This window comes from Synechococcus sp. CC9311, from assembly GCF_000014585.1.
GTDB lineage: Bacteria > Cyanobacteriota > Cyanobacteriia > PCC-6307 > Cyanobiaceae > Synechococcus_C.
The window spans coordinates 2,355,900-2,580,983 of record NC_008319.1 but is presented as its reverse complement, the minus strand read 5'-3'; the positions used below and the strand labels follow the sequence as shown (position 1 = coordinate 2,580,983).

General features: G+C 53.4%; 220 protein-coding genes, 1 tRNA gene and 1 pseudogene (2 of these 222 running past the window's edge). 92 read left to right on the top strand and 130 right to left on the bottom strand.

Features of this window, described 5'->3' with window-relative positions:
• Positions 1 to 677: the 5' portion of an acyltransferase family protein gene (locus SYNC_RS13380; protein ID WP_148201927.1), read on the bottom strand. The gene continues 1,381 nt to the left of window position 1, outside the view; 677 of the gene's 2,058 nt are visible here — the first part of the coding sequence; the start codon lies at positions 675 to 677; the stop codon falls past the left edge of the window.
• A gap of 205 nt (positions 678 to 882) precedes the next feature.
• On the opposite strand from SYNC_RS13380, the gene SYNC_RS15210 reads away from it, so the two are divergent.
• Positions 883 to 1,020, top strand: a complete 138-nt coding sequence (locus tag SYNC_RS15210; protein WP_083756082.1) for a DUF1651 domain-containing protein — start codon at positions 883 to 885, stop codon at positions 1,018 to 1,020.
• Between the two features lie 404 nt (positions 1,021 to 1,424).
• Here SYNC_RS15210 and pstS read toward each other — a convergent pair whose 3' ends face one another.
• The 3 genes from pstS to psbQ form a co-directional block, all read right to left on the bottom strand.
• Positions 1,425 to 2,429, bottom strand: coding sequence for a phosphate ABC transporter substrate-binding protein PstS (gene pstS / locus SYNC_RS13375; RefSeq protein WP_041427160.1), 1,005 nt, complete (start codon positions 2,427 to 2,429; stop codon positions 1,425 to 1,427).
• An 81-nt stretch (positions 2,430 to 2,510) separates the two neighbouring features.
• A complete protein-coding gene (locus tag SYNC_RS13370) occupies positions 2,511 to 3,617 on the bottom strand; it encodes an FAD-binding oxidoreductase (RefSeq protein WP_011620806.1) in 1,107 nt (368 codons plus the stop codon).
• Positions 3,618 to 3,631: 14 nt separating this feature from the next.
• A complete protein-coding gene (gene psbQ / locus SYNC_RS13365) occupies positions 3,632 to 4,090 on the bottom strand; it encodes a photosystem II protein PsbQ (RefSeq protein WP_011620805.1) in 459 nt (152 codons plus the stop codon).
• A gap of 100 nt (positions 4,091 to 4,190) precedes the next feature.
• Between psbQ and purU the strand changes: the two genes are divergently transcribed.
• Together purU and SYNC_RS13355 are read left to right on the top strand one after the other, a co-directional pair.
• Positions 4,191 to 5,045, top strand: coding sequence for a formyltetrahydrofolate deformylase (gene purU / locus SYNC_RS13360; RefSeq protein WP_011620804.1), 855 nt, complete (start codon positions 4,191 to 4,193; stop codon positions 5,043 to 5,045).
• Between the two features lie 10 nt (positions 5,046 to 5,055).
• Positions 5,056 to 6,360 (top strand): O-antigen ligase, encoded by a 1,305-nt coding sequence (locus tag SYNC_RS13355; protein WP_011620803.1) that lies wholly within the window; start codon positions 5,056 to 5,058, stop codon positions 6,358 to 6,360.
• Here SYNC_RS13355 and SYNC_RS13350 read toward each other — a convergent pair.
• The 5 genes from SYNC_RS13350 to acnB form a co-directional block, all read right to left on the bottom strand.
• Positions 6,308 to 7,900 carry a radical SAM protein gene (locus SYNC_RS13350; RefSeq protein ID WP_011620802.1) on the bottom strand — a complete coding sequence of 531 codons (1,593 nt, stop codon included), beginning with the start codon at positions 7,898 to 7,900 and terminating at the stop codon, positions 6,308 to 6,310. The genes SYNC_RS13355 and SYNC_RS13350 overlap by 53 nt on opposite strands.
• Before the next feature lie 109 nt (positions 7,901 to 8,009).
• A complete protein-coding gene (locus SYNC_RS13615; protein WP_011620801.1) occupies positions 8,010 to 13,124 on the bottom strand; it encodes a Calx-beta domain-containing protein in 5,115 nt (1,704 codons plus the stop codon).
• Between the two features lie 162 nt (positions 13,125 to 13,286).
• Entirely contained in the window at positions 13,287 to 13,832 is a 546-nt protein-coding gene (locus SYNC_RS14480; protein ID WP_148201926.1) for a hypothetical protein, read from the bottom strand.
• Positions 13,833 to 14,114: 282 nt separating this feature from the next.
• Positions 14,115 to 15,521 (bottom strand): ClC family H(+)/Cl(-) exchange transporter, encoded by a 1,407-nt coding sequence (locus SYNC_RS13340; protein ID WP_011620798.1) that lies wholly within the window; start codon positions 15,519 to 15,521, stop codon positions 14,115 to 14,117.
• Between the two features lie 19 nt (positions 15,522 to 15,540).
• Entirely contained in the window at positions 15,541 to 18,123 is a 2,583-nt protein-coding gene (gene acnB / locus SYNC_RS13335) for a bifunctional aconitate hydratase 2/2-methylisocitrate dehydratase (protein ID WP_011620797.1), read from the bottom strand.
• A gap of 114 nt (positions 18,124 to 18,237) precedes the next feature.
• On the opposite strand from acnB, the gene SYNC_RS13330 reads away from it, so the two are divergent.
• Complete coding sequence (locus tag SYNC_RS13330; protein ID WP_011620796.1) at positions 18,238 to 19,296, top strand: 3-deoxy-7-phosphoheptulonate synthase; 1,059 nt, start codon at positions 18,238 to 18,240, stop codon at positions 19,294 to 19,296.
• A 21-nt stretch (positions 19,297 to 19,317) separates the two neighbouring features.
• Here SYNC_RS13330 and SYNC_RS13325 read toward each other — a convergent pair whose 3' ends face one another.
• The 5 genes from SYNC_RS13325 to SYNC_RS13305 form a co-directional block, all read right to left on the bottom strand.
• Positions 19,318 to 19,932 carry a diacylglycerol/polyprenol kinase family protein gene (locus tag SYNC_RS13325; protein ID WP_049750372.1) on the bottom strand — a complete coding sequence of 205 codons (615 nt, stop codon included), beginning with the start codon at positions 19,930 to 19,932 and terminating at the stop codon, positions 19,318 to 19,320.
• 43 nt (positions 19,933 to 19,975) lie between these two features.
• The gene (locus SYNC_RS13320) at positions 19,976 to 20,998 is read right to left on the bottom strand and encodes an RpoD/SigA family RNA polymerase sigma factor (protein WP_011620794.1); all 1,023 of its coding nucleotides are present in this window, start codon (positions 20,996 to 20,998) and stop codon (positions 19,976 to 19,978) included.
• Between the two features lie 171 nt (positions 20,999 to 21,169).
• Positions 21,170 to 23,299: a polyphosphate kinase 1 gene (ppk1, locus tag SYNC_RS13315; RefSeq protein WP_041427157.1), complete on the bottom strand. Its 2,130-nt coding sequence runs from the start codon at positions 23,297 to 23,299 to the stop codon at positions 21,170 to 21,172.
• Positions 23,300 to 23,362: 63 nt separating this feature from the next.
• Positions 23,363 to 24,586: a tetracycline resistance MFS efflux pump gene (locus SYNC_RS13310; protein ID WP_011620792.1), complete on the bottom strand. Its 1,224-nt coding sequence runs from the start codon at positions 24,584 to 24,586 to the stop codon at positions 23,363 to 23,365.
• 19 nt (positions 24,587 to 24,605) lie between these two features.
• Positions 24,606 to 25,679, bottom strand: coding sequence for an anthranilate phosphoribosyltransferase family protein (locus tag SYNC_RS13305; protein ID WP_011620791.1), 1,074 nt, complete (start codon positions 25,677 to 25,679; stop codon positions 24,606 to 24,608).
• A 541-nt stretch (positions 25,680 to 26,220) separates the two neighbouring features.
• On the opposite strand from SYNC_RS13305, the gene cynS reads away from it, so the two are divergent.
• Entirely contained in the window at positions 26,221 to 26,673 is a 453-nt protein-coding gene (gene cynS / locus SYNC_RS13295) for a cyanase (RefSeq protein ID WP_011620788.1), read from the top strand.
• Positions 26,674 to 26,721: 48 nt separating this feature from the next.
• Here cynS and SYNC_RS13290 read toward each other — a convergent pair whose 3' ends face one another.
• The 4 genes from SYNC_RS13290 to SYNC_RS13980 all read right to left on the bottom strand — a co-directional run bounded on the left by SYNC_RS13290 (position 26,722) and on the right by SYNC_RS13980 (position 30,524).
• Positions 26,722 to 27,438 (bottom strand): phage capsid protein, encoded by a 717-nt coding sequence (locus SYNC_RS13290; RefSeq protein ID WP_011620787.1) that lies wholly within the window; start codon positions 27,436 to 27,438, stop codon positions 26,722 to 26,724.
• 11 nt (positions 27,439 to 27,449) lie between these two features.
• Positions 27,450 to 28,337: a formate/nitrite transporter family protein gene (locus SYNC_RS13285; RefSeq protein ID WP_011620786.1), complete on the bottom strand. Its 888-nt coding sequence runs from the start codon at positions 28,335 to 28,337 to the stop codon at positions 27,450 to 27,452.
• Positions 28,338 to 28,617: 280 nt separating this feature from the next.
• The gene (locus SYNC_RS13280; protein WP_041426810.1) at positions 28,618 to 30,159 is read right to left on the bottom strand and encodes a ferredoxin--nitrite reductase; all 1,542 of its coding nucleotides are present in this window, start codon (positions 30,157 to 30,159) and stop codon (positions 28,618 to 28,620) included.
• Between the two features lie 221 nt (positions 30,160 to 30,380).
• On the bottom strand, positions 30,381 to 30,524 hold the full coding sequence (locus tag SYNC_RS13980) for a hypothetical protein (RefSeq protein ID WP_237699235.1): 144 nt from the start codon (positions 30,522 to 30,524) through the stop codon (positions 30,381 to 30,383).
• Positions 30,525 to 30,566: 42 nt separating this feature from the next.
• Between SYNC_RS13980 and SYNC_RS13275 the strand changes: the two genes are divergently transcribed.
• Positions 30,567 to 31,253: a DNA mismatch repair protein MutS gene (locus SYNC_RS13275; RefSeq protein ID WP_011620784.1), complete on the top strand. Its 687-nt coding sequence runs from the start codon at positions 30,567 to 30,569 to the stop codon at positions 31,251 to 31,253.
• 11 nt (positions 31,254 to 31,264) lie between these two features.
• Entirely contained in the window at positions 31,265 to 32,038 is a 774-nt protein-coding gene (cobA, locus tag SYNC_RS13270; RefSeq protein WP_011620783.1) for a uroporphyrinogen-III C-methyltransferase, read from the top strand.
• A gap of 65 nt (positions 32,039 to 32,103) precedes the next feature.
• On the opposite strand, the gene moaB is transcribed toward cobA, so the two are convergent.
• Positions 32,104 to 32,634, bottom strand: coding sequence for a molybdenum cofactor biosynthesis protein B (gene moaB, locus SYNC_RS13265; protein ID WP_041426808.1), 531 nt, complete (start codon positions 32,632 to 32,634; stop codon positions 32,104 to 32,106).
• Between the two features lie 59 nt (positions 32,635 to 32,693).
• Here moaB and SYNC_RS13260 point away from each other — a divergent pair, with 59 nt between their 5' ends.
• The gene (locus SYNC_RS13260) at positions 32,694 to 32,948 is read left to right on the top strand and encodes a MoaD/ThiS family protein (protein ID WP_041427155.1); all 255 of its coding nucleotides are present in this window, start codon (positions 32,694 to 32,696) and stop codon (positions 32,946 to 32,948) included.
• Positions 32,911 to 33,390: a molybdenum cofactor biosynthesis protein MoaE gene (locus SYNC_RS13255; RefSeq protein WP_193328834.1), complete on the top strand. Its 480-nt coding sequence runs from the start codon at positions 32,911 to 32,913 to the stop codon at positions 33,388 to 33,390. The genes SYNC_RS13260 and SYNC_RS13255 overlap by 38 nt, the downstream gene beginning before the upstream one ends.
• Before the next feature lie 8 nt (positions 33,391 to 33,398).
• Here SYNC_RS13255 and SYNC_RS13250 read toward each other — a convergent pair whose 3' ends face one another.
• The 4 genes from SYNC_RS13250 to SYNC_RS14880 are packed head-to-tail and all read right to left on the bottom strand — an operon-like array spanning position 33,399 to position 35,642.
• Positions 33,399 to 34,658 (bottom strand): molybdopterin molybdotransferase MoeA, encoded by a 1,260-nt coding sequence (locus SYNC_RS13250; protein ID WP_011620779.1) that lies wholly within the window; start codon positions 34,656 to 34,658, stop codon positions 33,399 to 33,401.
• The gene (gene moaC, locus SYNC_RS13245) at positions 34,642 to 35,118 is read right to left on the bottom strand and encodes a cyclic pyranopterin monophosphate synthase MoaC (RefSeq protein WP_011620778.1); all 477 of its coding nucleotides are present in this window, start codon (positions 35,116 to 35,118) and stop codon (positions 34,642 to 34,644) included. Before moaC ends, SYNC_RS13250 begins: the two co-directional genes overlap by 17 nt.
• Before the next feature lie 2 nt (positions 35,119 to 35,120).
• Positions 35,121 to 35,441: a hypothetical protein gene (locus SYNC_RS13240; protein ID WP_011620777.1), complete on the bottom strand. Its 321-nt coding sequence runs from the start codon at positions 35,439 to 35,441 to the stop codon at positions 35,121 to 35,123.
• A gap of 27 nt (positions 35,442 to 35,468) precedes the next feature.
• Entirely contained in the window at positions 35,469 to 35,642 is a 174-nt protein-coding gene (locus tag SYNC_RS14880) for a hypothetical protein (protein ID WP_167897250.1), read from the bottom strand.
• Between the two features lie 112 nt (positions 35,643 to 35,754).
• Here SYNC_RS14880 and SYNC_RS13235 point away from each other — a divergent pair, with 112 nt between their 5' ends.
• A complete protein-coding gene (locus SYNC_RS13235) occupies positions 35,755 to 36,210 on the top strand; it encodes a nitrate reductase associated protein (protein ID WP_011620776.1) in 456 nt (151 codons plus the stop codon).
• Here the strand turns inward: SYNC_RS13235 and SYNC_RS13230 are convergent.
• Positions 36,191 to 38,419 carry a molybdopterin oxidoreductase family protein gene (locus SYNC_RS13230; RefSeq protein ID WP_011620775.1) on the bottom strand — a complete coding sequence of 743 codons (2,229 nt, stop codon included), beginning with the start codon at positions 38,417 to 38,419 and terminating at the stop codon, positions 36,191 to 36,193. The genes SYNC_RS13235 and SYNC_RS13230 overlap by 20 nt on opposite strands.
• Before the next feature lie 77 nt (positions 38,420 to 38,496).
• Positions 38,497 to 40,059, bottom strand: coding sequence for an MFS transporter (locus SYNC_RS13225; RefSeq protein WP_011620774.1), 1,563 nt, complete (start codon positions 40,057 to 40,059; stop codon positions 38,497 to 38,499).
• A 256-nt stretch (positions 40,060 to 40,315) separates the two neighbouring features.
• Between SYNC_RS13225 and SYNC_RS13220 the strand changes: the two genes are divergently transcribed.
• From SYNC_RS13220 to SYNC_RS13210, 3 genes are all read left to right on the top strand, one after another.
• Positions 40,316 to 40,897: a molybdenum cofactor guanylyltransferase gene (locus SYNC_RS13220; protein WP_011620773.1), complete on the top strand. Its 582-nt coding sequence runs from the start codon at positions 40,316 to 40,318 to the stop codon at positions 40,895 to 40,897.
• Positions 40,894 to 41,946, top strand: a complete 1,053-nt coding sequence (locus SYNC_RS13215; protein ID WP_041426807.1) for a GTP 3',8-cyclase MoaA — start codon at positions 40,894 to 40,896, stop codon at positions 41,944 to 41,946. The genes SYNC_RS13220 and SYNC_RS13215 overlap by 4 nt, the downstream gene beginning before the upstream one ends.
• Positions 41,947 to 42,010: 64 nt before the next feature.
• Entirely contained in the window at positions 42,011 to 42,502 is a 492-nt protein-coding gene (locus tag SYNC_RS13210) for a hypothetical protein (protein ID WP_011620771.1), read from the top strand.
• On the opposite strand, the gene SYNC_RS13205 is transcribed toward SYNC_RS13210, so the two are convergent.
• From SYNC_RS13205 to SYNC_RS13170, 8 genes are all read right to left on the bottom strand, one after another.
• Positions 42,490 to 43,389, bottom strand: coding sequence for a transglutaminase family protein (locus SYNC_RS13205; protein ID WP_011620770.1), 900 nt, complete (start codon positions 43,387 to 43,389; stop codon positions 42,490 to 42,492). The two genes, SYNC_RS13210 and SYNC_RS13205, sit on opposite strands and share 13 nt — an antisense overlap.
• On the bottom strand, positions 43,374 to 44,372 hold the full coding sequence (locus tag SYNC_RS13200; RefSeq protein WP_011620769.1) for an alpha-E domain-containing protein: 999 nt from the start codon (positions 44,370 to 44,372) through the stop codon (positions 43,374 to 43,376). The genes SYNC_RS13205 and SYNC_RS13200 overlap by 16 nt, the downstream gene beginning before the upstream one ends.
• The gene (locus SYNC_RS13195; RefSeq protein WP_011620768.1) at positions 44,366 to 45,838 is read right to left on the bottom strand and encodes a circularly permuted type 2 ATP-grasp protein; all 1,473 of its coding nucleotides are present in this window, start codon (positions 45,836 to 45,838) and stop codon (positions 44,366 to 44,368) included. The genes SYNC_RS13200 and SYNC_RS13195 overlap by 7 nt, the downstream gene beginning before the upstream one ends.
• 256 nt (positions 45,839 to 46,094) lie before the next feature.
• Positions 46,095 to 46,862 carry a type 1 glutamine amidotransferase gene (locus tag SYNC_RS13190; protein ID WP_011620767.1) on the bottom strand — a complete coding sequence of 256 codons (768 nt, stop codon included), beginning with the start codon at positions 46,860 to 46,862 and terminating at the stop codon, positions 46,095 to 46,097.
• Entirely contained in the window at positions 46,859 to 48,568 is a 1,710-nt protein-coding gene (gene ureC / locus SYNC_RS13185; RefSeq protein ID WP_011620766.1) for an urease subunit alpha, read from the bottom strand. Before ureC ends, SYNC_RS13190 begins: the two co-directional genes overlap by 4 nt.
• A 3-nt stretch (positions 48,569 to 48,571) precedes the next feature.
• On the bottom strand, positions 48,572 to 48,892 hold the full coding sequence (locus SYNC_RS13180) for an urease subunit beta (RefSeq protein WP_011620765.1): 321 nt from the start codon (positions 48,890 to 48,892) through the stop codon (positions 48,572 to 48,574).
• Between the two features lie 11 nt (positions 48,893 to 48,903).
• A complete protein-coding gene (locus SYNC_RS13175; protein WP_011620764.1) occupies positions 48,904 to 49,206 on the bottom strand; it encodes an urease subunit gamma in 303 nt (100 codons plus the stop codon).
• Between the two features lie 63 nt (positions 49,207 to 49,269).
• Complete coding sequence (locus SYNC_RS13170; RefSeq protein ID WP_011620763.1) at positions 49,270 to 50,160, bottom strand: urease accessory protein UreD; 891 nt, start codon at positions 50,158 to 50,160, stop codon at positions 49,270 to 49,272.
• 109 nt (positions 50,161 to 50,269) lie between these two features.
• On the opposite strand from SYNC_RS13170, the gene ureE reads away from it, so the two are divergent.
• The 8 genes from ureE to urtE all read left to right on the top strand — a co-directional run bounded on the left by ureE (position 50,270) and on the right by urtE (position 57,270).
• Entirely contained in the window at positions 50,270 to 50,737 is a 468-nt protein-coding gene (gene ureE / locus SYNC_RS13165) for an urease accessory protein UreE (protein WP_011620762.1), read from the top strand.
• Complete coding sequence (locus SYNC_RS13160; RefSeq protein ID WP_011620761.1) at positions 50,734 to 51,402, top strand: urease accessory protein UreF; 669 nt, start codon at positions 50,734 to 50,736, stop codon at positions 51,400 to 51,402. Before ureE ends, SYNC_RS13160 begins: the two co-directional genes overlap by 4 nt.
• Complete coding sequence (gene ureG / locus SYNC_RS13155; protein WP_011620760.1) at positions 51,402 to 52,004, top strand: urease accessory protein UreG; 603 nt, start codon at positions 51,402 to 51,404, stop codon at positions 52,002 to 52,004. The genes SYNC_RS13160 and ureG overlap by 1 nt, the downstream gene beginning before the upstream one ends.
• A gap of 117 nt (positions 52,005 to 52,121) precedes the next feature.
• Entirely contained in the window at positions 52,122 to 53,417 is a 1,296-nt protein-coding gene (gene urtA / locus SYNC_RS13150; RefSeq protein WP_041427153.1) for an urea ABC transporter substrate-binding protein, read from the top strand.
• Between the two features lie 89 nt (positions 53,418 to 53,506).
• Complete coding sequence (locus tag SYNC_RS13145) at positions 53,507 to 54,661, top strand: branched-chain amino acid ABC transporter permease (RefSeq protein ID WP_011620758.1); 1,155 nt, start codon at positions 53,507 to 53,509, stop codon at positions 54,659 to 54,661.
• Positions 54,662 to 54,665: 4 nt separating this feature from the next.
• A complete protein-coding gene (gene urtC / locus SYNC_RS13140; RefSeq protein ID WP_041426806.1) occupies positions 54,666 to 55,796 on the top strand; it encodes an urea ABC transporter permease subunit UrtC in 1,131 nt (376 codons plus the stop codon).
• Positions 55,793 to 56,566: an urea ABC transporter ATP-binding protein UrtD gene (urtD, locus tag SYNC_RS13135; protein WP_011620756.1), complete on the top strand. Its 774-nt coding sequence runs from the start codon at positions 55,793 to 55,795 to the stop codon at positions 56,564 to 56,566. The genes urtC and urtD overlap by 4 nt, the downstream gene beginning before the upstream one ends.
• Complete coding sequence (gene urtE / locus SYNC_RS13130) at positions 56,563 to 57,270, top strand: urea ABC transporter ATP-binding subunit UrtE (protein ID WP_011620755.1); 708 nt, start codon at positions 56,563 to 56,565, stop codon at positions 57,268 to 57,270. The genes urtD and urtE overlap by 4 nt, the downstream gene beginning before the upstream one ends.
• Here urtE and SYNC_RS13125 read toward each other — a convergent pair.
• Genes SYNC_RS13125 through queC form a run of 4 tightly spaced genes read right to left on the bottom strand, consistent with a single transcriptional unit; the run spans position 57,233 to position 61,735 of the window.
• The gene (locus SYNC_RS13125; protein ID WP_011620754.1) at positions 57,233 to 58,828 is read right to left on the bottom strand and encodes an APC family permease; all 1,596 of its coding nucleotides are present in this window, start codon (positions 58,826 to 58,828) and stop codon (positions 57,233 to 57,235) included. The two genes, urtE and SYNC_RS13125, sit on opposite strands and share 38 nt — an antisense overlap.
• Positions 58,829 to 58,851: 23 nt before the next feature.
• On the bottom strand, positions 58,852 to 59,718 hold the full coding sequence (locus tag SYNC_RS13120) for an aminotransferase class IV (RefSeq protein WP_011620753.1): 867 nt from the start codon (positions 59,716 to 59,718) through the stop codon (positions 58,852 to 58,854).
• Positions 59,715 to 61,076: an anthranilate synthase component I family protein gene (locus SYNC_RS13115; protein WP_011620752.1), complete on the bottom strand. Its 1,362-nt coding sequence runs from the start codon at positions 61,074 to 61,076 to the stop codon at positions 59,715 to 59,717. Before SYNC_RS13115 ends, SYNC_RS13120 begins: the two co-directional genes overlap by 4 nt.
• Positions 61,055 to 61,735: a 7-cyano-7-deazaguanine synthase QueC gene (gene queC / locus SYNC_RS13110; protein ID WP_041427151.1), complete on the bottom strand. Its 681-nt coding sequence runs from the start codon at positions 61,733 to 61,735 to the stop codon at positions 61,055 to 61,057. Before queC ends, SYNC_RS13115 begins: the two co-directional genes overlap by 22 nt.
• Before the next feature lie 31 nt (positions 61,736 to 61,766).
• Between queC and SYNC_RS13105 the strand changes: the two genes are divergently transcribed.
• Positions 61,767 to 62,288, top strand: a complete 522-nt coding sequence (locus SYNC_RS13105) for an ecotin family protein (RefSeq protein WP_011620750.1) — start codon at positions 61,767 to 61,769, stop codon at positions 62,286 to 62,288.
• 4 nt (positions 62,289 to 62,292) lie between these two features.
• On the opposite strand, the gene SYNC_RS13100 is transcribed toward SYNC_RS13105, so the two are convergent.
• The 5 genes from SYNC_RS13100 to SYNC_RS13075 form a co-directional block, all read right to left on the bottom strand.
• Positions 62,293 to 63,552: an HlyD family secretion protein gene (locus SYNC_RS13100; RefSeq protein ID WP_011620749.1), complete on the bottom strand. Its 1,260-nt coding sequence runs from the start codon at positions 63,550 to 63,552 to the stop codon at positions 62,293 to 62,295.
• Between the two features lie 2 nt (positions 63,553 to 63,554).
• Positions 63,555 to 66,383: a peptidase domain-containing ABC transporter gene (locus SYNC_RS13095; protein WP_011620748.1), complete on the bottom strand. Its 2,829-nt coding sequence runs from the start codon at positions 66,381 to 66,383 to the stop codon at positions 63,555 to 63,557.
• Between the two features lie 134 nt (positions 66,384 to 66,517).
• Positions 66,518 to 67,267: a peptidylprolyl isomerase gene (locus SYNC_RS13090; RefSeq protein WP_049750371.1), complete on the bottom strand. Its 750-nt coding sequence runs from the start codon at positions 67,265 to 67,267 to the stop codon at positions 66,518 to 66,520.
• A gap of 114 nt (positions 67,268 to 67,381) precedes the next feature.
• Positions 67,382 to 67,990 carry a 7-carboxy-7-deazaguanine synthase QueE gene (locus SYNC_RS13080; RefSeq protein WP_011620746.1) on the bottom strand — a complete coding sequence of 203 codons (609 nt, stop codon included), beginning with the start codon at positions 67,988 to 67,990 and terminating at the stop codon, positions 67,382 to 67,384.
• Entirely contained in the window at positions 67,987 to 69,660 is a 1,674-nt protein-coding gene (locus tag SYNC_RS13075) for a CTP synthase (RefSeq protein WP_011620745.1), read from the bottom strand. Before SYNC_RS13075 ends, SYNC_RS13080 begins: the two co-directional genes overlap by 4 nt.
• 53 nt (positions 69,661 to 69,713) lie before the next feature.
• On the opposite strand from SYNC_RS13075, the gene SYNC_RS13070 reads away from it, so the two are divergent.
• The gene (locus SYNC_RS13070; RefSeq protein WP_011620744.1) at positions 69,714 to 70,448 is read left to right on the top strand and encodes an SDR family NAD(P)-dependent oxidoreductase; all 735 of its coding nucleotides are present in this window, start codon (positions 69,714 to 69,716) and stop codon (positions 70,446 to 70,448) included.
• A 3-nt stretch (positions 70,449 to 70,451) separates the two neighbouring features.
• Here SYNC_RS13070 and SYNC_RS13065 read toward each other — a convergent pair whose 3' ends face one another.
• The 4 genes from SYNC_RS13065 to gcvT all read right to left on the bottom strand — a co-directional run bounded on the left by SYNC_RS13065 (position 70,452) and on the right by gcvT (position 75,195).
• Positions 70,452 to 70,934, bottom strand: coding sequence for a Dps family protein (locus SYNC_RS13065; protein WP_011620743.1), 483 nt, complete (start codon positions 70,932 to 70,934; stop codon positions 70,452 to 70,454).
• A 30-nt stretch (positions 70,935 to 70,964) separates the two neighbouring features.
• Complete coding sequence (locus tag SYNC_RS13060) at positions 70,965 to 72,095, bottom strand: RNA polymerase sigma factor, RpoD/SigA family (protein ID WP_011620742.1); 1,131 nt, start codon at positions 72,093 to 72,095, stop codon at positions 70,965 to 70,967.
• A 93-nt stretch (positions 72,096 to 72,188) separates the two neighbouring features.
• The gene (aspS, locus tag SYNC_RS13055) at positions 72,189 to 74,024 is read right to left on the bottom strand and encodes an aspartate--tRNA ligase (RefSeq protein WP_041426803.1); all 1,836 of its coding nucleotides are present in this window, start codon (positions 74,022 to 74,024) and stop codon (positions 72,189 to 72,191) included.
• Positions 74,025 to 74,085: 61 nt separating this feature from the next.
• Positions 74,086 to 75,195: a glycine cleavage system aminomethyltransferase GcvT gene (gcvT, locus tag SYNC_RS13050; RefSeq protein WP_011620740.1), complete on the bottom strand. Its 1,110-nt coding sequence runs from the start codon at positions 75,193 to 75,195 to the stop codon at positions 74,086 to 74,088.
• Between the two features lie 179 nt (positions 75,196 to 75,374).
• Here gcvT and SYNC_RS13975 point away from each other — a divergent pair, with 179 nt between their 5' ends.
• Positions 75,375 to 75,608: a hypothetical protein gene (locus SYNC_RS13975; RefSeq protein WP_148201923.1), complete on the top strand. Its 234-nt coding sequence runs from the start codon at positions 75,375 to 75,377 to the stop codon at positions 75,606 to 75,608.
• A 187-nt stretch (positions 75,609 to 75,795) separates the two neighbouring features.
• Here SYNC_RS13975 and speB read toward each other — a convergent pair whose 3' ends face one another.
• On the bottom strand, positions 75,796 to 76,674 hold the full coding sequence (gene speB, locus SYNC_RS13045) for an agmatinase (RefSeq protein ID WP_011620738.1): 879 nt from the start codon (positions 76,672 to 76,674) through the stop codon (positions 75,796 to 75,798).
• Positions 76,671 to 77,534, bottom strand: a complete 864-nt coding sequence (speE, locus tag SYNC_RS13040; RefSeq protein WP_011620737.1) for a polyamine aminopropyltransferase — start codon at positions 77,532 to 77,534, stop codon at positions 76,671 to 76,673. The genes speB and speE overlap by 4 nt, the downstream gene beginning before the upstream one ends.
• Before the next feature lie 58 nt (positions 77,535 to 77,592).
• On the opposite strand from speE, the gene SYNC_RS14470 reads away from it, so the two are divergent.
• From SYNC_RS14470 to SYNC_RS13965, 4 genes are all read left to right on the top strand, one after another.
• Positions 77,593 to 77,784 (top strand): hypothetical protein, encoded by a 192-nt coding sequence (locus SYNC_RS14470; protein ID WP_167897249.1) that lies wholly within the window; start codon positions 77,593 to 77,595, stop codon positions 77,782 to 77,784.
• Positions 77,785 to 78,216: 432 nt separating this feature from the next.
• Complete coding sequence (locus SYNC_RS13030) at positions 78,217 to 78,444, top strand: hypothetical protein (protein WP_041426802.1); 228 nt, start codon at positions 78,217 to 78,219, stop codon at positions 78,442 to 78,444.
• A 187-nt stretch (positions 78,445 to 78,631) separates the two neighbouring features.
• Complete coding sequence (gene arfB, locus SYNC_RS13970) at positions 78,632 to 79,069, top strand: alternative ribosome rescue aminoacyl-tRNA hydrolase ArfB (RefSeq protein WP_011620734.1); 438 nt, start codon at positions 78,632 to 78,634, stop codon at positions 79,067 to 79,069.
• A gap of 387 nt (positions 79,070 to 79,456) precedes the next feature.
• Positions 79,457 to 79,708, top strand: coding sequence for a hypothetical protein (locus tag SYNC_RS13965; protein WP_071813698.1), 252 nt, complete (start codon positions 79,457 to 79,459; stop codon positions 79,706 to 79,708).
• Positions 79,709 to 80,354: 646 nt separating this feature from the next.
• Here the strand turns inward: SYNC_RS13965 and SYNC_RS14465 are convergent.
• The 3 genes from SYNC_RS14465 to SYNC_RS13015 all read right to left on the bottom strand — a co-directional run bounded on the left by SYNC_RS14465 (position 80,355) and on the right by SYNC_RS13015 (position 82,479).
• On the bottom strand, positions 80,355 to 80,570 hold the full coding sequence (locus SYNC_RS14465; protein ID WP_148201922.1) for a hypothetical protein: 216 nt from the start codon (positions 80,568 to 80,570) through the stop codon (positions 80,355 to 80,357).
• A 450-nt stretch (positions 80,571 to 81,020) separates the two neighbouring features.
• Entirely contained in the window at positions 81,021 to 81,863 is an 843-nt protein-coding gene (gene mazG, locus SYNC_RS13020) for a nucleoside triphosphate pyrophosphohydrolase (RefSeq protein WP_011620733.1), read from the bottom strand.
• A gap of 103 nt (positions 81,864 to 81,966) precedes the next feature.
• Positions 81,967 to 82,479 carry a metal-binding protein gene (locus tag SYNC_RS13015; protein WP_011620732.1) on the bottom strand — a complete coding sequence of 171 codons (513 nt, stop codon included), beginning with the start codon at positions 82,477 to 82,479 and terminating at the stop codon, positions 81,967 to 81,969.
• A gap of 58 nt (positions 82,480 to 82,537) precedes the next feature.
• On the opposite strand from SYNC_RS13015, the gene SYNC_RS13010 reads away from it, so the two are divergent.
• From SYNC_RS13010 to SYNC_RS13000, 4 genes are all read left to right on the top strand, one after another.
• Positions 82,538 to 82,609, top strand: a tRNA-Val gene (locus SYNC_RS13010).
• 217 nt (positions 82,610 to 82,826) lie between these two features.
• Positions 82,827 to 82,985, top strand: a complete 159-nt coding sequence (locus SYNC_RS14875) for a hypothetical protein (RefSeq protein WP_167897248.1) — start codon at positions 82,827 to 82,829, stop codon at positions 82,983 to 82,985.
• Positions 82,986 to 82,996: 11 nt separating this feature from the next.
• Positions 82,997 to 83,197: a hypothetical protein gene (locus SYNC_RS13005; RefSeq protein WP_011620730.1), complete on the top strand. Its 201-nt coding sequence runs from the start codon at positions 82,997 to 82,999 to the stop codon at positions 83,195 to 83,197.
• Positions 83,198 to 83,407: 210 nt separating this feature from the next.
• On the top strand, positions 83,408 to 83,701 hold the full coding sequence (locus SYNC_RS13000; protein ID WP_041427149.1) for a 2Fe-2S iron-sulfur cluster-binding protein: 294 nt from the start codon (positions 83,408 to 83,410) through the stop codon (positions 83,699 to 83,701).
• A gap of 404 nt (positions 83,702 to 84,105) precedes the next feature.
• Here SYNC_RS13000 and SYNC_RS12990 read toward each other — a convergent pair whose 3' ends face one another.
• From SYNC_RS12990 to SYNC_RS14870, 3 genes are all read right to left on the bottom strand, one after another.
• Positions 84,106 to 84,339: a chlorophyll a/b-binding protein gene (locus SYNC_RS12990; protein WP_041426799.1), complete on the bottom strand. Its 234-nt coding sequence runs from the start codon at positions 84,337 to 84,339 to the stop codon at positions 84,106 to 84,108.
• A gap of 166 nt (positions 84,340 to 84,505) precedes the next feature.
• Complete coding sequence (locus SYNC_RS12985; RefSeq protein WP_011620726.1) at positions 84,506 to 84,694, bottom strand: hypothetical protein; 189 nt, start codon at positions 84,692 to 84,694, stop codon at positions 84,506 to 84,508.
• A 659-nt stretch (positions 84,695 to 85,353) separates the two neighbouring features.
• Positions 85,354 to 85,524 carry a hypothetical protein gene (locus SYNC_RS14870; protein WP_011620723.1) on the bottom strand — a complete coding sequence of 57 codons (171 nt, stop codon included), beginning with the start codon at positions 85,522 to 85,524 and terminating at the stop codon, positions 85,354 to 85,356.
• Positions 85,525 to 85,961: 437 nt separating this feature from the next.
• Here SYNC_RS14870 and SYNC_RS14865 point away from each other — a divergent pair, with 437 nt between their 5' ends.
• Together SYNC_RS14865 and SYNC_RS12975 are read left to right on the top strand one after the other, a co-directional pair.
• Complete coding sequence (locus tag SYNC_RS14865) at positions 85,962 to 86,168, top strand: hypothetical protein (protein WP_167897247.1); 207 nt, start codon at positions 85,962 to 85,964, stop codon at positions 86,166 to 86,168.
• A gap of 335 nt (positions 86,169 to 86,503) precedes the next feature.
• Entirely contained in the window at positions 86,504 to 86,707 is a 204-nt protein-coding gene (locus SYNC_RS12975) for a hypothetical protein (protein ID WP_011620720.1), read from the top strand.
• An 18-nt stretch (positions 86,708 to 86,725) separates the two neighbouring features.
• On the opposite strand, the gene SYNC_RS12970 is transcribed toward SYNC_RS12975, so the two are convergent.
• The 3 genes from SYNC_RS12970 to SYNC_RS12960 are packed head-to-tail and all read right to left on the bottom strand — an operon-like array spanning position 86,726 to position 88,347.
• Positions 86,726 to 87,124 (bottom strand): Fur family transcriptional regulator, encoded by a 399-nt coding sequence (locus SYNC_RS12970; protein WP_011620719.1) that lies wholly within the window; start codon positions 87,122 to 87,124, stop codon positions 86,726 to 86,728.
• 5 nt (positions 87,125 to 87,129) lie between these two features.
• Positions 87,130 to 88,050 carry an oxidoreductase gene (locus SYNC_RS12965; RefSeq protein WP_011620718.1) on the bottom strand — a complete coding sequence of 307 codons (921 nt, stop codon included), beginning with the start codon at positions 88,048 to 88,050 and terminating at the stop codon, positions 87,130 to 87,132.
• A gap of 39 nt (positions 88,051 to 88,089) precedes the next feature.
• Positions 88,090 to 88,347, bottom strand: a complete 258-nt coding sequence (locus SYNC_RS12960) for a hypothetical protein (protein ID WP_011620717.1) — start codon at positions 88,345 to 88,347, stop codon at positions 88,090 to 88,092.
• 62 nt (positions 88,348 to 88,409) lie between these two features.
• On the opposite strand from SYNC_RS12960, the gene SYNC_RS12955 reads away from it, so the two are divergent.
• Entirely contained in the window at positions 88,410 to 88,877 is a 468-nt protein-coding gene (locus SYNC_RS12955; protein WP_041426797.1) for a hypothetical protein, read from the top strand.
• A 5-nt stretch (positions 88,878 to 88,882) separates the two neighbouring features.
• The gene (locus SYNC_RS12950) at positions 88,883 to 89,533 is read left to right on the top strand and encodes a 2OG-Fe(II) oxygenase (protein ID WP_011620715.1); all 651 of its coding nucleotides are present in this window, start codon (positions 88,883 to 88,885) and stop codon (positions 89,531 to 89,533) included.
• A 169-nt stretch (positions 89,534 to 89,702) separates the two neighbouring features.
• On the opposite strand, the gene SYNC_RS12945 is transcribed toward SYNC_RS12950, so the two are convergent.
• A complete protein-coding gene (locus SYNC_RS12945; protein ID WP_237699234.1) occupies positions 89,703 to 89,984 on the bottom strand; it encodes a hypothetical protein in 282 nt (93 codons plus the stop codon).
• A 91-nt stretch (positions 89,985 to 90,075) separates the two neighbouring features.
• Between SYNC_RS12945 and SYNC_RS12940 the strand changes: the two genes are divergently transcribed.
• Positions 90,076 to 92,820, top strand: coding sequence for a valine--tRNA ligase (locus tag SYNC_RS12940; protein ID WP_011620713.1), 2,745 nt, complete (start codon positions 90,076 to 90,078; stop codon positions 92,818 to 92,820).
• Between the two features lie 10 nt (positions 92,821 to 92,830).
• On the opposite strand, the gene SYNC_RS12935 is transcribed toward SYNC_RS12940, so the two are convergent.
• On the bottom strand, positions 92,831 to 93,904 hold the full coding sequence (locus tag SYNC_RS12935) for a mechanosensitive ion channel family protein (protein WP_041426796.1): 1,074 nt from the start codon (positions 93,902 to 93,904) through the stop codon (positions 92,831 to 92,833).
• Positions 93,905 to 94,015: 111 nt separating this feature from the next.
• On the opposite strand from SYNC_RS12935, the pseudogene SYNC_RS15100 reads away from it, so the two are divergent.
• Positions 94,016 to 94,660, top strand: a pseudogene (locus tag SYNC_RS15100) (class I tRNA ligase family protein); the annotation flags it as partial.
• 44 nt (positions 94,661 to 94,704) lie between these two features.
• Here the strand turns inward: SYNC_RS15100 and SYNC_RS12920 are convergent.
• The 6 genes from SYNC_RS12920 to SYNC_RS14455 form a co-directional block, all read right to left on the bottom strand.
• Entirely contained in the window at positions 94,705 to 97,077 is a 2,373-nt protein-coding gene (locus SYNC_RS12920) for a bifunctional diguanylate cyclase/phosphodiesterase (protein WP_148201920.1), read from the bottom strand.
• 8 nt (positions 97,078 to 97,085) lie between these two features.
• Positions 97,086 to 97,985 carry a phosphate/phosphite/phosphonate ABC transporter substrate-binding protein gene (locus SYNC_RS12915; RefSeq protein WP_011620707.1) on the bottom strand — a complete coding sequence of 300 codons (900 nt, stop codon included), beginning with the start codon at positions 97,983 to 97,985 and terminating at the stop codon, positions 97,086 to 97,088.
• A 419-nt stretch (positions 97,986 to 98,404) separates the two neighbouring features.
• Complete coding sequence (locus SYNC_RS12910) at positions 98,405 to 99,487, bottom strand: mechanosensitive ion channel family protein (protein WP_237699233.1); 1,083 nt, start codon at positions 99,485 to 99,487, stop codon at positions 98,405 to 98,407.
• 191 nt (positions 99,488 to 99,678) lie between these two features.
• Positions 99,679 to 100,926, bottom strand: a complete 1,248-nt coding sequence (locus SYNC_RS13610; protein ID WP_148201919.1) for a hypothetical protein — start codon at positions 100,924 to 100,926, stop codon at positions 99,679 to 99,681.
• Positions 100,927 to 101,039: 113 nt separating this feature from the next.
• A complete protein-coding gene (locus SYNC_RS12905) occupies positions 101,040 to 101,999 on the bottom strand; it encodes a phosphotransferase family protein (protein WP_041426792.1) in 960 nt (319 codons plus the stop codon).
• A gap of 64 nt (positions 102,000 to 102,063) precedes the next feature.
• On the bottom strand, positions 102,064 to 102,357 hold the full coding sequence (locus SYNC_RS14455; RefSeq protein WP_148201918.1) for a hypothetical protein: 294 nt from the start codon (positions 102,355 to 102,357) through the stop codon (positions 102,064 to 102,066).
• A gap of 5 nt (positions 102,358 to 102,362) precedes the next feature.
• On the opposite strand from SYNC_RS14455, the gene SYNC_RS12900 reads away from it, so the two are divergent.
• From SYNC_RS12900 to SYNC_RS12890, 3 genes are read left to right on the top strand one after another with little or no spacing between them, the layout of a single operon-like run.
• Entirely contained in the window at positions 102,363 to 103,337 is a 975-nt protein-coding gene (locus SYNC_RS12900) for an ATP-binding cassette domain-containing protein (RefSeq protein ID WP_041426790.1), read from the top strand.
• Positions 103,337 to 104,134 (top strand): ABC-2 family transporter protein, encoded by a 798-nt coding sequence (locus SYNC_RS12895; RefSeq protein WP_011620702.1) that lies wholly within the window; start codon positions 103,337 to 103,339, stop codon positions 104,132 to 104,134. Before SYNC_RS12900 ends, SYNC_RS12895 begins: the two co-directional genes overlap by 1 nt.
• Positions 104,135 to 104,923: an ABC transporter permease gene (locus SYNC_RS12890; RefSeq protein WP_011620701.1), complete on the top strand. Its 789-nt coding sequence runs from the start codon at positions 104,135 to 104,137 to the stop codon at positions 104,921 to 104,923. It begins immediately after the preceding gene.
• Here the strand turns inward: SYNC_RS12890 and SYNC_RS12885 are convergent.
• Positions 104,840 to 106,210: a mechanosensitive ion channel family protein gene (locus tag SYNC_RS12885; protein WP_011620700.1), complete on the bottom strand. Its 1,371-nt coding sequence runs from the start codon at positions 106,208 to 106,210 to the stop codon at positions 104,840 to 104,842. The genes SYNC_RS12890 and SYNC_RS12885 overlap by 84 nt on opposite strands.
• Positions 106,207 to 107,409, bottom strand: a complete 1,203-nt coding sequence (locus SYNC_RS12880; RefSeq protein ID WP_071813720.1) for an ABC transporter substrate-binding protein — start codon at positions 107,407 to 107,409, stop codon at positions 106,207 to 106,209. The genes SYNC_RS12885 and SYNC_RS12880 overlap by 4 nt, the downstream gene beginning before the upstream one ends.
• A gap of 181 nt (positions 107,410 to 107,590) precedes the next feature.
• Here SYNC_RS12880 and SYNC_RS12875 point away from each other — a divergent pair, with 181 nt between their 5' ends.
• Positions 107,591 to 108,199, top strand: a complete 609-nt coding sequence (locus tag SYNC_RS12875; RefSeq protein ID WP_011620697.1) for a TVP38/TMEM64 family protein — start codon at positions 107,591 to 107,593, stop codon at positions 108,197 to 108,199.
• Positions 108,200 to 108,372: 173 nt separating this feature from the next.
• Here SYNC_RS12875 and SYNC_RS14855 read toward each other — a convergent pair whose 3' ends face one another.
• Genes SYNC_RS14855 through SYNC_RS12860 form a run of 4 tightly spaced genes read right to left on the bottom strand, consistent with a single transcriptional unit; the run spans position 108,373 to position 112,182 of the window.
• Positions 108,373 to 108,531 carry a hypothetical protein gene (locus SYNC_RS14855; RefSeq protein WP_011620696.1) on the bottom strand — a complete coding sequence of 53 codons (159 nt, stop codon included), beginning with the start codon at positions 108,529 to 108,531 and terminating at the stop codon, positions 108,373 to 108,375.
• A complete protein-coding gene (locus SYNC_RS12870; RefSeq protein ID WP_011620695.1) occupies positions 108,528 to 109,643 on the bottom strand; it encodes a TIGR00341 family protein in 1,116 nt (371 codons plus the stop codon). The genes SYNC_RS14855 and SYNC_RS12870 overlap by 4 nt, the downstream gene beginning before the upstream one ends.
• 15 nt (positions 109,644 to 109,658) lie before the next feature.
• On the bottom strand, positions 109,659 to 111,752 hold the full coding sequence (gene ligA, locus SYNC_RS12865; RefSeq protein WP_011620694.1) for an NAD-dependent DNA ligase LigA: 2,094 nt from the start codon (positions 111,750 to 111,752) through the stop codon (positions 109,659 to 109,661).
• Between the two features lie 10 nt (positions 111,753 to 111,762).
• Complete coding sequence (locus tag SYNC_RS12860; RefSeq protein WP_011620693.1) at positions 111,763 to 112,182, bottom strand: hypothetical protein; 420 nt, start codon at positions 112,180 to 112,182, stop codon at positions 111,763 to 111,765.
• A 98-nt stretch (positions 112,183 to 112,280) separates the two neighbouring features.
• On the opposite strand from SYNC_RS12860, the gene SYNC_RS12855 reads away from it, so the two are divergent.
• The 3 genes from SYNC_RS12855 (at position 112,281) to SYNC_RS12845 (ending at position 114,034) form a co-directional block, all read left to right on the top strand.
• Complete coding sequence (locus tag SYNC_RS12855; RefSeq protein WP_193328833.1) at positions 112,281 to 112,829, top strand: SprT family zinc-dependent metalloprotease; 549 nt, start codon at positions 112,281 to 112,283, stop codon at positions 112,827 to 112,829.
• A gap of 106 nt (positions 112,830 to 112,935) precedes the next feature.
• On the top strand, positions 112,936 to 113,454 hold the full coding sequence (locus SYNC_RS12850) for a hypothetical protein (RefSeq protein WP_011620692.1): 519 nt from the start codon (positions 112,936 to 112,938) through the stop codon (positions 113,452 to 113,454).
• 58 nt (positions 113,455 to 113,512) lie between these two features.
• Entirely contained in the window at positions 113,513 to 114,034 is a 522-nt protein-coding gene (locus tag SYNC_RS12845) for a DUF1269 domain-containing protein (RefSeq protein ID WP_011620691.1), read from the top strand.
• Here SYNC_RS12845 and SYNC_RS12840 read toward each other — a convergent pair whose 3' ends face one another.
• The 8 genes from SYNC_RS12840 to SYNC_RS12805 form a co-directional block, all read right to left on the bottom strand.
• Positions 114,035 to 114,469: a hypothetical protein gene (locus SYNC_RS12840; protein WP_011620690.1), complete on the bottom strand. Its 435-nt coding sequence runs from the start codon at positions 114,467 to 114,469 to the stop codon at positions 114,035 to 114,037.
• 87 nt (positions 114,470 to 114,556) lie between these two features.
• Complete coding sequence (locus SYNC_RS12835; protein WP_369791622.1) at positions 114,557 to 115,141, bottom strand: chorismate lyase; 585 nt, start codon at positions 115,139 to 115,141, stop codon at positions 114,557 to 114,559.
• A gap of 599 nt (positions 115,142 to 115,740) precedes the next feature.
• Positions 115,741 to 116,337 (bottom strand): M23 family metallopeptidase, encoded by a 597-nt coding sequence (locus SYNC_RS12830; RefSeq protein WP_011620687.1) that lies wholly within the window; start codon positions 116,335 to 116,337, stop codon positions 115,741 to 115,743.
• 242 nt (positions 116,338 to 116,579) lie between these two features.
• Positions 116,580 to 117,284 (bottom strand): hypothetical protein, encoded by a 705-nt coding sequence (locus tag SYNC_RS12825; RefSeq protein WP_011620686.1) that lies wholly within the window; start codon positions 117,282 to 117,284, stop codon positions 116,580 to 116,582.
• A 24-nt stretch (positions 117,285 to 117,308) separates the two neighbouring features.
• Positions 117,309 to 119,258 carry a tRNA uridine-5-carboxymethylaminomethyl(34) synthesis enzyme MnmG gene (mnmG, locus tag SYNC_RS12820; RefSeq protein ID WP_011620685.1) on the bottom strand — a complete coding sequence of 650 codons (1,950 nt, stop codon included), beginning with the start codon at positions 119,256 to 119,258 and terminating at the stop codon, positions 117,309 to 117,311.
• Positions 119,259 to 119,294: 36 nt separating this feature from the next.
• On the bottom strand, positions 119,295 to 120,710 hold the full coding sequence (gene dnaB, locus SYNC_RS12815) for a replicative DNA helicase (protein ID WP_011620684.1): 1,416 nt from the start codon (positions 120,708 to 120,710) through the stop codon (positions 119,295 to 119,297).
• A gap of 62 nt (positions 120,711 to 120,772) precedes the next feature.
• Positions 120,773 to 121,231, bottom strand: coding sequence for a 50S ribosomal protein L9 (gene rplI, locus SYNC_RS12810; protein ID WP_011620683.1), 459 nt, complete (start codon positions 121,229 to 121,231; stop codon positions 120,773 to 120,775).
• Between the two features lie 42 nt (positions 121,232 to 121,273).
• The gene (locus SYNC_RS12805) at positions 121,274 to 122,206 is read right to left on the bottom strand and encodes a fatty acid desaturase (RefSeq protein WP_011620682.1); all 933 of its coding nucleotides are present in this window, start codon (positions 122,204 to 122,206) and stop codon (positions 121,274 to 121,276) included.
• Positions 122,207 to 122,257: 51 nt separating this feature from the next.
• Between SYNC_RS12805 and SYNC_RS12800 the strand changes: the two genes are divergently transcribed.
• Positions 122,258 to 123,001, top strand: coding sequence for a hypothetical protein (locus SYNC_RS12800; RefSeq protein ID WP_011620681.1), 744 nt, complete (start codon positions 122,258 to 122,260; stop codon positions 122,999 to 123,001).
• On the opposite strand, the gene SYNC_RS12795 is transcribed toward SYNC_RS12800, so the two are convergent.
• Positions 122,998 to 123,846: an acyl-CoA desaturase gene (locus SYNC_RS12795; protein WP_369791621.1), complete on the bottom strand. Its 849-nt coding sequence runs from the start codon at positions 123,844 to 123,846 to the stop codon at positions 122,998 to 123,000. The two genes, SYNC_RS12800 and SYNC_RS12795, sit on opposite strands and share 4 nt — an antisense overlap.
• Positions 123,847 to 124,025: 179 nt before the next feature.
• On the opposite strand from SYNC_RS12795, the gene SYNC_RS12790 reads away from it, so the two are divergent.
• The 4 genes from SYNC_RS12790 to SYNC_RS12775 all read left to right on the top strand — a co-directional run bounded on the left by SYNC_RS12790 (position 124,026) and on the right by SYNC_RS12775 (position 129,109).
• Complete coding sequence (locus tag SYNC_RS12790; RefSeq protein ID WP_041426787.1) at positions 124,026 to 125,330, top strand: methionine gamma-lyase family protein; 1,305 nt, start codon at positions 124,026 to 124,028, stop codon at positions 125,328 to 125,330.
• 20 nt (positions 125,331 to 125,350) lie between these two features.
• Positions 125,351 to 125,740: a glycine cleavage system protein GcvH gene (gcvH, locus tag SYNC_RS12785; protein WP_011620678.1), complete on the top strand. Its 390-nt coding sequence runs from the start codon at positions 125,351 to 125,353 to the stop codon at positions 125,738 to 125,740.
• A 68-nt stretch (positions 125,741 to 125,808) separates the two neighbouring features.
• Complete coding sequence (gene gcvP, locus SYNC_RS12780; protein WP_041426786.1) at positions 125,809 to 128,745, top strand: aminomethyl-transferring glycine dehydrogenase; 2,937 nt, start codon at positions 125,809 to 125,811, stop codon at positions 128,743 to 128,745.
• A gap of 94 nt (positions 128,746 to 128,839) precedes the next feature.
• A complete protein-coding gene (locus SYNC_RS12775) occupies positions 128,840 to 129,109 on the top strand; it encodes a hypothetical protein (RefSeq protein ID WP_011620676.1) in 270 nt (89 codons plus the stop codon).
• A gap of 9 nt (positions 129,110 to 129,118) precedes the next feature.
• Here SYNC_RS12775 and SYNC_RS12770 read toward each other — a convergent pair whose 3' ends face one another.
• The 3 genes from SYNC_RS12770 to SYNC_RS12760 form a co-directional block, all read right to left on the bottom strand.
• Positions 129,119 to 129,325 carry a hypothetical protein gene (locus SYNC_RS12770; protein ID WP_011620675.1) on the bottom strand — a complete coding sequence of 69 codons (207 nt, stop codon included), beginning with the start codon at positions 129,323 to 129,325 and terminating at the stop codon, positions 129,119 to 129,121.
• A 224-nt stretch (positions 129,326 to 129,549) separates the two neighbouring features.
• Positions 129,550 to 130,284, bottom strand: coding sequence for a pirin-like bicupin family protein (locus SYNC_RS12765; RefSeq protein ID WP_011620673.1), 735 nt, complete (start codon positions 130,282 to 130,284; stop codon positions 129,550 to 129,552).
• Positions 130,281 to 130,829 carry an NADPH-dependent FMN reductase gene (locus tag SYNC_RS12760; RefSeq protein ID WP_148201917.1) on the bottom strand — a complete coding sequence of 183 codons (549 nt, stop codon included), beginning with the start codon at positions 130,827 to 130,829 and terminating at the stop codon, positions 130,281 to 130,283. The genes SYNC_RS12765 and SYNC_RS12760 overlap by 4 nt, the downstream gene beginning before the upstream one ends.
• A gap of 38 nt (positions 130,830 to 130,867) precedes the next feature.
• Between SYNC_RS12760 and SYNC_RS15095 the strand changes: the two genes are divergently transcribed.
• Positions 130,868 to 131,026, top strand: a complete 159-nt coding sequence (locus tag SYNC_RS15095; protein ID WP_237699322.1) for a hypothetical protein — start codon at positions 130,868 to 130,870, stop codon at positions 131,024 to 131,026.
• A complete protein-coding gene (locus SYNC_RS14905; protein ID WP_369791620.1) occupies positions 130,959 to 131,099 on the top strand; it encodes a winged helix-turn-helix transcriptional regulator in 141 nt (46 codons plus the stop codon). The genes SYNC_RS15095 and SYNC_RS14905 overlap by 68 nt, the downstream gene beginning before the upstream one ends.
• Here the strand turns inward: SYNC_RS14905 and SYNC_RS15240 are convergent.
• From SYNC_RS15240 to SYNC_RS12725, 7 genes are all read right to left on the bottom strand, one after another.
• A complete protein-coding gene (locus tag SYNC_RS15240; RefSeq protein ID WP_011620670.1) occupies positions 131,069 to 131,782 on the bottom strand; it encodes a rubrerythrin family protein in 714 nt (237 codons plus the stop codon). The two genes, SYNC_RS14905 and SYNC_RS15240, sit on opposite strands and share 31 nt — an antisense overlap.
• Positions 131,783 to 131,873: 91 nt before the next feature.
• A complete protein-coding gene (locus tag SYNC_RS12750; RefSeq protein ID WP_011620669.1) occupies positions 131,874 to 133,703 on the bottom strand; it encodes a diflavin flavoprotein in 1,830 nt (609 codons plus the stop codon).
• A complete protein-coding gene (locus SYNC_RS12745; protein WP_011620668.1) occupies positions 133,703 to 135,478 on the bottom strand; it encodes a diflavin flavoprotein in 1,776 nt (591 codons plus the stop codon). Before SYNC_RS12745 ends, SYNC_RS12750 begins: the two co-directional genes overlap by 1 nt.
• A gap of 36 nt (positions 135,479 to 135,514) precedes the next feature.
• A complete protein-coding gene (locus SYNC_RS12740; protein ID WP_202795158.1) occupies positions 135,515 to 136,888 on the bottom strand; it encodes a TRAP transporter large permease subunit in 1,374 nt (457 codons plus the stop codon).
• Positions 136,889 to 136,902: 14 nt separating this feature from the next.
• Positions 136,903 to 137,472: a TRAP transporter small permease subunit gene (locus SYNC_RS12735; protein ID WP_011620666.1), complete on the bottom strand. Its 570-nt coding sequence runs from the start codon at positions 137,470 to 137,472 to the stop codon at positions 136,903 to 136,905.
• Positions 137,469 to 138,605 carry a TRAP transporter substrate-binding protein gene (locus SYNC_RS12730; RefSeq protein ID WP_011620665.1) on the bottom strand — a complete coding sequence of 379 codons (1,137 nt, stop codon included), beginning with the start codon at positions 138,603 to 138,605 and terminating at the stop codon, positions 137,469 to 137,471. Before SYNC_RS12730 ends, SYNC_RS12735 begins: the two co-directional genes overlap by 4 nt.
• Before the next feature lie 164 nt (positions 138,606 to 138,769).
• On the bottom strand, positions 138,770 to 139,204 hold the full coding sequence (locus SYNC_RS12725; protein ID WP_011620664.1) for an Hsp20/alpha crystallin family protein: 435 nt from the start codon (positions 139,202 to 139,204) through the stop codon (positions 138,770 to 138,772).
• Positions 139,205 to 139,617: 413 nt separating this feature from the next.
• Here SYNC_RS12725 and SYNC_RS12720 point away from each other — a divergent pair, with 413 nt between their 5' ends.
• Positions 139,618 to 140,931 carry an NRAMP family divalent metal transporter gene (locus tag SYNC_RS12720; RefSeq protein ID WP_011620662.1) on the top strand — a complete coding sequence of 438 codons (1,314 nt, stop codon included), beginning with the start codon at positions 139,618 to 139,620 and terminating at the stop codon, positions 140,929 to 140,931.
• A 29-nt stretch (positions 140,932 to 140,960) separates the two neighbouring features.
• Here SYNC_RS12720 and SYNC_RS12715 read toward each other — a convergent pair whose 3' ends face one another.
• The 4 genes from SYNC_RS12715 to SYNC_RS12700 are packed head-to-tail and all read right to left on the bottom strand — an operon-like array spanning position 140,961 to position 145,959.
• On the bottom strand, positions 140,961 to 141,455 hold the full coding sequence (locus tag SYNC_RS12715; RefSeq protein WP_011620661.1) for an MEKHLA domain-containing protein: 495 nt from the start codon (positions 141,453 to 141,455) through the stop codon (positions 140,961 to 140,963).
• 3 nt (positions 141,456 to 141,458) lie between these two features.
• Positions 141,459 to 142,355, bottom strand: a complete 897-nt coding sequence (locus SYNC_RS12710) for an SWIM zinc finger family protein (protein WP_011620660.1) — start codon at positions 142,353 to 142,355, stop codon at positions 141,459 to 141,461.
• On the bottom strand, positions 142,352 to 145,546 hold the full coding sequence (locus SYNC_RS12705; protein ID WP_011620659.1) for a DEAD/DEAH box helicase: 3,195 nt from the start codon (positions 145,544 to 145,546) through the stop codon (positions 142,352 to 142,354). Before SYNC_RS12705 ends, SYNC_RS12710 begins: the two co-directional genes overlap by 4 nt.
• The gene (locus tag SYNC_RS12700) at positions 145,543 to 145,959 is read right to left on the bottom strand and encodes a hypothetical protein (protein WP_011620658.1); all 417 of its coding nucleotides are present in this window, start codon (positions 145,957 to 145,959) and stop codon (positions 145,543 to 145,545) included. Before SYNC_RS12700 ends, SYNC_RS12705 begins: the two co-directional genes overlap by 4 nt.
• A gap of 34 nt (positions 145,960 to 145,993) precedes the next feature.
• Here SYNC_RS12700 and alaS point away from each other — a divergent pair, with 34 nt between their 5' ends.
• From alaS to SYNC_RS12680, 4 genes are all read left to right on the top strand, one after another.
• Positions 145,994 to 148,675 carry an alanine--tRNA ligase gene (gene alaS, locus SYNC_RS12695; RefSeq protein WP_011620657.1) on the top strand — a complete coding sequence of 894 codons (2,682 nt, stop codon included), beginning with the start codon at positions 145,994 to 145,996 and terminating at the stop codon, positions 148,673 to 148,675.
• Between the two features lie 167 nt (positions 148,676 to 148,842).
• Positions 148,843 to 150,012: an efflux RND transporter periplasmic adaptor subunit gene (locus SYNC_RS12690; protein ID WP_011620656.1), complete on the top strand. Its 1,170-nt coding sequence runs from the start codon at positions 148,843 to 148,845 to the stop codon at positions 150,010 to 150,012.
• Between the two features lie 4 nt (positions 150,013 to 150,016).
• Positions 150,017 to 153,286, top strand: a complete 3,270-nt coding sequence (locus SYNC_RS12685; RefSeq protein WP_041426783.1) for an efflux RND transporter permease subunit — start codon at positions 150,017 to 150,019, stop codon at positions 153,284 to 153,286.
• Between the two features lie 214 nt (positions 153,287 to 153,500).
• Entirely contained in the window at positions 153,501 to 154,196 is a 696-nt protein-coding gene (locus SYNC_RS12680; RefSeq protein WP_011620654.1) for a Crp/Fnr family transcriptional regulator, read from the top strand.
• Between the two features lie 228 nt (positions 154,197 to 154,424).
• Here the strand turns inward: SYNC_RS12680 and SYNC_RS12675 are convergent, their stop codons facing one another.
• The 5 genes from SYNC_RS12675 to SYNC_RS12655 form a co-directional block, all read right to left on the bottom strand.
• Positions 154,425 to 154,847, bottom strand: a complete 423-nt coding sequence (locus SYNC_RS12675; protein WP_237699232.1) for a transcriptional regulator — start codon at positions 154,845 to 154,847, stop codon at positions 154,425 to 154,427.
• A gap of 21 nt (positions 154,848 to 154,868) precedes the next feature.
• Entirely contained in the window at positions 154,869 to 155,486 is a 618-nt protein-coding gene (locus SYNC_RS14850; RefSeq protein ID WP_041426780.1) for a hypothetical protein, read from the bottom strand.
• Between the two features lie 135 nt (positions 155,487 to 155,621).
• Complete coding sequence (locus tag SYNC_RS12665) at positions 155,622 to 155,906, bottom strand: hypothetical protein (protein WP_148201916.1); 285 nt, start codon at positions 155,904 to 155,906, stop codon at positions 155,622 to 155,624.
• Positions 155,907 to 155,908: 2 nt separating this feature from the next.
• Positions 155,909 to 156,475, bottom strand: a complete 567-nt coding sequence (locus SYNC_RS14845) for a hypothetical protein (RefSeq protein WP_167897246.1) — start codon at positions 156,473 to 156,475, stop codon at positions 155,909 to 155,911.
• A 239-nt stretch (positions 156,476 to 156,714) separates the two neighbouring features.
• Positions 156,715 to 157,116: a hypothetical protein gene (locus tag SYNC_RS12655; protein ID WP_011620651.1), complete on the bottom strand. Its 402-nt coding sequence runs from the start codon at positions 157,114 to 157,116 to the stop codon at positions 156,715 to 156,717.
• A 307-nt stretch (positions 157,117 to 157,423) separates the two neighbouring features.
• Between SYNC_RS12655 and SYNC_RS15195 the strand changes: the two genes are divergently transcribed.
• Positions 157,424 to 157,552: a hypothetical protein gene (locus tag SYNC_RS15195; protein WP_255321989.1), complete on the top strand. Its 129-nt coding sequence runs from the start codon at positions 157,424 to 157,426 to the stop codon at positions 157,550 to 157,552.
• A 92-nt stretch (positions 157,553 to 157,644) separates the two neighbouring features.
• Here the strand turns inward: SYNC_RS15195 and SYNC_RS12650 are convergent, their stop codons facing one another.
• From SYNC_RS12650 to SYNC_RS14445, 4 genes are all read right to left on the bottom strand, one after another.
• The gene (locus SYNC_RS12650; RefSeq protein WP_237699232.1) at positions 157,645 to 158,067 is read right to left on the bottom strand and encodes a transcriptional regulator; all 423 of its coding nucleotides are present in this window, start codon (positions 158,065 to 158,067) and stop codon (positions 157,645 to 157,647) included.
• 21 nt (positions 158,068 to 158,088) lie between these two features.
• Positions 158,089 to 158,706: a hypothetical protein gene (locus SYNC_RS14840; RefSeq protein WP_041426780.1), complete on the bottom strand. Its 618-nt coding sequence runs from the start codon at positions 158,704 to 158,706 to the stop codon at positions 158,089 to 158,091.
• A gap of 239 nt (positions 158,707 to 158,945) precedes the next feature.
• On the bottom strand, positions 158,946 to 159,350 hold the full coding sequence (locus SYNC_RS14450; protein WP_148201915.1) for a hypothetical protein: 405 nt from the start codon (positions 159,348 to 159,350) through the stop codon (positions 158,946 to 158,948).
• 403 nt (positions 159,351 to 159,753) lie between these two features.
• Complete coding sequence (locus SYNC_RS14445) at positions 159,754 to 160,245, bottom strand: hypothetical protein (RefSeq protein ID WP_148201914.1); 492 nt, start codon at positions 160,243 to 160,245, stop codon at positions 159,754 to 159,756.
• A gap of 217 nt (positions 160,246 to 160,462) precedes the next feature.
• On the opposite strand from SYNC_RS14445, the gene SYNC_RS12635 reads away from it, so the two are divergent.
• Entirely contained in the window at positions 160,463 to 160,996 is a 534-nt protein-coding gene (locus SYNC_RS12635) for an ecotin family protein (RefSeq protein WP_167897243.1), read from the top strand.
• Positions 160,997 to 161,141: 145 nt separating this feature from the next.
• On the opposite strand, the gene SYNC_RS12630 is transcribed toward SYNC_RS12635, so the two are convergent.
• The 3 genes from SYNC_RS12630 to SYNC_RS12620 form a co-directional block, all read right to left on the bottom strand.
• A complete protein-coding gene (locus SYNC_RS12630; protein WP_011620640.1) occupies positions 161,142 to 162,959 on the bottom strand; it encodes a hypothetical protein in 1,818 nt (605 codons plus the stop codon).
• Between the two features lie 447 nt (positions 162,960 to 163,406).
• Positions 163,407 to 165,305, bottom strand: coding sequence for a CHASE2 domain-containing protein (locus SYNC_RS12625; protein WP_011620637.1), 1,899 nt, complete (start codon positions 165,303 to 165,305; stop codon positions 163,407 to 163,409).
• A gap of 14 nt (positions 165,306 to 165,319) precedes the next feature.
• Entirely contained in the window at positions 165,320 to 165,856 is a 537-nt protein-coding gene (locus SYNC_RS12620; RefSeq protein ID WP_011620636.1) for a cyclic nucleotide-binding domain-containing protein, read from the bottom strand.
• 60 nt (positions 165,857 to 165,916) lie between these two features.
• Between SYNC_RS12620 and SYNC_RS12615 the strand changes: the two genes are divergently transcribed.
• Positions 165,917 to 166,240 (top strand): DUF3307 domain-containing protein, encoded by a 324-nt coding sequence (locus SYNC_RS12615; protein ID WP_011620635.1) that lies wholly within the window; start codon positions 165,917 to 165,919, stop codon positions 166,238 to 166,240.
• A gap of 336 nt (positions 166,241 to 166,576) precedes the next feature.
• On the opposite strand, the gene speA is transcribed toward SYNC_RS12615, so the two are convergent.
• Positions 166,577 to 168,511 carry a biosynthetic arginine decarboxylase gene (speA, locus tag SYNC_RS12610; protein ID WP_011620634.1) on the bottom strand — a complete coding sequence of 645 codons (1,935 nt, stop codon included), beginning with the start codon at positions 168,509 to 168,511 and terminating at the stop codon, positions 166,577 to 166,579.
• 115 nt (positions 168,512 to 168,626) lie between these two features.
• Between speA and ndk the strand changes: the two genes are divergently transcribed.
• Positions 168,627 to 169,085 carry a nucleoside-diphosphate kinase gene (ndk, locus tag SYNC_RS12605; RefSeq protein ID WP_011620633.1) on the top strand — a complete coding sequence of 153 codons (459 nt, stop codon included), beginning with the start codon at positions 168,627 to 168,629 and terminating at the stop codon, positions 169,083 to 169,085.
• 74 nt (positions 169,086 to 169,159) lie between these two features.
• Here the strand turns inward: ndk and thiO are convergent, their stop codons facing one another.
• A complete protein-coding gene (thiO, locus tag SYNC_RS12600; RefSeq protein ID WP_041427144.1) occupies positions 169,160 to 170,260 on the bottom strand; it encodes a glycine oxidase ThiO in 1,101 nt (366 codons plus the stop codon).
• Between the two features lie 98 nt (positions 170,261 to 170,358).
• On the opposite strand from thiO, the gene gatB reads away from it, so the two are divergent.
• Positions 170,359 to 171,843 carry an Asp-tRNA(Asn)/Glu-tRNA(Gln) amidotransferase subunit GatB gene (gatB, locus tag SYNC_RS12595; protein ID WP_011620631.1) on the top strand — a complete coding sequence of 495 codons (1,485 nt, stop codon included), beginning with the start codon at positions 170,359 to 170,361 and terminating at the stop codon, positions 171,841 to 171,843.
• Here gatB and SYNC_RS14065 read toward each other — a convergent pair.
• Together SYNC_RS14065 and coaE are read right to left on the bottom strand one after the other, a co-directional pair.
• On the bottom strand, positions 171,833 to 172,435 hold the full coding sequence (locus SYNC_RS14065) for a hypothetical protein (RefSeq protein WP_237699231.1): 603 nt from the start codon (positions 172,433 to 172,435) through the stop codon (positions 171,833 to 171,835). The genes gatB and SYNC_RS14065 overlap by 11 nt on opposite strands.
• A gap of 197 nt (positions 172,436 to 172,632) precedes the next feature.
• Complete coding sequence (coaE, locus tag SYNC_RS12585) at positions 172,633 to 173,274, bottom strand: dephospho-CoA kinase (protein ID WP_049750367.1); 642 nt, start codon at positions 173,272 to 173,274, stop codon at positions 172,633 to 172,635.
• A gap of 96 nt (positions 173,275 to 173,370) precedes the next feature.
• Here coaE and argJ point away from each other — a divergent pair, with 96 nt between their 5' ends.
• From argJ to SYNC_RS12565, 4 genes are read left to right on the top strand one after another with little or no spacing between them, the layout of a single operon-like run.
• Positions 173,371 to 174,606 (top strand): bifunctional glutamate N-acetyltransferase/amino-acid acetyltransferase ArgJ, encoded by a 1,236-nt coding sequence (gene argJ, locus SYNC_RS12580; protein ID WP_011620628.1) that lies wholly within the window; start codon positions 173,371 to 173,373, stop codon positions 174,604 to 174,606.
• A 47-nt stretch (positions 174,607 to 174,653) separates the two neighbouring features.
• Positions 174,654 to 175,325, top strand: a complete 672-nt coding sequence (locus SYNC_RS12575) for a hypothetical protein (protein WP_011620627.1) — start codon at positions 174,654 to 174,656, stop codon at positions 175,323 to 175,325.
• A 59-nt stretch (positions 175,326 to 175,384) separates the two neighbouring features.
• A complete protein-coding gene (locus SYNC_RS12570) occupies positions 175,385 to 175,702 on the top strand; it encodes a hypothetical protein (protein WP_011620626.1) in 318 nt (105 codons plus the stop codon).
• Entirely contained in the window at positions 175,699 to 177,387 is a 1,689-nt protein-coding gene (locus tag SYNC_RS12565) for an AarF/ABC1/UbiB kinase family protein (RefSeq protein WP_011620625.1), read from the top strand. The genes SYNC_RS12570 and SYNC_RS12565 overlap by 4 nt, the downstream gene beginning before the upstream one ends.
• 436 nt (positions 177,388 to 177,823) lie before the next feature.
• On the opposite strand, the gene eno is transcribed toward SYNC_RS12565, so the two are convergent.
• Positions 177,824 to 179,116, bottom strand: a complete 1,293-nt coding sequence (eno, locus tag SYNC_RS12560) for a phosphopyruvate hydratase (RefSeq protein WP_011620624.1) — start codon at positions 179,114 to 179,116, stop codon at positions 177,824 to 177,826.
• Between the two features lie 99 nt (positions 179,117 to 179,215).
• On the opposite strand from eno, the gene gloA reads away from it, so the two are divergent.
• From gloA to rplL, 8 genes are all read left to right on the top strand, one after another.
• Positions 179,216 to 179,617, top strand: a complete 402-nt coding sequence (gene gloA, locus SYNC_RS12555) for a lactoylglutathione lyase (RefSeq protein ID WP_041427141.1) — start codon at positions 179,216 to 179,218, stop codon at positions 179,615 to 179,617.
• A 15-nt stretch (positions 179,618 to 179,632) separates the two neighbouring features.
• On the top strand, positions 179,633 to 182,461 hold the full coding sequence (locus SYNC_RS12550) for an ATP-dependent Clp protease ATP-binding subunit (protein WP_011620622.1): 2,829 nt from the start codon (positions 179,633 to 179,635) through the stop codon (positions 182,459 to 182,461).
• An 82-nt stretch (positions 182,462 to 182,543) separates the two neighbouring features.
• Positions 182,544 to 182,783 (top strand): preprotein translocase subunit SecE, encoded by a 240-nt coding sequence (gene secE, locus SYNC_RS12545; protein ID WP_011620621.1) that lies wholly within the window; start codon positions 182,544 to 182,546, stop codon positions 182,781 to 182,783.
• A 51-nt stretch (positions 182,784 to 182,834) separates the two neighbouring features.
• Positions 182,835 to 183,503, top strand: coding sequence for a transcription termination/antitermination protein NusG (gene nusG / locus SYNC_RS12540; RefSeq protein ID WP_041426776.1), 669 nt, complete (start codon positions 182,835 to 182,837; stop codon positions 183,501 to 183,503).
• 108 nt (positions 183,504 to 183,611) lie between these two features.
• Positions 183,612 to 184,037, top strand: coding sequence for a 50S ribosomal protein L11 (rplK, locus tag SYNC_RS12535; RefSeq protein WP_011620619.1), 426 nt, complete (start codon positions 183,612 to 183,614; stop codon positions 184,035 to 184,037).
• Between the two features lie 76 nt (positions 184,038 to 184,113).
• Positions 184,114 to 184,821, top strand: a complete 708-nt coding sequence (gene rplA, locus SYNC_RS12530) for a 50S ribosomal protein L1 (protein WP_011620618.1) — start codon at positions 184,114 to 184,116, stop codon at positions 184,819 to 184,821.
• 225 nt (positions 184,822 to 185,046) lie between these two features.
• A complete protein-coding gene (gene rplJ, locus SYNC_RS12525) occupies positions 185,047 to 185,574 on the top strand; it encodes a 50S ribosomal protein L10 (protein WP_011620617.1) in 528 nt (175 codons plus the stop codon).
• Between the two features lie 49 nt (positions 185,575 to 185,623).
• Entirely contained in the window at positions 185,624 to 186,010 is a 387-nt protein-coding gene (rplL, locus tag SYNC_RS12520; RefSeq protein ID WP_011620616.1) for a 50S ribosomal protein L7/L12, read from the top strand.
• A 278-nt stretch (positions 186,011 to 186,288) separates the two neighbouring features.
• Here the strand turns inward: rplL and SYNC_RS12515 are convergent, their stop codons facing one another.
• A complete protein-coding gene (locus SYNC_RS12515; RefSeq protein WP_041427140.1) occupies positions 186,289 to 186,987 on the bottom strand; it encodes a DUF3747 domain-containing protein in 699 nt (232 codons plus the stop codon).
• 62 nt (positions 186,988 to 187,049) lie between these two features.
• On the opposite strand from SYNC_RS12515, the gene SYNC_RS12510 reads away from it, so the two are divergent.
• The 6 genes from SYNC_RS12510 (at position 187,050) to SYNC_RS12485 (ending at position 193,648) form a co-directional block, all read left to right on the top strand.
• Entirely contained in the window at positions 187,050 to 187,802 is a 753-nt protein-coding gene (locus SYNC_RS12510; protein ID WP_011620614.1) for a ribonuclease H, read from the top strand.
• Between the two features lie 8 nt (positions 187,803 to 187,810).
• Positions 187,811 to 188,989, top strand: a complete 1,179-nt coding sequence (locus tag SYNC_RS12505; protein WP_011620613.1) for a quinone-dependent dihydroorotate dehydrogenase — start codon at positions 187,811 to 187,813, stop codon at positions 188,987 to 188,989.
• 47 nt (positions 188,990 to 189,036) lie between these two features.
• Entirely contained in the window at positions 189,037 to 189,936 is a 900-nt protein-coding gene (locus tag SYNC_RS12500; protein ID WP_041426775.1) for a hypothetical protein, read from the top strand.
• The gene (locus SYNC_RS12495; protein WP_011620611.1) at positions 189,933 to 190,625 is read left to right on the top strand and encodes a pilus protein; all 693 of its coding nucleotides are present in this window, start codon (positions 189,933 to 189,935) and stop codon (positions 190,623 to 190,625) included. The genes SYNC_RS12500 and SYNC_RS12495 overlap by 4 nt, the downstream gene beginning before the upstream one ends.
• Positions 190,622 to 191,362: a hypothetical protein gene (locus tag SYNC_RS12490; protein WP_011620610.1), complete on the top strand. Its 741-nt coding sequence runs from the start codon at positions 190,622 to 190,624 to the stop codon at positions 191,360 to 191,362. Before SYNC_RS12495 ends, SYNC_RS12490 begins: the two co-directional genes overlap by 4 nt.
• Before the next feature lie 210 nt (positions 191,363 to 191,572).
• On the top strand, positions 191,573 to 193,648 hold the full coding sequence (locus tag SYNC_RS12485; RefSeq protein ID WP_237699230.1) for a type II secretion system protein GspD: 2,076 nt from the start codon (positions 191,573 to 191,575) through the stop codon (positions 193,646 to 193,648).
• An 18-nt stretch (positions 193,649 to 193,666) separates the two neighbouring features.
• On the opposite strand, the gene SYNC_RS12480 is transcribed toward SYNC_RS12485, so the two are convergent.
• Positions 193,667 to 194,455 carry a pentapeptide repeat-containing protein gene (locus SYNC_RS12480; RefSeq protein ID WP_041426774.1) on the bottom strand — a complete coding sequence of 263 codons (789 nt, stop codon included), beginning with the start codon at positions 194,453 to 194,455 and terminating at the stop codon, positions 193,667 to 193,669.
• Positions 194,456 to 194,580: 125 nt separating this feature from the next.
• On the opposite strand from SYNC_RS12480, the gene SYNC_RS12475 reads away from it, so the two are divergent.
• The gene (locus SYNC_RS12475; protein WP_011620607.1) at positions 194,581 to 195,702 is read left to right on the top strand and encodes a histidinol-phosphate transaminase; all 1,122 of its coding nucleotides are present in this window, start codon (positions 194,581 to 194,583) and stop codon (positions 195,700 to 195,702) included.
• Here the strand turns inward: SYNC_RS12475 and SYNC_RS12470 are convergent.
• The gene (locus SYNC_RS12470) at positions 195,663 to 196,739 is read right to left on the bottom strand and encodes a glycosyltransferase (protein ID WP_011620606.1); all 1,077 of its coding nucleotides are present in this window, start codon (positions 196,737 to 196,739) and stop codon (positions 195,663 to 195,665) included. The two genes, SYNC_RS12475 and SYNC_RS12470, sit on opposite strands and share 40 nt — an antisense overlap.
• Before the next feature lie 58 nt (positions 196,740 to 196,797).
• Here SYNC_RS12470 and SYNC_RS12465 point away from each other — a divergent pair, with 58 nt between their 5' ends.
• Positions 196,798 to 197,550 carry a hypothetical protein gene (locus tag SYNC_RS12465; RefSeq protein ID WP_011620605.1) on the top strand — a complete coding sequence of 251 codons (753 nt, stop codon included), beginning with the start codon at positions 196,798 to 196,800 and terminating at the stop codon, positions 197,548 to 197,550.
• Here SYNC_RS12465 and SYNC_RS12460 read toward each other — a convergent pair.
• Entirely contained in the window at positions 197,547 to 198,419 is an 873-nt protein-coding gene (locus SYNC_RS12460; protein ID WP_049750366.1) for an NAD(P)-dependent oxidoreductase, read from the bottom strand. The genes SYNC_RS12465 and SYNC_RS12460 overlap by 4 nt on opposite strands.
• A 221-nt stretch (positions 198,420 to 198,640) precedes the next feature.
• On the opposite strand from SYNC_RS12460, the gene SYNC_RS12455 reads away from it, so the two are divergent.
• The gene (locus SYNC_RS12455) at positions 198,641 to 199,063 is read left to right on the top strand and encodes a hypothetical protein (RefSeq protein WP_011620602.1); all 423 of its coding nucleotides are present in this window, start codon (positions 198,641 to 198,643) and stop codon (positions 199,061 to 199,063) included.
• A 30-nt stretch (positions 199,064 to 199,093) separates the two neighbouring features.
• Here the strand turns inward: SYNC_RS12455 and pgk are convergent, their stop codons facing one another.
• The gene (gene pgk / locus SYNC_RS12450; RefSeq protein ID WP_011620601.1) at positions 199,094 to 200,302 is read right to left on the bottom strand and encodes a phosphoglycerate kinase; all 1,209 of its coding nucleotides are present in this window, start codon (positions 200,300 to 200,302) and stop codon (positions 199,094 to 199,096) included.
• 92 nt (positions 200,303 to 200,394) lie between these two features.
• Here pgk and SYNC_RS12445 point away from each other — a divergent pair, with 92 nt between their 5' ends.
• Genes SYNC_RS12445 through SYNC_RS12435 form a run of 3 tightly spaced genes read left to right on the top strand, consistent with a single transcriptional unit; the run spans position 200,395 to position 202,654 of the window.
• Positions 200,395 to 200,778 carry a universal stress protein gene (locus tag SYNC_RS12445; protein ID WP_011620600.1) on the top strand — a complete coding sequence of 128 codons (384 nt, stop codon included), beginning with the start codon at positions 200,395 to 200,397 and terminating at the stop codon, positions 200,776 to 200,778.
• Positions 200,775 to 201,653: a ribosome biogenesis GTPase YlqF gene (gene ylqF / locus SYNC_RS12440; protein WP_011620599.1), complete on the top strand. Its 879-nt coding sequence runs from the start codon at positions 200,775 to 200,777 to the stop codon at positions 201,651 to 201,653. Before SYNC_RS12445 ends, ylqF begins: the two co-directional genes overlap by 4 nt.
• Entirely contained in the window at positions 201,650 to 202,654 is a 1,005-nt protein-coding gene (locus SYNC_RS12435) for an RluA family pseudouridine synthase (RefSeq protein WP_041426772.1), read from the top strand. The genes ylqF and SYNC_RS12435 overlap by 4 nt, the downstream gene beginning before the upstream one ends.
• Here SYNC_RS12435 and SYNC_RS12430 read toward each other — a convergent pair.
• Both SYNC_RS12430 and SYNC_RS12425 read right to left on the bottom strand, forming a co-directional pair.
• Positions 202,651 to 204,336: a cellulose binding domain-containing protein gene (locus tag SYNC_RS12430; RefSeq protein ID WP_041426771.1), complete on the bottom strand. Its 1,686-nt coding sequence runs from the start codon at positions 204,334 to 204,336 to the stop codon at positions 202,651 to 202,653. The genes SYNC_RS12435 and SYNC_RS12430 overlap by 4 nt on opposite strands.
• Positions 204,337 to 204,725: 389 nt before the next feature.
• Positions 204,726 to 206,339 (bottom strand): ABC transporter ATP-binding protein, encoded by a 1,614-nt coding sequence (locus tag SYNC_RS12425; protein WP_011620595.1) that lies wholly within the window; start codon positions 206,337 to 206,339, stop codon positions 204,726 to 204,728.
• A gap of 55 nt (positions 206,340 to 206,394) precedes the next feature.
• On the opposite strand from SYNC_RS12425, the gene SYNC_RS12420 reads away from it, so the two are divergent.
• Positions 206,395 to 208,731 (top strand): bifunctional (p)ppGpp synthetase/guanosine-3',5'-bis(diphosphate) 3'-pyrophosphohydrolase, encoded by a 2,337-nt coding sequence (locus SYNC_RS12420; protein ID WP_011620594.1) that lies wholly within the window; start codon positions 206,395 to 206,397, stop codon positions 208,729 to 208,731.
• Between the two features lie 17 nt (positions 208,732 to 208,748).
• Complete coding sequence (locus tag SYNC_RS12415) at positions 208,749 to 210,197, top strand: YdiU family protein (protein ID WP_083756100.1); 1,449 nt, start codon at positions 208,749 to 208,751, stop codon at positions 210,195 to 210,197.
• A gap of 17 nt (positions 210,198 to 210,214) precedes the next feature.
• Here the strand turns inward: SYNC_RS12415 and SYNC_RS12410 are convergent, their stop codons facing one another.
• Positions 210,215 to 210,703 (bottom strand): DUF2062 domain-containing protein, encoded by a 489-nt coding sequence (locus tag SYNC_RS12410; protein ID WP_011620592.1) that lies wholly within the window; start codon positions 210,701 to 210,703, stop codon positions 210,215 to 210,217.
• Between the two features lie 80 nt (positions 210,704 to 210,783).
• On the opposite strand from SYNC_RS12410, the gene mnmE reads away from it, so the two are divergent.
• On the top strand, positions 210,784 to 212,175 hold the full coding sequence (mnmE, locus tag SYNC_RS12405) for a tRNA uridine-5-carboxymethylaminomethyl(34) synthesis GTPase MnmE (protein WP_011620591.1): 1,392 nt from the start codon (positions 210,784 to 210,786) through the stop codon (positions 212,173 to 212,175).
• Here mnmE and SYNC_RS12400 read toward each other — a convergent pair whose 3' ends face one another.
• Both SYNC_RS12400 and SYNC_RS14835 read right to left on the bottom strand, forming a co-directional pair.
• The gene (locus tag SYNC_RS12400; RefSeq protein ID WP_011620590.1) at positions 212,176 to 213,768 is read right to left on the bottom strand and encodes a permease; all 1,593 of its coding nucleotides are present in this window, start codon (positions 213,766 to 213,768) and stop codon (positions 212,176 to 212,178) included.
• Positions 213,769 to 213,850: 82 nt separating this feature from the next.
• Entirely contained in the window at positions 213,851 to 214,027 is a 177-nt protein-coding gene (locus SYNC_RS14835; protein ID WP_167897241.1) for a hypothetical protein, read from the bottom strand.
• Positions 214,028 to 214,075: 48 nt separating this feature from the next.
• Between SYNC_RS14835 and SYNC_RS12395 the strand changes: the two genes are divergently transcribed.
• Positions 214,076 to 214,510: a secondary thiamine-phosphate synthase enzyme YjbQ gene (locus tag SYNC_RS12395; RefSeq protein WP_011620588.1), complete on the top strand. Its 435-nt coding sequence runs from the start codon at positions 214,076 to 214,078 to the stop codon at positions 214,508 to 214,510.
• Positions 214,511 to 214,860: 350 nt separating this feature from the next.
• Here the strand turns inward: SYNC_RS12395 and SYNC_RS12390 are convergent, their stop codons facing one another.
• Complete coding sequence (locus SYNC_RS12390; protein ID WP_202795157.1) at positions 214,861 to 215,688, bottom strand: amidohydrolase family protein; 828 nt, start codon at positions 215,686 to 215,688, stop codon at positions 214,861 to 214,863.
• 133 nt (positions 215,689 to 215,821) lie between these two features.
• Between SYNC_RS12390 and nadC the strand changes: the two genes are divergently transcribed.
• The gene (nadC, locus tag SYNC_RS12385) at positions 215,822 to 216,736 is read left to right on the top strand and encodes a carboxylating nicotinate-nucleotide diphosphorylase (protein WP_049750413.1); all 915 of its coding nucleotides are present in this window, start codon (positions 215,822 to 215,824) and stop codon (positions 216,734 to 216,736) included.
• 153 nt (positions 216,737 to 216,889) lie between these two features.
• On the opposite strand, the gene SYNC_RS12380 is transcribed toward nadC, so the two are convergent.
• The 4 genes from SYNC_RS12380 to SYNC_RS14440 form a co-directional block, all read right to left on the bottom strand.
• Positions 216,890 to 217,249 (bottom strand): VanZ family protein, encoded by a 360-nt coding sequence (locus tag SYNC_RS12380; protein WP_011620583.1) that lies wholly within the window; start codon positions 217,247 to 217,249, stop codon positions 216,890 to 216,892.
• Positions 217,250 to 217,349: 100 nt separating this feature from the next.
• On the bottom strand, positions 217,350 to 218,120 hold the full coding sequence (locus tag SYNC_RS12375; protein WP_167897239.1) for an SdiA-regulated domain-containing protein: 771 nt from the start codon (positions 218,118 to 218,120) through the stop codon (positions 217,350 to 217,352).
• A gap of 391 nt (positions 218,121 to 218,511) precedes the next feature.
• Positions 218,512 to 218,676, bottom strand: a complete 165-nt coding sequence (locus tag SYNC_RS14830) for a hypothetical protein (RefSeq protein WP_167897237.1) — start codon at positions 218,674 to 218,676, stop codon at positions 218,512 to 218,514.
• A gap of 73 nt (positions 218,677 to 218,749) precedes the next feature.
• On the bottom strand, positions 218,750 to 219,340 hold the full coding sequence (locus tag SYNC_RS14440) for a hypothetical protein (protein ID WP_148201912.1): 591 nt from the start codon (positions 219,338 to 219,340) through the stop codon (positions 218,750 to 218,752).
• Between the two features lie 945 nt (positions 219,341 to 220,285).
• Here SYNC_RS14440 and SYNC_RS12365 point away from each other — a divergent pair.
• A complete protein-coding gene (locus tag SYNC_RS12365; protein ID WP_083756079.1) occupies positions 220,286 to 221,119 on the top strand; it encodes a mechanosensitive ion channel family protein in 834 nt (277 codons plus the stop codon).
• Positions 221,120 to 221,290: 171 nt separating this feature from the next.
• On the opposite strand, the gene SYNC_RS12360 is transcribed toward SYNC_RS12365, so the two are convergent.
• The 4 genes from SYNC_RS12360 to SYNC_RS12345 form a co-directional block, all read right to left on the bottom strand.
• Entirely contained in the window at positions 221,291 to 222,187 is an 897-nt protein-coding gene (locus SYNC_RS12360; protein ID WP_011620576.1) for an oxygenase MpaB family protein, read from the bottom strand.
• A gap of 84 nt (positions 222,188 to 222,271) precedes the next feature.
• Positions 222,272 to 222,529, bottom strand: coding sequence for a nuclear transport factor 2 family protein (locus SYNC_RS12355; protein WP_011620575.1), 258 nt, complete (start codon positions 222,527 to 222,529; stop codon positions 222,272 to 222,274).
• 333 nt (positions 222,530 to 222,862) lie between these two features.
• On the bottom strand, positions 222,863 to 223,420 hold the full coding sequence (locus tag SYNC_RS12350; RefSeq protein ID WP_011620574.1) for a DUF4334 domain-containing protein: 558 nt from the start codon (positions 223,418 to 223,420) through the stop codon (positions 222,863 to 222,865).
• A 121-nt stretch (positions 223,421 to 223,541) separates the two neighbouring features.
• Positions 223,542 to 225,084 carry the 3' portion of a vanadium-dependent bromoperoxidase 2 gene (locus tag SYNC_RS12345; protein ID WP_011620573.1) on the bottom strand. 326 nt of this gene lie beyond the right edge of the window, so 1,543 of the gene's 1,869 nt are visible here — the last part of the coding sequence; its start codon lies off the right edge, out of view; it ends in the stop codon at positions 223,542 to 223,544.

Sequence of the window (225,084 nt, the reverse complement as noted above, 5' to 3'; positions counted from 1 at the left end):
TGAAATCCAATAAAGATCAGACAACCTGCTGCCATCTCCCAAAACCTTGATGGCATCAAGAAATATGCTGCTGGTTGGTTCGTTGGATACAGATAAAGAAATCCAATCAGAGATGCAATCGTCAATATCCCAACTATTAAAAAAAGGTTGCGAGCACCATTCTTGGTTTGTCGTCCAAATCCTGAAAACCAAATCAGGAAAGGAAACAATATGTAGAACTGCTCTTCAACCCCAAGAGACCATGTGTGCGTGAAGACATTGAGTTCTGTTGACTGAGCAAAGTAATCCGTCGAATTCTTAAATAGGTAGAGATTTGATAGTCCGAATAATGACGTTATTCCTGTCTTCAGTGATGTCCCTGGCGATGGATTGAATAAGCAGATCGCAATGCTTGTGATCAGTATAAAAACAGAGAGTGCAGGAACTAGTCGCTTGATCCTCCGCTCATAGAACCCACTGATGAAATCCTTGAAATCTTTGCTTGGTCTTCCGAACAAAGATGATGTGATGACATATCCAGATATCACAAAGAAAATATCAACACCAAGATATCCTCCTGGCAGTACGTCTTTATTGAAATGATTGATGATGACCGCAACCACTGCAAATGCTCTTAGACCATCAATCTCTGGTCGATATCTTGTTTTTTTTACTTCTAGGGATTTTTCGCTGATCACGACTAATGAGGTATTTTTTGAAGATTGTCTAATTATTCTAACATGAATATTAATATGTGAACTCAAACTTCAAATTCGTTCGAAATGCAATTGAATTCCTAATCTCGCAAGAACTAGTGGATTTTTGTGCTCATTTAAGTGATCGCGAACAAGTAAGTATAAATGTCAATTCTGCTAAAATTTATTTGTTGGTTGTATTGGTGCAATGCCTGATGGTTCTCCTGCTCTTCTAAAGATCCGTAAGCACCTTCGTAGGGAGCAGGCAGAGGGTATGTGGAGGGATCTGCTTCGGAATGGTTGGCAGAAGGTTCCTGCCGTCTGGGGTGCTGATGCAGAACCTTGAAAGGTGCCCGTCCTTACAAAAGGGTTCCACCTGATGGGTAAAAATGCTTATGTCCCTGAGAACGGGGATGCGTCGTTATTAGGGAGGTTGTGGGAGGCCTTCCTTTTTTTGTCTGATGAGTTCGATGGGATTTGCAGATATGCATCAAAGATTTCTGGTCAAAACGACTCACCAGAATTCATCTCATCAGATTGTAAGTTGATTGTAAGTCAGTTATGCCTGTTGCCAGGTTGTGACTGTGATGCTCAAACTCCTTACTATCGTTGATTTTATTGACCTACTGTTTTCGAGCAAATTGAATTCACTTCCTCCAAGTAATTGAAGTCTTGGTTTTTGATTCATTAAGCATATAAAAAAGGGGGCTTTAGTCCCCCTTTTTTGTGTCTTCATTCTGTTGATTGCTGTTATTCCTTGATCGTGTTGGCTGCTGCCTTTGCTTGAACAATCACCTCTGGGGGAAGGGAGATATAGCCCAGCTCGGGTGCTTTCGCTTGTGATTCCTCAGACAACATGTAATCGAATGTTGATTTGAGTACAGCCGTGTTGCTTCCGTTGCCGTTGGCGTAGGCAAGCACCCAAGAGAAGGTCACGATGGGATAACCGTGCATTGGGTTGGCATTGCTACCGATGAGATCGGGTCCGAGGTCGATCGAACCAAGGGCACGACTCGCTGTGGCATTCGTTGGAACCACCTTTTGTCCGGAGCCATTTTGAATAGCCGCCGCCTGTAGATCCCCTTTCACATAAGCCAGCTCGACATAGCCAATTCCGCCATCAATCTGGGTGAGTTGTGCGGCTACACCCTCGTTGCCTTTGGCACCCACACCTGTGGGCCATTGCACGGATTTATTGGCGCCTACATCGCTGCTCCATTTTGGACTGATGGCAGAGAGGTGCTTGGTGAAGTTGTAAGTGGTGCCAGAGCCATCAGAGCGATGCACCACCTTGATTGCTTTGGCTTGGCAGCCCAATGCGCTGTAATCACGAATGTTGCCTAAAAAGATTCCAGCTAATTGCTCTTGAGTGAGCTTCAATTCACAGTCGGGATTGTGGTAAGCCACCGCAATGGCGCCCGCTGTCATCGGAACTTGGACGACGCCGCGACTCACTTTGGCAATGGCCTCGGCTTGCATTGGCTTGTCAGAAGCCCCGAAATCAATGGTGCCTGCAGTGAATTGACGGACTCCTGCACCTGATCCAACGGATTGGTAATTGACCTGGATTCCTTGTGGCGCCAGATCCTGGAACCAGCGCTGGTAAATCGCAGCTGGAAACGATGCCCCTGCAGCTGATAGACGGCCTTGTTGTTTGCCAGTTTCCTGATCGCTCGACGAGCAGGCAGTAAGACTGCAAGCGGCTACAACGCCGATCAGTGCAGTGCTGGAGCGGTTCAAGAAACGGCGACGCATGAGGTCGAGTGAGCGATTTACTTGCATGTCATCTCTACATCTGAGGTGTCAAAAACCAATAAAAATCGAGTTACGACAAGGTCAGGAGGCTTCAATCGGTGTAGTAGTCATGATTTGCTGACCAACCCAGTCTACCGTAGCAGGTGTCAAAAGAACCCCGTTTCGATAATGACCACTAGCCAGAATTAAGCCTGGCTCCAACACTTCAAGCAATGGAGCTGGCCGCCCAGAGGGTCTAGCCCTGAGGCCATGCCATTGATCAACGACCTTGGCCTGTTGCAGCCAGTTCGGTGCCAAGCCATCCAATCGCTGCATGATCGAAGACTCCTCAGCGGAAGGCTCCGTACCTGGTTCCAGGGTTGCGCCAAGCCAAAGCCTGTTACTTCCATGACGAATCAAATTGACTCCGTTGCAGATCAGCACTGCTGGCCAGTGATCCCAGGCCTTGGCAGAGACCGACACTTGAAGATCCAGCACCTGGCCTAAGACTGCTTCCATCGGAAACTCGTGCCCTAGAGGTTGCAGCAACAGTGCACTGGCCAAGGCTGTGCAGATCACAACAAAGTCGCAGTGGATGTTGTGTCCTGTATCCAGTTCCAGGTTCCAGAGGTCTCCGTCGCCGTGACCCGGTCGATGGAGTGTCGTCACGCGAGCTGGTAAGAGATCCACTTTTTCCGCTTTGAGGCTGCGGCGAAGCGCCCGTTGCAGGGCCAGGGGATCAATACGGCCGTCATTTTGGGAACGCAATCCTCCATGCCCGGGATTGGGCCAAGGAATTGGTTCGAACGTCTGATGGGTCTCTGTGTTCGCTGAGCTGAAGCTTTCGAGTCCAAGCTCGCGCCGTTGATTGGCCAGGTTCTGCATGCGTTCTTTTTCCGCAGGGCTAGAAGCCATTTGGATCAGCGGAGAATCGAGCTCTAGGGGGGTATCGGGATGGTTCAGCCTCTCCACCCATTGAGGCCAGAGTTCCATGCTGCGTTGACGCAAACGCCATGCACGTCCGCTGGATCGACGAAACACATTGCCCATCAAGACACCAAGCGATGCAGTCGTGCCATTGAGGGCTTGGCCACGGCTGTTGCTGCGCTGTATCGCCGCGTCTAATGACGGATCGATCAACGTGACGTTGTGTCCTTGACGGGCTAGATGCCAAGCCGTGCCGGCGCCAACGGCACCAGCACCAATCACGGCAATCGAAGTAATCAGCTCAAAGCTTCGGCGGGAATGACGCGAGCGTAATTAGCAAAACCCGTTGCAACGGATGTGTAGGACTTTTGCAAGCGTGTTCCGTTTTGGAGACGGGCGGCCTCATCCACATCAGCGAGAGCTTCTTTGAGCTTTGCCGCCAGTTTGTTGGCTTCGGCGCGGTCGCTTGGAAGGAGACGTTGATTGATGTACAACATCTCGCGACCGACCTCTTGCATGGGTCCGTGAATCAGATTGCGGGTGAAGGTCCAATCGCGCTGATTGACGAGGGCGGCCAGGTCTGGGAGGCGTTCCTGGGCTTGCGTGAATCCCTCAGCCTGCCTGCGGATCACAGCCATGTCTTCAGGGCTAATCGTTGCGGGCTTGGCATTGCCATTACCGCTGCAAGCCGCAAGGCCGAAGCAGAGGCACACGCAGAGGCAGAACGCAGCGAGGCGACGTAGGGCGCTCAGCATGGGGAAAGGGAGGTAAGTGAGGCCGCGATTTTACCTGCGTGCTCTCGATCCCAGAGCGCGGACTGTCAAGAGAGAATGAACTTGTGAATTTCTGCAGAGCGTGAACGAGTCAACGGTCATCCTTCAACTGATCTGTCCTGATCGGTCAGGACTGGTGAGTGAGCTGGCTGGATGGGTGGCGGCCAATGGCGGCAATATTCGTCACGCTGACCACCACACCGACTCGGGTGCAGGGTTGTTTTTAAGTCGGATTGAGTGGGAGCTTGATGGCTTTGGATTGCCTCGGCATGCGATTGAGCCAGCGGTTCGTGCCCTCGCAGAGCGGCTCGGTGGTGAGGCACAGCTTCATTTCTCCGATGAGTTGCCCCGTGTTGCGATCTTTGTGAGTAAGCAGAGCCACTGTTTACTGGATTTGCTCTGGCGATCTCGCAGTGGTGAATTGCCGATGGAGGTTGCTTTAGTGATCTCCAATCATCCCGATTTGGAACCACTCTGTGGTGACTTTGGTGGGCGATTTGTTCACGTACCGGTTACTTCAGCAACTAAGCGGGACGCTGAAGCCTCCATTCTTGATCTCCTTGAAGATCAGGGTATTGAGCTCGCTGTGTTGGCGAAATACATGCAGGTGCTGAGTGGCGAATTTTTAGAGCGCTTCCCCCAGGTGATCAATATCCATCATTCGTTTTTGCCGGCGTTTAAAGGCGCTCAGCCGTATCACCGCGCCTGGGATCGGGGGGTGAAGTTGATTGGTGCTACGGCGCATTACGTCACCGAACAATTGGATGATGGACCGATCATTGAGCAGGCCACCCTTTCTGTGAGTCACCGTGATGAGGTGGAGGATTTGATCCGCAAGGGTCGAGACACGGAGCGGTTGGCCTTGGCCCGGGCTCTGCGGTTGCATCTGTGCCGACAGGTCATGGTGTATCGCGGCCGAACTGCGGTCTTCGCATGAGGGCGTTGGTATGACGTTGGTCCCGAGGCGCGTGATCCAGCAAATCGACGCGTCCCGCCCTCTTGAAGCGTCGCGCTGGGGTTGGCGATGTTTCCAGATTGGCTTGTTCTTACTGCCCTCTTCGGCGTTACTGGCCAGCTTGTTGTTGTTTCCCTCTCTGCTGATGGGCAGTTGGAGGAGTGAGCGTCCGTTTTGGCGTGACCCCTGGAACGCGCCCTTGTTTTTGGCGTCGTTGTTGATGGTGATTGGATGCTTTAGCTCCTATTCCGGATCTCTCGCCTGGGTGGGCATGGGGAACTGGTTGCCTTTCTTTTGGGCGTTTTGGGGCTTTCAGCCCTACGTCAGCTCGGCTGATGCACGCCGTCGCTCAGCGCTTTGGTTGGTAGCGGGTAGCTTCCCAGTGGTGTTGACGGGTTTGGGACAACTGTGGTGGGGCTGGCAAGGTCCCTGGCAAGCTTTGGGTGGATTGATTATTTGGTTCATGACCCCTGGTGGTGAACCAGAGGGTCGTCTGTCAGGGTTGTTTGATTACGCCAATATCGCTGCCGCCTGGTTGGCACTGGTTTGGCCGTTGGCGTTGGCAACTCTGATTCAACCTGGTTTGAGCAGGCTGCGGAGGAGTGTTGTTCTGGGCCTGGTGGTTGCTTTTGTGACGGCCCTTGTGCTCACGGAATCACGGAATGGCTGGGGCGCATTGGTGCTTGCGCTTCCGATTGTGTTGGGTCCTCCTAGCTGGCCTTGGCTTGTTCCGCTGTTGGTTGTTGGCCTTGGCTTGTTGTTTGTGTCTGTTGTTCCCGGGGTGCCGTTGTTGCTTCAGGCCCCCGCACGGTCGCTTGTGCCAGAGGGGATCTGGGGCCGGCTCAGCGATAGTCAGCACGCTGGTGAGCGGGTTCTTGCCTCCACGCGTCTGAGTCAGTGGGGTGTGGCGGTTCAGTTGATTGTTGAGAGGCCCTGGCTGGGATGGGGGGCAGCGGCTTTTTCGGTGATCTATCCGCTGAGAACAGGGAAATGGCATGGCCATGCTCACAACCTTCCGCTTGAACTGGCCATTGCCCATGGATTGCCAGTAGCGGCGCTGGTGGTGGCGCTGGTGCTGGCCTTGTTGATTGTGGCGCTCCGTCGCGGGCTATCACGATTGTTTGATCGCGCCTGGTGGGCAGCAGTGCTGACCTTGATGGTGCTGCACGGCAGCGATTTGCCGTTTTTTGATAGCCGCGTGAATATCGCTGGCTGGATTTTGTTAGCGGGATTGCGCTGTTTGCTCAGGCCTGGTCAGGAGCGTTCTCTGGACTCAGCGCTTGGTGTTGATGCTTGAGAAGCGTGTCGCTGGGCAGGGGACCATCAAGATGACACCAGGGAAGAATGTGGTGATCGGCCCAGGTGTGATGGACGACCTCCTCCCAGGCTGGGGGGCGGGGTAAAAGCACTCCGGCGGAGCTGGCGGGTGGTAATTCTTCTGCGCGTGCGGCGCGATAGGCCTTTTTCCAGCCGCCAAGACTCTCCTGGGAGCCCCTCACAGCTGCGATGACGGGCGCTAGTCGACGGTCACTGCGAGAGAGCAGGGCCTGGATCACGCTCCAGCCATAGCTCTCAGGTCGTAGTTCCACACCCTTCGGTTTCAGTCGTTTGGCGAGTCGTTTGAGGCGTTTGTCAGCTTCTGGCCTGACCCCTTGCCACTGAAATGGTGTGTGGGCTTTGGGAACGAAGGTGCTCACGCCCAAGGTGAAGCGCAGCCCTGGGGTCTGTTTCTTGAGGTCCAGAAGTAGATCGGCGGTTGCCTCGATGTCGTCGTCCTGCTCTGTGGGAAGTCCCACCATTCCGTAGAGCTTGAGGCTTTTGAGTCCTCCCTCTTTTGCATACCGGGCCGCAGCGCTGATTTCCTCTCGGTTGAGTTTCTTATTCACGACGCGTCTCATCCGATCACTACCGCTCTCGATGGCGATCGTGACCGACTTGCTACCGCGGCGACTCAAGGTTCCAGCTAATTGAGGAGTCACGGTGGCAGCTCGCACGGAGCTGACACTTACGCGTAAGTCATCAAAGCGGTCTTGATCCAGCCACTGCAGTAAGTCGTTGAATTGGGGATGTTGGGTCACGGAGGCACCCAGCAAGCCGAGACGACGGGTTGCCTTCAGTCCTTTCTCGACTGCAGGAATCAGTCCGTCATCAAGAGATGGGGTTCGGAAGGGCAAGGTGAGATAACTCGCTAAGCAGAAGCGACACAGTTCTGGGCAGCTGCGCACCACCTCCACCATGTGGATGTCTGGCCACGCGGCTTCAGGGGTGATCACAGTGGAGTGGCTCAGGCTGTTGCCCCTCCAGGTTTGCTTCGCGATGCGCTCTGGTAGATCTGCCTCTCTGGGTTGTATGCCGAGAAGGGCACCTTCGGCACTGAATTGCGGAGTATGGAGATCGGGTACGTAGATGCCAGGAATCTGCGCCAAATGATGAAGGCGCTTGTGACGGGGTTCCTCCCGCACCTGAAGCAGGGCATCGATGAAGGCGGGCAGCAACTCCTCTCCATCTCCGAGGAGCACAACGTCAAAAAATGGGGCCAGCGGTTCGGGGTTGGCGGTCAGAACGGGACCACCACCGAACACGATTGGATCCTGATCACCCCGCTCATGGCTCCAGAGGGGAATCCTTTGTTGTTCCAGGAGATCCAACAGAACAGGTCCATCGAGTTCCCAGCTCAGAGATAGGCCAAAGAGATCGCAGCGACGGTGTGGTGGATCCCCTTGATCAGTGAACAGTCGCCTGACATCCAGATCGGATCGCATGGCCAGACTGGCCCATACGAGTTGGTAGCCAAGGCTCGTGATGCCCACGGTGTAGGTGCTGGGGAATGCCAGCACGGTGCGCAGGGCGCCGGGTTCTGGAACGGCAGGATCAAAAAGTAATGTTTCTTGGTTCAGAGTCTTGGACTTGGCTAAAAAATAAAATCGAGTTTAGGAGCTCTGAGCTTCAACTAATTGGGTCAGGGAGTAATCCAAAATCTGTTAGAGAATAAGAAGAGTTGAATTGATGGATAGATGCAAAGCTTGACTCAGAATTTTGATTCAACCCTGTAATTATGACATTATCAACATAACCATCTTCATTTCCTCTGCTGGCCGTGCCTCTAAATCTCAGGTCTAAAGTGGATGCGTTAGCAAAATTAGTAAGAGAGTCACTTAATTTAAAGACACCATCTTGAAAAGGATTTCCCGATTGTTCGTCTCCGCCAATTCCACTGGCTCCTGATAATAGATCAATTTCTTGCCACGATCCATTGTCAATGGATACGTCAATGGCCAGGAACTCATTATTGTCAAAAGAGGTTTCAATAAGCCATTGCACACTGATATGAACGTCGTCAAAGGAAGAAATGTCGAGTGATTCACGCAATTGAAGCGTTGCGTTATTGGCCTGACCATCAAATTCAGCAGAGAAGTTGTCTATCGATCTTGCATTTTGACGTCGTCGCCAATCGTTTTGAGAGTCTTGTTGCCAGTTGTTCTCAAAGTTTGCTGATTCAAAGTCATCGGAGAAGATAATCTGTTCACTTGGGGTAACAGGAGTATCTTCTTGATCATCGTTAATGATGATTGCTGATGCAGAAGGAGTATTAATGGTTGCGTTGTTGGCCGAAGAAAGAACCACAGAGAAGGTTTCATTCGTTTCGACTTGTGTATCTCCTGCGACATTAACTGTGATGGTTTGAGATGCACTACCATCCGTAAAAAAGATCTCTCCGGAAGGAGGAGAGCCATTTAAGAAATCATTATCAGTGGTTGAGCCATTGATGACAGACCAGAGAACGGAGCTGTCATTGGAGAGATCACCTTCTCTGGTGACGGTGAAAGAGAAAGCAGTGCTGTTTTGATCACCTTCATTTTGTGTTGGTGAGTCAGCGGCAATGGCGAGGGTAGGCGCAGGCTTTACCCCATTTTGATTCAACCCTGTAATTATGACATTATCAACATAACCATCTTCATTTCCTCTGCTGGCCGTGCCTCTAAATCTCAGGTCTAAAGTGGATGCGTTAGCAAAATTAGTAAGAGAGTCACTTAATTTAAAGACACCATCTTGAAAAGGATTTCCCGATTGTTCGTCTCCGCCAATTCCACTGGCTCCTGATAATAGATCAATTTCTTGCCACGATCCATTGTCAATGGATACGTCAATGGCCAGGAACTCATTATTGTCAAAAGAGGTTTCAATAAGCCATTGCACACTGATATGAACGTCGTCAAAGGAAGAAATGTCGAGTGATTCACGCAATTGAAGCGTTGCGTTATTGGCCCGACCATCAAATTCAGCAGAGAAGTTGTCTATCGATCTTGCATTTTGACGTCGTCGCCAATCGTTTTGAGAGTCTTGTTGCCAGTTGTTCTCAAAGTTTGCTGATTCAAAGTCATCGGAGAAGATAATCTGTTCACTTGGGGTAACAGGAGTATCTTCTTGATCATCGTTAATGATGATTGCTGATGCAGAAGGAGTATTAATGGTTGCGTTGTTGGCCGAAGAAAGAACCACAGAGAAGGTTTCATTCGTTTCGACTTGTGTATCTCCTGCGACATTAACTGTGATGGTTTGAGATGCACTACCATCCGTAAAAAAGATCTCTCCGGAAGGAGGAGAGCCATTTAAGAAATCATTATCAGTGGTTGAGCCATTGATGACAGACCAGAGAACGGAGCTGTCATTGGAGAGATCACCTTCTCTGGTGACGGTGAAAGAGAAAGCAGTGCTGTTTTGATCACCTTCATTTTGTGTTGGTGAGTCAGCGGCAATGGCGAGGGTAGGCGCAGGCTCTTGATCATCGTTAATGATGATTGCTGATGCAGAAGGAGTATTAATGGTTGCGTTGTTGGCCGAAGAAAGAACCACAGAGAAGGTTTCATTCGTTTCGACTTGTGTATCTCCTGCGACATTAACTGTGATGGTTTGAGATGCACTACCATCCGTAAAAAAGATCTCTCCGGAAGGAGGAGAGCCATTTAAGAAATCATTATCAGTGGTTGAGCCATTGATGACAGACCAGAGAACGGAGCTGTCATTGGAGAGATCACCTTCTCTGGTGACGGTGAAAGAGAAAGCAGTGCTGTTTTGATCACCTTCATTTTGTGTTGGTGAGTCAGCAGCAATGGCGAGGGTAGGCGCAGGCTCTTGATCATCGTTAATGATGATTGCTGATGCAGAAGGAGTATTAATGGTTGCGTTGTTGGCCGAAGAAAGAACCACAGAGAAGGTTTCATTCGTTTCGACTTGTGTATCTCCTGCGACATTAACTGTGATGGTTTGAGATGCACTACCATCCGTAAAAAAGATCTCTCCGGAAGGAGGAGAGCCATTTAAGAAATCATTATCAGTGGTTGAGCCATTGATGACAGACCAGAGAACGGAGCTGTCATTGGAGAGATCACCTTCTCTGGTGACGGTGAAAGAGAAAGCAGTGCTGTTTTGATCACCTTCATTTTGTGTTGGTGAGTCAGCGGCAATGGCGAGGGTAGGCGCAGGCTCTTGATCATCGTTAATGATGATTGCTGATGCAGAAGGAGTATTAATGGTTGCGTTGTTGGCCGAAGAAAGAACCACAGAGAAGGTTTCATTCGTTTCGACTTGTGTATCTCCTGCGACATTAACTGTGATGGTTTGAGATGCACTACCATCCGTAAAAAAGATCTCTCCGGAAGGAGGAGAGCCATTTAAGAAATCATTATCAGTGGTTGAGCCATTGATGACAGACCAGAGAACGGAGCTGTCATTGGAGAGATCACCTTCTCTGGTGACGGTGAAAGAGAAAGCAGTGCTGTTTTGATCACCTTCATTTTGTGTTGGTGAGTCAGCGGCAATGGCGAGGGTAGGCGCAGGCTCTTGATCATCGTTAATGATGATTGCTGATGCAGAAGGAGTATTAATGGTTGCGTTGTTGGCCGAAGAAAGAACCACAGAGAAGGTTTCATTCGTTTCGACTTGTGTATCTCCTGCGACATTAACTGTGATGGTTTGAGATGCACTACCATCCGTAAAAAAGATCTCTCCGGAAGGAGGAGAGCCATTTAAGAAATCATTATCAGTGGTTGAGCCATTGATGACAGACCAGAGAACGGAGCTGTCATTGGAGAGATCACCTTCTCTGGTGACGGTGAAAGAGAAAGCAGTGCTGTTTTGATCACCTTCATTTTGTGTTGGTGAGTCAGCGGCAATGGCGAGGGTAGGCGCAGGCTCTTGATCATCGTTAATGATGATTGCTGATGCAGAAGGAGTATTAATGGTTGCGTTGTTGGCCGAAGAAAGAACCACAGAGAAGGTTTCATTCGTTTCGACTTGTGTATCTCCTGCGACATTAACTGTGATGGTTTGAGATGCACTACCATCCGTAAAAAAGATCTCTCCGGAAGGAGGAGAGCCATTTAAGAAATCATTATCAGTGGTTGAGCCATTGATGACAGACCAGAGAACGGAGCTGTCATTGGAGAGATCACCTTCTCTGGTGACGGTGAAAGAGAAAGCAGTGCTGTTTTGATCACCTTCATTTTGTGTTGGTGAGTCAGCAGCAATGGCGAGGGTAGGCGTAGCTATGGTGTTATTCTGAGGCAATACATCTAGTGAGCCAGTTATATTTAAGCGTTTGCCATCTTTTGATATATCGCGTAAATTATTGTCCTGATCCGCGCCAGAGTACAGAGCTTGGATTAGCTCTGAGCTTGTGGCTTGTGAATTTTTGCTTGCTAAAAGTCCTAGCGCTCCTGATACATGTGGAGCTGCCATCGAAGTCCCCGATGAATACACATATCTGTTATTTGGGGAAGTTGAGCCAATGCTCCCTCCAGGAGCTGCGATATCCACAGTCTCAGTCCCATAGTTGGTGAATGAGGAAGCTGCTCCACTTGCATCAATTGATGCAACTGAAATAACATGATCCACATTGTTTTGAATTGCCTGATAGTTCGCAGGATAATATCCGACTAGATCGTTATTGTTTGCGTCATTGCCTGCAGATGCTACAAAAATAATGCCGAGTTCTGCTCCTTCCTGTATCGATGCATCAAGAGCTGAGTTGTATCCCCCTCCGCCCCAAGAGTTATTTGTTGCTAAGTAGCGTGCATTACCATTGTTCGTGAGTAATGAATCGTATCTACTGGCAGCATCATTAAAATAGTTTATGGAATCAATTGCTCCCTGAGTAGAACCGCTTCCATTCCCATTAAGAAATTTTAGAGGTGTTAATTGAATATCCCAGTTGACACCAGCGACTCCTTGTTGATTGTTTGAAAGCGCTCCAATTGTTCCAGCAACATGAGTGCCATGAAAATTGTCGTCATAAGGGTCAAAGTCATTATTAGCAAAGTCCCATCCGATTAAATCATCTGTGTAACCGTTGCTTTCTTTGTCAATGCCATCCATCCAAATGCTATTCCTGAAAAGATCTCCTGCGTCTACATAGCCATGCCCATATTCTCCTTCTAGATCAAAATCCCAGGCAAAAGATGAGTTGCGGCTGTCATTGAGGTCGTGAAAGGTAATTAATCCGTCATTATTTATGTCAATCACTCCGCCTGGAGTTTCGCCCGGATTGAGCCAAATGTTTAAATATAGGTCAGGGTGTTTGTAGTCTATTCCGGTGTCTATCACCCCAATGACGTTTGAAAGTGAGCCGGTTATTCCAAGATCCCATGCTGCATTTGCATTGCTTCCAGACTCTGTATCTTCAAGGCCCCATTGTACGTAATAATAAGTATCAGTTGGGTCTCCTTGAGGCTCGATCGAATTTGAGTTACTGCTTAAGGTAAACTCTTTGCTCGGCAATGTCTGCTTAGCTTGTTCATAAGGTATTTTCTGGATTGAAAATGACGTGGCTTCGGGGATAATTTCTTTGCTTGCATTGGTTAGTAAAGGTATTATTTCTCTGTTCAATAGTGAACTGCTTGAGGCTTCAAGTGCATTTGCTCCTTTTGCTAATCCGCTTGTTCTAAATTTGTCATTATTTTCTCCCGGATAAATTCGCAATTCTTCTGGGCTTGAAGACCTTGAACGCCTAGTTTTTTTGATGAGCTCGAGAGCCGCATCCAAAAAGTTTTGAGAAGAATTCATGGATTTTGCCTTGAGTTAGGCTTTGGCAATTGACTGAACTTTGGACTTGCTAAGGCGTTCTTCAGTGTTGAAGGACCATAGGTGTGATTGTCATCCAACAATTAAGTCTTGTTGTCGCATATATCCGAGCCCTTGTAAAGGTTAGGAATGCATTCTTGGCCTCTAGTGCAGCAATTGATTGGCTGAAGCCAATCTGCTTTTATCTCGTTCATGCTTCTTCTGTCTGTTCGCGGGTATTTGAGTCCTGAATTGGAACCGTCGTCGTCGTCGGCATAAAAGCCCGTCGGCGAATCGAGCCTCCCATTCATGCAGTGCTAATTCCTTTAAGACATTGCTGCCCTCACTCAATAGATTTACTCGTGAACATGAAGGGTCAAAGCATGCGCTTGAATCAGTGCAACTTTTGACACTAGAGTGCTTATTGTTTTGCGTTCGAAAGCCATCTTTTTCAGATGAATTGCTTAGGAAGGCATGGGCAGGTATTGATGTTTCTTTATTATGTATAATTTCAATCGATCTGTTTGCTTTGTTGGAGAATTCGTAGTTGGCTGTGGTTTTCTCTAAAGTGAAGGAATTGGTTTCTTCTGCCTGCCAAGGGAATTTTGAGGTTTCGGTTAATCGCTCTTGAAGTGACCTTCTTCTGAATGTATTCCTTGCCACTAGAGAAAGATTCAGTGGCTCATCTAGCCAAGTAACTGCGAGATCCATCGGGGATCAATGCTGTCGATAACAAATTCTAGGTTGGCGTAGGTCGGTCGCTTCTGTTTTTTTTAGATTTGAATTAACCCTTCTTAGTAAATGCTCTTCTGCATTCTGCTTTGGTGTTTTAGTGGTTAAGTGCTTTTAATCAGTGCTACTTCTTAAAAAACCAGTCTTGATCTGCTATCTGATGCACTGTCATTGCCAGCTCAATGTTCAGTTTTCGTTGCTTGGTTCTGATGTTTCGGGCTTGGGTGCTGGGAAGGCTCGACGCGATGTAGAGCCTTCCAATTAATGGTGCAGGCCTCTACGACGTTCGTTTTCGGCTTGGAGGTGATCTTCCTCCAGCAACTCAAGCCCCATCTGTCGTTCGTAGATCGAGCGGTGATCAAACAGGCGTGCAATCAGAAAACTCGCTAAGCAGGCCACCAGAATTGGTTTTAAGACCAATAAATCCTTGGTTAGAGCGAAGGCCAAAAACATGGCCGTGATTGGTGTGCGTGAACAACTGGCCACGAATGCTCCCATCCCCGCAAAGACATAGGTGCTGGGGACGTGACCGGTGAGAGCTTCCACCCAAATCCCACAGGCGAGGCCTATGGCACCGCCCAGGGTCAACATTGGGAAAAACAAGCCTCCGGGTGCACCAGATGCTGCTGCTAAGCCCGTACTGAAAAACAGCACTACAAAGGTTCCTAGCGCCATTGGAATATCAGCTTTCCCATCAGCGATGAGGTGTTGTAGGCCCTCTAGGTTGTGAAATTCGGAGGGGAGGCATGCATACACCCCACCCAGCAGTGCACCGCTGATCACCATCCGCAGAACAAGACGGTCGCCGAACCAACGATGCCCTTGCTTCTGCATGGCGAGTACATAGCGGCAATACAGCTCGGCCAACACACCCACAACAACGCCCAATCCGATGAGGTATCCCAGATCAATGGGCAAAAAACTCACCAGTGGCTCGTACTCCTTCTCCAGTTGAAAGCCAAGGGCCGTGTCCAGCCCGCCACCACCAGTGCTTAAACCCGCTAATCCCAACACATCCGCCCAGGCGTCAGCCCAGAACGTTGTGACGATCACCAGCAGAAGCACAACCGGCCTTGCCGAATGCAGCAACTCCTCAATGGCGTAGAAAAATCCGCCAATGGGAGCGTGAAACACAGCGGCAATCCCTGCCCCACCTCCCGCGGCGACGATTACGCGACGGAAGGCCACAGGTGCTTTCAACCATCGAGCCATCTGCCAGGCCACCGATCCCCCCATCTGAACAGCAGGACCTTCTGGCCCGAGGGGGAAGCCACTGCCGATGGCAACAATTCCGGCAATGAGTTTGACCAAGCCCACCTTGAGACCCATCGGTACGGCCCGATGCTTCAAGAAGCCCATGATGTGGGTGATTCCGGATCCACCGGCTGCTGGAGCGAGCCGAGAGACCAGCAATCCAGACACCAAACCACCTGTTGCACCTAAGCCAGGGAGAACGGCCCAAGCAGGAAGGTCTGCCAGCAGTTCCAGTCGCCAGGCCCCTAAAACCTTGATGCCAACCTTGAACATCACTCCGGTGAGGGCTGCGCCAAGCCCCGTGAACATCAAGGCGAGGACAACAACCAGCCAGCGGCGTTCCAGCAGATAGCGGATGCTTCGACTCGAACCGAATGGATCTCGTTTTGCTGTTTGGTCGCTTAAGTCACTCATGGCTTTGCGCGGACGCCGCTTAGGCGCCGGCCATGACCTCCGCTTGTTCCGAAGCGCTCAGCACCCGTCCCTGTTCGACGAATTGATCGATCTGGTCGAAATTGAGATAGCGGTACAGCTCTGCGGAGAGTGGGTCGATTTTCTCCGCGGCAATCCTTTGGTATTCATCGGGTGTGGGAATGCGTCCGAGTAGGGCGCAGACAGCTGCTAATTCGGCGCTGCCCAGGTAGACCTGTGCCCCTTTGCCTAATCGATTGTTGAAGTTGCGAGTGCTGGTGGAGAACACGGTGGTGTCGTCATCCACCCGGGCTTGATTGCCCATGCAGAGCGAGCAGCCTGGCATTTCCATCCGGCTTCCTGCCGCCTCAAATGTGGCGTAGTAGCCCTCTTGCTTGAGCATGTCCTCGTCCATGCGCGTGGGCGGGCAAACCCAGAGCCTGGCGGCAATGTCGCCTGCCTCTTCCAACACTTTGGCCGCAGCGCGGTAATGGCCGATGTTGGTCATGCAAGAGCCGATGAACACCTCTTGAACGGCTTCGCCAGCCACTTCGCTGAGCAGCTTCACGTTGTCGGGATCGTTTGGGCAGGCGAGGACGGGTTCGGTGAGCTCATCCAGATTGATCTCAATCACCTCGGCGTACTGAGCGTCGTCATCGGCTTGAAGGAGTTGGGGGTTGGCTAGCCACTCCTCCATCACCTTGATGCGTCGCGCCAGGGTGCGGGCATCGTTGTAGCCCCGAGCAATCATGTTTTTGAGCAGGGCCACATTGCTGCTCAAGTACTCACTCACCGTGCTTTCGGAGAGTTTGATTGTGCAGCCAGCGCAAGAGCGTTCGGCTGAGGCGTCTGTGAGCTCGAATGCTTGCTCCAACTTGAGATCTGGCAACCCTTCAATTTCCAAAATTCGGCCATTGAAGACGTTTTTCTTGTTGGATTTCTCCACGGTGAGCAGGCCCTTTTGGATTGCGACCCAGGGGATGGCATTCACCACATCGCGGAGTGTGACCCCCGACTGAAGAGAGCCGCTGAACCGGACCAAGACCGATTCGGGCATATCGAGCGGCATGGCGCCGATGGCGGCAGCAAAGGCCACAACCCCGGAGCCTCCGGGAAAGGAAATACCGAGCGGGAATCGGGTATGGCTGTCACCGCCTGTGCCCACGGTGTCGGGCAAGAGCATGCGATTGAGCCAGCTGTGGATGATGCCGTCACCGGGGCGAAGGGCGACACCGCCGCGTTGGGCAAAGAAATCAGGGAGGTCCTTTTGGGTCTGTAGGTCAACAGGTTTGGGGTATGCAGCGGTGTGGCAAAAGCTCTGCATCACCAAATCAGCAGAAAAGCCCAGGCAGGCCAATTCCTTCATTTCGTCCCGCGTCATCGGGCCCGTGGTGTCTTGACTGCCAACGGTGGTCATCAGCGGCTCACAGCTTGTGCCGGGACGGACACCTGGAAGACCGCAGGCTTTGCCCACCATCTTTTGAGCCAAGGTGAAGCCCTTTCCAGTGTCGGCAGGAGCACTTGGCCGGATGAACGTTTCAGACGGGGCAAGTCCAAGTTGGCTGCGCACCTTGTCGGTGAGAGCGCGACCAATCATGAGTGGGATACGACCGCCAGCACGAACTTCGTCGCTGATCGTGCTTGGCATGAGGTCAAATCGGCTGATCACCAATCCGTCGCGTTCTATCGTGCCGGCGTAAGGGCGAATTGTGATCACATCACCGGTGTTCAGATCGCTGACATCGCACTCAATTGGTAAGGCGCCGGAATCTTCCGCTGTGTTGAAAAAGATTGGTGCAATCTTGCCGCCAATAATTACTCCTCCGGCACGCTTGTTGGGGACATGTGGGATGTCATCGCCGGTGTGCCAAAGCACAGAGTTGATGGCGCTTTTTCGAGAGCTTCCGGTGCCGACCACATCACCCACATAAGCCACGGGATGACCTTGCTTCTTGAGGGTCTCGATGGTGTTGAGTCCCTCTGGGTCACGGGTTTCCAACATCGCCAGGGCGTGCAATGGGATGTCTGGACGCGTTGTCGCGTGGGTGGCTGGTGAGAGGTCGTCCGTGTTGGTTTCTCCGTCCACCTTGAACACGGTGACGGTGATTTCTTTGGCGAGCTGATCTCGACGGGTAAACCATTCCGCTGCAGCCCAGCTGTCCACGACCTGTTGGGCGTAATGGTTGCTGGTTGCCAGCTCCATGACGTCATTGAACGCGTCATAGACCAAAAGGGTGCGGCTCAGACCTTGAACAGCACAGCTCGCAAGCGCCTCCTCTGGATGCTTCAGCAGCTCGATCAGTGCGGCGACGTTGTATCCGCCCACCATGGTGCCCAGCAGTTGGACCGCCTCCAAAGGAGTCACCAATGGGCTGGATGCTTGGCCTTGAGCGACGGCACTTAACCAGGTTGCTTTGACATAGGCCGCTTCATCGACGCCTGGTGGAATCCGTTCGCTCAGCAGGTACAGCAAGGTTTGCTCCTCCCCTGCAGGCGGTTTTTGGAGAAGCTCCGTTAGGGCCTGGGTCTGAGCGGCATCTAGAGGAAGCGGCGGGATGCCCTGGCTTTCCCGTTCCTTGGCATTCTCGCGATAGGTGCTCAGCATCGGTTTTGGCGGCGCAGACAGCGATACACACCATTGTTGTTGGTCAGGGTTCCACACTGTTGTTTGTTGTGGTGGAACGACTTGCGTAATCTGAATTGAATTTCAGGCCAAGGCATGACCACCACCCACGATCTCCATGTGGTGGACACGCGACCACTGATCCCTCCCGCTCTGTTGCATCGCGATCTGCCAATTGATCCAACGGCTTTAGAGACAGTGGTGACGGCTCGCAGCCGCATTCAAGCCATCTTGCGTGGATTAGACCGCCGACTGCTGGTGATTGTTGGTCCTTGTTCTGTGCACGATGTGGAGGCTGCTCGCGACTACGCCCGTCGTTTGGCGCCTCTGCGTGAGCGTCATGCAGCCGAGCTGGAGATTGTGATGCGGGTGTATTTCGAAAAACCCCGTACCACTGTTGGATGGAAGGGGTTGATTAACGATCCCCATCTCGATGGCTCTTACGACATCAATACAGGGCTACGGATGGCCCGCTCCCTGTTGCTTGATTTGGCTCGAGAAGGAATGCCCACAGCGACTGAGTTATTGGATCCTGTAGTCCCTCAGTACATCGCGGATCTAATCAGCTGGACAGCGATTGGTGCACGCACCACTGAAAGCCAGACCCATCGTGAAATGGCTTCAGGCTTATCGATGCCCATTGGCTACAAGAACAGCACCGATGGCAGCGCCACGATTGCCATTAATGCAATGCAGGCTGCAGCCAAGCCTCATCATTTCTTGGGTATCAATCGTGAGGGCCATGCTTCGATCGTCAGTACCTCTGGAAACCCAAATGGGCACTTGGTTTTGCGTGGTGGCAATCGTGGAACCAACTACCACCTGGAAGCGATTCAGGATTCAGCTGCCGAACTGACGGGTGCCGGTCTCCCGGATCGCTTGATGGTGGACTGCAGCCATGCCAATTCCAGTAAAGACTTTCGCCGTCAGAGCGAGGTTTTACAGGCAGTTGCCTCTCAGGTCGATCAGAAGTCAGACCATGTGATGGGAGTCATGCTTGAAAGCCACCTCGTGGAAGGCAATCAAAAGTTGTCTGCGGACAGGAGCTCTCTGACGTATGGGCAGAGCGTGACGGATGCTTGTATCAGTCTTGAAACCACTGCTGAATTGCTTGGAGAGCTCGCTGCTTCAGTTGCTCGAGCAAGGTTCAGCTAGATCGCCCTTTTGTGGCGTTGATCAGCCAGTCGTCATCCAGGTCCAGCTCAAGGCCACTCCAAGGGGCACGGTCAGGTTGTCGATGCCCCAGACGCTTAATTGTTCGAGCCCGACAGCCAGCGTGCAGACGGCTAAAAGCCGAAGTGGGATGAGTTGACTTTGGGTCACCAGCACTAAAGCGAGCAACACCACAGCACTTGCGATGGCCATCGTGGTTGTTCCGACGAAGGACTTGCGCTGGTCCAAGATCGTCCAGTTCGGGGAATCAACGGCTCGCCCAATCAGACCTGCCAGGCCATCACCAAAGGCCATCACCAGCACTCCGGCACAGGCAGCAGCAGGATTGTCAGCCCAAAACATGATTAGAAGTAAACAGATCGCGAAGCCATAGGCAACGGTCCCATAGCTGTTTCTCCCCACGTCTTCTACCGCAGGCAGCAACTTCAAGCGGTGATTGATGAAGGTGATCAGGGTGACCACCAACGCACAAGGCACCGCGATGAAATATGGAATGTGTAGGAACCAGGCGAGTGGTAAAACCGGACCAGTACCAATATGAACAATCTTTCGGCTCAACTCGCGTTGGTTGGGCCAGCGTTGACGGCAGGCCAGAGCGCTGCCGAGCACACCAGCCATCCAGAGGGCGATGAACAACAGAGATGGCAGAGGCAAGTACGACTCAGGCAGCCTGCTGATGATTGGTCATCGTGCGCAATTTCAGAATTGCTTTCGATTCGAGTTGGCGTACACGTTCGCGAGAAACATTAATTTGACGACCAATTTCGGCAAGGGTGAGAGGCTCCTCGCCGCCGAGGCCAAACCGTAAACGCAAGATTTTTTGTTCGCGTTCATTCAGCTGTGAAAGCCAGCCGCCTAGGTGTTCTTTCTGAATGCTGCGATCCATGCCTTCCATCGGCTCATCCCCATTGGGATCTGGGATCAGTTCTCCAAGGGTGCTGCGGTCCTCTTCGCCTCGGGCGTGAGCATCAAGAGAGGCGCAGGGGGCGCTTTGGGCGATGAGTTCTTCGAGGTCTCTCGGTTCAATGCCCATGGCATGAGCCAATTCCAAGCGGTTTGGTTGACGCCCGAAACGATGGGAGAGCTCCCGGGTGATCTTGCGCATTTTCGACAGCTTTTCACTGATGTGAATTGGCAGGCGGATCGTGCGAGCACTGTTGTCGATCGCTCGTGTCATGCCTTGGCGAATCCACCAATAGGCGTAAGTCGAGAACTTGTAACCCATGGCTGGGTCAAATTTGTCGACAGCACGCTCAAGCCCGATGGCCCCTTCCTGAACAAGGTCGAGAAGTTCGAGACCTTGGTTTTGGTATTTCTTGGCCACACTCACCACCAACCTGAGGTTGGCCGCCATCATCCGATCGCGTGCCCTCTTTCCCATCCGGATGCGATGGCGTTGTTTGGGAGTGCGCTCTTCTTCCTGTATGTCAAGAAGCTCTTTCATGGCTTGCACATGATGTGCAAGTTCAATTTCTTCAGCAGCTGTAAGCAGAGGAACTCGACCAATGCTGCTTAAGTAATGACCAATCGAATCGGTTGCTAAGCGTCCACTTGAACGATTACCCCGACCAGAGCCTGTGCCACTTGAGCGATTGGTCGCACTGCGGCGATTAGCTTTAGGCAATAAAAGTTCCTTAGAAGAGCCTTTAGTGGCAACTTCTTTGGACTCCAGAGGGATCCCCATCACCCTGGCCTCCTGACGAATTTGGGCGCAACTTAGCACCTTGAGGACTGATAGATGGATGTAAATCTGAAGCTTTTCGGTAACTAATTATTTAGAGTCGTTGGCGGTGTCAATTGCTACGGAAAATCATGGTTTCTTTCCGTTTCGACTTTGAGTATTTGCTGTGAATTTCTAGCGAGTTGGCTGAACTAGGGCGCTTCCTTTCCAACCATCGATTAACTGCAATTGGGAGTTGTACTCCTCTCCCTCAGGGTGTCGCTGAATGAAAGAACCGTCAGGTTGCATGTCCCATGCGCCCCTGTTGTCGCTTAAGTAGCACCCAAGCAGGCGTTCGAGCTGTGCTCTTAGATCTGGTTCTTCAATGGGCACAACCGCTTCAACACGTCTGTCAAGATTGCGTGGCATTAAGTCGGCGCTTCCGATGAACACCTCCGGTTTGTCGCCATTGTTAAACCAAAAAATACGTGAATGCTCCAAGAATCTGCCAATGATGCTTACCACGCTGATGTTGTCGCTAATTCCTTCAAGGCCGGGATAAAGGCTGCACATCCCTCGGATGATCAATTGGATTTTTACTCCGGCTTGAGATGCTTCATACAAAAGAGCAATGATTCCTGGATCTACTAGGGAATTCATTTTTGCTTTGATCGATCCACCTCGCCCTTGCTGAGCATGTTCGATTTCACGACGGATTAATTGCTCCATTCCTTTTCTTAAGGAGACAGGCGCTACGAGTAGCTTGCGAAAGCTTTGTTGTTTGGAGAAGCCGGTTAGATAGTTAAACAACTCCACGAGGTCCTGGCCGAGTTCCGGTCTTGCTGAAAGTAGGCCTAAATCGGTGTAAAGACGTGAGGTTTTGGAGTTGTAATTGCCAGTGCCGATATGGACATAGCTGCGCAAGCGTTCTTTCTCTTTGCGAACAACCAGAACAATCTTGGTGTGCGTTTTAAGGCCAATGACTCCGTAGACCACATGCACTCCTGAGCGCTCCAGATGTTTGGCCCACTGAATATTGTTGTCTTCGTCGAAACGTGCTTTTAGCTCAACCAGTGCCATCACCTGTTTTCCATTTTCTGCTGCCCTGATGAGTGCTGCGATGATCGGAGAATCTTTGGAGGTGCGGTAGAGGGTCATCTTGATGCCCATCACGAGGGGATCATCTGCTGCTTGATTGATGAATTCCTCCACTGACGTGGAAAACAAGTCGTAAGGGTGATGCAGGAGAACATCGTGGCGGCGTATCACCGAAAAAATGCTCTCAAATTCCTCTTCTTTGATGGATCCGTCTTCCAACATGCCCCTCTGAGTACGACTGAGGACGGTGGGAGTTTGACCTGAGTGCGTGGTGTCTTTGAGGTGCGGTAGCGGCAGGCTCATCAAGCCGAAGAGGTCATCGAGCCCGAGAGGTCCGTTCACCCTGTAGAGGTCTTCTTCAACAACGGACATGCCCTCCATCAACATCTCCATGACGTCTTGAGGGGTGTCTTCAGCAACTTCCAGGCGGACCACTTCACCACCCATGCGCCGTTTTCGGAGGCCTTGTTCGATTGCGATCATGAGATCGTCGGCTTCAAGGTCGCGGAGCTCTAGGTCTGCATCCCTGGTGACCCGGAAAAAGTAATGGCCTTCAATGCTCATTCCTGGAAAGAGCAGGCTGAGATTGAAGGCAATCACCTGCTCAAGAGGAACTGCTGTGTGGATTGGCTTGGATTCATCGCTGCCAAGCTCAACTGGAATCGATACAAAGCGAGGAAGGATCTTTTGAGGCACCTTCACTCGAGCGAGTTGGCGTTGGCCCGACTCTGGGTCATGGATCAGGGCGGCCACGTTGAGGCTGAGATTGCTAACGAATGGAAAGGGATGAGCAGGATCCACAGCCAGGGGCGTTAAGACCGGAAAAATCGCCGTTTGAAAGAAGTTGGCCACCCAGTCACGTTGTGCTTCGTTCAGTTGTTCGTAGTTGAACAGAAACACCCCATAGTCTTCGAGGCCAACGCGGAGATGGTTGAGGTAGTGCTTTTGTTGCGCTTCCAGCAGAGCTGAGAGCTGGTTGCGAATCTCATGGAGTTGCTCTCGGGGCGTGAGGCCGTCCTCGCTTCGCTTGTCGATGCCAGCCTCAACCTGAGACTTCAAGGACGCCACGCGCACCATGAAAAACTCATCAAGGTTGTTGCTGAAAATGGCGCTGAATTTGGCCTGTTCCAATAACTGCGTTCTTTGGTCAAGCGCCTGAGCCAACACGCGTCTGTTGAAGGAGATCCAGCTGAGTTCCCGATTGATGTAGAGATTCTCGGGAAGCATGACGCCGTTAATGATGTGTTTTGAGCACTGTGCTCGCAAGGGAAAGGTAGCAATCATCGTCCGTCAGCCGGTGGCGTGTTCAAGGGGACTGCGGGTCACCAAGAGCACCACGACCACGAGCAATCCTGCGCCTCCAAAGAATGGACTGGTTTGACCCAGCAGGTCGTATCCCAGTCCAGCCAATGGTGGACCTAAAAAACTGCCAAGACTCTGCAGTGCTTGCAGGCTGCCAAGGGCTGCGCCTTGCCCTTCATCACTGAGACGGCGAGATACGAGGCTGCGAAGGCTCGGGGTCACGAGACCCGTGCCGCTGGCCAAAATCCCCACAGCTGTGAACACTCCGATCCTGGCTTGCTCAGGATTTGTAGTGGGGATCAGCAAGCAGCCGGTGATGACGAAACCGAGGCCGATCAGCGTGAGTTTCCACTCTCCAAAACGATTCACCAACGGACCGATCAGTACACCCTGGACCACGGTGGCGACGACCCCAACAATTAAAAAGGCAGTGGTAGCGAGCTCTGGGCCCCAGTTGAATCGTTGCTTGAAATAGAGCACCAGGATTGCGGTGAAACCATTGAAGGCAAGAAAAAATAGAAAAAAGCCCAAGGCCAGACGCCCGACTGCTGGATTGCCAATCACCCGCGCGATTTGAGCGAAGGGGTTGAGCTCCCGTTTGCGAGGAAGAACGCGGCGCTCTGACACCGGATGGGTTTCAGGGAGCAACGTCAATACAACGACAAGGTTGAGGACGGAGAAGCCGGTTGCCACCCAGATCGGCACCGTGACAGCAATCCTGGCCAGTTGGCCGCCGAGAAAGGGTCCGATAATGAAACCGAGGCCGAAGGCCACTCCGATCAATCCGAAGGCCCTTGCCCGTTTTTCCGGCGGTGTGATGTCTGCGAGTACAGCGCCTGCCGTTGCGGCTGTTCCACCACTCACCCCATCGATCAGACGGGCTCCAAATAGGAGAAAGAGGGGCAACACTGCACCAGCGGGCCAGTCTTGGCTCACCGTGATCGCGAACAGTCCGAGGCCCAGGACGGAACCACTGACGCAGATGGCGATCACGGGTCGGCGGCCGAAGCGATCACTCAGGGCTCCGATGAGTGGCGTCGCTGCGAACTGCGCGAGGGCGTAGCTGCCAGCTAACAGCCCAAGGGTGCGACCGTCGGCATTGAACGATGCCAACAGATATGGCAGCAATGGAAAAACAATGCTTTCGCTCAGTCGGTCATTAAGCAGCGTCAGGAACGCACTTAATAATGTTGGAACGTGAGGACGGCGCACGTTCGATCGAGGCGGTTATTCAACCTCCCACAGACGCTCGCCACTTGATCAGTTGCTCTAAAGCCGCGGTGCCAACTCCATTGGCTTGCATGGTTTTGGCTTCCTCAACACCGTCCTCCAAGCTTTTGCTGAGTCCGCTCAACCAGAGGTAGCAGCCTGCGTTCCAACGCAAGGACTGGGCCATGGGCCCTTGGCCAAGAAGTGCTTCTTTGGCATGCGTAGCCCAGGCCTCTTCTGATTCCCAGCGGGGATCATCTCCGAAGCAGCCATGATCTCGGGGATGAACGATGTGTCGTTCAGGATCCCCTGAGTTGTGAATCCGAGCCGTGATTCCTGCCCGACTGACAGGAAGATCTGTGCCGCCTTCTAAGCCTTTTACGGTGATGATTTCCGTTTCTCCGGCGAGCTCTAGGGCTTGCCAGGCTCGGTTTTCTGTTGGTGGATGCACAAAGCCACTGACAAGCAGGTGGTGCCCTTGGTGTGCAGTCCAGAGCAGCTCGGCACTGGCTAAAGGAGGGCGTTTCCCGAGATCATCCCGAGCGGGCAGAAGAGCCTCTCCTAGGGGGAAGTGTTCCGGTTGATAAATCAGGGCAAGACCATGCAGGTTGAATCCTGCTTGAACATCCTTGATGGTTAGTCCATGCAAGTTGAGCCCGATGGAAGCAAATAGTTCTGCGGCAGTAATTCCAAATTTCACCGGCATTCGCCTCCCTCCCTGTAAGACCACGGGTTGTCCGGATCCCACCAGCAGCAAGGCCGTTAAGGGGTAGATCGGTGCTGTCCGAGATCGGCCGTCAAAGGGCATCCCAAAGCAGATCGGCCGACGTTGATCGGGTTCACTAAGAAGACAGGGCCCGAGCCTTTTATAGGTGTCGAGCATGCCGGTGAGCTCCTGAGGCTCGGGCCGACGAATGCGATGGGCGATCAGAAAGGCGCCGATTTGAACGTCTGATGCTCCGCCTGTGAGCATCAATTCCATAGCCTCATCGGCTTCGCTTCGAGTCAACCCCTTGCTGGTGTGCTCTCCACTGCCAATCTTGCGGAGCAATTGCTTGAAAGATGCACGCTTCGTGGTTTCAGGAGAGGTTTGCATTGATAAGCCCGGAACCGAAGGCGATCGTTCCGCAGAATTATCCCCTTCGGCGGTATTCATTGATACCTGAGCCTTTTATGAAGCTTCGGAGCTAGGTCCTGCATAGGCCTGCATAGCTTCCATGAAGGGGATGGAATGGATGCTGACGCCCCTCGGCGTAATAAAGGCGTTCAATCAGCAGGTTTGGGAAGGTTTGACTTACAACTGTTGGTGTCACTGGCAAAGAGTCAATCGTTAGGAAGCTATTAATGATTTTTAGGATTTGATTCTGAATTTGATTGAACTGATTCACGATTGCTGAAAGAAACATAAAACGAACTAACCATCAACAAATACATGATGCTGTCTTCCTTGCCGTCGTTCTGTCGCCGATGCTGCTATTGGCTCTGTCGAGATTATGAATCGGTAGTTAATGCATCAGTTTTAGACCTTGATTTTGTAGATGATTCATTTACTGCTGAGTGGCACCGCAAGGGTTGCTGATCTCTAGTAGTTCGTTTATTGGTCTTATTACATGACTACTTCTACCTTGGCGCCGTCATTGGCTGCTCCCTCACCGTCGACGCTCACTGCTTCGCTCATGGCGGCCAAAAAGGCAAAGGGACTGTCCTTCGCTGATTTAGAGGTAGCCCTTGGGCTCGATGAGGTTTGGATTGCTTCTCTCTTTTATGGACAGGCAACCGCTTCTCCTGAAGAAGCAGAGAAATTAGCAACATTGTTGGGTCTTGATCCAGCCATAACTGCTGCACTGCAAGAGTTTCCAACGAAAGGCAGTCTTGATCCTGTGATCCCTACAGATCCACTGATCTATCGCTTCTATGAAATCATGCAGGTTTATGGAATGCCTCTGAAAGATGTTATTCAGGAAAAGTTTGGTGATGGAATCATGAGTGCAATTGATTTTACTTTGGATGTAGATAAGGTTGAAGATCCAAAAGGTGATAGGGTCAAAGTTACGATGTGTGGGAAATTTTTGCCTTACAAAAAGTGGTGAGTTTTTGATTGAATTCAGAAAGCCCGGTGATGCCGGGCTTTTTTATTATCATTCATATTGCTGTTGAAGTTGGCGTATGGCTTGCTTCCGTCGCTCTGGATTGGTGAGTTCTGTGCTCAGTGACTTCAACGTTATTTTGCTGTGAGTTGTGGCGATACATCCCAAGGCTTTTAAAGCAGCTTCAGCAGCTGGATCAGATCCTGATTGGACCAGGTTGGCTAGCCTGGTGCTAATAAGAGTGTCGTCTCTTCGTTGTAGTAAACGTATGCAAGCGATGACAACAGGATCACGCCAATCTTGAAGAGCAGGTTCACATAACTGTAGTAATTCAATGGCTTGTAGTTGATGAGATTTGAAGCCAAGAAGATTGAGGCCTGCGAGGCGTTGTGATTGTCCAGGTAATTGCAAAATATGCTCAAATTGAGACAATGTGAGTTCTGCACCCCAGCAACTCAGTGCGTTGAGCAATAAGGCATCTGGATCATTGGATTGGTTCAGTTGTTTGAGTAACCAATCCTTGGCTTCAGGTTGATGGCAGAGGCCGGCTGCATGGATTAATTCAGGACAAATTCCGTGCTGTTGGATCAGGGTTTGGATGATCGGCCAGCCCGTTTCTGCCAACATTCCCAAACGCTCAGCCACTGCAAAACGGAGTTCATCAGAAAGGCTGGGAGAGTAGATCTCTCCCAGCCAGCTTGGATTCAATGGGATCCTCCGTGCATTGGACAGCCGATCCCAAAGGGAGGCTTCATCAATGGCACTCATAAGGTTTGAAGTCAGCGGGCGCCGAGTTCAGCGGCGAGTTCACGTTCTAGCTTTTCATCATGCTCTGTGGGAAGCACATCGGAAATTTTGGTGCGATGGGTGCTGTAAAAGAGCATGCCGATGAACACCATTCCTCCAACAATATTTCCCAAGGTGACCGGGAGGAAATTCCAGAAAATCACTTTGTAGAACGGAACGCCTGAACCGAGGATTGGTCCAGCTGTATGCAGGAATTGATTTACAACAATGTGCTCCATGCCCATTGTTTGGAAGGCCGTAATCGGCAACCAGCAGGCAAGCAATTTTCCGGGAACACTTTTGCTCACAAGAGCCATCGTGACGCCGAGGCAAACCAACCAGTTTGCAACAACTCCACGCAAGAAAGCCAAGAAGAAACCCATACTTCCAAGGGCCTCGTACTTTTTCACAACGTTGATCTGGTTAAGAGCAACGATCTTTTGAGCTACAAGATCCCAAATCGGTGGACCAACGTTCTCAGCAGCAGCATCCATGCTTCCGCTGGTGAGGCTGATGGCCATGATGATCGCCACAACGAGCGTACCGATGAAATTGCCAATCCAGACCCATGTCCAATTTCGGAAGGTTGCACTCCAGCTACATTTGCCGGCCCAGGTTGCCATCGGCAGCAACGCGAAGTTGCCAGTGACCAACTCCATTCCGAACAGGACGATGCTGGCAAATCCAAAGGGGAACAGAAGAGATCCCACAAACGGTAGTTTTGTAAGGATTCCTACCGTGAGGGCCAGGATGACGGCAAGACCAAGAATGGCGCCAGAATAAAAGCCACGGATCAGCAGATTTTTAATGCTGACTGTTGCTTTTTTGCCGCCGGCTAAAATCATGCCGTCGACGAGTTCATTAGGTAGGACGTAGTCCATCTGGGACGCTGTTGCGCTCATGATTGGGTTTTAGTAAATGAAAAGGAAATCAACCGCTAACGCGATTCATGAAGCGTGAGAAGACATCTTGGTGCTGTGGGGATACAGAAACTGGTTCTTTGTCTTTGCCACTTGCGCTAAGCCAATTGACAAAACGCGATAGGAAATCACCTTTGAAAGTCATTGCAAAATGAATAAAAGTTTGATTTTTTAAATGCGTTGAACCATGGCTTCAAAACAAAGCGCCACGGTTTTACGTTGTAGATCTAATTCGGTCTGTTTAAGCCCGAGGCTTTGCTCCGAATTGTTCGATAAGCACCTGTCGAAGAACGTTTTGAATGTCTTCTGCGGGGATTGCCTTTTGCTGGACTTCCCCGATCTGAGGGTTTTCGCCTTGAGATCCTCCGATGCTCAGGGTGTAGCCCTCACCCATTTCGCCCTTGCTGTTTTTCGCCTTGGTGCCTGTTAGGCCGATCGCACCCATGAACGCTTGCCCGCAGGTATTGGGGCAACCGGTCCAATGGATTTTGAGCTCTTCGGGTAATTCGAGCTCTGCATCGAGTTGTTTCGCAGCAGCAATGGCTTGGTCTTTGGTGTTGGTGAGACCAAAGCTGCAGTAGGTGTTTCCTGTGCAGGAAACCGTGCCAGCGGCGATGGCACCTGGTTCAAGTGGGAAGCGTTGCAACAATGGATCTGCTTTGAAACGATCCAAATTTGCTGATGAAAGCCCCACGATGATGACGTTCTGGTCCTCTGTAAGGCGAATTTCACCAGTCCCGTAATCAAGACTTGCAGTGGCTAAGTCGTGCAGATCTGTTGCTGTGAGTCGTCCAACGCTGACATGCAGTCCTGCGAAAAACTCATCGGCATTTTTCTGTGGGTGGATTCCGTAGTGAGACCGAGGTGTGGAGTTAAAGACTGACCCTGGATCCTCTATGAGAGGACCAAAGAGGCTTTCCACTTCACTTCTGAACGCGTCGATACCGAGCTGGTCGAGATACATGCGGAAGCGGCCTTTGGGGCGCTTGTTTCGTTCGCCGTTGTCACGCCAGAGGCGAATGACGCAATCGGTCATTCTGCAAATTTCATCCTGCTTCACCCAAGCATTCAGGGGGATGGCATATGCATTCATTTGTGATGAGAGAATTCCTCCGATCCATACGCCGAAACCCAAAACACCATCCCGTTCAACAGGGTGAAAGACGATGTCGTTGTGGAGTAGAAAGTTGTCTTTTGCCCCAGCAACAGCTGTATTCCATTTTCGAGGGAGGTTGGAGAACTCTGGATTTCCTTCACAATGGTTTGTCAGAAAGTCCTGAAGTTCAGTGGTGAAAGGTCGTGTATCGATGATTTCGTTTGGATCAATGCCTGCAAGCGGATTGCCGGTTACATTTCTTGGATTATCAAAGCCTGATTGGATTGAGCTCAGTCCAACGTCCTTCAGTCGCTTGAGAATATCTGGTAAATCATTCAGCAGTACGCCACGCAGTTGTAGGTTTTGGCGTGTTGTGATGTCGCAGCTTCCATTCTCGCCGTAGCGCTCCACGATTGAGGCCACAACCCGAAGCTGCTGATGATTAATGACGCCATTGGGGACTCGCAAGCGAAGCATGAACTTGCCTGGTGTTTTGGGACGCCAAAACATTCCATACCATTTAAGACGAAGCTGAAGATCGGTTTCATCGACTTCTTCCCAGCCAACTCTCGCAAACTCTTCAATCTCGTTGCCAACGAGTAACCCATCCTTTGCTGCTTTATTCTGCTCAATTTTATTGAGCTTCTTGTTTTCTAGGAATGGTCTTGTGGGGACTTGAATGCTCATAGTGCTGATGCCCTGGTACAGGAATTCGTCAGTTAGCGAGATTTCCAGCACATCAGAAATGTTCGTGCTGAGAAAAGGTTTATAGCGATCTGTGGTGTGATCTTTCGGTATCGGTTGGAACCAAATCAGCGTCTACGGACTCGCATTTTTGTTTGATTTGCTACAAAGAAGTTCTGCGGTTTCTGGCTCGATTAACCCCTCCTTAACGGCAGAGAATTGAATCAGTATTGGCGGCCTATTTCTCCGATCCAGCGAACGGCACCATGGCGGATCATGGACCAAACCCTTGCCATGGCCGCTAAATCGCGATCAAAATCGTTTTTAAATCGCTTTGGTGCTCGGTTGCTGCGAGCAGTGGACTGCATGGGAGCGCGAGAATGCCTTCTGCGGTAGTTAGTCATGCATGCATGAATGAAAACCACCTGACTAGATCAGTTCCAGGGGCTTCAGATCCGTGGCCGTTGTTACGGAAACGTGGCGAATTGAGTGGTGGAACTGCCCTTCGTCTTGTGATCCATGGACGTTCAGGTGGATTGATATCCCCTTGCTTGCAGCAGATTGTGGATGCTGTGGCTGAGCGCCGAACGGCCCCAGTTGAATTGGAAGTGCTGACTGCAGAGCATCCATCGCCTGTGCAGTGCGATAGCCAGTGGCTTGTCCCTCTGCTCCTACTGCCTGGCAGTCATGCACGCAGTGACGTGCCGCTGATTCGTGAGCGCTTGAAGGCTGAGGGTGTTGTTGTGAAGTCGCTTCCTTTTCTTGGCGCTTGGGATTGTTGGTGGGGTCTCATGTCGTGTTGGATTGCGGATGTTGCTGCGAAGCATCCTTCTATGGCTTTGGTTCATCATCCATTGAGGCCAGGGCTGTCTGATCGTTTCCTGGCTTCAATTCAGGCTCGTTTTGACTTGCCTGTGGTGCCGTTTGATGTCTGGGACCAGTTTGCTATCGACCATCCCAACGTGGTTCCATTACCTCTTTCGTTAGCGCCCAATCGGATGTCTGAGGCGTTGCGTCAGGTTGGTGGCCTGCCATCCCTCCTTGAAAATCCCCAGCTTCGTCAGGGACTTATTCATTGTCTTGCCCTATTGCCGTGACTGACTCGACCATGACGGGCACTGTGTATCTCGTTGGAGCTGGACCAGGCGATCCTGATCTGCTCACCGTGAAAGCTCATCGCCTACTGCAATGTTGTGATGCCCTCGTCTACGACTCATTGGTTCCAAGTGAGGTTCTCGAACTTGTTCCCGAGACCTGTGAGCGACACTTTGTCGGCAAGCGCCGAGGGCACCATTCCGTGCCTCAGCCCAGTACCAACTCAGTGTTGGTGGCCTTGGGTCAGCGCTATAAAACGGTTGTGCGCTTAAAAGGTGGAGATCCCTTCCTGTTTGGCCGTGGTGGAGAGGAAGCAGCCCATCTGGTTTCCCATGGCGTTGCAGTCGAGGTTGTGCCTGGCGTGACGGCCGGGATTGCGGCTCCCGCTTATGCCGGAATACCGGTGACGCACCGACGAGCAGGCTCGTCGGTCACCTTTGTGACCGGTCATGAGGAGATCGATAAACGTCGTCCATCAGTGAATTGGCGTGCTTTGGCGACCGCAAGTGATGGCTTAGTGATTTATATGGGTTTGCATAATCTCCCGCGTATTGCTGAGGAATTAATCGCTGGCGGCCTTGACGGCGACACACCTGTTGCTGTGGTTCAGCAGGGCACTGTGGTGGGTCAACGCTGTCTAAAGGCACCCCTACGCGAGGTGGCAGAGGCCACTCGACTAGAACAATTTGCTTCACCTTCCATCGTGGTGGTGGGAGATGTGGTGAACCAACAAGTGAGTGCCTGTGCTCCTGAGCCAGCGGCGGTCACGATGCCGATTCCATTTTGAAGTCCGCTCCTTTGGCACCAGCGACGACCCAAATCAGCAAAACGTCTCAATCACCTAATCAGGATTCACGGATCAGGATTCGCTGTGGCTTTCCAAGATGCTTCCCGTAATCGCGGCAATAGTTGCACGAGGTTGCAGGGACGCGTGTTCGCGTCCAATTGGCTGGAGATCAATCGGTCCCAAGCTGTTTGAACGGCATCTAACGAACCGGGAAGAACAAAGATGATGGTTCCATTGGCGACGCCTGCTAGGCAACGACTTTGCAATGTGCTCGTTCCAATGCTCTCGTAGGAAAGAACGCGAAAGAGTTCACCAAAACCGTCGATGGTTTTGTCCAGCAATGGGGAGACTGCTTCTGGGGTCCCGTCTCGGCCTGTCAGGCCTGTTCCGCCGCTTGTTATCACTACATCAACGGTTGGATTGGCAATCCACTGACTGAGTTCTGAGCGAATCTGATAGCGATCATCAGGGCAGATCCGTCGGTCACTGAGTTGATGACCTGCGGCTGTGAGGCGTTGTTCCAGTGCGTCACCGCTGGTGTCTTCCGCCCTGGTGCGGCGGTCGGAAATGGTGAGGAGTGCAATTGAGAGGGCCAGCTCCAGAATCGCGAATGCAAGATGACGCTAGAACGAATCAGGACTTGCAGTTGTTCGCTATGACGAAATCTTCGGAGAGAACACTCCAGGTGTTGTTGTTTGCTTCGCTTCGAGATCAGGCTGGTTGGGATGAACAGTGTATTTTGCTTCCCGACAAAGATGTTGTGACGGCTGATGATATCTGGCATCAATTAAAACTTGGACCTCGTCCTGCCTCTGTTCAGATTTCTATTAATCAGCGGTTGGTGAATTCGCTTACCCCTGTTCAAATAGGGGATGAAGTTGCTTTTCTTCCACCCTTTACTGGAGGTTGAAGGGTTGATGCAAAAACTGGAAATAACAGTTGAGATTCATAGCCAACCCTTTGATCCTTGGATTCGGTTGTCTGAATGGTCATCAACTGCCGCTGCTTCAGCCTCATTCAGTGGACGTGTTCGAGATGTGGCTGAAAATGGGATTTCGCTTGAAGCGCTTGAGCTCACGCACTATCCAGGACTGTGCGAAAGCTTGATCCGTGAGGATGCGGAAAGGTTGTTGATGCTGCATGGTGCGACAGGAGCGCTTGTGATCCATCGGGTTGGACGCTTATCGCCTCATGAGGTCATCGTGCTTGTGGCTGTTGAGGCTGATCGCCGTGGCCCTGCGCAACGTTGTTGCATGGCTTTGCTTGAAGCGATTAAGCATCAGGCCCCTTTTTGGAAAAAAGAGTGGAGGAACGGACAGGGCTCGTGGGTTAGCGGAAATACGCCACTTTGAGCTTCTTCTTAGAGGAGGCGGGATCGTATGAGTTGCGCCCAAAGACTCTCGCCGGCTTCTAACCCTCCTGTTTGTGCGGGAATCTCCAGCAAAAGATCGCTCTGAACCAGGGAGCCAATGCGGGATGAGGCTTGAGAGTCGCTCACCCGCGCCATTAGTTCTCCATTGGCATTGACCTCCAAGCGAGCGCGGGCTAATTCGGGGCGGCCAGGCCGACGAGCCAAAGCGTTGGCCAGTTTGACTTTGACGCGTGGAAAGTACTCAGGCTCCTGTTGACCCTCCAAGATCTGTAAGGCTGGCCAGAGCAGTTGCAGGGCGGTGACCGCTGCAGCCACTGGGTTTCCAGGGAGGCCAAAGAAAGGCACGGATCCTTTCTGGCTTTTGATGTGCCCGAAGGCAAAGGGGCGCCCTGGTTTCAGAAATAGTTTCCAGAAACTCACCTGCCCTAATTCGTCCACCAGCGTTCGGATCCAGTCACTGTCACCTGCTGAAATCCCCCCTGTGCTCACCACAACATCACAGGTGTTGCTGAGCTCAGCTAACGCCCGCCGCAAAGCTTCTGGTTGGTCGGGAACCACGCATTTTGCATGCACCACTTGGTGGAGGCTGTTCAGGATCGTCTCAAGCAGGGTGCTATTGCTTTCCCATATGGCTCCTGCTCGTCGCTCTAGCCCGGCTGGCACGAGCTCATCCCCGCTGATGAGGAGGCCAATGCGAGGTTTGCGATGGACTTCAAGCGTGGCTATGCCGCAACCTGCTAAACGTCCAAGCTGGGAAGGCGTCAAGCGCTGGCCAGGATTGATCAATAGGTCCCCGGCTTTGCATTCCTCGTCTTCGGCTCGGATCCAGGGTTGATCCGAAACTTCAGCAGCCAAGGTCAGTTGCGTTTGGCTGGTCTCCACGCATTCCTGTGGCAAGACCCAGCCTGCTCCTTCTGGGAGGGGGGCACCGGTCAAGATTCGGATGGCTTCACCAGCGTTTAAGACCCGATTAAATGGAGAACCAGGGGCTGATCGACCTTGCAGAGCCCATTGCTGGCCGACTGTCGGTTGATGGTATTGCCCTAAGGCATACCCATCCATGATCGAGGCTCGGAATCCTGGGATCGAGGCAGGAGCATTGATTGACTTGGCATTGACGCGCCCAAGCGCCTCCTGGAGAAGCACGGTTGTGAGGGCATTGATCGGGCTGATGTCTTCGAGAAGGCGATGTCTGGCTTCGCTAAGAGGTAACCCTTCGCGCCCATAGGGTTCAGCGGGACCAGGCACCGTTGCGACCTCCATCTTTATGGGTGAGAGCGATCTGACCCAAGGTCATCCCTGGATCAATGGACTTGAGCATGTCGTAAAGCGTGAGTAATCCAATGGACACTGATGTCATCGCTTCCATCTCAACACCCGTGCTGTTTGTTGTGCTGCACCGGCAGCACAGGATGAGGCCCGGTAGTGAGGAATCCGGTTCAATCGTGACTTCCACTCCACTGAGTGGTAACTGGTGGCAAAGGGGAATCAGTTCCCAGGTCCGTTTTGCCGCCTGTATGGCAGCGACTCGCGCAACAGCAAGGAGATCACCTTTCGGTGTGTTTCCGGAACGGATCAGTTCCAGCGTGGTTGGCTGCATTTGAAGGCAGCCCCTAGCTGTTGCTTCGCGTTTCGTTGGACGGCGATCACCCACGTCAACCATGTGAACTTCACCTGCTGTGTTGAGGTGAGTGAGGCCTTCTTCCATGTTCAGCGGTTTCCTAAGGCAGACCACAGTGTTGCCTCAGATCCCACAACTGGATCGACTACGGCTTTTGGCGATGCGTTGATGGCTGGTGATGACGAAAGTTCCTCCACCAACTCGCTGCGGGATCCCATATCGGCCCAGAGGGTGGCTGGTGAAGCAATCACTGGCTCCACTTTTGCGTTGGGTCTATTGCCGTTGCTCGCAACCCCAACTTGACTTCGCACCATTTGTACCGCAAGCGACCCAACAATGAAGGCTCCTAGAAAGCCCGTCGCTATTGCGATTTGGCTGCGATTTCCTGTAGAGACGACCCCAGAGTTCATGCCTAAATTGAAGAATTCAGACTCTCACTATGGAAACGTGTTGAGTGAATCGCTACCAAATGAAGGAAAAGCTCCAGGATAATTCACATTCTTAACGCCGTAGGGCGTGCCTGCATGTGCATTGGCTTCGCTGGTATACCAGCCGTGAAGAGAGCCAAGAAGAAGTCCAAGTGAAATGGCTAAACGCACAGAAGAGGTCATAAGCTCGAAAAATCTTCTCTTTGAATGTTGAAGTTCGAGGTTGCGATTGAGACCATTTTCGGGAGCGATGTCTATAAATGGTTCAACATGAACAATTTATGTCGTTGAATGCATGAATCAAGCCAGTCATTGCTTTGGGTTTGAGAAAGATTTTGTTGGGAACTGGCGTTGCATTCCTCTTTGTGTACGCCGGAAGCTAGATCTCATCGGCGTCAAGCTGAAATTGAGCCATTGGCTTGAGTTCACTCAGGAACAGCGCCAAATGCTTGTGGATTGGCCTGATGAATTACCAGCATTGAATGAGTTGCGTAAGCACTTGCGACTTCTGACTCGGTTGATGGCAGAGGGGATGGCTAAAGACTTGCCGATTGGGGTTGATGAACCATGGCAAGTGTTGGGAGAGCTACCCAGCATTGTGCAGGAATCGGCTCGAAAGAAATCGATTGAGATCAGTGTTAGCCAATGGGCTTCTTTGTTCGAATTAGAGCGTTTTGCTTTGTGTAAGTTGGCGCGCCCTGGCCATGATCACCACAACTTGGATGCTGCTTTCAACGAAGTGCTGGGATGATCATGCGCCGCAAAATATCTAGGCGATTGCCATGCTGTTCGATGGGTTTGATAACTGAGACGGCTGGGGCCACGATGACGGCACTGGCTTTCAATTCAGGTTGCTTCGAAATGGGGCAAGCATGGTCATGCATCAGCGCATTGACCTCACAGGCGTGAGTTTGCGTAAAACCCCAATGCATCGGAAGAAACACCGTGCCCTTTCGGATCTTGTCTGTGACCAGCACGCGAGCGGTGAGTTGACCGCGGCGTGAGCTGATGGCCGCGAGTTCTCCATGTTGAACAGCGAACTGATCGGCATCCTTTGGGTGAATCTCAAGCAGAGGTTCGGGGTGCATCGTTGTTAAGCGCTTCACCTTCGCGGTGCGCGTCATGGTGTGCCACTGCCCCAGATATCTGCCAATGGTGAGAACCAGTGGGTAGGTGTCACAGGGTGGTTCTGCAAGACCAAGCGGTTGGTCGGTACAGAATCGTGCACGTCCATTCGCGGTTGAAAACTTTTGATTGGTGTAGAGCCGTTTTGTCTCTTGAGATGGTGAACTGTCTTGTGGAAATGGCCATTGTTGTGGCCCTTCTTTGGCCAAAACGTCATGACTTAACCCTGAGACATCACATAATCGCTTTTTCGTTAGTGCTGTGAATTCTGCATAGACCTCAGCCGCAGAATCGTATGTAAATTGTTTTTCAAAACCAAGCCGCTTTCCGATCTCGGCAAAGACCTCCCAATCAGCACGGCTTTCTCGATTGGGATTCCTAAATGCAGGGCAGTAAGTAACCCTGCGTTCAGAGTTGGTCATGGTTCCTGATTTTTCACTCCATTGAGCAGCTGGTAGAAGTAGGTGAGCGTAATGCGATGTTTCTGAGTCTGTATAAGCTTCACTAACAACGACTAATGGGCAGCGCTTCATCGCTGTTTTTACGCGTTCAAGGTCTGGCATGCTCACGAGAGGGTTGGTCGCAGCGACCCACCACAAATCCAGCTCTCCTCGTTCCATCGCCTCGACCTGTTGCCAGGCCGTTAGGCCAGGATTGGGAGAAATTTTCCCTTTGGGAAATCCCCAGGTTTGCTCGACTTCAGCGCGGTGCTCTGGGTTCGTGACTTGGCGATATCCAGGAAGAAGATGGGAGAGGCCACCTGCTTCTCTGCCTCCCATGGCGTTGGGTTGCCCTGTCAGTGAAAAAGGTCCGGCTCCTTCCTTGCCGATTTGTCCTGTTAATAAGTGCAGATTGATGATTCCACCCACGACGGCGGTTCCTTCTCGCCGTTGATTTACTCCCATCGACCAGAGGCTTAAGACTTTTTCACGACGATGAAAAAGTTGGGCGACTTCCCGTAGGCGTTTTTCAGGAATGCCACAAAACAAGGCCACCCGTCTAGGCGTCCAGCGGGCTACGACATCAAAAAAGGAGTCGTAGTTGTCTGTGCAATTATCGATAAATGTAGGGTCCTGTCCGTTTTCACGCATCACCAGGTGGGCGATGCCGTGAAGGAGGGCAAGGTCACTCCCAGGAGCTACCGCCAGGTGGATGTCAGCAGCCTTTGCGGTATCGGTTTGGCGTGGGTCAATTACCACGATGGTGACAGAGCCAGGATGTCTTTTTTTACGTTTAAGTAATCGTTGAAAGAGCACTGGATGGCATTCAGCGGTGTTGGTTCCGATGAGAAACGCCACAGTGCAGTGGTCTAGGTCTTCATAGCTACATGGGGGACCATCTGAGCCCAAGCTGCGGGTATAACCCGCGACGGCAGAACTCATGCAAAGTCTTGAATTGGCGTCGAAATTATTAGTTCCTAGCGCTCCTTTGAGTAGTTTTTGAGCCAAATAATAGTCTTCGGTATGGAATTGTCCGGAGCCATACATGGCGATGGAGTCTGGTCCCTTGTATTCCAGGCTTGTTTTGATTTGGCTTGAGATGCGCTCAAGAGCTTCATCCCAACTGATCGGTTGGAAGTCATCATCAAGACTGGTTCGACCGAGGGGTTGATCCAGGCGGCCCCTCGATAGGGTTTCTCCGACTGTGGCCCCCTTGATGCAAACTTGACCGAGACTTGATGGATGCTGTCGATCTCCTCTAGCCGTCCACATGGGGGTTCCATCTGCATCTCGCCTGACGGCCTCCCCCTTTTTTGCTGGTGGTTGTAAGTCCAAACCACACCCCACTCCGCAATAAGGACATTGACTGCGAATGGATGTGGTTTGCTCTGCCATGATTTGAAGATAGGTATTTAGAAACACCCGGAGTCAATGACGCCGGGTGCACTGCAGTTATGAATAGGTATATGGAATCAGTTGTTGGCGAATTCAGGACTCGCTGTTTCCCCTTCATGTAAGTCATCGAAGGAACCCTTAGGTTCTTTGAGGAAAAAGAAGCAGAAGAAAGCAACAATCAGGCCAGCGACCCCCAGAACTTGGAAGAAAGCACTATTGGAGGCTGCGATGATTTCTGGTGAAGGATCTTTACCCCCACCCATCCACATCGGAAGCAGACTAAAAATCGTTAGATAAGTCACAGCTCCGACGTTGCCGTATGCACCAACCAAACCAGCGACTTGGCCCGTGACGCGACGCTTCACCAACGGAACAAGTGCAAACGTAGCCCCTTCTCCTGATTGAACGAAGAAGGAGGCAAGCATGGTGATCAACACAGCAATGATGATCCCTGTCGTTCCGCTGAACGTGCCAGGTTTGATCATGCTCATCACGAGATAACCAATCCCTAGGCCTCCTGTTAAAAATGCCATGGTGTTCTTACGACTGCCGAGTTTGTCTGAGATCAGACCACCAGCTGGGCGAGCGACAAGATTCACAAAAGCAAAGCAGGAGGCAAGGATTCCAGCGGTTGCCTTGGGTAGATCAAAAGTGGTTTCGAAAAATGTTGGCAACATCGATACGACGGCCAACTCTGATCCGAAGTTCACAATGTAAGTGAGTTCAAGAATGGCAACCTGCTTGAATTCGTAGCGATCTTCTTTGGGGTACGTCTTCGTACCCATGATTAGCTCACGATTGGTGCGAATGATTCCCCAGGTCTGAAAGATAAACCAGATCAGAACAGCCCCTAGGGCTAGTGGGTAGGTTCCTGCATTCAGGAAGCCAACTTTTTGTAGGCGCCAACAAAGCACACAGAGAATGGCGGCAAACGGTACATTCATCCCCAGCAAACCCCAGAAATCACGCATCGATGTGACTTCCAAGCCTGCTGTTCGCTCAGGCTTTTGATAAGTCTTACCAGGAGGTGTATCGCTAACGTTGAAGTAATAAATAAAGCCGTATACAGCAGAAATAATCCCTGTTAGAGCAATGGCACCACGCCAATTAAGGACAGCGCCTGATGGCAGCTCGAAGCCGCCTGAGAACGAGAGCCATCCGGCCAGTCCTACAAGTGTTAAAGCCGAGAACGCTGATCCGAAATTGCCCCATCCGCCATAGATTCCTTCAGCTAGACCGATCTCTTTCGGTGGGAACCATTCGGCAACCATGCGGATCCCGATCACAAAGCCTGCACCCACGATGGATAAAAGCAGGCGTGCAACAACTAATTGATTGAAGTCTTGGGCTGAGGCGAACATCAGGCAAGGAATGACTGAAAAAACCAGCAGGCTGGAATAGGTCAGTCGAGGCCCGTATTTGTCGAGGAGCATTCCAATCAGAACGCGGGCTGGGATCGTGAGGGCTACGTTGCAAATGGCAACGGTGCGGATTTGACCGAGAGTTAATCCCAAATCGGCCTTAACGGTGGTAGCCAAGGGCGCCAGGTTGAACCAGACGACAAAGGTCAGAAAAAATGCGAACCAGGTGAGATGAAGAGTTCGGTATCTCCCCTGGAACGACCAGAGTTCTCCAAGCATGGGGAATTAATAAAATTGGAATAAACCCCGGTCTCTTAAAAAACGCACTCAGGATTCAAAAAACGGCGCATATGCAAGCCGATCATTCACTAAACCATCCAATTGTGATTTGCATGGTTGTCTCAGATACGGAATGGCACTTGATCTGAGGACTTCAGTTGAGTGATAAAGGGATTGCCTGTCGCCTAATGGTCGTATTCGCTACACAACTGTTCCATGTGCCGATTGATGATGTCTATAGACGGGTTTCTAACAAGTGGGCACCCTGTTGGCGTGTGTCCTCTGCGGTGGTTCCAGTCGCCGAATGGGCCGAGATAAAGCTTTGATCCCCCATCCAAAGGGAGGCTGTTGGTTGACTCACACTGTCGATTTGTGCCTCCAACTTGGTCTTGAAGCAGTTGTCGTGAGTTCGAGCCCCAGTCACCATGCGCTTGTTTCAAAACTGGAGGGTGTGGATTGCAAGTTAGATCCTTCCCCTGGGAAGGGACCTCTTGCTGCGATGCTCGCCATGTTCGATCAGGACGAAGCCCAAGGCTGGTTAACACTGCCTGTTGATATGCCTTGGTTGGAGACTGAGCTCCTTGTTGCCTTGATTGCAGCCTGGAACGAACAACCCACTTTGGCTGTAGTCGCTCACGATGGTCATACCCTTCAGCCATTGTTTGGTATTTATCCCAATTCCTCTCTTTACCGAGACAGCATCAAATTTCAAATGTCTGCCGATGAGCGAAGTTGGATGAAATGGCTAGAAAGGGTTCCGTATCGGACTCTTGGCTTCCAAGCAGAATTTTTGCGTAATGCCAACTGCCCTGCTGATCTTGCCCCGTTTGGGACATGACGATGCCCTCGCCAGTCACTGATCGTCTTGCAAGGCCCCTTGGGGTTTTGAGGCTTTCGCTAACGGCACGGTGCAATTTGTCTTGCCCTTATTGCTGTCCAGAAAGTATTGAGCCGCCCGGTTTACTTACGACCGCAGACCAGCTGCGCTTAATTTCTGCTGCTTGCCGATTAGGTGCCCACACTCTTCGCTTGACCGGTGGTGAACCTTTGCTCACCGAACGCCTTTGGCCGCTTCTTGATGCCCTTTCGCTTGGAAGGCAGACGGCTGCTCACCCCTTCAGCCGTTTGAAAGAGGTTGCTATCACGACCAACGGTTCTCTTCTAAACGACAACAAGGCGAGACGGTTGCGAGCTGCTGGAGTGGATCGCATCACGATCAGCTTGGATGCCGTAGATGGCGCAAGTATCGCGCGAATGGCAGGTTTGCGTTCTGGCCCTGAGGCTGGGAATGCCCTGTTCGCGAGGGTATTGGCTGGAATTGATGCCGCTCGTGCTGCTGGATTTGATCCTGCGCAAGGCGGCCTCAAGCTCAATGCCGTGATCCAACGCGGCTTCAATGATGATCAGTTGATTCCATTGGCGCGTTTGGCCAGGCAACAACGGTTGCAGTTGCGTTTGATCGAATATATGGACGTTGGCAATCGCAATGGCTGGTGCCGTGATCAGGTCATGCCTGCTCAGGAGATGATTCAGCTCCTTCATCGCCATTGGCCGATTCAACCTATTGGTCGACCCGTTGCTGGGACGAGTCGGCAGTGGTCGTATCAAGATGGTGGTGGGATTGTGGGTACGATTGCCTCCATTAGCGAGCCTTTTTGTTCCGATTGCAACCGCTTAAGGATTACAGCCGATGGTCAAGCTTTTACCTGCTTGTTTGCCAGTGAAGGCACCGATTTGCGTCAGTGGCTTCGTGAGGATGTTGCAGATTCGTTGCTGCAAAACGCTCTGAGCGAGTTGTGGTCTGTACGGTCGGACCGTTTTAGTGAGCAGCGTGGGTTAGAGCAGCCAGTAAACCATCATGCCGAGATGGCTTATTTGGGTGGATGAGTGGCATCCGCTACGGATTAAACGAGGTATAGGCGTTAAAGCTAACTACTAATTTTTCGTTGAGATGTTTGAGCTTATTCCTTACACGCGATTTCGCGATACCCCATCTGTTCGCTTTTTTGATGTCACTATTGCTGACTCGAATGCTCGCGACTTAGTGATACATCGTGGACCAGCTGTGAGTCCGCCGGATGCTGAAGAGAGTGGGGCTTGGCAATTTTATCTCCATCCTCACCAAGACGACAATCTGCTCGCTGCAAGTGGTGGACGAACCTTCTACTTGGTGAATTTGGCTTGGGCGCAACCTTTTCACATCGTTCGTTTGGAAAGCGGGGGAGACATTCTCAATATCCCAAGAGGAACATTTCATCGCTCTTTATCGGATCCTGATGGGTCTGTTGTTCTTAATCAGGCCATGCGAAATCCAAATGCATGTCTCGACAGAGAGTTTCGTGTTTACAACAGCCTGAAGATTCCAAGGCTTTATCAAGCAACGTCACAAGCTGCAGCACCTCCTCTTTTGCATGGTCTTGAACCTGTCCTTCAGGCTGCTTGAGCTGTCTTCATCGCAGTGTCGTCGTGCTTCACGTCTGCGATTTGTGCCTTGATCGTCCAGTTGAGTGTGCTGCTTGTATTTGGTGGGCCAGAGAAGTTTCCAGAAACAGCTGCAGTTAGTTCTGGTTTTGATGAGCTGGCCAGGACGATATAGCGCTCGTTGATTTCACTTCCAGCGCTTGGGTCAAAACCACGCCAACCGGCTCCTGGAAGATAAATTTCGGCCCAAGCATGTAGGTCATAGTCAGCAGGAGGAGGATCGATGAGTTGATACCCGCTGGTGAATCGTGCTGGTAGCCCAACGCTTCGACAACATTCCACCATCAACATGGCTAAATCTCGGCAAGAGCCCACTCTTTCTCTCAAGGTTCGGCCAGCTGGCCAGGCTGGACCTAAATGTCGCTCGGTGTATTTCACCCTGTCTTGAATGGTTCCCATCAGTTGGATCAAAAACGGCAAGGTTTGCTGGTTCCCGCCCATTAATGCGTCTTGGGCTAGGGCGACGGCTGACGGATCGTGCTGACCGTTAGGCAGCCAGCCCTCTAGTGCACCGTGCAGGTCACGATTGAGATGTCCGCGGGGATAGGGGAGCGGAGGATTGAGTGGGTTGAAGCATTCTTCAAGGGGCATTGCCACTTGGGTTTCCACTTTGCTGTGAGCTTCAATGCATAAATGACTTGTCGTACCTTGAAAGCGAACCCGTCGAATCTCGTCTCCACTTGCTGCTACGAGCGCGTGGTGATGGCTTGGTTCTGGAGAGACGATCAGCCTGTGCTCGAGTAGCCGCTGATGACCATGACCTCTTGGTTGGAGACACAGTCGGTGATCACCAAGGCTGATCGGTGCGTCGTATCGATACGTGAGGTTGTGAGTTAGCTCAATGAGCATGAGGGATCTTTCGAAATGGTTGAGAGGTCCTGAGGTGTGAGAGCTGGGGTGGTGAAATAGTTGTTATGAATGAGCCCATGCAGTTGATTGAGATCGTTCTGCAGTTGATCAATCGCTTCATGCAATCCGCGGTTGATGAGTGGTTCGATGCGAACGTAACTCCACTTGGCTACTAGTTGCCCGCGTAGGCATTCGAGATCGTCAGGTGATCCTGGAATGGGGTTGTGTTGAATGCACTTAAGGGTGTCGTTGATCTCTTGTAGGCAAAACCGTACGGATCTGGGAAAAATCGGATCAAGCAGAAGAAAACGGGCCACCGACGTGGGACTGATGGCTTGTTGGACGCTCTGCCGATACATCTGATAAGCCCCAGCGGAACGGAGAAGAGCAATCCATTGCAGCTCATCCAGCACGCCACCTACTGCGTTCGGGTCAGGCAGCAGCAGAAAGTACTTCACATCAAGAATTCTCGAGGTTTTATCAGCCCTTTCGATGAGCCGACCTAGGCGGCTAAACAACCAGGCATGATCGCGGCTGAGTGTGACGTCAGTAATGCCATAAAAAAGTTGGCAACCACGACGAATCGTGCGCAGTTGCTCTAAGTCTGGTTCTCTCCAAAGGACTTCTCCATCCTGAAGACTCCAAAAAAGTTCATTGATGTGTTCCCACATCTCTGTAGAGATCACATCGCGGATCTGACGGGCGTTCTCACGGGCATTAGAGATGCAGCTCACAATGCTGTTTGGGTTGTTGCGGTCAAGGAGCAGAAAACCCCTTACATCCTGTGGCGATCGACGTGGATAGCTTTGATCGAAAAGCTGGCGATCACCGCTTGCATCGATTAATGGCAACCAGGGTTCAGCATTGCTGCTGGGATTGTCTAAAGACATTGCTTCGCTTACTTCAAGAAAGCGAGAGATGTTTTCGGCGCGCTCCACAAAACGGTTGATCCAATAGAGGGAGTCCGCGACCCGGCTCAACACGGCATGGCCTCCCGATGTTCAACGGGTGCGTGATGATCGGTCACCACCCAGGTGTCTTTGCACCCGCCACCTTGGGATGAATTCACGACTAAAGATCCACGTCTTAAGGCGACGCGGGTGAGTCCACCTGGACTGACCCAGTTCCTTTTTCCGCGCAGAACATATGGACGCAAGTCCACATGACACGGATAGAGTTCACCCTCACTGAGAGAGGGAACGGTCGAGAGTTGCAATGTGGGCTGTGCAATGAAATTGCGTGGATGGGCCTTGATCTTCTCGGCAAAAGCCTCGATTTCGCTTGTTGATGCGTGGGGGCCGATCAACATCCCGTAGCCACCAGCTTCAGCGACTGATTTCACGACGAGTGAGTTGAGGTGTTCCAGCACGTAGGTCAAGTCATTTGGCTTTGAACAGAGGTAAGTGGGCACGTTGTCGATGATTGGTTCCTGGTCGAGGTAGTAGCGAATCATCTCGGGCACGTAGGCATAAATAAGCTTGTCGTCGGCAACACCTGTGCCTGGTGCATTGGCGATCGCTACGTTTCCTTTGCGCATTGCGTCCATGAGGCCAGGCACTCCAAGGACGGAATCTCGGCGGAACACTTTGGGGTCCAGAAAATCATCATCAATTCGTCGATAGATCACATCGATACGTTGTAATCCTGCTGTGCTGCGCATCCATACATGTTCGTTTTCGCAGATCAAGTCTCTGCCTTCCACTAGTGTGATTCCCATTTGCTGTGCGAGGTAGCTGTGTTCGAAATAAGCACTGTTGAAGACTCCTGGAGTGAGAAGAGCCACCCGTGGGGTTTCACTCCATGGGGCTAGATCCTGAAGTGTTCGTAGTAAATGGGAGGGGTAATCATCGATTGCTTGGATTTGTCGCCCTTCAAATAGACTCGGAAATAATCGCTTCATGACACGACGATTTTCGAGGAAATAAGCAACCCCTGAAGGGCATCGTAAGTTGTCTTCTAGTACTCGCCAGTTGCCATCCCCATCCCTGATCAAGTCCAGTCCAGAAATGTGACACCATCGTCCCAGAGGTAATGAAATACCTTGCATTTCTGGACGCCAGCCTTGGGAGCTTTCAACGTCTTCCCGTGGAATGACGTTGTCATTGAGGATATTTTGTGGTCCATAAATATCAGCCAAAAAATGATCAATTGCATCCAGCCGTTGCAGCAAACCCTCTTCCAGAATCACCCACTCTCGTTTGTGAATCAGTCTTGGTAATGGATCAAAAGGGAGGATTCGTTCGTCTGCATGTGCTCCTGAGCCGTTGATTCGGAACGTGGCTCCTAGGCGTCTTAACAGATTGCTGGCGCAGGCATGATTGTGTTGGAGCTCGGCCATGCCGATTTGGCCCAGCGAGTTGAGTAGAGGCTCCAAGTCAGCACGTGGGGCAGCCTGCTTTTTGCAGAAATACTCGTCATATCCATGCGATGGTTGGTATTCCTTGAACATCGCATGAATCGTTGTTTATCACTCCTATCCAATCGCTTTGAGCCCACCTTGGCAGGTGTTGTTTGCTACTGATTTCTAAATTGCTGCTGTAGAGCTGACTTTTGTCCTCTGCTCCTGATCAATTGTTTGAATAAATTGGACTCGAATACTTCTTTTTTAGGCCTAAGCGTGATTTGCCTGAGCCATTTGTAAGTGGTGTTAGCTTCAGCTTGAAGCTCTTGTAAGGGTCACTTCATTGTTGGCCCATTTGGCCTGTTTATGGTTTGGTTGTGCGTGCAGAAAGGAGTCTCAAGGTATTTCTGATCAAAATTCGTCCTTGTTGTTGCACTGATTCACCGAATCTCTCATTGTCTTGTCTTAATCGCTCGGGCCCATCCGGCCCTATGGCGCTCACGATAGTTTCATGGTCCTCTTGAATCCAGCGCTCGAGATTGGACCTGCTCAGTTCAAAGTGACATTGCAAGCCAACCGCATGTTTGGCAATTCGGAACGCTTGTTCTGGGCAATGAAGTGATGAGCCCAGCAAGGTTGCTGTTGGAGGAAGCTGGATGCGATCACCATGCCAATGCAGCACTATTTCACTGGGTTGTAATCCCTGTAGGAGTGGTTCGCTACTTGGCTTCGTGAGCCAATGAATGGATCCGTAGCCAACCTCTTTCAAGGGTTGAGGTGGTAGTCCCACCTGCAATGGTTGCACCCTGCCACCAGCAGCGACCGCCAAAAGTTGAGCGCCAAGGCAGATTCCCAGCACGGGATTGTTGTGTTGATGCCAACGAGTGAGCCAGTCCAACTCCTGTTGCATCCAAGCCAGCGACTCTTGATGTCGGTCTCCGACACTCATCGGTCCTCCGAGTAGAAGAGCGATTGTGTTTTTAGTGCTGATGGGGTCGGGGAGAGGCTCCCCCTGATCAGGGCGAATCGTGTGAATGCTCATCCCTTGCTCCAGTGCGATTTCCGCAACGAGATCAGGGCCTTCTCGATCGATGTGCTGCACCACCAGCAAGGTTGGGGTGGTTGTGTTCAAAGCAGCAGATAGCGTTGGGCGAGAGGCAAAACCTCCGCTGGTTCACAGGTTAGGAGCTCGCCATCGGCAAACACCTCATAGGTCTGTGGATCCACGCTCATGTTTGGTAGTGCAGAGTTGAGCTTCAGAGCACTTTTGCCAACTTCACGCGTGTTTTCTACGGCAATACAGGTGCGCTTCAGTCCAAGTTTGCTTTGGATGTTGTCGTTCATGGCCGCATCGCTCATGAAGGTGAGGCAACTGGGTGCAAGCGCTTTTCCGAAGGCAGCAAACATCGGTCTGCCGTGGACTGGACCAGGCGTGGGGATTGAGGCATTGGCATCACCCATTTGGGCCCAGACGATTGACCCGCCTTTGACAACAAGTTGAGGTCGTATTCCAAAGAATCCTGGTTTCCAAAGCACGAGGTCGGCGAGTTTGCCTGTTTCCACGGAACCCACCTGACTGCTGATGCCATGGGCGATTGCTGGGTTGATCGTCACTTTGGCGATGTAGCGCTTGAGGCGGTGGTTGTCGTTTCGGCTTGAGTCTTCTGGTAAGGCGCCGCGTTGAACCTTCATTTTGTGGGCTGTTTGGAAGGTGCGTGTGATCACCTCTCCCACGCGTCCCATTGCTTGGGAGTCGCTAGCGATGATCGAGAAGGCGCCTAGGTCGTGAAGGATGTCCTCAGCAGCAATGGTTTCGCGGCGGATGCGTGATTCTGCAAAGGCCACGTCCTCTGGGATTTTTGGATCAAGGTGATGGCACACCATCAACATGTCGAGGTGTTCCTCGAGAGTGTTGCGGGTGTAGGGCCTTGTTGGGTTGGTGCTGCTTGGCAGCACGTTCGCTTCTCCGCAGATTTTGATGATGTCTGGCGCATGCCCGCCTCCGGCACCTTCGGTATGAAAGGTATGAATCGTGCGTCCCTTGATGGCTGCGATGGTGTCTTCCACGAAACCGGCTTCATTGAGCGTGTCGGTGTGGATGCAAACCTGCACATCCATCTGGTCAGCAACGGACAGACAGGCATCGATCGCGGCAGGTGTGGTGCCCCAATCCTCGTGAAGCTTCAGGCCACAGGCTCCCGCTCGTACTTGTTCCTCCAAGGCTTCTGGAGTGCTGGCGTTTCCTTTGCCGAAAAAGCCCAGGTTCACGGGAAGTCCTTCTGCTGCCTGCAGCATTCGGCCGATGTGAAATGCACCCGGGGTGCAGGTGGTTGCATTAGTTCCGGTGGCGGGTCCCGTGCCACCGCCCATGAGTGTGGTCACCCCGCTAGCGAGGGCCGTTTCAATTTGTTGGGGGCAGATGAAATGGATGTGCGTGTCGATTCCCCCAGCGGTAAGGATGTGCCCTTCACCAGCAATCGCTTCGGTGCCCGGCCCGATCACGATGGTGACGCCTTCCTGGATGTCGGGGTTGCCGGCTTTGCCGATCCCAACAATGCGGCCATCCTTGAGGCCGATATCGGCCTTGACGATGCCCCACCAATCAAGAATCAGGGCATTGGTAATCACGGTGTCAACGGCTCCCCCAGCCCGCGAGGTTTGGGATTGGCCCATGCCATCGCGAATCACCTTCCCGCCTCCGAATTTCACCTCATCGCCGTAGGTGGTGAAGTCCTTTTCCACTTCGAGGATGAGTTCGGTGTCCGCTAGGCGAATGCGGTCTCCAGTGGTAGGCCCATAGGTTTCGGCGTAGGCCTGGCGAGAAATGCGGTAGGGCATGAATCAGGCGTCGAGGGGTCCGTTGATGTTTCCGTTGAAGCCGACCACGCGGCGTGCTCCAGAAAATGGGATCAAATTCACGTCGCGGTTGTCACCTGGCTCGAAGCGAATGGCCGTACCGGCTGGGATGTCAAGCCTTTGCCCGCGTGCAGCGTCACGGTCAAAGATCAAGGCAGCATTGGCTTCTTGGAAATGGAAGTGGGATCCCACCTGCACGGGACGGTCTCCGCTGTTGGCAACGGTGAGGGTCGTGACCTCTCTGTTGGCGTTGAGTTCAAGTTCGCCGGGTTCCGCTAACAATTCACCGGGGATCAGGGGTGCCATCAGAAGAAGCCTTAGCGAATGGGGTCATGCAGGGTCACGAGCTTGGTCCCATCGGGAAATACAGCCTCGATTTGGACTTCATCGACCAACTCTGGAATGCCCTCCATCACCTGGTCGCGGCTTAACCATGTGCTGCCTTCCTGCATAAGGTCGGCCACATTCTTCCCATCGCGTGCTCCCTCTAGAACCAAGAAACTGAGCCATGCCACAGCTTCAGGGTGGTTGAGCTTGAGGCCGCGCTGGAGTCGACGTTCTGCCAAGAGCGCAGCCGTGACGATCAGCAGCTTGTCTTTTTCCTGGGGGCTGAGGTGCATGGTGACCTTGCACTCCTCTTAGTTTCTATCGCTCTTGGGCAGCGGAATGTTCAATGTGAACCCTTATGGCCTCAATGGATATTCTTGTAAAGGCCAGACCCTGGGAATCTTTGGCGATGCCAGGTTTCGCGCTTGACGGGTGCGAGCCCAAATCCTGCTGAACCAGAAACGGGCATCTCGACTGGAGAAGCCGCTGTATCGGGCGATCAGTCCCTGAGGGAGTGCGCCGCAATGCATCTGTCCTTCGAGAGCCTTTCGATCTTGGCGAATGTCATCGAGGAGGTTGTTGATCTTGGTTGTTTGGAGAGGGAAGGGTGCAGCCCAAACCAAGGTGCCGAAGACAGGTTGTTGATTGAGTCCATGGAACCCCTTCAGCGCGTCGTCGCTGATTTCGAGTCTGTCAACAAGTTCCCAACGCCTTCCCTCAGACGTTTGGCGTTGGATTTGAACGTCTGATCTCCAGCATCCCTGTCCCAATGTTTCGTTTGCGGCAGTGCGTCCGAGACGCACAATTTCAGCGCTGAGAAAGGATCCATCCATGGGCAATGTGACGCTGAGGTTTTGTTCAAACAAAGCATCGGCATAGAGCACAAGTTCTTGCGGAAGCCATTCCAAATCACTATCCGCATCAAGCTCTGCCGAGACCTGTTGGCGGGCCCAAGTTCCCAGCGGATGGAGCTGGCTTCGACCTATGGATCCATAGATCTTTTGCGCGGCCACGCTTGTGAGTAAGCAGCGACTGTTTGGTCTTAAGCCGAGGTTGATGCTCAATTGGTCTCCCCCCACAAGGCCACCAGCGGTATGAAGTAGTGGCAGCTCGCAACGCCCGTTCTCGCCCCGTTCGGCCCGCATTAATTTCAAGGGGGCGGTACAGCCCCCTTGAAATTGACTGCCACTGCTGCCCGCAACAAACTGCAGGTTGCAGGTGCCGTGCCATGGATCAAGTCGTTGCATCAACGCACGCTCGACGCCAACTCTCCTCAGCTCTGTAACAAGGACTACCAAATGATGGCGTGCTGTTTGGGCAGTCTTTGTGGCGTGATCTCGTTGGTTGTCTGAACCCTTGGATGTTGGCTTGACCGTGTTGGACCATCGCCTCTTGTCTGAAGAGCCGTGGCCGAACGGCTCCCTCGCTGTGATGGAGTTGCCGTTGAGCGCGGATCAGCGCACTGTGCTGCGTGGACGTCGTCGAACTGCTTGTGGTCGAGACGTGTTGTTGCAGCTGCCGCGCGAGCGAGCCTTGATGCCTGGTGATCGCCTCACCGATGCGCATGAGCAGGTGCATGTTTTGGTAACCGCTGCTCTTGAGGAGTTGTTGCGGGTGGAAGCAGCAACGCCGCTGGCATTGCTGGAGGCTGCCTATCACCTAGGGAATCGCCATGTGGCACTTGAGTTGCATGAGGATGAGCTGTTGTTACTGAATGACTCCGTACTCGAAACCATGCTTAAGGGTCGTGGATTGAAGCTGACACGGTGTTGTCGTTCCTTCATGCCGGAAGGCGGTGCTTACATTGCCCATCAGCACGCATGACATCGCTTGCGTTATTGCAGTTGGTAAGCCCTGCTTTGCCTGTTGGTGCTTTTAGTTATTCGGAAGGTCTTGAAGTCTTGATCCAGGATGGTTCTTTGATCAACGAATTCGATCTTCAACAGTGGATTGAAGCTGAGCTTCAGAGGGGTGCATTGAGGTTGGAGGCTGCGGCGCTAACCCCGTTGCGTGTTCAGCTTCAAAGCTGGGAGGAAAAACGGTTAGAAATGCCTAGTGACTTGATCAGTCTCGATGGGTGGTTGCTGGCTTTGAGGGAGTCGGCTGAGATGCGAGCTCAGCAAGGACAGATGGGTGGTTCTTTGCTGAAATTGATGGCTGATCTTGGGCATCCATTGCCTCAGCCATTGGTTTTGGCGTGGCCTGCGGCCTGGGCTTGGGCTGCCCTGTCGTGGAAGATTTCTGAGTTGGAGATGGTTGAGGGTTATCTCTATGGCTGGGTTGCAAATCAGCTCAGTGCGGCGGTCCGCTTGGTGCCGCTGGGTCCCACCACGGCTCAACGGATTCAGCAGCGACTGTTGCCGATGATTCGTGATCAGGCGAGTGTTTTAAAGGATCAAGATCCGCACACGCTTTGGTGTGGTGGTGTTGGTGCAGGGCTCGCCCAGTTGGCTCATGCTGACTTGTATTCACGTTTGTTCCGGAGCTGATGAGCAGCAAACTCAGGCTTGGTGTCGCCGGTCCGGTGGGCTCAGGCAAGACAGCGCTCGTGCAAGCGCTTTGCAGGAGATTGCGCGATCGCCTGCAATTAGCAGTTGTGACCAATGACATCTACACGCAAGAGGATGCTCAATTCCTCACGCGCTCAGGTGCATTGGAGCCTGAGCGTATCCGTGGGGTTGAAACCGGGGGGTGCCCCCATACGGCGATACGAGAAGACTGCTCCATCAATCGAGCTGCTGTGAGTGAACTGGAGCATCAATTCCCTGGACTTGATCTGGTGATGGTTGAAAGCGGTGGAGACAATCTTGCGGCCAGTTTTAGTCCTGAACTTGTCGATCTTTGTATCTACGTGATTGATGTAGCGGCTGGAGACAAGATTCCTCGTAAAGGTGGACCTGGAATTACACGGTCTGATTTATTAGTCATTAACAAGATCGATCTGGCCTCTTTCGTTGGTGCTGACCTCGGAGTCATGGAACAGGACACATTAAGGATGCGGAGGAATCGACCCTGGTGCTTTACCAATCTTCGTACTGAAGAAGGACTTGATCGGGTGGAAGAATTTGTGTTGCAACAGATACCAAATTGATGCGTATTTGGCCTCGAAATTTCTAAATGGTTCTAATTGATACAGGAATTTCTTTCACTTGATCTGTACCTTTCAGGCCCCGGCGTTGAAGCGTCGTTTCACTTGTTTTTGGAACTCATGAGCTCATCATTGTCCAAGCGTCTATTTGCCGGCATGGCCGCAGCGTCGCTGGGTCTGGCCGTCACTGCTTGCGGCGGTGGCGATGAGAAGGCCTCCAGCGTTGAGTATGACGACAGCGTCACTGTTGGCATCCTGCATTCCCTAACGGGAACGATGGCGATCTCCGAGTCCACTTTGGTGGATACGGAAAAGATGGCCATTGATGAAATCAATGCAGCTGGCGGTGTTGAGGTAGATGGCAAGAAGTACAAAATCGAATATATCGTTGAAGATGGCGCCTCTGATTGGCCAACTTTCGCGGAGAAGTCCAAAAAACTCATCGACCAGGACAAAGTTCCTGTAGTTTTTGGCGGCTGGACTTCTGCCAGTCGTAAGGCCATGCTTCCGGTTTACGAGTCTAAGGAAGCTTTCCTCTACTACCCGATTCAGTACGAAGGCCAGGAGTGCTCGAAAAATATTTTTTACACCGGCGCGACTCCTAATCAGCAGTCTGAGCCGGCGACCAGCTACATGTTCGAGAAGTCGCCTGCTGCCGGAAAGCCTTTCTATTTAGTGGGTTCCGACTACGTATTCCCTCGTACGTCCAACACCATCACCAAAGAGCAAGTGAAGTCTCTTGGTGGAGAAGTCGTTGGTGAAGACTACTTGCCTCTTGGTAACACCGAGGTCGCCCCGATCATTGCCAAGATCAAGGCTGCTCTTCCTGATGGTGGGGTCATTATCAACACCTTGAATGGCGACCAAAATGTTGCCTTCTTCAAGCAGATCCAGGATGCAGGGATTACCCCTGAGAATGGTTATTATGTTATGAGCTACTCAATTGCTGAGGAGGAAATCAGCACGATTGGGCCAGAGTTTCTTGAGGGTCACTATGGAGCCTGGAACTACATGATGTCCATTGATACACCGGCCTCTAAGAAGTTTGCTGCTGACTTTAAGGCCAAGTATGGAGATGACCGAGTAGTTGCTGACCCTCAAGAGTCTGCTTACAACATGGTTTATCTCTGGAAAAAGGCAGTTGAGAAAGCAGGTACTTTCGATGATGACAAAGTACGTGAGGCTCTGATTGGCATCAAATTCGATGCTCCTCAAGGCCCAATCGAGGTTCGTCCGAATCACCACATCTCTCAAATCGTTCGGATTGGTGAGATCACTTCAGACGGTCAATTTAAGATCGTAGAAGAGTCTGATTATCCAATTGATCCTCAGACATGGAACCAGTTTGAGCCCACGTCGAAGGGCTTTGCTTGCGATTGGTCTGACCCCAGCAAGGGAGAGAAGTACAAGCTCTGATCACGAATAGCCCCATCCATTAATGGGTAGCTGTTGGAGGGGCCCCTTGGGGGCTCCTCTTTTTATTTGTTTCGCTTACTAGACCCCCCGTGGAACTGCTTTTCGAAAGCCTGTTTAACGGTGTGGCCATCGGCTCTGTATTGCTAATGGCTGCCCTTGGACTGGCAATTGTGTTCGGCTTGATGGGTGTGATCAATCTCGCTCATGGCGAATTAATCATGCTTGGTGCCTACACCACGTATGTGGTGCAGCTCATTTTCAAACTTCCCTTTCTTGCGCCGGTTTACAACGCCTACGTGCTGGTTGCTATTCCATGCGCCTTTGCTGTAAGCGGTGTGATTGGGATTTTGCTTGAGCGCACAGTCATACGACGTCTGTATGGCAACCCACTTGAGACTTTGCTGGCCACGTGGGGAGTCAGTTTGATCCTCCAGCAGTTTGTGCGCAGCGTTCCGCTTGCTTATGCGGCTGGAATGGTTGTGTTTTTAGTGCTCGGATTCAGTCTTCCGTTGTTTCTTCCGACTCCTCTATTGGAGGGACGTCAATCTCGGCTTGTGCGATCAGGTGGTTGGGCTGTGTCTGCTCTCATTGGTGTGTTGTGCGCTGGTGGATTGGCCTCACAAATCAGTCGTATTGCAAGGGCGACATCCCGCAATGTGGATGTCACCGCTCCGAAGTGGATGCGCGGAGGTCTGGAGTGGATGGATCTCACCTTTCCCGTCCCACGCCTTGTGATCATTGTGATGACCTTCATCGCAGTCGTTGGGGTGATCTGGTTCCTCAACCGCAGTGTTTGGGGGGTCCGGATCAGGGCCGTCACGCAAAACCGTTCGATGAGCGATTGCCTTGGGATTCCCACAGACACGGTTGATGTCCTCACTTTTGGGATTGGTTCAGGTTTGGCCGGGGTGGCGGGAGTTGCCGTGTCGTTGCTGGGTTCGGTGGGCCCCAACGTTGGCACGTCTTACATCGTCGGCTGTTTCATGGTTGTGGTGCTCGGTGGTGTTGGCAATCTGCTGGGTACCGTGCTGGCCTCATTTGCGATCGGCTTGTTAACCGATCTCATTGGAGCAGGGCGTCTGCTCACGATTTGGCCCGATATGCCTGGACCACTGGCTAGCGGTGTTGAATTTTTTGCGACCACGAGCATGGCGCAGGTCATGGTGTTTGCTCTGATTGTGGTGTTCCTTCAGTTCCGGCCTGCAGGTTTGTTCCCGCAAAAAGGCCGCATGGTGGAGGCTTGAACTGATGTTGCGTTCCTTTCAACAACGCCCCTGGCTCTTCGTGACAGTTTGGGTGTTGATCATTGCGGCAATCGTTGCTGCACCATCGGTTCTGCCTGTTTTTCGCTTGAACCTGCTGGGTCGCTTTTTATCGCTAGCGATTGTGGCGCTTGGGATTGATTTGATTTGGGGCTTTACCGGACTTCTTAGTCTTGGACAGGGAATTTTCTTTGCACTTGGAGGTTATGCCGCTGCGATGTATCTCCAACTTAGGAGTTCTATCGATATGCCCAACTCTATTCCGGAATTTTTCAGTCTTTATGGGGTTGATCGGTTGCCTTTGTTTTGGGAGCCCTTTCGATCGCCTTTGTTTACGCTCGTTGCAATTTGGCTGATCCCTGCATTGCTCGCAGGTGTGTTAGGGAACTTGGTATTTCGTAATCGGATTAAGGGGGTTTATTTTTCGATTCTGACCCAGGCTGCTCTGTTGGTCTTTTTCAATTTCTTCAATGGTCAGCAAAAATTAATCAATGGCACCAATGGTCTCAAAACCGATGTCACTGTGTTGTTTGGGCAGCTCGAATTGGGCTCGCCAGAGATGCAACGCGGTTTCTTTTGGTTGACTGCTGTAATTGTGATCTTGGTGTGGATATTTTTACGTTGGGTTGTTCGTGGTCGCTTTGGAAATGTTCTGATTGCAATCCGCGATGATGAACCAAGGCTCCGCTTTACGGGTTATAACCCAACGTTGTTTAAAACCATTGTGTTTGCAATCGCTGGGGGCTTAGCGGGTATTGGTGGTGCGCTCTACACAGTGCAATCCGGTATTGTTTCGCCACAGTTTATGACTGTACCGTTTTCGATTGAAATGGTGATTTGGGTTGCTGTTGGTGGTCGTGGAACATTAGTAGGAGCGATTCTTGGATCCGTTTCAATTATGTATGCCAAAAGTTTGGTGAGTGAGGCTTTGCCAGAAACCTGGCTTTTTATTCAAGGTGGTTTGTTCATCCTTGTGGTAACGGCATTGCCGGAAGGTGTGATTGGTTGGTTCCGTGGAGCAGGTCCAAGAAATTTGATGTCTCGTGTGGGCTTTTCTCGCCCCATCGGTACTTATCCACAACTTGAAGTTGATGGCAATGAGGAGGTGCAGTCATGAGCAGAGTCGTTTCTGGATCCAGCCCACTGCTGGAGCTCACTGACATCACGGTTAGTTTCGATGGTTTTCTTGCCCTTCGTGACCTTAATCTCAGCTTGCGACCTGGAGAACTGCGGGCGGTGATCGGTCCCAATGGTGCTGGGAAGACCACGTTTCTAGATGTCATCACTGGAAAGGTTGCGCCTAGCTCAGGAGGCGTGCTCTTCAAAGGTCTCTCTCTGGTTGGAATCCCAGAGCACCGCATTGCTCGACTTGGAATCGGACGAAAATTCCAAAGCCCTCGCGTGTTTGAAGATTTGACTGTCCAGGACAACTTGGCATTGGCTGTTAGTCGGTCTAAACAGCCTTGGTCTTTGCTGTTTGGTCGCATTCGTGCTGAGCAGCGCGACCAAATTCATCATTTAATGAACATTGTTAATCTTCAGTCTCGTGCCGACTGGAGAGCAGGATCTCTGTCTCATGGACAGAAGCAGTGGTTGGAAATTGCGATGTTGGTTGGCCAGGATCCAGACCTCTTGCTGGTTGATGAACCGGTTGCTGGTCTGACGGATGAAGAAACTGATCTTACGGCTGACTTGCTGAAGTCTTTAGCTGGTGACCACACTGTCTTAGTGATTGAGCACGATATGGAATTCATTCGTCGTCTTGATAGCCCTGTGACGGTGTTGCATCAGGGCCATGTTCTTTGTGAGGGATCGATGGACCAAGTGCAACAAGATCCCCGCGTGATTGAAGTTTATTTGGGAACGATGGAGGACGACGCTCTATGACAATGCTTGAAATTCGAGGCCTTAATACTTATTACGGCGAGAGCCACATTCTTCGAGATGTGGACCTCAGAGTTCGTGCCGGGGAAATGGTCTGTCTGATTGGCCGGAATGGTGTGGGTAAGACCACCCTCCTGAAGTCTCTGATCGGTTTGCTTAAGCCACGGTCCGGTGAGATTGTCTTCGAAGGCCACGGAATGGAGCGTCAGCCTCCTCATCGGAGAGCAAGGTCAGGAATCGGTTATGTACCTCAGGGCAGAGAAATCATCCCTCAATTGACTGTCGAAGAGAATTTGATGTTGGGGATGGAGGCACTTCCGGGAGGTCTTGCTCGAAATCGTCACATCGATCCTTTTGTTTATGAGCTCTTCCCAATTCTCCAGGAGTTTCTTTCACGTAAAGGTGGTGATCTTTCTGGTGGTCAGCAGCAGCAGCTTGCCATCGCTCGTGCTCTTTTAGGTCAGCCTAAATTGTTGCTTCTTGATGAGCCCACTGAGGGTATTCAGCCCAATATTGTCCAGGATATTGAGGCTGCCGTTCAACGAATTATCGCTGAGAAAGGTATTGGTGTTTTGCTTGTGGAACAGCATTTGCATTTTGTTCGACAGGCTGATCGTTATTACGCCATGCAGCGCGGTGGAATTGTGGCCAGTGGCTCTACGTCTGAGCTCAGTCAGCAGGTTGTAGATCGTTTCCTAAGTGTGTGAGTGCGTGGGGTGATACTTCAGGCAAAGCGGTGCTGACCGCGATCGGCAGCACCAAAAGTGCCATACCCGCTAACACTGCGAGATGGGCCAGATTCGAGAGCTCCAGGGGTTGCCCTTTGCTGAATAACTCCATATCTAAAACAAGAAGTCCTAAATAGAGCCCCCACCAAAGCCCTGCTTTGGTTTCAATTGGCTGGCGTTTTCTCCAGTTGTGAAGAGAAAACAGCAGGCTTGGGATTCCGATGGCGAGCACCGCACCCTCCAACGCCGTGCGTCCGCACCAGTTCGTCGCCCATGTCGCCATCACGAAAGCCAGGGCACTGAGTGCGGTGGCACATGGAATCCGAAAATGTCCTTGCTGCTTGGGGAGTTGTTGGCGTAGGGCCAACAAGCTTGCTGGTCCCATGGCTAGGGCGATCATCTGGGCTGCTGTGAGAAAAGCCACAACCTGTTGCCAGCCTGGGCCGATCAAGAACAGGGCGCAGCCCACCACCAAACTGCTGACGACGGCAAGATCCGGAACACCATGTCTATTAACTCGACCCAGAGACTCAGGGAGCAGTTTGCAGCGACCCATCATCCAGCTCACCCGAGCCGATACCCCTAGATAGGCCATCGCCGTTGTGCTGGGGGAGAGTGCTGCGTCGATGAGTAACAGCACCACCATCCAGCCGAGTCCAAGACCAACGGCGATGGCTGCAAGTGGGCCGCCATTTTGGCTGAGGCTTAGTTGGGACCAGCCTTGCTGGAGGGCTTCCGGTGGCACGCTCACCAGCAAAGACCATTGAAGAACGAGGTAAATCAGCAGGCTGATGCCTAGCCCAAGTCCCATCGCTAGTGGCACGTTGCGTTGGGGGTTGCGCGCTTCTCCCGCGAGGTCAACGGCTGTGCGGAAGCCAAGGAGGCAAAAAAGGATGCCTCCGCTTCCTACGGCATTCACAAGTTCTGTGCCGGTGCCAGCTTTGATCGCAGATGGGTCGCTGCCGATTGTGACTGGGATGCTCAGATTCCCCCAGTGCTGACTGAGCAGCATCAACACACCTGCCACCAGCAGGGGCACGATTAACTTCCAGATCGTGAGGCTATTGATCCATCGGGCCAACCCCTTAATGCCGTTGAGGTTGATCCAGGTGAAAAACACCATCAACACGATGGCGACAGCCAGACCGGCGCCGCTGAGGATTTGCGTGCCGTTCCGATCCTGTGTGAGCCAGGGAAGACTGCTATCGAGATAATCGAGCATTGCTAACAGCTCGATCGTTGGCACGCACAGATAGCTGATCCAGATGCTCCAGCCACCGATAAATCCCGACAAGCGACCGTGACTTAGTAGTGGTACCTGGGCCAATGCCCCGGAACTGTTGATGAGTGAGCCCAGCTCCGCAAACACCAGGGCAAGAAGGAAGGAAATCACTCCTCCGAGGATCCAGGCGGGCAGGCTTGCGGGTCCAGCTATGCGGGCGGCGTAGTAGGAGGCAAACAACCATCCCGAGCCAATGGTTCCGGTGACGACGGTCAGGGTGAGGCTTGTGAGGCTTAAGTCACGCCGTAATTCCATTCCGCCCATTGGTCCTGTTGGGCTCAGGATGGCAATGATTTCTCAGAATGAGATGGCACTAAGGATCTCCAGAGGGCTTCTGCGTTTCCTCTGTTTGCGAGTGGTTTGCCATTCACTTGGCTGATCGTCCTGCAGCCAAGACTGTTGATTAATAACCATTGGTCACCCGGTTGCGGTTCTGCTGCAAGCGACTGCTCTTTCAGGAGTCCCTTCTTGAGCGCTTCACCCCTCATCACTCCAGGTAGGCAGCCATCGCTCAAGGGTGGTGTGAGCCACTGGCCATGGCGTTCCATCACAAGATTGGCGCTGCTCCCGCAGCACAGATAGCCATTGGTGCTGAGCATCAATCCATCCTCAGCCCCCCTCTGTTGAGCCTCCCGGCGCACTTGAATCGCTTGTCCATAGGAAAAGGTTTTGCATCGGCTCATCAGGCTTGATGCCTGCCGATATTCATGACGACTGATCCATGTGCGTACGGACTCGAACGTTGGCGTATGAGTTTGCAATGTCATCCAAAAGCGATGCCTGGAGGGGTCGGCTGAGTTGTGATCGAGTCCAATCCCTCGCTTGCTTCCATCGCCTCGACTCCAGTTCAGGCGCAGGGCGCCCTCTCCGTGCTCAAGCCCAAGCCGTTGAATCGCTTCTTGAATCAATGGTTCCAACCATGGCCTTTTTGGGGGTGGCGCCATTCCTAAAAGATCAGAACTGTCGTCCCATCGACTGAGGTGTGCGTCTAACAAGCAGGGACGGTTGTGATGGATGAGGATCGTTTCGAACAGTCCATCGGCGAGCTGTAGCCCCCGGTCGCTGAGTGGCAGAGCCAGCTCTGCAGGCCGCCCCCACGTTCCATTGAGCCAGGCGATGGCGTGTTGTGGCTGAGATGCTGTCACTCCAATGCCTCTAAAAGTGGCAGCAATTTCCAGTCCAGTTCATCGGCTTCTGCCTGAGGATCCGAGTCGGCAACGATTCCGCAGCCTGCATGCACCCGAAGTTCATTGTTTTTGCGTAGAACGGTGCGAATCAAAATATTGCTGTCGAAACGCCCATCCCAGTTCAGCGTGAGCAAGGAACCGCAGTAGGGGCCTCGACCTTTGGGTTCTAATTCCTGGAGCCTTTGGCATGCCCTCAGTTTTGGTGCGCCGCTAATCGAACCCCCAGGCCAGCTCGCTTCTAACAGATCCACCCAGTTCAGTCCGTCCCTGAGTTGGCCGTTAACAACTGAGGTGAGGTGATGGACGCGGGCGTAGCTTTCGAGATGGACCAGTTGAGGAACATCGACGCTCCCAGGCACGCAGACCCTGCCGAGGTCATTGCGCAGCAAGTCGACGATCATCACGTTTTCGGCACGGTCTTTTTCGCTGCAAACCAATTCAGCGGCTTGATCGGAATCCCGTTTTGGATCGGAATCTCGAGGGCGTGTTCCCTTAATGGGCCTTGTTTGAACAGCACCATTGGGCAGCACTTCCATGAAGCGTTCCGGCGATGTGGATAGGAGGGCTTCACCATTGGCTTCACCGCCGGCAACGACTAGACCGGCAAAGGGTGCCGGACAGGCTCGACGCAAGCGTCGAAAGAGCTCCAGATTGTTGATCGATTCCTGCAACGTTGTGCTGGAGCAACTGGTGAGATTGGCTTGAAAGAGATCCCCCATCGCGATCAGTTCGCGGATTCGCTCGACGCCCTTGGCATAAGCCTGCCTGTCGCTGTGGCGTACCCAAGCGGTATGCAGGGGTTTGGGTTTGGGGAGTGCGTTTGGGCTTCGGTTGAATTGTTCACTTAGTCCCAGTATCCAGCGCTCCATTGCGGCATGGCGCTTGGGATCACGCCCCTCAATCCACAGCTCCCGTTGTTGTAGGTCAAAGCGCAAAACGGGATCGTGGCGCCCGATCCAAAGACTCGCTATCGCATCGCTTCTCCAGGCGTTTGTGGGTTCGAGCCAGGCGGCGGCGTCGTAACTAAGCCAGCCCGTCCAGTGCCCCGGATCGAGCGAGCGCAGAGCTTCAAACGGATTGGTGGCTCCAGCTTCTCCAGGCAATCCCCGGCAACAACGTTGCTCGAGAGGGTCAGCTGCCAAGGTGAGCCAACGCCCCAGGTCGCTGGCATCCCCGTCTAACCAAATCAGGCCAGCCTCGCCATGCTCTTCGGCTAGCGCTTGTGCGACTGAATCCGGTTCGATCCAGGGATGCTTGCTGCGAATCAGTTTTTGGCTGCCGGCTTGATTGGAGTTCATGGACGGCCTGGGCTGCATAGGTCTGGCCGTCCGGCGGCGAGCAGCGCTTCATCACGAATGCGGCAGCTGTCGCAGACACCACAGGGCACGTCGCCTCCGCTGTAGCAACTCCAGGTGCGTTCGATGGGAATTCCTAGATGTAGTGCTTCTTCTGCAATTTGCTGTTTACTCCACTCCACAAGTGGTGCCCATAGCTTTGGACCATGGCCTTCACGTCCAGCACGGCTGCTGAGGTCTGCGAGATCCTGAAATGCCTCCAGATAATCGGGCCGGCAGTCGGGATAGCCCGAGTAGTCCACGGCATTCACCCCCAGCACTAGTCGATCGGCACCCCGCGCTTCGGCAAGGCTGAGTCCGATCGCAATAAACACGGTGTTTCGCCCAGGAACATACGTATTCGGGATGATGCTCGTCTCAACGCCGCTGGTGGGAAGGGTTTGGGCGTGATCGGTGAGTGAGGAGCCTCCCCACATCGCCAAATCCACGTTGATGGTGTGATGTTCAGCCAGGTTCAGAGCTTTAGCGATTTCTACGGCGGCATCAAGCTCCCTTCGATGGCGCTGGCCGTAATCAAAAGAGAGGCCAATCACGCGGAAGCCTGACTTGATGGCCAAAGCAGCAGCCGTTGCGGAATCAAGCCCTCCCGAGAGCAGGGCAATCGCGGTGGAATCGGTCATGCTTGCATTCTGTTGCCGTAGGGGTATGACCATGGGCTTGGGATTCTTGAGGCTGGCATTGCCGCTGCTGATGGTTGCTGCTTCAGCTCCTGCTGTTGCGATTCCCCGTCTTGACCTGAGTGGTTATCCAGCACCCAAGCAAGGTCTGAAGCGTTGGGTCATTCAGCCCTCGGGCCTTCTCCCGAAGAGTGACGACGCGCTGATTTCGCCCCATCCACTCGATTGGCGCGTCCAGTTGATCGTGGGGAAGGAGGTGGAGATGGACTGCAATGTCAAACGCTTGTCGGGTCCGTCTTTATCAATGCAGCGACTCCCTCAAGCCTCTGGAAAGGCCTTGTTTGAAGTAAGTGGGCCAGTGCTTGTGCTGAGTACGCGCATGGCTTGCAATTCGGAACAAGCAAAAGGCAAATCTTTCTTGTCCCTTGGGAAGCAGCCCTATTTGATTCCCTACAACGCGTCTTGGCCGGTTGTGGTGGATCTGCCCGATGGGGTGGAGTTGCGCTGGAGAGTTTGGAAAGCTGAGACGCGTCAGCAGGAAGCCGTGAGGCTTTGATGTCTTAGAGCTCTCTCAAGGAATCGGTTTTGCTTCGAAACGTATTTAGAAGAAGTTGTAGATAACTAACGCTACGTAATTTGATGTTTGCTGTTAGCGACATCCCTACCTGTAGCGGCAATGTTTTGCCATTTTTAATCTTCAACTGTTGGCTATCTAATTTAATCACTGCAGGGTAGGAATATCCCTGACGCATTTGCTGTTGATCTGGTGGGAGAGCATCTGATCCTACAGAAAGGACTTTGCCCTCCAGCACTCCAAAATCGCTGGCAGGAAAGGAGTCAATGCTGATATCGGCTTGCTGCCCAATGCGCACGAATCCGATTTTGTTGCTCGGAATTTCAACATCAGCTTCCAGCGTATTGAAGGGCACAACCTTCAATACAGCCTGGGATGATTGGGCCTGAGAGATATACCCAGGGTTGTTCAACTTTAAATCAAAAACGATGCCACTCACTGGAGCCCGAAGGATTTGATTTTTGTTGGTTACCCTTACTTCGGTGAGGTTCGCATTGAGCTGAGCGCGTTCACTGCGGAGTCCTGCCAGTTCGGCGTTTAATTGTTCGATTTGTTGATTGATCTGATTGATCTGGCGTTTACCTTCAATCTCTAACTGGATCAACTCTCCTTTTAGTCCAGCCACTTTGTTGCGTTGCTGCAGGTACTGGATATCAGGTGCGGCTCCTTCTCTTGCTAAGCCTTGAAGCCGATCAAGAATCTGGCTTTCAAGATCCAAATTGTTGCCGGTGGTTGAAAGTTGCTCACGATTGAGATCTAGCGTGCGCTTGCGCTCCATTTTTTTCAGGGAGAGTTGCTCCTGTTTCTGCATGATTTGGGATGTTTTCTCCTTGACACCTTGTTCGAGAGACTTCAGTTGTTCGGCTGTGCTCTCCTGATCAAGGCGAATCAGCGCCTGGTCTTTGATCACACGTTCACCGCTTTTCACCAGAATTTCTTCGACCACTGCGCCTGCTGGGATCCGCATCTCTTTGACGTTGCCCACCGGTTCGAGTTTGCCTGTGGCCACCACCACCTCTTCGGTGCGGGCAATGCCCAGCCAGCCGATGAAAAAGACGGTTGTACCGATCAAGCTCCAGGTCACCGCTTTGACCCAAACCTGACTTTGCTGGAGGACAGCTTCGTTGTGAACACCAGTGCTGACGCTGCTTTCGAGTTTGTTCTGGGCTTGGCGGACAAGATTGCCGATGGGATTGGTACCGGTGTTACGGCTCTTTGGGGGTGGCTGTTTATTTGGTTCTGTCATGTTCAGCTGGCCTCTTGTTGGCGGTAAAGGGCGTAATAGCGGCCTCGTTTTTCCATCAATTGATCGTGTGATCCCTGTTCGACAATGGCCCCCTGGTGCATCACCACAATTCGGTCTGCCCGGCGCACAGTGGAGAGTCGGTGGGTAATGAAGAAAACGCTGCAGTCATGCAATGCATTGATCAAGTTGTCGCAAACCTTGCGTTCGGTTTCATAGTCAAGAGCGCTCGTGGCTTCATCCATCACTAGAAGTTTTGGATTGGCGAGCAGGGTCCTTGCGATTGCAATCCGTTGCCGTTGGCCACCACTGAGCGATGCGCCCCGCTCACCAACTGGCGTGGAGTAACCACTTGGCAGCTGCATGATGAATTCATGGGCGCAGGCGATCTTGGCAGCCGTCACGATCGTGTCGCTTGCAACATCAGGCTGGGTTAGCGCGATATTTTCACTCACGCTTCCAGAGAACAGAAGGGGATCCTGGGGCACGATTCCAATTTGGCGTCGCAGCGAATAAAGCTCCACTTTGTCGATGTCGTAGCCATCGATCAGGATCCTGCCTTGATCAGGGGCATAGAGCCTGGGTAGCAATTTCATCAAGGTGCTTTTTCCACTACCGCTCTGCCCCACGATTCCTACGAAGGTTCCAGCTTTCACATGCAAATCAATGTCATTCAGAACAGGTGGTGAGCTTTTGCTGAATGAGAAGCTGAGGTTTTCGAAGCTCACATCTCCCTGAAGAGAAGGAAGCGGAACTTTGGCCTTATCAAGTTCGTTCGATTCCTGAGGTGTATCGATCACATCCGCGAGACGTTCGAAACTCACTTTCAACTCCTGGATGCTCTGCCAGATGGTGGAAAGGCGTAAGAGTGGCTGGGTGACGTAACCGGAAATGATCCGGAATGCGATCAATTGTCCCAGTGTGAGGTCTCCAGAGAGAACCAATGTGGCACCGACCCAAAGCACCAGCAGCTGAGAAATTTTTTGAAGCACTTGGGATGTCTGACTCAGTGCTGTGCCGCTGATGGTTTTCTCGAAGGTGCTGCTGATGTATTCGGAATAGCGCTCTTGCCATGTATAACGACTGACCATTTCTACGTTCTGACTCTTCACCGTTTGGATACCAGTGAGCACCTCAACTAAATGACTCTGTGTTTTGGCATTTGCTTCTGCAGCTTTTCGATACTGACGCCGGAATAGTGGTGCCCCAAGCAGGGTGAGCCCCACCTGAATTGGGAGCACGGCGAGGGCGATCAGGGTCAGCAACCAGCTGTAAAACAGCATCACTGCGATGTAAATCACCGAGAAAGCAGCATCAAGAACTGTGGTGAGGGCTTGGCCAGTCAGGAAGTTGCGGATCTTCTCCAGCTCGCTGATCCTTGAACCCAGTTCACCCACGGGCCGCTTGTCGAAATAGCCAAGGGGCAAGCGCAGAAGATGGTCGATAACTTCTGCACCCAGACGTTGGTCGATGCGATTGGTTGTTTCAGCGAAGAGGAACGTTTTGAGGCTTCCAAGCACTCCTTCAAGAATGGTTACTGCAACCAGGGCAATCCCGAGCACTTGAAGGGTGTCCAAGCTGCGCTGATTAATCACCTTGTCGATGATCACCTGAATCAGCAACGGATTCGCCAGCGTGAAGAGCTGAATGACGAAGCTGGCTGCCAGCACTTGCACTAAAACGCTGCGGTAGCGCTTAAGCGCTGGCCAGAACCAACCCGGGCCGAACTTCTGTTCAGGAGTGGTATTGGTGCGATCCAGCAGCAATAATTCGATTCCTTCTGGGAAGACTTCTTCCAGTGCTGAGGCTGGTAGATCGACGAATCCCTGGCTAGGTGAGGCGAGCACGACGCCGCGTTCATCACTACGGGTCACGAGCGCAAAGCCGCCCTGCCAAGGGATCATGCTGGGGGTTTGCAAGCGGGTGCCGAAACGCGCAGCAACCTTGGCGCCCGAGACATGCAAGCCAAGACCTGCTGCGATCTGGCCACAGAGGCGCAGGGTCGGAGTCTGGCCACGGCTTAATTGTTCACGGAGAACCTTCTCAATCGCGTCGCGCCGAAATGGCAGCTTCATCAGCTTTGCCAGCATCTGGAAGCAGGCGAGGGTTTCTTGCAACGGTCCCTCTCCGCCGACGAAAAAGTCGCCGTCGTCTGATTGGCTGCTGTTGAAGCGGCTAACGGGAGGCCTCAGCGGTGCCTTGGGGATGTCTCGGTCTTTGGACTCGTCTCCTAAGTCGTTGCCGATGACTTCTTGTTTGACTACCTGCGCAGCAGCTGTGTACCTGAGTTCATGGATGGCTGCATTAGGCAGCGCAATGATTCTCAAAGGCAGCTTCTGTTGTTCAGTGGCTAAGGCTGCTATCCCTTCTGGAGTTTTGAGTTCCTGGCCGATCTTGGCATCACCTTTTTTCGAGGGGTCTCCCGCGAGGAATAGGTGTTGATTGGCTTCAAGTGCCTTTTGCGCTGCAACAGCGTCGACGGCATCGAGGATCTGCGCTTGGGGTAGCAGGTCTTCAATCCAGTTGTTCAGCGATCGAGTTTGTTTGGGGGTTTGATTCAGGAGGATTTGTAGAAGCGATGCAAGCTCGGCCGTCCATAGATGGCTGAGGCATTCGGCCCTGATGGTTGGGTTGTTTTGAGCCAGATCCAAAAAGACGTCGTCGCTCAGCCTGCGCACCACAAGCTCAGACGCTGCTCGCACGTCTTCGCAGGGAGATCCTCGTAAAAGAGAAGCAGCTCCAACCAGTTCTCCCGCTTCCAGTTTGGAGAGGGTGCTGAGTCGTCCATCTTGTTCGCCAAGAAGGCGGGCTGTGCCATGTTCGATCAACAGCACTTGGCCAGGAATAAAGCGTCCTTCGCTTAGCGGTTGTCCTAGTTCATAGCGAAGTAACTCTCCGCGTTCGAGGAAGACTTGTTTTAGGGCCTGCAGCCCATTGGATGAGTTTGACGTCAGGAGATACAGGCTTGCTATCGATCATTCTCGCGCTTGCAGACCGCTTTGACGAGATGGTTGGTCTCGCTTGCGATCCATTGCTCAAGAAGTTCCGTCGCCATGCGCTGTCGCATTGCGTCGTCGAAGCTTGCCTCCATGCGTTCTTCTAGGCGTGCCACAACCCACCACTGTTCAATGGCTATGGGTTCGAGAACAATGCCGGCGGGGGCGGTTCGTAAGAGCTGCTGAAGTTGCGGATGGGCACGCGAGATAGGGGCTGGTCCCACTCTGCCGCCACTGCGTTGCTCAGGTCCTTCGCTGTAGCCAGTCGCCAACTTCTCGAAACTCGTTTCACCGGCCTCTAATTGAAGGTAAAGCTCATGAGCGACCCCTGAGTCTTTCACCCTTAGGAGGCTGTATGTGGCCTGATCGAGAGCTTCTTTGCGTTGAAGAAATTGGGCTTCTGCTTTGGCAGAAAAAGAATCCATCGCCAGTTTGCTTAGCTTGATGGGAAGACTGAGCTGCTCAAGAAGTTCGTCTTGGCTGAGGCACCGCTCTGACAACCAGTGATTTAGGGATTCTTCGCTGTTGAGTTGCTTTTGCCGGCAATGGTTTGCGAGGGCTTGTTTCAAAAGCTCCTCAGGAGGATTGAGCTCTTGGGTCGACTCTTCAATTAGCAAACGTCGAACAAGTTGATGCAACTGGTCGGTTCGTCTCAAAAGGTCAACGGTGTTGTCCTTAACGTCTTTGAACTTCGACAGCACCATTGGACAGAAATCCTTCATGACTGAGAGGTGAGTCGTTCCAACGACTTTGATCGTGACTCAGCTCAACGTCCTCGTCATCCATTGATGACAAATTCAGATTGAATGCCGCTGACTGGTTTTGGGCAGACTGCCTCAGCGAACGCCAAGCCATTTGTGGCTTTGCATGCTCAACCTCCAGCGCTGATCTTTCTGAACTTTGCCTACGGCTAGTTGCAGGCCTTCCTTGCAGTCCCAGCCAGGCTGAAGCAGCCAATTGGCCTGGGGCGCTTGTGCTGCCACCACCTCCGCAAACAGCAAATCTGCTGGTTCGTGCACAACAACCTTGAGCTCGTGACACGCTTGCACCACATCCTGTCTTGGAGGCTTGTGGCGCTTGGGTGAAAGGGTGATCCAGTCGGGAGCACCGCTTAATCGATCGACGCCACTGGTTTCAAGATGCACGGGCTGGCTGCACCCTGAGCGAATCGCAGCGGTGAGCTCATCGAGGTTGTGGTGTAGGGGCTCCCCCCCTGTGATCACCACAAAGGCGGCTCCGGTTTCAGCGGCGGAAGTGGCTTCAATCGCCAAGTCCTTCACCAGCCGCTTTGGATGGGAGTCGGCAGGCCATGAGTGCTTGGTATCGCACCATCTACAACCCACATCGCAGCCTGCCAATCGAATGAAAAATGCACTTCGGCCCGTATGAAGCCCTTCCCCTTGAAGAGAGTGAAAGGTCTCCACAACCGGCAAACAATCGCTCAAGGCTGCAGGCTGGGATGACTGGATCCAGCCGCTGAATTGTTTTGTTGGCGCATGGCTTCGCTGGGGCTGCAAGGTAGGCGTTGTTGAGCCGCTTCGATCAGACCTCGAAATAAGGGATGGGGCCGGCCAGGTCTGGATAGGAATTCTGGGTGGTACTGGCAGGCGGTGAAGAAGGGATGTTCGGGAAGTTCGATCAGTTCCACCAACCGGCCATCGGGAGAGCTTCCGCTGATTTCATAGCCAGATTCGAGAAAAAGATTTCGGTAAGCGTTGTTGAATTCGAAGCGGTGGCGATGGCGCTCGTACACCACTTCTTCTCCATACAGCCTGGACGCCAGGCTGCCTGCTGAGACCCTGCAGGGGTAGACGCCAAGACGCATTGTGCCCCCCAGATCCACCACATCTTGTTGTTCGGGAAGGAGATGGATCACAGGATGGGTGGTTCCTGGCTCGAGCTCAGCGCTCGTGGCATCAGTGAGCCCTGCCAGATTGCGAGCCCACTCGATGACGGCGCACTGCATTCCTAGGCAAAGGCCAAGGAATGGCACGCGCTGCTCCCTCGCCCAGCGGATGGCGGCCACTTTGCCGTCAACGCCACGGTTGCCGAATCCACCTGGAACGACAACGGCGTCCATGCCTTTGAGAAGGACATCAGCGCCTTGATTTTCAATCTCTTCTGCGCAGACCCAGTGCAGATCCAGGGAGGCATCCTGGGCTAAACAGGCGTGGCGTAGCGCTTCTACGACAGAGAGGTAGGCGTCATTCAGTTGGACGTACTTGCCCACTAACGCAACTTTGACCGCCGGGCCGGGATTGCGGAGTTTGTGCACCAGTTGCGCCCAGTCCACCATGTCACTGTCGTGATCTTCGAGGTCCAAGACGTCGAGGACTTCACGGCACAGTCCTTCGTCTTCGAGGGTGAGCGGTACTGCGTAGATGCTGTCGGCGTCCAAGGAGGGGATGACCGCTCGCTGGGGCACACCGCAGAAGCCTCCGATTTTGCGTTTGAGCTCATCATTGATGTCGCGATCACTACGACAGACGAGCAGATCTGGCTGGATTCCGATCGAGCGCAGCTCTTTGACCGAATGCTGGGTGGGCTTGGTTTTCAGCTCTCCCGAAGTGCCGATAAATGGGAGCAGGGTTACGTGGATGTAAGCCAGATCTTGTCGTCCCACATCTCCTCGGAACTCTCGAATGGCTTCCAGGAAGGGCAACGACTCAATATCACCAACAGTTCCGCCGATTTCTGTAATCACAACATCGGCATTGCTGTTGGAGGCCACACGGTGAATGCGGTCACGGATTTCACCGGTGATATGGGGGATGACCTGAACGGTCCCGCCGTTGTAACTGCCTCGGCGCTCCTTGTTAATGACGGATTGATAGATCGAGCCGGTGGTCACGCTGTTCAGGCGCGACATGGCGGTGTCGGTGAAGCGTTCGTAGTGGCCAAGATCGAGATCGGTTTCTGCACCGTCTTCAGTGACAAACACCTCCCCGTGCTGAAACGGGCTCATCGTTCCTGGGTCCACATTCAGGTAGGGATCCAGCTTCAGGATTGAAACGCTGTAGCCCCGCGACTTCAGCAAGCGACCGAGGCTCGCGGCCACAATTCCTTTGCCGATGCTGGAGACCACACCGCCGGTTACAAACACGAACTTGGCCATGGCTTGCTCGGCAACATGTCAATTTACCGCTGTAGCCCCTCACCCTGGTAGCCGTGCGCACTCTCCTGATTAGTGGTGCAAGTCGTGGGATTGGTCGTGCGGTGGCTGAACGAGCTCTTGCCGACGGTCATCGCCTCAGCCTTGGGCTTCGCGACCTGGAGGCGTTGAAGCAGACGCCCCTTGATCCTGCGATAGCTGGGAGCGACAAGGTGTTGCTTTGTCCCTATGCGGCTGAAGACCCTGCGGCGGCCCAGGCCTGGGTTGAGGCAACCGCCAACCATTTTGGTGGCTTCGACAGCGTGATCCATAACGCCGGGATCTTCAGCCGTGTGCCGCTGCTATTTGAGCCCGGTGAAGACCAAGAAATCGCTCACACCATGAATGTGAACCTGATGGGACCGTGGTGGCTGACTCGCGCGGCCTGGCCGCAGTTGGCATCCCACGGAGAGGGTCGCATTCAGGTTTTGGTTTCGATGAGCGGGAAGCGCAGTAAAGGTCGCCTGGCGGCATACAGCGCCAGCAAATTTGCTCTGCTTGGTCTGTGCCAAACCATGCGCAACGAGGGATGGGCTGCCGGAATTCGGGTGACAGCGATTTGCCCTGGCTGGGTCAATACCGATATGGCAGCTGCGGTGCGTAGCGGTCCGAGCGACCGCTGGCCAACGCAATCGATGGCAGCTGAAGCGATGACTCAGCCCGAAGACATTGCTTCGATGAGTGCTGAACTGTTGAGACTTCCCAATCGGGCGGTCCCTTTTGAGCTTGCGGTTAGCTCCAGCCTGGAGTGATGCTTAGTTTTCCAGCAGGCTGCGCAGCATCCAGGCTGTTTTTTCGTGGATCTGAAGTCGTTGGGTGAGCAGGTCAGCAGTGGGTTCGTCGTTGGCAGCCTCTGCCAGAGGAAAGATGCTCCGTGCCGTACGGGCAACGGCCTCATGGCCGGTTACCAGCTCACGCACCATGTCGAGCGCGGCAGGCTGTTGCTCTGCTTCTTGGATCGAGGCCAAACCGGCCAGGGTGGAACCTCCATGGGGCGCCAAAACGCCAAGGGCGCGTATGCGTTCAGCGATCACATCCAGGGCGTTCCACAACTCGGTGTACTGGTCCATGAACATCAGGTGCAATGTGTTGAACATCGGCCCGGTCACGTTCCAGTGGAAACCGTGGGTTTTGCCGTACAACACGTACGTATCTGCGAGGAGGCGGCTGAGTTCAGCAGCGATTTCCTCCCGTTGTGCGCTGGTGATGCCGATATCGATGGCGGAGCTTTGGGCCATTGTGGATGGGAGTTGAAACGTTTGCTTGGTTTAAGAATCCAAGGATTGGATGTAATCGCGCACCTTGTTCCTGCGCTGGGGCTGGCGCAATTTCAAAAGAGCTCGGGTTTCGATCTGACGCACCCTTTCTCGGGAGAGGTTCATGTCTTCGCCGATTTGAGCGAGGGTTCGGGGGGTGTCGTCTTCAAGTCCAAAGCGACAGCGAATCACGGTGGCTTCCCTCGGGGTTAGCTCATTGAGCAAGTGTTCGAGATCGTCGTGGAGTGAATCGCGGGTAAGGGTCTGCTCTGGTGTGGCGTGTTCGTCTTCTAGGAGCTCCCCGAGCTGGGTATCTTGATCCCGGCCCACCTTGGTTTCCAGTGATACGGAGCGGGGAACGCGAGCCAGCGTTTGACGCACGGTGTCTTCGCTGACGCTGAGCTCTCTCGCCAGATCTGTCATCGAAGCGGTTCGCCCCTCATTGCTGGCGATCTCTTGCTGCACCCGTTTGATTCGGTTGAGCTTTTCGGTGATGTGGACTGGAAGGCGAATGGTGCGGCTTTGGGTGGCGATAGCCCGAGTGATCCCTTGGCGAATCCACCAGTAGGAGTAGGTGCTGAAGCGAAAACCGCGGGTGGAATCGAATTTTTCGACCGCTCGTTCGAGTCCCAAGGTTCCCTCTTGGACCAGGTCCAGAAGCTCCATACCTCGGTGCTGGTATTTCTTCGCTACAGCCACCACCAAGCGCAAATTGGCTTGGATCATCCGGTCTCTGGCCTTCCGCCCTCGACGCAGGCGTAGTTGCAGCTCCCTGCTGTCGGTGCTGATGAGGTTGGCCCAGGTTTCATAGCCCTGAGTCAGTCCCTTGTTCAGCTCTTGCAAAGGCATCTCGGCAGCTCGAGCCCACTCTTGTCTTGTGGGCCAGTGAGAGAGATGGTTGGCCTCTCTCAACTGCAGTTCCTCAAGGCACAGCAACCGTTCAATCGCCGGATGATCTTCGGCGAATTGACGTTCTTCGCGCTTCAGGCGCTCGTATTGCTGAACGAGGCGAGATAACACCACCTCGTCTTCAGCGGTGAGCAGGTCCACCCGACCGATGTCCTGCAGGTAGAGACGCAACAGGTCGTTGCCGCCGCTCCAGCGGATCGGGGCTGATCCCGTCGATGAGGAGCTGGCGGACAAAAGGCTGAGAATTCAATGAGGTATCTCAAGGTTCTCGGTTTAAGCCAGTTGGTCTTCAGAAACGTTGGTTTCTGTTCGGGTTTTGTGCTGCGACTAGTCAGTGTTTTCTGTCATGGGATCGACCCAAGTGCTGGCGACATGCAAATCCTCGAGTTGCCGTTCAGAGACCCCTGCCGGTGCAGCCGTCATCAGGCAGCGTGCCTGCTGGGTTTTCGGGAACGCGATCGTGTCGCGGATCGAATCCTCTCCGGCGAGCAGCATCACCATTCGGTCCACGCCAAAAGCCAGTCCACCGTGGGGAGGTGCGCCCATGTCGAGCGCATCGACCAAGAATCCGAACTGCTCTTGGGCCTCCTCTGGAGCAAGCCCGATGCTGTTCAGCACCTCTCGCTGCAGGGCGGAGTCATGAATACGCAGGGAGCCCCCTCCTAGTTCCAAGCCGTTGAGAACTAGGTCGTAGGCCTGGGCGCGAGCTGTGGGAAGGGTTTTCGCCCACTCCTCAGCCTTATCACCCAGGTCGCTGGTGTTCGGGGCGCAGAAGGGATGGTGCAGGGCTTCGAGCCGATTTTCGTCCTTGTTGAATTCGAACATCGGGAAATCGACGACCCACAGAAAATTCCACTGATCGTTCTCCCTGTCGGGCTTCACGAGCCCCATTTCTTTGGCGAGATATTGGCGCACGCGATCGAGAGCTTTGTTCACCGTTGCGGTGTCTCCAGCGCCAAAGAGCAGCAGGGTTCCGGGCTCAGCCCCGGTGCGCTGCAGCAGGGTTTGCTTCTGTTCGTCTGACAGGTTGTCCTTGATGGCACCAATGGTGTCGATTTCGCCGCCCTCTCTCACCCGGATGAAGGCGAGGCCACCGGCTCCTGCGGCTTGGGCTTCGCTAAAAACGTCACCACCGGGTTTGATACGCACGTTGGACACCGCGTCATTGCCCCCGGAAACCGCAATGCACTTCACGGAGCCGCCGGACTTCACCGCTCCACTAAACACCTTGAAACCCATGTCTTTCACGATGTCACTCACATTGGTGAGCTCCATGCCGTAACGGGTGTCGGGGCGATCCGTGCCGTAGCGCTCCATCGCTTCGTGCCAGGTGAGGCGGGGAAACGGTAGTGGTAGATCAATCCCTTTGATCGTTTTCCAAATAGCAGCAATCAGCCGCTCATTGAGCTCGAGGATCTGCTCCTGGCCCATGAAGCTCATTTCCATGTCCAATTGCGTGAACTCAGGCTGTCGATCTGCCCGTAGGTCCTCATCGCGGAAGCAGCGAGCCACTTGGTAGTACCGCTCAATGCCGCCCACCATCAGCAGCTGCTTAAACAGCTGAGGGGACTGGGGAAGTGCAAACCATTCACCACCACAGACGCGGCTTGGAAGGATGTAATCCCTTGCTCCCTCTGGGGTTGAGCGGGTCAGTACAGGAGTTTCTACTTCGATAAACCCTTCGTCCTCGAGGAATCGGCGTGCCGTTTGGATCGTTTGGGCACGCAAGCGCAGGTTGTCATTCATGCGCTTGCGGCGCAGATCTAAAAAGCGGTGGCGGAGGCGCAGTTCTTCGCGCGTGTTTTCCTCGTCATGCACAGACACTGGAAAGGGAAGCGTGCCTTTCACGCTGTTGAGCACGTGGATGTTGCTCGCTAAAACCTCCACCGCACCGGTGGCAAGTCGGTCGTTAAGCGACTCATCAGGACGGGCCCGAACCATGCCCTGAACTTGCAAAACGGTTTCGCTACGCAAATGTTCTGCGACGGCAAAGGCATCAGCTCCAAGGTCGGGATCCACGGTGATTTGAACCGTGCCGCTGCGGTCGCGCAGGTCGATAAAGATCACGCCTCCATGATCGCGGCGGCGATCCACCCAGCCACAGAGCTGAACGGTTTCGTCGATGTGCGTGTCGCGCAGGTCGCCGCATCCGTTGCTGCGCATGGGAGTTTCGCTGGAGAGAGGCGAGTTTCCCACAGCCTGTGCCCAGAAGCCCGTACCCCGACTAGGAACGGCGATAGAAGGGACGTTTCACGACAGTGGCCGGTTGCAGTTGCCCGCGGATCTCCACACTAAGTTCCGTGCCGAGCTTGGCCAGGGCTGGGGGAAGCGAGGCGAGAGCAATGGGCTCTTGGAGAGTGGGAGACCAGCTGCCGCTTGTCACCACGCCCACAGTCGCTCCGTTGTGGATGACGGGGTAGTCGTGGCGGGCAATCGAACGGCCCTGCAGTTTCAGTCCTACGAGACGCTTGGAAGGCCCCTGTTCGGCTGCTTGCTCGAGGGCTTGTCGTCCGATGAACAGGGCGGGCATTTCCAGATGCACCAGCCACCCCAATCCCGCCTCGAAGGGAGTGGTGGCAGCGTCCATGTCTTGGCCGTAGAGATGCATGGCTGCCTCTAGTCGCAGGGTGTCGCGAGCGCCGAGGCCGCAGGGTGTCACCCCCTCCTCGAGTAGTAGCTGCCACAGCTGTCGTCCGTCGTCTGCCTTGAGCAGCAACTCCACGCCATCCTCTCCGGTGTAGCCCGTGCGTGCTGTGAAGACCGGAGCTTGGAGTCCGTGAATATTGAGACTGCAGTGGCCGAAGCGCGGCAGTTCGCTGAGATCGCTGCCACTCAATCGCTCCAGTAGGCCGATTGCCTTTGGCCCTTGAAGAGCGAGCAATACGCCATCCTTCTTTTCGTCGAGCACCTGCAGATCAGCCCTTTCAAGATGTTGACGAATCCAGGCTGTGTCGGTCTCTGCGCAAGCTGCATTGATCACAACCAGCAGGGTTTCGTGGCTTTCGTCTAATAACGATGGCCCAAGGTCATAAATGATTAAGTCATCAATAATTCCACCTTGTTCATTCAGCAACACCGAATAGCAGGCTTGGCCAGGACCGATTCGGTGAAGATCACTCGGTACAAGTTGTTGCAACGCATCTTTGGGATTGGCACCTTCAATCCGCAGAACTCCCATGTGGGAAATATCAAACATGCCGCTGTCGCTGCGTACGGCCTTGTGTTCAGCCATGAGCCCTGAAAACTGAACGGGCATTTCCCATCCAGCGAAGGAGACCATTCGACCGCCTGCCGCGATGCAGAGGTCATGGAGCGGTGTGCAGTTTTGGTCCATGACTGAGCTGTTAGCGCTCAAATCCTATGAACCAATTTGCGCTCGTATTGGAATGAATTCTGGAATTGGAAGCAAAGCAGCAGATTGTGGTGCTTTTGTGGTGCGCTTTGACAAGCGTCCTTAGCAAGAGCCCACGTTTCAGCAGGTGTGATGTGACTCAGTCAAATTGTCAATCCTGCGTGCATTGCACTCCCCCTTCAGCAACAGGATCTGGGTGGTGTCGGTTACGACGACTCTCCGTTCATGCGGAGTTGGCGAACCAAGTGTTTTGTCACCACTGGACCTGTCGTCCGCCTTCTCTTCCCGAGCTCAATCTTCAGGAGCCCTTGTTGATCCCCTTGGATCGTCAGCTGGATTTTTGTGATTCGATGCAAACGTCTGATCAGGATTCTGAACTAACAGTTCGGCTGTAAGTATTCGTCTTGGCTTGATTTCGGCTCTTTTAAAATTTTTTGAGATTTTGATTTAGAGATTGATGATTATTGGCTTTTTGGCCTATCCATTTGATGTTTTTGCAGTCAGTTAATTGCAGCGTCGCTCTTGAGCCGAGCTGGATGTTCAGGTTCGCCTTAGCTCCTGAGCCATTGAAAGTGTGATCTACTAAGCCATCAACAGCAGCAGGCTGCGGGTGACTTTGGCGGCCAAGACGCTACTGATCCCACTTGAATCGAGTTGAGGAGCGAGCTCCACCACATCTGCGCCCATGAGGCGATGGTGGCGCAGCTCGTTGATCACAGCTGCGAAATCGTTCCAAATAAAACCACCTGGCTCTGGGGTCCCTGTCCCCGGCATTACGGCCGGGTCGAACCAGTCGAGGTCCACGGTGAGGTAGATCGGCCGTCCCCTGAGTGGGGTCATTCGCTCGGGGATCTCTTGAACTGAGATCAGCCTTTCATTGCGATGTAGCTCTTTGAATTCTTCAAAGGTGCCGCTGCGGATCGCGATCTGTAAAAGTTGTTGGCTAGGCAGCACCTCCAAACAGCGGCGCATGGCGCAGGCATGGCTGTGACGGGATCCAAGCCACTCATTCCGTAAGTCGGCATGGGCATCGAGTTGCACCAGCACGAGGTCGGGGTGTTGCTCCGCCACAGCAGCAACCGCACCAGAGCTGATGGAATGCTCACCGCCAAGCATCAGCGGCTTCATGCCTGCAGCCAGCACGGTGCCAGTGGCGTGGCGCACGGCATCCACAACGGGCTGTGGGTCGCCATAGGGAATCTCAACGGCTCCAATGTCGGCGTAAGGGATGTCTTCGAGGTCTCGATCCAGCTGGGGGCAGTAGGTCTCAAGACCTGTGCTCACTTCACGAATCGCGGCTGGGCCAAATCGGGTGCCTGGTCGGAACGAGGTGGTGCCGTCATAGGGCACGCCAAACAAGGCGATCCGGCATCCCTCTGGATCTCGCTGTCCTCCCATAAAAATGGCACCTTCGTCATCAAACAGGCTCTGATCAATCGTTTGGCTTTTGGGATTGTTCATTGATTCAGTTCCCGTTCAATAAAAGCTGGAATGGTGTTGAAGGCTCCTTGCTGCCAGCGGGGACTCCAGATGGCAGACCCTTCTGCCACGGCTGCGGCGCGCTCGCTTTGAACGGTGAGGTAACGGGGCGCATCCTTCGCAGCAAAGGTCCAGCTCCACCAGCCACTTGGATACATCGGGACCCAGCCGTAGAGAGGATCAGCATGGCCAAACAGCTCTCGAATGAGCTTCACCATGTCGATGTGCACTTGGCGGAAGGCTTCGGGTGATTCGCTTTGGGTGGCAAACACTCCCCCTGGCTTGAGGATGCGGCAACAGTTGCTGAAGAAGGCACGGTTGAACAGGCCTTCGGCAGGCCCTGTGGGGTCGGATCCATCCACTAGGACGACGTCGTAAAACGCGTTTTCGGCTTCAGCTGCCCAAGCGATGCCATCACCAATCGTTAGGTGAAAGCGAGGGTCGTGCCAACACCCGCCTCCGATTGAAGGAAGGTGTTCTTGGCTGAGATCCACAACCCGGCCGTCGATCTCCACCATGTCGAGGTGTTTCACCCCCGGGTAGCGCAGGCATTCGCGGGCGGTTCCGCCATCTCCGCCGCCAATCACCAGCACGCGCTCGATGGCCTTTGCCGAGCAGAGCGCAGGATGTACCAATGCTTCGTGATAGTGGCGTTCCTGGTGTTCTGCCGTCATCCAGCAGCCATCCAACAGGAGTCCTTTCCCGTAGCGCTGGCTATCGATCACGGTGATGCGCTGAAACGGGCTGGTCTCCTCAACCAGCACACGGCCTTCCAGGCCGTAGCGCACGCCGTTGTGGTGCTCATCAATCCAGTTGCCACTGGTCTCAGGTGCAGTGGTCATATGGCGGGGGCGCTGGACGTTCGCTCCACCCAGCTAAAACCAGCACCGGTTGGATGGCGTGTTGCCAAGGTCAGGGGTGTCAGTCGGTCGTTTAGCGATTGATGCAGTGAAGGAGTGCTGGAACGATGCCCCAGGACCGCCCTGTGAATGCAAGCTTGTTGATTCCATCGAGGGCTTCAATGGCGGTTTTCCCCTGCCTCAGGTTCAGCAGGTCAAGGCGTTAACACTACGGATCCTCCTGCTGAGCTGATCGCCTCTGTATTTGTCTAAGTTTGGGGCTGATTAGCGATGTTGGTATTTTGTTGATATGTGCATTCAGGCGTTTGAATTGTTTGTTATGAATTTGTTGCTGATAAAAGTAGAGTTCGTAGCTTTTGCAACGGCCTCATGCACACCATCTGTAGATGGTTAAAGCCGGTACGGATTGCGATGCACCCATTACATAAGTTGTTGCTGGCTGTATCGGCTCAAATAGAGAGTTATTGCGACTTAGTCGCGCCGTTGAGTTCTGTGACGCGACCCTGGTATGGGGCAAATACTTGGCAATGCTGTCTAGATAAGTTGATTCAGAAATCTCTCTCGGGTTTTGTTCAATGCAATGCAATTCATATGTTGATCTCTCAGTGAAGATATTGCTAGTTTGTCATTTGCTGAGCTAAGGAAGTCAATCTGCTGTGGGGTGATGAGTTTTTCTGCTCGCTCAAGAACAAAGTTCTTTGGTGATTATCACCCGTTGACCCCAGTCGCTACAGATAAGCTTTGGTGTGTTTATCGGGACTTGTTTATTGCCAGAGGCTTAAGCAGTGATAACTATGAGGCCATCAAAGGTGTTTTAGATGGTGAGCCTTTCATTGCAATCCATGATCAGTTTCTTCTCGATGAGGTTGCGCTCATCGACCAGGAAGGCTAAGACAGATCAGATTCCTCGAGTTATGAACCCTTTCCTTCAAACACTATTTTTGCTGCTTAAGTTTGTCAGCAAGGTGAGTTTCCTTTTGCTTATGGCGCTCAAGAATTTTGTTTTTGTTGCCCTTGAAGTATTCGTTGCTCTTGTTCCCTCGTCCAAAACGCCGACAACGAAAGAAATAATGAAATGAATGCTGGATTCTGATTTAGTAATAAATTCTCGCCTCACTCTTAAGCGATCTGAATTGTCTTGGAAGTTTTCTCGTTCTTCTGGTGCTGGTGGGCAGAACGTTAATAAGGTTGAGACTGCTGTTGAGTTGTCGTGGAACCTTGAGGATTCAGAGTCTTTAGGACCATTCCGTAAGCAGCGACTGCTTGATTTCTATAGAACAAGGATTCTTGATGGTTGCTTACGAATATCTGCCTCTGAAGAACGTTCACAGTATCAAAATCGTCAGATTGCTCTCAAGCGTTTGGGCGATTTAATTAGAGAAGGAATTAAGTCACCACCACCTAAAAGGAAAGAAACTCGTCCAACACGATCCTCTCAACGAAAAAGGGTTGATAGTAAGAAGAAACGTGGTGAGTTAAAAAAAGGTAGACAGTCCAGAAAGTCTTATGATGATTGAAAATGGGAACGAAATGAGTTGGTCGTAGGCATGTATAAGCTTAGGCAAAGTATAAATTTCATATTTAGATGTTTTTTATGTATTCTTCAGGATCAATGGTGTCGTGAATGTGATGGTCGTATTCATGCTGCAGTAAAAACCTCGTTCGTGTCGGGTTGGTGAATCGATAGTGCCATTAAGTTGCTGCTAGTCAGTCTGAGCTGGTGAAGAACTCAGCGCCAGAGTCTGGCGCTCTTATGATCTGCCCGCCGTTTGAGCTGTGACCCAATCAGTGCACTTACTTCCATCGTAATGACTCAGTAACAATTGCAAACATATTGACGCCTTTTGGGCCTAGCCTCACCATCAGATATGCAGTAATTTTTTAGCGCAGTTAAACAAATACGGATGAAAAGGCTCGCCTGGGTTCTCGTTAGCATCAGTTTTGTTGTTGGTTCTTCAGCTCATGCCCAAAAAGAAATACCGAAAGCTGAGGGTTATGATCAGTGTCCTCTCGGATATATTAATACACTCGGTACAAAATGTGTTTCACCTATTTATTACGAAGTTGCACCCACCTACGGCGAAGCTTGTGAATCAGGTTGGATGAACATTGGAGCTGGTTATTGCAAGAAAAAAACTATCCTTGGAATTTTTTAAAGCCTTTAGTGCTGATTATTATGATGTAAGCCGCGGATCTGATCCTGTCCAAGTGGAGTGTACTCATTGAGAAACTTATCTAAATGGTTAGGCTCAATTGAACGTAGGTACTCATCAACAGCCTTTTGCACTTGTACCTGAAGCGGCTCACTGTCATCTTTCATGCTTCTCATCAATGTTGATAGGGTGTGCTTGTCGAAGCTCAATAAGCACATTCTTGCTCATGACTCTTGTCATCGATGTATGCATGCCTGACTTGTGCTTGCCTTACATCAAGCATTCGCGATGTCTTGCGTAGAGTTTTTACTCCATACTTGCTGAGGAAAGTGTGTTCCTCCTTTTCTAGCTGTTGATCGGATTTGTATTGAAAGCAATAGTGAAGTTGATTTCAGTGCTTTCAACTTGACAGTTCTCATTGGTTTTGGTCACCTTGACGGATTAAGTCCAATCTTTTCAACGGATTCTCTATGGCTTTTGTCTAGACGCTTTTTCTACCGCTTCTCCATTTTAAAAGAGTAAAGCTTCACCATCATGTGTAGTCCTGCTCTACCCGCTTTTCCTCTAATCTCCTCTGTATAAATGTCGGGTCAATCTTTTCCCCTGAATAAGTGCAGACACCTAAAATCTTGCCAATGAGAGAGGAAGGTCAGAAAGTAACAAATCCAGAAGAAACTATATTTTCAAGAGTTGAATTTAACGTCTCCATGACTTGCTGGGGAACCTGCTCTGTCGTTGATCCAATAATTGGCGCTTCAGATCCTAAAAACTCAAGAACTACAACGCAACCAACTAAGGCAAAAGGAAGTGAAACGAACTTCATCAGTTGATTCTCCTTTCTTTTGCGGAAGAGGTAGCGTTCCATTTTTAGCTTCCAAGTTCGCCGAAATTTAACTACCCAACTCAAAGGTTGCAAGAGTGGGTGATGAGCACCAATCAAAGTTGTCTTAGTGTATGTATCGTAAACTACCTTTTGCAATTGCAAGCCGCTTGCTGAAGAGCCATTTAGAGTCAGCAATGAAAAAGAAGTCTCTCCTGCTTCCTGCTCTTATTCTGATCGACTCTAGTTGTTCGGCTGAGGATAATGCTAGTAGGACGTGCGCATTAACAAGAACGTATTAGCTCATTAATGTCATCCATGTTTCCATGAAATACACCAAAATTTTTCTGAAGAGGTGTCTATAGCTGAACACTTTTTCTTGATATTCAGAATGCACTGAGTAACAGATGCATCTGGAACTACTACTGGCTTAAAGGAAAGAATGGCTTGAAGCCACCACCTGCCGCGACGGTTTGCGGCCAATGGGCGTTGCCGTCAAATTAAAAATTCGTCAACAGCATCCGTCATTGAACGATTGGCAGCTTGTTCGGCACGGATTGCCAGCTTTGCTTGCTGCCAAACCGCTTCTAGTTCCTGGATGCTGCGTTCTTGGAGTTGTCCCCCCAGAGCGGCTTCCACGCGAGAGAAGCGATCGAGAAAGCGCTGGTTGGTGCCCGCGAGGCCTTCTTCCGGCTGAATGTCACACCAGCGAGCCACATTCACAAGAGTGAACAGCAGGTCGCCGAGCTCTTCCTGAGCATGTTTTGGATCACCGGACGAGACGGCCTCCTTGAGTTCATCAAGCTCCTCGTGCACCTTGTCCCAAACCCCCTTCATGTCATCCCACTCAAAACCTGCTTTGGCTGCTTTGCGCGAGATGGTCATGGCACCAGCGAGCGCTGGTTGTCCGCGAACTTTTCTGGTGATTTGATCACTCAGTGGGCTGCTTGATTCGGGGAGACTTTCGCCTCGCTCGGCTTGTTCTGCGGCTTTAATGGCGTCCCAATTCGCGGAGACGGTCTTGCAGTCATGGGCCTCTGCATCGCCAAAGACATGAGGGTGGCGGCGAATCAATTTGTCAGTGATTCCACGAGCAATCGCATCGAGATCGAAGCGTTGTTGTTCCTGAGCGAGTTGTGCGTGCAGTACGACTTGTAGGAGCAGATCGCCTAGCTCCTCTTTGAGATGCCGATCATCGCCATGCCGGATCGCATCGACGACTTCGTGAGCCTCCTCCAGGACGTAGGGCACCAAGGTCTGATGGGTTTGTTTGAGGTCCCAAGGACAACCGTGGTCGGGGTCGCGCAGTTGCGCGACCACCTCGACCAGATCGTGCATGGCGTCTCTCATGGGGGCAGATCGAGGAATGTCTAAGTCTCGTTGCCAGCACAACTTCACTCGCCACCCTTGAGTTCCTTTGAGAGAGGCTGCACATTTGTGGTCAACGACGGCGTCTTCGCTTGCGAGGTGGCTGACGCTTGATGGGCAGTTTTGGCATGGGGTCACCGTCCTGAATCAGATGGAGCCAAGCGCTCGCTTCAAGGCCAATGAGTGCAATTAGTACGGAGTTGGATGAGTCGTTCCATGTCTGTTGCAGCCAGCTCCGCCATTGCTCTGGGGTTGGGGTGCCCCAACGGCTGCCCAGCCAGCTGATCGTTGCGAAGGAACAGCAGAGATAGGCGATCCGAATGGCTGTTCCTATAACTGGGCTGTGAGACAGCACCGAGCGGTGAGGGATCAGGCGTAGGTAAGGCCACCAAATCCAGCGCAGCACACCCCAACGTTGATAGGGCCTGGAATTGATATCGAGATCAGGGGAAAGGAAGAGTCCGCCGAACAAAAAAGCCAGTGCACTGCAGAAGGCTGCACTGAGTCCTAGCCATGGCCACCAGATGACCCCGTAGATCAAAGCCAGAACACAGGTGGCTCGATCGTGCTCCCGGCCGGAAGCCATGCTGGTTAAAGCACAGTGTTGCCGTAGCCTGCCACCTTCAGGCAGAATCACTGTCTAAGGGCGATTAGCTCAGCGGTAGAGCGCCTGCCTTACAAGCAGGATGTCCCTGGTTCGAAACCTGGATCGCCCATCTCAAACTTCTCAGAAAGCTCAGCACTGCGCAGGGATGTGGTTCCTTTGCACTGGGGCGGTGCGGCCTGGTTAGCGCTAAACCCTTTTGCCCTCGCTGCAGAAGCCGAATGAAGAACGTCAGCGCTCATCGCTGAGTGCCGGATTCGATTTGAGTAGAAATGACTACCAACTGAATCTTGATAGTTCTTTACATTCGTTTGAACAACTGCTTCGCCATGAGTTTGCCACTCCACTTTCAATTCGAGAAGCTTCGGCTTCAGGGGGCTATCCAGCAGGCCAGTGATATGGATGAGCTCAAGGAAGTCGCTGGACAGCTTCTAGACCTTTACTTCATGCAAAAGGCCGCTACGACACGCGTCATTTCTGAAAAATAACGAGTTATCCAATGTCACAAAATCATTCTGATGAAATCGTTGCCACTGTCCACTTGAGTCGAGAGGCGTTGCGATTGGCTTATAAGACCACATGTGATGCGCTTCGTAATTGGCCTGGTGGTGACCCACTCGAACAACAGTTTCTAGGTGAAAGCAAAGATCAGCTCTTTCGTTGTTTGCTTGAGCAGTCGTTTGAGCTAGAAGCCGGCTGATTCACTATCTGATGATTGATGTGATCGATGTTGCCGATTAAGAAAGCTGTCTGAAGCCCTGCTTCTCATGGCGTTGATTCTTGGGTTTATACAATCTTAGGTGTTTCGATGTGACCAATGATTCATGAATATGTTCATGTGTGGGGTTGTTGATTTTTTGCATTCATTTGGCTGGAATGGCTAGAACAATATTCAATTGCAATGTTTCAAGTGGCTGATTTTAAAGTGACGATCCTAAGTAAAGGAGAAGAAACAGTGATTAATTGTCCCGATGATCAATATATCCTTGATGCGGCGGAAGAGCATGGAATTGATATGCCATATTCTTGTCGTGCAGGCGCCTGCTCGACTTGTGCCGCAAAGGTAACGGCTGGTTCAATCGATCAAAGTGATCAGAGTTTCTTGGATGATGACCAGATTGCCGCAGGTTTTGCTCTATTGTGTGTTTCATATCCCGTCAGTGACTGTTCGGTGATTGCAAATGCAGAAGATGATCTCTATTAAGTTGCTCCCGTCGCTCCAAAGGATGTTCTAACGGATAGGATTAATTTTTTACTTGCAGTCGGAATACTCTTGGCAAGATTATTTGCCATGTTATTGGATGAATCAGCGCCGCTAAACTGATTCATCCATTCTTTCTAAGTTTTCAGTGGCTCATACGTAGCTTTGGACCTTTGGACTTGTTGATCACCTCAGGGATCTGTGCCACAACAGAGTCCAGAAAATGATCCATGAAGTGGATGGTCAGGGTGTTGACGTCCTTCAGCGTAATAGAGCTTCTCCATGAGGAGATTTGGGGCCTTCATCCCAATGCTTGCTTGGGCTGGAGTTGTCATCAGGGTGATGGCAGCAATTACAGAGAAAAGTTTCATATTTGTCATCCAATGGATTGATCCGAACCGGCTTTGTCAAAGTCCGATGGTGCGCAGTAGGCCTTCCCCAGTGATCATTTCTGTGGCAATGGCAGCAACGAATCCAAGCATCGCTAATCGTCCATTGAGCTTTTCTGCACGTGAATGGAAGCCCCAGCCAGCATCTGCAGTTGCATATTCCATGCGTGGCTCTTTGGCATAAATATTGCCGTGACCCTCGCCATCTCTGGTGACGAGGCCTGTTGGTGCGCGGAGTGTTGTTGAGGTCATGAATGTCTCCGATTGGGACCTGATCGGTCTAGATCTGCTTCCCTGAACTCGGAAGGGGGGCAGCCGCACCAGAAGGTTCGGTTTCAGGATCTGCCTGTGTGGTCATAGCGTGAGTATTGACGACGTATTTTGCTTTCGTTCGTCTGGCCGTGACCCTGTATTTAGGTCAGGCTTCACTTTCACCATGCTGAAGCGTTGCCAGGGTGACTGCGCTTACAACATTGGCGTCAGTGAGAACCCTCACTTCAACGCCACCGTTGAGATCATTTTCTAGCTCCACAACAAGCCCTGGAACCTCTTCTCCACTCGCCAGCCTGTAAGGGAGTAGGTGCGTACGTACTAAGGGATGGTTCAAATTGAAGGCTCCTCGAGAGCCGGTGAGTGATATGTGCTGATGAGGTTGTTGAAGCCGAATGCTCCACTTCCTTCTCAACTCGTTATGAGGGGAAACAGAGAGTTCAAAACGAAGCCTCTCTGTTTACCGAGCCAACTCAAGGAACCGACCTCCTTGAGTAATCACCACTGTCAGTCCGGTGAAGGGTTGAAAAATAAACAATGATCTGATGCTTGGTGCTCAGGACGCTGTGCTGGTTGTGGTCAATGCCACCGATGCGTGTGATAAGTGATCAAGAGTGTGCCAAGGTTGAAACTTTATTGACTATTTTTAGTCAGCCAAACTTTTTCAGGAGTTTATGGTGTTCAACTCTTATGAGAATTGATTTGGATGATTTAGTCGAAAGTTTGAAGGATGGACGTGATGCTCTGCGGCCTTCGATTGAGTTCGTTGTTGAACTCCATCGCTAAATTTTGTGCCTCCATCGCATTTGATGCATAGACATTGTCTTCGTGTATGTCTCCAAGTGAATCTCGGTATCGGATTGCATAGCGTTTGAAGGCCTGATGGGTGGACATAAAACTATTGCCGGACTGCTTTTAATAGGTGAATGCAGGGTGTCCAACCTCCGGCGAAGGTGGAAGGACACGTTGTCGGACTGAAATCGTGTTAAGTAGCGATCAACCAGGAATCGCTGAGATGCTGTAAGGCGCCTCAGGAAAACTGGTTGGCATTGGGTCAAGCTTGCCTTGAGCTAATGCTTTGGCACGTTGATACATTTGACTTGATGTTGCACCTGATGCCTCCATGGCTTTGGCGACCACATCCCAGTTACGAATTTCAGTTGACATTCAGTTAAAAATTAGAACCCTCAAATAATCGCTAGTGAGCCGATCTGTCCGTGACAGTGAAATCCCCCCATCGGCCGAACACGCGTTTGCTCTAAACGATTGATATGTGTTTGCTTCCAAGTCTGGCTGTCTTGATCAGGCACCCATTGGTCTGCCTGGCTCGCTTTGATGGGGAGTCCTACTCCTTGGCGGCTTGGTCTGATTTGTTTTGTCCTTTGACCTGCTCGCTAGAGATAAGGAAAGATTGCAAAGATCAGCTGACATCAAGCCCGTCAAGAGTCATGGTTGAAATTTGCGGGTGAAATTGATGCTGGAAGTGAAGCATGTGGCAATGGCATGCTGTGCCGCGTTGCAATCTCTCTCTTTTGCAGGTTTGCCTGTGAGTGCAGCACAAAATTGTGGCCCTAATCGGCACTGGGTTCAGACAGGTGAAGGTTATGGCGCTGGATATTGCAAGCCCAAGCACAGGAGGGATCATCAAGTTTGTGCAATCGGCTATCACTACGAAGGTGGTGGCGTTTGTAGACGCAATGGAGACTGGTGGCAAGGGCGTAGGCCAATTAACTGGGGGCCTCGTTATGAGCCTCAAAGGCCAGAAGGCGGCGTTACGTTTCAGGGCCCGAATGGTGGGAACATTCGAGTGAGATGGTGAGATTTTCTCAATCCTAAACTTGTTGATTCAGTAACTTCAATTGCCCCGCCTTGAGCGGGGCTTTTTATTGCTTTAACCTAGAAATCTCCAATCAGTTTTCTTAGGGATTTGGACGAGCATGCAGTTTAAATCTCTATGTGCCAGTCTTTCGGCTTCAATCAATCCTTCAGGTTCTGTTGTGTTAGAGCGTGCTCTTCCGCCCTGCCCCTCGATTCTGTTAGTGAGCTGCAATCGTCTTCCCGTGTGAGCAACGAAACGATTTTTAGTTAATCGCGCCTTGAGGCAGCAGTATTGGGAATAATTAAGCGGTAACTATTAGCGCCCTCCATGTTGAACGCACGCGATCTGATCAATGCTCATCTATATCCAGTGTTGGCGACATTTTCAGTCATTTATTTTGCGATTCAAATTGCTCCGATCGCAAACCAGGCTCGATATTTCGATCATTGCGTGGATGAAGTCATTAAGGAAGCGAAAGGTAGTTTTGCCGAGAAACGAGCCTTTGCCGCCAACCTCTGCAGTGGAAGCTGATCCGTGCTTTCAGGCTGCCTAAGGGTGATTTTGTTGGCACTCAGAGCAAATGCCGAAGAATTCCAAAGTGTGGAACAACATCTTGAAGCCAGACGTCTCTTCGGTTGAGATTGAAAGTCCGTGAATCGGGCAGTGATCCAATGCTTTGGTTCTTCCACAGTCCACACATGTGAGGTGATGGAGGTCTTGCTCAATTGGGGCGTAAAGGGCCTCTCCTGTAGGCAGATGCCGGCAGCGCACAAGACCCTGCTGCTGCAGTTGTCTGAGGTTCCGGTACACCGTTGCGAGTCCCATGGCGTTGGATCCGTTCTCTAAGAGTCGATGGATCTGTTGCCCACTCATCTCGTCACCGCTGTCACGCAAGGCGTCGAGAAGGCGTTGCTGTCGATTTCGGCTCGCTGTCGGCTGGGTCGTCATGGTGATCAGACCTCGCTTTTATTGCATTGGATCATGTCATCGCTAGTCGTCCAAAGACGTTCGCGTTGCTCGGCGTCTCTGGCGGGACGGGCTACGGGCTGACGTGTTGGCATTCCGCGCATGGATGCAAAGCCACCGGGCCCAAAGTGTTCTCCACCCTTAGCGCTGCTTGCTGTTGCTGCATGGAGTTGGGGGAGAGCGCCCATTGCTGCGCTTTGAAATAAGGGATCCATGAGTCGGTAGGCCAAAGACTCTTGCCAGGCTCCCCTAGAGGCGACGGAGACCTTTTGAAGGTTGGTGCGGGCCAAGCCTGGATGGGCCGCGAGTGATATCACAGTGCTGTTTTGTTTGTGGAGTCGATGATTGAGCTCGAGTGCAAACATCACGTTGGCCAATTTGCTTTGGCTGTAGGCCTTCCATCGGTCATAACGCCGCTCACCTTGCAGGTCTGACCACTGCATTTTGCCAAAATATTGCGCTCCTGACGTCACAGTGACCACTCGAGGATCTTGTCGGCCTTCCATCAGTGGAAGAAGCCTTTGGGTGAGTGCCATGTGCCCTAGATGGTTCACGGCAAACTGCATTTCGAAGCCTTGCACGCTCAACCGTCTTGGTGGTGCCATCAGGCCAGCGTTGTTCATCAACAGGTCCAGGCGTCCATAACGCTCTTGGACAGCCTTTGCGCAGCGTTCAACACTGTTGAGATCGGATAAATCAAGATCCAGCAGGTCAACGCCCGTTGTGCCGAGTTCCAGCAAGTCACGTCGTGCCGCTTCGCTTTTTTTTTGGTTGCGGCAAGCCATGAGTACGGTTGCGCCTTTTTGTAAAAGCGCACGACTGGTTTCCAAACCGAGGCCGCTGTTGGCCCCAGTTACGAGGGCCAAGCGTCCAGTTTGGTCTGGGATGTCCTTCAGGGTCCAGCCCATGGAGCAGGCGTCAGAGAAGATCCAGTCTCGCTGTTGGAATCAGTCTTCGGGGAAGAGTAATTCCGCTAATTCGTCGGCGTCGACGTCGTAGACACGGGCAAGAGACGTCTCAATCGCACTGGTGACTTCGCCCGGAAGGAATCTCATGGCATTGAGTGCGTCTTCGGCGATCTCGTCTGTCAGGAGTAGGTCATCGCCTTCGAGCTTCTCGTCGTTGATGACGGCCATCACCCAGCTCTGATAGGCGTACACCAGATCCGAGAACTCAAGTTCGGGATCGTTGAGATCCAGGGGCATGGCCAGAGTCGATCATTAGCACCACCATTTTGACCTCCGGCAGGGAAGATGTCTCGAAGAAGATGTTTGATATGAGCCTTCCGGATCCTGACCAGCTGCAAGGAACTCTTGTGGACTTTGCGCTTTTGGAGCTGATTCGACAGCACCGTCTCAGTTTTCAACCGCTTTGGACGGTTGATGGCTGGGCCAAATTGATGATTTGGCTTGCCTTGAATTGCGGCCTTTCAGGGGACACCGAAAGCCTTGAGCATTTCGCGACGTCCCTGGGGGAGACGATCACGATGCGGATGCGCCGCACATTTTTTGAACGAGAGTTAGGCGATCTTGAGCTCCATGTCTTGGCAGATCCAGCTGATGCTGAAGTGCTGTTGCTCTCTCAAGCCCCGCAAGATCCCTTAGTGCTGGCACCGGAGCGACTAACCCGTGCTTTAAAGCGAGTTGATTTGCTCGAGCATGTGACTGCTGATCAAAGTCAGTGGCAAGCTCTCGATGGCATCGTCGCGATCCCTTGGAAACGTGCTGAATCCTGATAACCATGGACCTGATCGCCCGGTATCGCAACGCTGGTTTTGAAGCGGTTGCTGATGGTGCCATGGCCTTTTTTGATCGCCGCACTGATCTGCGGCGGGCCGGGGTGGCCTTCGGGCCAGGCGGTGCTGAAGAACCGGCCAAGCTGTCGACGGACATCAGCTTGGTTGCGATTGATCGCAGTGATCCAGACGCGTTTGGATTGTCTGAGGTGATCTTGCGCGGCGTAGCCGCTGGACTCGAACGCTATGTGCAAGAAAGACCGCTGTTCCGTTCGGTCTGCCCCGATCAAGAGTTATTTGTGATGCCGATCTTTAACCTTCAGCGGTATGCCCCTGGCGAAGGTTTTAAGCAGTGGCATTGTGATTGGACGATTAGTGATGAAGCAACTGAGCCCGTACATCGTGTGCTGGCTTGGATTCTTTATTGCGACACGGTGGAAGAGGCAGGCACGGAATTTCATTGGCAGAACCATCACGAACCCGCCGAACGCGGCAAGTTAATTATTTTTCCAGCGGGCCCGTCTCACATTCATCGCGGCAGGGTGAATCCGGATTTAAGTAAGACGATTGCCACGGGATGGATCAATGCTGGCTCACGTCAGGGTTATCTGCAGCGCCTGGCACAGGGAGAAGACATTGCTCCTCCCTCTGTGTAGGGGAACGGGCTGCTTTCAGAACGTTTTGGTTGCGTCATTGTTTAACTTTAATTGTGATTATTTTGATTGTCGTTGAGACTTGAAAAGAGATTTATTTTGTTATTCAAAGTGTGGATTGCTCAGGTTTATGGAAGGGCTGTTGTTTTACTGAGAAGTGATGAATGTTTTTTCAGGGTTTCCAGTTTTTCATCGTCCATAGCAATTCGCCTGCATCCCAGCCGCAGAGATCGAAATTGTGGATTGCGGTTGCATCGGAAGCATCGAGCAGGCGTTGGGCGTAGTGCTTCACCAGCTCAGCAGGGTCGAGATGTACTCCTGCCTGTGCTGCTACCTCACTAATGGCAGCCGCTGTGGTGGCCATCCTCAAGCCCCTCTTGAGATCATCGTTCTGGGCCACAGCTGCAAGCATCTGCTGGATTGCAGCGCTGAGATCGTTGGAAGTTGAGCCCATGGATCGTTGGAATTGATGCTCCCTGATCATCGCTGTCAAGCCGACTGAAAACGTCTTTTGCGACCATGAATGGCGTGTATGGGCTCTACCCGTGTCGGATCTGGCCAAGACCTATGACTCGGTTGGTACGGAAGCCAGATGGCAGAAGGCCTGGGAGGACGAGGGGGCCTTTCATCCCGATCCTGCGGCTGAGGGCGAACCTTTTGCTGTGGTGATCCCGCCGCCCAATGTCACCGGCAGCTTGCACATGGGGCATGCCTTTAATACGGCTCTGATCGATACGATCGTGCGCTACCAACGTTTGGCTGGCAAAAACGTGCTTTGCCTGCCTGGTACTGATCACGCGTCGATTGCAGTGCAAACCATTCTTGAGAAGCAGCTCAAGGAGGAGGGCAAGACGCGCCATGACCTTGGCCGCGAGGCCTTTTTGGAGCGGGCCTGGCAGTGGAAAGCAGAAAGTGGAGGTCGCATTGTCGATCAGTTACGTCGGTTGGGGTATTCCGTCGACTGGCAGCGCCAACGATTCACGTTGGATGAGGGATTGAGCGAGGCAGTGAAAGAGGCCTTCGTTCGTCTGCATGAGCAGGGCCTCATCTATCGCGGTGAATATCTGGTGAATTGGTGTCCTGCTTCGGGCTCCGCGGTGAGTGACCTCGAGGTGGAGATGAAGGAGGTGGATGGCCATCTCTGGCATTTCCGCTATCCCCTCAGCAGTGGTGAGGGCCATCTCGAGGTGGCCACCACGCGGCCAGAAACCATGCTCGGTGATACAGCAGTGGCGGTGAACCCCAGCGATGAGCGCTATGCCCATCTAGTGGGTCAGACCCTTGACCTCCCTTTTACGGGCCGTCAGATCCCGATCGTTGCCGACGATCACGTGGAGAAGGCGTTCGGCACTGGCTGCGTCAAGGTCACACCAGCTCATGACCCCAATGACTTCGCCATTGGGCAGCGTCACGGTCTGGCTCAGATCACGGTGATGCGCAAGAACGGCACGATGAATGCCGAGGCCGGGCGCTTCGAAGGCTTGGATCGCTTTGAGGCGCGTAAGGCTGTGGTGGCAGCCCTTGATGAAGACGGCTTGTTGGTCAAGGTGGAGGACTACCGGCACAGCGTTCCCCACTCCGATCGGGGCAAGGTGCCGGTAGAGCCCCTGCTCTCCACCCAGTGGTTTATCAAGACTGAGCCTCTCGCTGCTCGCTGTCGAGAAGCACTGGCTCAACAGGATCCCCGCTTTATTCCCGAGCGCTGGGAAAAGGTCTACCGCGATTGGCTTACAGATATTCGCGACTGGTGCATCAGTCGACAGCTGTGGTGGGGCCATCGCATCCCCGCCTGGTTTGTCATTAGTGAAACCGGCGGCAAATACACCGACACCACGCCTTATGTGGTGGCTAGGGACGAGGCTGAAGCGCTGGCGAAAGCCCAAGAGCAGTTTGGAGCTGAGGCCCGCATTGAGCAGGATGAAGACGTGCTCGACACCTGGTTTTCGAGTGGGCTTTGGCCGTTTTCAACCCTGGGTTGGCCCGATGCGAATGCCGCTGACCTTCAGCGTTGGTACCCCACTAGCACCTTGATTACAGGCTTTGACATCATCTTTTTCTGGGTCGCCAGGATGACAATGATGGCCGGTGCTTTCACCGGTGAGATGCCTTTTCAGGACGTCTATATCCATGGGCTGGTGCGGGATGAGCAGAACCGCAAGATGAGCAAAAGCGCCGGTAACGGGATCGATCCCCTGTTGTTGATTGAGCGCTATGGCACCGATGCTCTGCGTTTTGCTCTGGTGCGCGAGGTGGCCGGTGCTGGCCAGGACATTCGCCTTGATTACGACCGTAAAAAGGACACATCTGCCACGGTTGAGGCCTCTCGAAACTTCGCGAACAAGCTTTGGAATGCCACCCGCTTCGCCCTGATGAATCTGGGTGGGGCCACACCAGCAGAGCTGGGGGAGCCAGAGGTTTCCGCGTTACGGCTCGCCGACCGTTGGATTTTGTCGCGCTTGGCGCGCGTGAATCAGGAAACGGCAGGGCGATACAGCAGTTATGCCCTTGGTGAAGCCGCTAAGGGGCTGTATGAATTCGCTTGGAATGATGTTTGTGACTGGTACTTGGAACTGAGCAAGCGTCGTTTAAATCCAGGAGAGGAACCCAGCGCTGCTGCCTTGGCGGATCAGCACACGGCCAAGCAAGTGCTGGCGAAGGTGATCAGCCAAATGCATTTGATGTTGCATCCATTGATGCCCCATCTCACCGAAGAGCTGTGGCACAGCGTGACTGCTGAGCCCGAAATCACGTTCTTAGCCCTTCAGCCTTGGCCCTCCATAGACGAGGGTGCTTTGGATGATGGTTTGGAAGCGTCTTTCTCCGAGCTGATTGCTGCGATTCGAGTGGTCCGAAATTTGCGAGCCGTTGCGGGTTTGAAGCCGTCCCAATCGGTCCCCGTTCGTTTCGTGACGAGCCGCCCTGATTTGATGGCAGTGTTGGAGCAAGGTACGGCTGATATCACTGCGCTCACTCGAGCTGAATCTGTTGAGTTAATGACGCAGGCGCAGGCCGAGGCGGCTCCTGTTGCGAAAGCACTCGCTGGTGTAAGCGGTGAGTTGCAGGTGTTGCTGCCCATCGAAGGCTTGGTTGACCTTGAAGCGCTTCAGGGCCGTCTTGAAAAAGACATCACCAAAGCGGAGAAGGAGATCAAGGGATTGGCGGGACGCCTCAGTAATCCGAACTTTGCGGATAAGGCACCAGCGGATGTGGTCGCTGAATGCAAGGTCAAGCTTGCTGAAGCAGAGGCTCAGGCGGACCTTGCGCGCAGACGGCTGGCGGATTTGGGATGAATAGTGGCTATCAGGCCGAGGGGAATAGCTGCTCTGGTTTTAAATTGGGTGCTGGATAGAGGGTGGTGCAATCGAAAGCAAAGTCGGCATTGTTGGCCTTTACAATTTTTGCAATCTCCAGAAATATTTCCTGCTGAATGTCTAAGTAGTCTTGCCAGTTTGTGGTTTTAGTGAAGCAATAAACCTGAAGATTGAGTGATGAACTCTCCCATGCATTAAAATGCACCAGGATGATTTGATCATTGTCAATCGCGTTGTGGTTTTTCAGGAGTTCTCGCACTTGCTTCGTAATAGCATCCATGGCGGGGATGTCTTCGTAGCGCAAGCCAATATTTGCCAGGATCCGGCGGTTATACATTTGCCCGGGATTGACGATGCTGTTCGTTGCAAATACTGCATTGGGGATATACATTGGTCGCCGCTCAAATGTGCGTAGCCGTGTGTGATACCAGCCGATATTTTCAACGGTTCCTTCCATTCCGTCCGTACTGATCCAGTCCCCCTCCTTAAAGGGACGGTTAAAGAACAGCATGAAGCCGGAGAAGAAGTTTTGGGAGATGTTTTGCGTCCCGAAGGCCAGTCCAACTCCCGCGCCTCCTCCTAGAGCCGCGAGTGCTGTGGCGGGAACCCCGAAGGTGAGCATCAAGGCGCTAGCGCCAATCAACAGAATCAAGATCGTATAGATGCGGCCGATAAAGCTGATGGCCATTGCTCGATCTTTGGGGTCGTCCATCTGGAGCCATCGCTCAAAACGTCTGGTCTCCATGACGGCGTGGCCCAATCGGCTCACCGCCCACGTGACGGCGAGGATCGTGATTGTGGCGGAGAGCTTTAAAGCATTGCTGCCATCCAGCCACTCCACATTGTTGGCGATTTGGCGTCCGAGCCAGCCCAAGTAAAGAGAGGTGCTGAGCCCTAGGAGCAATGGCTGACGGATTGCTTTAGCGATGATCCCGCCAATATTTTGTCCTTTCCGCTCCATGAGCCCAAGGACAAGCCAGAGCGCTACCAGAACGGCAGTACCAATCAATACCCCGGAGTTGGAGTGGATCCAATCCACGTCTTGAATGATCCTTTCTTTCATTGCGTCATCGTGGTGATCTGCTTCGTGCAGTCTGCCGTCTCCTTCGTCTTTGATCAGGCCGAATGCAGAGGTCTATCAATTTTCATTGGGCTGATTTGTCATAGCGTTGGCTTCATCCACGGGTTGGTTCGGGACGGGCAGAATCGCAAGATGAGCAAGAGCGCTGGTTTGGTATTGATCCGCTGCTTTTGATTGAGCTATGGCACCGACGGCCTTCGCTGCGCTCTAGTGCGGGAGGGTGCTGGCAACAGTGATCAGTCCAATGCCTCTGATGCTGTATCCCCTGATGACGCACCTCCCAGAGGAGTTTTGGCACAGCGTTACCGCGGAGAGCGAAACCATTTTCTTGGTACTTCAATCTTGGTCAGTTGTGGACGAGGTTGCTTTGGATGATGAATTGGAAGCGTCCTTTGCGAGCCGTTGCGGGTTTAAAACTATCCCAATCGTTACCCGTGCGATTCGTGACTGACCACCCAGCTCTGGTGGGACTTTTTGGGCAAGGTACGTCTGATATCACGTCTTTGAATCGAGCGGAATCCGTCTAGTTGACGACACCAGCGGACGCCGAGGCTGCCCCTGTTGCTGCCCATCGAAGGCCTGGTTGATCTGGAAGCACTTCAGGCCCGCCTAGAGAAAAACATCGCCAAGCCCAAGAAGGAGATCAAGGGCTTCCCCGGCCTATGGGCCAATCCCAACCTTGCAGAGGAGCAGGCGCGGGCAGAGTTAGCAACTAAAAGGCTGTGCGATCTGAACTGAGTTGTTATCAATGGTTGACCAACTCTCGATGGAATGCTCCTTGATTAACTGACATGGTTGTAACTGCCATCTTTGTTAAACAAAAATCCTTGGGCATATTCACAGCCAAGGGATTCAAGGATGGTTTTTTGTCCGATAGTTTCTACCCCTTCTCCTATGAGTTCCATGTCAAACGCTTTGGCCATGCTGATAATAGATTTGACGAGCTTGATCTCTGATTCTTGATGGATATTTTGGATGTAGGATCTATCTATTTTTAAATAGGTAAATGGCAGCTTTCTGAGGAGTTCGATTGAAGCATAGCCAGTGCCGAAATCATCTAGAGAGAAGCGAATTCCCTCCTTTTGCAATGAAGTAATATGATTTAGCGCGCAATTAGTGTCTTCTAGGACGGCGGTTTCTGTTATTTCTATGCAGATTCTTTTGGGATTAATGTCTCTATGGCGAAGCTGGCTCAAGAATTTTGAGGGGAATTTGTTTTCTAAAAACTGGATAGGACTTATGTTTATCGATATGTAAGCATTTTTGTTGCGATGTATTTTGCTTAATTCATCTTTGATTCCGTCGAGTATTGACTCTGTAATGGAATTAATAATGCCTGCTTCTTCTGCGCATGATATTAAGTATTGAATGCTTTTTTTAAGGCGTGGGCAGCGAAAAAGGGCTTCATATCCAGCGATCCGTTGTTGTCCTTTGTTATTTAAAGAGTAATTGGTGTCTAGTCTTACGATTGGCTGTAAGCAAAGCCCACTTTCGCCTGCGTCAATGAATGTTCTGAGTCTTTCTGCGGTAGTCGCTTTTGAAATAAGAGCTGATGCCATTCCCGCTTGATATATATAGAAACAATTGCGCCCTATTTCTTTGGCTTTGTATAGGGCTATGTCAGCTTTGTCTAATAATGTTGCTGTAGACTTAGATCCAGCATTGGCGATGCAAATTCCAATGCTGCAGGTATTGTAAACAGTACAATTTTTGAGGCTAAAGGCATTTGATAATTTGGCTAGGAGCTTTCCCGCTATTGATGTGGTCAGGGTTTCTATCTCGCTGTTGCTTTTGTACGGAAGTCTAAAAATGATGACGAATTCATCCCCTCCAAGACGAGCTACAAAGTCATTGGCTCGTAAGCAAGATTTGATTCGGTTGGCAACCTGGATTAGAAATTGATCACCTGCCGCATGCCCATGAGAGTCATTTAAGAATTTAAAATTATCAATATCAATAGCAAATATTGCCAAGCGATATTCATTTCTATTGAGGCCATTTACAGCATTTTTGAGTTCTTCCTCAAAGGAGAATCGATTTCGAAGGCCTGTTAGAGTGTCATAAAAAGCGAGATGATTGATTCTCTGTTGTTGTTCCTTTGCGCGTGTAATATTATTCGCAACAAGAGCTATCACTGAAGGCTGGTTGTTGACATTTTTTGTGACTACCGCTTCAACCTTCAGGGTTTGAATTTTTGTTGAACCGATTGGTTTAATGCGTACCTCGATTCCAGATACTTTGGGTAAGTGAGCTCTACCAGTTTTTTGTCTGATGTTATCCAGGAAAAAATGAAATTTTTTATAATCTTGTTTGATGATAAAATATTTCCAGTTTTCGCTTAGTGAATGATCGGCTCTTTGCGCAATTCTGTGATATTTGTATATGCCTAATAGTCGTCTCATCTTAAGTGATGGCAAGCATTGATTTGTTTGTAGATTCCATTCAATCCAGCCGTCATTGGTTCCTTCAAAAGCAGCATATGTTCGACCTTGGGCTTCCTGAAGCTGCTTAATTAACCCTGACACTCGTGCAGTCTTTTCTTGCTCTATCTCTAGTTGACGGAGGCTCGACCAGCTAAGTAATCCAAAAGCCGGTAGAAAGGCAACTCCAAATGCACCAAAGAGAATAATCTCAATTGTGCGAATTAGTGCCAAGTCATTCTCGTCATTGACTGCATGTCCTCTTACAAATCCAAGAGGTAGATTGTTGTTTTCGATTCTTCTTTCTGCGTAAAAATTTCCATTATAAATTGATTTGTTATTTGGCTCTTGTCTGCTAGCTTGACATTTTTTTGGGGGTTTTCCATATTTAATGGATGCAGTAGCACCCGGCTGCTCACGACTTGCAATTGACAATATTTTCCCGTTGTTACCCGAAACCAACAGGCATGTCACATGAAGGTCTTCATCAAGAATTCGCAGGAGAAGTGTATCAATATTATTGTAGTTTTCAAGTAGGATATTTTCGCTAAGTTGTAATGCAATTCTGCTGATTGATTGCTTGAAATTAAGATTTCTTTGTTCTTCTAGATTTCGAAGAATCCATCGGTCTGCTCCGAATAGAGCAATAAGGCCGCAGGATGCCATCAGTGTCAGTGGAACAGCGTTGTGGCGGAAGACAAATACTGCTTTTTTAACATTAAATATTTTTTTCAAGTTCAAGTTCACTGCACGTATTTTTCAAGTCTAAGATTTTTAAGTGGGGCGTAATCTTGATTGTAGTTAGCCTTGATAGGGATTTTTATCTGAACTTGCCTAAATAGATCTTTTGAATTGGAATCTTTTGCAATCATGATCCACGCATTTTGAACATTTTTAATCTCTTCAGGTGGTAGTTCTTTCAGTGCTGAAAAGGGATGAGCCGGGTACCCAGGGGTCTCAACCAAGATAGATAGATTGGAGCGAAGCTCGTCGCTTTCGCGGTTGAATGTGTTGTTGACCCCGCCTCCAATAAGCTCTGAATCTCGAGCGACCCCGCGATAAACATTTTGATGCGTTTTGACGTATTTTGGATTGAACTTGATATTCTTTTTGTCAAGGTATGCTCGTGTCAGTAGTGATGCGCCAAATGCATTGGGTGCCGGAAGCAACAATGTGCGTCCATTGATTTGTTGTACGGAATTAATATTGCTCCCTTTGTTGGTCACAATGATCCCTGTGAGCAAACGTTGCTTGTCCCTAATGATAGGTTGATAGATATCGCTTACCATCACCTGATGGTATGGGTTCATAAAGGCATAATCGTAAGCCCCCGATTTGAGCCCTACTTCAAATGATGGAATTGATTTTTGTTGATCGAGCTTGAAGCATATATTTGTGCGTTTCCCTATTTCTGTAAGAAGAGGCCAGTAATCAGAATGAATTCTTGAGGCGGAGAATTGAGGGACAATGGAAACTGTTCGGAGTTTTGCCTCTGCGGAATGCTCACCCGCGCAATCTTTCACCGTGTTTTTCGTAAGCCTTGATTCGTTACTGGATTCAATACTTTTTGATTGATTGTTGTTGCATCCAGCGATTACTCCAGTAAATGCTATGAGTAGGAGCTTTATCGTCAGAATAGACATTTTGATTGCGTTGAATGTTAGGGTTTGGATAAGCTTGCGTTCGTGAAAATTGTTCCTATCGTTGATTTTTCGTGGTAATCATGTAGCCGTAGACATTAATAGTGTAGGTTGTTGTTTTGGTATGGTTTCTTGAGCTTGCAGTTCGTAATCTCTTTTAAGTTGATTTTAGGCTTCTAATCTCATTGTGTATGCCTTGTCTGGCGTGTTGACTCAGAAAGATCTATTATGTTGGTGAAAGGCAGTCTGGTTGCAGGAATTCTGCGAATTTTTGTGTTTTTTCAGATTCAATTCAGTGATGCCTTTGGGTAGGAGGTGAGCTGCAGGTGCTGCTGTCGATCCAGGGACCAGCAGAAGTGGTGGCGAAATGGAACGCAAAGCTTGCGGATATTGAAATGCTAGCTGCGCTAGCCCGAAAACGATTAGGAGTGATCGTGGTGGTTTTGCTGGGATTGCAGGCTTGATTGCTTGTTGGGTGGCCACTCCATCGGATAAACCTGGCGTTGTGGGAATGGGATACCAATCCCGTGTTTGTTGAATGCAGTCCAGATCTCCTGACGCAAGTCACTGCTCACGGTGAGAGCCTCCAAGGGATTGCGGACCGAGTACTTGAGTTTGTAGTTGATCGACGACTCTGCAAAGTCGATCGCGAAAGCCTGGGGTGCGGGATGTTGTAGGACCCTTGGATGCTGGCAGGCGACCTTCTCGAGAAGTGTTATCACCTGCTGCGGTTCATGGTGATAGGCAGCACCGACAACCACTTCATCTCGTCTGTAGTTTTCGCCAGCTGTGAATGATTCAGCATCTTGGGTGAAAAAGGTTTGATTGGGAATGAGCAGTTCAGCATCATCCCGTTGACGGGATAGAAGTGTGGCTCGCAGACCTAATTTGTTGACTCGGCAAGGCTCGCCTTTGATCATCAGAATCTCTCCAGGTCGGATTGATCCTTCAAACAAAAGCCAAATTCCGCTGATGAAATTCGCAAAGATTTCTTTGATGCCAAAACCAAGACCAACGGACAAACCTGCTGAAATGGTCAGTAACGCTGTTGCGTTAAAACCAGCCTGAAGGGCTACAGCCAGGAGGCCAAAACTGATGATTAAATAACGAACGATGATTTCAATCGCATGACGACTTTGATTGCTGATTTTCAGGCCTTCTTTTGAGATCCATGAGATGAGGAATGCGATCGGGGCGCTGGCAATCAGAATTAGATAGAGGCCGATTACGGAGTAAAAAAGTTTGCCTAGCGCCAGTTGGGTATTCAGCAATGTGCCCACATTAATCAGACCAATGGATGAGAGACTGCTGAGTCGCTCGATGCAGTAAAGCAGTGCAAAAACAAGGATGGCAGGACGCACTAGGCGCCTGAGCCAGAGCGCTCTTCGATCCTTCGGGTTGCGTTGGATCAGTTTCTGTTCGATCCATAAAAGAATGTTCCATGCTGCCCAGATCAATCCAAAGCGGATCGCGATTCCTGTGGGAATGGAGGCTACCCAAAGCACAATGCTGATGCCAAGTAGCGCAAGAGGACTTACGGTCTGAGATGTTAAGAGTGAAACATTTTTTGTTCCCAGCTTTTTGCGAATGAATGCATCAGTGATTAGTGTGCAGGCAATCAAGATCAACTGCCAACTAACTGCTGCTCGACCAATGTATCCAGTCCAGGATGAAACCTCGAAGAGAAGATTGTTCATTACTTTCCTTTTTTTCTCAAGTTGGTTAAGGCCTGCACTGCGCCGTCAACGCTGATATTTCCACTGGTGAGTTCGGTTAATATTTGATCGATTGCTAGGTAGTTCTTGGATGTTGCTAAGTATTGAATGATCATGGGCCACTCCTTGAGATAGCTTCGTGATTGTGTGTGCCAAGAATGGTTGTAGGCTTTGAGAGTTTGTGAGCTTCGATTCGGAATATCAACAGCCTGGTTCGTAGGAAGGAATCCTTCAGTGCGCAGCATCACTTGCCTTTGTCCTACAACATTGGTGTTTGTTTTCACATAACTCAGTGCGAGCGCCCTTTGTGTGGGGCTTGAATCAGTGCCTAGTCCAAAACCAAAGACTAATGGCCATGCAAAAGCTTTTGTTTCAACTCCATCTGGAAGGGTGGCAATGCTGAGCTGTTCTCCCATTTTCTCTTTTATGGCAGAGGCTTGGAAAGAATCGCAGGTGATCCAGTCAAGATTATTGGCGGCCAATTCATTGATAAGTTCAGATTGCTGGCTGTAAAAGGAAATGTTTTGGTAGTAAGCCGCTTGGCGTAGCCATGTGATCCATTCTTTGATTTTTGGCTTTGGTTTATTCTGATTTTTCTTGTTTACCAGTGAGCTGATTTCTGTGATTGCACCGGTCGATCCAGCCGTCCAGAAGATCTGAGAGGGATTCGTTGCTAAGCCAATGCGAACTCCGCTTGCACCAAGCTTCACCAGTTCTTGGATCGTTTTTGGTGACTGTTTTACGGTCTTGTTGTTGTAACAGGAAACTTGAGGGAAGATTATAGCGGGAGCTAAGAGAAGTTTGTTGTCGACAATGGACATGTTTTTGATGACATCGTCGTACTGTTGCGTCCACTGAGAGTTGTTGGGAAAGGTACTCAACAGCGAGTCTTGATTAAAATATCGTAGATGTGAATTTGTGCTTATGATTAAGTCTGGGCCAAGGTTTAGCTTGCTGTCTTCCTTGATCTGACGTATCATTGTATTGGATTTGTAGGCAACAGTGACAACACGCGTGTTGGGATTTGTTTTGAGGAATAGCTGATTAAAAAGGCTTATCAGCTTTTCTCTTTGTTCTATTGAGGACTGTGTGAATTCGTTGTCTGGAATTGGATAGGCGATATAGAGGGTATGAGCTGGCTTGTTAGCTGATGAGCAACCGGAGAGCAACATCGTCAGCAACGTTGTTGCGGTTGTGATGGTGTTGATTAATCCAGCTCTTGTTGGCATGCCAGGGATTTTGTGTAGCATTGGCTAATCGTATTTGATGATGCTTGTCGTTGTAGACGGGAGTTTAGTTTGTCGCATGAGTGTGCAGTTCTGTTGCATGGCGATTTTGCTTTTTACTGGTCAGGAAATGCTATTTCCAAGTTGGTGATGTTTTCGATAGTGGTTGCGAGGCTTTTGATCATGGTGGGAGAGGAAGCAATGATATCTTTTTTACCTGAGAGGCAATGAAGAAGAAATCTCGTGCATTCCGAGACCCTGCAAGCACTAACTGCATTCTCATTAATTGATCTTGTTGATTGATACGCATCTTGATACTGCTCGTTGCATTGTGAGGCTATGTCCAACGTATACCCATCCCCAATATTGGGTCCAATGTCCATGATGAGTGTGATTGTATGCCCGACATCAAATGCTGGATCACCTATAAAGAAATTCCAGTCAATGATGCCTGTAACATGCTCTGAAGCGTACATAATGTTTTTGGGATGATAGTCGCCGTGATTGATGGATGCATGGGCTGAATTGATTGGTAAGTTATTTTGTAGCCAATTGAATATATTGCTTAGCCAGGGATGATCTCTGTGCGCTGTGTCTAGAATAATTGGAATAGATAGAGTGGCCATGAAATGCTTTTCATTCAGCCCTTGTTTTTTTAATTCGCTGATGATTTGTGTCGTTGACAGATTGTGCATCTCTGCATGAGATTCCCCCAGGGTTTTGAGCTGTATGTCTTTTGGCTGTTCTGCTAGAAGTGGGTCTGGGAAGAATTCCATAATTATAAAAACCCCTCCTAGGACTAATTTGTCTTCGCCGACCCAGTACACCTTTGGTGCTTTGATGTTTGCGTGAATGAGAACTCGGCTATGAATTCGGAATCGTTTCACCTCCTCCGCGCTTCTGTCTTTTCCAAGGAGGCGGAGGACCATCGTGTCCATCCCTCTAAGTTTAAATCTATAAGTAGCCGCATCTATTCCGCCTAGTAAGGGTGTGGGTTCCTGCTCATAGATCATGGTCCTCCCAGTTTGCTCATGAATAAACTTGAGAAGCTCTTTGTTGATTGGTTGGCTTGTCATCTTGGTTGACTAGGACTTCGGTTCTCTGAATTTTAGGATTCTAAATTATCTTGTACTTATGGGGTCAACCTTGGGGCAATTCATTGGTCTTGTCTGCGCTATTTGGATACAGTTTATGGCATTGATTTGTTTGTTTTGACATATGGATGGGCTGCCAATGGTTGTTTAATGCTTTAGGCCTTGTTCTCTCGGATTGTTCTGTATCAGCCTCTTTTTGCCACCATGGAACGATGTTTGTAATGCCTGAGCTTAGTCGTGCAGATTCCATCTTGACTGGAATCAATTTCAGATTTTGCGGATATAGGTTTGAACCTTCTACTCTTCTCATAGAGTCTGGTGTGATGGCTGAACCCTTCATCTTCACTGATCACGGTTGAACAGCTGAGCAAGATCTATCGGGTTGCTGATAAGCAGCCTGGCCTGTCTGGCACCCTTCAGCATTTTGTGAATCGTCGTTATCGCGATGTGTCCGCGGTACGAGACGTTTCCTTTGCCATTGAACCGGGGGAGATGGTTGGATTTCTTGGTGCCAATGGCGCCGGGAAAACCACCACCTTGAAAATGTTGTGTGGCTTGATCTATCCCAGTGCGGGTCAGGTTGTCGTTGCAGGTCATCAACCGCAAAAGCGTCATCCAGATTTTTTGCGTCGGATCACGTTAGTGATGGGGCAGAAGCAGCAGTTGCTGTGGGATCTGCCACCGATGGATTCCTTGAGGGTGAATGCTGCGGTGTACGGCATTAAAGATCGGGATGCCAATCGCCGTATTTCCGAGCTGTCGGATTTGTTGGAGTTGGGAGAAGAGCTCACGCGTCCTGTTCGCAAGTTGTCGTTGGGCCAGCGCATGAAAGCCGAGCTGCTCGCGGCTTTGCTTCATCAGCCTGAGGTGTTGTTCCTTGATGAGCCCACCCTTGGATTGGATGTGAATGCTCAGGCCAAAGTGCGGGAGTTTTTAGCGGACTACAACCGACGAACCGGTGCGACCGTGTTGCTCACGAGTCATTACATGGCTGATATCACGGCCTTATGTCCGCGTGTGTTGTTGATTCATCAGGGACATTTGTTCCATGATGGCCCGCTTGATCGCTTGGCAAGTCGGCTTGCTCCCGAGCGCCATGTTCGCCTCGAACTTGCTGTACCCGTTGGGGCTGAGGCGTTTGCTGGCCTTGGCCAGCTCGACAGTTGTTGCGACTGCGAGGTGAACTTGCGAGTACAGCCTGGTGAGCTCACTGCCGTGGTGGCACAACTGTTGGAACGCTTTGAAGTGCGTGATCTGGAGGTGAATGATCCCCCGATTGACCAGCTGATCGGTGATCTGTTTCGCCAGGGAAGTTTTTAATGCGGATTTTTGGATTGAATCGCAAGATTGTTCGAGTTTTATTGGGCACGGAATACGCCCATATGTTGGAATATCGAGCCGAAATTGCCCTTTGGGCTCTTTCGGGTGTTCTCCCTTTCATCATGCTCAGCCTTTGGAATGGTAGTGATGCTCGCGGTGTGTTGGGGATGGATGGTGTAGGGCTTGATCGTTATTTTTTGAGTGCCTTTTTGGTGCGTCAGTTTTCTGTTGTTTGGATGGTTTACGCCTTTGAAGAGGATGCTCTTACTGGCAGATTGTCTCCATATCTTCTTCAGCCACTCCACCCGCTCTGGCGTTATGTCGCCAGTCATCTCGGCGAGCAGCTCACGCGTTTGCCTTTTGCTGCGGCCATCACCGCGATTTTCTTTCTGATTCAGCCCAAGGCCTTTTGGTTGCCATCGTTGGGTCACTTTGTGCTGGCTTGGTTGGCCACATGGATGGCCTTCTCGATTGCTTTTCTGTTGCAAAGCCTGATTGCTTCTCTTTGCTTTTGGAGTGAGAAGGCCAGTGCTCTGGAGAGGTTGTTGTTCATTCCCTTCCTTTTTCTGTCTGGGCTGCTTGCTCCTCTCACGGCATTCCCACCCCTCGTTCGTGCGTTGGCTCAGTGGACGCCCTTCCCCTATCTGATTGACTTTCCGGCGCGTGTTTTAGCGGAACAACCTGTTGACTTGTTGGCTGGATTCGCAATCCAGTTGGCCTGGATTGTGCTGCTTTTGCCGCTTGTCCTTCTGCTTTGGCGCGCTGGGGTTCGGCGTTACAGCGCAATGGGGGCCTAAATGGGGCGTTATTTCAAAAGTCTCCGGCGATTTTGGGGAACAGCCGTGGCCTCACAGTTGGAGTATCAATTCAATGTTGTGATTGAGTTGATTGCGGTTGGCTTGAGCTTGCTAGGCAGCCTGTTCATGCTCTCTCTCTTTTTTGGACCAGGCCGTGAGTTGGGTGGGTGGAGTTGGCACGAAGCCTTGATTGTTCAGGGCTTTTATACGGTTCTCGATGGGGTGGCCAGCACCTGGTTACGCCCCAACCTGTCTTCGATCGTGACCCATGTGCGTGAAGGAACGCTTGATTTTGTACTGCTGAAGCCGATTGATAGTCAGTTCTGGTTGTCATTGCGGACCATCTCGCCAGCAGGGTTACCTGAGATTGTTCTTGGCTTTTTATTGGTGATTTGGGGCGGGCATCAGGCTGGTGCTTCTTTGACACCCGGAGGCATTGCGGTGGTGTTGGTGATGCTCTTGGCTGGTGGATTGATCCTGTATTCACTTTGGTTTTTAATTGCCGCGACCAGTATTTGGTTTGTGAAAACCTGGAATGCCACAGAAGTTTTGCGGGCTGTGTTGGCATCTGGTCGCTATCCCGTAGCGGCCTATCCAGCTCCCTTGCGCTTGCTCTTCACTTTGGTAATTCCAGTGGCATTTCTTACGACTGTTCCGGCTGAAGTCGTGCTGGGGCGGGCTAGCGCCCCCATGCTCTGGCTAGGGTTAGGTCTCGCTGTTGGGTTTTTCTTCGCTGCCCGTCAGTTCTGGTTGTATGCCTTGCGGCACTACACCTCCGTCTCCAGCTGAGTGCAGGCTTTGTTGAAGGCTTGGTGGCCATTCCATTGGATACACCTGACGTTGTGGGAACGGAATGGTGATTCCCTCCTTCTCGAATCGCTTCCAGATTGTTCTACGTATATCACTGGCTACATCATATGAATCAAGAGGATTGGCAACCCAGAACGCTACTTTGTAGTTGATCGAAGAATCAGCAAAATCGATCATGAATGCTCTCACGTCTGGATAATCGAGAACCTTTTTGTGAGACTTAGCGATCTCTTCTAATATTTCAATGACAATGTCTGGGTCGTGCTCGTAGGCGGCGCCAACAAGTACACTCTCGCGTCTTGATGTTTCGGTTTGAGTGAAGGATGTTGCTTCTGTTGTGAAGAAAGTTTGATTGGGAATTAACAGCTCGGCTCCATCGCGTCCTCGTCTGAGTTGCGTGGCTCTCAGCCTAAGATTTCGCACTGTGCAAGGGTCACCATTGATCATTAAAATTTCACCCGGCCGCACTGAACCCTCAAACAACAGCCAGATGCCGCTAATGAAGTTTGAGACGATTTCCTTGATGCCGAAGCCGATTCCTACAGAGAGTCCGCCAGCAATGGCGATAAAGGCTGTGCCGTCGATACCGATGTAGTAAGCAACTGCGATGACCCCAACGATGATCACGCTATAGCGGAATAACAGCTCTAGACCTCTTCTATTGCGAGGTCGGACTCCAAACAAAACCCCGCTGAGCCAAGCTAAAAAGGTTGCAGGCCTAGACGCCAGGGTGATTATGACGTAAATCGCGATTACAGCGAGGTAAATTCTGCCAAGAGTAAGCTCTACTCCAAACAGATTGGCGATAGGAGTTTGCGACAGATTTTCCGTACTTCCCATCAACCTGACAAAAGACAGGGAGGCTACGATAACGTAAATGGGTCTTAGGAATGTGCTTTCTAATTCATCAACTGGAAATTTTTTGTTGATGCTTAGAAGTAACGTTTTTAGAGGTGTAAATGACATCCAACCCAGCCAGAGTAGGCCGAAGTAACGCAGTAATCCCCATGGCAAGCCCACCAGGAGAAATAGTGCTGAACTGATTAAGAGGAGTAGAGGGCCGATCAGCACTCGGATGTATTCAGGAACCAGCCTGTGTCTCACGCCCCTTCGAAGTGCACCGCGTTGTTCCGCGACCATCACAACGCCAACCAAAACTAATTGAAGAAGAACAGTGCCCCGGTTGAGATAGACCAACCAGCTCAGTAGCTCGTTAAAAATGGGCCCAGGGCCGATGGTGATGAGGTAGGAGATAGGCAAAGTCATCGCTTGTCTTTGATCTGGGTTTGGAGTTCAGTGGCTGCTTTCTCGGGAGATAATCCATCGAAAATCAACTGGTTAAGTGTTGACTGAATATCTTTTTCTAGTATCGGCCTGGTGTCGATTGCGGAGATAATGGCGTCACCGCGGCTCACACGCTCGTTTTCTTCTTCATTGAACTTTTCAAACTCGGCAGATAATTGTTTTCTGACGATCAGTGCCGCTGCAGGATTGACTGGATAGCCCGTTTTGTATTTGAGAGCAAAGGTTTTCTGAGCCCAGGGCTGCGCTATGAAATTGAGCAATCTCAGACTTTCTGCTCGTTGACGTTTGCTTGAATTTTTACCAAGAGCCCAGACCTGCAAGCGAGTGATTGGTGTGGCTCGTCCAAAGTCTCCACTGGGCAATGGCGCGACTCCGAGATGATCTTTGAGCGCTTCACGCAGTTGAGGTAGTTGGGAGCTCCAACAGCTGATCCAACTCATCTCTCCTTCGATGAGTGCTTTTCGAAGCGCGGCTTGATTTCTCAAAAACACAATATTTTGCTGATAGCTGGATGCCTTGAGCCATCGCATCCATTGGGTGAGTCGTTCATGGGCTGCAACGGTGGCTTTTTTGCCTGCTAACGAGGTGGCTAAGGCCTCTCCGGCACCAAAGCTGCCCAGGCTCCAGTAGAGATCCTGGAGATTGGTGACCATTCCAAAAACTTTTCCCCTGCCACTGGCTGCCGACAATTCCGTCAGCGTTTTTGGCGGCTCTTTCAGCTTGCGTTTGTCAAAGCATGCCAGCTGCAAATATTGAGAGACTGGTTGCCCGGCAAGAGTTCCGTTGGCGGTTTTAACGCGCTCCAGAGCTGAGGGGGATATTAATAATCGCTTTTCTTCCGTCAGTTGGATCGGGATGGTGGTGCCTTCCGCAAGAAGGGTCAAGGCCTGATTGCTATCTGTGATCACAAGATCTGGACCCAGTCCGCTATTGGTTCGAACCTTTAGCTCCTGTTCCAGTGATTCTGCGGCGTAGATCGAGGGATGCAGCTTGATAGCAGGCTGCATTTCTTTTAATTGCTGTTGAAAATCCTTGCTGATCTTCCGTTCCGAATGAAATCGACTGGCGGATTGTTGTTCATTCTCATTGCTGGCCTGAGCCACTTGCAAGACGATTGCATCTTGGCGATCAGTGCTTGCGCAGCTTCCGAGCAAGGACATGCTCAGAAAGGCAGTGATGCGACACCTGTTGCTTTTGATCAGGGCAAAAAGGCTTTGCACAGCATTACCTCTTCGATGGTTGTCCAATCATTAGCTTAAAAGAGGTCATGACTCCGTTTCTCCACTAAATGGTCAGCATGGAAACGTGGCTTCGGATGGGCTTGTACCAATGATTGAGGGGATGTCCTGGTTTGAGCCTTTAACGCTGTGGCTGCGCTCTCCTCTGGGTGGATTGGTGTTCATCCCGCTTTATGCGGTTTGGGTGACACTGCTGCTTCCAGGTGTATGGGCTTCGATGTTGGCTGGAGCTCTTTATGGCACTTGGTGGGGAAGCCTGATTGTGTTTGTGGGGGCCTGTCTCGGCGCGGAGGCAGCGTTCTTGCTCGGCCGATATTGGTTGCGTGATTGGACGAGCCAGCGTTTGACTCACTATCCAAAGCTTCAGGCTGTGGAGCGGGCTGTCAGCCGAGAGGGGCTCAAGCTTGTGCTTTTAACGCGTTTATCTCCAGCATTTCCCTTCTCGTTGCTGAATTTGGTTTATGGCCTTAGTGAGGTGAGTTTGCGTGATTACAGCATTGGACTGATTGGAATTCTGCCCGGCACCGTTTTGTTTTGTGCATTGGGCGCACTGGCAGGTGATGCTGCTCGTTTTGGTGAAGTGCTTGCTGGAGAAGCCTCAGCACAGGCCTGGATTCTGCGTGTGGTGGGCGTCTTAGCCACGGTTGGAGTGGTTTGGTTGGTCGGGCGTGCCGCGCAGCGTGCGTTGACGGTTGAAAAGAGCGAATTTTAATAAAAGCTCTTGAAAATAACGCTTTGATGATCGCTTTTCGATGTTATGGAAATAGATTGCGAGCGGCTTTTGTTTTGAATAAATCCTTTTTTAATCGTTGAAACTGCCGAGTTTGCTACTTCTTCTACGGTTTCAATCTCTTTGGGATTGATTGTGATTGCGTGGTGAGTGGTTCAGTCTGGGTTCGGGACTTGAAGGTCACGTGCAGCAGCAATCACTACAAACCATCCCAGGCGAAGTTTTGCCGCAATGCCGTTGCGAGAGGCCAAATCAACATACTTAGCCCGACCACATTCTGTTTTGATCCAACGGAAGGCTTGGGGGGGGCTCATGATTGTTTGCCTTCAGTGAAGTTGTATTTGAAGATTTGGTTGGGAATTACGCTGATATTAACGCTGATTTCGTTGATCCCGTAATCCTTTCTTGCTTTCGTGATGATCCGTTGATGGAGCTCATCAATGACCTTTTGCGTGATGAGCCCTTCTTGGGCATTAAGGACAAGCTCAATGGTGGCATTGTTCTGAGAAACACGAACATTGCTGTAGAGCAATTTTACTTTTTTCCAGAGATATGGATTCTTTTCGGTCATCTTGAATTGCTTGACGCGTCCCGCTTTAAAGGTGGCAAATTTGGCGTCAATGTTTTGGCGAATACTGAAGTCTTGGAGTGACGATGCCAAGGGGATGCACAGCAGGCCTAGTAGCCCTAGCCAAACAAGTAGGTTGCGCCAGCTGCGACGAATCGAGCCATAGCGCTGCAGCAAAAACACCATCAAGCTGGCAACTGTGATGCCAATTAAGTTGGCTAGGAAGAGTAAAAATGATCCTTCGGAGATCTGATTGCTGAGTCCAGCAACGCTGCCCCGGCCGAACACAGCAATAACTTCCGAGCCCATGCTGAGCCCGATTCCGCAGACGCATAGCGGCGGCACAAGGGCCACCGCTATGGCCACCCCTGCGATCGAATTGGACAATCGATCCCTGGTCAATGTGAACGATCCGGCGATGGCTGCGGCAACTGCAATGCCGAGGTCGATCAGGTTGGGTGCGGTTCGGCTGTAAATCTCTCGATTCACCTCACTGGCATCGAGGATCCAGCCAAACAGCGTTGCCGTGCCAATCACCGTGAGGACGCCAATAATCACCGTGATGGCAGAGCGTTTCACCAATCTGTTGTCAGAAATGGCGAGGCCAAAGGCCAAGCTAAGGATTGGATCCATCAACGGGGCAACGATCATGGCGCCGATCACTACTGCGGTGCTGTTGGAGATCAATCCGAGCGTTGCAATGACTGCGGAACAGATCAGCAGCAAAAAAAAGCCCAGTGTCGGCCGCGAAGAGGCAATGCGACTTTTGTAGAGGTCGTTTCGGGGGACTTGGGTCTCAAGGTTTAGCTGCCACTCACCAGAAAGGCTCCCAAGCAGATTCTGAAGAGGGATTGGCATGCCTGGCTGAGATTTTTAGGTTGATCCTCTCAGCATGTTCTGCAGAGCCTCCTCATCAAGAATGCTGACCCCCAGTTCCTGGGCTTTTGTGAGTTTGCTTCCGGCCTCTTCGCCTGCCACGAGATAGCTGGTTTTTTTACTGACGGAACCCGACACTTTGCCGCCGCAGGCCTCGATTTGTTCTTTGGCTTGAGAGCGGGTGAGAGTGGGCAAGGTACCGGTCAGCACAAAGGTGGAACCGGTGAGGTGATGGTTTGCTGCCGCTGTAGTTGCTCGCGATTGTTCTTCCTCATTGAGGGACAGGCTGAATCCAAGGCTGCGCAACTCATCGAGTAGCCGCTGATTGGCCGGGCTGGAAAACCACTGCTGCAAGCTTTGAGCAATTTCTTTGCCGACACCAAAAATGGCAGTGATGCTCTCTGGTGCGTGACAAGCCGCTTGATTCAGGCTGTCTGCATTGGGAAAAGCAGTGGTAATCGCCTTGGCGTTCACGTCTCCGACGTGATGGATGCCGAGGCCGTACAGCTGTTTGGCCCATCCTTGAGAGCGGGAGGCGTTCAAGGCTTGAATTAAATTCTCGGCGCTTTTCGAGCCCATGCGCTCGAGGCTGCCGAGCAGGGCCATATCGAGGCGATATAGGTCTGCAATCGATTGAACGAGGCCTCGATCCACCAGTTGTTCAATCAGCTTGCTACCCAGGCCATCAATATCCATGGCCCCTTTGCTAACCCAGTGGCGTAGGGCACCACGCAGGATCGCCGGGCAGCTGCTGTTGATGCAGCGCGTGGCCGATTCGTTGCTTTCGCGCACCAAGGTGGATCCGCAGGCTGGACAGGTCTTGGTGATCTCTAGGGGTTGAGCCAGTGCAGGTCGTAGCTCTGGCAACACCCGCACCACTTCCGGGATGATTTCTCCGGCCTTGCGCACCACAATGGTGTCGCCGTCGTGGAGATCGAGCTCCACCAGCCTGTCGGCGTTGTGAAGGCTGGCCCGGCTGACGCTCGTGCCGGCTAAACCCACAGGTTCAAATTCGGCCACCGGGGTGATCACTCCCGTGCGTCCCACCTGGTAGCTGATCCTTAGGATCTTGCTTGGAGCTTCCTCCGCTGGGTACTTGAGCGCAATCGCCCAACGTGGTGCTTTTTGGGTGAATCCTGCGGCATCCTGCAGCCGTAAATCATTGAGCTTTACCACTACTCCATCGGTGGCGTAATCGAGCTGCCGTCGCTCTGTATCCCAGGTGTCGAAGAACTGCTCCACGGCTTGAAGATCTGGCAACAAACCTGCATTTGGATTCACCTTGAATCCCGCATCTCCCAGCCATTGCAGGGCATCCCATTGCGTGAGCGGTCGGCGCTCTTGCCACTCGTCCGGGAGGTGAAGCGTGTAGGCGAAAAAGTCCAGCCGTCTTGCAGCAACAACGCTTGGATCGAGTTGGCGCAACGTTCCCGCGCAGGCATTGCGGGGATTGGCAAAGAGAGATTCGTCGCGGCTTAGGCGTTCGTTGTTGATCGCATGAAAGGTGGCATCGGGGATGAAGGCCTCCCCGCGCACTTCCACCCAGGCTGGTACCGGTTCGAGGTGCAAACGCAAGGGAATGGAGCTGATGGTGCGCACGTTGGCGGTGATCTCTTCTCCCTGTTCACCGTCCCCGCGGGTTGCCGCCCGAACGAGTACGCCGTTTTCATAGCTCAGGGCGAGGGCGTTGCCATCGATTTTGAGCTCTCCCACCATGGGCAGGGTCGGCGGTGGAGATCCTGCTGCGGGTGTGCGATCAAGCGCCTTGAGCAACCGGCTATACCAGCCATGGAGCTCGTCACGGTTAAACGCATTGTCGAGGCTGAACAGGGAAATCCTGTGGCTCACGCTCCTGAATCCATCAGCCAGGCGTCCACCCACGCGCTGGGTGGGACTGTCTGCGCTGACCAATGTTGAATCTTGGTGCTCTAAATCCTGCAGCTCCCGATAGAGCTGGTCATAGACCGGATCTTCCATATCCGGAGCGTCGAGCACGTAATAAGCGTGAGCAGCCCGATTGAGCAGGCGCCGCAATTCCTCCGCTCGCTCTTGAGAGCTGCTGGACGATCTCGGCGGCTGCGAGTTGCTCAACGCCTCGTACTCAGCTGTTCACGGCGACGATTCGCTCGATCTTCCAAGAATCATCCATTTTGATGAATGTGAAATCCAAAGGCATCTCTTCTTTGTCTTCAGCGATCAATTTCACAGTCAGGATGATGTTGCCTTCCTGCAGCCTCGGGCGACCAGATTTGAGATTGCGGAAGCGATTCAGCTTCAAACCCGCCAAGTAACGAATGAACTGCTGACGGTTCACATGCTGGCGATAGTTCTTGGTGGTCAGCAAATAAGCGGCATCGATCCTGCCCGCTGCCACTTGCGTGAAGAACTGCTTGATCAAAGGGTTGATGCCACGGGCGCTCAGCACGAGCTTCACTGCCGTGATTGTCCAGTAGAGGAGAAGCGCTCCACCCCCTGCTAATAAAGCCTTGCTACCGATTTCGCGAACCAAGCCCAGTTCCATCGGGTGCATCCGAATGAGTGCAGATTCTGACTGACTGGATGCAGGAACGAGGCAGACTGGGCCGGCTTTCGTCCTGTTTGGCTTTTTTCGCAGTCCCCATGCCCCTCGAGCCACTGCTGCCGCTGTTTCACAGGCTCAATCGAGAACACTTTGAAGGCTGTCTGGTAAGGGGCACTGTCCCGCTGGTTGCTTTGCGCTGGAGTGATGGACGGATGCGAAAGACGGCCGGCTTTTATCGCCGCGGCCCGGCGGTGGCTCCGCCCCTTGGCCGGGAGATTGTGCTCTCAAAACCCTTGCTCGATCCTTTGCCTCGCTGCGCGACTGAGAGCACCCTTTGTCATGAAATGATCCACGCCTGGGTGGATCTTGTGTTGGGTCAACGGGAGAGTCATGGCCCTTGCTTTCGGGCCCAGATGGAGGCGATTAATGCCTCACAAACACGGTTCAAGGTGAGCATTCGTCATCAATTTCCGGTTCAGCAGAGTTCCCCCCGCTGGATTGCTATCTGCCCCACGTGTGGACAGCGGACCCCGTATCGGCGCCGGGTCAGGCAAGCGGCTTGCAGGTTGTGCTGTGATCGGCATCATGACGGTCACTGGCATGTGAGTTGTCTACTCAGCTATGTACCTGCCCCCGCTCAGGATTGAGATGGATTTGTTTCTTTGGGTCCTAGAAGCTGGTGGGGTGTCGATCGCGTTAATCGGTTGGCAAAGGGAGCGTTGGCTGCAGCAGCGTCGTCGTTAAGGTCAAGAGATGGATGGACGTTTTCAACCGCGGCAGCGCAGTCAGGGGCAGCGCAGTCAGGACGTTGGTGATCGGCGATTTGATCAGTGGATTGAAACCGGTCGCCAACTTGTGGATGGTGTTGCTGGCACGCGACCTGGTCGACGCTCTTCCGGAGGTGCGCGTCCTTCAATGGATCTCGAATCAGTGGGCCGCTGGGTTGGTGACAAGATCGATTGGCTGATGGACGAAGAAGAGGACTGGAGGGATCCTGTGAAACCGCCTCTGCGGGCTGAATCGATTGCGATATCAAGTCGTAAGCGCCCTCTCGATGCGATCTCACGCCGGCAGTTAGTTGCGCCGGTGCCTGAGCCCGAGTCCACCTATGGGGGGGGTGACAACAGCTGGCCTGATGACGAAAGTTTCCGTGTGGAGCGTTGGACCCGTTCTGCAAGCCCTCCATCAACAGCAGCAGCGTCCCAGCCTGCGTCCCGTGGCCCTGGCCCATCCAGGCGCCCATTGCCTCGCTCCAGTAGACGACGGGAATGATCAGGAGGCTGATCGCTGGAACGATTGATCTCTAACCTTCTAAAAACAGTTTGTTTGTATGAGCAATTTGGTGGTTGTGGGCTTTCCAAAAGCCCAAGAAGCTGAGGAGGTCCGTCGCGAGTTGGTCACAATTCAGCAAGAGCATTTGATTGCGCTTGAGGACGCGGTGGTGCTGGAGCACGGCGAAGACGGTCATGTTCACCTGCGTCAGGCAATCAATATGACGGCGGCTGGAGCGATGGGAGGCAGCTTCTGGGGGTTGTTGATCGGTTTGGTCTTTGCCAACCCTTTGCTGGGTCTCGCAGTTGGCGCTGGTGCAGGGGCTGCCTCTGGATCGCTTAATGACATGGGCATTAACGACAACTTTTTGAAAGAACTCGCGGAAACCCTTCCTGAGGGCAGTGCTGCTTTGGCGTTGTTAGTGAGGGAGGCCACGCCCGATCGTGTCATCGAGCGCTTGCGTCGCCATGCACCTCATGCCCGGTTGATCCATACCAACCTCAGCCATACCGATGAAGACCTACTGAAGGAGCAACTCGATAAGGCACGGCGGCAGGCTGAAGCACTCAGGTTGGGTTGATTAGAGGCTGGAGCTCTCTTCGAGGCGTTGGACCTGAAAGCGACAGCCTCGATTGCTGAGCTCAAGGTTCACCTCTTCGATCAGATCTAATGGCAGATCTTCGGCCATTTGCTCCAGGCTCGTGGAGACCGAGGCCGATCCTTCTTCCATGGCTTCGAGCAATGTCACCCACTGCGCAATCTGTTCGCTGCGATTGATGGGGTGATGGCCATGGGGGGAGATGATGGTGGAGCAGATGTCAGCGTTCCAGCGGTTGGAGGGGCTGTGATGATGGTTGTTGTGGCGCTGGGCAGCTCCGGCTGTGATTGCAGTTTCTGTTGGATGTCCGTTGCGGTCGCGCCATCCTTGGTGATCGAGAGCGTGGCCGCAATGTTTGGCTGAAAGCCCAAATCTGTGTCCGAGGTTGGACAGGGTTAGCCACTGGGAACTTGTCATAAAACCATCGCAACTAGCGAAATGGTCTCGATTGCAAGAGCTTCGGCAAGTTCATATGCACGAATGTGGAAAAAACGCTGGCTTTCTTCATATAGAAAGATGAAGTGGATGGCGTGGAGTGGCTCCTAGCCATTCTTCTAAGGCAGGGCTGAATGCTTCACGAATCACCGTGAGCTCCCGTCCTTGCCGAAAAAATCGATAGTGGCGACTCCAAAATGGTCCTGAGCAGCCAAATCGTTTTTCAAGCCAAGGTTCTTGGACGAGCGCTAAACCATCCACTTCGCGAAAGAGCTCAGATCGGCCTTGCGTGAGGCTGAGCCAGATCGGCAGGTTGCGGTCTTGTAAGTGCTGGTTGGCTTCGTCCTGGTTCCACCAACTTTCAGCCCACGCCAGGGTTTGCCCGCCACAGTTCAACCAGACTTGACGGCGGAGTAGGGGAGGCGTGAGTTCTTGCACTTCGCGTGGGCAGCCGGCGGAAGCCTGTCCCCCTACTTCTGCTGCCATGGCAATTAATTCCACGGCCACAGGATGTCCTGTGAGGAGGCGCAGGTGACGGGTTGGACTGCCGTCTCCGAGGAGCATCAGTCTCCAGGGACCGGGTAATTCCCCTGGATCATCCCCGGCCACAACCGTTGCGGCAGGTGCTTCCCATACACAGGTGGGGGAAGGTATTAGCCCAGACGACAATTCCAGCTCTGAAGGTGATGTCAGAAAGCACCTCCCACCGAGACGGATGGGAGATTGATATTGGAAGCTTTGCGTTGCAAACCCTGCTGCATCAGTGAAATCTGGCGCACCCTAACGAGCCTTACCTTTTGCGCAGAACACCAGAGCCGCAGGCGATCAGCTTGGGTCGCGTTTGGATGGACACCAGTTCAGTAACCACTGAAGCGAAGGGCTAGCTCAAGGGCGCCAAGTCCGCAGAGGAAGGTTCCGCCAAGTAATGCAGCTTCTTTAAAAGAACGAGCCATGATCATTAGGGCAGAACCCACGACTAACGCTCCAAAAAATCTAAATGGAATCTCGAGCTCCAATATTGAGACGTGTTTCATGAATCAATCATCAGGCGCCTTTGCGGCACTGATTTCGCTCAACTTCATGAAGTTCTTGGCTGGAAGGCTCAGGCCCCCAGCTTTTTCAGGCTTAAGGCAACGTTTCTACACTTTGATTTACCGATCTAAATTTATAAATGTCTAATTAGAGGCCAACTGACTGTCTTTTTCTGAGTACATTGACTTACGTCTAGCCAGTCATCAATTGTTGGAAGTGACTCAACGCAATGCGTTTTGATTCAGAAGTGGGGCAGGGTCAATCGCCATGATCTGCCCATTCTTGAATCGACGGAGTTCAAAATGGAGATGAGCGGTGGTTGCATAGCCGCTTTTTCCTACATTCCCTAGTAGGTCTCCGGTTTGGATGAGTTGGCCGGGCCTGATTCGAGCGCTAAGTAAATGCGCGTAAAGCGTTTGCCAGCCATTGCCATGATCCAGTAAGACAGTGAGTCCGTATCCAGAAATGGGTTGCACCACTAATGCTTTCCCGGAGAGTGCAGCCAAGACTCCTGTTCCAGAGGGCGCGATCAGATCATGTCCTGTATGTAAGCGCCATTGATCTCGATGGTCTGAAAAGCGCCAACCGTAAGGGCTCACTTCCTGGGCAACATAAGAAAGTGGATATTGGAGTCTGATCGTCTCTCCACGTCTGATTGGCCACAAGTGTTGAGGAAGCGGTCTGACTTTTGGCCCCAGACGTGCAAGGTCGGAAACGCTCGTCAGTATTGGCGTATCCCTTGGTCGTGAAGGCTTGGCATCGGCCTGGGTGCTGGCAAGAATGGCGATCAGCAATACGGCGAATGTCTGTCGATGCATGACGGCATGCGCAATCCACTCGTTTTATCTCTCATGAGAGGGAATGCAACTCTGTAAAACAGTTGATCTAAGGACTTATGAGTGGCTAACAAACAGTGCCTTTCAGAAACACTTTTTCTAGAATCGCTTTTTCTTTTAGTGGATTTGCTTTTCAGTTGAAAACGATTGAGAACTGGTAGGTCTCTACCTGATTCGTTTTGAGTGAACCGGACGATTGGCAGATCGTTGATTGGATCTTTTATTTAGAAGGCACCTCCGATCGAGAGGGATTGGCGTTCACCGTTGCGTTCAATCACTGCACCTGTGCTGGAAATGCTCACCAATGACCAGCCACTGTTGCCGATGCTGTCGCCAGGCGTTGCAGAGAGCGATTGATTGTCTAATTGGAAGATGGCCGATCCCCCCACTTCAGCGTGCACAACTCCCACGAGAGCAGGCTTGCTCATCGGAGCTGGCACTACAGCACTTGTATCTGAGTTGGATGGAGAGGCGTCGGATAAGGCTTTGACAGGCGCAATCGCTGTACTGAGCGGCAGCGTGAGCGGTTCAAGGCTGGGCAGGGTGGTCAAAACCTCAGCTTGCTCTGGTTTGGGAGATGCAGAGGCAGAGGAGGTAGGGGTGACACCTGCTTTGAGCTTCTCAGTAAGAGCCAGATTGCGCTCGCGATAGAGGGCTTGCTCGGAGAGCTGCCAATTGCGTGCCAACCAAGCACTACAGAGCAGGGCTCCGAGCGTCACGCCGATCAGGGTGAACTGCTGCCACGGCTGAGTGCTGCGAGGCGTTGTTGGGAGAGGATCCGCAACGGGGCGATTGGCTGGATCTGGTGCCGGTTCCACTTGAATCTCAACGGCCTTCAGGGAGGGTTCCGCTTCTTGGAACACCTGATCCATGACCTGTTCAGCGCGCAGATTCCAATACGCCGTGGATGTGGGGAGGCGAGAGGGCACTGCAAACCTTTGGTTGAGGCAAAGTTATCGAGAGTTGGTGCTGCTGGCGAGACTTTCACTCTTTTGGGATCGGCGCTTTTGTAGTTCCAGCCAAAGCAACAGGGCCGTGAGATCTGCTTGGCTAACCCCAGGAATGTGTGTGGCCTGGCCCAAAGTGGTGGGTTGAATGGCAGTGAGCTTTTCGCGCGCTTCTCGCGACAAGGTGCCGATGCTGGCGTAATCGAGATCGGCGGGGAGTTTGCGCAGGCTTTGGCGTTTGACTTGATCGATCTGTTGTTGCTGGCGCTGCAGGTAGCCGCTGTATTTAATGTCGATTTCTGCGCCCTCTCTCACCGCTAGGGGAAGTTCGGCATCGGCTAGGCGATGGCGCACAAGATCAGAGCTGTGGACGCCTGATCGACGTAAGAGATCCGCGAGCGTGATCGAGCCTCGAATCGGAGCTCCGCTTTCTTTCTCAACGGTTGATGCGACAGGGTCGCTGACCTTGAGGCGAACAGTCTCAAGGCGTTGTTTTTCTTCTTCCATGGCCTGGAGCTTGTCGTTGAACAGCTGCCAACGGCGGTCATCAATCAGTCCAAGCTCACGGCCCAGGGGGGTGAGGCGTCGGTCGGCGTTATCACCACGCAACACAAGGCGGTATTCACTGCGGCTGGTCAAGACCCGGTAAGGCTCGCGTAGGTCTTGGCTCACCAGATCATCGATCATTGTGCCGATATAGCTGTTTTCCCTTGGGAAGTGCACGGGCTCTTGCCCTCCGATGAGACGGGCAGCGTTGAGGCCAGCGACAAGGCCTTGGGCCGCGGCTTCTTCATATCCAGTAGTGCCGTTGAGTTGCCCAGCACTAAATAGCCCCCGCACCCGTTTGGTCTCCAGAGAGGGTTTGAGTTGGGTTGCGGGAAGGTAGTCGTAATCAACGGAATAGGCCGGCCGAAGCATCACGCATTGCTCCAAGCCTGGGAGGGTGCGCAGCAGTTCCAATTGGATCGTTTCTGGCAACCCCGTAGAAAAGCCCTGCACGTAAATCTCTGGGGTGTCACGTCCCTCTGGTTCCAGGAAAATTTGGTGGGAGTCTTTGTCGGCAAAGCGCACGATTTTGTCTTCGATCGAGGGGCAATAGCGCGGTCCTTTGCTGTCGATGATGCCGCCGTAAATCGCGGTGAGATGCAGGTTGTCTTTGATCAGCTGATGCGTTGCCGCTGTGGTGCGGGTGATGTGGCAGCTCATCTGTTCGCCGCTGGCCCAGGCCGTTGGGTCAAATGAAAAGAATCGATCGGCGGCATCGCTCGGTTGCGCTTCCAGTTGGTCGAGCGCAATGCTGCGCCGATCAACACGGGCAGGGGTGCCGGTCTTGAGCCGATCGGTTTGGAAGCCCAGCTGCTTCAAGGCGTCGGTGAGTCCTTCTGCAGCCTGTTCCCCAGCGCGCCCGGCAGACATCGATTGATGGCCCACCCAAATGCGACCGCCAAGGAAGGTGCCAGCGGTAAGCACTACGGCCTGGGCGCCGTAGACGCTACCGAAGTAGGTGCGAACCCCTGTGATTCGCGCCTGTCCTGCTGGCTCTGGATCCCCATCCACTTCGAGGCCGGTCACCATCGCTTCGCGCAGGGCCAGGTTGGGGGTGTGATGCAGCAGTTGCAGCATCTCTCTTGAGTAATGGCGTTTGTCGGTCTGGGCACGTAGGGCCCACACGGCAGGGCCGCGGCTGGCGTTCAGTACCCGTTTCTGAATGGCGGTGGCATCGGCGAGGCGGCCGATCACCCCACCAAGGGCATCCACCTCATGCACGAGCTGGCTTTTGGCCGGTCCACCAACGGCAGGATTGCAGGGCTGCCAGGCGATTCGGTCGAGATTGAGAGTAAAAAGGGCGGTACTTAGCCCCAAGCGAGCAGCCGTGATTGCAGCCTCGCAACCGGCATGACCGCCCCCTACGACGATCACGTCGAAGACTTCGGTGGGGGGAGGGCTGAAGCTCATATCTTCATTGTTTTAGTTCCTATGCCGGCTCCTCGCTCAGGCGGCCAGGTTGCGGAAGCGAGTGAACTGCGGCTCAAACAGTAGTTTCACGGTGCCAACGGGACCGTTGCGGTGCTTGGTCACGATCACTTCAGTGATGCCTCGGTCTGGGGTCTCCGGGTTGTAGTACTCGTCGCGGTAGATCATCAACACCAGATCGGCGTCTTGCTCAATTGAGCCTGATTCGCGCAGGTCGCTGAGCATGGGGCGTTTGTTGGTGCGCGATTCCACCCCGCGGCTGAGCTGAGAAAGGGCGATCACCGGCACGTTCAGCTCGCGGGCCATGCCCTTGAGCCCCCTTGTGATCCGCGAGATTTCCTGCACGCGATTGTCGGGGCTGGATCCCTCCATCAGCTGTAGGTAATCAATCACCACGAGGCCAAGCTCTTTCCCTTGTTCGGCCATCAGTCGGCGGCAGAGCGAGCGCATCTCGAGGACGCCTGAGTTGGGCTTGTCATCGATGTACATCGGTAATTGCCCCAGGGTGTTGATGCCTTGGCCCAGCAAGGGCCATTCCTCCTGTTGCAGCCGGCCGGTGCGCAGGCGGCCCGCTTCGATTCCAACCTCCATCGACAGCAGGCGGTAGGTGAGTTGCTCTTTGCTCATCTCCAAGCTGAACATGCACACCGGAAGGTTGTGCAATTGAGCCACGTTTTTGGCAAGGTTGAGCACGATTGAGGTTTTGCCCATCGCTGGGCGGCCCGCCACGATGATTAGATCACTGCGCTGCAGGCCTTGGGTCATCGCATCCAGGTCGTAGAAGTTCACCGGAATGCCCGCCACCGAGGTGCCAAGCGATCGGCTTTCGATCTCGTTGAACGTGCTGGTGAGGATTTCGGCGGTGGGTGTGAGCCCTTTGGACGGTTTCTCCTGACTGATGGCGAAAATTTTCTGTTCGGCCTGATCCAGCACCTGCTCCATCGGCAGGCTTTGGTCAAAGCCCAGCTGAATCACCTCATTGCCGGAACGGATCAGCTGACGGCGCAGGAACTTATCCATCACCAGCCGGGCCACCTGTTCGATCGAGGCCGTGGATGCCACCCGTTCCACCAGCTCCACCAAGCGGCCGCTGCCGCCAACTTTCTCGAGTGATCCCGTATCCGCCAGCCAGGCGGACATCGCGGTGAGATCGGTGGGTTTGCCCTGGCTATGGAGCATCACCGCGGTGCGGAAGATCTCCCGGTGGGCTCCCAGATAGAACGCCTCGGGTTGGAGCACGTCGGCAACCCGGCCAATCGCGTCGGGATCCAACAAGATCCCACCTAAAACCGCTTCTTCCGCCTCCAAGTTTTGGGGCGGAAGCGAGTCGGGGAGGGCTTCGAAGTTGGGCTCATCGCGTTGACGGCCCTTGCCGAAGCCCCGCTGTCCCCCACCTTCACTCGCGCTGTGATCAGGTTGGGAGACACTCACCATGGCAGTGAACTGGCGCCGTTAAGTCATCACACTCTGGCTGGCCGTGAAGCCCATGCCAAGAATCAATAACTGACGACTTCGAGATTGATTTCTGCGGTGACTTCGCTGTGCAGCTTTACCTGCACCTTGTAGGAGCCCGTGCGATGGATGTCGGGAACAGTGATGTCGCGGCGATCTACTTCTTTCTTAGTGGCGGATTCGATCGCTTCGGCGACATCGCCATTGGTCACGGTGCCAAACAGCACGTCGTCTCCACCTGTTTGCTTCTTCACGGTGAACCGTCCGATCGTGTCGAGAGCGGTGCGGAACGCTACGGCATCCTGCTTGAGGGTGGCTTGACGCTCAGCTTCCTTGGCCCTGCGGTGCTCTACCTGTTTCATCACCGCAGGGGTGACGGGAACAGCTTTGCCGAAAGGAAGCAAGAAGTTCCGGGCGTATCCGGGTGCAACGTCAACTAGATCGCCATTGCGGCCCAGGCTGAGGATGTCCTCATTGAGTACGACTTGTACGCGCTTGGCCATGGCGATTTAGAAGAGGTTGAAGATGAGAAGCGATTGCGAAGTTTACGACGCGACCGGTAGGCGGACCTTGGTTGCGAGCCCTAACGCGCGCAAGAGGCGGATGTGTTCCCAGGTGAGATCGATCTGACCTGGCTGCATGCCGTGGCGTGCGGAGTGGGGGAAGGCATGGTGATTGTTGTGCCAGCCCTCGCCGAAGGTGAGCGCCGCAACCCATTTGTTGTTGCGTGATGCGTCACCGCTGTCATAGACGACGTTGCCCCAGCAATGAGTGGCCGAGTTCACAAGCCAGGTGACGTGATAGACGACCACCAGGCGCAAAGGAATGCCCCACATCACCAAGGCCCAACCGCCAGCACCTGTGGCCGTGCCGATCCAGAACAACAGCAAGCCAAGGGGGAGCTGGAGCCAGAGGAAATGGGCATTTAGCCAGCGGTAATAGGGATCGCTCAAGAGATCGCCGGTGAGGCGAGGCACTGCAGGCATGGCTTCGATCGGGTGGAACATCCAACCCATGTGGCTCCACCAGAACCCGCGATGGCTGTTGTGGTGATCTGCATCCGTATCGGAAAACTTATGGTGATGGCGATGCAGCCCCACCCAGTCGATCGGACCGTGTTGGCAGCTCAGGGCCCCGCAGGTTGCGAAAAAGCGTTCCAGCCAAAGGGGTAGACGGAAGGATCGGTGTGTGAGTAGGCGGTGATAGCCAAGGGTGACTCCAAGGCAGGCTGTAACCCAGTACAGAACCAGCAGGCTGGTCACAGCAGGCCAGCTCCAGAAACCAGGCAGAAGAGCCACAGCCGCAAGGGCGTGGATCACGATCATGAATCCAATCGTGACGGAATGTTGGTGATTTTTAGGGCTGGTTGCAGGCTCGCCTTTGCGTGGACGACGAAGAAGGCTTGCTTGAGCAACTGCCAGGTGCGAAGCTGCCGGCCGACTGGGCGGCGACGGAGTTCTGATCGTGCTTGAAACCATGGCTAATCCGCTTGATGTCCATAATTTACACCCAATAAGGATCCGTATCAAGTGACAAAGGAAGAAGCCGTTTCTGATCATGTGACCAAGGGTTACCGGGATCGGCTCGATGAGGGCCGTCGAGCGATGGCGCACTTGATCCATGTCTGGCATGAGCGCAATGGTTGGTCTCACAAGGTGTTGCCTGCCCTCGCGGATGCCCTCGATCTCGGTCGTGTCCACAACTCCCAAATTTCGAACTTGCGCAACGGCAAGCTTGCCTCTCCCGGTCCCGAGGTGTTCCTGGCTCTCGGGCAGGCCAATGCGATCCTCGATGCGGGCTTGGATCCGATCCAAGAGCATCTCGCTGAGGTGCATCCCGATCTACTCAAGGTGCTCAAAGTGAGCGCTGTGCCTGTTGTCAGCGCTAATGGCAAACCGTTGGGTGCAGGACAGTTATTGGAGATCTTTGTAGGCCTCGCTCCTTTGCCACCGGGTTTCGATTGGCGCATTGATCCCGTGGAGGCGGCCCCCTTGAGTGCAGCGCTCGCGGATTGTCTCTGCCGAGGGCAGTCGTGGCGTCAGTGTCGCGATCAGTTGATGAACGCTTATCCAGTAGGAAAAATGCAACGCCGTGAACGCTTTACCGCCGTCATGGCGGGTTTGCGTGATTACACAGCCGAAGAACTTGATGGGGAGTTTCTCGATCTTCACGCCACCTATCTCGCTCTGGGCGGTCAAAACGGGGAGACGCCGGCAGCCTTCCTTGAGGAATTGCGCAGTCGTCTCCCCTTGATGGAAACTCGAGAGAATTAGCCGATGTAGCGGGCTTGTCGCACTTTGCGCGTGAGTCCAAGTCTGCGAAGCAGACGAATGTGCATCCACGTGATGTCGAATTCGAACCAACGAAGCCCGTGGCGGGCGCTATTTGGATAGGCATGGTGGTTGTTATGCCAGCCCTCTCCAAAGGACAGCACGGCCACCCACCAGCAGTTACGTGAAAGATCAGGACTGTTGAAATTCCTGTAGCCAAAGGCGTGAGTGGCGGAATTCACCAACCAAGTCACGTGATACACAACGGCGAGACGTAAGGGGATGGCCCACAGAACGAGACCAACTCCTCCACCGTGTACTCCTGCTGTTTCTCCGTACCAATACAGAGCTAACCCCAGTGGGATTTGGAGCACAAGGAACCAGCGGTCAAGCCATACATAGAAACGATCACTCAGCAGATCGCCCGCATAGCGATGCTTTTCTTTCAACGCAGGGATGTCGTGGAGCATCCACTCGCTGTGACTCCACCACAATCCCCGTCCCGCATCGTGGTGATCATTGGGTTGATCCGAAAAGCGGTGATGGTGGCGATGCAACGCCACCCAATCGATCGGTCCGCTCTGGCAGGCCAGGGTGCCCATCACCACGAGAACCCGCTCAAGCCAGCCGGGCACTTCAAAGCTGCGGTGCGCCACCAGCCGATGCAGACCCAGGGTTACGCCCAGCACGGTCGTCCAATACAAAACGCCGAAGGCAACCAGACCCTGCCAGCTCCAAAAGCGTGGAAGTAAGGCCACCGTTGCCAGCACGTGGATGACAACCATGAAGCTGGTGGTCCCCCCTTTAAGGCGGCGCTGGTGTGAGGGAAGCATCTGACGCGGTGCCATCACGGCTGCGCGAATGCGCAACTCGCGTTGGGTGCTGGCGTCAGCCGGGGTGGATGTGACCAAAAGAGTCTCCGTGCACCGGATCTGAAGATTCAGGCGACGAGAAGCCGGCGAATCTTGAGTCGGTTGGAAAGTGCGAATGTAAAAGAATTCAGCACAAAAAGTGCAACTAAGGAGAGATGGATTCAAATCCTGTGGATGGCGCAATGGCTGCTGCGACCGTTGAGGAGTGGGCGCGAGCGCGCATTTTGCAAGCGAGAGATCGGCTCAGGCCCATGGCAGAGCAACGCACGGCGGGTGTTTCGGTTCGCTTGGAAAAGGTGCTGAATGCCTTCGCTGCTGAGCGAGTTGGGACCCAGCATTTCGCGTCTGTGAGCGGCTATGGCCATGGCGATCAGGGGCGAGAGGTGCTTGATCGTGTCTTTGCCAGGGTGCTGGGTGCTGAAGCTGCAGCTGTGCGCCTTCAGTTTGTGAGTGGCACCCATGCGATTGCTGCAGCTCTATTCGGGGTGTTGCGCCCTGGGGAGCGGATGCTCTCGATTACGGGCCGTCCTTACGACACCCTTGAAGAGGTGATTGGCTTGAGGGGAGAGGGGCAGGGATCTCTCCGTGACTTCGGCGTGCAGTACGAAGAACTTCCCCTGCTCGACTCTGGAGCGGTCGATGAGGGGGCTTTGGATGCGGCTTTAGAGACCCCTCGCAAGCTGGTGTTGATTCAGCGCAGCTGTGGCTACAGCTGGCGCCCATCGCTCTCCATCCACACGATCGAACGCCTCTGTGAGCGTATTCATGCCCGCCAGCCCGATTGCGTTTGTTTCGTGGACAACTGTTATGGGGAGCTTGTCGAAGAGCGGGAACCTCCTGAGGTCGGTGCCGACTTAGTGGCTGGTTCGTTGATCAAGAATCTCGGTGGCACCATCGCTCCAGCAGGGGGCTACGTGGCAGGTCGGGCTTCCTTGGTGGAACAGGCCTGCTGCAGGCTGACAGCACCAGGAATTGGGAGCGAGGGCGGTAGCGGTTTTGACCTGCATCGCTTGCTGTTGCAGGGCTTGTTTCTTGCGCCGCAGATGGTGGCGGAAGCCTTGATCGGTGCTGATTTGGTGGCGGCTGTGTTTGCTGATCTTGGCTATCCGGTCCAGCCTTCTGCAGGGGAGCCCCGTAGTGATCTCATTCAGGCGGTGCAGATCGGAAACCCAGACGCCTTGAAATTGATTTGTCGGGCTTTTCAGGGGGTCTCACCCGTGGGCTCCTATCTCGACCCGGTGCCTGCGCCGATGCCTGGATATGCCAGTGATTTGGTGATGGCCGGCGGCACCTTCATCGATGGCAGCACCAGTGAATTTTCTGCGGATGCTCCCCTGCGAGAGCCGTTCAATCTCTATGTGCAAGGAGGAACCCATCGCTCCCATGTCGAGCTGGCTCTGATCAGGGCTCTTTGCGCGTTGATGACGGCAGGTTGGGTTGATCTGGCGCAGACTGGTTAGCAACCGCATCCCCTGGCCCGATGGCCTTCGACTTCCCCGACCAGTTTCGGTTCGCCGACAGTCATGAATATGTCCGACAGGAAGCGGAGCTTGTGCGGGTTGGACTGAGCGCCTATGCCGTTGATCAGCTCGGTGACATTGTGTTCGTGGATCTGCCAGAGGTGGGGGATGATCTCAGCCGTGGAACCAGCTTTGGAACCGTGGAATCGGTGAAGGCCGTTGAGGAGATGTACGCGCCAATCACGGGCAAAGTGATTCAGCGCAATGAAGCAGTCTTAGCCAATCCTGAGGAGCTTCAAAACGATCCTCATGGGGAGGGTTGGCTCCTGGTCATTCGCCCGTCAGAACTTGCCCAGATTGAAGAGTTGATGGATTCCGCGACTTACTCCGCCAAGGTGGCGGCTGCATAACGGAAGCTTGATTGGGTCGTCGATGCGGCGGGGACTTCCTTACAGTCGCCGTCACCGCAACCGGCCTTTTGACCTTGCTTGAACAGCGTGTGTCTGACGCGTCGGTGGCTGAGCCACTGTCTCCTTTCGTAAGCAGGCATATCGGACCGGGAGAGCAGGCGCAACAGCGGATGTTGAAAGCGCTTGGGTTTAAAGATCTCGATTCCTTTTTGCGCGCGGTTGTCCCCGCAAATATTTTCGATGCATTGCCCCCTGTTGAGGCTCTTCCCCGTGGTTGCACTGAAGCCAGTGCTCTAGCTGAACTGCGTGGCTTGGCTGACGCCAATCAGGTCCGACGATCGCTGATTGGCTTGGGTTACTACGACACGGTGACACCAGCGGTGATCCAGCGTCAGGTGCTGGAAAATCCCTCTTGGTACACCGCTTACACGCCTTATCAAGCTGAGATCGCACAGGGTCGCCTGGAAGCTCTGTTCAATTTTCAGACCCTGATCAGCGAGCTCACTGGTTTACCGATCGCTAACGCCTCGCTGCTCGATGAAGGCACTGCCGCAGCAGAAGCGATGGCCATGAGCTTGTCCACCTGTCGCCGGCAGGAGGCCAAGCGCTTTTTGGTGGACGCCGCTGTGTTGCCCCAGACATTGGCCGTTTTGCAAACCAGGGCCTTACCTATTGGAGTGGAGCTGGAGGTGGTGGAGCCGGAGGCGTTCCGGTGGGGTGACGATGTCTTTGGGGTTTTGCTCCAACTACCAGGCCGTTGTGGGCGCCTTTGGGATCCGTCCGCCTGCATCTCTGCTGCCCATGACAGCGGTGCCCTTGTCACCGTGGCGGTGGACCCCCTTGCCCAGGTGCTGCTCGCACCGGTTGGTGAGCTCGGTGCCGACATCGCTGTTGGAAGCACCCAGCGTTTTGGTGTGCCGATGGGCGGGGGCGGTCCCCATGCCGCGTTTTTTGCCACCCGCGATGCATTTCGCCGCCAGGTTCCTGGCCGGATTGTCGGCCAGTCACGCGATGCTGATGGTCAGCCAGCGTTTCGGCTGGCTTTGCAGACGCGCGAGCAGCACATCCGACGCGACAAAGCTACGAGCAACATTTGTACGGCCCAAGTGCTGCTGGCTGTGATGGCGTCGTTTTATGCCATCCATCACGGACCAGAAGGGCTGGAGGCCATGGCTCAAAAGCTTGTGGCGCTTCGACTTCAGCTCGAACAGGCGGTGCGTCAGTTGGGTTATTCGCTTGAGGCGAAGCCTCGTTTTGACAGTTTTGATGTCTATGGATCGATGGCTCCGCAGGTCCATCGCCTGGCAGCAGTTGAAGGCATCAATCTTCGTGTTTTGCCTGATGGCGCCTCAGTCGAGACGGCTCAGGGATTTGGAATCAGCCTGGATGAACTCTCGGACTTGGACGAGATCACCCGTCTCATTGCGGTTTTGGCCCAAGCGGTTGATGCTCCTGTCCCCTCGACTCTCGGTGAGCTGAGCAGCGACCCACTTTTGAATGTTGTTCCTTGTCGCCGAGAGTCCTGGCTTCAACAGTCGGTGTTTCACCGATACCGCAGTGAAACCGAGCTGATGCGCTACATCCAGCGATTGGTGAGTAAGGATCTTTCTTTGGTGCACGGAATGATCCCCCTAGGGAGTTGCACGATGAAGCTCAATGCGGCTTCAGAACTTGTTCCTGTGAGTTGGCGCGAGTTTGCTGGGATGCATCCCTTTGCTCCTTTGGATCAGCAGAGGGGGTCTCAGCGAATGGTTGAGGACCTCGAAACGTGGTTGGCTGCACTCACTGGTTTTGCAGGTGTGTCGCTCCAGCCCAATGCTGGATCGCAGGGGGAATATGCAGGGCTGCTCGTGATTCGTGCCTGGCATCACTCCCGTGGCGAGACCTCCAGAAATGTTTGCCTGATCCCAACGAGTGCCCACGGCACCAATCCAGCCAGCGCTGTGATGGCGGGCATGCGCGTTGTGCCGGTGGCCTGCGATGACGAAGGCAATGTGGATGTGGAAGATCTGCGCGCCAAAGCGGAGCAGCACAGCGCATCCCTAGCGGCCTTGATGGTCACCTACCCCTCAACGCACGGAGTGTTTGAGGTGCGTATTCGCGAAATCTGTGCGCTTGTGCATGAGCACGGTGGGCAGGTGTATCTCGATGGAGCCAATCTGAATGCGCAGGTGGGTCTTTGCAGGCCTGGCTCGTTTGGGGCTGATGTCTGCCACCTGAATTTGCACAAGACCTTCTGCATCCCTCACGGTGGTGGTGGGCCTGGTGTCGGTCCGATTGGGGTGGCATCGCATCTGCTGCCGTTTTTGCCAGGACATCCCTTCATGGATTGTGGTGGAGAGCAGGCAACTCAGCCCGTGTCCGCTGCTCCTTGGGGAAGTGCAGGCATCTTGCCAATTAGTTGGATGTATTTGCGTTTGATGGGCCCTTATGGTCTGCGTCAGGCCACTGCCATCGCACTTCTCTCCGCCAACTATTTAGCCAGTCGCTTGGATGCGCACTACCCAGTGCTGTTTCGAGGGGAGAGTGGGCTAGTGGCCCATGAATGCATCCTTGACCTGCGGGGCCTGAAGCGAACCGCAGGATTGGAAGTGGATGATCTGGCGAAACGTTTGATGGACTTTGGCTTTCACGCCCCCACGGTGAGTTGGCCTGTGGCGGGCACGGTGATGGTGGAACCCACTGAAAGCGAGAGTTTGGAAGAGCTGGATCGCTTCTGCGACGCGATGATTGCGATCCGCGCTGAAGCTGCAGCAATCGAAGATGGATCCAGTGATCGGGAGAACAACCCTCTGCGCCGTGCACCGCACACCTTGGCTGCGGTCACCGCTGACAGCTGGGATCGTCCCTATAGCCGGCAGCAGGCTGCATTTCCGCTTCCTGAGCAAGCCAGCAACAAGTTTTGGCCTTCAGTGGCACGCATCGACAACGCCTTTGGCGATCGAAATCTAATTTGCACGTGTCCAAGCGTTGAAGAGATGGCCGAACCCGTTGCAATGCGGTAAGTTCACTGAAATCGGAAATAAAAGTTTCGATTTCAACCACGCATGCTGACCCGTTTGCACACTGATCGGCAATTGCTCCGTCTCAGGAGGCAACATGAGCAGCGACATTTTTAACATTCACGGTCAAAGGACCTTGACTCCAGCTGCAGCAGGCGATTCTCTTGAGTTGCCTGACCTTCCAGAGTGCCTGCAGGCAGCGTTAGGACGTGGCCATACTCTTGCCATTGAGGGCACCAATGTGGTGCGCGTTCCTTTCGGAGTGCGTCGTTCCCGCCGAGTACGCCCCGAGCGCCCTGAGCGTTGGGCAACTCTGGTGTTGCCATTACAGCCCCAGGGATCACCGACGCCTCCACAAGCGGCTTAAAAAATTTACTTAGGCTGCTTCAATAAAGTTATGGCTGGCCTTGAGTTTCCAGTCCACTAGAGATTTTGCGTCATCGATCGAACAGATTGATGTTCTAAAAGGTAGAAGTTGCATGGGGCTCCGTTCTGGTCGAACCAACCAACTCTGATTCGGTTGTTGCAGCAGGATGAATCCGCGATAGCGCACTGCGAATTGTGGTTCGCCAAGAAATCCCATGGAGGCTGGGGTTAATGGAATGTTATGTATGTTATTTCAAGGCGAAAAAGCAAATTTAAGCGTTAGCAACTGATTTTCTATAGATTTTGCTTTTTGATTGTCAGTGTTTGCCTGCTTTTGATCTTTCGGCGAGATATTCGGCCTGCCAAAGCTGCAATGACAGTTGATTTGATGGCATTTGATACAGCAAATGGTTTGGACCTGTTGTACCGATATTTACTCGGTTAGATCAATCCAAACAGGAGTAAGTCGGTTTGATTGCTCGAGGAGTGGATTTGGTTGATCTCTGCTTGGGTTGGATGAAATCCAAGCCCATCGCCTTGGCAAAGATTTGCAGCGGTTCCACCTGAGATCGAGATCGCTCCGTTGATCATCTGAATCCAGGCCTGTGGATAGGCGAGTTCTGGAAGTTGGATGCTTTCGCCTTGGGCAAGCCGTAGGCGCCAGAGCTGAATCGGTCGCGCAATCGCCATGGCTTCGCTGTTGTTTGGATCCAGCACTGGGATCCATTCCTGATCGGTTAGGGCAATCTTTCTTTGCTCATAGGCGGGATCGAGTCCTTGTTGGCTGGGTTCGATCCAGATCTGCAGCAACCGGCAGGTTTGGTCGCTTTGATTGATTTCGCTGTGCATGATTCCGGTTCCGGCGCTCATGCGCTGCACATCTCCAGCCTGAATGACGCCATGGTTTCCGGCCGAATCCTGGTGTTGGAGTTCCCCCTCGACCATCACCGTGATGATCTCCATGTCGCGATGGGAATGCATGCCAAACCCACGACCGGCAGAAATCGTGTCGTCATTGACGACGCGTAGAGGTCCGAAGCTCATCCAGTTGGGATCGTGATGACCCGCGAAGGAAAAGCTATGCCATGACTCGAGCCAGTCAAGAACGCTGTGAAAGCGTTCTTGGGCTGGACGGAACACCAGTGCTGGATGGGTTGTGCTTTGGGACGTAGTCATTGAATCGGGTGTTTTTGCCCTAGGCGTTGCAGAAGGTCCTGGATGCTCTCGTCCTTCGCTGGTTTGGAGTGATTGCTGAGTAATTGACGACCCACAACTTCGGCACCGAGGTGCGTGAGCTGGATGCGAAGAGATAGAAGGAGTTCCATGCCTCCGCCTCCTGAGAAGGTGGCGATGACGACTGGCCTGCCGTTGAACAGCGCCCGGAAGTCGTCGCCTTGCACAGACAGCCAGGCAATGGCATTGGTGAGGCAGGGCGGAATCGAGCCGTTGTATTCGGGTGCACAGATCACCCAACGGGGAGAGGCCATCAGTTGGGCCTCGAGCGGAGCAATCGCCTTTGGTGTGCCTTGTGTTTGGGCTCTGGGGGTGAACAAGGGCAGGTCGATGGTCGTGAGATCGAGCAGGTTGGCTGACTGGCCCAGGGTCGCTGCCGTCTCAACGAAGCGCTGGGCCAGCTTGAGGTTTTCGCCGTTGCTTGCGCTGATCACCAAAACATCGCTCATGTTTGCTTTTGCTTTGTTCATTTCCAGAATCTCCACCATGCACGCTGAATTTTGCCTGATGTCTTTGTTTTCAGGACATGGCTGGCGTCGCAGAACTATCCGTTATTGCTGAGCCTTCAGGTGCGGAGAGCGTGGGTTCCAGCGTTGAGTTTGAGGGCTACTGGCGTTGTGGTGCGAACGATTTATCCCGAGGTGCCGCCACGGGTGGAATACGCGTTGACGGACCTCGGTCGTGAGTTATTGCCAGTGCTTGATGATCTGCACGCCTGGGGCGAGCGTCAGGCGGACTTCAATTCCGCTTCCCGATAAGGCACGAAGCTGGCTTTGCGAACACCGCAAATAGGGCAAGACCAATCATCTGGAATCGCTTCAAAAGGTGTGCCGGGCGCAATTCCGGAGTCGGGATCGCCTTCTGCAGGGTCGTAAATCATCGAGCAGACCTTGCAGATCCATTTGCCGGCTATCGGCTCATCGGTCTGTCCCGCTTGGCCTTTGCCTTGTAGCGCTTCAAGGGCAACGCCATAGGACTCGGCATGGTGCTGTTCGATGGGCGTGAGCAGTCCGAAGTTCTTGGCAGCTGTTTTAAAGATGCCTGCGTGATCTTTCGATTCGCTGGTTTGTTCGTTGAACTCCGCTTCAGCTCCGTGATCGCGATCGTTGCGGGCCTGTTCAGCAAACTCCGGATACATCGTGGTGTATTCGTAGGTTTCGCCTTCGATGGCAAGTTCAAGGCAGCGTGTGAGCAAGGCCTGTTTGTCGTCGTCGCTGAGCGCACTGGGGTCGCTGAACACGAGCTCCGGATGAAGCAGGCGGAAGTGAGCAAACGCGTGCTCTGTTTCTTGGGCGGCGGTGTCGCGGAAGAGCTTGGCGAGATCGGTGCGGCCGAGTTTCTTGGCGACATCAGCAAAGAAAAGGTACTTGCGATTGGCCATGCTTTCGCCACCAAAGGCCGCTTCGATGTTGGCCTGGGTAGCTGGCTTGGAAAGATCCATAGGTTTGCTTGCCGATCATTTGATACTAGCGCTATCTCATACTCGCTATGAGTTAGCGCTCGGGGTTGGTGGGCCTGGATGGCGCATTCCCTTAGTAGTTCGCGCCGCTGCGCCGCTGATGCACTGCCGTACCTCCTACAGAATCGAGCAGGCCTCCATGGGAGACCTCGGCGTAAATCAGCCAGTGATCCCCGCATTCCATGCGTTGTTTCACAGTTGCTTCCATCCAGGCCAAGGCCTCCGGAAGCAAAGGCTGTTCATGGGGACTGGCTTTCAGTTCCAGGCCGGCAAAGCGATCAGCTCCAGGCTCAAACGGTTGGAGGAATTGCTTCATGGGCCCGCTTTCGCGCCCTTCAGCAAGCACGTTTAAAGCAAAGCAGTCGCCGATATGAAGAAGGGCCTCAACGGCTCGATCCTTGGCAACTGCCACGGTGAATCCCGGTGGCGTGAAACTGGCTTGGGTGACCCAGCTCGCAATCATGGCGCCGGAGAGTTCACCCTTTCGTGCGGTGAGAACGCAGAGAGATCCCACGACCCGACCCAGGGCCAGCACGGCAGGGTCACTGCGGCTTTCACTGAGCCCGCCTCCGCTGCGGCGTTGCTGTTTGCGTTGCTCTCGATGCAACTCGCGACCGAATCGGGTGCCGGTTTCTTCGAGGGTTCGAATCATCGCTGCGTCAGGGCTGAACTTCACCCGGATGGGGTCGAACGCAAAGTGAAATCCGCCGTCGCGAAGCTTGTTTTCCAACAGGTCGATGGCTTCACCGCTCCAGCCAAAGCTGCCAAATACGCCTACGGGTTTACTGCGGTCTCCTTCGGCAAGGAGCGTCCCCAAGGCGGAGACGATCGGCGTTGGCGCATGGCCCCCGAGCGTTGGGGAGCCGATCAAAATGCCGTCTGCTTGTTTGATCGTGTTGATCAGTTCGTCCGGAGGTGTGAATTCACAGTTGAGACTGGTGATTCGAATCCCAGTGCGACCAACACCTTGAGCTAAGGCATCAGCGATGGCAGCCGTGTTTCCGTAAGCACTGGCAAAGAGCAGTGCAACCGACAGGCTGGCTTGCTGTTGGCTTTCCCCCCAGCGCCGATAGTCATTGAACAAACTGCGCCAGCTTGTGTCGATGGCTGGACCGTGGCCCGGCGCCACCGTGGTGATGTCCAGCTCTTCTAGGCGCTCCACCAGGGAGTCCACCTGGCCCGCCATCGGTGCCATGAGGCAGTCATAAAAGTGACGACGCTCCTCTTCAGTGGCACTGCGACCGGACTCAGCCCACTCATGGGTGCAGATGTGCGCCGAAAACAGCTTGCCGCTCATCAGAAGTCCGAGCGACTGTTCAAACGCCAGCAGGCCCCCAGGCCATCGGGGCGTTGGAGCGGGAACGAGTTGAAGCTTGTGGTGATAGCTGAGAGGCAGGGTTTGCTCGTGGCGGATCACCTGGATGGCTGGAAGTTCGGGAATGGCAGGCTGTTCGCTCGCCTGTCCCGGGGCTGCGGGTTTGCGTTGGGACCAGAGTTCCTCCAGGAGCTTGGCGCCAGCGTTTGAGGCAATCAGTTCGAGCTCGGGATACAGGCTGGCCAGATCACGGAGCAGCGCCACCCTGTTGGGGTTGACGTGCCCAACCACAACCTTCAGCGCAATGGTTTGGGCGGGGAGTAAGCCTGCAAGAGCCGGGAGAAAGGCCTTGTCGTAGGCCTTGCCGGGAGGATGCACAAGGACCGCGGTCTGATGCTGGCCCTCGCAATCTGTGCCGGCATCAAACAGAAAACTATTGGCGGTGCTGCCTCGTTCCAGCGCATATTCCAACTCGAATCGGAGCCGTTGAGGACTCAGCCCCCGCAGGCAAGTGAGTCCTTCATCGATGGGCAGGCTGATCACTTGTCGGCTCACTGCTACAGGGGCCTCGAGGTTGGATGTCGCCATTAGTAGTGGTTCCCCACTTTGCGGTGATGCACGGCGGTCATGGCATTGGCGTCAGCCACGTTCCCCTGTTCCACCACGGCATAAATCACCCAGTGATCGGGACCTTCCATGCGTTGTTCCACGCGGCAACCCAAGTACGCCAGTGCATCTCCGAGGACGGGGCCGCCCTCCGCTTCTGACTCCAGCACGTTGATGCCAGCGAAACGGTCGGCGCCGGGTGGGAATCGCTTGAGAAAATGGCGGAGCAGTTGTTGATGGTTGTCCTCGCGGAGGATATTCAGCACAAATTGGTCGCCAACCTGCATCAGAGCCTCGATTGCCCTGTCTTTGGCAACGGCCACGGTGATGCCTGGTGGGGTGAAACTGGCCTGACTGACCCAGCTCGCCACCATCGCGCTACGGCGCAGGCTGTCGCCTGCGCCTTGGCTGGCAGTGACTACATAGAGCCCACCGCTGAGACGACCTAGAGCTTTGTCTAGATCGCCGTCCAGGCTTTTCATGGCTGCGATCGTTTTGGCTCGCGTTAAAAACTGGCCAAGGTCGGTGCCTGATTCTTCGCAGCGCTGATAGTCGCCACCTTGAGGAAGCTGGCGAATGCGGAGGGGGGAAAAGGCTTCCTTCTGTCCCTGGCTGCGTAGTTGTCCGGCCACAGAATCGATCGGCTCGTCATCTCCACCAAAAGCGTCGTAGACGCCAACGAGTTGTTTGCCATGCAACGCAGCCAATAAGGTTCCGATGCTGCTTTGCAGCTCAGCATCTGCGTTCGCTGGCCAGGTGGGAACCACCACGGCCTTGGCTTCACTAATCAGGGCTGTGAGCTCTTGGGCATCGGTGGCGCGTAGATCAACAAGTTGAACCTGAGCGTCGGTCTTGCCGATGCCATGTGCGATCGCCTGGCTGAGGCGGTCACAGAAGCCGTATTGACTCAAATAACAAACGGCTGCGTAACTCTCGCCTTTATTGCGTTTCCCGCTCCATTCGCGGTAATCGTTGATCCAGTGGCTGAGGTGATGGCGAAGCAAAGGGCCATGACCTACAGCGATGGTGTTGATCTCGGGCAGGCCATCCATACGCTTAAGGGCTTGAAGCACGCTGCGGGCATTGGGCCCCATCAAGCAGTCGTAGTAGAAGCGGAAATCCGGGGCAATGGCGCCAGGATCGCTGTCAAAGACGTCTTCCGAGCAGTAGTGCAGCCCAAAGGCATCGCAGGTATAGAGGATTCCGCTGCCGTGGTCAAATGAAAAAATCGTGTCCGGCCAGTGCAGGTTGGGTGCACTTAAAAACTCAAAGCGATGCTGTACGCCGCTCTCAGGATTGATGCCTAGGTCGAGCTCTTCTCCGCTTTTTACGGCTCGGGAGCTGAACGGCCGATGAACCTGGTCTTTCAGGAATTGAATCGCCACCTTGGACCCAATAATTTCGATCTCAGGGTTCATGTCAATCAGGTCCCCAATTAGTCCTGAGTGGTCCGGTTCGGTATGGCTCACGATCAGGTAATCGATCTGTTTCGGATCGATTTGCTCCTGCAAAAGCGGCAGCCAGGTGTCGCGGAATTTGGCGTGACTGGTATCAATCAGGGCGGTGCGTTCACCCCGCACCAGAAAGGCGTTGTAGGTGGTGCCGTTGCGCAGGCCAAATTCAATATCGAAACGGCTTCTCTCCCAGTCGAGGGAGCGAATCGTGCTGCTGTCAGCAGCAATCACTTCCGATTGAAGGGAGAGCCTCGGACTGGTGCTTGACGCAGTCACTGATGGCTTCAAGCTGGAGGTGGCCATAGCAGTTACTCGCTGAACTGAACTCTACGGAGAACATCAAGTCAGCGGCATGGGTGCCATCGCAGCAGCAAAACGCGGCAACCAGCCCACGAGGCCAGGCACGGCAATAATCAAAGCCAAAACAGCCACCTGCAGACCCACGAAAGGCAAGGCCCCCCGATAAATATCCCGGGTTTTCACCTCCTTGGGCGCGACGCCACGGAGATAGAAGAGAGCGAATCCGAAGGGTGGAGTGAGAAATGATGTTTGCAGATTGGCCCCGATCATGACGCCAAACCAGATCAGGGCATCTGGACCGAGTAGCTGCCGTGCTGCTGGCAACAGCAAGGGCACAGCGATGAAGGCGATTTCAAAGAAATCGATGAAGAATCCGAGCAAAAAGATGATCAGCATGCTGAACACCAGGAATCCAACCCGACCTCCGGGGAGGTTGAGGAGGATGTCAGCGATGAGTTGATCCCCGCCGACTCCTCGGAAGACAAGGCTGAAGGCGGTGGATCCCAGCAGGATTGCCATCACCATGGCCGTAGTGGTCATGGTGTTCTCGCACACCTTGGACAGTTGCTTGCGGCTGAAGCCTCCATTGAGAGCGGCCAGGAGCATCGCGCCCACCGCGCCGATCACGCCGGCTTCCGTTGGGGTCGCGATCCCGAAAAAGATGCTCCCCAGCACAATCAGAATTAATGACAAGGGCGGCACCATCGATTGCACCAGCTGCAGAGGCTGGGTGGCTCCCAGTTCAGCTTGAGGGAGCTGAGGTGCGAGTTCAGGTTTGATCGCACTGATGACCAGCACATAGATCGCAAACACCGCAGCCATCAGGAGTCCAGGAAGCAATGCGCCGATGAACAGGTCTCCAACGGAGATTCCCAACTGATCGCCGAGGACGACGAGCACGATGCTTGGAGGGATGATCTGGCCCAGTGTTCCCGAAGCCACGATCACGCCCGTGGCCAGAGTTTTGTCGTAGCCAGCCTTCAACATGGCCGGCAGGGAAATCATTCCCATGGTGGTGACGGTTGCGGCGACCACGCCGGTGGTGGCGGCAAGTAGTGACCCAACGAGCACGACGGCGAGAGCCAGTCCGCCGCGTACGCGTCCCAGCAGGCGACCCATGCTCTCGAGCAAGCGTTCGGCGATGCCTGAGCTCTCCAGCATCGACCCCATGAATACGAAAGCGGGGATCGCCAGCAAGGTGAAGTTGCCCATGATTCCCAAAATCCGTTGGGGAAGCGCCGTGACGAATTGAGGTTCGATTTCGCCGGTCAGCATTCCCAGCAACGCGAAAATCACGCCGATGCCTCCCAAGCAGAAGGCCACAGGGAATCCACTGAGAAGGGCCAGGATCAAGGTCAGAAACATGCCGGGTGCGAGGACCGCTGAGGAGTCGAAACTCAGCACCCAACCCATGGATTCAATTTCAATCACAGGCCGGTTCCTTCCTGAGGAGGTTGCTGACCATCGGACTGCTCATCCCCATGCATCAGCTTCCAGCGCAGCCGCAAGGATTCCGCAATTCCCTGGAGGCCTAGTAACAGAAAACCCACTGGAATCAGAGACTTCAGCCAGGTGCGAGGTAAACCACCCGGATCGGGAGACATCTCCCCAATACTCCAAGAACGCAGCGCCGGTGCAACCGATAGGGCCATGACGCCAAAGGCGAATGGCAGTAATAACAAGAGCAATGAACTGAGTTCTTGGCGAGCCTGGCGGCGGGCGCTCCAGCGGCTTTGCAGGACATCAACACGAACATGGCCGTCTTTTTGCAGCGTCCAGCCCAGTCCGAGCAGAAAAATCAGCGCAAATAAATACCACTGGGCTTCGATCAGCCCATTGCTGCTGAGGTTGATCCCGATTGCTGATCCCACATACCGGCCCACCACATTCCAGAAGCCGATGGCGAGCATCAACAACACCGACCAGCGCGCTAGCCAGGCTGCAGCGGCATTCATCCCGTCGAGCATGCGTACGAGACCTGCAAAGCGACCGTTCATCGCTGGTCTCCTGGTTGATCTCCTTCGCTGCTTTCATCAAATTCAGCGAGCGGTAATTCATTGATGTTGTTCCACCTTCTGGTGTCTCGGCGGAACAAGCGCCAGCGCTCGAGCAGAGCTTTAAATCCTGCGTCGGCATCCGCGAGCTCCTGAAAAATCTCCGCGCTAGCGCTACGAGCAGCTTTGAGGATGTCATCGCCATAGCGCTCGAGCTTGATGCCTTGGCGGGTGATGCGTTGCAATGCTTCGCTGTTACGCCATTCGTAATTGCTCAACATTCCCAGGTTGGCTTCGTAGCAGGCCGTGCGGAACATGGCTTGATACTCCTTTGGGAGGTCCGACCAGGCTTTGCGGTTGACCAGTGCCATCAGTGTTGGCCCTGGCTCCCACCAACCGGGGTAGTAATAGTGCTTTGCGGCTTTGGCTAATCCAAGCTTTTCATCGTCATAGGGTCCAGTGAATTCGGCTGCATCGATCGTGCCCCGCTCTAAAGCGAGGTAAATCTCTCCACCAGGAAGAACCTGGACATTCACGCCCAGTTTGGCCATCACCTTTCCACCTAGACCAGGGATGCGCATCTTCAACCCCTGAAGGGATGCAAGGTTTTGGATCGGTTTTTTAAACCACCCTCCCAGTTGACCTCCCGTGTTTCCGGCTGGGAAACTTACTGCTCCGAAATCGGCAAACAGGGCATTCATGTCCTCGTTGCCGCCGCCGTAATACAGCCAGGTGTTTTGCTGTTGGGCAGACAAGCCAAACGGCACCGCCGTTCCAAAGGCAAAGGCTGGGTTCTTGCCGATGTAGTAGTAGCTGGCGGTGTGGCCGCATTCAACAGAACGCGCTTGAACGGCATCCAGCACCTCCAGGCCGGGGACGATTTCGCCCGCTGCAAAAGGCTCAATCCGGAAGGCTCCACCACTCATCTCCTCAACGCGTTGGCAGATGGTGACGGCACCCCCATAAATGGTGTCGAGGGAGATGGGCCAACTCGTAGCCATGCGCCAGCGCACTTGGGGTAGGCCGCTGGCGCGCGTTTCTTCCGCTCGGCGGATCGTGCAGGCACTCAAAGCTGCGGCGCCCGCCGCTGCCGCTGCCGCTTGACCACCGCTGCGAAGCAGCTGCCGTCTTTGCATGGCTGGCGTCCTCCGGAGGCCCGTCGATCAATCGACGGAACAACAGTGGATCTTATCGATCAGTTCTTTCACATCCACAAAAAAGGCCCCCCGCCATGGCGAGGAGCCCCTTTACCTCTTTTCCGTTGCACTTGCTTTCTTTAACTGGAGTTCACAGGCGTGTTTCAGCTTTCCACCTTCACCGACACGGTGGTGCGGTTGTCGCTTTTGGCAGCCCTGATCTCAAGAATGCCGTCGCGATAGGAGGCCTCTAATTGGTCGCGATCGAGCGGCTTGGCGAACCGAAAACTGCGACTCCATGTTCCCGCCCGGAACTCGCTGAGCAGCTGCTGCGCGTTTGCATTTGAGTCTGCGCCTGCTTCGGCTGGGGATGTGTTGTCTTCAACGGGGATGGTGGGTTGCCGTTCAGCGCTAATCAAAAGCGAACGATCCGTCGCTTTGATATCGATGGAGTCATGGTCAACGCCTGGTAGCTCCAGACGCACGGTGTAGCTGGCGTTGGTTTCGATCACTTCAGCAGCGGGAACGCGTTCAGCTTGTGAAACTTGCTGCTCAAGGCGATCCAACAAATCGAAGGGTGATGTACGAAGGGTGATCATGGGTAAATCTCAAATTGGCTGTGAAATTCAGGAAGTTTGTGTTTCCCGCAACGCCAATCTGCGCTGAATTGATCTCAACTGGGAGTGTAAGAACCGCCCGTTTTGGTTCGGTCTAGACCACCAGGTTCGGTTGCTGCTACTGAGAAGTCGTGAGAGCCGAACGCTGACAGGTCTGGGTCAAGTCTCCTCTCGCCGAAGAGGGAAGGCTCTCGCTTGCAAACTCATTGACTCTCATCGCAGCGTAAGAAGATTGAGCCCTTGTTCATCAGTCAAGCTTGGCTTCCCGGCTTCATTTGTGTTCGATCGCCGTGGATTCGCGTTCAAGTCGTGCAGCATCTTGATCTCGACCGATGAACGGATGTTCCATTGCGTGAGGCTTCGCAGGAGGATGGCCTCCAACCATTCGTCTCTCTATGGCTACCTCCGCCTCACGTTCGGCATCGGGTCTCAGGCAGAGCCTAGGGCCGGGGATTTTGATGGCTGGGGCCTGTATTGGCGGGTCTCACTTGATGTCGTCCACAACGGCTGGGGCCAGGTTTGGCTTTGCGTTATTGGGCCTAATCCTGCTCACCAATTTGGTGAAGTATCCATTTCTGCGGGTGGGCACACGTTTTACAGCAGTCACTGGATTGACATTGTTAGAGAGGTTTCAGCGCCGCAATCGCTTCTACCTCCCGCTTTACCTCTTGGTCAGTCTTGTCACCGGAACGCTCACGATTGCGGCGGTCAGCTTTGTTGCTGGGCTCTTGTTGACCAACGTGCCGCTTTTGGCGAATTTCAATACGTTCGGCTTGGCCATCGCCGTGCTGGCTGTGAGTGGCTTGATCCTTCTTCTGGGGCACTACCGGGCGCTGGATCGTCTTTCGAAAGTGTTGGTTGTTCTGTTGACCCTTCTTTCCGGAGTGGCAGCGTTGACACTGTTGATGCGCGGTTCTGTTGGGGATGTGGCAGCCACCTGGGTTGGTACAACTCCTTCTCCCTGGACAGCCGCAAACTTGGCATTCCTAATCCCCTTGATGGGCTGGATGCCCGGTCCGGTGGAGATGTGCGTATGGCCGTCGTTGTGGATGTTCTCCCGCGCGCAAGACAGCAAGCATTCGGCGTCTTTGAAGGAGGCCGAATTTGATTTCAACCTCGGCTATGTGGTCACTGTTGTGACAGCAGTCTTTTTTGTGATTTTGGGTGCCTACACGATGTATGGCACCGGTGAGGGAATGTTTGCGGGCAGTGGGGTGTCTTTTGCTCAGAATCTCATTCGCCTGTACACCGAAGCCATGGGTGGCTGGGCCGCTTGGGTGATTATTCCGGCGGCTTTTGCGGCGATGTTTAGTACAACGCTCACCTGTTTGGATGCGTATCCACGCAGTATTTCAGCGATCCAAGGTTTGCTGCAGGGGTCTGATCGAGGGGATTTGGCCTCGGCTCCTCAGCAGCGTCGTTTGTCCGTGTGGTTAGTGCTGCATTTATTGGCTGCCTTGGTGGCCCTGCTGTTTGCGTTCAGTGGGGGGATTGGAGTGAAAGATTTCGTTTTCGGTGCGATGACAGGAAGCTTTCTGACAGCTCCGTTATTTGCCTGGATGGCCATGGACACGATGAACAGTGACTTGGTGGCTGTAGAGCATCGCGATGGTCCAGCGATGCAAGTGCTCACTTGGTTTGGTCTGGCCTTTTTGACAGGCTTCAGCTTGCTCTTCCTCGGTTGGTGGGTTTTCGGTTGGGGTGCCTGAACAGGCAGTCATCCTGTTCCCTTCAGTGATTAAATCCACCACCAGCTGGAGAAAGCAGCGGCCTGTCCGCAGACCTCATTATTGTCATCCCACAGGGGCCAGATTCGAGCGTTGTGAATCATGAAACGCCGACCTTCTTGATTAATGCGGATCCCGCCATAGCCTCTGAATCCGGCACTTTGTTGGGCTTGCTGAAGAGCGCTGGCACGCTCGCGTTGCTCACTCTCCTCCGCAGTCAGCCTGGAGGGCATGCCCACCATGGTCTGCCAACTGTGCCCCCAGATCCGCAGGGCTGTGCCGTTGGCATAGGTCAGCAATGGGTCAGCACTGTGATCATGAGCCAACACGGCAATTGGGCTCGCGAAAAGCTCTTGCGCTGCTGTGCGATGAAACGAGCCGCTTTGATCACACACCAGTAGGGGTTGAGCAAAGGCCCGTTGATAGGAGATCAGCAAGCCGTTGGTTAGCGCCTGGGCATCAGGTCTCAACCAGGGAGCGGTGGTACTTGAAATGATGCCCGTCATGGCTTACTGCCCCGCTGCCATCGCTTCCAACATGGCTTGTTGCGCTAAGGCTTGTCCTTGTTCGCGCAGGTGCTGCAAGAAACGGGGCCGAGCCTCCGGGAAGCGGGGCTCTTCGGCTAGTGGTAGTTCACCTGCAGCGTCCAGTCCCGTGTCTCCTTCCATCGCCGGGGTGATCACCACCAGGTCTCCGTCAAGGCCAGCGTCATAGCGCCACCAGAGCGTTGGATCGAGAACCGCGGGATGGGGAGGATTGAGTTCGCTACTACTGACGTCAATCGCAAGCGCTTCTGCGTTGTCGTTCTGGTTTGCGCTCTCGGCGATGGCCTGTAATGCCTCTAGGCGATGCGCCGCCAGGTCTTCCAGCAGTTTGGCTCGCGTGCGACCACGCAGCTGAAACAGCACAAACGGATCTTCGCTGAACCGTTCTCCCATCAAGAAGTAAACGGCGCTGATGTGTTTACAAGGGTTGGCTTTGTCTGGACAGCTGCATTCGCTCCTCACCTCTTGAAGCTTGAAGGGGAACAGGCGGCGGCCACTGGCAGCGAAGGCCCGTTCGATATCGGCTGGCATGATCCCTGCCAAGAGTTGAGCGGACCAGCGGGCCTTCATCGTGAGCGCCTCCAGTACGTAGCGCCAGTCCTCATCTTTAAGAACGTCGAGCCAGAGCTTCACTTTGTAGGGGTCTTTGTCTGTGCCTTGCACGCGGGCATGCACGCGTCGTCCTTCGAAGCGAATGGAGGTCACATGACCTTCTCGCGCGTAGGCCCAGGCCCGTTCCAAGCGCTTTTTGAAGCGGTAGGAATTGATGAGCTCCATCCATTGCTCAACCCACCAGGGTTGTTGGGACAGACCGTCGTCACTGATCGATGTGTTGATGCCACCTGGTGGAGTGATGCTCATGCTTGGTTGTCCTCCAGGCTCACTAGCTCTTTGAGTTGTCCCATTTCCAGGCCTCCAAGCCAGTCTTCGCCGGAGCCAATGATGTCTTCCGCCAGTCTGGACTTCTCGCGGATCATGCGGTCAATTTTCTCCTCAACGGAGCCGCTGGTGATGAACTTATGCACCATGACCCGGTTCGTTTGGCCGATGCGATAGGCACGGTCCGTGGCTTGATTTTCAACGGCGGGGTTCCACCAACGGTCGATGTGAAAGACATGACTGGCGCGCGTGAGGTTGAGGCCGACTCCGCCAGCTTTGAGTGATAACAGGAAAAGCTGGGGCCCGCGCGGATCCTCCTGGAAGCGATCGACCATGGCTTGCCGTTCACTTTTGCTGGTGCTGCCGCTGAGGAAGGGAACTTCGCTGCGCCAGCGTCGTTGCAAATAATCCTGGAGCAACTTGCCCCATTCCGCGAACTGGGTAAACAGCAAGGCTCGATCCCCAGCTTCTACAACCTCGTCCAAAATTTCTTCGAGACGTTGCAGCTTCACGGACCGTTTGAGGAAATCTTCGCTGGCGCCCTGCTCCTTGAGGGCAAGCGCAGGGTGGTTGCAAATCTGCTTGAGCTTGGTGAGCAGACCCAACACCTGACCATGACGTTTGCCGCGTGGCGCGCGGGCAATGGCATCCAAGGTGTCTTCAACGGTTTTGGCATACAGCGACTTCTGCTCTTTGCTCAGCCCAACCCACTCGCTCAATTCCACCTTCTCGGGTAGATCCGAGATGATCGCTTTGTCTGTTTTGAGTCGTCTGAGGATGAAAGGTCCCACTCGGGCTTTGAGGTCGCGCAGCGAGGACAGGTCTCCGTAACGCTCAATCGGCATGCGATAGCGATGTCGGAAAAATTCTTCCTCTCCCAGTACCCGAGGGTTGAGGAAGTCCATCAGGGCCCAGAGCTCGCTGACGCGGTTCTCAACTGGTGTGCCGGTGAGTGCGATGCGAAAACGGCTGTTCTTTTTCGGGCGGGCCAGATCACGGGCGGCTTGGCTTTGCTTCGCGGAGGGGTTTTTTATCGCCTGCGCTTCATCGATCACGAGGCCTTGCCAATCGTGACTTTCGAGGAGCTCACTGTCGCGTTGTAACAGGCCATAGCTGGTGAGCACGAGATCCACGTCTTTCAGCGCCTTTTTCAGTGCTGCTGGGGTGCTCGGGCGTTTTGGACCGTAGTGCTCATGCACCTTGAGCTCGGGTGTAAACGCTGTTGCCTCTCGTTTCCAGTTCGTAAGGACAGATGTGGGTGCAATTAAAAGCACTGATCGCTTGAGTTCGTTTTCTGCCTTGAGGTGTTGCAGAAAAGCCAGCAGCTGGATGGTTTTGCCAAGGCCCATGTCATCGGCCAAGCAGGCGCCTTGGTCGAAGCGATGCAGGAAGGCAAGCCAGCCGAGTCCTCTCTCTTGATAGGGCCTGAGTTGACCCGAAAAGCCCTCGGGAGCGGGGAGTGGGTCTGGCGCTTTCTGCTGGTGGTACTGCTCCAGCACGGCTTGCAGCCGCGGACCGGCATCAAATTGATGCACGGGCAGGCGCATCATCGTGTCGCCTTCGGTGGCGGTGAGCCGAAGCGCGTCGTCGAGGCTCAGGTCTGGATTGGCGGCGCAAAAGCGCTCGGCATTTTTGAGGTCATTGGGCCGTAGTTCGATCCAAGCCCCTTTGTGACGCACCAGAGGGCTGCGCTTACCAGCCAATCGCTCAAGCTCTCGCAAGGTCAGCGTCACCCCGCCGATCATCAGCTCCCAGCTCCAGTCAAGGTTTTCACCGAGCGTGAAGCCTCGCGAACGCTCGGAGAGTTCTGCCTTGATGGCGAGGCCAAGCCTGCTAGCCAGCCCTCCAGACAGGCTTGGTGGCAGGTCAACGCCAACGCCCACATCCCGCAGTTGTCGGACTGCTGTGCGCACCAAAACAAACGCTTCAGCTGGTGTGAGCTGCATGCTCTCTGGCGTGGCACTGTCCAGTCCGCGCTCGATCGGTTGGAACACGGTCAGGGCTCGCCCCATACCCTCGAGCAAGACCTCGCTGGGGTGCTCCACCTTGATTTCCCCAAGTTGGAGGCCGCTGGGGCCTGCAGCCCATGCCGCTCCTGCGGGCAGCTTGAGGGTTGGATCTGCTTCCGCCTGCAGAAAGAAGCGCAGTGGCCAAAGGTCCTCATCGTCCGCTGGTGTTGCCAGCTCCAGGCAGGCGCGGGCTGCAGCAACATTTCCAGCGACCCCTTCACGCCAATGATTACTGGCGGTGGCTAGGCGTTCGGTTTCTTCATCGCTGAGTTGGATTTCACCTGTATCCGAGCTCAAGGCCTCCTCCCAGGCGCGTAGCAGGGGGTCCAAGCCGTCAGGGTCAGGAGTAAAGCCCTTGCGCAGCTGCGCGTCCATCAGGTCGGCCAATAACGTGGCAACCCTTAGTCGTCCGCTGCGAGGCCTGCAGCAAGCCACGGGATTCGCGGCGCGCATGGCTTCTGGTCTGAGCCTGGTGATTCGGTTGCTGCGTTTGCCCGTTGGTTCTCGCCAAGGCAGGGCACAGGTGGCAACGAGAGGGAGCCCTGCGGCCAAGTCTTCTAGACGGCGCCTGTCTTCTTCCCGATTCAGAAGCGGTACCCAGCGGGCGCGATGGGGATAGCCCTCGCCCTTGCTCAGCTCCACTTGGGGGAGCCAGCGACTTCGGGCTACGAGGCTGAGGGACCAACGCTGCATGTGACTCCACCAGCGCAACTCATCAGCCAAATCAGGATGTCGTCCTGACAGAGGCAGTTTGGACAGCCAGGCGGTGGCCGCCATGGGGTCAATTGCGAGCCCCTGAACCTGCCAAGGCCACCACTCTGTTTGTTTGGGGATCGGTTCTCCAGCCTGTAAGGGAAGGCCTGTCCAGCTGGGCTGTTCAGTGCTGCTGGTCTCTGTTTCGCGTTTTTTTCGGGGCTTCACGCTGCGGCTCGGCAGGGTGAGGCATGCCGTGGCATCAATGATGCCGTCGGGTAAAAGATCCCGTTCCGTGAGCAAGGCCCGGAGATCGTCTGGGCTGAGGGTGAACGGGTGAAGCGCAGGGGTTGTACTTGGGCCTGCAGGCTCGGCAACGCGCCAGGTGTCGGCCCACACCAAAAGGGCAGCTCGTCCAGAGCTGGTAGGAGTACGAATGGCCGGAAGCCAGGTGGCGTGCAGCAGGCTCATGGCCGCGACGCAGAAAACATGCGTTGGGTTCCGTAAAGCACGAGTGCACTGCCGATCAACGGCAACCACCCAATGAGGAGATCCAACACCATTATTGCCAGGGCATCGGCCCCTGCCAAGGGGGAAGGTAACGACATCCCCAGGCTTCGTAACCCACAGACCGCTCCAACGAGCCCTGCGCGTAGGTGAGAGTCATTGGAGTCAACGCGCTCCAGGTGAAAGGCCAGAAGGCCATAAAACAATCCGCAGCCACAGGATCGCACCGCCATTTCGAGTCCAAATGGAAGGCTGAAAAGGCCTGCTGTAAGTCCAGCAAGGCAGGCCCAGCCAATGGAAAGGCGGCGCAGTCGATCGCGGCTGTCGGTGGCAGGAGACGGTGCGACGACGGTGCGCGGCTGCTCAGGGGCGATCATGGCCGTTCGATCTGTTGTTGACGCGGAATCCGCCATGGCTGTTGCACGTTCGTCGCGATCCGCTGCTGCCACCCCCCGCTCTGGTGCTGAAATTCGGGCAGCATTCCTGAGCTTCTACGAAGAGCGGGGCCACAAGGTGATGGCAAGCGCCTCCTTGATTCCTGAGGATCCCACGGTCTTGCTCACCATTGCGGGAATGTTGCCGTTTAAGCCAGTCTTTCTCGGGCAGCAGAAGCGGCCAGCGCCGCGGGCTACCAGTAGCCAAAAGTGCATTCGCACCAACGACATCGAGAACGTGGGCCGTACGGCACGGCATCACACGTTTTTTGAAATGCTCGGCAACTTTTCCTTCGGTGACTACTTCAAGCAGCAGGCGATTGAGTGGGCCTGGGAGCTGAGTACGGATCTCTTTGGTATCGATCCCAAGCATTTGGTGGTGAGTGTCTTCCGTGAAGACGATGAGGCTGAACAGATTTGGCGTGATGTGGTCGGGGTCAACCCGAAGCGGATCATTCGCATGGACGAAGCCGACAACTTTTGGGCGTCTGGTCCGACCGGCCCCTGCGGCCCCTGCTCGGAGATCTACTACGACTTCAACCCCGAACTTGGTGATGAAGGAATTGATCTCGAGGACGACGACCGTTTCATCGAGTTCTACAACTTGGTGTTTATGCAATACAACCGCGACGCTGAGGGCACCCTCACGCCGCTTGCTAACCGGAACATCGACACCGGCCTGGGACTGGAGCGGATGGCTCAGATTCTGCAGAAGGTTCCCAATAACTATGAAACCGACCTGATCTTTCCGCTGATTCAGGCGGCGGCTGATCTTGCTGGGGTCGACTACCACCAGCTCGACGATGCAGGTCAAACGTCTCTCAAAGTGATTGGTGACCACAGCCGTGCTGTGACGCAACTGATTTGTGATGGCGTTTCGGCAAGCAACTTGGGGCGGGGATACATTCTGCGCCGTCTCTTACGCCGGGTGGTGCGTCATGGCCGTTTGTTGGGCATTCACCAACCTTTTCTTGTCACGATGGGACAAGCTTCGATCGCACTCCTAAAGGACGCCTATCCGTCGGTGATTGAGAGGCAGGAGGTGATCTTGGCCGAGCTTCAGAGGGAGGAGTCGCGCTTTTTGGAAACCTTGGAGCGTGGGGAGAAGCTGCTGGCAGACGTGCTGGAGAGCAAGCCCAAGCAGATCAGTGGTGCCCAAGCATTTGAGCTATATGACACCTATGGATTTCCCCTTGAGCTCACCCAGGAAATTGCCGAAGAGCATGGCCTTGATGTTGATCTGGCCGGATTCGAGCAGGCGATGGAACAACAGCGTCAGCGGGCCAAGGCCGCGGCGGTGAGTATTGATCTCACGCTGCAGGATGCAATCGATCAAGTTGCGGCTGATCTCAATGCCACATCGTTTGAGGGATATGACCTGTTAGTGCAGAGCAGTAGCACCGTGCAGGCCTTATTGGTCAACGGTGAAGCAGCTGCATCAGCTTCGGATGGCGATGTGGTGCAGGTGGTGCTGGACAACACACCTTTTTATGGCGAGGGCGGTGGTCAGGTGGGTGATCGCGGCCTTCTGGTAGGCGATGGCCCTGATGGAAACGGTTTGATCGTCGTCATTGAGGGCGTTAGCCGCAACCGCGGGGTGTTCGTCCATAGCGGCAGAGTTCAGCTTGGCCGCCTTGGAGTAGGTGATGTGGTGCATGGTCAAGTCGATCGCGCCTGCCGCCGTCGCGCTCAGGCGAATCACACGGCTACCCACTTGCTCCAAGCGGCACTGAAACAGGTGGTGGATGAAGGCATCGGGCAGGCTGGTTCCCTGGTCAATTTCGAGCGGCTGCGCTTCGACTTTCACTGTCCCCGGGCGGTGAAGCCTGAGGAGCTTGAGCAGATCGAAACCTTGATCAATGGCTGGATTAGCGATGCGCAAAGTCTTGAAGTGAATGAGATGGCGATTGATCAAGCCAAGGCTGCTGGTGCGGTCGCGATGTTTGGCGAGAAGTATGCCGATGTGGTGCGAGTGGTTGACGTTCCCGGTGTGTCGATGGAGCTATGTGGTGGCACGCATGTGGGCAATACGGCCGAGATTGGTCTGTTCAAGATCGTGAGCGAGAGCGGCGTTGCTGCTGGGATCCGCAGGATTGAAGCGGTGGCCGGTGCTTCCGTGTTGGCTTATCTCAATGAGCGTGAGGTTGTGGTGAAGCAGCTTGGTGACCGCTTTAAGGCGCAGCCTGGCGAGATTGTTGAGCGCGTTGTGGCGTTGCAGGAGGAACTGAAGAACAGCCAAAAAGCGTTGACTGCAGCACGGTCTGAATTAGCTGTTGCGAAGTCAGCGGCCTTGGCAGTCCAAGCCGTAGCCGTAGGGAAGCACCAGTTGTTGGTGGCCCGTCTTGATGGTGTGAATGGTGACGGCTTACAGGGAGCCGCTTTGGGATTGTTGGATCAGTTGGGTGATGCCACTGCTGTCGTGTTGGGAGGTTTGCCTGATCCGAGCGATCAAGGGAAAGTGATTTTGGTGGCAGCGTTCGGCAAGGCTGTGATTGCTACTGGCCAGCAAGCTGGCAAATTCATCGGTGCGATCGCCAAGCTTTGCGGAGGAGGAGGAGGAGGCCGTCCGAACCTTGCTCAGGCCGGAGGTCGTGACGGGGCGGCTTTGGATGCCGCACTCAATACGGCGCGTGCTGAATTGAAGAAGACTTTGGGATGAAGCCGGTGTTGCTTGATTGAAAATAAGGAAACATTTACCTGTTGCATACAAGACAGATCAGCAAAGCACCTGACACCCTCAGGCACTCTGCAGGGGTTGCTTTCTCAGTCATTGCTAATGCAACTTTCAGGTGAGAGCCCTATAGTTTTGCGATTAATTGCTATGTGATGATTTTGCGGCTTCAATCGCCAAGACAAGCTTCTAACAAACAATATCCTTTGCGCCTACTTTGTCTTTCATTTGGTTTTTTAATCGTTGGCTGTGGTGCTCAATCAAAAGCGCCTCAGCCCTTGCCTCTTTATGCGGATACGATTGTGAAAAATAACTTTAGACAGGTGGTGAATGCTGAAGGAATTATAGGAGATAATAATTATGTTCCATTCAAACCCTCGGAAAGCGGAATCGTTACTCAAGTATTGATTAAGGCTGGTCAAAAGGTCCAGAAGGGACAGGTTATGCTGGTTTTAGATCATAAAAAAGAGGCTGCAGCTCTGGATACTGCTAGGGCCAAAGCGCAGGAAGCAAAGATTGAATCTGCTCGATATAAATTGTTAGCAGATCAAGGTGCTGCTTCGCGTGAAGATGCTGAAGAAAAAAAAGTTGGCGCAATTGCTGCGGCTAATACGGCCATTGAAAAGGAGGTTCAATTGAGCTACCGATATATCAAAGCACCCTTTGATGGCGTTGTTGGATCTGGCTTTATCGTCAATGTTGGCACTTATGTAAATCAAGGAGATCAGATTATGAGCCTTGTTAATAATGATGAGCTTTTTGTGTCTATGAATGTGCCGTCAGGTCAGGCAAAATCTATTCAATTGGGCCAAGCCACGCGTATCTATTCGGCGGGGTCGGATTTCGCTCTTGCTGAGGGGCAAGTTGATTATGTTGCTCCTTTTTTAGATTATAAAATTGAAGGTGATTCTGGTAGTCCATTGAATACATTGACAGTTCAGGCTTCGTTCTCAAACGTACAGGTTGGCCTTAAACCTGGTGAGTTGTCGCGAGTAGAAATTCAAACAGGAGTACGCAGCTTGCCTGCCATTCCTACGGGGGCAATCTCAATGAAAGCACAACAAGCTTTTGTGTTTAAATTGATTCCTGTTAAGACTTTTCTTGGCTTGAATAAGCTTGACGAAAAACAAAGTAAACCGCTGAAGGCATTGCCTCCAAATTCTTTAATTGCTGTTGAATCTCCTGTTGCTTTAGGAGAGCTCCAGGACAACCAATTTCCTGTACTAAAGGGATTAGTGGCTGGCGACAAGGTTGCAACTAGTCAGATCAAAATATTGAGTAGTGGAATGCCAGTCAAAATTCTCTCAAATCTTCCAGGGAAGTGATCCGATGTCATTTGCTGATCCTTTTATAAAAAGACCCGTTCTTACGAGTGTTTGTAGCATCGCAATTTTTATTGCTGGCTTGGTTTTTGTTCAAACGCTGCCAATTGAATTTGTGCCAGATGTTGCACCATCTCAAATACGAATTTCTGCTAATTATCCTGGTGGAAATGCCAGCATTGTCGAGAAATCAGTCACTGATCAATTAGAGGATTTACTCTCCGATACTCCTGGTGTTGATTACTTAATCTCTAGTTCAACTTCAAATTCCAGTACCATACAGATGTATTTGGCGCCGGAAACCTCTGCGGATACGGCCATGTTGGATGCGCAAAATCGCATTCAAAAAGGGTTGCAAAACCTGCCACAGGTTACGCAAGATCAAGGTGTGAGTGTTAGCCAATCTACCGACACTACCCTTAGCGGTTATATGATTACATCTGATCAAGGACAATATGATTCAGCATATCTTGCGACTTTGATCGAAGATAATTTGAAGAAGCAGATTCAACTCATTAATGGTGTAGGTACGGTCACTATTTATCCAGCAGATTCTCGATTTCAGGTGTTTCTGGACCCCGATTTGCTTAAATCCTATGATCTCACAGCTAAAGAAGTTTCGCAAAAAATAATATCACAAAATTCCCCATCATCAGCCGGTAGTGTCGGAGCACCCTATTTGAGTGATGATGCTTCCTACTCTTATCCTGTACTGGTTAAAGACGGTGGATATATTCAGACAGTAGAGGAATTTGAAAATCTTGCGGTGAGAACATCTCCATCCGGTGCACTGATTCGTTTGAAGGACATCGGTAAGGTTGAATACATTTCAGACCCAACTTTCTCCTTGAAGACCTTAAATGGTTACCCTGCAAGCTATATCAATATAAATCAGAAATCTGGCAGTAATGCTGTACAGGTTGCTAGAGGTATAGAGAGGGTTGTTGATGATTTTAAAAAAATAGCCCCTCCAGGCATTGAGGTTGTGCAGATGCAGAACCAAAAATCTTTCATCTTAGATTCCATTGAAAATGTAACTGATGCCCTTGGGTTGGCCGTCATTTTGGTCTTGGTAACGCTTGTATTGTTTCTGAAAAAGTGGCGAACAGTATTGATTCCTGCTTTGGCTATTCCAGTGGCCATTGTTGGCACTTTTCTGTTTCTAGGTTTGTTTGGTTTTACTTTGAACTTTTTGACCTTGACGGGGCTTGTTCTTGCCACTGGTTTGGTGGTGGATGATGCGATCTTGGTGGTTGAGTCTGTGGCCAAGAATATGGAGGCAGGTATGTCTCCAAAACAAGCCGCAATCTCCACCATGAATGAGCTTTCTGGTGCTGTCGTTTCTACATCTCTGGTCTTGATCACTTTGTTTCTGCCAGTGACTTTGGTTGCTTCATCTGTTGGAAAGATTTATCAGCAGTTTGCCGTTACGATTATTTTTGCGATTGCAATATCTACATTTAATGCTTTAACATTTTCGCCAATGATGGCGGGTTTGATACTGCTTCCTGGAGATCAAAAAACTGCATCTAAATGGGTGACTGGAATAGGGGGATTAATAGTTGGTGCTCTATTTGGCATGTTCACTCGTGCAAACTTTGGAGATCTGATTGTACCAATAGCGATTGCTTTCTTTGGAGTTGCTGGCTTCTATTTAACTAAGGTTTTCCAGGCGTTTGAATCTTTGTATAGCGCTCTTGAAAATAGGTTTGCAGTGGTTTTGAAGTATTTGATTCAAAATTATGTTGTTGTCTCTGCGTGCTTGGTTCCCGCTTTCATGATCACGTTCTTCTTGTTCAACTCAACTCCAACAGGTTTGATCCCTCAAGAAGATACGAATATCTTGGTTGGTTCAATGCAGTTAACTTCAGGTTCATCTCTCCCAGCAACTGCAAAGGTTGCTGAGCAGGCTGCGTCTATTTTGCAAAAAGATCAGCAATCGAAAGACTCTGCTATTGACAATGCAGTTGTCATAGCTGGTTCAGGCAGCACGGAAAGTATTACGGTTTTTGCCTCTCTTAAACCTCTTGAGGATCGTCCTCTGAAATTGCAAGGTGCAGATGCACAGCAGCTAGCTCTTGGAGCAAAATTATCATCTTTGCCAACTGCCTTCCCGCCACAGCTTTTTCAGCCACCCATGATTAATGTTGCACAAAATTCTTCGATTAATATGTTGCTTGTTGATAGAAGTAATAGGTCCTACACGTTTGAAGAATTAAATGAGTTTGCCCAACGCTTCCGAGAATCGGCTCAAAAAGATTCCTCGATTGCCAGTATTATTACGACATTTGCTCCGGACTCTCCTGCTTATGAGTTGACGATTAATCGTTCTAAGCTTTCTTCCCTTGGGGTTGATTTTGATAAAGCGATGAGTGTTTTGCTTGAACTAGCAGGCGGTTCTAGAGTGAATCAAACATCAATCAGTGGTGGTGTTAAAGACGTTCAAATCATTAGTGATTCAAGAGGGAGGCGCGAAATTGATGATCTTTTGAATTATTCCGTGAAGTCAGAGACGACCGGTGAGATGGTTAAAATAAGACAATTTGCGGAAGCTGAATTAATTAGCGCTCCTCCATCAATCGATCATTTCAGTTTTAATCGTTCAGTTAGATTCTCGATTCAGCCTAAGGCTGGATTTTCGCAAGGCCAAGTAATTAGTCGCCTTGAGAAAATATTTGCTGAAAGTGATTTCAAGAATCTTGATTATGAATTTGATGGCCTAGCTCGAACACAGGTTGAGTCCGGTGGTCAGATTTTGATGTTGTTTGCCTTGGCTGGTTTGGCAGTGTTTTTGATTTTGTCTGCAACGTATGAAAGCTATATTACGTCTACTACGATTTTATTAACTGTTCCTCTTGCCATATTGGGAAGTCTGGTTTTTGTTAAAATGAGGTCTATGGATATTAATATATTTTCTCAGGTGGGCTTGCTCATGCTGATTGGCCTTGCTGCAAAGAATGCCATTCTTGTTGTTGAATTTGCTGATCAGGGTATGGCTAATGGCTTGGAGGCGGCTCAAGCAGCTCTCGAAGCTGCAAAATCTAGATTACGCCCGATTCTAATGACATCCATTGCTTCTTTGGCAGGTTTCTTGCCCCTCGTGGTTGCAAGGAATGCAGGAGCAAATGCTCAGCAGTCGATTGGCACGGTTGTGTTCGGCGGCCTTCTCGTGGGAACCATTCTTTCTTTAGGTGTGGTCCCTTCTGTCTATGTTTTTATCAAAGGTTTGGAAGCACGTTGGTTTAAACACTCTTTGCCAGATACTTCTGAAAACTGATATTGATCTTTGCGCGCCTCTCGCTGCAAGCAAACGAACACCAGCTTCTTAATAGCACCCGCTTAGATGTTGTTGGTGCTTGATGTTGCGACTTTTTAGCCATGGTCCTGTCGTTGTTTTCTAAATACTTTCCTATCGCGTGACAGGCTGGAGTCTTCGCTGAGTCATCATTGATTGGTTGAACGGCCGTTGTCTCTTTTGCTTTGCGTTTGTGATGCTGCCACTTTCTGTCTCTGAATTGGCTGAAATGCCGACGTTTAACTCCCTGGAAGAGATTCATCTATCACAGTTGCTCGATAGGCACCGGGAGACTTCCCATCAGCCTGATCAAGTCATTGTGATGGAACAGGACTGGGGGGAGTCTTTGTTTTTGATCCGGACAGGATTGGCCAAAGTGCGGACCTACTCTGTCGATGGAGACGAGGTGGTGATGTCGCTGCTGGGGGCGGGTGACATTTTTGGTGAGATGGCTGCCCTTGATCGCGCCGCTCGTTCGGCTGATGTGGTTGCTCTCACGCCGCTTCGATTGGTCAAGCTACGCGCTGCACCGTTTAGTGCCCTTCTGACGAGTCAGCCAGGATTTGCCTTGGCTTTGGCAAGGCTTGAAGCCTCAAGACTGAGGGATCTCAATCAACGCTTTGTATTGCAGAGTGCTGACGCAACGACGCGTCTCTTGGACGCCCTGGCCTATTTGGCTCGTAAGAGTTCAGCTGCCAATGATCCACAGGCAGCGATTCCTGTTTTAGCGCAACGAGAAATTGCCTTGCTCGCCGGGTTGGCTCGAGAGACAGCGTCTCGCACTCTGAGTAAGTTGCGCACTCGCGGGACTGTTGTCGCTGCGGAGGACGGGGCGTACACGATTGCTGACCTTAAACCACTGGTGCGTCGTGGATTATTGCCATCTGTTTAGAAATTACTGCTAGTTATTCGGTCATGTTTCTCAAGCATTTTGTTCTTGGCTGATATGAAGTTTGTCTGTTGATTTCCTTTGTGTGTTTAAATCTGTGTTTCAAAGATCCTTGCGCGTAATGCGTATTCATCTCTTGCTAAGGTGAATTTTAAGTGATGGTTGATGTTGTTTTTCGTTTCGAAATCAGTCGATTCAATGCTCAAGACGATGAGTATTAATCGATGCCGATCAGCGGGGGAGGCCATTTCCTGGAGGGCCGTTGTAAATCTGTTGCGTAATGGCTCGTCCATCTGGTGCCACCTTGAGGATGGTGACGATGGTGGGAGGAGTGCCTGATTCTTGCCAGCCAGGAGCACCACCAGGGAAGTGAAAAACCATGCCTGAGGCATCCTTTTGAGCCAGGCAGCGGTTGTTGATTGAGCTGTCAAACATGCAGCGTGCGGGTCGGTATTGATTGAGTCCACCGTTGAGTCGAATGGCGGTGCCCCTTGCGAGGTTGAAACCACGTTTGACCGCCAGTGGATCGCTGGCTGGTGCGGGCGTTATCGCAGGGGCCTGGGCGAAGGCCTGCGCAGAACTCGATCGAAGGAAAAGATCGGAGGAGAAACCTCCCAAGCCAAGGAGGGCGACGAGGACAGTGTTTCGGATCATGGGAAATCGTGAGATCAGGTATCAGAAGGCATAGGGAGCAGGAGCGTAGGTGGCAGGGGCCTGAGCAGCAGGCGCCATACCGGCAGAGGGCTGGCTGTAGGCGGGGTGAAGTGCAGGTTGTTGAATCTGTTGGCGTTGCATCAGCGTGTAAGGCTGACCGCCCTGGTTGGCGTATCCGGACTGCATGGCCTGTTGCTGCTGGAGTTGAAGCTTGAGCAGCTCAATTTGCTGCTGTTGCTTCATCAGGGCGAGTTCTGCCTTGAGGCTGATGGACGCTGGCTTGGGTTGAGGCTTCTGTTGCTTTTGCCTGTTGAAAATCAGGCCGGTGAGCAAGTTGCCGCCGAGGTTGAGGAGTTGGGTTTGGGTGCCATGTTGCCGATTGCGGGCGGCTTCTTTTCCTGCCCAGTCGCGATGTTCAGAGCAGTCGCGCAGGCGGCCGTGAACGCCTGCGGCACCATCGTGAATGGCGAGGGAACCGGAGTCGCAACCACCAAGGTTCCCGAAGGAGTCATAGACGTCGGCGCGAACGGCAGGAGCGGTGAGGGAGAGCAGGGAGGCACCTGCAGCGAGGGAGGCAGCGGCGAGACGGAGCGAGGTCATGGTGTTGGGGCTGTGAGTGAGGAGTGGCTTGTCGGCCATGAACTCAAGATCTCTCGGTTAGACGTTTGTTGTGATGACAAGGGTCTCAGCGATCTGTGATCTTGCTCACAGGCTGGGACGGGGATGAAAAAAGCCCTGTTATTTCCAGGGCTGAAGCGCACTGATGGCTTGTGCTCAGTTGAGGTTCAGATGGATCGATGCACCTTCCCTTTCGCCGCTGGTTGTTGTGGTTTTGGTGGTGATCCTGGGTAGCAGCATGCCGAAGGAGGTGCACTGCTCTCTGTTGCAAATACGGGCTTGGATACCTTGTCCTTCATCGGACAGGGTGGCCTGGAAGGTCTGGGCCCGGGCGCCAGGTACGAGGCTGATGGTCAGGAGGCCTGCTGCCAGGGTGATGGTGGAGAGCTTGGTGATCACGGTTTGCATTCCGTCAGACGTCTTGGGTTGGGAGGGGCGCACCGTCAGTGGTAGGGGGCGTAGCCGCGCTGCGGATAGGCCGGACGGACCTGGGGGTAGGCGGGTGCCTGTTGGACGTAATGGACTAGTTGCCCCTGGTTGGCGTATCCGGACTGCATGGCCTGTTGCTGCTGGAGTTGAAGCTTGAGCAGCTCAATTTGCTGCTGTTGCTTCATCAGGGCGAGTTCTGCCTTGAGGCTGATGGATGCTGGCTTGGGTTGAGGCTTCTGTTGCTTTTGCCTGTTGAAAATCAGGCCGGTGAGCAAGTTGCCGCCGAGGTTGAGGAGTTGGGTTTGGGTGCCATGTTGCCGATTGCGGGCGGCTTCTTTTCCTGCCCAGTCGCGATGTTCAGAGCAGTCGCGCAGGCGGCCGTGAACGCCTGCGGCACCATCGTGAATGGCGAGGGAACCGGAGTCGCAACCACCAAGGTTCCCGAAGGAGTCATAGACGTCGGCGCGAACGGCAGGAGCGGTGAGGGAGAGCAGGGAGGCACCTGCAGCGAGGGAGGCAGCGGCGAGACGGAGCGAGGTCATGGTGTTGGGGCTGTGAGTGAGGAGTGGCTTGTCGGCCATGAACTCAAGATCTCTCGGTTAGACGTTTGTTGTGATGACAAGGGTCTCAGCGATCTGTGATCTTGCTCACAGGCATCAAAACCATTGCAGTACGGATGCTTTTCAGATCTGGGAGCTGAGAGCCTCGGCCATCAAAAAGCCCCCACAGGAGTGAGGGCTGTTGATACCTTTTTCATTAATTCCTCTGCAATCAGCGCCTTACTCGATGAATTGATGCATGACGCGTCTATGTGATTTGTTTAAAAGTTATCAAAATATGGATCGTGTTGATCTATCTGTTGTTGTATTTCTTGTTGCCAAATAGGTGTGCTGTTGTCTGGAATTGGCTGAGGGCAACCTCTCACTCCGCAAGGATTTGGAAGGGCAACTTGCTCATCATCAAAATCTTCATATCCTCCTTCCGCGCCAATGCTTTGATGACCATAATCATCTCCTTGCGATGGTGAGCGACCTCCCATTTGGCCACTGCCGGTATTCAGGATTATGGCGAGAGGATCTACGACGGATTCAATGACCCTATGAGGTCTTTTAATCGCAGCTTTAGTCGCTGCGACTGGATCGCACAAGAAACAAGCTTTTGCTGATTGTGGAAGAGCAGGAATTGAGAGACCGGTGATGAGAAGACCAAGTAAAAGTTTCATGGAGGATGCCCTGAAATGTGAAGACCCCAATACCATCACCCAGATGTTGATCATCTATCAGTGATGTCACTCATGTAGTGCTGTGATGTTGGTCACAGTGTCTTGGTCTGGATGTTGGTCCTATTGATGTGAGCGTTGATCAATCGAACCTTCGATGGCGCAGTCGTTCCGAAACTGTCGTTGCAGCTTGTGTTGATGCCAAGCGTTTCGCGAACTGGATGATGGGTGAGGTAGCCATCTCGATGAATGGCAATTTCTAGAATTACGTTCAGTTCAGTTCTCTTTTCTGTCTGAATCGGTTGTAGAGATGATCCAGTCGATTGGTGACGGCAAGATCAAGAAGGTGATTCGTTTCGTGTTTCTTGCTGTTCACCCGGAATGGGCGGAAGGTTGCGGCGGCGGAAACCCCAGAGAGCAGGGTTTCTTTGTGGTTTAACGCGTGGGAATCGCGGTGATTATTCCAATTCCACAGTGGCCAGTCAGAGTCTGAGTGCACAGCGGACAAAGATGAGTTTTAAGCCTCGCCGATCAGCGGGGGAGGCCATTTCCTGGAGGGCCGTTGTAAATCTGTTGCGTAATGGCTCGTCCATCTGGTGCCACCTTGAGGATGGTGACGATGGTGGGAGGAGTGCCTGATTCTTGCCAGCCAGGAGCACCACCAGGGAAGTGAAAAACCATGCCTGAGGCATCCTTTTGAGCCAGGCAGCGGTTGTTGATTGAGCTGTCAAACATGCAGCGTGCGGGTCGGTATTGATTGAGTCCACCGTTGAGTCGAATGGCGGTGCCCCTTGCGAGGTTGAAACCACGTTTGACCGCCAGTGGATCGCTGGCTGGTGCGGGCGTTATCGCAGGGGCCTGGGCGAAGGCCTGCGCAGAACTCGATCGAAGGAAAAGATCGGAGGAGAAACCTCCCAAGCCAAGGAGGGCGACGAGGACAGTGTTTCGGATCATGGGAAATCGTGAGATCAGGTATCAGAAGGCATAGGGAGCAGGAGCGTAGGTGGCAGGGGCCTGAGCAGCAGGCGCCATACCGGCAGAGGGCTGGCTGTAGGCGGGGTGAAGTGCAGGTTGTTGAATCTGTTGGCGTTGCATCAGCGTGTAAGGCTGACCGCCCTGGTTGGCGTATCCGGACTGCATGGCCTGTTGCTGCTGGAGTTGAAGCTTGAGCAGCTCAATTTGCTGCTGTTGCTTCATCAGGGCGAGTTCTGCCTTGAGGCTGATGGACGCTGGCTTGGGTTGAGGCTTCTGTTGCTTTTGCCTGTTGAAAATCAGGCCGGTGAGCAAGTTGCCGCCGAGGTTGAGGAGTTGGGTTTGGGTGCCATGTTGCCGATTGCGGGCGGCTTCTTTTCCTGCCCAGTCGCGATGTTCAGAGCAGTCGCGCAGGCGGCCGTGAACGCCTGCGGCACCATCGTGAATGGCGAGGGAACCGGAGTCGCAACCACCAAGGTTCCCGAAGGAGTCATAGACGTCGGCGCGAACGGCAGGAGCGGTGAGGGAGAGCAGGGAGGCACCTGCAGCGAGGGAGGCAGCGGCGAGACGGAGCGAGGTCATGGTGTTGGGGCTGTGAGTGAGGAGTGGCTTGTCGGCCATGAACTCAAGATCTCTCGGTTAGACGTTTGTTGTGATGACAAGGGTCTCAGCGATCTGTGATCTTGCTCACAGGCATCAAAACCATTGCAGTACGGATGCTTTTCAGATCTGGGAGCTGAGAGCCTCGGCCATCAAAAAGCCCCCACAGGAGTGAGGGCTGTTGATACTTTTTTCATTAATTCCTCTGCAATCAGCGCCTTACTCGATGAATTGATGCATGACGCGTCTATGTGATTTGTTTAAAAGTTATCAAAATATGGATCGTGTTGATCTATGCCTCTTTGCCACATAGGTGTGGTGCGATACGAAGGATTGTGAAGGTAGCTTCCAGTAATTTGTTTTGGAAGAATGAGACCATCGTCGTCATAATCATCATCGCCTTCATATCCTTCATATCCTCCTTCCGCGCCAATGCTTTGATGACCATAATCATCTCCTTGCGATGGTGAGCGACCTCCCATTTGGCCACTGCCGGTATTCAGGATTATGGCGAGAGGGTCTACGACGGATTCAATGACCCTATGAGGTCTTTTAATCGCAGCTTTAGTCGCTGCGACTGGATCGCACAAGAAACAAGCTTTTGCTGATTGTGGAAGAGCAGGAATTGAGAGACCGGTGATGAGAAGGCCAAGTAGAAGTTTCATGGAGGATGCCCTGAAATATGAAGACCCCAATACCATCACCCAGATGTTGATCATCTATCAGTGATGTCACTCATGTAGTGCTGTGATGTTGGTCACAGTGTTTGGAAATCCTGGTATGACTGGAGTTTGGGGCTGGGTTGTAGTGGATGAGAAGCAGAGAGCGTGTGGTGTTTTAAGTGTCGTGGGTATGGACGAAGTGGATTTTGGTTAATCGTTAATCGCGTTGGATAGGATTGCGGAGTAAAAGGAATGCTGATTTTTTAGTTGAGATGCTTTGCAGCGAAGCAACGGGGCTGTTTGTTGTTGATTGTGAAGGAGAGGGTGAAGCGTTCTGACTGTGGATCAAGAGCAAAGAAAAACCCCAGCGTTGAGCTGGGGTTTTTGTTGAGGCGTTTGCTGGAGATCAAAAAGTAGTGTTGTGATGGTAAATGGGAATAACACCACCGCCGTAACCATGGGTCGGTTGTGGGATTTGATTTGGGCAGGGAGAAGTGATACAGAAAACAGGGCCACCAGGAATGTCATGGCCAGGATGTGTTGTGTTTGTTGGACGTGGATAACGAACTCGTTCCGGTCGAATTTTTTGGTTAGTTGGTTTGTAGCCGCACTGTGGTAAAAGTGCCATGCAAGTTACATTAGGTCTGAGGCCTGTTTGGACAGAATTATGTTTGAGTAAAGCGTTCAATAAACCGGCTTGAGCTTTTTTTGTTAGCACGGCCTCATTGCCAACCAGGAACGAGGCCATGATTACGGCGGTGGAAAAAGAAAGAGTGAGTGTCTTATTCATGGATTTGTGCAGGTGAGGATGTGTTGGAGAGGAAAGATTTTGAAAGAATTTCCTGTTGATGAGTTCAGCATTGCCTGCGATGAGGAGGGAGTCGATGACAGCAGTCAAGAGAAGCTGTGATGTTGATCACAGTGTTCGGAAAACTTGTTATGACAGGATTTGTTGGTTAACAAATGATGATTAATGAATCTATGCTTTAGGCAAAAAAATGTTTCTTGCTTGCGCTTTCGTCGTAGGAATAGTCGGGATGGCTTTATCAGCTGCCCCCGCTGATTCGGCTAAGAGCCCTGAAGGACATGTTGATCAGTCTTCAAAGAGAGCTGCGTTGGACTGTCCCAAGTCCAAACAGAGAAAAGCCATCATGAATGTGGTTGGCGGATTGCCTTATGACCCACGCCCTCGCTCGCAGATCGTGCGGTGTGAATTGCACAAGCTTTTGCCTGAGCATCCGGATCAGCAGAGGTACTTAATCCAATCGCTTTCTCAACCCGGTTTTGTTCCTCCGGGTTCGCTTGAGCTTCGAGCTGGGATCACAACCACAGACAATTGCAATCGATTTGGATCGAAAGGTCGGCTTAAGCTTGACGCTCGTGTGCAATCGAAGGGACATCAGTTCTGGAGCGTTCAATTGGCTTCTGGCCAAGACAGGGGCTTGCGAGGAGTGTCGTTTTTTCAAACACTCAAGCTGTGCCCCAATCAACCCAAGGTGGAGCGCCACGTTTGGTTGCCAGGTTCACCTGTTGTTGTTTCACAGAGAGGGAGTCAATCCCTGGTGGTGGATTTGCCGCAGGGATGGATCCTCCAGTGGAGACCATGGGGTCTAGAGACTTGGGCCACGGCGGTGCCATTGCGCGAATGATTTGTCTCTAATGCTTGTTGTCCTTAAGATTAATACTTGCGAGTGGCGCTAAATAGATGAAGTGGATTTTATGGGCTGATTACTCTTTTTTCTAAGTTGCCTGTTCTGTTGCATAAGGCTTTGACATGCTAGGGGTTTACGGGAATTAGCTTTCAGAAGACGAGGTGGAAATCACTACCGGTGATGTACTGATAGCTGTGCCATTGCTATCAACAACGGGAAAGTTTTGGCATGAGGGTTCGCTAGGTTCTGTAACTACGAATCGTGTTGCTTCGCTTAAAGGTACGAAATCAGGGAAGTAGCCGTTAGCGGTTGCTTGGCAAACGTAGGTCGTAGTCACAGCCTGGTCTTCTTCTTCTTCTTCTTCTGCCTCTTCTTCTTCTTTCGGTAACTTGTTATCGGGTACGACGAGGCTATTAGCGCCTCGTAGGCGGGGATAAGGTTTGCGTGCTGCAACAAGCCAATCTGATCCAAGAATCGCTAATAGCTCTTGATTCGGCAAGCCATAGAGCTCTTGATAGATCAAGCCGATGACGTGGCTTTCTGGCAAAAGGTTTTGCCCGCTCATATTGTCGAGCACGAGTTGGGCAAATTGTTCTCGAGACATTGCATTACGGCTGAGTAGATTTCCATCAGCATCAAAAACAGCTTCTTCTCCGGATCGGAGGGTAATGCCTGATTCCTGATCCGAGGGCTCATTGGCCAGAGCGCCAGACGCTGTTGTGATGAGTGGTCTGACCATGGACGCATCACCCCCTAACGCCAGCTGTATTGGACGACCTGTTTTGAATTCATTGAATTCAGCTGATTGCCAGGGAATTGGGGTAGTCCGCGTGGGCTGAATGTTGGGGTCGTTAACGAATCCTCCGTTGGTGCCGAAGCGATAGCTGATCTGCCCGCCGATGACGGTGTCAAGGAGCTCGTCGTATTGACCATAAGCCGAGAGGCTGACACTCTCGCCGACGGGAACGTTGAGTCCGATTCTGCCTCCGCCATAGGTGTTGCCGATTCCATGCATCACATAGGGAGATAGAGAGAGAAGAACAGATTGTTCACCAAGATCGATGATGGGAACTCCTATTTGACCGATTGCAAATCCGAGGTTGTTTTCGCAATCATCAATAGGAATCCCCCCTGTGACACCAAATTGCCAGCGTTTTTTCTGCCATTGCCCTCCGAGGGCGAGCTGGGAATGAACGCATTGAGACGTTTCCCAGGCGTCGTAGCCAACAAGAAGTGAGCTGATACTGCGATTGTTTGGGTTGAACCACTTGTATCCGAATTCAGTGCTCGCTCCCCAGGAGCTATCGAAATTGCTGCTTGCTGTGGAGTAATTATAAAGAAGTTTGCTGCCTTCGCTTTGACGGAGAGGTAAGAAGAAAGAGGCTTCCCCAAGGATGAGACCTGCCGCCTGCCCGAGTGTGCTCCCACTGGCATTGCTGCCCCAGGCACTTGAGCCAAAGCCGATCACAGGGTTGAGACGGGGGTACTGTTCAAGAATGTCTGGGCTGTTTTGATCGGTTTCTTGTAATCCTTGATCGGAGATGATTGCTTCGCCACTCAAAACAGAAAGGCGATACCCACCTTCATCCAGGGCACTCAGAACATAAGTTGTGCCGCGAATTCCCAGCACCTTGGTTCCCAGGCAACTGTTTTGCGGCCCATTAATGAGAACCTGGCCTTTGTCGAGCCGGAAGCACTCTTCTCCGAGTTTGATCAGACTGTTATTTCCAAGAAATCCCAGGGCACGGCGATCAAACAGCAGCTCCGCTCGACTCTTCCCCGTACTGAGTTCCTGACCATTACCTGCAGTTTGATTTACTTGAGCGGGTGCTTTGTTAATAAAGACTTCCTTCCCGTCCAAGATTCTCTTGATCTTGGCGTTTTGAAATGGTGCAGCAGCAGCAGGCACGGTCAGTGCTGAAATTGCTAATAAGCCGAACAAACTTTGCCGCCAATTCATATTTTTTACCTGCCGTAAAATAACGATCGTGACAGTAAGTTGGTTGGATGAGTGGCTGCTTAAATATTGTGGAGTCTTCTCTGAGAGGTTTATGAGAATTGCCTAGGATCTTTTAGGGGATCATTGTCCTTCCCACAGAGGGTTTGCGTCGGAATTGAGGGGCACTCTGGTTGTAATGCTTTGCAGTTTGTTCGAGGCGTTGAGTTGTGTTCACCGCATCACCGATCACCATGTGAACTTTGCGGCATCTGTCCTTGATCTGTCATCTGATGAGTGGGCCCTATCTCGGAGCCATCACTGACGTCATGGGCTAAGTCTCTTTTTAAATGTCTTCCCTCAGCATTGATTTGCAGGTCAATCACTCAATGTCGTCGCTGTTGATGCAGCTTCTCCAGTTGCCTGCTGGCTTAGGCGCAAATACATCAGTTTTTATTCGCTGCCCTTCGCTTAGGTGTGAGTGCCTGGCTTTCGCAACGCATTGGTGGCGGTTTTTAGGGCGAACACACGTTGAGGCTCTTGTCCTCTGATCGGAAATTTACCGAGATCGTCCAGAGGCCATTGATTCTCGAGCAGCTCCGCCACGGCTTCGCTCATCACGATTGTGCGGTTGCATTGCTTTGCGATTTGTTCGAGACGACTGGCTGTGTTCACCGCATCTCCAATCACCGTGTAATCCATGCGAGTGCTGCTTCCAATATTGCCGCTCACGACCCACCCATAACTGAGAACAATCACTTGTGCCCAGGGCTCTTGTCCACTCGCAATCCACTCCTGATTCAGTTGTTCTAGGCGTTGCTGAATGGCGATCGCGGTCTCAATACCAGCCTCTGCATTCGCGGCGCAGCTGCGTTGGAGTGGAGCACCAAAGACGGCGAGCGTTGCATCTCCGATGAACTTATCAACGGTGCCTTGCTGAGCATGAACCGCATCGACAATCTCGCTGAAATAGGTATTGAGTCGGTTCACGAGTCCGTGGACTTCTCCCTTCTCCGTCATGGCTTGCGTAAAAGCTGTGAATCCACGGATGTCGCTCATCAGCACCACTACATCGACAAGCCGACCTTGCAGTAAGACATCGGCATTGTCTGGTTGGTCTGCGATTTCAGCGGCAACTGCTGGGGACAGATAGCGTCCCAGTGTGTTGCGAAGTCGTCGGCGCTGCCATTGCAGCTTCACAGTTGCATCAGCGCTGGAGACGATTCCTGTGGCAAGGATGGTTAAAGCGATACTTCCGAGTGGAAGAACGACCCAGGCTTTGGTGATCAAAACCACTCCAATGAGGAGCGATCCGACGGTTGCGACCGCCGAAATGCCCAATCTTTGCAAGGGACGTTCCAAACCGCTGATGGCAAGTCCCAAACCACAGGTGAGGGCCGCGAGGATGAGGTTCCAACCAGGGATGGGTTGCACAAATTGGAGGCTGCGACCTTCAAGATGGTTGGCAACCTCAGTGGCATGAAGTTCAACTCCCGGCATCCCCACGGCGCCTGAGAAGACGCTGCGGTGAAGGTCTTGAAACACTGCTGCTGTAGGACCTATCAGCACTACTGCATCTTGGAGTTTTCCTGATTGTTGGAGTGCGGCATAGGCCTTTGGCTCAAGCAATTCCCAGATCGAAAGTGTGGGGATGGTGCGCGGTGGCCCATAAGGTGCCAGCAGTGGCACTCCTGTTTTTGGATTTGCCGGTGGCTTTTTCAAAATCTCTGATGCCATACCTGGCGGTACAGCTGGTCCAAGTTGCTTGCGTAAATTCAGGCTGGTGATGCCTGGGGGTTTGCGTAATACACCATCAGGATCTGGGCGGCCATTGAGTAGCCCACGTCTGATCAAAGGATGTGCGTCTTTCAACGTCGGGGTGAGGTCAAGCAAAGAAAGACCGGCGACAGGTCCTTCGCTGCTCAGGGCCTGAACACCTAAAACCACGCTGTTGACGTGACGTTGAAGGCTTGCAGCAAAGACAGCGTCGTCTTCCATGCCATGACTACTTGGAGTATCAAATAACAAATCGAATCCAATTGTTTTGGCCCCGCTATCGATCAGGCGGTCCAGCACCAGTGCGTAGGTGCTTCGAGGCCATGGCCATTCACGCAATTTTTGAAGTGCCGTGTCATCGCTGAGATCCGCGTTGTCTGCCTGTTGCAGGCTGAAATCGTCAATGGCGACAATCATCACTTTGTTCGGCACCCTTCTAGGACCGGAAAATTCCAGTGCCCAGTCCGTGAGCCACAGTTCCCCTTGACGCATTGCGTCTTGTCCGACTCCGCCTGCAATCGCGATTCCTCCGCTGAGGATCAGGATGGCGCTATTTGTTTTGAGCCAATGTTTGACCCCACGCACAGGTTTCATGTGTCGTTAGAGCCTCACTGGTGACAACGCTCCTCGATTCCTGCTAATTGTTTGGCGGCAGTCCGGAAACAACCTGCTTCGGCTTGTAATTGGTTCAGACATGTTTGGAGTTCAATTGCGTTGCCTTCAGAGAGAGCCTGGATCGAGTCCAACAGCAGCGTGATGAGCCGATTGCCTTGCTTGCAGCGGGCGCTGGTTAGGGCGAGCATTTCCAACGCAAGATCGCCATCAAAGAGGGCTAAGCGAAGCAGGGCATCCGCGTTGACTCGAATAATTTCTGCGGGACCTCGGTGTACTCGAACTGTTGCGCAGTGTCGGTTATTGCCTGATAGCCCCATCTCCCCAAGCATTTCCCCCGCTTTGACGCGGGCTAGCTCCCGTTGCAGGCCGATCTCCACGCTGAGCTCTCCACTCATGACCAGCAGGATTTCATCCGCATTTTTCTGCTTTTCGATGACAACATCCCCGCTGTCGTAAAGCTGGGATACGGCCTTGAGCTCTTTTAAGTGAGTGACCAGCAGCTCACTCAGTCGGGGTTGGACGCCCGCCATGCTGCAATCTTTGAACGGCCTCTTCTGCTATAGCGGCTGCAGCCTTAGTCGGCATCTGCGTTGGAATCACTCAATCTTCTGATCGTGTTAGTGCTTGCTCATTTCGTCTGCGATTTTGTGCTGCAGAGCGACCGCATGGCAGTTGAGAAGATTCCAGGACGCGACCGCACGCTGCATTGGAGTTGGTGGCTGGCTTCTCATGCTGCAACCCACGGGCTTGCTGTTGCTCTTCTGACTGGGATCCCCTTGCTTGGAGCTCTGGAAACGCTGATGCACGCCATCCTTGATTGGTTGAAAGGTCGTTATCGCTTCACTCTGGCCTGGGACCAGAGCCTTCATGTGCTCTGCAAGTTGATTTGGGTGTTGCTCTTGATCAGGATCTGAGATCGGGCATCTTGCTGTTACATCCTTGGCTGAACTGCAGATGTTGAACTCTCTAAACAACCCCCCATTCTTAATAGTTGCTCGACAGCCCTCGTGATCCTCCCATTCTCCTAATCAAGTGATCGTGCTGGAATAAGCCTGGTGCAATTCATTCTTCTTTCCTCGACCCAGCTCAACGCAATGAAACTGAGGGGTCTCCATTACTACTTTGCTTTGTACTGGGTTTATGGCAGACGATGGATCATTCACCGCTGATAAACACATTTCACTTGTACTTCGAAACTATTTTCCGGACTTGTTGCAGGCGATCTAGATCGTCGAACTGACAGTCTTCGCTCAGCCTTGTAAATAGGTGCTCTGGTGCAAACTGATTTCGAGATGATCCATCAGCCGCCTTGCTTCGCTGATGCGTAGCTGTCCGCTGCTGATTGCTTTCTCACTGGCCATGCGCAACCGTTCCAGCAGCTGATCTGGGTCATGTTCCATCATTTCCAGCACGTCGGCGTTGGTGTCGCCACGCACAACATGATCCACTTGGTAATCGCCACCAGGTGCCAGGCGAATGTGAGCGGCATCGGTGCTTCCGAACAGATTGTGCAGATTGCCCATTACCTCTTGGTAGGCACCACCTAAAAACATGCCGATCAAATATGGCTCGTTCAGTTTGAGCTGATGGAGTTCAAGGAGAGGTTTGTTTTGTCCATCATTGATGAAACGATTGAGCTTGCCGTCGGAGTCGCAGGTTAAATCGGCGAAATGTCCGAGACGTGTGGGCTGTTCGTTGAGACGATGCAGCGGCATCACGGGGAAGAGTTGTTGGATGGCCCAGGTATCTGGAGCGGAGCGAAAGATCGAAAGGTTGGCGTAGTAGGTCTCTGCCAAGACAGCCGGCAGGGTTTTGAGGTCGTCGGGTAGTTTTGCTACATCGTGTAGACGATCGAGCAAGGCCCTGGCGCATGCCCAGGTGAGTTGTTCTGCCATGCTTCGTTCTTTCAAGCTCAGATAGCCGAGCCGGAATGCTGCTAAAGCGTCTTCTTTGAACTTGAGCGCATCGTTCCAGGCTTCTTGCAGGCGAGATGGGTCAACAGGAGTTTCAGTGGGTAAGGCTTCGATGCCTTGAAGGGTTTCGCGCAGATTGCGAACGATCAGGGGTTCATCTCGTTCAATGGGAGGTGTTGGTTGTTGCAGGCCACCGCTACCGAGAACGTTGAATACGAGCACTGAGAAATGACTCGCGATTGCTCGACCGCTTTCGCTGATGAGCGTTGGCACGGGAACGTTGTTGGGTTCGCACCCCTCTTTCACGGTTGCGACAACATCATTGGCGTAGTTCTGCAGGGAGTAGTTGGTCGAGGCTGCCGTGGCTGTGCGACTTCCGTCGTAGTCGATTCCGAGACCACCTCCTACATCCAAGTAGCCCATCGGGGCACCAAGGGCATGCAGTTCCACATACAGGCGCGATGCTTCTTGTAAGGCATCTTTGACGACGACGATGTCATTGATTTGGCTGCCTACATGGAAATGAAGCAGGCGCAGTTCGCTGAGGAGGTTTGCGTCCCGTAGGGCCTCAACTGCGCCAATGATTTCGGGAGCAGGTAGCCCAAATTTCGCCTTATCCCCTACAGAGCTACCCCAACGTCCGGTGCTTCGGCTGGAGAGCCGAGCGCGAATGCCAATGAGCGGTGCGGCTCCAAGCTCCTGACTTGCATCGATGATGCGTTGCACTTCGTCCGGTTGTTCGATCACCACGACAGGCCTTCGGCCAAGCCGTCTGGCCAAAATCGCGGTTTCGATGTAGCGCTGATCTTTGTAGCCGTTACAGATCAGGAGGGCCTCAGGGTCGTCCATCAAAGAGAGAGCGATCAGGAGTTCGGCTTTGCTGCCTGCCTCTAAACCGAAATGCCAGCGCCTTCCGCAGGTCACCAGCTCTTCCACAACGTGGCGCTGTTGGTTGCACTTCACGGGGAAGACGCCTTGATAACGCCCCTCGTAGTCGTAGCGAGTAACCGCCCGTTCAAATGCAGCGTGCAGGCGTTCCAATCTGTCTTCAAGGATGTCGTCGAAGCGGATCAGGAGGGGGAGTCCAAGGCTGCGGTCCTGCAGGCCAGCCACCAGCTCCATCAGATCAAGGCTTCCGCCACGGTCTCCGCGTGGCTGCACGCTGACATGCCCGCGTGGATTGATTGAGAAATAAGGATCACCCCAACGCTCTAGCCCATAAAGCTGGGCGCTATCGCTCCCCGTCCAGGTGATGGAATCGGCGAGCACCATGGGGACGGAGATCAATCAGATGGTGGAAATCTAAGGAGCTTCATCCCCATTGCCAGTTTTGCGCTTGCCAATTAGGGCATCTGGCGTTGACGATGGCGACGGTTTTTTCAACGTTATGGCTGCCGAACGCTCTTTTATTGCTATCAAACCCGACGGCGTGCAACGTGGACTTGTGGGAGAGATCCTGGGTCGCTTTGAGCGTAAGGGTTTCAAGCTGGTGGGGCTGAAGCAGCTCACCCCAAGCCGTGAGCTGGCTGAACAGCACTACGGAGTGCACAAAGAGCGCCCCTTTTTTGGTGGTTTGGTGGACTTCATCACGTCAGGGCCTGTAGTGGCCATGGTTTGGGAGGGCGATGGCGTGATCACCAGCGCTCGCAAAATGATTGGCGCCACTAAGCCTTTGGAGGCTGAGCCTGGCACCATTCGTGGCGACTTGGCCATCAACATTGGCCGCAATGTGATTCACGGTTCTGATGCACCAGAAACTGCTGAATTTGAGATTGGGCTTTGGTTCAATCCCTCTGAATTGAGCGATTGGACGCCTTCTGATCAGACCTGGCGCGTCGAGGGCTGAGCGCTCTGCTCTCATCGGTTTCAGGATTGTTTGCTTGCCCTCGGGATGATTGCTCGGGGGCTTTTTTGAGTGACTTACTCACCAAAACGGTCCCAGCGGAACGCATGAAGCATCCTTTTGGCTTCAGAGCCTGTGGCTTGGTTAGTGATGGCGTCAGCCAACAGCTCTGTTGTAATTGCTGCTAGCAATACGCCATTGCGGTGATGGCCGCAGGCCAGCCAAAGCCCAGGGATTGGGCCTTGCCCCAGCAGTGGGCCCTCGTCCGGAGTGCAGGGACGAAACCCCCACCAACGCTCCATCGGTGGCCAGTTCACAGCATCGGGAAGCAGCGCAGCGATCCCTTGATTGAGACTTTGTTGCCCTTGGGGCGTCAACCCTTCATTGAAGCCAGCCTCTGGTTCTGAGGTGGCTCCTACGACCACCAGACCATCCTCCCGAGGGACTAAATAGGTGCCTGGCCCAAAGATCACGTGCCTCAGGGCGCCTCTTGGGGTCTGTAGAGACACCATCTGCCCCTTCACTGGAAACACCGGCAATTCAGGAAGAAGCTGGGCACTCCAGGCTCCGCTGCATAGAACGGCCGTTGTGCATTTCAGAGTCGAAAGCAGTCCTTCTGAATCACGGGTTCGAACGCCATGAAGGCGACCGTCATGTTTCATCAGGTTGAGAACCTCAACCCCTTCCTGAAAGTTCACGCCCCGGTCTACGCAAGCACTCTCTAAGGCGCGCATGAGTTGGCGGCGATTGTCGATTTGCCCGTCTTGGTCAAAAAGCAGACCGGCCTTCCAAGCCGGTGCGATGCCAGGTAGCAGCTGCTCGAGGCGTTCTCTGTTCAGGGCTTCGCCAAAGGCGGCGGTCGCATAACGATCTCGCTCCTTTGCATCCTCGAAGGGCACAACAATTCCTGTGGCGCGCAGGCCGCAGGGAAGCGCACTGTCGGCTTCAATCTGTGCCACCCAGCGGGGAATCCGCTCCAGGCTCAGTTGGCCAAGTCGCAAGAGATCGCCAGTCAACCCTTCGGCGTGGGGGGCCAGCATTCCAGCTGCGACAAACCCGGCGGCTTCGTTCCGCCGCCGGCTCAGCACGGTCACGGAACGTCCGCGCCGGGCCAGTTGATGGGCGATTGCCAGGCCCATGAGTCCGCCGCCAAGGATCAGCACTTGCTCATTGCTCATGATTGATTCAGCAGCTTCACCACGCCGAAGTTCTCTCAACAGGATGGCGTCTCCGTCTCTTCCATAGGATTGGGGTGGTTTGATAACGCTCAAAGCTGATGGCAGCACCTGCAGCAACGGAATTGGCTTGGGAGGCCGTGATCGGTCTTGAGACCCATGTGCAGTTGGGTACCAACAGCAAGATTTTTACTTCCGCATCCACTGCTTACGGGGATGACCCCAATACCCATATCGATCCCGTGGTGTGTGGTCTTCCTGGGACGCTTCCAGTGTTGAATCAAAAAGTGCTCGAGTACGCCGTTAAGGCTTCGATGGGACTGAACCTAAATATTGCTGAGAACTGCAAATTCGATCGCAAGCAATATTTCTATCCAGACCTCCCTAAGAACTATCAAATCACTCAATACGATCAACCTATTGCAGAAGAAGGTTGGATCGAGGTGGAAGTTGCAGAGAAAGGGAAAGACACCTATCTGAAAAAGATCGGAATCGAGCGCCTGCATATGGAGGAGGATGCCGGCAAGTTGGTGCACGCCGGAAGTGATCGCCTGGCGGGCTCTACGCATTCGTTGGTGGACTACAACCGAGCGGGTGTGGCTTTAGCCGAGATTGTGAGCAAGCCCGATTTGCGCAGCGGCCGGGAAGCGGCTGAATATGCCTCTGAGATCCGTCGGATCATGCGCTATTTGGGTGTGAGCGATGGAAATATGCAGGAGGGCTCCCTGCGCTGCGATGTCAATATCTCCGTGCGTCGAGGGCCTGATGCACCCTTCGGCACGAAGGTGGAGATCAAGAACATGAATTCGTTTTCTGCCATCCAGAAGGCCTGCGATTACGAGATTCAGCGTCAGATCAAGGCCTACGAAACCGGAGAGCCGATCGTTCAGGAAACGCGCCTCTGGGACGAGAGCAAACAGCTCACCAAGAGCATGCGAAGCAAAGAGGGAGCAAGCGATTACCGCTATTTCCCCGATCCGGATCTTGGCCCGATTGAGGTGAGCGTTGCTCAGCGAGAAGCTTGGAGGAGTGAATTGCCTGAGCTGCCATCGGCCAAGCGTCATCGTTATGCCGATGCTCTTGGGCTATCGCAGTACGACGCGCGTGTGCTGACGGACGAACGTTCAATGGCGCAGTATTTCGAATCCGTCGTGGCTGACGGGGCAGACGCCAAGCTTTCAGCGAATTGGATTACGGGTGATATTGCGGCTTACGTCAACAGCAATCGCCTGACCTTCGCTGAATTGGCCTTTCGTCCTGAACAGCTCGCGGAGATGGTCAAGCTGATTGATGGCGGCAAGATCAGCGGCAAGATCGCAAAGGAGATTCTCCCCGAGCTTCTGGAAAAGGGTGGTTCTCCTAAGGCGATTGTGGATGAACGTGGACTGGGGATGATCAGTGATCCTGCGGCGATCACCGCGATCGTGGAAGAGCTCTTAGCGGCTCACCCTGATGAGGTAGAGGCATTTCGTGGGGGCAAAAACAAACTGCAGGGCTTCTTTGTTGGCCAGCTGATGAAAAAGACCGGTGGGAAGGCTGATCCAAAACTTGCCAATCAGATTCTCAGCCAAAAGCTCAAGGGATAACGGCTTCTAATTGTTCGCTCTGTAGTAATGCACGGCCATCGGCTGCGACCAGGATCCGCGTTGTCACGGTTGGGTTTTCTCCGGTCTGCTCCCAGCCGGTTGATCCTCCGGGGACGCTGAATTCAAAGCCTTCTGGACCCGCATGGATTAGGCACGGATTGTTGGTTGCACTGGCATACATGCAGCTTCCCGGCCGATAGACCCTCAGTCCGCCGTTTAGCCGGATTGCTGCCCCTCTAGCCAGATTTAGGGCACGCCTTGCCGCGAGGGGTTTGTCGCGTACAAACAGTTTCACGGATTTTGGATCGGGGGTGATCTTGGCGTAAGGGCTGGGGCCGGAGCTGACCTCTGGATCTGAAGGAGGCAGGTTCTGTTTGGCGCCGCTTACTTGCTCGGTGGTTGCAAAGCTTGGGGTTTTCAAAGTGGTGGGCTCGCAGCTCACCTCAGGCGTGCTGAGGTCGACAAGACTTGCTGCTACAGGACGTCGCGTACTCCTTTCGAAGCATTGATATTCAATTGGCTGGCTCTGTGCAGATTGCGTCGTGAGTACCAGCAACGCTGACCATCCCAGTGAGAAAACCAACCGTTTCATGGTCAATTGGTGCTTGGAGACTTTGAAACGTAGTGAGGTTTTTGTGGATTGGTCAAGACATGTGATGTGACAAGGTCCGACTGAGGTGTAAGGCTTGATGTTCATGATTTGTCGGTATTTTGTCTCTCTCTGTGGAGCTTTTTCCTTGGGTTTGGAATATAATTAGCTGCGCTCTGTTTTTGGTTGGGTTGCGCTGATTAATAAAGCGGCGAAGTTTGTTTTAGGAGCTCATTGACCTGTGGCGTCCAGCTCCATGGCACGCCGCCGTTGTTAACGACATAGTCAGCAAGTTCACTTTTGCGATCAATAGGCCATTGGGCTCTGATGCGTTGTTCTGCGTCCTCAAGATTGAGCTGATTGCGCAGCATTAGTCGTTGTCTTTGCTGCATTGGCGTGCAGTACACAACCCAAATCTCCGAACAAAGGTTCTCAAGCTTGGCTTCAAATAGCAGAGGGATCATCAAAGCCACCGGATTCTCCTCAGCGTGCTTCTGAAGCTCCCGATCGAAACGTTCTCGCACGAAAGGGTGCACTTGACTTTCTAGCCAGGTCCGTTCTTGTGGATCGCTGAACACGATGGAGCCGAGTGCCGCACGGTCCAGGCCTTCACCGAGCTCGCTCTGTACTTTTACGCCGTAGCGCTCTAGCACCGCACTAGCCGCCGGAGTCCCCGGAGCCAAAGCTTCATGGGCATAGAGATCTGCATCCAGAACGGCAATGCCCTGTTGTTCTAGAAAACGTCCCACGCTGGTTTTGCCACTAGCGATCCCACCGGTTAGGCCGATGCGCCGTTGCAGTCCTTGCCAACGGTTGTCTCCACTCAAGGGATAGGGCTTCATCCCTAGAAAGTATGACCTTGCAGACTTTCTCTGAGCCGGGCGGTGCCGTCGTAAAAACGTAGAACGAGCGGCACGGTTGGCCTTGCATCCTGATCAATGACGCAATCTGTGATCTGGTCTCCAATTTCTGGAGGAATCACTACTCCCACTGGCTTCAAAGCGGCGGGCTTAAGCGCTGGCCTCAAGCCATCCAGAAAACCTGACCTCTCCCTTTTGCTGGCACCAGAAGGAGCTTTGTGTGCTGGCACCTTCACAACATCTGTGGTCCGCGCCGCCTGCGTGGATCTTTGTGCGGATCGTCTGCAGGTGGCTTCTGGTCGCGTTCGTGCTGTGGTGACCAATTCCGGGCAGGCCAACGCTTGTACGGGCGATCGGGGTCTGGTCGACAGCCTCCGTATCACCCAAGCAGTTGCTGATCGTTTGGGCTGCTCCCAGGACGAAGTCTTGATTTGCTCCACCGGGGTGATCGGTGTACCGATCGCAATGGATCCTCTTCTTGCCGCTGTGGACTCTCTGGTGAGTGCTTTATCTCCGGAGGGTGGCGCTGCAGCTGCTCAGGCCATCCTGACCACGGATTTAGTGGAGAAGCAGGTTGCATTTGAGGCGGATCTCGGTGGGCGAAGGGTGCGGATAGGTGGGATGGCGAAGGGGTCCGGGATGATTCACCCAAACATGGCCACGATGCTTGGTTATCTCACCTGTGATGCCGCTGTTCCCTGTGACCTGTGGCAGGAGATAGTGCGCCGTGCCGTGGATCGTTCGTTTAATTCCATCACCGTGGATGGCGACACCAGCACCAATGACACCTTCTTGGCATTTGCGGCAGGTGATCTGCTGCCAGCAAATCAGTTCGCTGAACTGGAGGAGGGGGTGACGTTGGTCGCCCAGTATTTGGCGCGCTCGATTGCTCGGGATGGGGAGGGGGCCACCTGCCTGATAGAAGTCCAGGTGGAGGGCACTGATTCAGAGGCTGAGGCTCGAAAGATCGCGCGCACGATTTGTGGGTCGTCGTTGGTTAAAACTGCAGTTCATGGAAGGGATCCCAATTGGGGACGGATCGTGGCGGCAGCTGGTCGTGCTGGTGTTCCATTTTCTGCCGATGCGGTGGCTCTTTGGATTGGCCCCCATCAGCTGATGTCAGCAGGTCAGCCACTGCTTTTCGACCGTGCGGCAGCGTCGGCGTATCTCAGTGAACGCGCTTGTAGTCGTTATCTCGTGGATGACACGGTTCAGATTCGTCTGTCTCTTGGTGATGGTGCAGGTCAGGGAATCGCCTGGGGATGTGATCTTTCCGACCAGTACGTTCGCATCAATGCCGACTACACCACCTGAGGTCTGGACAGCGCTGCGAGGATGGTTGAGCTGAGGAGGACCTGTAAATGCCCGCTGAGACCAATGCCTCCACGTTGAAGCCCAAGCGTCCGACTCGTCCGCGCTTCTGGGTTGGCCCGTTGGTTGCAGGGGCGTGCTTCGCGCTCGGCTATGGCATCACACAGCGCATTGTTTTGATTCGATCTGGCTTGGAGCAATCAGATCCTCAGTCTTTTAGAGCACGGGCCTTCCCAGGGGAAAGCCTTGAGGGCCTACGGCTGCGCTATGGAGAGACCGGCTCTCTTGAGGCTGATGTTGCAGCCAAAGAATTGATTGATGCGAAAGCGTCTAAACAGGCCAACGAGCTGAAGCAAGCCAAGCTCGCTAAGGAATTGGAGCAGCGCAAAGCCAAAGAGGAAGCAGAGCGCATCGCTGCGGCAGCAATTGAGCGTGATCGCAGTCAGCAAGCCGCCGTGAATGCACCCCGTCCGATTGAGGACATTCCAACGCTGAATGAATCGACTGTGTTTGGAGCCGAAGCTCCCGCTGAGTTGCTGGACTCAGAGCTGCCTTTGGATGCACCCAATGCATTGCCGACAGAGGTCCCTGAGTTGGCCCAGCCGACCGACGCTCCAGAGCAGATTGAAGCTCCAGTCATGGTGGAGTCCGTCGTTGCCGAACCCGAACGGGCTGAGCCTGAACTTTTCGTGACTCCGGTGGATGCGCCTCCTGCTCCTTGAGCGAACGTCGCTGATCGGGGGCTGAATCTGCCACAGTTTGAAGGTTGAGACGAATGGCCATGACCTCCCGAGATGCTCTGCTCAGAGCGGCGATGCATCGTGTGCTCGCTCGGATGGGTCACGGCGTGGCCGATGCTGCTGCTGGATTTGCTGTGCTTGTACAAGACGCACCCGATCGCGTGCGCCAGGAATGGGACTTGTTTCAGGAAGAGGTGAAGGCGGAAGCAGAGAGGCTTGAGCGAGAAGGAGGTGGACGGGGCGTGGATGAGGAGTCATCTCCTGCTTCAGCCGTTGAAGAGGAGAGCTTGCAAACCAAGATTGATCAGGTGCGAGCCAGGGTCGCTGAACTGGGGATTCGCATAGAGGAGCGGTCGTGATCCTGTTCAGTCGCTTGAAGGCCCTGCTGCGTAGAGCATTCCGGGGACTCCGTATTTGGCGTGCTGTTCTGACCTTGCTGTTGTTCCTGTGGTGGGATGCCAGAGCTTTTAGCTATCCGGGCGGTTCAACTCCGGAGCGTCGTGCAGCTCGCCAGCAATTGCGTGCACGGTGGCTGACGCAGGAGCTGCTTCACCTTGGATCAGCGTTCATCAAGCTTGGCCAGTTGTTGTCGGCTCGGCCTGATGTCTTGCCAGCAGGTTGGGTTTCTGAATTGGCGGCACTGCAGGACCGTGTTCCCTCCTTTTCCTTTGACCGTGCCCAGTCTGTTCTTGAAGAGGAGCTTGGTGCCCGCTGTGCAGAAATCATTGACTTAGACGAGCAACCGATCGCAGCGGCTTCCTTGGCCCAGGTGCATCGCGCGAGTCTTCGCAGTGGTCGCCAGGTGGTGCTCAAGATTCAGCGCCCCGGATTGGAGAGTGTGTTTCGGCTGGATCTTGAAGTGATGCAGCAGGTGGCCTCTGTGCTTCAACGTCATCCCAAATGGGGACGTGGGCGTGATTGGGTGGCAATGGCGCAGGAATGCAGACGAGTGTTGCTCCGAGAGCTTGATTTTCGTCTTGAAGCACAGAACGCAGCCAGGTTTCGACAGCAGTTCCTGGATGATTCGAACATCCGCGTGCCTGGGGTGATCTGGGAGCTCAGCACCAGGCGTGTGCTGTGTCTCGACTATTTACCAGGGATCAAAATCAACGATCGTGCGGCTCTTCAAGAGGCTGGTATTGATCCCTCCAAAGTGGCGGAGATCGGCTCGGCTAGCTACCTGCAGCAGCTCGTGCGTTATGGCTTTTTTCATGCCGATCCCCATCCAGGAAATTTGGCGGTGGCGACCGATGGAGCGCTCATTTACTACGACTTCGGGATGATGGGACAACTCTCCGAGCGCTTACGCAGGCGTTTGGGGGGGATGGTGAGAGCTGCCGCGGCGAGGGATGCTGCGGCTCTTGTTGATGAGATGCAAGCGGCTGGAGTGATCGCCAAGGGTGTTGATGTGGGGCCGGTGCGCCGCTTAGTGCGTCTCATGCTGAAGGAGGCGCTGACTCCGCCGTTCAGTAGCTCCGTGATTGAAAAACTATCGGGCGATCTTTATGAGTTGGTGTATGGGCAGCCGTTCCGCTTGCCAGTAGAGCTGATCTTTGTGATGCGTGCTCTTTCTACCTTTGAAGGGGTGGGTAAAAGTCTTGACCCCGGCTTTAGCCTTGTGGCGATTGCTAAGCCCTATCTGCTGCCGCTCATGACTTCCAGTGGATCTGGCTCCAATGATCTTTTGAATGAATTTGGGCGTCAGGTTGGAGCCCTGAGCTCAAGGGCTGTAGGCATTCCTCGTCGGTTGGATGAAAGCCTGGAGCGGCTGGAACAAGGGGATCTGCAACTCCAGATCCGCATGGGTGAATCAGACCGTCAGTTCCGGAGAATGGTGACGGCGCAGCATTCGATCGGTCAGTCGGTGTTGCTTGGCGGCCTTGCGGTGGCAGCGGCCTTGATGGGTGCCAGCTCTAGACCCCTCTGGGCATTGCTCCCCCTCGGTGCGGCTCTTCCGGTTGGGATGGGCTGGTTGAAGCTGCAAGGGAAACTTCGCCGGGATGGACGGATTGAGAATTTGTCAGGAACTGATCGTTCGTCCTGAAGAATATTCTTTTCTTTTAGGGCGAATGATTTGAGTTTGCCCCGTAAGACTCTGTTGGCGAATATTTGAGCTTGTTTGTCTCTGAGCGGTCGTTCTTGAGCGTGCTGGTGGCTCCCAGGTTTTACGCGTTGGCATCATCAATGCAGTCCCATTCCTTCTTCAGCCTGTAATGCCAGGTCGACTCGTGATTGCTTTTGTTTTTCACTGTGACAGCTGAATCAAGGCGGGAATAGCGGTTAAATTCACTGTCTCTGACGTGATCGAACTCACCGCTATCTGTTGAAAATTGAAGTCGCTAAATGTTTCTTAAGTCGTTGGTCTGTACCTTGTCTGCAGTCCCTCCATCGAGGTGCGCAAAGCTCTCGTGGGCCAGCCGCGCAAGCAGTGACCCTGTGATCAGCTGGAGTCCCGTGACAGGGAAAAGGGGTGGTTTGCGTTAGTCGCGACCCCGTGGTCCCTGGCCGGTTGCTCCGGCATACACCGCTTGATCGCCAAGCTCGTCCTCAATCCGCAGAAGCTGGTTGTATTTAGCGACACGCTCGCTGCGGCTTAGCGAGCCAGTTTTGATCTGGCCAGCGCGAGTGGCGACGGCTAAATCAGCAATGGTTGTGTCTTCAGTTTCTCCGCTTCGGTGGCTAATCACGCTGGTGTAACCAGACCGACCGGCTAGGTCGATGGCTTGAAGCGTTTCGGTCAGTGAGCCGATTTGATTCACTTTGATCAGGATCGAATTGGCGGTATTGGCATCAATCCCGCGTTGCAGGCGCTTGGTATTGGTGACAAACAGGTCATCTCCAACCAGCTGTACGCGTTTGCCGAGGCGCTCGGTGAGTAGGGCCCAACCCTCCCAGTCGTCTTCTGCTAATCCGTCTTCAATCGAAATGATCGGGAAACGATTCACGAGTTGCTCCAGCTGGTCCACCATCTCGGCACTGGAATAACTGCCCCCACTGAAGGCGTAGCGGCCATCGCTATAAAACTCGGTGCTCGCGACGTCGAGCGCAAGCGAAATTTGCTCACCTGGCTTGTAACCAGCTTTTTCGATGGCCTGGACCAGCACTTCTCCGGCTTCTTCATTACCGAGATCAGGAGCGAAGCCGCCCTCATCACCCACCGAGGTGCTCATACCTCGTTCGCTGAGCAAGTTCTTCAGGGTGTGGAACACTTCCGTGCCCATCCGCAGCGCTTCTCTGAAATTGGGAGCGCCGTGCGGAACAAGCATGAATTCTTGGAAATCCAAGTTGTTGGCGGCATGGGCGCCCCCATTGATCACATTCATCAAAGGCACTGGAAGGAGCGTTGCCATCGGTCCTCCCAGATAGCGATAGAGAGGCAGGCCTAGCCCGTTGGCAGCGGCGCGAGCCGTTGCCATGCTCACGGCGAGGATGGCATTGGCGCCTAGGCCGGATTTGTTGTCGCTGCCGTCAAGTTCGAGCATGGCTGCATCCACGCTGCCCTGATCGAGAGCCGACAGACCGCAGAGCGCGGGCGCAATTCGCTCTTCGATGTGATCCACGGCCTTGGTCACGCCCTTACCCATATAGCGGTCGCCACCGTCCCTGAGCTCATGGGCTTCATGGGCGCCAGTGCTGGCTCCACTGGGAACAATTGCGCGGCCACTGGCACCGCCTTCCAGCAAGACCTCTGCTTCCACCGTGGGGTTTCCACGGGAATCCAAGACCTCCCTGGCCACGATGGTGTCGATGACGAGATCGAGAGAATCGAGCACGGGCGGTGGAGACAAGACTGAACAGATCCTATGGAACGCCCCCTGCCACGTCTGTTTGTGTTTTGGCAGCATGAGGAAAGAACAGGTGGAATCAGCAACATGCGCATGCTTCACACCATGCTCAGAGTGGGCGATTTGGAGCGATCAATCCGCTTCTACACCGAGGTCTTGGGTATGCAACTGCTGCGTCGTAAGGATTACCCCTCCGGTCGCTTCACGCTTGCGTTTGTGGGATATGGGGATGAGCGCGACAACACCGTTCTTGAGCTGACCCACAACTGGGACACCGCGGAATATGCCCTTGGTGATGGTTATGGCCACATTGCTCTTGGTCTCGATGACATCTATTCGGCTTGCACTGCGATTGCAGAAAAGGGAGGGCGGGTTGTCCGTGAGCCTGGTCCGATGAAACATGGCAACACCGTGATTGCTTTCGTTGACGATCCAGATGGCTACAAGGTGGAACTCATTCAGGTTTCCTCCCGATCAGACGCGGCCTAATTACGCCTCACCCCAATGACTTCCACCTCCCGCACCAGCTTTGAGCCTGTAAGCAGCCTGACGTCAGAGCCTGATCGCTTCAGTGACGACGCTTGGGAGCTGTTGCTGTCTGGGCAAGATGTGGCCCGTCGTTGGCGTCATCAGGATCTCGATGTTGAGCATCTTTTACAGGTGCTCTTTAGCGACGAGCGCTATCGGCGTGTTGCTGGAGCCTTGCCACTGCCGATTGACCGGCTGCTTGATCAACTCGAAGGCTTTCTGGCTGAGCAGCCCATGGCTCGCGGCGAGGATCTGTTCGTGGGAGAGGATCTCGAATCCTTGTTGGAGGAGGCGGATCGGGTGCGCTCACTCTGGGGCTCCCGCTTGATCGATGTGTCCCATCTCTTGATCGCGATGGGGCGCGACCCTCGCGTCGGTGCAGAGTTGTTTGCTCAATTTGGACTGCCCGCCGATCTGCTTGAAGCAGAGCTGACCCGTGCTCCCGATCGCTCACCTTCGAGCGTGGTCGCGCCTCCTTCACCAAGGCCTCGATCTCCCTCAGCCTCCGCTGTTCCTGCGCCAATGCCAACCGCGCAGCAACCTCCAGCGCAGCAGCCTCCAGCGCAGCAGCCTCAAGTTCAGCAGCCTTCAGTTCAGTTTCAGCAAGGTCAAACGGTTGCATCCCTTCAGCAGCAGGGCGAGGGGATGGAGCGCTCTGTTGAGCTGATCAGCGAGCCGACTGCGTTGGAGAGCTACGGTCGCGACCTCACGGCTGCTGCGGCCGCTGGACTGCTTGATCCAGTGATCGGGAGGGACGGCGAGATTCGCAGCTTGATCAAAGTGCTGTCGCGACGCGGCAAAAACAACCCTGTTTTGATTGGTGCGCCTGGCGTGGGTAAGACCGCGGTCGCAGAGCTCCTGGCGCAACGGATCGTTGCTGGTGAGGTGCCCGAGTCTCTGCAGGGCTTGCGGCTTGTTGCCCTCGATGGTGGTGCCTTGATCGCTGGAGCCAAGTTCCGCGGTCAGTTCGAGGAACGTCTTCGTGCCGTTCTCGATGAGGTGAGCGATCCGGAAGCGGCCGTTGTGCTGTTCATTGATGAACTTCACACCGTGGTGAACAGCGATCGATCCAGTGCTGATGCGGCCAGTTTGCTGAAACCAGCCCTGGCACGAGGGGAGTTGCGTTGTATTGCCGCCACCACTCCAGAGGACTATCGCCGCACCGTGGAAAAGGATCCGGCTTTAAACAGGCGCTTTCAGAAGGTGCCGATTCAGGAGCCATCGATTGAACTCAGTGTGGAGATCCTCCGTGGATTGAAGGAGCGATATGAGTTGCATCACGGGGTGACCATCACCGATGAGGCGGTGATGGCGGCAGCAAGGTTGGCGGATCGCTACATCAGTGATCGGTGTTTGCCGGATAAGGCGATCGATTTGATCGATGAAGCTGCCGCTCAGTTGAAAATGGACGTGACGTCCAAGCCTCAGGTGGTGGAGGATGCAGAGGCTGATCTACGCCGAGTGGAGCTAGCGGTTCTCGCTGCGGAGCAGGCGCCGGAAGGAGAACGGGTTCAGCTCCAGCGCAATCGTCTTGAGGCGTCTGACCGGCTGAGTCAGCTCCGGGAGCGTTGGCAGGCGGAACGAGAGCAGCTGGAGGAGTTGCGTCAGTTGTTACAGGAAGATGAAGACCTTCGCCATGCGATTGCCGAAGCAGAACGGGACGGAAATTTGGAAGAGGCCGCCCGTCTTCAGTACGACCAGTTGCACCGCGTACAGCAACGCCGCGCTGATCTTGAACAGTCGCTGAATGAGGCACAGGAGGAAGGGTCTGCCCTGTTGCGAGAACAGGTGGAAGCGGCTGATATTGCGGATGTGGTGGCCCGTTGGACTGGGATTCCGATCCAGCGCCTTCTTGCTGGTGAGCGTCAAAAGCTGTTGGAACTTGAGCAGCGTCTGGATGAACGGGTGATTGGCCAGCCAGAAGCGGTCCAGGCTGTGGCAGCGGCCATTCGTCGTGCCCGTGCTGGCATGAAAGATCCACGCCGTCCGGTGGGTTCATTCTTGTTTTTAGGGCCAACAGGTGTGGGTAAGACCGAGTTGGCAAAAGCGCTTGGGGCTCTGTTGTTCGACGAGGACGAGGCACTCGTTCGTCTCGACATGAGTGAGTTCATGGAGCGCAATGCGGTGGCGCGCTTGCTTGGTGCGCCTCCGGGGTATGTGGGCTACGAGGAGGGCGGCCAACTCACCGAGGCTGTTCGGCGTCGCCCCTATGCGCTGTTGCTTCTGGATGAGGTGGAGAAAGCTCATCCGGATGTGTTCAACGTGCTGCTCCAAGTTCTTGACGATGGACGTCTCACCGACTCGCAGGGCAGGACCGTTGACTTCCGCCACACCGTGGTGGTGATGACCAGCAATCTGGCCAGTAGAGCCATTCTCGATTCGGCCCGACAAGCGCAATCGGGTGATGAGGCCGGTGCCGCTCAGGCGCTCAATACCGCCGTGGACGATGCGTTGGCCCACCATTTCAGACCAGAATTTTTGAATCGGATCGATGAAGTGGTTCGCTTCCGTCCCCTTGGTGTGGAAGACCTGGAAAGGATTGTGCGTTTGCAGCTTGCCGATTTAGCGCACTTGCTCTCTGAACAAGGACTTGAACTGCGTGTGGATGATGCGGTGGCGCATGATCTGGCGACCTTGGGCTATGAACCCGAATATGGCGCCAGACCATTGCGTCGAGTCCTGCGCCGGCGCGTTGAAAATCCGCTGGCGACCGAATTGCTTGAAGAGCGGTTTAAGGGGGCTCAGGCGGTTCGGGTGTATTCAGGCGTCACCTCGTCAGAACCGTTTCGATTCGAGGCTGAATGATGTGTTGATAAGCGTCCAGTAGGATGCTTGTTTGCCGTCACGTGCCCAAGGCACCGGCGTCAGTTCCGGCATCGCAAGATTCGTGACCAGCCCTACTTCCGAGGACACCGAAACAGTTTCCCCACAAACACCGGCTGAAACAGGCCGGAGGGGTGGTTTTTTGGCTGCCACTTTCGAAGAGCTGAAGCTGGTGGTCTGGCCCAGTCGCCAGCAACTGTTCAGTGAATCAGTGGCTGTGATCTTGATGGTGAGCCTCTCGGCCGCTGCCATTTCAGCCCTCAGCCGTTTTTACGGTTGGGCCGCCTCTCAGGTGTTCCGTTGATCTGTTGCTCTTACAACAGATCGCATTTGTCCCAATTGTTCGTCCGCATCCGTGTCTGACCTCGATACCACCCAGCAGGAGAGCACCGAGGTGCTTGATCTGCCAGCACCCAATGAGGGAGAGGTCGGCACGCTTGAGTCGATGCCTGCACGCACATCTGTCGCCCGTTGGTACGCGGTGCAGGTGGCCTCAAGCTGTGAGAAAAAGGTGAAGGCCACCCTTGAGCAGCGCGCCGTCACGCTTGGGGTCAGTAATCGCATTCTTGAGATCGAAATTCCTGAGACGCCGGCGGTCAAAGTCAAAAAAGACGGCAGTCGTCAATCAACCGAGGAGAAGGTGTTCCCGGGTTACGTGCTGGTCAGGATGGTCCTGGACGAAGACACAATGATGGCGGTGAGAAGCACGCCAAACGTCATCAATTTTGTTGGTGCAGAAGACCGTCGTGCCACGGGTAAGGCCCGTGGCCATATCAAGCCCCGTCCCCTGAGTCGTCAGGAGGTGGATCGTATTTTCAAGCGCGCAGCCGAGAAGAAGACCGTTGTCAAAGTCGATCTCGCAGAGGGCGATCAAATCTTGGTGACCGCCGGTCCTTTCAAAGACTTCCAAGGCGAGGTGATTGAGGTGTCTGGAGAACGCAGCAAGCTCAAAGCGTTGTTGTCGATCTTCGGTCGAGAAACTCCGGTCGAACTTGAGTTCTCTCAGATCAGTAAACAGAACTGATTGATTCGGCGGCCGTCTCCTGCGGAGGACGGCCTTAGAGATGGTCCGCCATTTCGCCGTACCGCCCCCCGGGGTTGGTGATCCGCAGATGTTTAACTCCGCTTGCCGATGGCCAAGAAAGTCGTAGCTGTGATCAAGCTGGCCCTTCAGGCCGGCAAAGCCAACCCCGCACCACCGGTGGGCCCTGCCCTCGGTCAGCATGGGGTCAACATCATGGCGTTCTGCAAGGAGTACAACGCTCGTACCCAGGACAAGGCCGGATACGTGATACCGGTTGAGATTTCGGTTTTTGAAGACCGCAGTTTCACCTTCATTACGAAAACCCCGCCTGCCTCGGTTCTGATTACCAAGGCCGCTGGAATTCAAAAGGGTTCCGGTGAGTCCGCAAAGGGCAGTGTTGGCTCCATCAATCGCTCCCAGCTTGAGGAGATCGCCAAGACCAAGCTTCCCGACCTCAACTGCACCAGTGTTGAGTCGGCGATGCGCGTCATTGAAGGTACCGCCCGCAACATGGGTGTTGCCATTAGCGACTGAACGCTCTGCGTTCATTGTTTGTTCCGTTCACTGATTTCGGGGGAGGCCTCAGCGTCGCTTGAACCCCATACCTGTCATGCCAAAACTTTCCAAACGCCTGGCCAGCCTCGTTACCAAAATCGAGGACCGTGCCTATCAGCCTCTTGAAGCCATTCAGTTGGTGAAAGAGAACGCCACAGCCAAATTCGACGAAACGATGGAGGCGCATGTGCGCCTTGGTATCGATCCCAAATACACCGACCAGCAGCTGCGTACAACGGTGGCTCTCCCTCAGGGAACGGGGCAAACCGTTCGTATCGCGGTGATTACCCGCGGTGAAAAAGTTGCTGAGGCCAAGGCCGCCGGCGCTGAACTTTCGGGTGATGAGGACCTTGTGGAGGCCATCTCCAAGGGCGAAATGAATTTCGACCTTCTCATTGCGACCCCAGACATGATGCCGAAGGTTGCCAAGTTGGGCCGTGTTCTTGGTCCACGTGGCTTGATGCCTAATCCAAAAGCGGGAACGGTTACCACCGACCTGGCGTCTGCGATTCAAGAATTCAAGGCAGGCAAGCTTGAATTTCGTGCAGACCGCACCGGAATCGTGCATGTTCGCTTCGGTAAAGCGAGTTTTACTGCTGAGGCCTTGCTGGAAAACCTCAAGACTTTGCAGGAAACCATCGATCGCAACAAGCCCAGTGGCGCTAAAGGTCGTTACTGGAAAAGCCTGTATGTCACATCCACGATGGGACCTTCTGTCGAAGTTGATATCGCTTTGCTGCAGGACATCGAGCAGGAAGGCTGAACACAGTGATGTAAATTTGTGGACTGGCTATTGCCAGTCCACGGGCACGCGCCCGGCCTAAGACAGCAGGTTGTTCCATCTCAACGGCGTTGAGCATGTTTCATAAGTCCTGCCGAGGAAAATGCGACGATTTTTTCCCATTGGGTTGGATCGACACGCGGCCTCGTCTCCCTCGGGAGCCCCGAAACGCCCGCGTGTCCAGCTTGTTCCTCCGATCTAATCCCTATGGGCCGCACTCTGGAGAGCAAGCAACAGATCGTCGAGGAGCTTAAAAAGCTTCTTGGCGAGGCCGAAATGGCACTGGTCCTGGACTATCAGGGCCTCTCCATCAAAGAAATGTCTGATTTGCGGACTCGTCTGCAGGCCAGCAACGGCGTTTGCAAGGTGACTAAAAACACCTTGATGCGTCGTGCCATTGATGGTGACAGTGTCTGGTCAAGCCTCGACTCTCTTCTGAATGGCACCAACGCTTTCGTCCTGATTAAGGGTGATGTTGGTGGTGCAGTTAAAGCTGTTCAATCTTTTCAGAAAGAGACAAAAAAATCTGAGACAAAGGGCGGCCTTTTTGAAGGCAAGCTTCTCTCTCAGGACGAGATCAAAGCTATTGGGGAGCTTCCTTCCAAGGAAGTGCTCATGGCCCAGATCGCCGGCGCCATCAACGCAGTTACCACCAAGGTTGCTGTGGGTGTCAACGAGGTTCCCTCCGGTCTTGCAAGAGCGCTCAAGCAGCACGCCGATAGCGGCGAAAGCTGAACGTCTTCGACCTCACTTTTTTTTCCTGATCTGTTGCTGATTCCCAATCATGTCTGCAAAAACCGACGAAATTCTTGAATCACTGAAATCACTCTCATTGCTTGAGGCTTCCGAGCTTGTCAAGCAAATTGAGGATGCTTTTGGTGTGTCCGCTGCTGCATCTGCTGGTGTAGTGATGGCTGCCCCTGGCGCTGCTGGTGGTGGTGATGCGGCTGAAGAGAAGACCGAATTTGATGTTGTGCTGGAAAGCTTTGATGCTGCCGCCAAGATCAAAGTGCTCAAGGCTGTTCGCGAAGCCACAGGTCTCGGCCTGGGTGATGCCAAGGCGATGGTCGAGGCTGCTCCAAAGGCCATCAAGGAAGGCGTCTCCAAAGACGACGCTGAAGCCTTGAAAAAGGCCATCGAAGAAGTGGGTGGCAAGGTCACAATCAAGTGATCTGTTGGAGCCCCTGCTTCTAAAAAACAGGTCTCTACCCATTCAATCCTCTCTGCCGGTTCTCTGAACCGGCTTTTTTATGGCTTAATGGCCGCGGCTTTTCGACAATAAAAAACCCTGCCAAAGGCAAGGTCTTTTAAGAAGAACTCATTCAGGAGTCTTTCCTTGTTTCGACCCTGAAAGAGGCGTAAAGCACTCCTCACGTCATGAACATAGGCAGAATTGCTTGGTTGGGGTGATAGCAGTTGTCGCTCATCCAACTGTCCTTGAAGCTTCGTTCATGGGCGGAATGGAATCACTTCGAGGCGGATGGGCCCCTTACCGGAATAACTGGATGGGGACCTTGGTGCCCTTGGTGCCTGGGCCACTGTCGACATCCGAAGCAAACGGCTTGGACGCTTTGAAGCCTTCGCTCTCAATTGATTCAACGATTCGTTGTGGGCGAAATACACGTGGCTCAGGGTTCTTCCTTGATAGGCCCGACGCTCAAGTTGCCAGCCCGGTTCCAGTTTGAGCTTGACGAAAGAATCTTTGTTGCGTTTGGCTTGTCTCGCCTTGGCCACCACGACTGCAGTACTGCGGTTGGGGTCCAGAGCGTGAAGCTCAAGCCCGTTGCGCCCTTGCCGAAGGCGTAAGCGAACGGATTTTTGTGTGTCTTCTCCGGCCGTACGCAGTGAATACCCATTGCTGTCGAGATATCGGCTGCATATCCCTGTGAAATCAAAACCGTTTAGCGAGGGCTCAACCAGTCCATCAGCTTGATCTTTCCAACAAAGAGGACGGGCTTTGATCTGCTCAAGGACCAATAGCTTCCAACCGTCACGGCCAACGGCCCTGGCCAGGATCGCAAACTGGTCTTGCTTGAGTGGTTTGCTGTCAAACAACGAACGGGTCCACCCTGGCAGCGCAGAGAAACTAGCCCCCAACATCAGTGCTGTTCCGGTCAGAAGGAGCCGCCGGAGGTAGGTTCGCCGCATTAACGGGGGCTCCAAATTGGAGAACAATGACCTGTTGTACCGAATATCCGGTGGTGGAATCAATGGCTGAGGAACCTGATGGACGTGGTCGCGTCGTGGCAGCAGCGACGGATGGTGCTTGCAGCGGCAATCCAGGCCCGGGCGGCTGGGGTGCGTTGATTCGCTTTGAAGACGGAAGCGTGGAGGAATTTGGTGGTGCGGATCCGGCTACAACCAATAACCGCATGGAGTTACAGGCTGCGCTTGCCACCTTGCAACGCTTGGCTGAATTGCCACTTCATCCGAATCTCACTCTGCGTACCGACAGCAAATACCTCATCGACGGACTCGGCAGTTGGATGGCTGGTTGGAAGCGCAAGGGCTGGCGCACTGCAGCAGGAAAGCCAGTGCTCAACCAGGATCTTTGGCAGGCGCTTGATCAGGCTCGGCTTGCTGAGGTGCCCCTCAGCTATGTCAAAGGTCACAGCGGAGACCCTGACAACGACAGGGTGGATCAAATTGCAGTGGCTTATTCCAAAGGACGAAAGCAAACACCCCCATCTTTAGCTTCACCTTCAGCGGCCCCACCTCAGCCCTTGGTGGATTCAGCACCTGTGTCTTTGCAGAAGTTGCTCACACGAATGGAACTCGCTGATCGCTTGGCTTCCGGAGGGTATGCGTTAACGGCTGTTGAGTTGGCTCAGTTGGTGGAACAACCCCTCAATCGTTTGTCAGAACGTCAAGGTTCTTGGCGTTGGCGTGACTGGATGGTGGAGCCTGTGGAGAATGATCGCTGGCGGTTGCGACGCGACCCGGCAGGATCGACAGAGACCTAGGAGCCCAGATGGCTGATGCGTCATCCCCCGGGGTGTTGTCCACCGCCGGTTTTTATCGGCGATGGTTGGGACCGCAATTGGCCCGTGATGAGGGGGTGGATGCAGAACAGCTCAGCCAGACGGCTTTGCAGGCCCTCGCACAGGTAAGCCTGCGCCGCCGTTGGCCTGGCATCTCATCCGTATTGGAGGGCGTTGCCACGGAGCTTCAGCGTCAGGATCTGCGGCTGGAGCAAGTTCTGTTTGGTTGTCGATTCAGCAATCCCGTGGGTTTGGCTGCGGGGTTCGATAAAAACGGTGTTGCGGCTGGGGTGTGGGATTGCTTTGGGTTCGGATTTGCTGAAGTGGGCACCGTTACTTGGCATGGTCAACCCGGTAACCCCAGACCCCGCCTGTTTCGGCTCGCTGCTGAACGGGCTGCCCTGAACCGTATGGGTTTCAACAATAACGGTGCAGAGGCGATGCAACGGACCCTTGAGCGGCAAGCGTTGCCAGCGCCAGGCCATCGTCCGGCTGTGCTTGGCATCAATTTCGGGAAGTCGAAACTCACTCCTTTGGAGCAGGCCCCTGATGACTACGCCGCTTCCTTGGAATGTCTTGCTCCTTGGGCTGACTATGCCGTGATCAATGTGAGTTCTCCCAATACTCCAGGCTTGCGAGATCTGCAGGATTCAACTCAATTGCGTCGCTTGGTCGAGCGGCTGCGACGGTTGCCAGCTTGCCCACCACTTCTAGTGAAGATCGCACCTGATCTTGAGGACGATGCCATTGATGGCATCGCTCGATTGGCTTACGAGGAAGGTTTGGCTGGTGTCATCGCTGTCAATACCAGTCTTGATCGACTGGGTTTGGGACAGCGGCTGATCGCGCAGACCGGCCGAAGCCTTGCGGAAGAAGCTGGTGGGCTGAGTGGTGATCCCTTGCGCTACCGCGCTGTGGAAGTGATTCGGCGACTGCGTGCCAGCGCTGGGCCGGCTTTGCCGTTGATAGGAGTTGGGGGAATCTCATCAGCCGAGGCGGCCTGGGAACGCATGGCTGCTGGCGCGTCCCTCGTGCAGCTCTACACCGGTTGGATTTATGAAGGTCCTGATTTGGTTCCACGCATCCTTGAGGGTTTGATCAGCCAGCTCGATCTCCATGGCTTTCGCCATCTAAGTGAGGCGATCGGAAGCGGCGCGCCCTGGAAGTAGTCGATACGCTTTCTGCACATCCTTCATGACGCATCGAGGAATAGAACTTGGAGCTGGCTGATCTGCGCGATCGCTTCCCGGCCCTGGATGGCTTGCTGGGTCAGATCACTGGCTTGGTCACTCGGCGGCGCGTGGTTCTTGCTGCTTCTGATCGTGTCCTGAGTTTGGCGTGGTGGGATCAGGGGCAGCAGTACATCATTAATACCGAGCTTCCTCCGGGCCTTTGTCAGGGAGGGGTGCCGCTCCAACGGGAGGTTCTGGCTGAGATGGTTGCGGATCTGCTGATCGAACAGGGTATTGCCTCTGTGTGTGTGGAGTTGGAACTGTTGCTGCCTTTGCCGACATGTAATTGGCGACTGCTGGAGGGTGCAGCTGGTCTGGGTGATGCCACCTCCCTGCGAGCGCTTGCACCCGAGATGACCTGGCCGTTGCAATGGCAAGAGTCCTATGTCGCTTGGACTTCGTTGAAAGACAGGGATATGGCGATGGTGGTGGGAGCTGATCGGTTGATCCTGCAGGCCTGGATCGACACGGTGGCGTCAGCAGATCTCAATCTCTGCCAAGCGGAGTGGCTTTTGGTTGCTGCATGGCGAGCACTGCAGACTCTCAACGAACCCCTGGAGGGAGAGTGGGCTTGGCTGATTGAGTCTGAAGGGATCTGGCGTCTTGTGTTGTTGTGCGAGGGCCTGCCTGAATTTGATGTTGTGTTGCAAGCCACGCAGCTCCCGTCTGTCAGAGATGAGGTGCTGTTCCTTCTCGATGCATGGGACCAGAAACAAGGGCAGGTGGATGCAATGCGCAGCTGGTGGATTACAGCTGGACCGAGCTGGAAAGGACGATGGAAGGAAGGTCATGGTGCTGGTCTCCATGGCCCGCTTGTTTCAGATGGTGAGATGTCACTGCTTCAGTTGGCCTTGAAGGCTCCTCCTGCGGAGAGCAGATCATGAGGGGACGCGCAGGGGCCCCAGTTGATCTGCTCCGGGAGCGGCGCATCGAGTTGGGGCTGTCTGCTCAACCCGTCCCTTTTGCTCCTACCCGCTTTCTGCTGAGGCGAGGTGCGTTGCTGGGTGGAGCTTTTCTTCTGCTTACTGTAGCGATTACCGCAGTTTTGAGCTGGAGGGGGCAGCAGCAACAGCGGCAGTTGGAGTTGCTTGAGCCGGTCGCACAACGCGTCACTGCTGCAGAAGCGCAGTTGCGGCTGCTGAGGGGTAAAACCGCCTCGGTGAATAAGAAAACCGATGTTTTCGCGCAACAGCTTGTGGCTTTCCGCGGTGGATCTCCTCTGTTGGAGCAGCTCAGACGCATCACACCTGAGGGCATTCAATTGGAGGAGCTGTTGGTTGGTGAGACGCAAATTAAATTGCTAGGCCGGGTACAGATTGGAAATAATCCAGGGCCTCTCGAACGCATCAATGCCCTTGTGCTCTCACTTTCTCAACTGCCCATCACTCGGCAACAAGGTGTCAAGGTGATGAAGATCATGAGAGAGGACGGGGATGCTCCTGCTGTGACTTTCAGCGTGGAGTGGGCTCTGAATCCAAAGATTCGCCTATCTCTGATTCAACTTCAGGAGTTGGGGGCCGTCGGCTTGGCGTATCGATATCAACTACTTGAGGAACGTGGGGTCAGCTTGTGACGAACCTGAGTGGTAGTGGTAGCCCATGGCAAAAGTATGTAACGCGGCAACGGGTGTTGGTTGGTGCCCCATTGCTTATGGGTGTCTTAATAGGTGCCGGGCTGTTTGCAACTTTTGGACTCCCCCATTGGTTGGCATCAGCGGAACGGACGCGTCGGATCTCTGAGCTCAAAGGTCAGCAGCAGTCACTTTCCTTGATTGCTGCTCGGGTTAAGCAAGAGCAACAAAAGCTTGTGTTGGCGGAACAACAGCAAGCTCTGGTGGTGAATTTGGTGGCGGGTCGCGGCGAGATCGAGACCTTCCTCACCCAGCTGAGTCGTACCGCGGCTGAGAGCGGTGTGTTGATTGAACGCTATGAACCCGTCCCAGATGCGCCTGTTGTGACTGATTCTCCCCGACAAGACAATCAAAAAGGGGATGCTGGAGCTGAGGATGGTGCTCCTTCTGATTTGAAGGGGTATGAGAAAACGGCGGTGCTGCTGCAGGTGCGTGGACCTTATGTAGGGGTGCTGCAGTTCTTGCGTGCCATGGAGACACTGGAACTCCTGGTTCAGCCCAGTGATCTTGAGCTCAAGGCAGTTCCGTTAGAGACCAATGCTGACGGGGCCCCTGAGGGGCCACCGTTGACCGAGCTCAAGCTCAAGCTGAGTTTTTTTGACAAGACAACTGATGGGGATCAGGACGCGAAAGAATCCCTGGAATCCGCGCCTCAGTCCAAGGTCAGGGCGCCATCCTGAATCAATTCAATGCTGTGTTTTAGGGCTGGCTCCTAAGGGTTTCGCTCGATACCATCCGCCCATAGTGTTTGTGAATCAGGCGTGGGAATGCCCTCGAGACCCTCCCGGCTGATTCCATTGGCGTTGATTGGCAGCCTTGCATTGGCTGAATGTGACGTGATGTTTGGGCTTGGAGGTGCTGGGGCGATCAGAGCTCAGAGCCAGGGCTCCATGAACTTGAGTTTGCGTCGTGGCAATGAAGGCGTGGAACTTGTTATTGAAGGAGTTGGCGATCAGCCATTTCTGCAGCAGCGCCTGAACGGCCAAGTTTGGGAGGGAAGTTTGCAGACCCAGGGGGCACCGGGGGTCCGCAATGGTCAGGTGCGGCTTTCGGATCCTGTGATTGGAATTCAGTCCGCCACTCTGGTTGGTAGCGGCAGCTCCTATGCGTTGAAGGTGAAGCCAAGTCCAGGTCGGCCCTTGAAAGATCCTGTGGTGAGCGCCGATGGTCGGGATCTAATTCTCAAGTTTCCAGGTTTGGTTGTTGCTCCCACATTGCAAACGGGACGCCTCAATCTGAATACACCGGGGCGTGTCCCTCAAACGCAGTACGCCCCTCCTCTGCGCCCGCGCGCCGTTGCGCCTCCTCTCGGTGATATGGCAGTGGGGACGATGGTGATGCAGAACCGCAGTTATGTGAATGTGAGCGGGCCGCCGGTCACCCTCACTCTGAACAATGCGCCTGCCAAGGATGCGTTGATGGCCTTGGCTCGTTTAGGGGGCTATGGCTTCGTGTTTGTTGGTGAACAGGATGGAGGCAGTAAGGATGTTGCTTTACCTAGCCGACCTGTTTCGATTGCTTTTCAGAACGAGTCCTATGCGAGGGCTCTCAATGGAGTTCTGCTTGCCTCTGGCCTGCAGGGAAAATTAGATGGTCGCACTCTCATGGTGGGATCAAAAGTTTCTGCTAATACATTTGGCCCTCAGATGTCGAAGGTGTATCGACTCAATCAATCTTCAGCAGTCTCGGCGGCAAAATATTTGGGGAGCTTGGGTGCAAGTATTCAAGAGCCCGTCCCTTTGAAAACCACATCTATTCTTGAAGAGGCGTCTGGCGACGCGAGTAATAGCATTTCCAATACTTCAGAACAGATTGAGATACGTTCTTATTCTTCAGGTCAAGGCCCTTTGGTCGGTTTGATCGGTACAACTGATTCAAGGCTTCAAACGATTACCTTGATCGGAGATTCACTCTTGGTGAAGCTTGCTGAGGGGTATTTGAGACAAATTGATTTGCGCCAAAGGCAGGTTGCTTTATCGGTGCGGATTTTGGATGTCTCTTTGGATAATGACTCCGCGATTTCAAATAGTTTTGCTTTTCGCTACGGTAATAATTTTATCGTAAGTGATAGAGGTGAGCTTGTTGGGGCTTTTGGTAATTTGCTCCCCCCTAATAATTCTAATTTCGATGCGATCGCGGGAGGGGCTGAAAGTGGCAAGTTTCAGAGGGAGATTGTGTCCGGGCGGGACGCGCAAATTGCCGATCGCTTGATTCCCCCGAGCCCAACTCCGAGTCGAATCAACCCTGGGAATGTATTCCCTAAGGATAATTTGTTAGATTTAATTCGGTCTATTATTATATCCAATAGTACCAAGACTTTAGCTTCTCCTACCCTGATTTTAAGTGAAAACCCTGTTGAGATTTCTGGGGGTGCTGATGTAGCTACCAGCGTTGGAAACTCCGCATTGCAGACCGCAACAATAGGTCGCTCCAAGGCGAACGAGTCTTTCGTGACTGTAGGCACCCAAGAAACAGTCAATTATTCCGTTAGTGCGGGGCAGAATGGTGCGCCTAATTCTTGTCAGCCTATTCTTGGAACCGCTGGTCTAACGTTTGGCGCGCGTGTGTCTAAAATTGATGATAATGGGTTTGTTAGTTTCAGCCTCTCTCCTACAATTGCTGCTGTTACTGGAACCCAAAATGTTGAGGGTTGTGGTCCTAGAAGTATTTTAAGTGTGCGTAGGCTTGATACTGGGTCTCTAAGGGTCCGCGATGGTCAAACACTTATTTTGACGGGGGTTATTTCAGATCGTGATGCTCAGCAAGTTCGTAAGTGGCCTATTTTAGGGGATCTTCCTCTGATAGGCCAATTTTTTCGTGAGTCGACTCGTGATCGGGCGAAGAGAGAGCTTGTTGTTCTAGTTACTCCTAAGATAATTAGTGATGATCAAGGAGGAAATTATGGCTATGGATATCAGCCGTCTCTTCCGGCTGCTCGTCAGCTTATGTCAAACGATGCCTTTTGATTGTCTAAAACACTTCTTTCAAAAGCCAATGCCGAGAGGGATCAGTGCTTTTATCGCAAGTGGGGCTAAAGCTTGAGCAGTTGCAGTAACGCCCCCTAGTAATTGCCCGCCCCAGCCTTTTCCTTCAGGTTTTTTCTGAGTTTTTGTCCGACGCGTTTGAACCATTTCAGCCACTGTTTGAAGTTGATTGGCAACTTCTTGATTGCCGCCCTTTTTAAATAGTGCGCTTGCATACCGGAAATCTTGTGCAGCGAGATCGTCCTTGGCTAATTCGCTACGACTGATGCCTCTCGCGACCCAGCTCAATGGCTCTTGAGGGGATCTGAGGATTGCGGCGCCAAAGAGTTTTTCGGCTTCAGGCCACCGTCCTGATTGTGAAGCTTCTACGCCAGCATTGTGCAGCGAGGCGTGGCTTCGTATGTCACGGCTGATTCCCGTGGCGCCTTGCCAATGCGCTTTTTCTAAAGCGTTGGGGCTCAGGCGAGCGCCACTGAGATCGGCAAATCGCAGGTCGGTGCCATGCAGGATGCTGCCTTCAAGATTGGTGCCACGGAGGGAAGCCCCGCGCAAGCTGGTGAAGCTGAGATTGGCTCCGCGTAAGTCAGCCCCGTCCAATTGGGCTTCTCCAAGATTGGCTCGCTGCAATCGAGCGTCGCGTAAGTCGGCATCGCGCAAATCGGCATGCACAAGGTCGGCATCGGCCAGGCGGCAGTTGCGGCAATCACCCTCCTGGAGCACTTTGATGAGGTCATCCACGCTCTCGGCTTGCAGGGGGCTGGCGATCAGCCATAAACCAAGCAAGGGCATCAAGCGGGACGGGTTCAACACGTGGGCTTGCTTGGTTGTACTGCGTTGTATCGGGCTTCTCGGTCTTCGTCGAGCACGGCTTGAAGGATGGCTGGGCAGGATGGGTACATCCAGCACAAGTCGGCGTGAGCAACCGCCTTCCTCCCCATGGAGGCAATCTCAGCCAGGAAGCCCGTCGGCTGGGGATGCAACCCTCTCAGGTGCTGGATGCAAGCGCCTCGTTGGTGCCATTCCGTCCCCCTCGCGCTCTGCGTAGAGCGCTCGCCGCTGCCATTCAGGGCCAGCCTCTGCGTGATTATCCCGACCGCGCTCAGACCGATTTGCGCTCTGCGATCGCGTCATGGCATGGGGTGGATCCTGATCAGGTGCTTGGAGGGAATGGGGCAGCTGAGTTGTTCACATGGGCGGCTCGCGATGCAACCGCCGCTGGTCTCAATGTTCTGCTTCAGCCTGGATTTGCCGACTATTCCCGAGCTTTGGCTTGTTGGGGTGGCGCGATGGAGAAGTTGCCTTTGCCCTTGGAGTGGAGCAACTGTTGGCCGCAACCCTTTCCATTGAGCGCCTTGAAGCAGACGACCGATGTGGTTTGGATCACCAATCCCCACAACCCCACCGGTCAGCTTTGGAGCCGTTGTTCACTGGAACCCTTGTTGGCTCGATACTCCCTGGTGATCTGTGATGAGGCCTTTCTTCCTCTGGTGCCAGGGGGTGAAGGTCAGTCGTTACTGCCCTTGGTGACAGATCATCCCAATCTCGTGGTGATTCGCAGTCTCACGAAATTGTTTGCGATTGCGGGTTTGCGTCTGGGCTATGCCGTTGCGGCTCCCGATCGTTTGCATCGATGGCATGGATGGAGAGATCCCTGGCCGGTGAATGGTTTGGCGATTACTGCTGGAGTGGCTGTGATGAACGACCCGGTTGGCTTGCATCGATGGCAACAGCGCGTTCAGCAGTGGGTGCAAAAAGAAGGCACGTGGTTTCGGGCACAACTTGAGGCCATCCCTGGATTAAAGGCCTATCCCTCAGCTGCCAATTACCTGCTGATCCAAGGCGAGCAGTCCTTGCTGGAGCTGCGGGAGCGTCTAGCTCTCGACGGCGTTTTGCTTCGGGATTGCCGTTCTTTCGCAGGGTTGGGGGAGCGTTGGCTGCGCATTGGTCTGCAAGATCGGCGGGGGAATCAACGCATCCTTCGCGCTCTCAGGCGTATTCAGTTCAGCAGTCCTTCGAGCAGAGTCACCAGTTTCTGATCCGCATCCTCCACGCCAAGCTCCCGCATCGCTTGCCCCATCTCCGGCAGTGGATTAGCGCCTGGATCGCCGCCTGGCAGTTTTGATCCGAGCAGGCGCCAGACCGTGTCGCGAAGAGTCGTCTCGCTGGGGTCGTGTTGATGCACGATCACGGCAGCGGCAACCGCTGCAGCACATACGGCATTGGCATCTTGATGGCGATCGGCCGCTTGGGGGAAGGGCACCAGCACGGTGGGTGTTCCGCTAACGGCCAGTTCACTCAGGCTGCCGGCACCGGCTCTGCTGATGGCAAGGTCGGCGTGTTGGAGCAAGGCCGGAATCTCATCGCTGAACGGTCGCTCCACCAGCAAGGGGTGTTCGATGCAACCCACATCGGGATCATTGCTGCCGGTGAGATGCACGATGCGGCAGCCGCTACTGAGTAAGGAAGGAAACAGCTCGCGCGTCATCCGATTCAGCCCCAGAGCGCCTTGGCTTCCGCCGATCACCACAAGCAGGGGTCCGCTGCCCTGAGGGACCCACGTGGGTAGGGATTGTTGCTGGAGAAAAGCAGCCCGCACAGGGGTTCCGGTCACCACCGCTCGGCAGCCTTGGATGCGCGGTGCAGCAGCCTCAAGGCCCACGGCAACACGGGTGCAAAATCGGCCAAGCAAGCGTGTTACCCGGCCAGGAATGGCATTGGATTCGTGAAGTACTACGGGGATGCCGCACCACCGTGCCGCCAGGATTGCTGGTGCAGCGATGTATCCGCCTGTCGTGAAGACGGCATCGATGCGTTCCCGTTGAATCAGGCGGCGGATGCTGCCGCTGGCTGCCAGCAATTGGATCAGTTGGATGAGTTTGCGCAGTCCTCGACCTTGCAATCCACCAGCCTTGACGGTGGTGAGGGGATAGCGGCCTGGAACAAGGCTTGTCTCCAGGCGGTCGGGAACGCCCACCCAGCGCACGCTCCATGGCTCCAGCAGAGCATCTGCAACGGAGAGGGCTGGAAACAAGTGCCCTCCGGTGCCGCTGGCAGCAACAAGAAGCCGAGGCATGAGGTCGAGCGGGAAAAGAAAGAGCGCCCTAACTTAGATGGACTCTGGGGTTGTCTTTATGTCTAGGGCTCTCCGTGCCTCGTTGGTGTCATTGCTGCTTGGCTCCGCCCTTGCACTCCCCTTGTCGGGTCGGGCTGTGACCCAGGCTCCGTTTGATTTAAGTAAGCGCTTGGAAGTCGCCCTCAATCAGTCGGAAGGTAGTGCTGCAGCGTTGAAGGCTCTGTTTACGCCTGAGCAATTTGGTGGTCTGGAGGAGCGTTACCGCCTGTTCAGTAGCCGTTTCCCTCAGCTGAACTGGTCGGTGAGGCCCGGCACGCCCACATCAGATGGGCGCTCGACCATGCAGATTTCTGTTACTGGGAGACGCCAGCAGGACGGCTTGAGTTATTCCTTTTATGCCAATCAACGTCTCGCGGTGACCACTGAGAGTGGCCTGATTGCCAATCAGGAAATTCTTAGCGATCAATCGGTTATGACCAGTGCCAAGGAGCCGCTTCCGATCAGCTTGCTCATCCCCGACATCGTGCTCACCGGAACTCGGTACGACGTGGATGTGGTGGTCGACAAGCCTTTGGGTGATGCTCTGATGGCGGGTGGTTTGATTGCGCTTACCCCTGAGCAGGTGTTGGGGCAAGAGAGTCCAGACATCCAGCTCCAGCCGCTCGGCGGGGGCGGCCTGTTTAAGTCTGTTCAGGCTCCGTTCAAGCCGGGCATCCAAACCTGGGCTGCCTTGTTGGTACATCCCGAAGGTGTGGTGAGTGTGAGCAAGCAAGTGCGAGTTGTGGATGACAAAAGTCAGCTCCAGCCTTAACTGGGGTGAGCTGGGTAGCAGCGCCTCAACGCGGACACATCGGCGTTCCCCAGTCCCTGTTGCATGAGCTCCGACTCTTGTTCGAGAACCAATTGGGTCAGCGGTAATTCCAACTGCTGTTCCTTGGCCGCGGCAAGCGCGATCTTCAGATCCTTGTGATGGAGCGCGAGTTTGAAGCCGAGCGGGTATTGATCGGAAAGCATGGCGGCTGAACGGTGTTGCAGGGCCCAAGATCCTGCAGCTCCACCAAGCAGTGCTGCCACAACGTGCTCCATGGGGAGTCGCAGATGTTGCCCGAGAGCGATGGCTTCTGCAACAGCGGCATAGCTTCCGGCTACCAGGACCTGGTTCACCGCTTTCACCTGTTGACCACTGCCAACGGGCCCGAAGTGATGGATTGATCCACCGATGACCTCCAGTAGCGGATGGGCCTGCTCTAGCGCCATGGTGTTGCCACCACAGAGCACGGTGAGCGTGCCTGCCTTGGCTCCTTCTGTGCCGCCTGTCACAGGAGCATCGATGTAGTGCACATTTCGTTCCGATAGCCGCTTGGCCATCGCTGCTGCCGTGGCTGGGGCGATCGTGGAGCAATCGATCACCAAGCTTCCTGGTCTGAGTGAATAGCCAGCTCCGCTGTCTCCCCAGAGAACGTCTTGCACTGCGGTGTCATCGCTGACGCAAATCAGCAGGACTGCACAGCCGCTCACCGCTTCTTTTGGGGAGCTGCTGGAGGTCACTGTGGGTCCTTGATCGTCCAGAAGCTCTGCCGCCGATTCCGCTGAGCGGCTGCGGGTGTGCACGTTGAGCGAGTAGCCGGCGCGTCGCAGATTGACGGCGATGGGTAATCCCAGGGCGCCAAGTCCCACCATGGCCACCGCTATAGGCGGATTCAGGGGTGAACGTTGATCATTGGCGAGTTTCAGAGTTGGTGTGCTCCTGGGTGGTTGACAGCTGATTCATTTTTCCAGGCATCGCAGTGGAGCGGCATGCTCAAGCGTCCTGGTTAGATCCGGTCATGCTTGATGCCCATTTGGGTCAGATTTTGACGGGATCTTGCTTTCAGGATGAGTGCGTTGTGTGAATGATTCGCATGGTTACGCCTAAGCATTGGAAGCGGTATCTGGTCATCCCTTGTGCCGCGTTTGCTGCCGCCGCTCTCCACCCCGCTACGGGATGGGCTGAGTCTCCAATGAAGTCGCGCGCGGCTCGATTAACGCTTACGGATGCGCAAAAGCAGCAGCTTTTTGAGGCACGGCGCCGCTGGGAGTTGAGCAGTTTTGACCAGCAGAAGGCTTTGTTGGCAGCCAAGCAACGATGTATTCAATCGGCCAACACCATCGATGCCTTTCGGGTGTGTAAGCAGGAGCAACGCCAAGGCCGACGGGAATTATTTAAGGAGGCACGCGCTGCCATGACGGCAGAACGGCAGCGACTGGGACTTCCGCCTAGGCCAGAGCGGCGACGATTACAGAAAAAAGGCCGCTCCAATTGGAACGGCCCTGAATTCAGCTGATCGATCAGCTGTTTGGTGTTGTGGCTTGAATCAAGCGGCGTCGTCCAGTGCGGCGACGCCTGGAAGCACCTTGCCTTCCAGCAGCTCGAGGCTGGCTCCACCACCGGTGGAGATGTGAGACATCTTCTCGGCCAGGCCTGCTTTCTCAACAGCAGCAACGGAATCGCCACCGCCAATGATCGTGCAGCAGCCTTTTCCGCTGAGTTCAGCCAGTGTTGTCGCAATGGCGTTGGTTCCAGCCGCGAACTTGTCGAACTCGAAGACGCCCATGGGGCCATTCCAGATCACGGTTTTGCAATCAGCCAGGGCAGCTTGGAACACCTTGATGGCATCAGGACCGATGTCGAGTCCCATCCAGCCGTCTGGAATGGCTGTGACGTCTGCCACTTGGCTGTTGGCATCAGGAGCGAAGTTGTCGGCAAGCAACACATCGGTGGGGAGCAGCAGCTCAACGCCCTTGGCCTTTGCTTTGGCTTCCAATTCCTTGGCCAGTTCGAGTTTGTCTTCTTCAACGAGGCTCTTACCAACGGCCAGACCGCGAGCTTTGTAGAAGGTGAAAATCATTCCTCCGCCGATCAGCACCTTGTCGCACTTGTCGATCAAGGCTTCGAGAACGCCGATTTTGCTGCTCACCTTGGAGCCGCCAACAATCGCAGCAAGAGGACGCTTGGGCTCATCCACAGCACCCTGGAGGTACTGAAGTTCCTTCTCCATCAGGAAGCCAGCCACGGATGGCTTGAGGAACTTGGTCACGCCTTCCGTGGATGCGTGGGCGCGGTGGGCAGCACCAAAAGCATCGTTGACGTAAACGTCAGCAAGGCCAGCAAGCTGTTTGGCGAAGTCGGCGTCATTCTTTTCTTCTTCAGCAAAGAAGCGCACGTTCTCGAGCAGAACCACATCGCCGTTGGCCATGGCGTTCACCTTGGCTTCGGCGTCAGGTCCGATGCAGCTTTCGGTTTTAGTCACAGGCTTGCTGAGCAGCTCGCTTAAACGAGTAGCTACTGGGGTGAGGCGCATCTTGTCATTGACCTGACCCTTCGGACGGCCGAAGTGAGCCGCCAAGATCACTTTGGCGCCTTTGCCGATTAAGTCATTGATCGTTGGAAGGGCTGCACGAATGCGGGTGTCGTCTGTGATGGCACCGGCGTCGTTCAGAGGCACGTTGAAATCGACCCGGACAAGAACGCGTTTTCCGCTCAAGTCGCTGGTGTTCAGTTTGGCCAGGGAACGCTTCGCCATGTGGTTTATGTCGTGAGGTGTGAAATCGGGGCGAGGTTAACCCGATTACGCGCTAGCACTGGACAGAGAGGGGTACTACCGGAGGTGGCCCAATGTTTGAAACCGTTTTGCTTCCGCTGGATCAGAGCCGAGAAGCTGTTGAAGCGGCGACCAAAGCCCTGGACTTGGCACGCAGTCACAACAGCAAATTGATTCTGTTGTCTGTCGTTCAGTCCGAGCGACCTGAGATGCATGACCATGAGGTGGTGGCAACCTTATTGGCCGAAACCAAAGCTCGTTTTGAGCAGGTTGGGGTGACCTGTGATGTGGTGGAGCGTGAGGGGATGCCAGCGTTTGTGATTTGCGATGTGGCAGACGAGTTGAATGTGGACGTGATTGTGATGGGCACCCGCGGCGTGAATCTTGAAGCCGAAAGCGGCAGCACGGCAACGCGGGTGATTCAGCTCGCTCCCTGTCCTGTTTTGGTGGTGCCGTGAGCGCACCTCCAATTCAGTGGTATCCGGGGCACATAGCCAAGGCGGAACAGCAGCTCAAGCGCAACCTCGACAAGGTTGATCTGGTGATTGAGGTGCGTGATGCTCGCATTCCCCTAGCCACCGGACACCCCCATCTCAACCGCTGGTTGAAGGGGAAGCAGCATTTGTTGGTGATCAATCGACGCGACATGGTCACGACTGCGGCATGGGAGGCCTGGGATCAGTGGTTTAAAGCGCAGGGGCAACGCACGGTTTGGTGTGATGCCAAGGCTGGTACAGGGGTGAAGCAGGTGCAGCAGGCGGCGATCCGGGCTGGAAATCAACTCAACGAGAGGCGGAAGAATCGGGGGATGCGCCCGCGGGCCGTGCGCGCCCTCACCCTCGGCTTTCCCAATGTGGGGAAGTCGGCCTTGATCAATCGGCTGGTGAAGAAAAAGGTGGTAGCGAGTGCCCGTCGGGCTGGGGTCACCCGCACCTTGCGTTGGGTGCGGCTTGGCCAAGACTTGGATTTGCTCGATGCCCCCGGCGTTTTGCCCCCTCGCTTAGACGATCAAAAGGCGGCGCTGCATCTCGCCCTGTGCGATGACATTGGACAAGCTGCCTATGACGGCGAGCTGGTGGCCCAGGCTTTTTTGCAGTTGTTAATCGATGCCCAGGGGCGTGAAGCCTCCGGGGTTGTGTTGTCGACCCTGGAGCAGCGTTATGGAACGCCAGTGGCGGGAAGCACTGCTGATCCAGCGTTCTGGCTGGAGGCCACGGCCGAACGTCACACCTCTGGGGATACGGCACGGATGGCACAGCGGTTGCTCGATGATTTTCGTCGTTCGCTGTTGGGTTCGATTGCGTTGGAATTACCGGAACAGGGGGAGTCTTGAGCGCTCAAGACCAAGGGTTTGTGCGCCCCCCCTTGTCTGAGGAAGTGTTTACAGATGGGTTTGGAGAGGGGGAAGGGGATCTCGTCACCCTCACGTATCCCAAGCCACTTCCGATGCGTTTGGATCGCTGGCTGGTGAGTCAGCGGTCTGAGCAAAGTCGGTCTCGGATCCAAAAGTTCATTGATGCTGGATATGTACGGGTGAATGGCAAGACGGGGAAGGCTAAAACCCCCTTGCGCAACGGAGATCAGGTCCAGCTTTGGATGCCACCGCCAGAGCCGCTTCCCTACCTCAAGCCTGAGCCGATGGATCTCGATGTGCTGTTTGAAGACGAGCACTTAATCGTGATCAATAAGCCAGCCGGACTGACCGTGCATCCTGCGCCTGGGAACAAGGATGGAACGCTGGTGAATGGTTTGCTGCATCACTGCCAGGATTTGCCAGGGATCAGCGGCAAATTGAGGCCTGGAGTCGTCCATCGCCTCGATAAAGACACGACGGGGTGCATCGTGGTTGCGAAATCTCAGGAGGCGTTGGTTCGTCTGCAGGCCCAGATCCAACAGAGGATTGCGTCACGCGAGTATCTGGCTGTGGTGCACGGGGTGCCACAAGGAGAGTCGGGAACGATCATTGGCGCGATCGGACGTCATCCTGTCGATCGCAAAAAATATGCAGTGGTGAGTGATGACAGTGGTCGCTATGCGCGCACGCACTGGACCCTCCAGGAGCGACTTGGTGATTACTCCCTTTTGCGCTTCAAGCTCGATACGGGGCGAACGCATCAGATCCGCGTGCATTGCGCCCATATCAATCACGCCGTGGTGGGGGATATCACTTACAGCCGCTGCAGGAAACTGCCGGTGGAACTTCCTGGGCAAGCCCTGCATGCCTTTCAGTTGGGCCTCGATCATCCGATCACAAAAGAGCGGATGTTGTTTGAGGCCCCAGTCCCATCGGTGATGGAGAAACTACTGATCGTTTTGCGGAAACGATGTATTTAGAGGAGCGTCAGCTCCGTTCCTGAGGCCATCAGCAGTTCGGATGTAAGAGATCCATCCCCGCTGAGTTCCTCTCCACTCAATGCATTGAAACCCACCGTCATGGCTTGACCTGCAGCAAGCGATTGTGCCCAGTCAGCACCTTTGAGCTCGTAGCGGTAAAGGCCGTCTCCAAGCTCTTGCGTGGAGACATCTACCCCCCAGGATTCTCCGTAAAACTGATGAGTGCTGATGAAACTCACCCCCCAATCGTCCAATGATTGATTGCTTTGATTGGTCACGTTCATCGAGACGGTGAAGCCACCCTCCCAAAGATCACCACTCACCTGAATCTCCAGGGGAGAGCCGGTGAGAGGATCCGGTTGCACAGTTCCGGGATCAGAGGGTGAGGGGTTAAGTGAAGGCTTTGAATCGGTTGAGCTAATCAGTGGTGTGGTTCCAGAAAGATTTTCTAGGTTCTTTGAGAGTGGATCTCCCAGCTCAACAATGCCTTGGTAATAGTTGATCACAGTGTTGTCGCTGACATCGAGGGCCGGCCACTGAGGCCAGTCAAAGGTGTCATTCATAAAGGGTTCATTTTGATCCCATCCCAAAACTGTTAAATGATGAATATCGTGTGCAATGGCTACGCCTTCGATGCTAAGAAATCCATGGGTTCTGGCGTGCATCCAGCCGCCATAATGCGGCTCCATCTTGAGGGTGTTGATGAAATGTTCTTCGAGTTGATTGGTTGTTAAATAATCAGCAAACCCTTCATGGCCAAACTGTTCAACCATCTGCATAACGTCGCCACTGCTGCCTAGGCGGGCCGTGCGTTGAATGTCGGCCAGGATTTGTGGGTCGTAGGACGCATCGGCGATCCAACCCACCTTGGCTCCCTGCATTGCAAACCAAAGCCCAACGCCTTGAAGATCGTTACCCCAGGCCTGGCTGTTATTTGTGAGCTTATTTTCAAAAGCCCATGCGCCAATGGCCTCGATATCAACTGGGGCTAATCCTGCAAAGTCCCTTAAGCCGTTGTAAGCCAATAACGCTTCCGTTGTAATTGCAGTTCGTCCACCGACAAGTTCGTTGTGCTCTGAGTTGTGATTGGAGTCATGAAAAGAGCCCCAAATGTTGATGTCTGTGAACCCACTTTCGGACGCTTGCTGCATGGAGTGGTCATGGTTCATCCCGTGATCTCCCAAGCCGTGTTCTCCCATTGCTGGCGTCATTGCCGACTCCATCGGTGACGTCATCGGAGGTGTCATCGGAGGTGTCTCAACGATTGGTTCAGCCACCGGCTCCGAAGGGGCGTCTGCATTCCCAGGGCTTTCTTCGTTTGATGGTGAGATCGTTGATATCGCGTTGTCTGTGCCGAAGAGCAATGCAGCAGAAAGCTCCCCTTCGTTTCCTATCTCAGTGCCTTGCGTCCCATTGAATCCAATGGTGACCGACTTTCCTGCTGGGATCCGTTCTCCCCAGTCTTTTCCCGTCACGGTGTAGCGCGTTAGGCCGTTGTCGAGAAGAACCGCGCTGATCTCGGCTCCCCAAGGAGCCGTGTTGATGAGGTGAGGGCTGTCGAAGCTATAGCTCCAGCTTTCAAGATCTTGTGTGGATGTGTTGGTGAGTGTTATTGCAGCAGTGAACCCCTCCCACCACCGATCACCGGAGATGGAGGTTTGCAAGACATTCGTTGATTCCATGGCCCTTGGTATGGGGGGACAATGTCATCTCAGCGCTGAAGTCCAACCAAGTTCTGACTCCAAGAGCAGAACCTGTGTCTGAATGTATTCATGGTGTAAATAGCTGTTTGCCTTTTCTGATCCCTGTTCTATTTGCATATAAAAACCGTTCATTTGGAGGATGGTTTTTGTGCGGCAATGAATGGGTTAAGGCGGTCAAATTAAGATGGAACTTAGACATCATCGGGCCGACAAAGTCTTGCTGACCATTCGCGCTCAAGCTGTTTTGATTGAGCGTCTTGTATGGCGATGACGAGGATTTAACCGTTTGAACAACGAATTCAGCTGCTGGAAAATGAAGGCGAAGGAGTACAACTTTTTGGCATCGCAAAGCAGATGCTCGCTTGTTCTTATCGGTTGCTGGTTGGCAACAGCGGGCAGGCTTCGACCAATGTTCGGGTAATCGCAGCTTCTGGGTGGCGTAGCAACTGATCTCCAGGACCTTCTTCCACAACCTTGCCTCGATCCAGCACGATCACGCGATGGCAGAAGCCACTCGCCACCGAGAGGTCATGGGTCACGAAAATCATCGCCAGGCCTAAGTCTTGCTGCAGACGTCTCAGCAGGGCCAGGACTTCAGCTTGGATCTCTGCATCGAGCATGCTCACGCTCTCATCGCAGATCAGCACCTGCGGGCCTAAGGCCAAAGCGCGAGCAATAGCGACGCGTTGTTGCTGGCCACCAGACAGTTGCTTGGGCAGTCGATTTTGAAAATGATCCGCTGGTGAAAGGCCCACAAGTTCCAGAAGCTCCCGTGCCCGTTCTCGTGCGCCTGCCCGCGAGGCGAGCCCATGGATCAGCAGCGGGTCTGCGATGGCGTCGGCGACGGTGAGGGCTGGATTAAGGCAGGCCAGCGGGTCTTGAAACACCATCTGAATGGTGCGTCTTGCTTGTCGTTCAGCACTGCCACGCAGTTGGAGCAGGTTTTGGGTTTGGAGCCAAACCTCGCCTCCGCGAATTGGGGTGAGGCCCATCAAGGCTCGGCAAAGGGTGCTTTTCCCACAGCCAGAGCCACCCACCACGCCCAACGATTCGCCGGATTGCAAGGTGAAGCTCACGCCATCCACCGCTTTCAGCCAGTTGGGAGACCAGGGCGGTCCTCCGAGGTTGTGCCAACAGCGCAATCCTTCCACTTGCAGCACTGCTGTTCCGTCAGGCTGATCCGGCGTATTGCCTCCTTCCCTGGCCCTGGCGGCTGCGACGAGCCGCTTGCCGATCTCAGATTGGGGGTGGGTCAGTACTAAATCGCTGCTGTTTTGTTCCACAAGACGGCCCCCGTCCAAGACCGCCATGTCTTCACACCAGCGGTTGGCCATGGCCAAGTCATGGGTGATGAGCAGGAGGGCGCTTCCAAGCTCTTCGCAGAGAGTGCGCAGCACCTCCATCACCTGCCCCGCAACCGCAACATCCAGGCTGGTGGTTGGTTCGTCGGCGATAACAAGGGGGGGTGCGAGTGCAATGGCCAGTGCGATGGCTAAGCGCTGACGCATGCCACCACTGAATTCGTGGGGATAGGCCCAAAAGCGCTCGGCCCCGATTCCCACCTGTTCCAGCAGACTTTCAGCGCGGTCTTTCCGCTCTTGATGCCCCATGGTCGGCCGGTGCGCGGCGAAGGTGTCGAGGAGGTGTCCACCCACGGTCATCAGTGGATTGAGCCGAGTCATCGGGTCTTGAAACACCAGGCCAACCGCTTCTCCGCGCAGGGCGCGCAAGGCAGACCGACTTAGTTGGCGTGGATCTTGACCATTTAGACGTAGATCTCCTTTGCAGCAGCTCCCTGGAGGTAAGAGCTGCAATGCAGCTCGCGCCACTGTGCTCTTCCCGCATCCAGACGGCCCAACAAGTGCCAAGCGATCTCCCGATTTCAGGCTGAGATCCAATCCATCCAGCGTCCAGGACTCACTTCCTGGGTAGCGCAGACGCAACTGATTCAGCGTCAGAACCGTTCCTGGCGCGTTGGGCATAAAAGAAAGCACGGTGCCTCATGCCTACATACCATGGATGCACCCGCCGGGTTGGATGCTCAACGCAACCTCTGCACCCGATCCATCCCAGACTCAGTCTGGATCGACTTCTGCGGCCTGCGGTTTAACGGCATTGCGCGAACGTCCGCTTCGCTTGCCGGATGGCTATGACATCGAGCTTCCTGACTGGTTGAAGCAGTGCCTGACTCACGTTCCTCCCGGTATCGGACATAGTTGCCCGACCGATCCAGAGGCCCTGTTAGCGGCTGCTTTTGATTTTGCGTTTCAGCTGCATGAGGGGCAGTTCCGGGCCAGCGGTGATCCCTACATCGTGCATCCGGTGGCCGTTGCAGATCTGTTGCGGGACATTGGGGCGAGTGCCAGCGTGATTGCAGCGGGTTTCCTCCACGATGTGGTGGAAGACACCGATGTGACACCAGATCAGATCGAAAGCCATTTCGGACCTGAGGTTCGTGAGTTGGTGGAAGGCGTCACCAAGTTGGGGGGCCTTCATTTCACCAATCGAACGGAAGCCCAAGCCGAGAATCTGCGCAAGATGTTTCTGGCGATGGCCAGTGATATTCGTGTGGTGTTGGTGAAGCTGGCGGATCGTCTGCACAACATGCGCACGATTGGCGCGCTCAAGGAGGAGAAACAGCAGCGCATCGCTAGGGAAACGCGTGAGATTTACGCACCGCTTGCCAATCGCTTGGGGATTGGTCGCTTCAAATGGGAACTCGAAGATCTCTCGTTCAAGTTGCTGGAGCCTGAAGCCTTCCGCGAGATGCAGCAGGAGGTTTCAACCAAGAGAAGTGAGCGGGAGGATCGCCTCTCCGTCACGGTGCAGTTGCTCTGTGACCGCTTGGCCGCCGTGGGCCTCGACAGCTGTGAGGTGAGTGGTCGCCCGAAACATCTCTATGGCATCTGGACCAAGATGCAACGCCAGCAGAAGGAGTTCCACGAGATCTATGACGTGGCTGCGTTACGGATCCTGACGCCGAATGTCGAGAGCTGTTATCGCGCCCTTGCTGTGGTTCATGACACGTTCAGACCGATCCCAGGCCGGTTCAAGGACTACATCGGCTTGCCTAAACCCAATGGTTATCAATCACTTCACACCGCTGTAATCGGACGCCATCGTCCGATCGAGGTGCAGATTCGTACCTGGGACATGCATCAGGTCTCGGAGTTCGGCATTGCTGCCCACTGGAAATACAAGGAGGGTGGATCCCCCGCTACTGGTGGAGATACGGAGCGTTTCAACTGGTTGCGTCAGCTCGTGGATTGGCAGCAGGAGGGGGCCGCTGATGATCACAACGACTATCTGGCTTCGATCAAGGAAGATCTATTTGACGAGGAGGTGTTTGTGTTCACGCCTAAGGGCGATGTTGTGGGGCTTCGTAAGGGGTCAACTGCGGTTGATTTTGCCTTTCGTATTCACTCTGAGGTTGGGAATCATTGTCATGGCGTAAGGATTAATGATCGGCTTTTGCCCTTGTCGACCCCGCTTCAAAATGGTGACTTCATTGATATTCTCACCTCGAAAAATGCTCATCCAAGTTTAGATTGGCTCAATTTTGTAGCCACCCCAACGGCACGAAATCGCATTCGTCAGTGGTACAAACGCAGCCATCGTGACGAGACGATTGATCGCGGTAAAGAACTACTTGAACGCGAGTTGGGACGCAGTGGTTTTGATGCTCTGCTTGGCAGTGAAGCGATGCTCAAGGTGGCTGAGCGCTGCAACTTGCAAACCACGGAAGATCTGCTTGCTGGTCTTGGGTTTGGTGCTTTAACGCTGCATCAGGTGCTCAATCGTCTGCGCGAAGAAATTCGTCTGCAAACGGCTGCGGTGGAGGCACCTCTAAGCAATGAGGACGTTGCCAAGCAACTGGTCAAGCAGTCCGAGCAGCCATCTAATCGGGACGTTCCTTCCGTGGGAGCGGCACCCATCCTGGGTGTTGAAGGCTTAGATCATCGCCTTGGTGGATGTTGTAGTCCGCTGCCAGGAGAACCGATCTTGGGTGCTGTGGCCCTTGGTAATCACGGCATCACCATCCATCGTCAAGACTGCGCCAATCTGGAAGCGATCCCGACGGAACGTCGCTTGCCTGTGCGTTGGAACCCATCGCTGCAAGAAGTAGGTTCTCGATTCCCTGCTCACTTGCGCATTGAGGTGATTGATCGCGTTGGCATTTTGAAGGACATTCTGATGCGTTTGTCTGATGGTTCGATCAATGTCAGTGATGCTCAGGTGAGAACGGCCTATGGCAAGCCGGCCCGGATCGATTTGATGGTGGAACTGGGGAGTGCAGCGCAGTTGCAGCGCACCATGAACCAGATCCGCTCGATGGCAGATGTGATCGACATCGCGCGTACTGGTCAGAGTTGAGCAACCCGCTGTTGGCCATGCCGTTCGAACCCTCAATCGAGGGTTTGGGTGGGTCGTATTGGGATGTGGTGGAGGCGGCGGTTTTCCCGCGAACGCAGTTGCGCTTTCGCAACGACGCACTGTTGCGAAACCTGGGGGTGGAGCCTGACCGTGTGTCGGATCAAGACTTCGAGAGTGCCTATGGCCGTTTTGAAGAGCGCGTTCCCTTGCTCGCTCTTCGTTATCACGGCTACCAGTTCGGCACCTACAACCCCCAGCTTGGAGATGGCCGCGGCTTTCTCTATGGCCAACTGCGCGATCGAACCGGCCAGCTTCAAGACCTTGGCAGCAAAGGGAGTGGCACCACCCCCTGGAGTCGTGGTGGAGATGGACGCCTCACCTTGAAAGGCGGGGTGCGCGAAGTGATCGCCTCCGAGGCGTTGCATCGTCTTGGTGTAACCACAAGCCGCACGTTGTCGTTGATCGAAACGGGTGAGGAGCTTTGGCGTGGTGATGAACCCTCGCCGACGCGGAGTGCAGTGATGGTTCGGATGGCACGCACCCATCTGCGTTTCGGTAGCTGTGAACGGCTGTTGTATTTGCGTGACCCCCAAGGGTTGGAGCGCTTACTGCGCCATGTGGTGGCTGTCTACTACCCCGATGTTGCAGCGACCCATCCTGCACCTGATGGAGATCGCCTGGCCTTGGAACATCAGCTTCTTGCGTTCTATGGCGAGCTGGTGGATCGGGTTGCTCGCTTGGCAGCCGAGTGGATGACAGCAGGCTTTGTTCATGGCGTGCTCAACACCGACAACATGTCGCTGGCTGGTGAAAGTTTTGACTACGGACCGTTTGCCTTCTTAGACCGCTGGGATCCAAGTTTTACGGCGGCTTATTTCGATCAGACCTCTCTTTATTCCTATGGCCGTCAGCCAGCAATCTGTCGAAAGAATTTGCAGCTTCTCCAAAACCCTTTGGCGATGTTGCTGCCTCGGCCGCCGATGGAACAGTCGCTTGAGCGGTATACAAGCAGCTATCAAAATCACTATCGCTATTGCCTGTTGAGGCGGATGGGATTGACGCCCAATCCTGATGTGAAAAGTGATGAGCACTTGGTGAGCGCAACCCTGGAATTAATAGCGAGCTGGCCCGTTGGTTATGGAGATTTTTTTGCTGGTCTTTCTTCGGTTGTTCAATCCGCTGGTTTGCCCCAGGAGCCTGAGGGCTTGCCTGTCGTGTTGAACAATCTTCCAGCACCTCCCAGGGAGGTGTGGCAAAACTGGCGTGATGCCTGGTGGTGGCAAACCCAGGCCATCGAGCCCTCAGGAGCATCTGAGCTGGAGGCCTCAGTGTCTGAAGGCTTGAGGCGTTGGAATTTGAGCCAGACACCCACACGCCCCTTGATTGAATCGCTTTGGGAGGCCATCGATCAAGGGGACGATTGGCAGCCTCTTGGGGGATGGCTTGCATCGGTCATGACGGTCTGAGAATGCACTGAACGGGGTTACTTTCGTCCACGCTCTCGACGACGAGGGGCTGCGGCCCTGGCTCTTTGGGGTTGCAGCCAGTAAAGGGTGAACCACCAGCTAAGGCCCCCAAACACTGTTCCGGTCATGGTGGAGCCAAGCAAGAGACGGCTCATCACATCCCATCCCGCCGTGGCAAGCAGTTCTTGATTGAGATTGTTGAGCCCTGGCCAGCCAGCGCCTTCACCGAGGACCAGTGCCCCTAAGCGGTAGTTGAACCAAAACAGCGGCACGTAGGTGAATGGGTTGCTGATCCAGGTGCCTGCGGCGGCCAGCAAATGGTTGCCTCTGACAATGCTGGCTAAGCCAATTCCCAGCAGGGTTTGAAATCCAAAGAAGGGAAAGCAGCCGCAAAACACGCCTGCGGCCAGCCCGCGCGCGCGTTGGCCAGGGGTTCCCTCCTGCTGCCAGATCCACTGCAGCCATCGGTTCAAGCGTCGCTGAAATTTGTTCCGCAACCGCTTCATCAAAACTGCTTGCCGCCAGCGCGGCTGAGGAAGCTTCGGGATCGTAGGAAGGAGTGCGTGATGGCGGCAGGAATCAGGGAATGTCTGGGATTGGGCCAGATCAGGCGCTTTCGATAGCTGCGATCGCTACCGCTGTGGCACCGGGGCAGGGTGGCATCGCCGTGATTCGGTTGTCGGGTCCCAGTGCTGTGCGTGCTGTTGCGGCGATCACGGTGATTCCTGGTCAACAGGTGTGGGAGAGCCACCGGGTTCTGTATGGACATGTTGTGGCTGCCGGTGGTGTGGAACGGCTCGATGAGGTGCTGGTGCTGGTGATGTTGGCGCCGCGCAGTTTTACCGGAGAAGACGTTGTCGAGATTCATTGTCATGGCGGGGTGATCGCTGTACAGCAGGTCTTGGCACGTGTCTTGGAGCAGCCAGGCGTGCGACGGGCCCTGCCCGGTGAATTCAGCCAACGCGCTGTGCTGAATGGCCGTCTTGACCTCACCCGGGCGGAAGCGATTGGTGATTTGGTTGGAGCGCGCAGCCAGCGGGCAGCGCAATTGGCGATGGCAGGTCTCGATGGCGGGATCCAGAAAAAAATGGTGGTCTTGCGGGAGCGATTGCTCGATCAGCTCAGTGAGTTGGAGGCCCGCGTGGATTTTGAAGAGGATCTTCCTCCTTTGAATGGTGAGGCGCTCTTGCAGGAGCTGCAAGCTGTTCGCCTGGAGTTGCTCACGCTCGTGGCCGATGGCGAGCGGGGATCGGTTGTGCGCCATGGATTGAGGGTCGCGCTTGTGGGCCGGCCAAACGTGGGGAAAAGCTCCTTGCTCAACCTGTTGAGTCGCCGGGAGCGGGCGATCGTGACCGACTTGCCAGGTACCACGCGGGATTTGCTGGAAAGTGAGATCGTGCTCGATGGCGTACCGATCACCCTGCTCGACACCGCTGGAATCAGGGCCACCAGTAATGCCGTGGAGAAGTTGGGGATTGCTCGAAGCCGCGACGCCCTGGCGAGTGCCGATCTGGTGCTGCTGTTATTTGATCTCGCCCAGGGTTGGTCGGATGACGATCAGGCTTTGTTTGCTCTGATCCCCGAGGGGGTTCCCTGCTTGCGGGTCGGCAACAAAGCAGACCTCCCTCTTAAGGCTGAGCCCGTGGCTGAGACGGTTGCTGCATCAGTTGCGGATGTGCGCCTCAGCGCGGTCACTGGAGACGGGGAACAGGCTCTGGTTCAGGCAGTCCTTGAGCGTTGTGGAGCCTTAGGCGAACAGCCCTTGCTTCTGGCTTTAAATCAGCGTCAGTCTGATCTGGCGGTCACTGCGGCTGAGGCCCTGGCCCGTAGTGAGCAGGTGGCGGCCGATGGCCTCCCCTGGGATTTTTGGACGATTGATTTGCGTCAGGCGATTCGCAGCCTGGGTGAGATCACCGGTGAGCAGCTCACGGAGTCGGTGTTGGACAGGATTTTCTCTCGCTTCTGTATCGGCAAGTGATCACTTGCCCTCCGGTTGTTGGGGTAAGCGCCGGGCGATTAAAACCAACAGCGTGATCACCGCATAAGCGATGGCCCAGGGCTGACCGGTTCCCCAACCCAGATTCACCACGGTGTCAGCGGTGGAGAATTGCCAGGCATGGATCACGCCAAACCAGGCGAGTACAGCAGCCAATCCACTGCAGGTCGCGGCGGCGAGGAACCGGCCCTCAATGGCAAACACGAGCAAGGCCGCCAGCAACATCGCGGTGATGATCTGACCTTGCTCCAAGGCAAAGGCACCCGCTGCCCAGACATCACCATTGGCAAGTTGGTGGATCATCTGCTGGTTGAAAGGTCGCTCAGCAGTGCCGAGTCCACCAGTGCGCAAGCCGGCTTTCAGTAATTGGGCGCCCCAGCCAGCAAGACCAGGAAGCAGTCCGAGTACCACTGCGGGGGCGTGGCGTAAGGGTGTGGCCTGAAACGCCTGAGCTGTCATCGCAATGCCGATGTAAAGCACGATCGCCATGCCGGCATCGATGGGGATCAAGAGCGCCAGCAAGCCGAACAAGCCAAAGAAGCAAGCTGCCGACATCACCACGCCGTTCAGCCAGGAGTAGCCAGAGCGGGCCCCCATCTCTTTGAAGCCTGAATGGCCGATGTAAATCGTGGTGGGGAAGCAGGAACCGAGCACTGCAGCGGCGAGCGTCCCAGCACCGTCGATCAGCAGGCAGGTGCGGGTGGCGTAGCGATCACCAGCCGCTTCTGCACTTTCGAGGTTTTGCAGGGATCCGATCACATTGAAAAGCCCCATCGGCACGATCACCCCGAGCCATGGGAAGAGGTCGGTTCGGTTGTCCCAAAGGATCTGCAGCTGAAGCGTCGGTGGATGCCACCTGATGGTGCGGACGCTCTCTTGCCAGTCGCCTGGACTGGGAGCGAGCAAGCCGCTACTCCAGGCGAGAACCATGCCCAGAAGAACGGCCATCAGGCCTGTGGGTAATGGCCATCGCACCTTGGCGTAATAGCCGAGAACGATGACGGCCAAGCTCGTGAGTCCCACCAGAGGATGGGCATAGGTACGCAGCAGGAATCCCAGCGCGATGTAGCCAAGGGCGATACCGGCAAGGGTGGAGAGCAGGGCGGCTCGGGGGAGCCAGCGTCTTAAGCGGTCGGCACTGAAGGCTCCCGCGATTTCGATCAGACCCGATCCCATGCAGGCCACCATCCCCGCATGCCAAGAGCGGCTGATGGCCTCGGCCTCTGACATTCCGCCATTGAGGGCCGCCAGCTTGACCGGAAGCATGACGAGAAAAATGTAAGCAAACAAGCTGACCGTATTGATGCCATAGGGCATGGCGGTGCAGTCCTCACGGCGCTCTCTTGCTGCGAGTTGCCTGGCCAGTCGTGTGTACGCCAGATTCCCAACGAGAAGACTCACTCCGGCGGCAGGCAAGATCTGTCCGAACAGCAAGGCATCCGGGTAGCCAAGAACACCTCGGCAGAGGCTGATGATCAGCAGGATCTGGATCAGGTTGTTAAGCCCCAGGGCCAGAAACCCATCAAGGTCGCCTGGCTGCCATGGCCCGATGAGGCGCTGTACCTGAAGCTGCATGGTTGGCTGAGACTGGCGTCATCATCAGATGCCTTCAGGAGGATTTCGCAGAAGGTGATCTTTGTGCCCCTGCTGCGGGACGTCAGCGCCGTTGAGCCCAGTTCCAAACAAACCAGGCGACCAGCGCGACCAGCACCCAAGGCAACAGTGCCCTTAGAACCACGCTTGCCACAAGCAACACCAGCACGCTGACGCCAACACGCTTGACCAACGCCTTGCTCTCTGGGGTCATGTATTGCCAGCGGGGAATCAGGGCCATGCAACGTCTCCTTGATCAACTAGCTGTTTTAGACGCCAGCATGACGGCATGACATCCCAGCTCCTGAGCCTCCGCACCGAGGCCTCCTTTCAGTGCTTGCCCCTCACCGCAGATCTACGTCGCTTCGTTCAGGTGCACGGTGAACAGGATGGAGCTGTGGTCGTATCAGGCCAGCACACCACCACCGCGGTGATCATCAATGAAATGGAGGAACGACTGCTGATGGATCTGAAACGGTGGTTGAGCCAGCAGGCACCCCCAGGAGCGGACTGGAAACATGACGATCTGGAACTGAGGCACGGCATTCCGGATGATGAGCCGCGCAATGCCCATGCTCATCTGCAGGCTCTGATGCTTGGTAATGAGGTCACCGTGAATGTCAGTCATGGAGAGTTGCAATTGGGGCAATATCAAGAGGTGATGCTGGTGGAGCTTGACGGACCACGCCAGCGCAGGGTGTCGTTGCAGTGGCTTTCGGCCTGAAGCTGTGCCGCATCAGAGGGCCATGCCAGGGATCAATTCGGATTTGAAAGGCATAGCCGAGATGGTGATCGCCTGCGATCGGTGATCCTTAGCCTCAATTGAATTCGCAGCCACCCTGGCCAAGCTCTTCCAAGCAAACCGCATCAGGCTTCTAAACAAGACTTGGACTTAATGGCTGTATTCGTCCTGGTGCATGGTGGACTTCAAGGCAGCTGGTGCCAACGTGCTTCAGAGTGAAGGTCACCAGACGCTGAGTTTTAATCTGCCCCGACATGGGCAGGATCAGATGCCTCGAGATCGAGTGACAGTGAAGGCTGACGCCGAGGCCATCCGCGATTTGTATTCTTGGTTCAGAAGCTAGATTTGATTTTGTAAAACTCAATTGCATTATCTTTTAAAACTTTTTTCGCTGCTTCATCGCCAAGAGACTCAAGAATGATATTGATATCGCTTAGCTGAAAGGGTATCGGCGCTCTTGTTGATGGTAAGTCAGTGCCAAATAGTAGTGAATCTGGATTGGCTTGATGGAATAGTTTGATTGCTTGGGATGGGTCGAAGTCTATGCGACCAAACCCAGTGGCTTTTACCTTGTGGCCTCGTTCTACAAGTTTAAGAAGGTGGTGAAAACCTTCTTTTTTCATCCCTAGGTGGTCGATGCAGACAGCAGGTAATGGCAGTAATGCACTGGATAGCTCCTCAAGATGTGTGGAGTCTAAATACAACTCGACATGCCAGTTTGCGAGTTCATGAACTCTTTTTGCCATTGAGACTATATGAGTAATTCTTTTAGGCCCTCCACGGTATAGGTTGAATCTTAAGGCTCGTACCCCAGCCGAGTTGAGCTCAATGATTTTGTCATCCGATATATTGTTTGGCAGTTGAGCTACTCCAACATACTTGGGGCCAAGTGATTTTAAAGCGGCTAAAAGATGGCTTTGATTAAAGCCGTGAAATGAGCCAGAAATGATAGCCCCGCCTGCAAGGTCAAATGTTGATAGCCTTTTTCTGTAGTCTTGATGCGTAAATTCTTCGGGCAAATAACCATTGTTTCGTATCAATGGATAGCGAGAATCTATGATATGAAAATGGCTATCAAATAATTCAATTTTTGTAGTCAAAACTGCGTTCCTTGCAGGGTCTCGGTCAGCAAGCAATTGATTCGACGGTTCGATGACCACACGGCCAGTATCGCTGCGTCGATGAACCAAGAAGTTGTCATGGCCTTTTGCATTGCGAAGGCAGCTGATGACAGCAAGTCACATGCGCTTCTGGGGCACGGTGCGCGGTTGGGGGAGGGAGCCGAAGTTCATCATGGGAACAGTCCATTCTTTACAAGCCTTGGCACGAGCGGACCTCTCAATCACTCCACGACTTCGTCAACAGTTGGCGGAGTGGCTTCAGGAGGATCTCGGTCGCGGCGACCTCACAACTCCCGCCTTGCGGGGGCGAGAGGGTGAAGCCCATTGGCGGGCCAAAGCAAACGGGGTGTTCTGTGGCGGCGCGTTGTTGGAGCCCTTGCTCAAGGAGTTGGTGGGTTCTTCACCACCGGGGCTCGAATTGCACCTGCTCGTGCGGGATGGCACACCCATCGAGGCAGGGCAGCGACTGTTGGAGCTCAGGGGGCCGGCGGAACAGTTGGTGGCGATGGAACGCACGGCCCTCAATTTGGCGATGCGGCTGTCTGGCATTGCCACGGCAACGGCCGTTCTTGTGGCCCAGTTGGAAGGCACTGGTGTGGCCTTAGCCGACACGCGTAAAACCACTCCAGGCCTTCGGGGGCTTGAGAAATATGCCGTGCGTTGTGGTGGCGGGATCAATCACCGCATGGGGTTGGATGACGCAGCCATGCTCAAGGAAAACCACCTGGCTTGGGCGGGTGGAGTGACAGCCGCGATTGCAGCGGTGAGAGCCGATGCACCCTGGCCGGCCAGGGTGATTGTGGAGGCGGAAACGTCAGAAGAAGCCCAGGCTGCGGTGGCAGCAGGTGCGGATGCCCTGCTGCTCGATGAGTTCAGCCCGCAGGCTTTGACCACGTTGGTTCCCATGCTGCGCGCGCAGGCAGAAGCGCGCCCTGCTCGGGCATCCATTGTGTTGGAAGCTTCTGGGGTCAACCCTGCCGACTTGAAGCTCTACGCCACAACAGGGGTTGATTTGATTTCTACAAGTGCGCCGATGACGCGGAGCTCCTGGTTGGATCTGAGCATGCGCTTCACGCCCCCCGGGTGATGAGTATGGGCTGCACTTGTTGCGACGATGGAACGAAGTCTTCTGCTGTGGGTTGTATTGGCTTCCTCATTATGTGATTCCGTAGAGCTCTTGATTTGCTTGAAAGATGGTTGATTAAAGCAAAGCTATTCTTTCGCAAGTTGTGGGATCAATTTAGTGATTGCCTGTTTTGTGTCTTTCAAGTTTATTGGTTGAATATGCCAACGCAACGCCAATGAAAAGTCCGCAACCATTTGCTAGGAAATCCATCCATTCCCCATAGCGATTAGCGTGGGGCTGGATGAGTTCGATGAGGCCACCATAAAGTGCAAAACAAAGGATAATTGTTCGCCATCGCTTGGGTTTTCGCAGTGCGGTTGGAAAGGCAAGAGTTGCGTAAGCAATGAAATGGTGCGTTTTGTCTGACCCCGGAGCTTCGGGAAGATTGTCAAGGGGATATAACGAGAGAACTGTGATCAAAAGAAGGAGCAATGCGCTTAAATTGAACCATTGGTTTCGAATGAAGGTTGTCACTTTCTTCCTGTTACTTTGGTTTTTGATGGCCTGGTGTGGAGACTGTCTTGGTCGCTCTGGAAGTTATTGATCATGCAGAGATGAAGAGAGCTGATGATCGTCATTCGAGACTGTTGTGGTTAGAAAAGATCAATATCTCGGCCTTCTTGCCCTTTTTCCCTTCACTTGAAATCACTAGCTCTCCAGATTGCATCAATGCAATTCCTTCGGGCTGAATGAACTGACTCTTGTCCAATCTCCAGGCCCTTTTGAAATGTCCCTTTAAGGTATAGCAAACGATCATTTTTTCCCCTTTGGATCCAATGATGTAGAGATCATTGGATTGAGGGTGAATTGCGATGCCGGAAGGATTGAACGTGTCTTCTGAGTCGTCTAGGAAATCCTGGCTATCGATTGCAAATAGAGGCGAATGATCCACCTGCATTGATTGGAGGTTAAAGGCGTAAATGCGTCGTGTTCGATCATTTTTATTTCGCGACCCTTTGCAGGCAATTAACAGGCGATTTCTTTTAAGATCATGGCATAAGCCTTCCGGGTCTTGATCCTTGTGTAGCCCCAGGCTGTAATATTCATAATTAGCATTTTTGCGGGTAAAATCATGAACTTTGTAGATAGCTGGTTGCTTTCCTGCTTTTAGTAAATAGGCCGTATTCCCTGCAATGACAATGTCTTCTGAATCGCCATCGTCATGCTTGGTGTGCTCTGTAACCGTTCCAGAAACTAAATCAAAGATATGAATCTGCACAGCCTCATCTTGCACAAAGGCTAGGGAATTGTTGCTTTCTAGAGGTGATATGCCGGAAATCTCTTTGTACTGGTTTGGCAGTGAAAAGCTTTTTGCTGGGTCATTTAAGTTGTAAGGGAAGTTCATCGTATCTGTCCTATTGATTGGCCCCATCGAGTTGATTGTTGATGACTCTATTGCACATGGAGATCAGCTGTTTCTCAAGGGTGAGCAACCATTGTTTTGGTCTATCGCTCTTGTTCTGACGAGCGCTTTGCATTCATGGTGTGTTGCTCCAACATGCTTGATCTCTTTCGCCACAACTGCGGAGTTCCCAGCATTGATAGAAGCTGTATTCAGCGATCACTGCTTCAATCATGCCTCCTAACATGAGCAGCAGGGGTTCAAGTGCTGCCAGGGTATGAGGCAGCCAGTTGAGAAAATGGGATCACCAATCAGCACGAAATTAGCAATAACGTCAACGACTGCATTGATCATAAACACGTCTGAAGATCGAAACTGCCAATGGAAAGACAGGCTACCTGTTGAACTGGAAGGTGGCCTTGGGATTCTGTTGGCCAATGTATGCAATCAGTCCGCTCATGATTGCGAACTGGATCGTTATCGCGTTGAATCCAAACACGGCGAGTGAGAACGCCACTAAACCAGCACCCTCCTGCGGGATCAGGAGCTTGCCGGCCATTTTGCGCACTTATTCAGTGTTGCGACCTCTAATTGCAACATCACGACCATCGTCGTTTTTCATTTGCACATCCTCATTCGTTGCGCTCAGGGTTGGGTTGGCAAGCAATCGTGTTTTGGTTGCTGATGTTTTCCAGTTTTAGAGTTCCATCGACCCCTTGAAGACGATTCATCACCTTCCAGCGTCCACCGAGCGTATCTTCATAGATTTGATTTTGCGCGGGCGCTATGGGCCTGTAGGTCATTTTCGGCCCGTCGGACCACTTGATCTTGATCAGCGTGCCGTCGCGAATCGTAGCCAGCTTGAGTGCTTCACTATTGAAGCTGCAGAGCATGGATTGTGCTTTGCGAATCCATGTGTCAACTTTTTGATTATCAGATAGCAGTGTGATTTCGTCATCTATCAGATTCACCTGTCCAACAATCTTTTCTGAATCACTTGATTGATATTGAAAGGTTGTGTCATTGTTCCATGTCCCTATTTGGCTGAGGCAGCTTGCCTGACTTTTCGCGTCTTGTGGGTTGGTGCATGCTTCGATGTTGAAGGTATTGTTGTTATTTCCTGTATAGGAAATGCTGATCCAGGGTCTGGATGTGTCGCTGCTCTGCCAATAGCCCACGATGTTGTCATCGCGATTGATTGGTGTGCATTCAATCGTTTTCAACTCAGGATGAGTGCTTCGGTATTGAGAGGATTGCTCCCCATTCAGATCCCTCCATCCTTCATTACCTTTGTAGTTCAGATAAAGCCAGGCTTTGTCCTGGTAAAAGTTCATCCATGGGCTGTTCTCTGACGGTTGGTCGGGAGTGAAGAAACGCATGCTTCCTCCATTTTCCGTTCCATTCCAGGTTTTTGATCCGATGGTGATCGAAGTCTTCATTGTGTCTCCTTGGGTCCAAGTGCTGTATTGCACCGTTCCAATCTCTCCACATTGAAGGGTGCTGATATTTTTTTGAGGTGCGGGAAGACTTTGATATTGGCTGCAAGCGCTCATGAGCAACCCTGCAGCGATCATTGTTAGGTGGCGCATTGCTTTCGTCTATCTGATTGTATTTTGAGTCGCTAATACGGTTGATGCCATCAGTGGCAACTCTTTGAATGTTGAAAAGTTATCATTCTTTATAGGCTTGGGTTTTAATGGGGCTAGCTGGTTGCTGTCGAGTCATGTGCTGGGATGAGTTTCTAAGAATTTATTCTTCGATTTGCATGCATTTAATTGTTTTTGTCGGTTATTATTTTCTGGCTGGTTGTGGATCAGGCGGTTTTGCGTTGATGAGAATTTCCTTAGAAAGCGATTAAAGTTTGCTTTGTGCGATGGCCGAATCGATCTGCGGGCGCTAAATTTTGCATGAGATGTAGGTGTTAGAACTAGTATTTAATAGTAATATCTGTGACATTGATGGCCATTTAGGCTTGTTAGAATCTGTTTGCTTTTCTTTCGTGAGCGTTTCCTTGGTTTCTTTTTTGTGCCATCTATTGGTGCGAGTTTCTGTTGAAGTGACCCGTCGATTCTGAATGCTGAGATTTTGTGAATTTGCTGCTAATTGGCTGACATCAATGTATCGACTTGTCATTCTTGTGATGCAGTGATTCAAAGGTTCTGAATCTCATGGGGGTGTTCCCTTCGATTTTTTTGGTGTTTAGCGTTGAGGCCGTCTCGGCGTTGATTGTTCCTTTTCTTTTTAAGCTTGTTGGTGCGGCTGCTCTTTGGATCGTTGGCGGTTGGCTGATTGGCTTGGCTCTCCGACTTCTAAGACGGTTCTTTAGGCAGGGCACTCTTGATTCAACACTGGTTAATTACCTTTTAAGCATCATTGGTGTGTTGCTTAGGGTTGTTCTTATTGTTGCCATTCTCGGCTTCTTTGGCGTAGAAACCACTAGTTTCGCTGCTCTGCTCGCTGGTGCTGGTATTGCGATCGGTGCAGCTTGGAGTGGAATGCTTGGCAACTTCGCTGCTGGTGTATTCCTGCAGCTGTTCAGGCCGATCTCTGTAGGTGACTACATCGATGGCGGTGGGGTTGAAGGCACAGTGAATGAGGTGGGTATGTTCGTGACCTCGATTACCTCTATCGACAATGTTGTGAATATTGTTGGCAACGCCAAGCTTTTTGGTGACACAATCAAGAATTACTCGGCAACGCCTTATCGCCGTGTTGATCTTGTTGCTCAACTCGATAACAGCGCTGATGTTGCCAGGGCGATCACTTTGCTGAAGGAAGGGATTAAGAAAGTTCCTAATCAAGCCAGTGAAATTGATGCCGAAGTAGAGGTTCTTGAATTCAGTGAGAGGGGGCCACGTTTAGCTGTCCGTCCTTACACACACACCAGTCACTACTGGCAAGTCTATTTTGATGCCAATCGCATGATTGTTGAAGTTCTAGGTCAGGCAGGGTTCCCCGTGCCCCGCATCCCTGTGGCGATGCAAAAAACCTCTTTGAACTGATCTTCTTTGCCCTTGTTCATGACCCTTGGGAAAGGGGCTATTAGCTGTTTAGCACCCATTGAGTAGTCGGCTTTACCCATGCCAAGTTCAATTCTGCGGGCTGCAAGCCCGCAGAATTAATTTGAAATGGATCCTTCCCAAAAATTTAGTACGCAAGTAGAGCAGTCGCTCTCAGTTATCAGGATTGTGGGTGTTATTCAGTCGAGGCAAGAGTGATGGAGGACCAATCTGCTCCAGGGTGAATTGTCGGCCATAACTGCAGGTTGGTCGTTCCGAGAAAAAGCGTCTTCGCTTGGGAGCCCAGAAACGTCGAACTGTGCAGAGGATGAAGCTGCGGCAGTGCAGCACTACGCGCAAAGCTTGGGTCTGCCAGTCCGGAGCGGACGGCCAGTTGAGACTGCTGAGCGTTTCTGGTTCCAACAAACACCTCATGATGGAACGTAACCATCGGTGGAACGGTGCGGGCCAAGGGGCCAGCAGCATGGCGACCGTGGCGTCTGCAACAAGCTGGTTGCTTTCGGCGCAGGCAAATAGTTCGAGATTTGTGCGCTGATTGAGCTCCATCAGTTCACGCAAACTGCGTGGGCGTTGCTCAAGATTCATCAGGCCTCCAACATGATCCCAGAACAAGAACAAAGCCTCTTGCTCAAGGGGTTGGAGAGCTCTCCAGCCGTAGCTTTCGATCCAGCGAATCGGTTCGGCTACGAAACCGGAGAGCACGTAGGCGTAATCCTCCTGGCGAATGGTGTAGGTGGAGTGAATCCGATTGAGCCGCTGGATGATGGCCCGGCCCTCAGGGGTATCAGGGCCCAGCCGAACCAGTTCTGCGACGATCAAGGCTGTGTCGTCGTAGCGCTTGCGGGGTCGTTGTTCAAATTCACCGGTCTGGTGAAGTAAGCCTGAAATCGAGGGTAGACAGAAGGTTTTGAGCAAGGCCAGCTCCAGTGCCCGGTTCATGTCCCATGGGAAAAGCAATCCCACCAGATCGCGACATCGCTCCAGGACGACTGGATCCAAATTCCGCTCCGTCTGTTCACCGGTGGCTGGTTCTGATCCAGAACTCTTCATGGATGTGTTGCTCGCTTCAGGGTTGTTGTGCGTTTTTAACTCTTGGGCTTCCAGGCTGAGAACCAGGGAGCAAACGCTCAGATCTCAATATTTGATGTAAGCAGCTGCCAAAGCGGCAGTGTCCTCAAAAATCCGATAGTGAGATATTTTTCCATCGCTGAGAATGCAATACAGGGCCCATTCGGATTGAAAAAGCCGACCAGTTCGTTTCACGCGGTGCTGCATGGTGCCGTATCCAAACGCTATTTGGTTGTTGCCGAGCGTCGACCGAACTTCAAATGCTTCCGTGTGAAACAAATCGCGGAGCGTTGCAAAAAAACTTCCGAGCGTCATCATGGCCATGAACTTTGCCGTAGATGGGAACGCTTGATCGCGCCGTCAATATCGCCATCGACGACGCGCTCAAAAAGCGGTCAATGATTGTGTCATAGATTCATAAGATTCCATCTGATTGGACTTAATCTGTTTCGGATAATGCTCCGCTTTCGACGAATTGCGTCGTACGCATTAGCCACTTTTTTAGTTTATTTATGAACCCTGCGTACCGTTTTTCCGCCCTCTTGACTTTGCTTGCAATTACTTCGTTAGGATGAATAATAACTTGTGTTTTTGTAGATCTATAATGATCGAGTTTTTCTAAAAGAGAGCTGACTCTGGAGTTGACACAGTGGCTTGTCAGGGCCTTGCGTTTTCAAGGAATTGTTCGCTCCCTTGCTCACGATGAAGGATGAAGAAGAACGGCAACTTCATTCCTTTCAGATCCATAACGCCGAATACGGAATCCTGATCAATTTTGCGAAACACGTCGTTAATCGGCAGCTGGTCGTAAATCATGGTCGCGCTCGACTTGCCCCGATAGGTTGTCATGCGCAACCGAGCCCTGGACCGGGATGTTTTGAGAAAAGGCAGAAGTGCTTGGAAGATACGACCCACCACGGCTGACTTTGGCATGGGCAGATTCAACGCCGAACCCATCAAGCCGGGGTTGACATTGGCAACGCCTCCGCGAAGTGTTGAAAACACCAACGGATGAACATCTTCGATACTTTCAAAGCATTTTCCATACCAGTGATAGGTCTCAAGAAGGCCATCCATTGGGTGGTTGGTATGAAAGCCTTCGCCCTTCCAATTGCCAAGCATGAAATCAACATCCACGGGCTCAAGTAAATCGAACAACTCGAAAGCGTCTTTTGTCGTAGTAGGGCCTGCCTTCAATCTTTCGCGTACGTTCATTGCAATGTGAGCTCGGTTGTTGTGTGTGGACTATTGCGAAAAATCAGCGGACGCGCCTTTAGCGCGTGCCGCTGAATGGCTGTGTTAGTAGGAATCCTTCGCGATTCTCATAGCGCAAGAACTATCGCTGACCGATGCGACGCACATCACCATCGAATGTGGGCACGCTGAGTACGAAGGGATCCGTTTTGTAGCAGAGAGCCTGCTCTTCGAGGATGCCTATGGCTATTTCCTCGCCCATACGAAGGCTGTCGTAGTAGTCCGAGAAATAATGCACGCCCGCCATATTGCGACCAATCGAGATGTTCGCAGCCAGCTTGTTGAGTTCACCTTCCAGCGTCAGGGGACAGCAAGATTGGTTTGTTTTTCCATCTGGCTTGAATGTGGCGTACTTCCCCTCAATTAAGTGGAAGGAACCACATCGTTCGAACTCCAGCCTCTTGCCGCAGTCGGTCTCCTGGTAGGCCCCGGCTTCAACAGAATCACCACACTTAAGGCGAGCCAAGATGTGCTGCTTGCTGTGGAAACCAGCTACATCGTTGATCTTGACGAAGAGTGCTGAGGTGTTGAAAAAGGCTTTGAGAATGGTCACACATGCGCCGGCAACGGTGGCGTGTCCGGCGCCATAGGCAGGGTGCATCGGCGAACCTTCCGCGAAAGCCATCGGCAGCAGAGCCGTGGCTTCCCCCGCAAGCGACTGATTGTGATTGCGAATTAAATCGACGACTTGTTGGAGGTCGCTGGCCATCTCGCTGAAACAACCGCAGATCGTGGGGAAGCGGGATTCGATCTCCTGCGCTTTTTCAATCCGTGCAGCCAGGGCCTCAGGGCGAAGGCGCAGATGGTTATTGAACTTTTGGTAGCGCACGGCCTTGAGACCACGCGTTGCCACCTCCGTTACCAGGCTGAGCACATGGGGGCCGCCCCAGAGTGCAAAGCCACCAGCATTCAAGGGCACTTTCTGCCCACCGGCAGGGTCATGGAGCAGGCCTTCGCCTCCACCTGAGAGCAGATCGAACCCAGGATCAAACGCGGTGCCGTTGCCTAGCAACAGCAGGCAGGCATTGAGATAGGCCTGATACAGCGCATCCACATGGACGTAGGTCGCTAGATCACGAGGTGTATGGATAAATCGCCGCTGGCCGGTGAAGGCCTGCCCCGGCCCCGAAGACTTGCAGGGATCGAAACGATCCGCTCGGACTTCATAGCCCTGCTGAACTCGGTGCCAGTCATCCCACTTCATCATGTAGTCGTCTTGCTGCCTCGCCTCCAGCACACGCTGGTCAATCCTCTGGGCACCGAAGTTGATGAAGCCTTGCTCTGGCGTGATGCCCTCGCTCGGACTGGCATTGCCGATGAGCATGAATTGCGAGAGATAGGGGCCTTGATCAACTCCCGGACTGGAACCACGAAAGACCGTCTGCGCGTCGAGTTGATTGCTGCTGTTGGTGGTACGCGGCCGTCTGTTGAAGCCGTCTTGGGCATAGGCAAGACTGTTGAGGCGAGCGGTCGAATCAGCTAGTGCTGCTGAGCCACCGCCCGCAACAAAGGCGTTGAAGGGCAGATCACGCAACAGCGCCAGTTCGTAAACCTCAGCCATTTCAAAGGTCAGTTCGTCACTGCAGAGAGCAGGAGCGGGTGGAATGGTGACGGCCTGCGGATCA

What these genes read in the sequence shown, in the direction of transcription:
- cobA (WP_011620783.1), top strand. Translation starts at nt 31,265, where the DNA reads ATGACGGGCACTGTGTATCTCGTTGGAGCTGGACCAGGCGATCCTGAT.
- SYNC_RS13615 (WP_011620801.1), bottom strand. Translation starts at nt 13,124, where the DNA reads ATGAATTCTTCTCAAAACTTTTTGGATGCGGCTCTCGAGCTCATCAAA.
- SYNC_RS12875 (WP_011620697.1), top strand. Translation starts at nt 107,591, where the DNA reads ATGTCCTGGTTTGAGCCTTTAACGCTGTGGCTGCGCTCTCCTCTGGGT.
- SYNC_RS12960 (WP_011620717.1), bottom strand. Translation starts at nt 88,347, where the DNA reads ATGCCCCTGGATCTCAACGATCCCGAACTTGAGTTCTCGGATCTGGTG.
- SYNC_RS12625 (WP_011620637.1), bottom strand. Translation starts at nt 165,305, where the DNA reads ATGAAACCTGTGCGTGGGGTCAAACATTGGCTCAAAACAAATAGCGCC.
- SYNC_RS12750 (WP_011620669.1), bottom strand. Translation starts at nt 133,703, where the DNA reads ATGGCGACATCCAACCTCGAGGCCCCTGTAGCAGTGAGCCGACAAGTG.
- SYNC_RS13210 (WP_011620771.1), top strand. Translation starts at nt 42,011, where the DNA reads ATGTTTGAGCTTATTCCTTACACGCGATTTCGCGATACCCCATCTGTT.
- psbQ (WP_011620805.1), bottom strand. Translation starts at nt 4,090, where the DNA reads ATGCTGAGCGCCCTACGTCGCCTCGCTGCGTTCTGCCTCTGCGTGTGC.
- SYNC_RS13275 (WP_011620784.1), top strand. Translation starts at nt 30,567, where the DNA reads ATGAATGAAAACCACCTGACTAGATCAGTTCCAGGGGCTTCAGATCCG.
- gcvT (WP_011620740.1), bottom strand. Translation starts at nt 75,195, where the DNA reads ATGGACCAAAACTGCACACCGCTCCATGACCTCTGCATCGCGGCAGGC.
- SYNC_RS12730 (WP_011620665.1), bottom strand. Translation starts at nt 138,605, where the DNA reads ATGCAAAGACGGCAGCTGCTTCGCAGCGGTGGTCAAGCGGCAGCGGCA.
- rplL (WP_011620616.1), top strand. Translation starts at nt 185,624, where the DNA reads ATGTCTGCAAAAACCGACGAAATTCTTGAATCACTGAAATCACTCTCA.
- SYNC_RS12790 (WP_041426787.1), top strand. Translation starts at nt 124,026, where the DNA reads ATGGATTCAAATCCTGTGGATGGCGCAATGGCTGCTGCGACCGTTGAG.
- gloA (WP_041427141.1), top strand. Translation starts at nt 179,216, where the DNA reads ATGCGCATGCTTCACACCATGCTCAGAGTGGGCGATTTGGAGCGATCA.
- SYNC_RS14865 (WP_167897247.1), top strand. Translation starts at nt 85,962, where the DNA reads ATGGCGCTGGATATTGCAAGCCCAAGCACAGGAGGGATCATCAAGTTT.
- SYNC_RS12880 (WP_071813720.1), bottom strand. Translation starts at nt 107,409, where the DNA reads ATGTCCTTGCTCGGAAGCTGCGCAAGCACTGATCGCCAAGATGCAATC.
- SYNC_RS13160 (WP_011620761.1), top strand. Translation starts at nt 50,734, where the DNA reads ATGACATCGCTTGCGTTATTGCAGTTGGTAAGCCCTGCTTTGCCTGTT.
- gatB (WP_011620631.1), top strand. Translation starts at nt 170,359, where the DNA reads ATGGCAGCACCTGCAGCAACGGAATTGGCTTGGGAGGCCGTGATCGGT.
- thiO (WP_041427144.1), bottom strand. Translation starts at nt 170,260, where the DNA reads ATGAGCAATGAGCAAGTGCTGATCCTTGGCGGCGGACTCATGGGCCTG.
- SYNC_RS13170 (WP_011620763.1), bottom strand. Translation starts at nt 50,160, where the DNA reads ATGCAACGACTTGATCCATGGCACGGCACCTGCAACCTGCAGTTTGTT.
- SYNC_RS14875 (WP_167897248.1), top strand. Translation starts at nt 82,827, where the DNA reads ATGAGTTTGCCACTCCACTTTCAATTCGAGAAGCTTCGGCTTCAGGGG.
- SYNC_RS13125 (WP_011620754.1), bottom strand. Translation starts at nt 58,828, where the DNA reads ATGGAATTACGGCGTGACTTAAGCCTCACAAGCCTCACCCTGACCGTC.
- SYNC_RS13340 (WP_011620798.1), bottom strand. Translation starts at nt 15,521, where the DNA reads ATGAGTGACTTAAGCGACCAAACAGCAAAACGAGATCCATTCGGTTCG.
- SYNC_RS12975 (WP_011620720.1), top strand. Translation starts at nt 86,504, where the DNA reads ATGTTGAACGCACGCGATCTGATCAATGCTCATCTATATCCAGTGTTG.
- SYNC_RS13225 (WP_011620774.1), bottom strand. Translation starts at nt 40,059, where the DNA reads ATGCTTGGAGAACTCTGGTCGTTCCAGGGGAGATACCGAACTCTTCAT.
- argJ (WP_011620628.1), top strand. Translation starts at nt 173,371, where the DNA reads ATGACGCAATCTGTGATCTGGTCTCCAATTTCTGGAGGAATCACTACT.
- SYNC_RS12745 (WP_011620668.1), bottom strand. Translation starts at nt 135,478, where the DNA reads ATGGCCACCTCCAGCTTGAAGCCATCAGTGACTGCGTCAAGCACCAGT.
- ppk1 (WP_041427157.1), bottom strand. Translation starts at nt 23,299, where the DNA reads ATGCTTCCCGAGAATCTCTACATCAATCGGGAACTCAGCTGGATCTCC.
- SYNC_RS12415 (WP_083756100.1), top strand. Translation starts at nt 208,749, where the DNA reads ATGCCGTTCGAACCCTCAATCGAGGGTTTGGGTGGGTCGTATTGGGAT.
- SYNC_RS12455 (WP_011620602.1), top strand. Translation starts at nt 198,641, where the DNA reads ATGGTTACGCCTAAGCATTGGAAGCGGTATCTGGTCATCCCTTGTGCC.
- SYNC_RS12805 (WP_011620682.1), bottom strand. Translation starts at nt 122,206, where the DNA reads ATGGTTTCAAGCACGATCAGAACTCCGTCGCCGCCCAGTCGGCCGGCA.
- mnmG (WP_011620685.1), bottom strand. Translation starts at nt 119,258, where the DNA reads ATGAGCTTCAGCCCTCCCCCCACCGAAGTCTTCGACGTGATCGTCGTA.
- SYNC_RS12705 (WP_011620659.1), bottom strand. Translation starts at nt 145,546, where the DNA reads ATGAGCCTGCTGCACGCCACCTGGCTTCCGGCCATTCGTACTCCTACC.
- SYNC_RS13180 (WP_011620765.1), bottom strand. Translation starts at nt 48,892, where the DNA reads ATGGCACCCCTGATCCCCGGTGAATTGTTAGCGGAACCCGGCGAACTT.
- SYNC_RS13240 (WP_011620777.1), bottom strand. Translation starts at nt 35,441, where the DNA reads ATGAACTCTGGGGTCGTCTCTACAGGAAATCGCAGCCAAATCGCAATA.
- SYNC_RS14465 (WP_148201922.1), bottom strand. Translation starts at nt 80,570, where the DNA reads ATGGAACGCTACCTCTTCCGCAAAAGAAAGGAGAATCAACTGATGAAG.
- SYNC_RS12965 (WP_011620718.1), bottom strand. Translation starts at nt 88,050, where the DNA reads ATGGGCTGGACCCTGAAGGACATCCCAGACCAAACTGGACGCTTGGCC.
- SYNC_RS12460 (WP_049750366.1), bottom strand. Translation starts at nt 198,419, where the DNA reads ATGGTGGGACTTGGCGCCCTGGGATTACCCATCGCCGTCAATCTGCGA.
- SYNC_RS12715 (WP_011620661.1), bottom strand. Translation starts at nt 141,455, where the DNA reads ATGACGGGCATCATTTCAAGTACCACCGCTCCCTGGTTGAGACCTGAT.
- SYNC_RS14835 (WP_167897241.1), bottom strand. Translation starts at nt 214,027, where the DNA reads ATGGCCCTGATTCCCCGCTGGCAATACATGACCCCAGAGAGCAAGGCG.
- SYNC_RS13325 (WP_049750372.1), bottom strand. Translation starts at nt 19,932, where the DNA reads ATGGCTGGTGTGCTCGGCAGCGCTCTGGCCTGCCGTCAACGCTGGCCC.
- SYNC_RS12620 (WP_011620636.1), bottom strand. Translation starts at nt 165,856, where the DNA reads ATGGCGGGCGTCCAACCCCGACTGAGTGAGCTGCTGGTCACTCACTTA.
- SYNC_RS12350 (WP_011620574.1), bottom strand. Translation starts at nt 223,420, where the DNA reads ATGAACGTACGCGAAAGATTGAAGGCAGGCCCTACTACGACAAAAGAC.
- speB (WP_011620738.1), bottom strand. Translation starts at nt 76,674, where the DNA reads ATGAACAATCCCAAAAGCCAAACGATTGATCAGAGCCTGTTTGATGAC.
- SYNC_RS12990 (WP_041426799.1), bottom strand. Translation starts at nt 84,339, where the DNA reads ATGACCTCAACAACACTCCGCGCACCAACAGGCCTCGTCACCAGAGAT.
- SYNC_RS13305 (WP_011620791.1), bottom strand. Translation starts at nt 25,679, where the DNA reads ATGCAAACCTCTCCTGAAACCACGAAGCGTGCATCTTTCAAGCAATTG.
- SYNC_RS13255 (WP_193328834.1), top strand. Translation starts at nt 32,911, where the DNA reads ATGAAGTTGCTTTTCTTCCACCCTTTACTGGAGGTTGAAGGGTTGATG.
- mazG (WP_011620733.1), bottom strand. Translation starts at nt 81,863, where the DNA reads ATGCACGATCTGGTCGAGGTGGTCGCGCAACTGCGCGACCCCGACCAC.
- SYNC_RS12360 (WP_011620576.1), bottom strand. Translation starts at nt 222,187, where the DNA reads ATGAAGAGTTCTGGATCAGAACCAGCCACCGGTGAACAGACGGAGCGG.
- urtC (WP_041426806.1), top strand. Translation starts at nt 54,666, where the DNA reads ATGTTGCGTTCCTTTCAACAACGCCCCTGGCTCTTCGTGACAGTTTGG.
- SYNC_RS15195 (WP_255321989.1), top strand. Translation starts at nt 157,424, where the DNA reads ATGATCCAGTCGATTGGTGACGGCAAGATCAAGAAGGTGATTCGTTTC.
- SYNC_RS12770 (WP_011620675.1), bottom strand. Translation starts at nt 129,325, where the DNA reads ATGGGATTTCTTGGCGAACCACAATTCGCAGTGCGCTATCGCGGATTC.
- SYNC_RS12630 (WP_011620640.1), bottom strand. Translation starts at nt 162,959, where the DNA reads ATGAATTGGCGGCAAAGTTTGTTCGGCTTATTAGCAATTTCAGCACTG.
- SYNC_RS12870 (WP_011620695.1), bottom strand. Translation starts at nt 109,643, where the DNA reads ATGCCAATCCCTCTTCAGAATCTGCTTGGGAGCCTTTCTGGTGAGTGG.
- SYNC_RS13090 (WP_049750371.1), bottom strand. Translation starts at nt 67,267, where the DNA reads ATGAAGGATTTCTGTCCAATGGTGCTGTCGAAGTTCAAAGACGTTAAG.
- SYNC_RS12970 (WP_011620719.1), bottom strand. Translation starts at nt 87,124, where the DNA reads ATGACGACCCAGCCGACAGCGAGCCGAAATCGACAGCAACGCCTTCTC.
- pstS (WP_041427160.1), bottom strand. Translation starts at nt 2,429, where the DNA reads ATGCGTCGCCGTTTCTTGAACCGCTCCAGCACTGCACTGATCGGCGTT.
- SYNC_RS15210 (WP_083756082.1), top strand. Translation starts at nt 883, where the DNA reads ATGCCTGATGGTTCTCCTGCTCTTCTAAAGATCCGTAAGCACCTTCGT.
- SYNC_RS12410 (WP_011620592.1), bottom strand. Translation starts at nt 210,703, where the DNA reads ATGAAGCGGTTGCGGAACAAATTTCAGCGACGCTTGAACCGATGGCTG.
- SYNC_RS13280 (WP_041426810.1), bottom strand. Translation starts at nt 30,159, where the DNA reads ATGAGCATTCAAGTCCCCACAAGACCATTCCTAGAAAACAAGAAGCTC.
- SYNC_RS12480 (WP_041426774.1), bottom strand. Translation starts at nt 194,455, where the DNA reads ATGCCCTTGCTTGGTTTATGGCTGATCGCCAGCCCCCTGCAAGCCGAG.
- SYNC_RS12765 (WP_011620673.1), bottom strand. Translation starts at nt 130,284, where the DNA reads ATGACTACGTCCCAAAGCACAACCCATCCAGCACTGGTGTTCCGTCCA.
- SYNC_RS13235 (WP_011620776.1), top strand. Translation starts at nt 35,755, where the DNA reads ATGAATCAAGCCAGTCATTGCTTTGGGTTTGAGAAAGATTTTGTTGGG.
- SYNC_RS13195 (WP_011620768.1), bottom strand. Translation starts at nt 45,838, where the DNA reads ATGTTCAAGGAATACCAACCATCGCATGGATATGACGAGTATTTCTGC.
- SYNC_RS13065 (WP_011620743.1), bottom strand. Translation starts at nt 70,934, where the DNA reads ATGGCCCAAAGCTCCGCCATCGATATCGGCATCACCAGCGCACAACGG.
- mnmE (WP_011620591.1), top strand. Translation starts at nt 210,784, where the DNA reads ATGTCTGGGATTGGGCCAGATCAGGCGCTTTCGATAGCTGCGATCGCT.
- SYNC_RS12905 (WP_041426792.1), bottom strand. Translation starts at nt 101,999, where the DNA reads ATGACAAGCCAACCAATCAACAAAGAGCTTCTCAAGTTTATTCATGAG.
- coaE (WP_049750367.1), bottom strand. Translation starts at nt 173,274, where the DNA reads ATGAAGCCCTATCCCTTGAGTGGAGACAACCGTTGGCAAGGACTGCAA.
- arfB (WP_011620734.1), top strand. Translation starts at nt 78,632, where the DNA reads ATGCTGGATTCTGATTTAGTAATAAATTCTCGCCTCACTCTTAAGCGA.
- dnaB (WP_011620684.1), bottom strand. Translation starts at nt 120,710, where the DNA reads ATGGTGAGTGTCTCCCAACCTGATCACAGCGCGAGTGAAGGTGGGGGA.
- rplI (WP_011620683.1), bottom strand. Translation starts at nt 121,231, where the DNA reads ATGGCCAAGCGCGTACAAGTCGTACTCAATGAGGACATCCTCAGCCTG.
- acnB (WP_011620797.1), bottom strand. Translation starts at nt 18,123, where the DNA reads ATGCTGAGCACCTATCGCGAGAATGCCAAGGAACGGGAAAGCCAGGGC.
- SYNC_RS13260 (WP_041427155.1), top strand. Translation starts at nt 32,694, where the DNA reads ATGACGAAATCTTCGGAGAGAACACTCCAGGTGTTGTTGTTTGCTTCG.
- SYNC_RS14845 (WP_167897246.1), bottom strand. Translation starts at nt 156,475, where the DNA reads ATGGCCGACAAGCCACTCCTCACTCACAGCCCCAACACCATGACCTCG.
- speE (WP_011620737.1), bottom strand. Translation starts at nt 77,534, where the DNA reads ATGACCACTGCACCTGAGACCAGTGGCAACTGGATTGATGAGCACCAC.
- SYNC_RS14480 (WP_148201926.1), bottom strand. Translation starts at nt 13,832, where the DNA reads ATGGATCTCGCAGTTACTTGGCTAGATGAGCCACTGAATCTTTCTCTA.
- SYNC_RS12950 (WP_011620715.1), top strand. Translation starts at nt 88,883, where the DNA reads ATGGACCTGATCGCCCGGTATCGCAACGCTGGTTTTGAAGCGGTTGCT.
- SYNC_RS12760 (WP_148201917.1), bottom strand. Translation starts at nt 130,829, where the DNA reads ATGGTGGAGATTCTGGAAATGAACAAAGCAAAAGCAAACATGAGCGAT.
- SYNC_RS12915 (WP_011620707.1), bottom strand. Translation starts at nt 97,985, where the DNA reads ATGTCTATTCTGACGATAAAGCTCCTACTCATAGCATTTACTGGAGTA.
- ndk (WP_011620633.1), top strand. Translation starts at nt 168,627, where the DNA reads ATGGCTGCCGAACGCTCTTTTATTGCTATCAAACCCGACGGCGTGCAA.
- aspS (WP_041426803.1), bottom strand. Translation starts at nt 74,024, where the DNA reads ATGCGCAGCAACGGATGCGGCGACCTGCGCGACACGCACATCGACGAA.
- SYNC_RS13115 (WP_011620752.1), bottom strand. Translation starts at nt 61,076, where the DNA reads ATGCAGCCCAGGCCGTCCATGAACTCCAATCAAGCCGGCAGCCAAAAA.
- SYNC_RS12570 (WP_011620626.1), top strand. Translation starts at nt 175,385, where the DNA reads ATGACCTCCCGAGATGCTCTGCTCAGAGCGGCGATGCATCGTGTGCTC.
- SYNC_RS12945 (WP_237699234.1), bottom strand. Translation starts at nt 89,984, where the DNA reads ATGGGCTCAACTTCCAACGATCTCAGCGCTGCAATCCAGCAGATGCTT.
- SYNC_RS13105 (WP_011620750.1), top strand. Translation starts at nt 61,767, where the DNA reads ATGGGCTTGGGATTCTTGAGGCTGGCATTGCCGCTGCTGATGGTTGCT.
- moaC (WP_011620778.1), bottom strand. Translation starts at nt 35,118, where the DNA reads ATGGAAGAAGGCCTCACTCACCTCAACACAGCAGGTGAAGTTCACATG.
- SYNC_RS13030 (WP_041426802.1), top strand. Translation starts at nt 78,217, where the DNA reads ATGAGTTTTTCTGCTCGCTCAAGAACAAAGTTCTTTGGTGATTATCAC.
- urtA (WP_041427153.1), top strand. Translation starts at nt 52,122, where the DNA reads ATGAGCTCATCATTGTCCAAGCGTCTATTTGCCGGCATGGCCGCAGCG.
- SYNC_RS12420 (WP_011620594.1), top strand. Translation starts at nt 206,395, where the DNA reads ATGCTCAACGCAACCTCTGCACCCGATCCATCCCAGACTCAGTCTGGA.
- gcvH (WP_011620678.1), top strand. Translation starts at nt 125,351, where the DNA reads ATGGCCTTCGACTTCCCCGACCAGTTTCGGTTCGCCGACAGTCATGAA.
- SYNC_RS13100 (WP_011620749.1), bottom strand. Translation starts at nt 63,552, where the DNA reads ATGACAGAACCAAATAAACAGCCACCCCCAAAGAGCCGTAACACCGGT.
- SYNC_RS13320 (WP_011620794.1), bottom strand. Translation starts at nt 20,998, where the DNA reads ATGGGGATCCCTCTGGAGTCCAAAGAAGTTGCCACTAAAGGCTCTTCT.
- SYNC_RS12655 (WP_011620651.1), bottom strand. Translation starts at nt 157,116, where the DNA reads ATGAAACTTTTACTTGGTCTTCTCATCACCGGTCTCTCAATTCCTGCT.
- SYNC_RS13175 (WP_011620764.1), bottom strand. Translation starts at nt 49,206, where the DNA reads ATGCACCTCAGCCCCCAGGAAAAAGACAAGCTGCTGATCGTCACGGCT.
- SYNC_RS12430 (WP_041426771.1), bottom strand. Translation starts at nt 204,336, where the DNA reads ATGGAATCAACGAATGTCTTGCAAACCTCCATCTCCGGTGATCGGTGG.
- SYNC_RS12510 (WP_011620614.1), top strand. Translation starts at nt 187,050, where the DNA reads ATGGCTGAGGAACCTGATGGACGTGGTCGCGTCGTGGCAGCAGCGACG.
- SYNC_RS13290 (WP_011620787.1), bottom strand. Translation starts at nt 27,438, where the DNA reads ATGAGTGCCATTGATGAAGCCTCCCTTTGGGATCGGCTGTCCAATGCA.
- SYNC_RS12840 (WP_011620690.1), bottom strand. Translation starts at nt 114,469, where the DNA reads ATGACAAGTTCCCAGTGGCTAACCCTGTCCAACCTCGGACACAGATTT.
- queC (WP_041427151.1), bottom strand. Translation starts at nt 61,735, where the DNA reads ATGACCGATTCCACCGCGATTGCCCTGCTCTCGGGAGGGCTTGATTCC.
- SYNC_RS12680 (WP_011620654.1), top strand. Translation starts at nt 153,501, where the DNA reads ATGCTGCCACTTTCTGTCTCTGAATTGGCTGAAATGCCGACGTTTAAC.
- rplJ (WP_011620617.1), top strand. Translation starts at nt 185,047, where the DNA reads ATGGGCCGCACTCTGGAGAGCAAGCAACAGATCGTCGAGGAGCTTAAA.
- SYNC_RS12550 (WP_011620622.1), top strand. Translation starts at nt 179,633, where the DNA reads ATGACTTCCACCTCCCGCACCAGCTTTGAGCCTGTAAGCAGCCTGACG.
- alaS (WP_011620657.1), top strand. Translation starts at nt 145,994, where the DNA reads ATGGCTGTTGCACGTTCGTCGCGATCCGCTGCTGCCACCCCCCGCTCT.
- SYNC_RS12845 (WP_011620691.1), top strand. Translation starts at nt 113,513, where the DNA reads ATGAGCAATTTGGTGGTTGTGGGCTTTCCAAAAGCCCAAGAAGCTGAG.
- SYNC_RS13355 (WP_011620803.1), top strand. Translation starts at nt 5,056, where the DNA reads ATGACGTTGGTCCCGAGGCGCGTGATCCAGCAAATCGACGCGTCCCGC.
- SYNC_RS12795 (WP_369791621.1), bottom strand. Translation starts at nt 123,846, where the DNA reads ATGGCACCGCGTCAGATGCTTCCCTCACACCAGCGCCGCCTTAAAGGG.
- SYNC_RS14450 (WP_148201915.1), bottom strand. Translation starts at nt 159,350, where the DNA reads ATGAAACTTCTACTTGGCCTTCTCATCACCGGTCTCTCAATTCCTGCT.
- SYNC_RS12935 (WP_041426796.1), bottom strand. Translation starts at nt 93,904, where the DNA reads ATGAAAGAAAGGATCATTCAAGACGTGGATTGGATCCACTCCAACTCC.
- SYNC_RS12725 (WP_011620664.1), bottom strand. Translation starts at nt 139,204, where the DNA reads ATGATCACCCTTCGTACATCACCCTTCGATTTGTTGGATCGCCTTGAG.
- SYNC_RS12860 (WP_011620693.1), bottom strand. Translation starts at nt 112,182, where the DNA reads ATGGAACTGGGCTTGGTTCGCGAAATCGGTAGCAAGGCTTTATTAGCA.
- SYNC_RS12485 (WP_237699230.1), top strand. Translation starts at nt 191,573, where the DNA reads ATGAACTTGAGTTTGCGTCGTGGCAATGAAGGCGTGGAACTTGTTATT.
- SYNC_RS15095 (WP_237699322.1), top strand. Translation starts at nt 130,868, where the DNA reads ATGGCTGGCGTCGCAGAACTATCCGTTATTGCTGAGCCTTCAGGTGCG.
- SYNC_RS15240 (WP_011620670.1), bottom strand. Translation starts at nt 131,782, where the DNA reads ATGGATCTTTCCAAGCCAGCTACCCAGGCCAACATCGAAGCGGCCTTT.
- SYNC_RS12850 (WP_011620692.1), top strand. Translation starts at nt 112,936, where the DNA reads ATGGATGGACGTTTTCAACCGCGGCAGCGCAGTCAGGGGCAGCGCAGT.
- ureC (WP_011620766.1), bottom strand. Translation starts at nt 48,568, where the DNA reads ATGCCCTACCGCATTTCTCGCCAGGCCTACGCCGAAACCTATGGGCCT.
- SYNC_RS12505 (WP_011620613.1), top strand. Translation starts at nt 187,811, where the DNA reads ATGGCTGATGCGTCATCCCCCGGGGTGTTGTCCACCGCCGGTTTTTAT.
- urtE (WP_011620755.1), top strand. Translation starts at nt 56,563, where the DNA reads ATGACAATGCTTGAAATTCGAGGCCTTAATACTTATTACGGCGAGAGC.
- SYNC_RS12830 (WP_011620687.1), bottom strand. Translation starts at nt 116,337, where the DNA reads ATGCATCGACAGACATTCGCCGTATTGCTGATCGCCATTCTTGCCAGC.
- SYNC_RS12675 (WP_237699232.1), bottom strand. Translation starts at nt 154,847, where the DNA reads ATGATCCGAAACACTGTCCTCGTCGCCCTCCTTGGCTTGGGAGGTTTC.
- SYNC_RS12575 (WP_011620627.1), top strand. Translation starts at nt 174,654, where the DNA reads ATGCCCGCTGAGACCAATGCCTCCACGTTGAAGCCCAAGCGTCCGACT.
- SYNC_RS14870 (WP_011620723.1), bottom strand. Translation starts at nt 85,524, where the DNA reads ATGTCAACTGAAATTCGTAACTGGGATGTGGTCGCCAAAGCCATGGAG.
- SYNC_RS14830 (WP_167897237.1), bottom strand. Translation starts at nt 218,676, where the DNA reads ATGGCCGGCAAGCTCCTGATCCCGCAGGAGGGTGCTGGTTTAGTGGCG.
- SYNC_RS12710 (WP_011620660.1), bottom strand. Translation starts at nt 142,355, where the DNA reads ATGAGCATCACTCCACCAGGTGGCATCAACACATCGATCAGTGACGAC.
- rplK (WP_011620619.1), top strand. Translation starts at nt 183,612, where the DNA reads ATGGCCAAGAAAGTCGTAGCTGTGATCAAGCTGGCCCTTCAGGCCGGC.
- SYNC_RS13285 (WP_011620786.1), bottom strand. Translation starts at nt 28,337, where the DNA reads ATGGACTACGTCCTACCTAATGAACTCGTCGACGGCATGATTTTAGCC.
- SYNC_RS12685 (WP_041426783.1), top strand. Translation starts at nt 150,017, where the DNA reads ATGTCATTTGCTGATCCTTTTATAAAAAGACCCGTTCTTACGAGTGTT.
- SYNC_RS12515 (WP_041427140.1), bottom strand. Translation starts at nt 186,987, where the DNA reads ATGCGGCGAACCTACCTCCGGCGGCTCCTTCTGACCGGAACAGCACTG.
- SYNC_RS13075 (WP_011620745.1), bottom strand. Translation starts at nt 69,660, where the DNA reads ATGGCCAAGTTCGTGTTTGTAACCGGCGGTGTGGTCTCCAGCATCGGC.
- SYNC_RS14455 (WP_148201918.1), bottom strand. Translation starts at nt 102,357, where the DNA reads ATGAAGGGTTCAGCCATCACACCAGACTCTATGAGAAGAGTAGAAGGT.
- SYNC_RS12470 (WP_011620606.1), bottom strand. Translation starts at nt 196,739, where the DNA reads ATGCCTCGGCTTCTTGTTGCTGCCAGCGGCACCGGAGGGCACTTGTTT.
- SYNC_RS12690 (WP_011620656.1), top strand. Translation starts at nt 148,843, where the DNA reads ATGATTTTGCGGCTTCAATCGCCAAGACAAGCTTCTAACAAACAATAT.
- SYNC_RS13215 (WP_041426807.1), top strand. Translation starts at nt 40,894, where the DNA reads ATGACGATGCCCTCGCCAGTCACTGATCGTCTTGCAAGGCCCCTTGGG.
- SYNC_RS13965 (WP_071813698.1), top strand. Translation starts at nt 79,457, where the DNA reads ATGAAAAGGCTCGCCTGGGTTCTCGTTAGCATCAGTTTTGTTGTTGGT.
- SYNC_RS12720 (WP_011620662.1), top strand. Translation starts at nt 139,618, where the DNA reads ATGGCTACCTCCGCCTCACGTTCGGCATCGGGTCTCAGGCAGAGCCTA.
- SYNC_RS12445 (WP_011620600.1), top strand. Translation starts at nt 200,395, where the DNA reads ATGTTTGAAACCGTTTTGCTTCCGCTGGATCAGAGCCGAGAAGCTGTT.
- SYNC_RS14850 (WP_041426780.1), bottom strand. Translation starts at nt 155,486, where the DNA reads ATGGCCGACAAGCCACTCCTCACTCACAGCCCCAACACCATGACCTCG.
- SYNC_RS12465 (WP_011620605.1), top strand. Translation starts at nt 196,798, where the DNA reads ATGTCTAGGGCTCTCCGTGCCTCGTTGGTGTCATTGCTGCTTGGCTCC.
- rplA (WP_011620618.1), top strand. Translation starts at nt 184,114, where the DNA reads ATGCCAAAACTTTCCAAACGCCTGGCCAGCCTCGTTACCAAAATCGAG.
- SYNC_RS12890 (WP_011620701.1), top strand. Translation starts at nt 104,135, where the DNA reads ATGGGGCGTTATTTCAAAAGTCTCCGGCGATTTTGGGGAACAGCCGTG.
- SYNC_RS12650 (WP_237699232.1), bottom strand. Translation starts at nt 158,067, where the DNA reads ATGATCCGAAACACTGTCCTCGTCGCCCTCCTTGGCTTGGGAGGTTTC.
- SYNC_RS12735 (WP_011620666.1), bottom strand. Translation starts at nt 137,472, where the DNA reads ATGAACGGTCGCTTTGCAGGTCTCGTACGCATGCTCGACGGGATGAAT.
- SYNC_RS12400 (WP_011620590.1), bottom strand. Translation starts at nt 213,768, where the DNA reads ATGCAGCTTCAGGTACAGCGCCTCATCGGGCCATGGCAGCCAGGCGAC.
- SYNC_RS13230 (WP_011620775.1), bottom strand. Translation starts at nt 38,419, where the DNA reads ATGGCAGAGCAAACCACATCCATTCGCAGTCAATGTCCTTATTGCGGA.
- SYNC_RS12955 (WP_041426797.1), top strand. Translation starts at nt 88,410, where the DNA reads ATGTTTGATATGAGCCTTCCGGATCCTGACCAGCTGCAAGGAACTCTT.
- SYNC_RS13330 (WP_011620796.1), top strand. Translation starts at nt 18,238, where the DNA reads ATGACCACCACCCACGATCTCCATGTGGTGGACACGCGACCACTGATC.
- SYNC_RS12375 (WP_167897239.1), bottom strand. Translation starts at nt 218,120, where the DNA reads ATGAACTTCCCTTACAACTTAAATGACCCAGCAAAAAGCTTTTCACTG.
- SYNC_RS14880 (WP_167897250.1), bottom strand. Translation starts at nt 35,642, where the DNA reads ATGACCTCTTCTGTGCGTTTAGCCATTTCACTTGGACTTCTTCTTGGC.
- speA (WP_011620634.1), bottom strand. Translation starts at nt 168,511, where the DNA reads ATGGTGCTCGCCGATTCCATCACCTGGACGGGGAGCGATAGCGCCCAG.
- SYNC_RS13005 (WP_011620730.1), top strand. Translation starts at nt 82,997, where the DNA reads ATGTCACAAAATCATTCTGATGAAATCGTTGCCACTGTCCACTTGAGT.
- SYNC_RS12365 (WP_083756079.1), top strand. Translation starts at nt 220,286, where the DNA reads ATGGGGGTGTTCCCTTCGATTTTTTTGGTGTTTAGCGTTGAGGCCGTC.
- SYNC_RS12700 (WP_011620658.1), bottom strand. Translation starts at nt 145,959, where the DNA reads ATGATCGCCCCTGAGCAGCCGCGCACCGTCGTCGCACCGTCTCCTGCC.
- SYNC_RS13610 (WP_148201919.1), bottom strand. Translation starts at nt 100,926, where the DNA reads ATGCCAACAAGAGCTGGATTAATCAACACCATCACAACCGCAACAACG.
- SYNC_RS14840 (WP_041426780.1), bottom strand. Translation starts at nt 158,706, where the DNA reads ATGGCCGACAAGCCACTCCTCACTCACAGCCCCAACACCATGACCTCG.
- SYNC_RS12740 (WP_202795158.1), bottom strand. Translation starts at nt 136,888, where the DNA reads ATGGGTTGGGTGCTGAGTTTCGACTCCTCAGCGGTCCTCGCACCCGGC.
- pgk (WP_011620601.1), bottom strand. Translation starts at nt 200,302, where the DNA reads ATGGCGAAGCGTTCCCTGGCCAAACTGAACACCAGCGACTTGAGCGGA.
- SYNC_RS12855 (WP_193328833.1), top strand. Translation starts at nt 112,281, where the DNA reads ATGCCCCTCGAGCCACTGCTGCCGCTGTTTCACAGGCTCAATCGAGAA.
- SYNC_RS12775 (WP_011620676.1), top strand. Translation starts at nt 128,840, where the DNA reads ATGAGCAGCGACATTTTTAACATTCACGGTCAAAGGACCTTGACTCCA.
- SYNC_RS12895 (WP_011620702.1), top strand. Translation starts at nt 103,337, where the DNA reads ATGCGGATTTTTGGATTGAATCGCAAGATTGTTCGAGTTTTATTGGGC.
- nadC (WP_049750413.1), top strand. Translation starts at nt 215,822, where the DNA reads ATGGGAACAGTCCATTCTTTACAAGCCTTGGCACGAGCGGACCTCTCA.
- SYNC_RS12885 (WP_011620700.1), bottom strand. Translation starts at nt 106,210, where the DNA reads ATGACTTTGCCTATCTCCTACCTCATCACCATCGGCCCTGGGCCCATT.
- SYNC_RS14065 (WP_237699231.1), bottom strand. Translation starts at nt 172,435, where the DNA reads ATGAAACGGTTGGTTTTCTCACTGGGATGGTCAGCGTTGCTGGTACTC.
- SYNC_RS13015 (WP_011620732.1), bottom strand. Translation starts at nt 82,479, where the DNA reads ATGGCTTCCGGCCGGGAGCACGATCGAGCCACCTGTGTTCTGGCTTTG.
- SYNC_RS12495 (WP_011620611.1), top strand. Translation starts at nt 189,933, where the DNA reads ATGAGGGGACGCGCAGGGGCCCCAGTTGATCTGCTCCGGGAGCGGCGC.
- SYNC_RS12395 (WP_011620588.1), top strand. Translation starts at nt 214,076, where the DNA reads ATGACATCCCAGCTCCTGAGCCTCCGCACCGAGGCCTCCTTTCAGTGC.
- SYNC_RS14855 (WP_011620696.1), bottom strand. Translation starts at nt 108,531, where the DNA reads ATGAGCCCCCCCCAAGCCTTCCGTTGGATCAAAACAGAATGTGGTCGG.
- SYNC_RS13205 (WP_011620770.1), bottom strand. Translation starts at nt 43,389, where the DNA reads ATGCTCATTGAGCTAACTCACAACCTCACGTATCGATACGACGCACCG.
- ureG (WP_011620760.1), top strand. Translation starts at nt 51,402, where the DNA reads ATGAGCAGCAAACTCAGGCTTGGTGTCGCCGGTCCGGTGGGCTCAGGC.
- SYNC_RS13980 (WP_237699235.1), bottom strand. Translation starts at nt 30,524, where the DNA reads ATGCAGTCCACTGCTCGCAGCAACCGAGCACCAAAGCGATTTAAAAAC.
- urtD (WP_011620756.1), top strand. Translation starts at nt 55,793, where the DNA reads ATGAGCAGAGTCGTTTCTGGATCCAGCCCACTGCTGGAGCTCACTGAC.
- SYNC_RS12425 (WP_011620595.1), bottom strand. Translation starts at nt 206,339, where the DNA reads ATGCCCAACGCGCCAGGAACGGTTCTGACGCTGAATCAGTTGCGTCTG.
- SYNC_RS12355 (WP_011620575.1), bottom strand. Translation starts at nt 222,529, where the DNA reads ATGGCCATGATGACGCTCGGAAGTTTTTTTGCAACGCTCCGCGATTTG.